This is a genomic window from Paraburkholderia sp. SEWSISQ10-3 4 (assembly GCF_030464785.1).
Classification (GTDB): Bacteria; Pseudomonadota; Gammaproteobacteria; order Burkholderiales; family Burkholderiaceae; genus Paraburkholderia; species Paraburkholderia aspalathi.
Genome location: NZ_JALPRI010000012.1, coordinates 1 through 198667 on the forward strand (window position 1 = coordinate 1; position 198667 = coordinate 198667).

General features: G+C 62.4%; 181 protein-coding genes, 5 tRNA genes, 1 other RNA gene and 2 pseudogenes. 103 read left to right on the plus strand and 86 right to left on the minus strand.

Annotation, left to right across the window (positions count from 1 at the left end; all coding sequences use genetic code 11):
• From M0D68_RS21490 to M0D68_RS21540, 11 genes and pseudogenes are all read right to left on the minus strand, one after another.
• Positions 1-649: pseudogene (locus M0D68_RS21490) on the minus strand (hypothetical protein); the annotation flags it as partial.
• 461 nt (positions 650-1110) lie between these two features.
• Positions 1111-3282, minus strand: a complete 2172-nt coding sequence (locus M0D68_RS21495; protein ID WP_200618002.1) for an ABC transporter ATP-binding protein — start codon at positions 3280-3282, stop codon at positions 1111-1113.
• Positions 3279-4157 carry an ABC transporter permease gene (locus tag M0D68_RS21500; RefSeq protein WP_093638859.1) on the minus strand — a complete coding sequence of 293 codons (879 nt, stop codon included), beginning with the start codon at positions 4155-4157 and terminating at the stop codon, positions 3279-3281. Before M0D68_RS21500 ends, M0D68_RS21495 begins: the two co-directional genes overlap by 4 nt.
• Positions 4154-5164 (minus strand): ABC transporter permease, encoded by a 1011-nt coding sequence (locus M0D68_RS21505; protein WP_200618003.1) that lies wholly within the window; start codon positions 5162-5164, stop codon positions 4154-4156. Before M0D68_RS21505 ends, M0D68_RS21500 begins: the two co-directional genes overlap by 4 nt.
• A gap of 90 nt (positions 5165-5254) precedes the next feature.
• Positions 5255-6919: an ABC transporter substrate-binding protein gene (locus tag M0D68_RS21510; RefSeq protein WP_200618004.1), complete on the minus strand. Its 1665-nt coding sequence runs from the start codon at positions 6917-6919 to the stop codon at positions 5255-5257.
• Positions 6920-7251: 332 nt separating this feature from the next.
• The gene (locus M0D68_RS21515; protein ID WP_200618005.1) at positions 7252-8271 is read right to left on the minus strand and encodes a HoxN/HupN/NixA family nickel/cobalt transporter; all 1020 of its coding nucleotides are present in this window, start codon (positions 8269-8271) and stop codon (positions 7252-7254) included.
• An 18-nt stretch (positions 8272-8289) separates the two neighbouring features.
• On the minus strand, positions 8290-8805 hold the full coding sequence (locus tag M0D68_RS21520) for a cupin domain-containing protein (RefSeq protein ID WP_200618008.1): 516 nt from the start codon (positions 8803-8805) through the stop codon (positions 8290-8292).
• A 214-nt stretch (positions 8806-9019) separates the two neighbouring features.
• A complete protein-coding gene (gene fusA / locus M0D68_RS21525; protein WP_200618010.1) occupies positions 9020-11125 on the minus strand; it encodes an elongation factor G in 2106 nt (701 codons plus the stop codon).
• 313 nt (positions 11126-11438) lie between these two features.
• Entirely contained in the window at positions 11439-11945 is a 507-nt protein-coding gene (locus M0D68_RS21530) for a DUF192 domain-containing protein (RefSeq protein ID WP_093638877.1), read from the minus strand.
• Positions 11946-12090: 145 nt separating this feature from the next.
• Complete coding sequence (locus tag M0D68_RS21535) at positions 12091-12285, minus strand: hypothetical protein (RefSeq protein ID WP_011489640.1); 195 nt, start codon at positions 12283-12285, stop codon at positions 12091-12093.
• A 455-nt stretch (positions 12286-12740) separates the two neighbouring features.
• The gene (locus tag M0D68_RS21540) at positions 12741-13310 is read right to left on the minus strand and encodes a pseudouridine synthase (RefSeq protein WP_054042670.1); all 570 of its coding nucleotides are present in this window, start codon (positions 13308-13310) and stop codon (positions 12741-12743) included.
• A gap of 329 nt (positions 13311-13639) precedes the next feature.
• Between M0D68_RS21540 and icd the strand changes: the two genes are divergently transcribed.
• Complete coding sequence (icd, locus tag M0D68_RS21545; RefSeq protein WP_200618012.1) at positions 13640-14896, plus strand: NADP-dependent isocitrate dehydrogenase; 1257 nt, start codon at positions 13640-13642, stop codon at positions 14894-14896.
• A gap of 251 nt (positions 14897-15147) precedes the next feature.
• On the opposite strand, the gene M0D68_RS21550 is transcribed toward icd, so the two are convergent.
• Positions 15148-15354 (minus strand): cold-shock protein, encoded by a 207-nt coding sequence (locus M0D68_RS21550; protein WP_007180614.1) that lies wholly within the window; start codon positions 15352-15354, stop codon positions 15148-15150.
• A gap of 553 nt (positions 15355-15907) precedes the next feature.
• On the opposite strand from M0D68_RS21550, the gene clpS reads away from it, so the two are divergent.
• Together clpS and clpA are read left to right on the plus strand one after the other, a co-directional pair.
• Positions 15908-16222, plus strand: a complete 315-nt coding sequence (gene clpS / locus M0D68_RS21555; protein ID WP_006050100.1) for an ATP-dependent Clp protease adapter ClpS — start codon at positions 15908-15910, stop codon at positions 16220-16222.
• The gene (gene clpA, locus M0D68_RS21560; RefSeq protein WP_074282414.1) at positions 16219-18516 is read left to right on the plus strand and encodes an ATP-dependent Clp protease ATP-binding subunit ClpA; all 2298 of its coding nucleotides are present in this window, start codon (positions 16219-16221) and stop codon (positions 18514-18516) included. Before clpS ends, clpA begins: the two co-directional genes overlap by 4 nt.
• 138 nt (positions 18517-18654) lie before the next feature.
• Here the strand turns inward: clpA and dut are convergent, their stop codons facing one another.
• The 6 genes from dut to M0D68_RS21590 all read right to left on the minus strand — a co-directional run bounded on the left by dut (position 18655) and on the right by M0D68_RS21590 (position 25972).
• The gene (dut, locus tag M0D68_RS21565; protein WP_266225356.1) at positions 18655-19101 is read right to left on the minus strand and encodes a dUTP diphosphatase; all 447 of its coding nucleotides are present in this window, start codon (positions 19099-19101) and stop codon (positions 18655-18657) included.
• Between the two features lie 14 nt (positions 19102-19115).
• Complete coding sequence (locus M0D68_RS21570; RefSeq protein ID WP_200618013.1) at positions 19116-20135, minus strand: LLM class flavin-dependent oxidoreductase; 1020 nt, start codon at positions 20133-20135, stop codon at positions 19116-19118.
• A 75-nt stretch (positions 20136-20210) separates the two neighbouring features.
• Entirely contained in the window at positions 20211-21425 is a 1215-nt protein-coding gene (gene coaBC, locus M0D68_RS21575) for a bifunctional phosphopantothenoylcysteine decarboxylase/phosphopantothenate--cysteine ligase CoaBC (protein WP_093638887.1), read from the minus strand.
• Between the two features lie 37 nt (positions 21426-21462).
• Positions 21463-21969 (minus strand): signal peptidase II, encoded by a 507-nt coding sequence (gene lspA, locus M0D68_RS21580; protein ID WP_093638890.1) that lies wholly within the window; start codon positions 21967-21969, stop codon positions 21463-21465.
• Positions 21969-24806 carry an isoleucine--tRNA ligase gene (gene ileS, locus M0D68_RS21585; protein WP_200618015.1) on the minus strand — a complete coding sequence of 946 codons (2838 nt, stop codon included), beginning with the start codon at positions 24804-24806 and terminating at the stop codon, positions 21969-21971. Before ileS ends, lspA begins: the two co-directional genes overlap by 1 nt.
• Positions 24807-24976: 170 nt before the next feature.
• The gene (locus M0D68_RS21590; RefSeq protein ID WP_054042648.1) at positions 24977-25972 is read right to left on the minus strand and encodes a bifunctional riboflavin kinase/FAD synthetase; all 996 of its coding nucleotides are present in this window, start codon (positions 25970-25972) and stop codon (positions 24977-24979) included.
• A gap of 118 nt (positions 25973-26090) precedes the next feature.
• Here M0D68_RS21590 and purN point away from each other — a divergent pair, with 118 nt between their 5' ends.
• The 6 genes from purN to nadC all read left to right on the plus strand — a co-directional run bounded on the left by purN (position 26091) and on the right by nadC (position 33027).
• Positions 26091-26744, plus strand: coding sequence for a phosphoribosylglycinamide formyltransferase (purN, locus tag M0D68_RS21595; RefSeq protein ID WP_093638893.1), 654 nt, complete (start codon positions 26091-26093; stop codon positions 26742-26744).
• Positions 26741-28000, plus strand: a complete 1260-nt coding sequence (locus M0D68_RS21600; RefSeq protein ID WP_200618017.1) for an RsmB/NOP family class I SAM-dependent RNA methyltransferase — start codon at positions 26741-26743, stop codon at positions 27998-28000. The genes purN and M0D68_RS21600 overlap by 4 nt, the downstream gene beginning before the upstream one ends.
• A 79-nt stretch (positions 28001-28079) precedes the next feature.
• Positions 28080-29435: a mechanosensitive ion channel family protein gene (locus tag M0D68_RS21605; RefSeq protein WP_200618019.1), complete on the plus strand. Its 1356-nt coding sequence runs from the start codon at positions 28080-28082 to the stop codon at positions 29433-29435.
• Positions 29436-29637: 202 nt separating this feature from the next.
• Entirely contained in the window at positions 29638-30834 is a 1197-nt protein-coding gene (locus M0D68_RS21610; RefSeq protein ID WP_054042639.1) for a fatty acid desaturase, read from the plus strand.
• Positions 30835-30976: 142 nt separating this feature from the next.
• Positions 30977-32116 (plus strand): quinolinate synthase NadA, encoded by a 1140-nt coding sequence (gene nadA, locus M0D68_RS21615; RefSeq protein WP_093638902.1) that lies wholly within the window; start codon positions 30977-30979, stop codon positions 32114-32116.
• Positions 32116-33027: a carboxylating nicotinate-nucleotide diphosphorylase gene (gene nadC / locus M0D68_RS21620; RefSeq protein ID WP_200618024.1), complete on the plus strand. Its 912-nt coding sequence runs from the start codon at positions 32116-32118 to the stop codon at positions 33025-33027. The genes nadA and nadC overlap by 1 nt, the downstream gene beginning before the upstream one ends.
• Positions 33028-33111: 84 nt before the next feature.
• On the opposite strand, the gene nadB is transcribed toward nadC, so the two are convergent.
• The 4 genes from nadB to radC all read right to left on the minus strand — a co-directional run bounded on the left by nadB (position 33112) and on the right by radC (position 36478).
• Complete coding sequence (gene nadB, locus M0D68_RS21625) at positions 33112-34710, minus strand: L-aspartate oxidase (protein ID WP_093639273.1); 1599 nt, start codon at positions 34708-34710, stop codon at positions 33112-33114.
• A 238-nt stretch (positions 34711-34948) separates the two neighbouring features.
• Entirely contained in the window at positions 34949-35116 is a 168-nt protein-coding gene (rpmG, locus tag M0D68_RS21630) for a 50S ribosomal protein L33 (RefSeq protein WP_006050116.1), read from the minus strand.
• 10 nt (positions 35117-35126) lie between these two features.
• The gene (gene rpmB, locus M0D68_RS21635; protein ID WP_007180631.1) at positions 35127-35360 is read right to left on the minus strand and encodes a 50S ribosomal protein L28; all 234 of its coding nucleotides are present in this window, start codon (positions 35358-35360) and stop codon (positions 35127-35129) included.
• 242 nt (positions 35361-35602) lie between these two features.
• Positions 35603-36478, minus strand: a complete 876-nt coding sequence (gene radC / locus M0D68_RS21640) for a DNA repair protein RadC (protein ID WP_307852662.1) — start codon at positions 36476-36478, stop codon at positions 35603-35605.
• Positions 36479-36688: 210 nt separating this feature from the next.
• On the opposite strand from radC, the gene M0D68_RS21645 reads away from it, so the two are divergent.
• From M0D68_RS21645 to M0D68_RS21675, 7 genes are all read left to right on the plus strand, one after another.
• Positions 36689-37144 (plus strand): peptidylprolyl isomerase, encoded by a 456-nt coding sequence (locus M0D68_RS21645; RefSeq protein ID WP_200618026.1) that lies wholly within the window; start codon positions 36689-36691, stop codon positions 37142-37144.
• A gap of 2 nt (positions 37145-37146) precedes the next feature.
• Complete coding sequence (gene ispH / locus M0D68_RS21650; protein WP_093638909.1) at positions 37147-38106, plus strand: 4-hydroxy-3-methylbut-2-enyl diphosphate reductase; 960 nt, start codon at positions 37147-37149, stop codon at positions 38104-38106.
• 542 nt (positions 38107-38648) lie between these two features.
• A complete protein-coding gene (locus M0D68_RS21655; RefSeq protein WP_200618028.1) occupies positions 38649-39848 on the plus strand; it encodes a branched-chain amino acid ABC transporter substrate-binding protein in 1200 nt (399 codons plus the stop codon).
• Between the two features lie 230 nt (positions 39849-40078).
• On the plus strand, positions 40079-41029 hold the full coding sequence (locus M0D68_RS21660) for a branched-chain amino acid ABC transporter permease (RefSeq protein ID WP_200618030.1): 951 nt from the start codon (positions 40079-40081) through the stop codon (positions 41027-41029).
• Between the two features lie 13 nt (positions 41030-41042).
• On the plus strand, positions 41043-42212 hold the full coding sequence (locus tag M0D68_RS21665; protein ID WP_093638915.1) for an ABC transporter ATP-binding protein: 1170 nt from the start codon (positions 41043-41045) through the stop codon (positions 42210-42212).
• Positions 42213-42227: 15 nt separating this feature from the next.
• On the plus strand, positions 42228-43001 hold the full coding sequence (locus tag M0D68_RS21670) for an ABC transporter ATP-binding protein (protein ID WP_054043663.1): 774 nt from the start codon (positions 42228-42230) through the stop codon (positions 42999-43001).
• A complete protein-coding gene (locus tag M0D68_RS21675) occupies positions 43001-43717 on the plus strand; it encodes an ABC transporter ATP-binding protein (protein WP_093638918.1) in 717 nt (238 codons plus the stop codon). The genes M0D68_RS21670 and M0D68_RS21675 overlap by 1 nt, the downstream gene beginning before the upstream one ends.
• 89 nt (positions 43718-43806) lie before the next feature.
• On the opposite strand, the gene M0D68_RS21680 is transcribed toward M0D68_RS21675, so the two are convergent.
• Together M0D68_RS21680 and M0D68_RS21685 are read right to left on the minus strand one after the other, a co-directional pair.
• Positions 43807-44274 carry a GNAT family acetyltransferase gene (locus M0D68_RS21680; protein ID WP_200618031.1) on the minus strand — a complete coding sequence of 156 codons (468 nt, stop codon included), beginning with the start codon at positions 44272-44274 and terminating at the stop codon, positions 43807-43809.
• Positions 44275-44292: 18 nt separating this feature from the next.
• A complete protein-coding gene (locus M0D68_RS21685; protein ID WP_200618033.1) occupies positions 44293-45477 on the minus strand; it encodes an acetylornithine transaminase in 1185 nt (394 codons plus the stop codon).
• Between the two features lie 558 nt (positions 45478-46035).
• Here M0D68_RS21685 and M0D68_RS21690 point away from each other — a divergent pair.
• Positions 46036-46428 carry a hypothetical protein gene (locus tag M0D68_RS21690; RefSeq protein WP_200618035.1) on the plus strand — a complete coding sequence of 131 codons (393 nt, stop codon included), beginning with the start codon at positions 46036-46038 and terminating at the stop codon, positions 46426-46428.
• Here the strand turns inward: M0D68_RS21690 and M0D68_RS21695 are convergent.
• Complete coding sequence (locus tag M0D68_RS21695; protein WP_200618037.1) at positions 46394-47425, minus strand: CDP-6-deoxy-delta-3,4-glucoseen reductase; 1032 nt, start codon at positions 47423-47425, stop codon at positions 46394-46396. The two genes, M0D68_RS21690 and M0D68_RS21695, sit on opposite strands and share 35 nt — an antisense overlap.
• A gap of 93 nt (positions 47426-47518) precedes the next feature.
• Between M0D68_RS21695 and M0D68_RS21700 the strand changes: the two genes are divergently transcribed.
• Complete coding sequence (locus M0D68_RS21700; protein ID WP_200618044.1) at positions 47519-48553, plus strand: NAD-dependent epimerase/dehydratase family protein; 1035 nt, start codon at positions 47519-47521, stop codon at positions 48551-48553.
• 102 nt (positions 48554-48655) lie between these two features.
• Here the strand turns inward: M0D68_RS21700 and M0D68_RS21705 are convergent, their stop codons facing one another.
• Both M0D68_RS21705 and M0D68_RS21710 read right to left on the minus strand, forming a co-directional pair.
• Complete coding sequence (locus M0D68_RS21705) at positions 48656-48844, minus strand: hypothetical protein (RefSeq protein WP_093638935.1); 189 nt, start codon at positions 48842-48844, stop codon at positions 48656-48658.
• Positions 48845-49012: 168 nt separating this feature from the next.
• Positions 49013-49723 (minus strand): pseudouridine synthase, encoded by a 711-nt coding sequence (locus M0D68_RS21710; RefSeq protein ID WP_200618046.1) that lies wholly within the window; start codon positions 49721-49723, stop codon positions 49013-49015.
• Positions 49724-49817: 94 nt separating this feature from the next.
• On the opposite strand from M0D68_RS21710, the gene M0D68_RS21715 reads away from it, so the two are divergent.
• The 9 genes from M0D68_RS21715 (at position 49818) to M0D68_RS21755 (ending at position 60847) form a co-directional block, all read left to right on the plus strand.
• On the plus strand, positions 49818-51080 hold the full coding sequence (locus tag M0D68_RS21715) for an MFS transporter (RefSeq protein ID WP_266225358.1): 1263 nt from the start codon (positions 49818-49820) through the stop codon (positions 51078-51080).
• A gap of 183 nt (positions 51081-51263) precedes the next feature.
• Complete coding sequence (locus tag M0D68_RS21720; RefSeq protein ID WP_093638944.1) at positions 51264-52229, plus strand: MurR/RpiR family transcriptional regulator; 966 nt, start codon at positions 51264-51266, stop codon at positions 52227-52229.
• Positions 52226-53218, plus strand: a complete 993-nt coding sequence (locus M0D68_RS21725; protein ID WP_266225359.1) for an isoaspartyl peptidase/L-asparaginase family protein — start codon at positions 52226-52228, stop codon at positions 53216-53218. The genes M0D68_RS21720 and M0D68_RS21725 overlap by 4 nt, the downstream gene beginning before the upstream one ends.
• Positions 53219-53317: 99 nt before the next feature.
• A complete protein-coding gene (locus M0D68_RS21730; protein ID WP_200618052.1) occupies positions 53318-55240 on the plus strand; it encodes a dipeptide ABC transporter ATP-binding protein in 1923 nt (640 codons plus the stop codon).
• Positions 55241-55358: 118 nt separating this feature from the next.
• Positions 55359-56921: a glutathione ABC transporter substrate-binding protein GsiB gene (gene gsiB, locus M0D68_RS21735; protein WP_093638953.1), complete on the plus strand. Its 1563-nt coding sequence runs from the start codon at positions 55359-55361 to the stop codon at positions 56919-56921.
• A gap of 108 nt (positions 56922-57029) precedes the next feature.
• A complete protein-coding gene (gene gsiC, locus M0D68_RS21740; RefSeq protein ID WP_054037376.1) occupies positions 57030-57950 on the plus strand; it encodes a glutathione ABC transporter permease GsiC in 921 nt (306 codons plus the stop codon).
• Between the two features lie 7 nt (positions 57951-57957).
• Positions 57958-58863, plus strand: coding sequence for a glutathione ABC transporter permease GsiD (gene gsiD, locus M0D68_RS21745; RefSeq protein ID WP_054037373.1), 906 nt, complete (start codon positions 57958-57960; stop codon positions 58861-58863).
• Positions 58860-60014, plus strand: a complete 1155-nt coding sequence (locus M0D68_RS21750; RefSeq protein WP_200618053.1) for a P1 family peptidase — start codon at positions 58860-58862, stop codon at positions 60012-60014. Before gsiD ends, M0D68_RS21750 begins: the two co-directional genes overlap by 4 nt.
• The gene (locus tag M0D68_RS21755) at positions 60014-60847 is read left to right on the plus strand and encodes a M55 family metallopeptidase (protein ID WP_200618055.1); all 834 of its coding nucleotides are present in this window, start codon (positions 60014-60016) and stop codon (positions 60845-60847) included. The genes M0D68_RS21750 and M0D68_RS21755 overlap by 1 nt, the downstream gene beginning before the upstream one ends.
• A gap of 32 nt (positions 60848-60879) precedes the next feature.
• On the opposite strand, the gene M0D68_RS21760 is transcribed toward M0D68_RS21755, so the two are convergent.
• Entirely contained in the window at positions 60880-61833 is a 954-nt protein-coding gene (locus tag M0D68_RS21760) for an alpha/beta fold hydrolase (protein ID WP_200618057.1), read from the minus strand.
• A 214-nt stretch (positions 61834-62047) separates the two neighbouring features.
• Between M0D68_RS21760 and M0D68_RS21765 the strand changes: the two genes are divergently transcribed.
• Positions 62048-63433 (plus strand): amino acid permease, encoded by a 1386-nt coding sequence (locus tag M0D68_RS21765; protein ID WP_266225360.1) that lies wholly within the window; start codon positions 62048-62050, stop codon positions 63431-63433.
• A 141-nt stretch (positions 63434-63574) separates the two neighbouring features.
• Positions 63575-63799, plus strand: coding sequence for a hypothetical protein (locus M0D68_RS21770; protein WP_093638969.1), 225 nt, complete (start codon positions 63575-63577; stop codon positions 63797-63799).
• A 95-nt stretch (positions 63800-63894) separates the two neighbouring features.
• Here M0D68_RS21770 and M0D68_RS21775 read toward each other — a convergent pair.
• Positions 63895-63979 (minus strand) — tRNA-Leu (locus M0D68_RS21775).
• A 107-nt stretch (positions 63980-64086) separates the two neighbouring features.
• Positions 64087-65472: an oxygen-independent coproporphyrinogen III oxidase gene (gene hemN, locus M0D68_RS21780; protein WP_200618059.1), complete on the minus strand. Its 1386-nt coding sequence runs from the start codon at positions 65470-65472 to the stop codon at positions 64087-64089.
• A gap of 232 nt (positions 65473-65704) precedes the next feature.
• Between hemN and M0D68_RS21785 the strand changes: the two genes are divergently transcribed.
• From M0D68_RS21785 to M0D68_RS21795, 3 genes are all read left to right on the plus strand, one after another.
• Positions 65705-66034, plus strand: a complete 330-nt coding sequence (locus tag M0D68_RS21785; RefSeq protein WP_200618061.1) for a YkgJ family cysteine cluster protein — start codon at positions 65705-65707, stop codon at positions 66032-66034.
• An 89-nt stretch (positions 66035-66123) separates the two neighbouring features.
• On the plus strand, positions 66124-66717 hold the full coding sequence (locus M0D68_RS21790; RefSeq protein WP_200618064.1) for a DUF1439 domain-containing protein: 594 nt from the start codon (positions 66124-66126) through the stop codon (positions 66715-66717).
• A gap of 79 nt (positions 66718-66796) precedes the next feature.
• Positions 66797-67633 carry an undecaprenyl-diphosphate phosphatase gene (locus tag M0D68_RS21795; RefSeq protein ID WP_093638975.1) on the plus strand — a complete coding sequence of 279 codons (837 nt, stop codon included), beginning with the start codon at positions 66797-66799 and terminating at the stop codon, positions 67631-67633.
• Positions 67634-67717: 84 nt separating this feature from the next.
• Here the strand turns inward: M0D68_RS21795 and trmB are convergent, their stop codons facing one another.
• Positions 67718-68518, minus strand: a complete 801-nt coding sequence (trmB, locus tag M0D68_RS21800; protein WP_200618066.1) for a tRNA (guanosine(46)-N7)-methyltransferase TrmB — start codon at positions 68516-68518, stop codon at positions 67718-67720.
• Positions 68519-68916: 398 nt separating this feature from the next.
• On the opposite strand from trmB, the gene M0D68_RS21805 reads away from it, so the two are divergent.
• Together M0D68_RS21805 and M0D68_RS21810 are read left to right on the plus strand one after the other, a co-directional pair.
• The gene (locus M0D68_RS21805) at positions 68917-69300 is read left to right on the plus strand and encodes a hypothetical protein (protein WP_200618067.1); all 384 of its coding nucleotides are present in this window, start codon (positions 68917-68919) and stop codon (positions 69298-69300) included.
• Positions 69301-69303: 3 nt separating this feature from the next.
• Positions 69304-69783: a hypothetical protein gene (locus M0D68_RS21810; protein WP_200618068.1), complete on the plus strand. Its 480-nt coding sequence runs from the start codon at positions 69304-69306 to the stop codon at positions 69781-69783.
• A gap of 172 nt (positions 69784-69955) precedes the next feature.
• Here the strand turns inward: M0D68_RS21810 and M0D68_RS21815 are convergent.
• From M0D68_RS21815 to M0D68_RS21830, 4 genes are all read right to left on the minus strand, one after another.
• Positions 69956-70029, minus strand: a tRNA-Gly gene (locus M0D68_RS21815).
• Positions 70030-70115: 86 nt separating this feature from the next.
• Complete coding sequence (locus M0D68_RS21820) at positions 70116-70679, minus strand: YggT family protein (RefSeq protein ID WP_093638987.1); 564 nt, start codon at positions 70677-70679, stop codon at positions 70116-70118.
• A 216-nt stretch (positions 70680-70895) separates the two neighbouring features.
• Positions 70896-71216, minus strand: coding sequence for an EthD family reductase (locus tag M0D68_RS21825; RefSeq protein WP_054037420.1), 321 nt, complete (start codon positions 71214-71216; stop codon positions 70896-70898).
• Positions 71217-71293: 77 nt separating this feature from the next.
• Positions 71294-72232 (minus strand): Rossmann-like and DUF2520 domain-containing protein, encoded by a 939-nt coding sequence (locus M0D68_RS21830; protein ID WP_200618069.1) that lies wholly within the window; start codon positions 72230-72232, stop codon positions 71294-71296.
• 768 nt (positions 72233-73000) lie between these two features.
• Here M0D68_RS21830 and M0D68_RS21835 point away from each other — a divergent pair.
• Both M0D68_RS21835 and M0D68_RS21840 read left to right on the plus strand, forming a co-directional pair.
• Entirely contained in the window at positions 73001-73303 is a 303-nt protein-coding gene (locus tag M0D68_RS21835; protein WP_093638996.1) for a hypothetical protein, read from the plus strand.
• A 157-nt stretch (positions 73304-73460) separates the two neighbouring features.
• Positions 73461-74426, plus strand: coding sequence for a threo-3-hydroxy-L-aspartate ammonia-lyase (locus M0D68_RS21840; protein ID WP_200618071.1), 966 nt, complete (start codon positions 73461-73463; stop codon positions 74424-74426).
• An 80-nt stretch (positions 74427-74506) separates the two neighbouring features.
• Here the strand turns inward: M0D68_RS21840 and M0D68_RS21845 are convergent, their stop codons facing one another.
• Together M0D68_RS21845 and M0D68_RS21850 are read right to left on the minus strand one after the other, a co-directional pair.
• The gene (locus tag M0D68_RS21845) at positions 74507-75184 is read right to left on the minus strand and encodes a LysE family translocator (protein ID WP_200618076.1); all 678 of its coding nucleotides are present in this window, start codon (positions 75182-75184) and stop codon (positions 74507-74509) included.
• Positions 75185-75317: 133 nt separating this feature from the next.
• Positions 75318-76886, minus strand: a complete 1569-nt coding sequence (locus M0D68_RS21850) for a UbiD family decarboxylase (RefSeq protein ID WP_200618083.1) — start codon at positions 76884-76886, stop codon at positions 75318-75320.
• Positions 76887-77492: 606 nt separating this feature from the next.
• On the opposite strand from M0D68_RS21850, the gene M0D68_RS21855 reads away from it, so the two are divergent.
• A complete protein-coding gene (locus tag M0D68_RS21855) occupies positions 77493-78686 on the plus strand; it encodes a lytic transglycosylase domain-containing protein (RefSeq protein ID WP_200618085.1) in 1194 nt (397 codons plus the stop codon).
• 112 nt (positions 78687-78798) lie between these two features.
• On the opposite strand, the gene M0D68_RS21860 is transcribed toward M0D68_RS21855, so the two are convergent.
• The 4 genes from M0D68_RS21860 to ribBA form a co-directional block, all read right to left on the minus strand.
• Positions 78799-79995, minus strand: a complete 1197-nt coding sequence (locus tag M0D68_RS21860; RefSeq protein ID WP_200618087.1) for a pyridoxal phosphate-dependent aminotransferase — start codon at positions 79993-79995, stop codon at positions 78799-78801.
• A gap of 64 nt (positions 79996-80059) precedes the next feature.
• On the minus strand, positions 80060-80494 hold the full coding sequence (gene nusB / locus M0D68_RS21865) for a transcription antitermination factor NusB (RefSeq protein WP_028197808.1): 435 nt from the start codon (positions 80492-80494) through the stop codon (positions 80060-80062).
• On the minus strand, positions 80491-80997 hold the full coding sequence (ribH, locus tag M0D68_RS21870; protein WP_054037335.1) for a 6,7-dimethyl-8-ribityllumazine synthase: 507 nt from the start codon (positions 80995-80997) through the stop codon (positions 80491-80493). Before ribH ends, nusB begins: the two co-directional genes overlap by 4 nt.
• A 50-nt stretch (positions 80998-81047) precedes the next feature.
• Positions 81048-82184: a bifunctional 3,4-dihydroxy-2-butanone-4-phosphate synthase/GTP cyclohydrolase II gene (ribBA, locus tag M0D68_RS21875; RefSeq protein WP_200618089.1), complete on the minus strand. Its 1137-nt coding sequence runs from the start codon at positions 82182-82184 to the stop codon at positions 81048-81050.
• 203 nt (positions 82185-82387) lie between these two features.
• Here ribBA and ilvD point away from each other — a divergent pair, with 203 nt between their 5' ends.
• Complete coding sequence (ilvD, locus tag M0D68_RS21880) at positions 82388-84250, plus strand: dihydroxy-acid dehydratase (RefSeq protein WP_093639014.1); 1863 nt, start codon at positions 82388-82390, stop codon at positions 84248-84250.
• An 89-nt stretch (positions 84251-84339) separates the two neighbouring features.
• Here ilvD and M0D68_RS21885 read toward each other — a convergent pair whose 3' ends face one another.
• The 4 genes from M0D68_RS21885 to M0D68_RS21900 form a co-directional block, all read right to left on the minus strand.
• Positions 84340-84975 carry a riboflavin synthase gene (locus tag M0D68_RS21885; protein ID WP_054037332.1) on the minus strand — a complete coding sequence of 212 codons (636 nt, stop codon included), beginning with the start codon at positions 84973-84975 and terminating at the stop codon, positions 84340-84342.
• A gap of 15 nt (positions 84976-84990) precedes the next feature.
• Positions 84991-86160 (minus strand): bifunctional diaminohydroxyphosphoribosylaminopyrimidine deaminase/5-amino-6-(5-phosphoribosylamino)uracil reductase RibD, encoded by a 1170-nt coding sequence (ribD, locus tag M0D68_RS21890; RefSeq protein ID WP_093639020.1) that lies wholly within the window; start codon positions 86158-86160, stop codon positions 84991-84993.
• Between the two features lie 70 nt (positions 86161-86230).
• Positions 86231-87514 carry a glutamate-1-semialdehyde 2,1-aminomutase gene (hemL, locus tag M0D68_RS21895; RefSeq protein ID WP_200618095.1) on the minus strand — a complete coding sequence of 428 codons (1284 nt, stop codon included), beginning with the start codon at positions 87512-87514 and terminating at the stop codon, positions 86231-86233.
• A gap of 91 nt (positions 87515-87605) precedes the next feature.
• Complete coding sequence (locus M0D68_RS21900) at positions 87606-88103, minus strand: hypothetical protein (RefSeq protein WP_200618096.1); 498 nt, start codon at positions 88101-88103, stop codon at positions 87606-87608.
• A gap of 249 nt (positions 88104-88352) precedes the next feature.
• On the opposite strand from M0D68_RS21900, the gene M0D68_RS21905 reads away from it, so the two are divergent.
• The 3 genes from M0D68_RS21905 to M0D68_RS21915 all read left to right on the plus strand — a co-directional run bounded on the left by M0D68_RS21905 (position 88353) and on the right by M0D68_RS21915 (position 90484).
• On the plus strand, positions 88353-89573 hold the full coding sequence (locus M0D68_RS21905) for a Bcr/CflA family multidrug efflux MFS transporter (RefSeq protein WP_154559923.1): 1221 nt from the start codon (positions 88353-88355) through the stop codon (positions 89571-89573).
• Positions 89574-89761: 188 nt separating this feature from the next.
• A complete protein-coding gene (locus M0D68_RS21910) occupies positions 89762-89992 on the plus strand; it encodes a hypothetical protein (RefSeq protein ID WP_054037416.1) in 231 nt (76 codons plus the stop codon).
• A gap of 87 nt (positions 89993-90079) precedes the next feature.
• Positions 90080-90484, plus strand: a complete 405-nt coding sequence (locus M0D68_RS21915) for a RidA family protein (protein WP_200618098.1) — start codon at positions 90080-90082, stop codon at positions 90482-90484.
• 43 nt (positions 90485-90527) lie between these two features.
• Here M0D68_RS21915 and M0D68_RS21920 read toward each other — a convergent pair whose 3' ends face one another.
• From M0D68_RS21920 to rph, 5 genes are all read right to left on the minus strand, one after another.
• Positions 90528-90986 (minus strand): hypothetical protein, encoded by a 459-nt coding sequence (locus M0D68_RS21920; protein ID WP_200618100.1) that lies wholly within the window; start codon positions 90984-90986, stop codon positions 90528-90530.
• Positions 90987-91508: 522 nt separating this feature from the next.
• A tRNA-Ser gene (locus M0D68_RS21925) sits at positions 91509-91598 on the minus strand.
• 55 nt (positions 91599-91653) lie between these two features.
• Positions 91654-92883, minus strand: a complete 1230-nt coding sequence (hemW, locus tag M0D68_RS21930; RefSeq protein WP_200618106.1) for a radical SAM family heme chaperone HemW — start codon at positions 92881-92883, stop codon at positions 91654-91656.
• Positions 92880-93527: an RdgB/HAM1 family non-canonical purine NTP pyrophosphatase gene (rdgB, locus tag M0D68_RS21935; RefSeq protein WP_200618112.1), complete on the minus strand. Its 648-nt coding sequence runs from the start codon at positions 93525-93527 to the stop codon at positions 92880-92882. The genes hemW and rdgB overlap by 4 nt, the downstream gene beginning before the upstream one ends.
• Positions 93520-94260 (minus strand): ribonuclease PH, encoded by a 741-nt coding sequence (gene rph, locus M0D68_RS21940; RefSeq protein WP_054037414.1) that lies wholly within the window; start codon positions 94258-94260, stop codon positions 93520-93522. Before rph ends, rdgB begins: the two co-directional genes overlap by 8 nt.
• A gap of 256 nt (positions 94261-94516) precedes the next feature.
• Here rph and M0D68_RS21945 point away from each other — a divergent pair, with 256 nt between their 5' ends.
• The 5 genes from M0D68_RS21945 (at position 94517) to M0D68_RS21965 (ending at position 99471) form a co-directional block, all read left to right on the plus strand.
• A complete protein-coding gene (locus M0D68_RS21945) occupies positions 94517-95440 on the plus strand; it encodes a YicC/YloC family endoribonuclease (protein WP_200618113.1) in 924 nt (307 codons plus the stop codon).
• 18 nt (positions 95441-95458) lie between these two features.
• Entirely contained in the window at positions 95459-96139 is a 681-nt protein-coding gene (gene gmk / locus M0D68_RS21950; RefSeq protein WP_093639047.1) for a guanylate kinase, read from the plus strand.
• A 60-nt stretch (positions 96140-96199) separates the two neighbouring features.
• Positions 96200-96403: a DNA-directed RNA polymerase subunit omega gene (gene rpoZ, locus M0D68_RS21955; protein WP_006025620.1), complete on the plus strand. Its 204-nt coding sequence runs from the start codon at positions 96200-96202 to the stop codon at positions 96401-96403.
• Positions 96404-96494: 91 nt separating this feature from the next.
• A complete protein-coding gene (locus M0D68_RS21960) occupies positions 96495-98849 on the plus strand; it encodes a bifunctional (p)ppGpp synthetase/guanosine-3',5'-bis(diphosphate) 3'-pyrophosphohydrolase (protein WP_054037314.1) in 2355 nt (784 codons plus the stop codon).
• A gap of 133 nt (positions 98850-98982) precedes the next feature.
• Positions 98983-99471, plus strand: coding sequence for a phage protein NinX family protein (locus M0D68_RS21965; RefSeq protein WP_200618115.1), 489 nt, complete (start codon positions 98983-98985; stop codon positions 99469-99471).
• A 106-nt stretch (positions 99472-99577) separates the two neighbouring features.
• Here the strand turns inward: M0D68_RS21965 and M0D68_RS21970 are convergent.
• A tRNA-Arg gene (locus M0D68_RS21970) sits at positions 99578-99654 on the minus strand.
• 120 nt (positions 99655-99774) lie between these two features.
• Here M0D68_RS21970 and greB point away from each other — a divergent pair.
• Positions 99775-100353, plus strand: a complete 579-nt coding sequence (gene greB / locus M0D68_RS21975) for a transcription elongation factor GreB (protein WP_093639053.1) — start codon at positions 99775-99777, stop codon at positions 100351-100353.
• A 51-nt stretch (positions 100354-100404) separates the two neighbouring features.
• Here the strand turns inward: greB and M0D68_RS21980 are convergent, their stop codons facing one another.
• The gene (locus M0D68_RS21980; protein WP_200618116.1) at positions 100405-101553 is read right to left on the minus strand and encodes a porin; all 1149 of its coding nucleotides are present in this window, start codon (positions 101551-101553) and stop codon (positions 100405-100407) included.
• 530 nt (positions 101554-102083) lie between these two features.
• Positions 102084-102332, minus strand: coding sequence for a hypothetical protein (locus tag M0D68_RS21985; RefSeq protein WP_093639059.1), 249 nt, complete (start codon positions 102330-102332; stop codon positions 102084-102086).
• A 445-nt stretch (positions 102333-102777) separates the two neighbouring features.
• Here M0D68_RS21985 and M0D68_RS21990 point away from each other — a divergent pair, with 445 nt between their 5' ends.
• Together M0D68_RS21990 and M0D68_RS21995 are read left to right on the plus strand one after the other, a co-directional pair.
• Positions 102778-102981, plus strand: a complete 204-nt coding sequence (locus tag M0D68_RS21990; RefSeq protein WP_054037310.1) for a cold-shock protein — start codon at positions 102778-102780, stop codon at positions 102979-102981.
• Between the two features lie 352 nt (positions 102982-103333).
• Complete coding sequence (locus M0D68_RS21995; protein WP_200618117.1) at positions 103334-104488, plus strand: exonuclease domain-containing protein; 1155 nt, start codon at positions 103334-103336, stop codon at positions 104486-104488.
• 103 nt (positions 104489-104591) lie between these two features.
• On the opposite strand, the gene M0D68_RS22000 is transcribed toward M0D68_RS21995, so the two are convergent.
• From M0D68_RS22000 to M0D68_RS22010, 3 genes are all read right to left on the minus strand, one after another.
• Positions 104592-105188, minus strand: a complete 597-nt coding sequence (locus M0D68_RS22000) for a chorismate mutase (protein ID WP_200618118.1) — start codon at positions 105186-105188, stop codon at positions 104592-104594.
• 297 nt (positions 105189-105485) lie between these two features.
• The gene (locus tag M0D68_RS22005) at positions 105486-105635 is read right to left on the minus strand and encodes a hypothetical protein (protein ID WP_028200145.1); all 150 of its coding nucleotides are present in this window, start codon (positions 105633-105635) and stop codon (positions 105486-105488) included.
• Between the two features lie 507 nt (positions 105636-106142).
• Positions 106143-107258: an aldo/keto reductase gene (locus M0D68_RS22010; RefSeq protein WP_200618119.1), complete on the minus strand. Its 1116-nt coding sequence runs from the start codon at positions 107256-107258 to the stop codon at positions 106143-106145.
• Between the two features lie 128 nt (positions 107259-107386).
• On the opposite strand from M0D68_RS22010, the gene M0D68_RS22015 reads away from it, so the two are divergent.
• The gene (locus M0D68_RS22015) at positions 107387-108298 is read left to right on the plus strand and encodes a LysR family transcriptional regulator (protein WP_307852661.1); all 912 of its coding nucleotides are present in this window, start codon (positions 107387-107389) and stop codon (positions 108296-108298) included.
• 224 nt (positions 108299-108522) lie between these two features.
• Positions 108523-108723, plus strand: coding sequence for a hypothetical protein (locus tag M0D68_RS22020; protein ID WP_093639072.1), 201 nt, complete (start codon positions 108523-108525; stop codon positions 108721-108723).
• A gap of 115 nt (positions 108724-108838) precedes the next feature.
• Here M0D68_RS22020 and M0D68_RS22025 read toward each other — a convergent pair.
• The 5 genes from M0D68_RS22025 to pepN form a co-directional block, all read right to left on the minus strand.
• Positions 108839-108914: transfer RNA gene (locus tag M0D68_RS22025), tRNA-Thr, on the minus strand.
• A 55-nt stretch (positions 108915-108969) separates the two neighbouring features.
• Complete coding sequence (locus M0D68_RS22030; RefSeq protein ID WP_093639075.1) at positions 108970-109986, minus strand: class 1 fructose-bisphosphatase; 1017 nt, start codon at positions 109984-109986, stop codon at positions 108970-108972.
• Positions 109987-110108: 122 nt separating this feature from the next.
• Entirely contained in the window at positions 110109-110564 is a 456-nt protein-coding gene (locus tag M0D68_RS22035; protein WP_200618120.1) for a HigA family addiction module antitoxin, read from the minus strand.
• Positions 110565-110580: 16 nt separating this feature from the next.
• Entirely contained in the window at positions 110581-110862 is a 282-nt protein-coding gene (locus M0D68_RS22040; RefSeq protein WP_200564691.1) for a type II toxin-antitoxin system RelE/ParE family toxin, read from the minus strand.
• Between the two features lie 196 nt (positions 110863-111058).
• The gene (gene pepN / locus M0D68_RS22045) at positions 111059-113755 is read right to left on the minus strand and encodes an aminopeptidase N (protein ID WP_200618121.1); all 2697 of its coding nucleotides are present in this window, start codon (positions 113753-113755) and stop codon (positions 111059-111061) included.
• 242 nt (positions 113756-113997) lie between these two features.
• Here pepN and M0D68_RS22050 point away from each other — a divergent pair, with 242 nt between their 5' ends.
• The 19 genes from M0D68_RS22050 to M0D68_RS22140 all read left to right on the plus strand — a co-directional run bounded on the left by M0D68_RS22050 (position 113998) and on the right by M0D68_RS22140 (position 132475).
• Entirely contained in the window at positions 113998-114696 is a 699-nt protein-coding gene (locus M0D68_RS22050; protein ID WP_200618122.1) for a DUF4136 domain-containing protein, read from the plus strand.
• Between the two features lie 714 nt (positions 114697-115410).
• Entirely contained in the window at positions 115411-116124 is a 714-nt protein-coding gene (locus tag M0D68_RS22055; RefSeq protein WP_093639090.1) for a beta-ketoacyl synthase chain length factor, read from the plus strand.
• Positions 116108-116902, plus strand: a complete 795-nt coding sequence (locus M0D68_RS22060) for a 1-acyl-sn-glycerol-3-phosphate acyltransferase (RefSeq protein ID WP_200618123.1) — start codon at positions 116108-116110, stop codon at positions 116900-116902. The genes M0D68_RS22055 and M0D68_RS22060 overlap by 17 nt, the downstream gene beginning before the upstream one ends.
• A complete protein-coding gene (locus tag M0D68_RS22065; RefSeq protein ID WP_200618124.1) occupies positions 116877-117176 on the plus strand; it encodes a phosphopantetheine-binding protein in 300 nt (99 codons plus the stop codon). The genes M0D68_RS22060 and M0D68_RS22065 overlap by 26 nt, the downstream gene beginning before the upstream one ends.
• A gap of 2 nt (positions 117177-117178) precedes the next feature.
• Complete coding sequence (locus M0D68_RS22070) at positions 117179-117430, plus strand: acyl carrier protein (RefSeq protein WP_093639096.1); 252 nt, start codon at positions 117179-117181, stop codon at positions 117428-117430.
• Positions 117430-118092, plus strand: coding sequence for a hypothetical protein (locus M0D68_RS22075; protein WP_200618125.1), 663 nt, complete (start codon positions 117430-117432; stop codon positions 118090-118092). Before M0D68_RS22070 ends, M0D68_RS22075 begins: the two co-directional genes overlap by 1 nt.
• Positions 118089-119783, plus strand: coding sequence for an AMP-binding protein (locus M0D68_RS22080; protein ID WP_200618126.1), 1695 nt, complete (start codon positions 118089-118091; stop codon positions 119781-119783). The genes M0D68_RS22075 and M0D68_RS22080 overlap by 4 nt, the downstream gene beginning before the upstream one ends.
• Positions 119783-121552 (plus strand): glycosyltransferase, encoded by a 1770-nt coding sequence (locus tag M0D68_RS22085; RefSeq protein ID WP_200618170.1) that lies wholly within the window; start codon positions 119783-119785, stop codon positions 121550-121552. The genes M0D68_RS22080 and M0D68_RS22085 overlap by 1 nt, the downstream gene beginning before the upstream one ends.
• A complete protein-coding gene (gene hutH / locus M0D68_RS22090; RefSeq protein WP_200618127.1) occupies positions 121539-123146 on the plus strand; it encodes a histidine ammonia-lyase in 1608 nt (535 codons plus the stop codon). The genes M0D68_RS22085 and hutH overlap by 14 nt, the downstream gene beginning before the upstream one ends.
• Positions 123143-123574 carry a thioesterase family protein gene (locus M0D68_RS22095; protein WP_200618128.1) on the plus strand — a complete coding sequence of 144 codons (432 nt, stop codon included), beginning with the start codon at positions 123143-123145 and terminating at the stop codon, positions 123572-123574. The genes hutH and M0D68_RS22095 overlap by 4 nt, the downstream gene beginning before the upstream one ends.
• A complete protein-coding gene (locus M0D68_RS22100) occupies positions 123562-124245 on the plus strand; it encodes an outer membrane lipoprotein carrier protein LolA (protein WP_200618129.1) in 684 nt (227 codons plus the stop codon). The genes M0D68_RS22095 and M0D68_RS22100 overlap by 13 nt, the downstream gene beginning before the upstream one ends.
• A complete protein-coding gene (locus M0D68_RS22105) occupies positions 124245-126656 on the plus strand; it encodes an MMPL family transporter (protein ID WP_200618130.1) in 2412 nt (803 codons plus the stop codon). Before M0D68_RS22100 ends, M0D68_RS22105 begins: the two co-directional genes overlap by 1 nt.
• Entirely contained in the window at positions 126653-127849 is a 1197-nt protein-coding gene (locus tag M0D68_RS22110) for a beta-ketoacyl-[acyl-carrier-protein] synthase family protein (protein WP_200618131.1), read from the plus strand. Before M0D68_RS22105 ends, M0D68_RS22110 begins: the two co-directional genes overlap by 4 nt.
• Positions 127850-127857: 8 nt before the next feature.
• Entirely contained in the window at positions 127858-128343 is a 486-nt protein-coding gene (locus M0D68_RS22115) for a hotdog family protein (RefSeq protein ID WP_200618132.1), read from the plus strand.
• Positions 128340-129065: a 3-ketoacyl-ACP reductase FabG2 gene (locus M0D68_RS22120; protein ID WP_200618133.1), complete on the plus strand. Its 726-nt coding sequence runs from the start codon at positions 128340-128342 to the stop codon at positions 129063-129065. The genes M0D68_RS22115 and M0D68_RS22120 overlap by 4 nt, the downstream gene beginning before the upstream one ends.
• The gene (locus tag M0D68_RS22125) at positions 129065-130291 is read left to right on the plus strand and encodes a beta-ketoacyl-ACP synthase (protein ID WP_200618134.1); all 1227 of its coding nucleotides are present in this window, start codon (positions 129065-129067) and stop codon (positions 130289-130291) included. Before M0D68_RS22120 ends, M0D68_RS22125 begins: the two co-directional genes overlap by 1 nt.
• A complete protein-coding gene (locus M0D68_RS22130; RefSeq protein WP_200618135.1) occupies positions 130288-131517 on the plus strand; it encodes a beta-ketoacyl synthase in 1230 nt (409 codons plus the stop codon). The genes M0D68_RS22125 and M0D68_RS22130 overlap by 4 nt, the downstream gene beginning before the upstream one ends.
• A 35-nt stretch (positions 131518-131552) precedes the next feature.
• Entirely contained in the window at positions 131553-131975 is a 423-nt protein-coding gene (locus tag M0D68_RS22135) for a signal peptidase (RefSeq protein ID WP_200618136.1), read from the plus strand.
• Between the two features lie 53 nt (positions 131976-132028).
• Positions 132029-132475 carry an excinuclease ABC subunit A gene (locus M0D68_RS22140; protein ID WP_200618137.1) on the plus strand — a complete coding sequence of 149 codons (447 nt, stop codon included), beginning with the start codon at positions 132029-132031 and terminating at the stop codon, positions 132473-132475.
• A 129-nt stretch (positions 132476-132604) separates the two neighbouring features.
• Here M0D68_RS22140 and M0D68_RS22145 read toward each other — a convergent pair whose 3' ends face one another.
• A complete protein-coding gene (locus M0D68_RS22145) occupies positions 132605-133333 on the minus strand; it encodes a class I SAM-dependent methyltransferase (protein WP_200618138.1) in 729 nt (242 codons plus the stop codon).
• Between the two features lie 103 nt (positions 133334-133436).
• On the opposite strand from M0D68_RS22145, the gene M0D68_RS22150 reads away from it, so the two are divergent.
• Positions 133437-134690, plus strand: coding sequence for an NAD(P)/FAD-dependent oxidoreductase (locus M0D68_RS22150; RefSeq protein ID WP_200618139.1), 1254 nt, complete (start codon positions 133437-133439; stop codon positions 134688-134690).
• Between the two features lie 124 nt (positions 134691-134814).
• Here M0D68_RS22150 and guaD read toward each other — a convergent pair whose 3' ends face one another.
• The 10 genes from guaD to M0D68_RS22200 all read right to left on the minus strand — a co-directional run bounded on the left by guaD (position 134815) and on the right by M0D68_RS22200 (position 147996).
• Positions 134815-136161 carry a guanine deaminase gene (gene guaD / locus M0D68_RS22155; protein ID WP_200564676.1) on the minus strand — a complete coding sequence of 449 codons (1347 nt, stop codon included), beginning with the start codon at positions 136159-136161 and terminating at the stop codon, positions 134815-134817.
• Positions 136162-136267: 106 nt separating this feature from the next.
• A complete protein-coding gene (locus M0D68_RS22160; RefSeq protein WP_200618140.1) occupies positions 136268-137320 on the minus strand; it encodes an adenosine deaminase in 1053 nt (350 codons plus the stop codon).
• A 97-nt stretch (positions 137321-137417) separates the two neighbouring features.
• Positions 137418-138431 carry a xanthine dehydrogenase accessory protein XdhC gene (gene xdhC / locus M0D68_RS22165; RefSeq protein ID WP_175050982.1) on the minus strand — a complete coding sequence of 338 codons (1014 nt, stop codon included), beginning with the start codon at positions 138429-138431 and terminating at the stop codon, positions 137418-137420.
• Positions 138432-138558: 127 nt separating this feature from the next.
• A complete protein-coding gene (gene xdhB / locus M0D68_RS22170; protein WP_200618141.1) occupies positions 138559-141024 on the minus strand; it encodes a xanthine dehydrogenase molybdopterin binding subunit in 2466 nt (821 codons plus the stop codon).
• Positions 141024-142571, minus strand: a complete 1548-nt coding sequence (gene xdhA / locus M0D68_RS22175) for a xanthine dehydrogenase small subunit (RefSeq protein WP_200618142.1) — start codon at positions 142569-142571, stop codon at positions 141024-141026. The genes xdhB and xdhA overlap by 1 nt, the downstream gene beginning before the upstream one ends.
• A 413-nt stretch (positions 142572-142984) precedes the next feature.
• Positions 142985-143494 (minus strand): disulfide bond formation protein B, encoded by a 510-nt coding sequence (locus M0D68_RS22180; RefSeq protein ID WP_097390115.1) that lies wholly within the window; start codon positions 143492-143494, stop codon positions 142985-142987.
• A gap of 135 nt (positions 143495-143629) precedes the next feature.
• On the minus strand, positions 143630-145009 hold the full coding sequence (locus M0D68_RS22185; protein WP_200618143.1) for an amidase: 1380 nt from the start codon (positions 145007-145009) through the stop codon (positions 143630-143632).
• A gap of 109 nt (positions 145010-145118) precedes the next feature.
• A complete protein-coding gene (locus tag M0D68_RS22190) occupies positions 145119-145799 on the minus strand; it encodes a GntR family transcriptional regulator (RefSeq protein WP_054037259.1) in 681 nt (226 codons plus the stop codon).
• Between the two features lie 147 nt (positions 145800-145946).
• Positions 145947-147299 (minus strand): MFS transporter, encoded by a 1353-nt coding sequence (locus M0D68_RS22195; protein WP_200618144.1) that lies wholly within the window; start codon positions 147297-147299, stop codon positions 145947-145949.
• A gap of 7 nt (positions 147300-147306) precedes the next feature.
• Positions 147307-147996 (minus strand): DUF2848 domain-containing protein, encoded by a 690-nt coding sequence (locus M0D68_RS22200; RefSeq protein ID WP_200618145.1) that lies wholly within the window; start codon positions 147994-147996, stop codon positions 147307-147309.
• A 206-nt stretch (positions 147997-148202) separates the two neighbouring features.
• Here M0D68_RS22200 and M0D68_RS22205 point away from each other — a divergent pair, with 206 nt between their 5' ends.
• The 3 genes from M0D68_RS22205 to M0D68_RS22215 all read left to right on the plus strand — a co-directional run bounded on the left by M0D68_RS22205 (position 148203) and on the right by M0D68_RS22215 (position 152693).
• The gene (locus M0D68_RS22205; RefSeq protein WP_200618146.1) at positions 148203-149960 is read left to right on the plus strand and encodes a cation:proton antiporter; all 1758 of its coding nucleotides are present in this window, start codon (positions 148203-148205) and stop codon (positions 149958-149960) included.
• A 127-nt stretch (positions 149961-150087) separates the two neighbouring features.
• A complete protein-coding gene (locus M0D68_RS22210; RefSeq protein ID WP_093639168.1) occupies positions 150088-151599 on the plus strand; it encodes a gamma-glutamyl-gamma-aminobutyrate hydrolase family protein in 1512 nt (503 codons plus the stop codon).
• A gap of 377 nt (positions 151600-151976) precedes the next feature.
• Entirely contained in the window at positions 151977-152693 is a 717-nt protein-coding gene (locus M0D68_RS22215; protein ID WP_200618147.1) for a DUF2968 domain-containing protein, read from the plus strand.
• 133 nt (positions 152694-152826) lie between these two features.
• On the opposite strand, the gene M0D68_RS22220 is transcribed toward M0D68_RS22215, so the two are convergent.
• Positions 152827-153351, minus strand: coding sequence for a GNAT family N-acetyltransferase (locus M0D68_RS22220; RefSeq protein WP_200618148.1), 525 nt, complete (start codon positions 153349-153351; stop codon positions 152827-152829).
• A gap of 310 nt (positions 153352-153661) precedes the next feature.
• On the opposite strand from M0D68_RS22220, the gene M0D68_RS22225 reads away from it, so the two are divergent.
• Positions 153662-154963 carry an MFS transporter gene (locus tag M0D68_RS22225; protein ID WP_200618149.1) on the plus strand — a complete coding sequence of 434 codons (1302 nt, stop codon included), beginning with the start codon at positions 153662-153664 and terminating at the stop codon, positions 154961-154963.
• A 102-nt stretch (positions 154964-155065) separates the two neighbouring features.
• On the opposite strand, the gene M0D68_RS22230 is transcribed toward M0D68_RS22225, so the two are convergent.
• Positions 155066-156913, minus strand: coding sequence for a tetratricopeptide repeat protein (locus M0D68_RS22230; RefSeq protein ID WP_200618150.1), 1848 nt, complete (start codon positions 156911-156913; stop codon positions 155066-155068).
• A gap of 138 nt (positions 156914-157051) precedes the next feature.
• On the opposite strand from M0D68_RS22230, the gene M0D68_RS22235 reads away from it, so the two are divergent.
• The 3 genes from M0D68_RS22235 to M0D68_RS22245 all read left to right on the plus strand — a co-directional run bounded on the left by M0D68_RS22235 (position 157052) and on the right by M0D68_RS22245 (position 160502).
• Complete coding sequence (locus M0D68_RS22235) at positions 157052-157399, plus strand: helix-turn-helix transcriptional regulator (RefSeq protein ID WP_093639183.1); 348 nt, start codon at positions 157052-157054, stop codon at positions 157397-157399.
• Positions 157396-158709 carry a cation diffusion facilitator family transporter gene (locus M0D68_RS22240; RefSeq protein WP_266225367.1) on the plus strand — a complete coding sequence of 438 codons (1314 nt, stop codon included), beginning with the start codon at positions 157396-157398 and terminating at the stop codon, positions 158707-158709. Before M0D68_RS22235 ends, M0D68_RS22240 begins: the two co-directional genes overlap by 4 nt.
• A 68-nt stretch (positions 158710-158777) precedes the next feature.
• Positions 158778-160502 carry an FAD-dependent monooxygenase gene (locus M0D68_RS22245; RefSeq protein WP_200618152.1) on the plus strand — a complete coding sequence of 575 codons (1725 nt, stop codon included), beginning with the start codon at positions 158778-158780 and terminating at the stop codon, positions 160500-160502.
• A 60-nt stretch (positions 160503-160562) separates the two neighbouring features.
• On the opposite strand, the gene M0D68_RS22250 is transcribed toward M0D68_RS22245, so the two are convergent.
• The 4 genes from M0D68_RS22250 to M0D68_RS22265 are packed head-to-tail and all read right to left on the minus strand — an operon-like array spanning position 160563 to position 165866.
• Entirely contained in the window at positions 160563-160814 is a 252-nt protein-coding gene (locus tag M0D68_RS22250) for a formate dehydrogenase subunit delta (RefSeq protein WP_200618153.1), read from the minus strand.
• Positions 160815-160822: 8 nt separating this feature from the next.
• The gene (gene fdhF, locus M0D68_RS22255; RefSeq protein WP_200618154.1) at positions 160823-163798 is read right to left on the minus strand and encodes a formate dehydrogenase subunit alpha; all 2976 of its coding nucleotides are present in this window, start codon (positions 163796-163798) and stop codon (positions 160823-160825) included.
• Positions 163799-163812: 14 nt separating this feature from the next.
• Positions 163813-165384 carry an NADH-quinone oxidoreductase subunit NuoF gene (locus tag M0D68_RS22260; protein WP_200618155.1) on the minus strand — a complete coding sequence of 524 codons (1572 nt, stop codon included), beginning with the start codon at positions 165382-165384 and terminating at the stop codon, positions 163813-163815.
• Complete coding sequence (locus tag M0D68_RS22265) at positions 165381-165866, minus strand: NAD(P)H-dependent oxidoreductase subunit E (RefSeq protein WP_093639199.1); 486 nt, start codon at positions 165864-165866, stop codon at positions 165381-165383. Before M0D68_RS22265 ends, M0D68_RS22260 begins: the two co-directional genes overlap by 4 nt.
• Positions 165867-166000: 134 nt before the next feature.
• Between M0D68_RS22265 and M0D68_RS22270 the strand changes: the two genes are divergently transcribed.
• Positions 166001-167080 carry a substrate-binding domain-containing protein gene (locus M0D68_RS22270; protein WP_093639202.1) on the plus strand — a complete coding sequence of 360 codons (1080 nt, stop codon included), beginning with the start codon at positions 166001-166003 and terminating at the stop codon, positions 167078-167080.
• A 109-nt stretch (positions 167081-167189) separates the two neighbouring features.
• On the plus strand, positions 167190-167456 hold the full coding sequence (locus tag M0D68_RS22275; RefSeq protein WP_200618156.1) for a hypothetical protein: 267 nt from the start codon (positions 167190-167192) through the stop codon (positions 167454-167456).
• Between the two features lie 123 nt (positions 167457-167579).
• On the opposite strand, the gene M0D68_RS22280 is transcribed toward M0D68_RS22275, so the two are convergent.
• From M0D68_RS22280 to ompA, 5 genes are all read right to left on the minus strand, one after another.
• Complete coding sequence (locus M0D68_RS22280; protein ID WP_093639206.1) at positions 167580-167948, minus strand: hypothetical protein; 369 nt, start codon at positions 167946-167948, stop codon at positions 167580-167582.
• Positions 167949-168200: 252 nt separating this feature from the next.
• Positions 168201-168570, minus strand: a transfer-messenger RNA (tmRNA) gene (gene ssrA, locus M0D68_RS22285).
• A 181-nt stretch (positions 168571-168751) separates the two neighbouring features.
• Positions 168752-169465: an HAD family hydrolase gene (locus M0D68_RS22290; protein ID WP_200618157.1), complete on the minus strand. Its 714-nt coding sequence runs from the start codon at positions 169463-169465 to the stop codon at positions 168752-168754.
• Positions 169466-169498: 33 nt separating this feature from the next.
• Positions 169499-170197 (minus strand): bifunctional 2-polyprenyl-6-hydroxyphenol methylase/3-demethylubiquinol 3-O-methyltransferase UbiG, encoded by a 699-nt coding sequence (ubiG, locus tag M0D68_RS22295; protein WP_093639212.1) that lies wholly within the window; start codon positions 170195-170197, stop codon positions 169499-169501.
• A 219-nt stretch (positions 170198-170416) separates the two neighbouring features.
• Positions 170417-171064, minus strand: coding sequence for an outer membrane protein OmpA (ompA, locus tag M0D68_RS22300; RefSeq protein ID WP_054037229.1), 648 nt, complete (start codon positions 171062-171064; stop codon positions 170417-170419).
• Positions 171065-171604: 540 nt separating this feature from the next.
• On the opposite strand from ompA, the gene gyrA reads away from it, so the two are divergent.
• Both gyrA and M0D68_RS22310 read left to right on the plus strand, forming a co-directional pair.
• Positions 171605-174193, plus strand: a complete 2589-nt coding sequence (gene gyrA / locus M0D68_RS22305) for a DNA gyrase subunit A (protein WP_234486501.1) — start codon at positions 171605-171607, stop codon at positions 174191-174193.
• A 123-nt stretch (positions 174194-174316) separates the two neighbouring features.
• Positions 174317-174919: a DUF2059 domain-containing protein gene (locus M0D68_RS22310; protein ID WP_054037403.1), complete on the plus strand. Its 603-nt coding sequence runs from the start codon at positions 174317-174319 to the stop codon at positions 174917-174919.
• 5 nt (positions 174920-174924) lie between these two features.
• Here M0D68_RS22310 and M0D68_RS22315 read toward each other — a convergent pair whose 3' ends face one another.
• Positions 174925-175167 (minus strand): hypothetical protein, encoded by a 243-nt coding sequence (locus tag M0D68_RS22315; protein ID WP_093639218.1) that lies wholly within the window; start codon positions 175165-175167, stop codon positions 174925-174927.
• Between the two features lie 79 nt (positions 175168-175246).
• Between M0D68_RS22315 and serC the strand changes: the two genes are divergently transcribed.
• From serC to cysM, 15 genes are all read left to right on the plus strand, one after another.
• Positions 175247-176329: a 3-phosphoserine/phosphohydroxythreonine transaminase gene (gene serC, locus M0D68_RS22320; protein ID WP_093639299.1), complete on the plus strand. Its 1083-nt coding sequence runs from the start codon at positions 175247-175249 to the stop codon at positions 176327-176329.
• A 78-nt stretch (positions 176330-176407) separates the two neighbouring features.
• Complete coding sequence (pheA, locus tag M0D68_RS22325; protein ID WP_200618158.1) at positions 176408-177490, plus strand: prephenate dehydratase; 1083 nt, start codon at positions 176408-176410, stop codon at positions 177488-177490.
• A gap of 81 nt (positions 177491-177571) precedes the next feature.
• Positions 177572-178684, plus strand: coding sequence for a histidinol-phosphate transaminase (gene hisC / locus M0D68_RS22330; RefSeq protein WP_200618159.1), 1113 nt, complete (start codon positions 177572-177574; stop codon positions 178682-178684).
• A 50-nt stretch (positions 178685-178734) separates the two neighbouring features.
• Positions 178735-179676, plus strand: coding sequence for a prephenate dehydrogenase/arogenate dehydrogenase family protein (locus M0D68_RS22335; protein ID WP_200618160.1), 942 nt, complete (start codon positions 178735-178737; stop codon positions 179674-179676).
• 18 nt (positions 179677-179694) lie between these two features.
• Entirely contained in the window at positions 179695-180999 is a 1305-nt protein-coding gene (gene aroA / locus M0D68_RS22340; RefSeq protein ID WP_093639230.1) for a 3-phosphoshikimate 1-carboxyvinyltransferase, read from the plus strand.
• A 35-nt stretch (positions 181000-181034) separates the two neighbouring features.
• A complete protein-coding gene (gene cmk / locus M0D68_RS22345; protein ID WP_093639232.1) occupies positions 181035-181721 on the plus strand; it encodes a (d)CMP kinase in 687 nt (228 codons plus the stop codon).
• A 171-nt stretch (positions 181722-181892) separates the two neighbouring features.
• On the plus strand, positions 181893-183626 hold the full coding sequence (gene rpsA / locus M0D68_RS22350) for a 30S ribosomal protein S1 (protein WP_028200080.1): 1734 nt from the start codon (positions 181893-181895) through the stop codon (positions 183624-183626).
• Positions 183627-183730: 104 nt separating this feature from the next.
• Positions 183731-184057, plus strand: coding sequence for an integration host factor subunit beta (locus M0D68_RS22355; protein ID WP_028200079.1), 327 nt, complete (start codon positions 183731-183733; stop codon positions 184055-184057).
• 371 nt (positions 184058-184428) lie between these two features.
• On the plus strand, positions 184429-184722 hold the full coding sequence (locus tag M0D68_RS22360; RefSeq protein WP_054037219.1) for a lipopolysaccharide assembly LapA domain-containing protein: 294 nt from the start codon (positions 184429-184431) through the stop codon (positions 184720-184722).
• A 69-nt stretch (positions 184723-184791) separates the two neighbouring features.
• On the plus strand, positions 184792-185967 hold the full coding sequence (gene lapB / locus M0D68_RS22365; protein WP_093639235.1) for a lipopolysaccharide assembly protein LapB: 1176 nt from the start codon (positions 184792-184794) through the stop codon (positions 185965-185967).
• A 126-nt stretch (positions 185968-186093) separates the two neighbouring features.
• Positions 186094-187509: a UDP-glucose/GDP-mannose dehydrogenase family protein gene (locus M0D68_RS22370; protein WP_200618161.1), complete on the plus strand. Its 1416-nt coding sequence runs from the start codon at positions 186094-186096 to the stop codon at positions 187507-187509.
• On the plus strand, positions 187463-188470 hold the full coding sequence (gene rfaE1, locus M0D68_RS22375) for a D-glycero-beta-D-manno-heptose-7-phosphate kinase (protein ID WP_093639303.1): 1008 nt from the start codon (positions 187463-187465) through the stop codon (positions 188468-188470). The genes M0D68_RS22370 and rfaE1 overlap by 47 nt, the downstream gene beginning before the upstream one ends.
• A gap of 102 nt (positions 188471-188572) precedes the next feature.
• Positions 188573-189565: an ADP-glyceromanno-heptose 6-epimerase gene (gene rfaD / locus M0D68_RS22380; RefSeq protein WP_200574987.1), complete on the plus strand. Its 993-nt coding sequence runs from the start codon at positions 188573-188575 to the stop codon at positions 189563-189565.
• 77 nt (positions 189566-189642) lie between these two features.
• The gene (locus M0D68_RS22385; RefSeq protein WP_154566312.1) at positions 189643-190041 is read left to right on the plus strand and encodes a helix-hairpin-helix domain-containing protein; all 399 of its coding nucleotides are present in this window, start codon (positions 189643-189645) and stop codon (positions 190039-190041) included.
• 276 nt (positions 190042-190317) lie between these two features.
• The gene (gene cysM, locus M0D68_RS22390; RefSeq protein WP_200618162.1) at positions 190318-191220 is read left to right on the plus strand and encodes a cysteine synthase CysM; all 903 of its coding nucleotides are present in this window, start codon (positions 190318-190320) and stop codon (positions 191218-191220) included.
• Positions 191221-191361: 141 nt separating this feature from the next.
• Here cysM and mltB read toward each other — a convergent pair whose 3' ends face one another.
• A complete protein-coding gene (gene mltB, locus M0D68_RS22395; protein ID WP_234486502.1) occupies positions 191362-192549 on the minus strand; it encodes a lytic murein transglycosylase B in 1188 nt (395 codons plus the stop codon).
• Between the two features lie 242 nt (positions 192550-192791).
• Between mltB and M0D68_RS22400 the strand changes: the two genes are divergently transcribed.
• Positions 192792-193715, plus strand: a complete 924-nt coding sequence (locus tag M0D68_RS22400) for a histone deacetylase family protein (protein WP_200618164.1) — start codon at positions 192792-192794, stop codon at positions 193713-193715.
• 63 nt (positions 193716-193778) lie between these two features.
• Complete coding sequence (locus M0D68_RS22405) at positions 193779-194579, plus strand: enoyl-CoA hydratase (protein WP_200618165.1); 801 nt, start codon at positions 193779-193781, stop codon at positions 194577-194579.
• Positions 194580-194667: 88 nt separating this feature from the next.
• Here the strand turns inward: M0D68_RS22405 and M0D68_RS22410 are convergent, their stop codons facing one another.
• Positions 194668-195570 carry an alpha/beta hydrolase gene (locus tag M0D68_RS22410; RefSeq protein ID WP_093639261.1) on the minus strand — a complete coding sequence of 301 codons (903 nt, stop codon included), beginning with the start codon at positions 195568-195570 and terminating at the stop codon, positions 194668-194670.
• A gap of 251 nt (positions 195571-195821) precedes the next feature.
• Between M0D68_RS22410 and M0D68_RS22415 the strand changes: the two genes are divergently transcribed.
• From M0D68_RS22415 to M0D68_RS22430, 4 genes and pseudogenes are all read left to right on the plus strand, one after another.
• The gene (locus tag M0D68_RS22415) at positions 195822-196856 is read left to right on the plus strand and encodes a methionine ABC transporter ATP-binding protein (RefSeq protein ID WP_054037202.1); all 1035 of its coding nucleotides are present in this window, start codon (positions 195822-195824) and stop codon (positions 196854-196856) included.
• Positions 196846-197499, plus strand: coding sequence for a methionine ABC transporter permease (locus M0D68_RS22420; RefSeq protein WP_054037200.1), 654 nt, complete (start codon positions 196846-196848; stop codon positions 197497-197499). The genes M0D68_RS22415 and M0D68_RS22420 overlap by 11 nt, the downstream gene beginning before the upstream one ends.
• Before the next feature lie 33 nt (positions 197500-197532).
• The gene (locus M0D68_RS22425) at positions 197533-198333 is read left to right on the plus strand and encodes a MetQ/NlpA family ABC transporter substrate-binding protein (protein WP_200618166.1); all 801 of its coding nucleotides are present in this window, start codon (positions 197533-197535) and stop codon (positions 198331-198333) included.
• 249 nt (positions 198334-198582) lie between these two features.
• Positions 198583-198667 (plus strand): annotated as a pseudogene (locus tag M0D68_RS22430) (electron transfer flavoprotein subunit beta/FixA family protein); the annotation flags it as partial.

Consider the following 198667-nt stretch of genomic DNA (forward strand, 5'->3'; position numbering starts at 1 on the left):
CGCTGCTGCCGCCGCCGCTGCTGCCACCGCCGCTGCTGCCACCGCCGCTGCTGCCACCGCCGCTGCTGCCACCGCCGCTGCTGCCACCGCCGCTGCTGCCGCCACCGCTGCTGCCGCCACCGCTGCTGCCGCCACCGCTGCTGCCGCCACCGCTGCTGCCGCCACCGCTGCTGCCGCCACCGCTGCTGCCACCGCCGCTACTTCCACCGCCGCTACCGCTGCCGTTACCCTTGCCGCCGCCACTGCCCGAGCCCGCTGCGCCGCCGGCGCCATTACCGCTCGCACCTGCGCCACCGCTGCCAGCGCTCGCCGCGCCGTTGCCGCCGCGATGCTGCGTGCACCCGCCGATACTGGTGGTTGTGCAATCGCGCGGACTGAACACAATGGCTGCGTCGTCGGCAGCGGTCGGTTCATCAGGCGCGGTGCCAGTCGCCGCTGCGCCCGCCGCCGAACTGTCGTCCTGCACGCTTTGCGTCGCTGCGTGCGCGCCGCTTGCAGGCAGCGGTGCATCGGCAACCGTCATCAACTTGGGGACCGCATCCGTCGACGCCGAATACGCGACCTGGGTGATCAGCAAAGCTACGCCCGCCGCGATTGCCGTACTCCGTAGTACCCCGAAGTAGTACTGATTGAATTTTGTGGTTTTCATCACGTCTCTCCCGAGGGGACGCCGACACCTCGCTGCCGCCATCTCCCACGCTGAATCGCCGACGCCGGGCCTGTCTGAACGCGAGCCTCGCCGTCCCCCGAGTCTGTTTTGCGGATGCAAGTCAAACACCATCACTGTCTTCCCGGCGCCGTAGCCGGTTTGCTGACAAACGCTTGCGTGCGCTTCAGCCGATACCGTTCAAACGCGCTTCGTCACGTATCGCTTCTTGTCACTGCGATTCGCGTAAGCGGCGCTCTCAGGCTCTCTTCCGATCTCTTCCGATCTCTTCCGATCTCTTCTGGATTCGAATGTCTGGACAGTACTTAGCGATATCCATGCCACGGTCCGCAAAGCCTTGCGGCGACGGGCGTCGGATAGGGGTGTGCGATGGCCGCGAGGAAAAAACGCAGGAAAATGTTTCGATGATGAAACGCGTGGCCGGAAAGTCGCCTTATTGCGCGTTATTCGTTGCGCGCGGCGTTTTCCGGTGTGTTTTCCGAGCCGCTGCCGGAGACCTTGCCGGCGTTGTCGCGCGCGGCGAATTGCAGTACACGCAGGTCGTCGACGGGGATATGACAGCGGATGCGATGCGCGGACGGCTGACCCGCGTCACCGCTGCCGGCTTCGAGGAAGGGCGGGTCTTCCTGCTCGCAGATCGCTCCGAGTTTGCGCGGGCAGCGCGTGTGGAACACGCAACCGGACGGCGGCGATGCGGCGCTCGGCAGATCGCCGGACAGCCGTATGCGGGCGGTGTTGTCGTGGGCGTCGAGGGTCGGCACCGAAGACAGAAGCGCTTCGGTGTAGGGATGATGCGGTCCGCCGAAAACCGCGGCTGCCGGTCCGATCTCCAGCAGCCGGCCGAGGTACAGCACTGCGATGCGATCCGACAGATAGCGCACCACATGCAGGTCATGCGAGATGAACACGTAGCTCACGCCGCGCTCGCGTTGCAGATCGGCGAGCAGGTTGAGGATCGCGGCCTGCACGGAGACGTCGAGCGCGGACGTGGGTTCGTCGCAAACCACCACGCGCGGCTCACCGGCAAACGCGCGCGCGATCGCCACGCGCTGCTTGAGTCCGCCGGACAACTGACGCGTGCGCGAACCGAGATAGCGTTCGGGCAAACGCACGGCCGCTGTCAACGTAGCGAGCCGTTCGTCGATTGCAGCGCCGCGCAGCGCGGTGAGGCGCGACAACGCACGACCGATCAGCCGCTTCACCGAATGCGCGCGATTGAGCGCCGAGTCCGGATTCTGGAACACGATCTGCAGCGACTTGACCTGCTCGTCGTTGCGTCGCGTGACGCGCGCGGCGAGCGGTGTGCCGTCGAGTTCGAGCACGCTGCCCGCGTCCGGTGTGAGCAGGCCGAGCATCAGTTTCGCGAGCGTTGTCTTGCCGCTGCCGGATTCACCGACAAGGCCGAGCGTTTCGCCACTGGCGAGATCGATCGAGACGTTGTCGACCGCGCGCAGCGGAGCGCCGGATACGTGGAATGTCTTCGAGAGTTTTTCCGCGCGCAGCACGAGAGCGGGGCGCTCGCTCTCGCGCAACGCATCGCCATGCAGAGGCAGTCCTTCCGCGGACGCACGCGGCAGTTCGATTGCGCGTTCGTGGTAATGGCAGCGCGACATCTGATCGCCGTGTGCGGCACTCACGCGATAGGGCGGCGGTGCTTCACGACGGCAGCGGTCGTCGGCGAGCCGGCAGCGGTCGGCGTAAATGCAGCCTTGCTTGACCGAGCCGGGCAAGGGCAAATTGCCCGCGATGGTGTCGAGCCGCTCGGTGTCCTTGCTGCGTCCCGTGGTCGGCAAACAGCGCAGCAGTCCGACCGTATAAGGATGACGTGGCCGTGCGAACACGTCCTGGGTGGCGCCTTCCTCGACCAGCTTGCCCGCGTACAGCACGCCGACGCGCTCGCACATCCGGCCAATCACCGCGAGATTGTGGCTGATGAACAGCACCGCGGTGCCGAGTTCTTCGCGCAGTTGCGCCACGAGATCGAGCACTTCGGCTTCGACGGTGGCGTCGAGGCCGGTGGTCGGTTCGTCGAGAATCAGCAAGGCCGGATTTGAGGCGAGCGCCATCGCGATCACCACGCGTTGCTGCATGCCGCCCGACAACTGATGCGGATAGCTGTCCATCACGCGTTCGGGTGCAGCAATGCGCACCCGCTGCAGTATCTCGACCGTGCGCCGCACGGCTTCGTCGCGCGAGACGCCGGCGGCTTCGAAGGCTTCCGTGACTTGCCGTGCGATCGTCAGTGACGGATTCAACGCGCGGCCTGGGTCCTGATAGACCATCGAAATCGCGTTCGCGCGCATCGTGCGTAACGCGTCCGCGTCGAGCTTCTGCACGTCCTGGCCGGCGATGATGATCTTGCCGGCCTTCACCTTGCCGTTACGCGGCAGATAGCGCAGCGCCGCCATTGCGACCGTCGACTTGCCGCAGCCCGATTCGCCGACGAGGCCATAGGCTTCGCCGCGCCGCACGCGAAACGAGACGTCCTGCAGCACTTCACGATCGCGTCCGCGCATCCGGTACGTGACCGTCAGGCCGACGACGGTCAGCGCATCCGTGCGATCGCTCTTCGAGACGTCGAAGGCGGGGAACGAGGAGGGCGGCGGGCCGTTCATCGGTCGAGCACTCCTTGCACGCTATCGGCGATCAGATTTACGCCGACCACGAGCGAAGCGATGGCGCCGGCGGCGAACACCACGGTCCACCATGCGCCACCGGCCATCAGCGTGTACGACTCGGACAGCGCGAGCCCCCAATCGGCCGAAGGGGGTTGAATGCCGAAACCAAGAAACGACAGCGTGGCGACCGCGAAAATGGCATACCCGAGCCGCACGGTCGCCTCGACGATGATCGGCGGCAGCACGTTCGGCAGAATCTCGGCGAACATGATGTACGGCGCGCGTTCGCCACGCAGTTGCGCGGCGGCGACGTAGTCCAGATGCCGTTCGGCGAACACGGCGGCGCGCACGGTGCGCGCGGTGATCGGCGTGAAGGTAATGCCGATCACGAGAATCACGGTGAAGTTCGATGCACCGACCGCGGCCAGCGCGAGCAACGCGACGATCACGAGCGGCAGCGCGAGCACGGCGTCGATTGCGCGGCCCACGACGTTATCGACCCAGCCCTCGAAGTAGCCGACGATCAATCCCAGCGCAGTGCCCGCGACCGTGCCGAGCAGGGTCGCCAAAGGCGCGATGGTCAGAATGTCGCGCGCGCCGACAATCACTCGAGAGAACACGTCACGGCCGAGCTGATCGGTGCCGAACCAATGCGTGCTATCGGGCGGCGTGAGCGAATTGAGCGGATCGGAGGCATACGGGTCGATTCGCACGATCCATTGCCCGGCGATCGCACAGACGACCCACCATCCAACGATCAACACGCCGACCACAAACGTGGGCGAGCGCAGCAGCACGCGCAACTGGTCGAAGCGCGGTTCGGTAGCCGGGCGTGGCGCGGGCGGCGCGGCCGGCGGAACGATGGTGCTCATTCGGCGCTCCTCACTCGCAGTCGCGGATTGAGCAGGATATGCAGTGCATCCGCGACGAGGTTGGCGACGGTGTAGACCACGCCGATCGTCAGCACGCCCGCTTCGAGCATCGGAAAATCCTTGGCCTTGGCGGCGTTGTAGATCAGCGAGCCGATACCTTGATAGTGGAACAGCGTCTCGACCACCACGAGGCCGCCGATCATGTAGCCGAGCTGCGTGGCGGCGACGGTGATGGTCGGCAGCAGCGCATTACGCAACACGTGTCGCCAGATCACGGTACGGCGCGGCAAGCCTTTGAGAATCGCGGTGCGGGTGTAGTCCGCATCGAGCGCTTCGACGGTGCCCGCGCGCGCCATTCTCGCGATGTAGCCGAAGAACACCAGCACCAGCGGCAGCACCGGCAGAATCAGATGCCGCAATTGTTCGAGAGCGCTTGCTTCGGGCGGATACGACGCTTCGATCGGCAACCAACGCAGCCACACGCCGAACACCAGAATCAGCACGATCGACGAGACGAACTCCGGCACCACGGTCGCCGACAAACCGGCGATGCTGATGGTGCGATCGAGCCAGCGTCCCGCGTGCATGGCCGACCAGACACCGCCCGCAATGCCGAGCGGCACGACGACGATAAACGCGAGCAGACCGAGCTTGGCCGAATGCGCCATGGCGTCGGCGATAAACGGCGCAACCGGTTCACGGTACGCATAGGAGAGTCCCATGTCGCCGCGCACGAAATGCGAGATCCACTCGACGTATTGCGTCATGAGCGGCCGGTCCGCGCCGAGCTGATGGTTGAGTGCGGCGACCGCGCGCGCATCGGCGAGCGGCCCGAGCACCGCGCGGCCGATATCGCCAGGCAGCAACTGGCCGCCCGCGAACACGATCACGGACAGCAGCCACAGCGTAATCAACGACAAACCGACCCGCGTCGCCAGAAATCGCGCGACACGGCCGGCGTTGCCGCTGGGGACCGGAGAGGCGGAAGGGGTCACCGTGGTCGACATCGTGATCTCCTGCCGAAGAAGTGCCGTGCGCTCATGCTTTCAATGGCTTTCGCGCCCACTGCTTTCGCGTTCACCGCTTTTGCATCCACATCACGCGCTCAACACCGCGCGGTCGAAATAGAGTTGCGCGAGCGCGGTAAAGCGCACGCCGTTCACGCCCTTGCGCATCGCGATCAACTGATCGTAAAAGAACGGAATGATCACGGGCGTTTCATCGAGCAGCAGCGTCTGGATCTGCCCAGAGATTTTCTTCTGCGTGCCGAGGTCGACTGCCGCGACGAACTGCGCGACCAGTTGATCGTACTGCGGGTTCTTGAAGTGCGCGGCGTTCCACGTGCCCGTGCTGGTGAGCGGCGCGTTCAGAAACACGTTCGGCACGCCGCGATGACCGTAGTCGGTGATGCCGAGCGGCGAGTCGAGCCAATCCGATTTGCCCGGTGTGCCCGCGCCGTAGTACAGCGACTGACTCTCCACCTTCAGATTGATGCGCACGCCGATCGCCTTCGCTGCGTTCTGCACAACCACCGCGAGATCGGGAATCTCCATGTACTTCTCGGTGGTCAGCGTGACGTCGAAGCCGTTCGGCACACCCGCTTGCGCAAGCAGTTGCTTCGCCTTCGCGATGTCGATCTTGCGTTGCGCGACGCCTGCATCGGAAGACGGAAATACCGGTGCGAACGGGCTGTCGTTGCCGATCTGCGCACGGCCCTTGAACAGCCCTCGCACCAGCACGTCGCGATCGAGCGATAACGCCAGCGCCTGGCGCACGCGCTTGTCCTTGAACAGCGGGTTGTCGTTGCGCATATGAATCTGGCGATGCGCGCTCGACTTCACGCCGATTGCCTTGTAGTCCGGATTGTTCAGAATACCGGCGCCGCCCTGCACAGTGAACGTGCCCATTACATCGGCCTGATGGCCTTGCAGCGCGAGCATTTGCGCCTGTTCGTCGGCGTAGAACGAGAACTGTACGCGTTGCGGTAACGCTTTGTCGCCCCAGTAGTCCGGATTGCGCACGAACGAGGCGCCGACCTTCGCCTGATACTTTTCGAGCTTGAACGGACCGGTGCCGATGAAGCTCTTTTCATAACCACCCGCATAGTTCGCGGGCAGGATCACGGCGTTGAAATTGTCCGAGGAAACGTAGTACGGGAAGTTGCCGTTCGGTGCATCGAGATGGAAGGCGACCGTGTGCTCGTCGACGACCTTTGCACCGCCTTTCGACAGCACGCCTTTCAACACCGAGAGCGCTGCCGAACCGCTTGCCGGATCGGCGAGGCGATCGAAGGTGGCGACGACGTCTTTGGCGGTGAACGCCTGGCCGTCGTGGAATTTGACGTTCGGGCGCAGCGCGAAGGTCCACACGTCGCCCTTGTCGTTCGCCTTCCACGACAAGGCGAGCGCCGGCTTCAGCATGAGTTTTTCGCCGTCGTCGTCGATCAGGAACTCGCCGGTCTGGTTCAGCAGCGCGAGGCTCGCGGCATCGTTCACGGTGAGCGGATCGACGGCGCCGGCCGGCGTCAGGTGGGCTACGCGGATTGTCTGGTTGGACGGACTCGCTGCGTTTTGCGCGCGGGCTCGCGGCGCATTCAGCACGCCGCCGCCAGCCAGCGACAAACCGATCACGCTCGCATAGCGCAGCAGATCGCGGCGCGTGATGCGGCCGGCGATGAATTCGTCGATGGCGTGATTGCCGTAGGCGTCGGCGGTGCGGCGGGCTAGGTCGAGTTCGAGAAATCGGTCCGCGGGAGTCTTCATCGATGGAGTGTCCAGTCCGTTCTGCTGTCGGTTCTGAAGGGCCGCGCCGGATACGCGCGACAAGGCGACTTATTGCAATGACGAAAAGCTGCAGCGCGCTGCAGTGCTGAAAAGCGGTTTCAGTGTAAGCGATTGCCCGCCGGTTCGGCGCGCTTGCAGCGCGGTCCGGTCTCCGTTTGGCGTATAAAAGGGCCGGCGTGTGTCGTCACGACAACGCTCGTGGGCTGTCTCGCACGGCCTGCGCGAAGCGCACGATGCCGCAGCGCGGAAATTGCCGTTACGCCGTCGCCGCCGTGGAAACCTTACCGATCCTCCGCGTAGGCAAACTGGATTTACCGCGCAACCGTGTCGGCGCGGCGCCAGCGATGGAACAGTACCGAGCCGATCCAGCACGCCATGAAGGTTGCGACGATGCCGTAGCCCAGCGCGCCGAAGTGCTCGTTGAGACTCCCCACTGCATCCCAAACACCGCCGTTCAAACCGAGTTTGTCCGACAGCAGTCCCAGCGCTTCGACGCCGCCAATGACGATCGCCACCACCGCCGAAACGAACGTGATGCTCGCGTTGTAGTAGAGCTTGCGCTTCGGATCGTCCATGGCCCAGCCGTAGGCGTGGACCATCAGCACGTTGTCGGTCGAATCGACCAGTGTCATGCCCGCGGTGAAGAGCGCCGGGAACACGAGGATCGAATACAGCGGCAGACCTTTGCCGGCTTCGGACGCGGCAATCGCCAGCAGGCCGATCTCGGTCGCGGTATCGAAGCCGAGGCCGAACAGCACGCCGACCGGGTACATGTGCCAGCTTTTCGTCACGAGCCGGAACATCGGCCGCAATGCGCGCGACAACAGACCGGCGGGCGCGATGTTTGCCGACGTTTCAGCAGCGAGTTCGCCGCCGCGTTGGACGTGGCGATAGCGGCGCCACACGTCGCGCAGAATCACGAGGTTCACGCACGCCAGCACCAGCAGAAACACCGCCGAGACGACGGTGCCTATCGGGCCGCCTACCACCTTGAAGGTCTCGAAGCGGCCGTGCAGCGAGTGCGCCGTCCACGCAATGCCGATCGTCGCCAGAATCACGATAGTCGAATGGCCCAGCGAAAATGCCAGGCCCACGCCGAGTGGCCGCTTGCCCGCCTGCATCAGCTTGCGCGTCACGGCGTCGATCGCGGCGATGTGGTCCGCATCCACCGCGTGGCGCAGACCGAAGCCATAGGCGAGCAGCGCGGTGCCGAGCAGCAGCGGATAGTGGCGAAACGCGATCAGCGCCCACGCCCATGCGCCGAGATTGGCGGCGATCAGGACGGCATACAGCGTGATGAGGCGAGGGCGCAGCGAGGCGGTCGGCGTCATGGGTTGCGTGAAAGAGGTTTAGTGATCGTGCGGATGCTTGTGAATCGGATCGACCCAGAAGACCGTTTCCGGGGCTTCCACCGCGTCGATATTCAGATTCACCACCACCGCTTCATTGTCGCTGCGCACCAGCACGCATTCGAGCGGATCGTCGGTGCTCGCGTTGATTTCCTGATGCGGCACAAAGGGCGGCACGAAGATGAAGTCGCCCGGACCGGCTTCGGCCGTGAACTCGAGATGCTCGCCCCAGCGCATGCGTGCCTGGCCTCGCACCACGTAGATCACGCTTTCGAGCGCGCCGTGATGATGCGCGCCGGTCTTCGCATTCGGATGGATCGTCACGGTGCCGGCCCAGATTTTCTGCGCGCCGACGCGCGCCGCGTTGATCGCCGCCGCGCGGTTCATGCCCGGCGTTTGCGCGGTATTGCTGTCGAGCTGGTCGCCCTTGATGACCTTGACGCCGTGCTCGCGCCAATCGATTGGCGCCGCCGGTTGCTCGTCCTTGTAGTGCGGGTGTTCGTGATCCTGGCTCATGGTGCGTCTCCTCGTGGGCGTTATTCCGGGCGGTCAGCACGGCGCCGCCTGGCATTTTTGCACGTTCAAAAACGTGTGTGTTGCCGGCTGCCGCAGGCGCCGCCGCGCACGAAAAAAAGGCCCATCCACAGGGGACGGGCCTTTTGCTATCTGCTTTCATTGCGTCGCATTCGATTTCGGGTTGCAGCACATAGCATGTTGCAACCCATAGCGCTTATTTATGCTTCGCGTTGATCACGGCTTCCGCGACGTTGTTCGGCGTTTCAGCGTAGTGCTTGAACTCCATCGTGTACGTCGCGCGCCCTTGCGTTGCCGAACGCAGCGACGTCGAATAGCCGAACATCTCCGCGAGCGGCACTTCGGCGCGCACCAGCTTGCCGCCACCGCCGGCGATGTCTTCCATGCCTTGCACCATGCCGCGGCGGCTCGACAGATCGCCCATCACGTTGCCCATGAAGTCTTCCGGTGTTTCCACTTCGACGGCCATCATCGGTTCGAGCAGTACCGGCTTGGCCTTGCGCATCGCGTCCTTGAACGCCATCGAACCGGCCATGCGGAACGCGTTTTCGTTCGAGTCGACGTCGTGGTACGAACCGAAGGTCAACGTCACTTTCACGTCGACCACCGGATAGCCCGCCAGCACGCCGGCCTTCAGCGTTTCCTGAATGCCCTTGTCGACCGCCGGAATGTATTCACGCGGAATCACACCGCCCTTGATCGCGTCGACGAATTCGTAGCCCTTGCCTTGCGCCGACGGTTCGAGCGTGATCACCGCGTGGCCGTACTGGCCGCGGCCGCCTGACTGCTTGACGAACTTGCCTTCGACGTCTTCGACCTTGTTGCGCACCGTTTCGCGGTAAGCCACCTGCGGCTTGCCGACGGTCGCCTCGACGCCGAACTCGCGCTTCATCCGGTCGACCAGAATTTCCAGGTGCAACTCGCCCATCCCGGAGATGATGGTCTGGCCGGATTCTTCATCCGTCTGCACGCGGAACGACGGGTCTTCCTGCGCCAGACGATTGAGCGCGATGCCCATCTTTTCCTGGTCGACCTTGGTCTTCGGCTCGACGGCCTGCGAAATCACCGGCTCCGGGAAGATCATCTTTTCAAGGATGATCACGTGCTGCGGATCGCACAGCGTGTCGCCCGTGGTCGCTTCTTTCAGGCCGACTGCCGCGGCAATGTCGCCGCAGTAGACTTCCTTGATTTCCTTGCGCTCGTTCGCATGCATCTGCAGGATCCGGCCAAGGCGTTCCTTCTTTTCCTTGGTCGCGTTGTAGACGGTATCGCCCGAATTCACCACGCCCGAATACACGCGGAAGAAAATCAGCTGGCCCACGAACGGGTCGGTCATGATCTTGAAGGCGAGCGCGGAGAACGGATCGTCGTCTTTCGGATGCCGTTCGATTTCGTTGTCGTGCTCGTCGTGACCGGTAATCGCGGGGATGTCGAGCGGCGAGGGCAGATAGTCGATCACCGCGTCGAGCATGGCCTGCACGCCCTTGTTCTTGAACGCGCTGCCGCACAGCATCGGCACGATCTCGTTGGCGATGGTACGCACACGAATACCGTGCTTGATTTCCTCTTCGGTCAGCGTGCCGCCATGCAGATATTTGTCGAGCAGTTCCTCGCTCGCTTCAGCGGCGGACTCGACCATTTTGTCGTGCCATTCCTTCGCGGTCGCCTCGAGCTCGGGCGGAATGTCGCGGTACTCGAATTTGATGCCCTGGTTCTCTTCGTCCCAGTAAATCGCCTTCATCTTGACGAGGTCGACCACGCCCTGGAAGTGATCTTCCGCACCGACCGGAATCTGGATCGGCACCGCGACGCCCTTCAGGCGATCGCCGATTTGCCGCTGCACACGGAAGAAGTCCGCGCCGACGCGGTCCATCTTGTTGACGAACGCAATGCGCGGCACCTTGTACTTGTTCGCCTGACGCCACACGGTTTCGGATTGTGGCTGTACGCCGCCAACCGAGTCGTACACCATGCAGGCGCCGTCGAGCACGCGCATCGAGCGCTCAACTTCAATCGTGAAGTCGACGTGACCCGGGGTGTCGATGATGTTGATCCGGTGTTCCGGATAGTTGCCGGCCATACCCTTCCAGAAAGCAGTCGTGGCAGCCGATGTGATCGTGATGCCGCGCTCCTGCTCCTGTTCCATCCAGTCCATCGTCGCAGCACCGTCGTGAACCTCGCCGATCTTGTGGGTCACGCCTGTGTAGAACAGGATGCGTTCAGTGGTGGTGGTTTTGCCGGCGTCGATGTGAGCGCTAATGCCGATATTCCGGTAGCGCTCGATGGGAGTCTTGCGGGGCACGTGAACCTCCTTGAAATGGCGCGCCTGAAACGCTTGCCGGGCGGCAGTCTGTGCTGCCCGGGGAGCCTTGGATGCTGCTTTGCCAAGAATACTAGGATAGCGCGTCGGCCTGTCTTTTGCAGGAATCTTGCCAGCTGCGTGTGAAGGCCTGCTGGTATGGGCTCGCGCGACGCCGCCGGCCTCTACCGCGTGCTGCCGAGCATCGCCTGCCCCGCGCCGAATGGAAAAAAGCCGGTGCCTTGCGAAAGGCACCGGCTTTTTTCAAAAGCGGCTGCTGAAGAATCGGCAGGGTGTTGTCGTGGTCGACGCGCCTTTATTGCGCGGCCGGCAAGCCCTGGATCTTCATGCCCGGTTTGATGCCTTTCGACGAGAACCAGCCCTTGCTCATTTCCAACGCATACACGCCGTTGTTCTTCGGGCAGTGATTGTTGGTGGTCTCGGCCTGCATCTCGTCGATGTCGGTGACCGTGCCGTCGGCGCGCATGAACGCGATCGACAGCGGGATCAACGTGTTCTTCATCCAGAAGCAATGCACGGCGGTTTCATTGAAGACGAACAGCATGCCTTCATTCGGCGCGAGGTTCGTGCGATACATCAGACCTTGTTCGCGATCGGCGTCGTTAGCGGCGACGGCTGCGTCGATCACGAACATGCCCGCGGTCAGCTTTGCGCGCGGAAAGTCGCCGGGCTGCTTCGCACCGGCCGGCATCTGTTGCGCATGAGCGGGGGCAGCAGTGGTCGCGGCGAACGACATCGCGGCGAGCGGCAGTGCAACGGCAACAGCGAAACGCGCAATCAACGAGCGCATGGGAAATCGCACGGCATGACTCCTTGCTGGAATTTAACTCGCGAATGTTACGCGAGCGCGTCAAAAACAAAAAGGCAGATCGCCTTGCGGTGATCTGCCTTTCAACGCCGTAAGAACGGCAATGAAGCTAGTTCTTGACTGCGTTTTTACAACAAACTTACTCCGAAGCGCCCGAAGCTGCAGCTGCTGCTGCTGCCTTCTTGTGCGACTTCTTGTGAGCGTGCTTCGTGGTCTTCTTTGCCGACGAAGCTGCTGCTGCCGGAGCTGCCGAAGCTGCTGCCGGTGCCGAAGCTTGTGCGAATGCTGCCGTTGCGAAGAGACCAGCGACCAGAGCGGCGATCAGTTTGTTCATTTTGTAAATCCTCAGCTTTAGTTGATTAACCAAATGACCCGGTTATATGTAGAGTCATGTCGGTAAACGTGCCATCCACCTTTCGGTTGACAGCCGCATCGAACATTTTTCTCGACGCGTCTGCTTAGCGCTCAGACTCCCCGTACTCACCGCCAGAGCGGCGTGTGCAAAGGCCCTTAAGGCTGAATGCCGGATAGCTTCGGGCGGCATCTGCGTCGAATAACGCGTGAGCTCGCGCACCGGTTGACGTGAATTTTGTGGAAAATTTATATGCCAACGTGCTGAAGCAAATGAATGGCTGCAGAGCGATCGTGAGCGCAATTGTTTCACGCGTTTTTCATATTGGTTTCACGCGCTATTTTGTTTGCGGATACAACGAGTTAGCTTTTTAGACGCGGGTCGAAATAGCGGTTCGATGCAGGTTCAGTGCAGACATGGCGCGCATGCAAATGTGTTCAGGCGATGCCTTCCCATGGGGCCTTCAGCGGCAACTCGACACTTTCTCCTGGCTGCAACCCGAGCGAAAAAATATCGAGTGCACCGATACCGGCGCGCACGAGGCGCAATGTGGGGAAACCCACCGCGGCGGTCATGCGTCGCACCTGGCGGTTCTTGCCTTCGGTGATCGACAATTCGATCCACGTGGTCGGAATCGCTGCGCGATAGCGGATCGGCGGCGTGCGGGTCCAGAGCGAGTCGGTCGGCTCGACGTATTCGGCGCGGCAGGGCCGCGTCACGTAGTCGCCGAGATCGACGCCGCGCGCGAGCTTCTTCAAGGTGGCATCGTCGACTGCGCCTTCCACCTGTGCCCAATAACGTTTGACAAGTTTGTGACGCGGCTCCGCGATGCGTGCCTGCAGCGCGCCGTCGTCGGTGAGGAGTAGCAGCCCTTCGCTATCGGAGTCGAGCCGGCCCGCCGGATAGATGCCGGGCACTTTCACCCAGTCGGCCAGCGACGCCCGCGTTTCGTGCGGCGAAAACTGACAGATGGTGCCGAACGGTTTGTTCAGGGCGAGAAGTCGCATAGAGGAATCAATGAAGGTCGAGCGGCGGCGGGAGCGTGCCGCGCAGGCCAGGAAGGGCGCTGCTCGGTAGTAAATGGCGGAATAATAATGCATAATGAGCCACGCCAAGTCTTATGTCTTATATAAGATAGATGAGTAAGCGGCGTTGCTAACTTTGATTTTCGACAATGTTGGAAAACCCCGAGCCGTATGCGGACTCGGGCCTGCGTCAGCGTGGGCTAGAATAGACGACCAGGCCGCTCGCAGGCGTCCGGCATTGCGTAGCGAGGAGCACCCAGTTTCCGCAGTCTCCCATCAGCTTTCAGCACAGCCTTCACTGGAGTCCGATCATGCCGTACCAGCACATCAAGGTTCCGACCGGCGGTGACAAGATCACCGTCAACGCAGATTTCTCGCTCAACATTTCCGACCAGCCGATCATTCCGTATATCGAAGGCGACGGAACGGGCCTCGACATCACGCCGGTGATGCTGAAAGTGGTGGATGCCGCGGTAGAAAAAGCCTACGCGGGCAAAAAGAAAATCCACTGGATGGAAATCTACGCCGGCGAAAAGTCGACCAAGGTGTACGGCCCGGACGTGTGGCTGCCGGAAGAAACGCTGCAGGTGCTGAAGGAATACGTCGTCTCGATCAAGGGTCCGCTCACCACGCCGGTCGGCGGCGGCATCCGCTCGCTGAATGTCGCGCTGCGTCAGGAACTCGATCTGTATGTCTGCCTGCGCCCGGTGCAGTACTTCAAGGGCGTGCCTTCACCGGTGCGTGAACCCGAAAAGATCGACATGGTGATCTTCCGCGAGAATTCGGAAGACATCTATGCTGGCATCGAATGGCCTGCCGGGTCGGAAGATGCGAAGAAGGTCATCAAGTTCCTGCGCGAAGAAATGGGTGTGAAGAAGATCCGCTTCCCGGAAACCTCGGGGATCGGTGTCAAGCCGGTGTCGCGCGAAGGCACGGAGCGCCTCGTGCGCAAGGCGATCCAGTATGCGATCGACAACAATCGCCGCTCGGTCACGCTGGTGCACAAGGGCAACATCATGAAGTTCACCGAAGGCGCGTTCCGCGACTACGGTTATGCGCTGGCGCAGAAGGAATTCGCCGCGGAACTGATCGACGGCGGTCCGTGGATGAAGATCAAGAACCCGAAAACGGGTGGCGACATCGTGGTGAAAGACGTGATTGCGGATGCGTTCCTGCAGCAGATCCTGCTGCGTCCGGCGGAATACGACGTGATCGCCACGCTGAACCTGAACGGCGACTACATTTCGGACGCGCTGGCCGCGCAAGTCGGTGGTATCGGGATTGCGCCGGGGGCGAACATGTCGGATTCGGTCGCGATGTTCGAAGCCACCCACGGCACGGCGCCGAAGTACGCCGGCAAAGACTACGTAAATCCGGGTTCGGAAATTCTCTCGGCTGAAATGATGCTGCGTCACATGGGCTGGACTGAAGCGGCCGACCTGATCATCAAGTCGATGGAAAAGTCGATTCTGCAAAAGCGGGTCACCTATGACTTCGCGCGCTTGATGGAAGGCGCGACGCAGGTGTCCTGCTCGGGCTTTGGCCAGGTGTTGATCGAAAATATGTAAGCGATTCGCGCTGGTTTTTCCAGCCTGAGTCAAAACCCCGGCGCCGTAAGGCGGCCGGGGTTTTTTTACGGCCGGCGGCAGCGGTTGAGCATCGAAAGCGTTCGGAAAGAGAGACGGGTGTCCGATATTTGGGTATTCGCGTTATCCCCGCCTCAAGCAATGGTCACGATTTGCCGTAAATCAGAATGTGCCGCCCAAAAAAAGAAACCCGGCATGAAGCCGGGTTTCAAAAGGACGGGTAACGAACAGGTTCAGGCAGGTGCCTGGATGTTCGATGCCTGTTTGCCTTTCGGGCCTTGCACGACCTCGAAGGTTACTTTTTGACCTTCCTTGAGGGTCTTGAACCCATTCATCTGGATGGCCGAGAAGTGTGCAAACAGATCCTCACCACCTTCGTCAGGCGTGATGAATCCGAAACCTTTTGCGTCATTGAACCATTTGACCGTACCAGTTGCCATTCCAACTTCCCCTGTAACTCATGTCACTACCACGAGCCCTCGAAAAGCTCGACGACCGCGCGATGCAGCCGCTCCCTCCTCACAAGCTCACCATCGGCATTTTTTCGATTTATGGCGCAGTGAAAAAAGTGCCAGCTTGATTGTTGAGGCTCTTTATTCGAGTGTCAAGAAAATTTTGAGACGTCGTTGTCGCGTTGCAAACAGGCGTTTTCCAGGGTTTTTCCCGCTTTTGTTTTCTTATGTGCGGTTGCCCAAGCGTGCTGTCTTGAAAAGTCGCATAATCGACTCACATGCTGTTCTGCGGGTCGCACACCGTCCGCTGGCCGGGGGCGCGCCGTCAGCCAGTATGGGCAGGTTGTGCGATACTCGATCCGACTGCGGCGCAGCACGGCCGCGACGCATCACAGGATAGGGGCCGGCTCCGCAATCGGCTCGTCGAATGACGCACCGCTTTGGGGTATTTACCCATCAGGCGGGAGCGAACGGGCTCACCGGCCGGTCGGCTGGGTTTTGACAGGATTGCGGGCCTGTCCTAGTTGTTTAGAATGGGTGTATGGCGATTATCCCGGACAAGCAGGACGGCACCGTACTGGAGCGGCAGGAAAAGAAGCTGAAGCCGCCTTCCATGTACAAGGTAGTGCTGCTGAATGACGACTTCACGCCAATGGAATTTGTCGTGATGATCGTGCAGGAATATTTCAATAAAGATCGTGAAACCGCAACGCAGGTGATGTTGAAGGTGCATCGCGAGGGCAGGGGAGTTTGTGGGGTCTATACGCGGGACATCGCGTCGACCAAAGTCGAGCAAGTCGTTACCCACGCACGGCAGGCCGGGCATCCGCTGCAGTGTGTGATGGAGGAAGCATGATTGCCCAGGAACTGGAAGTCAGCCTGCACATGGCGTTCATGGAAGCACGCCAGGCGCGGCACGAGTTCATAACGGTCGAACATCTTTTGCTGGCACTGTTGGACAATCCAACAGCGGCAGAGGTGTTGCGTGCATGCGCGGCCAATATCGAGGATCTGCGCCAGAACCTGCGCAACTTCATTCATGACAACACGCCGACCGTGCCAGGCACGGACGACGTCGACACGCAGCCCACGCTGGGATTCCAGCGTGTGATCCAGCGCGCGATCATGCATGTGCAATCCACCTCGAATGGCAAGAAGGAAGTGACCGGCGCGAATGTGCTGGTGGCGATCTTCGGCGAGAAGGATTCGCATGCGGTGTACTACCTGCAACAGCAGGGCGTGACGCGTCTGGATGTGGTGAATTTCATCTCGCATGGCATTGCCAAGACCAGCAGCACGGACGCCGCGAAAGCGAGCGACGCGAATGCCGAGTCCGACGAAGCCGCCGCGCAGAAGGAAACGCCGCTCGCCCAGTTCACGCAGAACCTGAACCAGATGGCGAAAGACGGCCGCATCGACCCGCTGATCGGGCGCGAGTCGGAAGTCGAGCGTGTGGTCCAGGTGCTATGCCGCCGCCGCAAGAACAATCCGCTGCTGGTCGGTGAGGCAGGTGTCGGCAAGACCGCGATTGCCGAAGGGCTCGCCTGGCGCATTACACGCGGCGAAGTGCCGGATATTCTGGCCGATGCGCAGGTGTATTCGCTCGACATGGGCGCGCTGCTCGCCGGCACCAAATATCGCGGCGACTTCGAACAACGCCTGAAGACGGTCCTCAAGGAATTGAAGGAACGTCCGCACGCAATTCTGTTCATCGACGAAATTCATACGCTGATCGGCGCGGGTGCTGCGTCGGGCGGTACGCTGGACGCATCGAATCTGCTGAAGCCGGCGTTGTCGTCGGGCACGCTGAAGTGCATCGGCGCGACCACGTTCACGGAATATCGCGGCATCTTCGAAAAAGACGCGGCATTGTCGCGCCGTTTCCAGAAGGTCGACGTGACCGAGCCGACCGTCGAGCAGACGGTGGCGATCCTGCGTGGCCTGAAGTCGCGCTTCGAAGAGCACCACGGCGTGAAGTATTCGTCGGGCGCGCTGTCGGCGGCGGCTGAATTGTCGGCACGCTTCATCACGGATCGTCATCTGCCGGACAAGGCGATCGACGTGATCGACGAAGCGGGTGCTGCGCAACGCATCCTGCCGAAGTCGAAGCAGAAGAAAACCATCGGCAAGAACGAGATCGAAGAAATCATCTCGAAGATTGCTCGCGTCCCGCCGCAAAGCGTGTCGCAAGACGATCGCAGCAAGCTGCAAACGCTGGATCGCGATCTGAAGAGCGTGGTGTTCGGGCAAGACCCGGCCATCGACGCGCTGTCGGCCGCGATCAAGATGGCGCGTGCGGGCCTCGGCAAGCTGGACAAGCCGATTGGCGCCTTCCTGTTCTCCGGCCCCACCGGCGTCGGCAAGACGGAAGTGGCGAAGCAACTGGCGTTCACGCTGGGGATCGAGCTGATCCGCTTCGACATGTCGGAATACATGGAGCGTCATGCGGTGAGCCGTTTGATCGGCGCGCCGCCGGGCTATGTCGGTTTCGACCAGGGCGGTCTGTTGACCGAAGCTGTCACGAAGAAGCCGCATTGCGTGTTGCTGCTCGACGAAATCGAGAAGGCGCATCCGGACATCTACAACGTGCTGCTGCAGGTGATGGACCACGGCACGCTGACGGACAACAACGGCCGCAAGGCGGATTTCCGCAACGTCATCATCATCATGACGACGAACGCGGGCGCCGAGGCAATGGGCAAGGCGGTGATCGGCTTCACGAATCGTCGGGAAACCGGTGACGAAATGGTCGACATCAAGCGCATGTTCACGCCGGAGTTCCGTAACCGTCTGGACGCAACGATCAGCTTCCGCTCGCTCGATGAAGAAATCATCATGCGCGTGGTCGACAAGTTCCTGATGCAACTGGAAGATCAGTTGCACGAGAAGAAGGTCGACGCGCTCTTCACCGACGCGCTGCGTGCTCACCTTGCGAAACACGGTTTCGATCCGTTGATGGGTGCGCGGCCGATGCAACGTCTGATCCAGGACACGATCCGTCGTGCGCTGGCCGACGAGTTGCTGTTCGGCAAGCTGATGAACGGCGGCCGCGTGACGGTCGACGTGGATGCGGAAGACAAGGTGCAGTTGACCTTCGACGAGCATCCGGCACCGCGTAATCCGAATCCGGAAGCGGTCGAGGTTGAATAAGTCGGTCGAGTAAGCGTTTCAGTCTCACCTGAAAGCAGAACGGCGCGGGTTGAACCCCGCGCCGTTCTGCTTTTTGCGTTGTGCGAAGCGCTTGTTGCTAGTTGGAAGCAAGCGAAGCTTCAACGCTTATCGATACGCTTAGTGCTTGCCGGTGCTGCCGAATCCGCCCGCGCCACGCTCGCTGGTTTCGAAATCGTCGACGATATTGAACTCGGCTTGCACGACGGGCACGATCACCAGTTGCGCGAGGCGCTCCATCGGATTCAGCACGAACGTGGTTGTGCCGCGATTCCACGTCGAAATCATCAGTTGCCCTTGATAATCTGAATCAATCAGCCCGACCAGGTTGCCGAGCACAATGCCGTGCTTATGACCCAGACCCGAACGCGGCAGAATCAACGCCGCATAACCCGGATCGCCGACGTGAATCGCCAGACCCGTCGGCACCAGTGCGGTTTCGCCGGGTTTGAGGGTCAACGGTTCGCCGAGGCAGGCGCGCAGGTCGAGGCCCGCGCTGCCGGTGGTTGCGTAGGCCGGGAGTTGTTCGCGCATGCGCGCATCGAGAATCTTCAGGTCGAGTTTCATGCAGGGTCGAAGGTTTAAGGAGTGGAGTCCGGGCGTCCGAGTTGGAACGCGTCGGCGAGAAGTTCATAGGAGCGCAGCCGGGCGCGATAGCTGCCCGCTACGGTGAGCACGATCAATTCGTCGGCCTGGAACTGCTCCTGCAAGGCATGCAGCCGTTCAGTGACGGTTTCTGGCGTGCCGATGATACTGCGCGGCCTCTCGCGGTCGATCACCAGTCGCTCGCGTTCGCCGTATTCTTGCGCGATGCCTTGTTCGATTGTCGGGATCGGCTCGTTCAGCCCATAGGCCATTTGCACGCGACGCAGGTCGACGGCCTTTTCCAGATCGGCGGCTTCCTGCTCCGTGTCCGCGCAAATCACGAAGACGGCGGCGGCGAGATAGGGTTGTTGCGTTTCCAGACTGGCTTTGAAGCGCTCGCGATAGGCAAGCGCCACCTGGTGCCCGAAATGCGCGTTGATGAAGTGCGCGAATGCAAAGCGGATGCCGAGTTGCGCCGCCAGCAGGCCGCCGAATTCGCTCGAGCCGAGCATCCACAGTTGCGGGCGCGTAGCGATCTGCGGCTGAAGCAGTACACCGTGCGCAATGTGATCGGTGGGCAATGTGCCGTGCATCAGGCCGACGAGATCGGCAACCTGCTGCGGGAAAATGTCGCCGCGGTTGTAGGCGCCGGCCGCGACCGCCTGCGCTGTTTGCATGTCGCCGCCTGGCGCGCGGCCTACGCCGAGGTCGATGCGATTCGGGAATAACGCCTCGAGCATCATGAACTGCTCGGCGACTTTGAACGGGCTGTAGTACGGCAGCATCACGCCGCCGGAGCCCAGCCGAATGCGTTGGGTGACGCTGCCGAGGCGCGCCAGCATGACCTCGGGGCATGGGTTCGACACGCCGCGCAAGCCGTGATGCTCGGCGCACCAGTAGCGCGTGTAGCCGAGATCGTCAGCCAGCTGCGCGAGTTCGACGGTGGCGGCAATTGCGTCCGCCACTGAGTGCCCGCCGATCACGGGCGTTTGATCGAGCACGGAAAGTAGCGTCATGTCAGTACTGCTCCAGATAATTCGGTGCGCTAAAGGCGCGCGCGGCGAAAGCAGTTTGCGCCGCCATGCGCAGCTTTAGCGGATCAGACTTGTGTCGGGCAGACGCCTGGCAATTTCCACGATCAAGGCGCGCGCGAGCGTCTGCTTGTCGGCGCGTGGCAGTTTGGTTGCACCGCCTGCTTCGAACAGAATGACCTCGTTGTCGTCGAGACCGAAAGTGAGCGGGCCGAGATTGCCGATCAGGAGCGGCACGTTCTTGCGCGCGCGCTTTTCTTCACCGTGCACTTCGAGGTCGCCGCTTTCCGCTGCAAAGCCGACTGCGAACGGAGGATGCGGCAGCTTGGCGACCGCTGCCAGGATGTCCGGATTCTCGACGAATGTGAAGGTGGGCAGTGCACGCTCGGCGGTCTTCTTGATCTTGTGTTCGCTGGCGTGATCGACGCGCCAGTCGGCCACCGCGGCCACGCCGATGAAGATGTCGGCGTCCGCGACCGAGCGCATCACCGCGTCGTGCATTTGCTGCGCGGTTTGCACGTCCTGGCGGAACACGCCCCACGGCGTTTCCAGCGCGACGGGGCCGGCGATCAGATGCACTTCGGCGCCGGCTTGTTGCGCGGCGCGCGCCAGCGCAAAGCCCATCTTGCCGCTCGAACGATTGGTGATGCCGCGCACCGGATCGAGCGGCTCGAAGGTCGGGCCGGCGGTCAGCAACACACGACGGCCGGACAGGATCTTAGGCGAGAAGAATGACGCGATCGCTTCGTAAGTCGCGGCCGCTTCGAGCATGCGACCGTCGCCGACTTCGCCGCAGGCTTGCGGACCCGAATCGGGGCCGAGCACTTCGATGCCGTCCGCGCGCAACTGCGTGACGTTGCGTTGGGTGGCCGGGTTTTGCCACATCTGCCGGTTCATCGCCGGCACAACGAGCAGCGGGCAATCGCGCGCGACACACAGCGTCGACAGCAGGTCGTCGGCCATGCCGTGCGCAAGTTTGGCGAGGAAGTCGGTGGAGGCGGGCGCAATGACGATCGCGTCGGCTTCACGCGAGAGATCGATATGCGCCATGTTGTTCGGCACACGAGCGTCCCACTGGCTCGTGTAGACCGGCCGGCCGGACAGCGCCTGCATCGTAACGGGGGTGATGAACTGCGTGGCCGCTTCGGTCATGACGACCTGCACGGTCGCGCCGGCCTTGGTCAACAGACGCGTGAGTTCGGCGATCTTGTAGCAGGCAATGCCGCCCGTCATGCCGAGGACGAGGTGTTTTCCTGCGAGTTCTGCGGTTGCCAACGAAAGCCTCCGACAAAGCGTGGTCTACCTATACGCGTTACCGCGAGCCGCGCACGCGCCGCAACTCGTCGAGCACGAGCAGGATCGCGCCGATCGTGATCGCGCTGTCGGCGAGATTGAACGCCGGCCAGTGCCACGTGCGTACATGGAAATCGAGAAAGTCGATCACATGGCCGTACGCCAGCCGGTCGATCACGTTGCCAAGCGCGCCGCCCAGAATCAGCGCGAGCGCCGTGCAGAACATCTTCTGCCCGCCGTGGCGCTTGAGCAGATAGCAGATCACCAGCGCCGCGACCACGCCGAGCGCGGTGAACGCCCAGCGCTGCCAGCCACCCGCCATCGCGAGGAAGCTGAAGGCGGCGCCGCGGTTGTACACGAGGATCAGGTTGAAAAACGGCGCGACCTCATGCGGAACACCGTAGGCGAACACCTTCTGGACCGCGATCTTGGTGAGCTGATCGAACAGGATCACGATCAGCGCGACACCGAGCCACGGCGCCAGCGAACCACCGGCAGCTGACGATTTCGACATGGTTTTCGCCATTATGCCGCGCTCCTCACTTCACCGTTGCCGAACAGATTGCTGAAGCAGCGGCCGCACAGGGTGGGGTGCTCGGCGTTGGCGCCGACGTCCGCGCGGTAGTGCCAGCAGCGTTCGCACTTCAGATACTTCGAGGCGATCACCTCAACGCTTTCTTCCGCTTCGCTATCGACCTTCACGACGGTCGCCGCCGACGTGATCAGCACGAACTTCAGGTCGTCGCCGAGGCTCGTGAGCGCGTCGTAACGCGCGCCGCTCGCGCGGATTTCGACTTCCGCCTGCAGCGACGAACCGATCAGGTTCGCGACGCGTGCTTCTTCGAGCGCCTTGGTCACGTCGCTACGCGCGGCGCGCAGCAGCGTCCATTTGTCGAGCAGCTCGCCAGCTTGCGGCACTGCCGGGAACGCGTGATACGTCTCGGTGAAGATCGTTTCGCTGTTCGGCTGGAACACCTTCCACGCTTCTTCCGCGGTGAACGACATGAACGGCGCCATCAGGCGCAGCAGGCCGTGTGCGATGTGATACAGCGCGGTCTGAGCCGAGCGGCGCGCGACGGAGTCAGCCGCCGTGGTGTACAGACGGTCTTTCAGCACATCCAGATAGAAGCCGCCCAGGTCTTCCGAGCAGAACGTCTGCAGCTTGGCGACCACCGGGTGGAACTCGTATTTGTCGTAGTGCGAGAGGATGTCGTTTTGCAGATTTGCCGACAGCGCCACCGCGTAACGATCGATCTCGAGCCAGTCTTCGACCGGACGCGCGTGTTGCGCGAAGTCGAAATCCGACAGGTTCGCGAGCAGGAAGCGCAGCGTGTTGCGGATACGGCGATAGCCTTCCGTCACGCGCTTCAGGATCTCTTCGGAGATCGCCAGCTCGCCCGAGTAATCGGTCGAGGCGATCCACAGACGGATGATTTCCGCGCCAAGGCGATTCGCCACTTCGTGCGGGTCGATACCGTTGCCGAGCGACTTGCTCATCTTGCGGCCTTCGCCGTCGACGGTGAAGCCGTGCGTGAGCAGCGCGTTGTACGGCGGGCGGCCATCGAGCATCGAAGCCGTCAGCAGCGACGAGTGGAACCAGCCGCGGTGCTGGTCCGAGCCTTCCAGATACAGGTCAGCCGGGAATTGCAGTTCGTCTTTGTGCGAGCCGCGCAGGACGTGCCAGTGCGTGGTGCCCGAATCGAACCAGACGTCGAGCGTGTCGCGGTTCTTTTCATACATGTTGGCGTCGTCGCCTAGCAGTTCGCGCGGGTCGAGCGTTTGCCACGCTTCGATGCCTGCCTTCTCGACGCGTTGCGCAACTTCCTCAAGCAATTCCAGCGTGCGCGGATGCAGCTCGCCGGTTTCCTTGTGCACGAAGAACGCCATCGGCACGCCCCATTGGCGCTGACGCGACAGCGTCCAGTCCGGGCGGTTGGCGATCATGCTGAACAGGCGCTGTTTGCCCCACGACGGATAGAAGGCGGTGTTCTCGATGCCTTCGAGCGCGGTTTCGCGCAGCGTCTTGTCGGTGTCGTTCGGCTTCACGTCCATGCCGGCGAACCATTGCGAGGTCGCACGGTAGATGATCGGCGTCTTATGGCGCCAGCAGTGCATGTAGCTGTGCGTGTACTTCTCGGTGCGCAGCAACGAGCCGGCCGCTTGCAGGGCTTCGACGATCTGCGGATTCGCCGCCCAGATCGACAGGCCGCCGAACAGCGCGAGCGATTCGATGTAACGGCCGTCGCCCATCACCGGATTGATGATGTCCGAATCGGCCATGCCGTGCGCCTTGCACGACACGAAGTCTTCCACGCCGTACGCCGGCGACGAGTGCACCACACCCGTACCGGATTCAGTCGTCACGTAGTCGCCGAGATAAACGGGCGCCGTGCGCTTGTAGGCCGGATGCGCGGAGGCGAGCGGGTGATTGAAGCGCAGGTTGACGAGCTTCGCGCCCGGCGTGGTCGCGATGACCGTGCCTTCCAGCCCATACAGTTTCAGGCACGCTTCAACGCGTTCTTCGGCGAGGATCAGCAAGCCGCGTGGTGTATCGACCAGCGCGTAGACGATTTCCGGATGCAGGTTCAGCGCCTGGTTGGCGGGGATGGTCCACGGCGTAGTGGTCCAGATCACGATGCCGCCTTCATTGCGCGGCAGTGCGTTCAGGCCGAACGCCTGTGCGGTCTTTTCCGGCTCGGCGAAGCTGAACAGCACGTCGATGGTCGGATCGGTCTTGTCCTTGTACTCAACTTCCGCTTCGGCCAACGCCGAGCCGCAGTCGAAACACCAGTTGACCGGCTTCAGGCCGCGGAAGACGTAACCCTTTTCCATGATCTTCGCGAGCGCGCGGATTTCACCGGCTTCGTTCGTGAAGTTCATCGTCTTGTACGGGTTATCCCAATCGCCGAGCACGCCCAGACGGCGGAAGCCGACCTTCTGCTTCTCGATCTGTTCGGTCGCGTAAGTGCGCGCCTTCTGCATCACTTCGGCCGCCGGCAGCGACTTGCCGAACTGCTTTTCGATCTGGATTTCGATCGGCATGCCGTGGCAATCCCAGCCCGGCACATAGACCGCGTCAAAGCCCGCCAGATTGCGCGCCTTGACGATCATGTCCTTAAGGATCTTGTTGACCGCGTGGCCCAAGTGGATGTCGCCGTTCGCATACGGCGGGCCGTCGTGCAGGATGAATTTCTTACGGCCCTTGGAGGCGGCGCGGATCTTCTCGTAGACCTTGCGTTCCTGCCATTCCTTGACCCATTGCGGCTCGCGCTTGGGCAGGTCGCCACGCATCGGGAACGGCGTGTCGAGCAGGTTGACCGGGTAGCGTGACTGCGGTTTCGAATCGGCTTTCTTGTTGCTCATGATGAGGTCGCGGTGAATTCTTTCTAAGCGCAGCGAGGCTGCGGTAAGCGCAAGATGCGCAGGGCGTTGGGCGCGCCCGGCAGGCATGTCGCGTAATCCACGGACGCCCTCCGATGCGCGCAGCAGTGGGTACATGCAGCGCTTCAGCGCGCTCACATGTACCGCGGCGGCTATCTAATTCGGTCAGTGGCCGAAGTGGCGAAACCGGTGGATCGGCTGCCCGGCGTGCCGGCGCCGACGGCCGCGAACCACGCGCGCGCATTGGCGACGTCGCGCGCGATGGCGGCGGTCAGCGTTTCGAGGTCGACGTATTTTTCCTCGTCGCGCAGCTTCTTCAGGAATTCGACGCGCACGAGTTTGCCATACGCGTCGCCGTGCCAGTCGAGCAGGTGTACTTCGAGCAGCACGCGGCCGGAATCGTCGACGGTGGGGCGCAGGCCGAGGCTGGCGACGCCAGGCAGCGGTTCGTCGGCCACGCCATGCACGCGCACCACGAAAATGCCGGCCAGTGCCGGGCGTTTGTGCGCGATCGCCAGATTGAGCGTGGGGAAGCCGAGGTCGCGGCCGAGCTTCATGCCATGTACGACGTGGCCGCTGATCAGGTAATCGCGGCCCAGCGCGGCACGCGCGGAGTCGAGATCGCCTGCTACCAGCGCCGCGCGCACGCCCGAGCTGGAAATGCGCGCGCCGGACGGATCGGCCACGGTTGCCATCTGCTCGACTTCGAACCCGTGCAGTTGGCCCGCGGCCTTGAGCGAGGCGAAATCGCCCGCGCGCTTGGCGCCGTAGCGGAAGTCGTCGCCGATCATCACCCAGCGAGCATGCAGCCCGTTGACGATGATCCGTTCGACAAACGCATCCGGCGACTGGCTCGCGAAGGTATGGTTGAAATGCTCGACCACGACCCGGTCGACACCGTTGGTGCGCAGCGCCTCGAGCTTGTCGCGCAGCATGGCGATTCGCGGCGGCGCGCCGGCGGGGTTGAAGAATTCGCGCGGGTGCGGCTCGAAGGTCATCACGCAGACGGGCAGGCCGCGAGCATCGGCGGCGGCCCGGACGTGGGCGAGCAAAGCCTGATGGCCGCGGTGGACACCGTCGAAGTTGCCGATGGTCAGTGCGCAGGGCGCACGGCTTTCGGCATTGGGAAGACCGCGGAAGACTCTCACGATAGCGGGTTTGAGGTAGGGCGGCCGATATGCCGCAAAACAAACGATTATAAACGCTCAGCGCACGAGACGGCGGCGCGTCGCCGTTTCAGTGTTCCCCGAATGATAAAATCCGCGGATGAAAAAACTCGTCATCCTGATTTCCGGACGGGGAAGCAACATGGAAGCTATCATTCGCGCCTGCGCGGACGAAGGCTGGGCGGCGCAAGTCGCCGCTGTGATTGCCAACCGTCCTGACGCCGCGGGCCTTGCGTTCGCAGCGTCGCACGGCATTGCCACGGCGGTGGTCGACCACCGCCAGTTTCCCGATCGCGACAGCTTCGACGCCGCGCTGGCGCAAGAAATCGACAGCTTCGCACCTGATCTCGTCGTGCTCGCCGGCTTCATGCGGGTGCTCACGGCCGGTTTCGTCGACCATTACGCCGGACGCATGCTGAACGTGCATCCGTCGCTGCTGCCGAGCTTTCCGGGCCTGAAAACCCATCAACAGGCACTTGACGCCGGCGTGCGGCTGCACGGCGCGTCGGTGCATTTTGTCACGTCGCAGCTGGATCACGGGCCGATCGTCGCGCAGGCGGCCGTCCCCGTTGAGGCTGGCGACACCCCCGCCACGCTCGCCGAACGCGTGCTGGCAACCGAACACATTATCTATCCACGCGCGGTGCGCTGGTTCGTCGAAGGGCGTCTTGCTCTCGACGGCTTGCGTGTCACGCTTACGCCGCCGGAGCCGCAATGGCTCTTTGCCGGTCACACCGCCGGAGAGGGCGCATGAGATTACATGGTTTTTTGATTGGACAAACCGAGACTTTGCTGGCTGAAGTCCTGAAGCTGAACGGCCCCGCCGACGCCACGACGAGCCGCTTTTTCCGCGCGCATCCTAAGCTCGGCCACGGCGAGCGCGGCGTGATCGCCGAGGCGGTCTTCGCCGTACTGCGCCGCCGGATGGAATTTGCCCATCTGGCCGAAGGCGGCGCGGGCAGCCCGGCGCGCCGCATGGCCTTGCTGGGACTGATGCAGACAGCCGGCCGCACGGCCCTCAAGCCGTTCCTGACCGATACCGAATCGCACTGGCTCGAACACGTCGCCAAGATCGACCCGGAGAGCCTGCCGCTGCGGATTCGCCTGAATCTGCCCGACTGGATCTATCAGGCGCTTTCCAAGCGCTTCGAACCCACGGAACTGGCGCAATTGGCCGCCGCGCTGAACTATCCGGCGCCGCTGGACCTGCGCGCGAACCCGATCAAGGCAAGCCGCGACGACGTGCTGAACGCGCTGTCGAAGGCCGGCATCGAAGGTGGCGCCACGCCTTTCGCACCGTTCGGCGTGCGGGTGGTCGGCAAGCCGCCGCTTACCAAGCTGGACGCGTTCCAGCACGGCTGGGTCGAAGTCCAGGACGAGGGCAGCCAGCTGCTGTGCTCGCTGGTCGCCCCCAAGCGCGGCGAAATGATCGTGGACTTCTGCGCTGGCGCCGGCGGCAAGACGCTGGCGCTGGGCGCGGCGATGCGTTCCACCGGGCGTCTGTACGCCTTCGACGTCTCCGAGCGGCGTTTGGCCAAGCTCAAGCCGCGCTTGGCGCGTAGCGGGCTGTCGAACGTGAATCCGGTGCTGATCGATAGTGAGCACGATGCCAAGATCAAGCGTCTCGCCGGCAAGATCGACCGGGTGCTGGTCGACGCGCCGTGCAGCGGGCTGGGTACGCTGCGTCGTAACCCGGATCTGAAGTGGCGCCAGTCGCCGGAATCGGTCGCCGAACTGGCGCCGAAGCAGGCGTCGATTCTGGCCAGCGCCTCGCGTCTGGTGAAGAAGGGCGGCCGTCTCGTCTACGCAACCTGTTCGATTCTGGAAGCGGAAAACGAAGCCGTCGTGCAGCAATTCCTCGCCGACCATCCGGACTTCGCATTGGTGCCGGCGCGCGACGTGCTCGCTGAGCAGCGCATCGAGCTGGAAATGGGCGATTACCTGTCGTTGTGGCCGCACCGCCACGCTACTGATGGCTTCTTCGCAGCCGTGCTGGAACGCCAGAGCTAAACGCAACCGGCTATCTGTCGGCGCAACCGGGTTCCTTTTCTGAATTGAACCCCGCTGCGCCGGCGATTTCGGCGACATCATGCAAAACCGCATTTTTCCTCATATGTTCGGCGACCTCGCGCGCGACTTCGGCCAGCCGGTGATGCTGTGGCAGGTCGGCGTCCTGCTCGTGACGCTCGCCATTGCCTGGCTGCTCGCGCGCCTGTTGCGCCGCACGCTCGATCTGCGGCGCCAGACGCGTTACCAGACCCTGCGTTTCGGCGCGGAGAGCCTGAACCGCGCATTCTTCCCGCTGATTGGCGCGGCGCTTGTGTGGGTTGCACAGGCGATCACCAGCCAGTTCATGCACACCGCGCTGCTCGATCTGGCGCTGGTGCCGCTGTTCGGTATCGGCCTGATTTACATCGTGTTTTTCTTCGCGCGACGGGTCTTCAGTCAGGACGGCGCGAACCATCCGTGGCTGTTCCTCGTCGAGAAGATCGTTTCGCTGGTCGTCTGGATCGGCATGGTGCTCACCGTGATGGGCATCCAGGACGACGTGATCACGTGGATGGGCAGCGTGCGCTTCCGGGTCGCGAATGCGCACATGACGCTGCTTTCGCTTACCACGGGGCTTCTGTGGGTGTGCGTGACGATGATCGTCGCGATGTGGCTCGGCGCCACGTTCGAAGATCGTCTGATGCGCTCCAAGACGCTCGATGCCAACCTCAAGGTGGTCGTGGCGCGAGTCGGGCGTGCTGCGTTCGTGCTGGCGGCCATCCTGGTCAGCCTGTCGCTGGTCGGCATCGACATCACGGTACTGGGCGTGTTCGGCGGCGCGCTGGGTGTCGGGCTCGGGTTCGGTTTGCAGAAGATCGCCAGCAATTACGTCTCGGGCTTCATCATCCTGATCGATCGCTCGCTGCGCATCGGCGACACGATCAACGTCAGCGGCTTGCAGGGCATGGTCACGCAGATCCGCACACGTTATACCGTGGTGCGCGGCCTGGACGGCATCGAAACACTGATTCCGAACGAAAAGCTGATTACGGACGTGGTGCAGAATCAGTCGTCCTATTTGACGCGCGGCTACGCCAAGGCGGCCGTGCAGGTCGCCTACTCCACCGACGTCGAGCAGGCCATGGCGTTGCTCGCCGAGGCCGCACAAGGCGTCGCGCGGGTGTTGCAGGAACCGGCGCCTACGCCCTATCTGGTTGGCTTCGGCCCCGACGGGATCAACCTCGAACTGGGTTTCTGGATCGAGGATGCGGCAACAGGCACGTCAGGCGTGCGTTCGGCCGTGAATCGCAACATCTGGCGTCTGTTCTCCGAACACGACATCGCAATTCCTTTCGCGCAACGCGAAGTGCGAATCGTCGGCAACATCAGCGACGCGATGCCGCAAGCGGTAACAATGACCGCTCCCGCGGCCAATCAGGCGGACAGCGCCCACTGACGGGCACTGCGAACGCGCCGGAGGTCCAAAAAAGACCTCCGGCGCGTTCCATCTGGTTGATAGCGCACAAAAAATCCCTATTTGTTACAAACACTTGGAACGCTTCAAGTAGAATATCGTCCAATCCCGCTGTATGCTTTCACTTTCTTGACACGCGCATTTCGCGTGTGTCTGGCGTCTCTTGTTCCACAGGTAAATTGCCTTGTTGAATTCCTTGCTCGATTTCCTTGCTCACGGTTTGCTGCACTTTTCGTGGTGGCAACTTGTGCTGTACACGCTGGTCGCGACGCACATCACGATCATTGGCGTAACGGTCTATCTGCATCGCTGCCAGGCGCACCGCGCGCTGGAGCTGCATCCGATCGTCAGTCATTTTTTCCGCTTCTGGTTGTGGATGACCACCGGCATGCTGACCGGCCAATGGGCCGCGATTCACCGTAAGCACCACGCCAAGTGCGAGACCGAAGAAGATCCGCACAGCCCGCAAACGCGCGGCATCTGGAAGGTGCTGCTCGAGGGTGCGGAACTGTACCGTTCCGAAGCCAAGAATGAAGAAACGATGCGCAAGTTCAGTCACGGCACGCCGAATGACTGGATGGAACGCAACGTCTACACCAAGTACCCGATCCTCGGCGTGAGCCTGATGATGGTGCTGAACGTCGCGCTGTTCGGCGTCGTCGGCCTGACGATCTGGGCCGTGCAGATGGTGTGGATCCCGTTCTGGGCGGCTGGCGTGGTGAACGGCCTCGCTCACTGGTGGGGCTACCGCAACTTCAACTCGTCGGATGCCAGCACCAACATCTTCCCGTGGGGCATCATCATTGGCGGCGAAGAACTGCACAACAACCACCACACGTATGCGACGTCGGCCAAGCTGTCGAACAAGTGGTACGAGTTCGATATCGGCTGGATGTACATCCGCATCATGTCGGCGTTCCGTCTGGCCAAGGTGAAGAAGATCGCGCCTACGCCGCGTCTGACCACCGGCAAACTGGTTCTCGATCAGGATACGTTGCAAGCCGTGCTCGCAAACCGCTATGAAGTGATGGCGCGTTACGGCAAGGCGCTCAAGCGTGCTTATCGCCAGGAACTGGCACATCTGAAGGAAGTAGGCGCACGCGAGAAGTATCAGGTGATGCGCGGTGCGCGTAGCTGGTTCCACAAGGAAGAAGCGGGTCTCGATGAGCCGCAGAAGCGCCAGTTGCCGCAGATCTTCGCGAATAGCCAGAAGCTCAAGACTTACATCGACATGCGCAATGAACTCGCGGCGATGTGGGAGCGCTCGAATGCGTCGCGCGACCAACTTCTGGTTCAGTTGCAAGACTGGTGTCATCGCGCGGAACAGAGCGGTATCAAAGCACTGCAGGACTTTGCAATGCGTTTGCGCCGTTATGCCTGATCGTATGCCTTAGCGCGAAATCTATTAAAATTTCGTTACGTCACAAAACCCCGCGTTGGCGGGGTTTTGCTTTTTGGGCCGCGGCAATTTCAACGACACACGATTGACAGTCCGCGGCGGCAGAGCGAAGGCAGAGGAGATCATGGATCAGCAGGCGATCAGGACCGTCGAATACGACCGGCCACAGGCGCAGGGCACGACCTGCGGGATCGGGCAGGCGTGGGCGAAGGTGCCCGACGTGCCGTCGGCGGAACAGAAGGTGGCGCTGAAAGAGCGCATCCGCGCATTGCTTAAGCGCGAGAAAGCCGTGCTCGTCGCGCACTACTACGTCGACGCAGAACTGCAGGAACTCGCCGACGAAACCGGCGGTTGCGTGGCCGACTCGCTGGAAATGGCGCGCTTCGGCCGCGATCACGAGGCGCAGACGTTGGTGGTGGCTGGCGTGCGCTTCATGGGTGAGACTGCGAAAATCCTGAGTCCGGACAAGCGCATTCTGATGCCGGATCTCGACGCGACCTGTTCGCTCGACCTCGGCTGTCCGGTCGATGAATTCTCGGCGTTCTGTGACGCGCATCCGGATCGCACGGTGGTCGTGTACGCGAACACCAGCGCGGCCGTCAAGGCGCGCGCGGATTGGATGGTGACGTCGTCGATCGGGCTGGAAATCGTTGCCGATCTGCACGCACGCGGCGAAAAGATCATCTGGGCGCCGGATCGACATCTCGGCAGCTATATCCAGAGCAAGACCGGTGCGGACATGCTGCTGTGGCAAGGCTCGTGTCTCGTGCACGATGAATTCAAGGGCATCGAACTCGATCTTCTGCGCGCCGAGTATCCGGGCGCGAAGGTGCTGGTGCATCCGGAATCGCCGGCTAATGTGGTCGCGCAAGCAGATGTGGTCGGCTCGACCACGCAGTTGATCGACGCCGCGCAAAAACTCGACGCGACGCATTTCATCGTGGCGACCGATCTCGGCATTCTGCACAAGATGCAGCTCGCCGCACCGGGCAAGACGTTGATCGCCGCGCCGACGGCCGGCAACAGCGCGACCTGCAAGAGTTGCGCACATTGTCCGTGGATGGCGATGAACGGCCTCGCCAATCTGGCCGAGGTGCTCGAACGCGGGCACAACGAAATCTTCGTCGATCGAGCGATCGGCGAGCGGGCGCGTCTGCCGATCGACCGGATGCTCGACTTCGCGGCGCGTCACAAGAAGCGCGTGCAAGCCAGCGGCGATCTCGCACGCGACGCGCAACTGTATTCGAACGTGGGAGCGGCGTAATGGGGGCGGTTGAAGGGGCAGTTGAGCGCAATCAGGTCGAGGCGGTATCGCCGCTGTTCGCGGAGATTCATGCGCAGTACGGCGCGGCATTCGATGCGGCGTTGGCGCGTAACGTCGCTGACGCGCTGGCAGAAGATGTTGGCGCAGGTGATCAAACCGGTCGCCTTGTTCCTGCGGACGACGTGCGCGATGCACGCATCATCGTGCGTGAAGATGCCGTGCTGTGCGGCGTGCTCTGGTTCAACGCGGTGATGCGCCAGGTCGATCCGCGCATCGAAGTGCAGTGGCGTTATCGCGAGGGCGATCGGATGACCGCGGATACGCCGGTCTGCGAACTGCGTGGCCCTGTCCGTGCGCTGTTGACTGCGGAACGCAATGCGTTGAATTTCTTGCAGCTGCTGTCGGGCGTGGCGAGCGCAACGCGCCGCTATGTCGACGCGATCGCCCACACTCAAACGCGCATCCTCGATACGCGTAAGACCTTGCCGGGCTTGCGGCTCGCGCAGAAATACGCCGTGCGCGTGGGCGGCGGAGCGAATCAGCGGCTTGCGTTGTACGACGGCATTCTGATCAAGGAAAACCACATCGCCGCGGCGGGCGGAGTCGGGGCCGCAATGGATGCGGCGCTCGCGCTGAATGCAGGCGTGTCGATTCAAATCGAAGTCGAAACGCTCGCACAATTGGAAACCGCGTTGGCGCATCGCGCGCAATCCATTCTGTTGGACAACTTTTCGTTCGACGCAATGCGTGATGCAGTGCGTATCACGGCAGGGCGGGCGGTGCTGGAAGTGTCTGGTGGGGTGAACTTCGGGACGGTGCGGACCATCGCGGAAACGGGTGTCGACCGCGTGTCGATCGGTGCGTTGACCAAAGATGTGCGTGCGACGGATTACTCGATGCGAATCGTCTGAACCGTGCGCGCTTAAGCGTTCGTCATCCATGAAAAAGCCATCGCAGGGAAACCGGCGATGGCTTTTTCACTTCAGCTTCAGAAATCACACGTTGCGGTTACGCACATGTTCCGGCGATAGCACCGTCGGCAGTGCCTTAGGCAGCGTGGCCGGCCAATCGCGGCTAAAGTGCAAGCCGCGGCTTTCGCGCCGTGAGCGAGCGCCTTCGACGATCAGCGACGCCACGTCGACCAGATTGCGCAGTTCAAGCAAATCGCGGCTCACCTTGAAGTTCGCGTAATACTCATGAATCTCGTCACGCAGCAAGGCGAGCCGATGCTTGGCTCGCGCCAGCCGTTTGTCGGTGCGCACGATGCCGACGTAGTTCCACATCAGGCGGCGCAGTTCATCCCAGTTGTGCGCGACCACCACTTCTTCGTCCGGATCGGACACACGGCTTTCGTCCCAGTCAGGCAGCGGAGCATGGACGGCGGCGCTGAAGCCTTCTTCCTCGATCGCCTGCGCGGCGGAGCGCCCGATCACGAGACACTCGAGCAAGGAATTGCTGGCAAGCCGGTTCGCACCGTGCAGGCCTGTGCATGACGTTTCACCGACCGCATAGAGACCGGCGAGGTCAGTCCTGCCCGCCAGGTCCGTCACGACGCCACCGCACGTGTAGTGCGCGGCGGGCACAACCGGAATCGGCTCTTTGGTGATGTCGATGCCGAATTCCAGGCAGCGGGCCAGAATCGTCGGGAAGTGCTCGCGCAGGAATTCGGGCGGCTGATGGCTGATGTCGAGATAGACGCAGTCGATGCCGCGCTTCTTGATCTCGAAGTCGATTGCGCGCGCGACGATGTCGCGCGGCGCGAGTTCGGCGCGCTCATCGTGGTTCGGCATGAAGCGCGTGCCGTCCGGCAGCTTCAGAATGCCGCCTTCGCCGCGTACCGCTTCCGAGATCAGGAACGATTTCGCATAAGGATGGAACAGGCAGGTGGGATGGAACTGGATGAATTCCATGTTCGACACGCGGCAGCCGGCGCGCCAGGCCATTGCGATGCCGTCGCCGGTCGCAGTGTCGGGGTTGGTGGTGTACAGATAGACCTTGCCGGCGCCGCCGGTGGCGAGCACGGTATGCGGCGCTTCGATTGTCACGGTGCGGCCGCTTTGCAGATCGAGTGCATACAGACCGTGGCAGCGACGCCCCGGCAAACCGAGACGGTCGGACGTGATCAGGTCGATCGCGTAGTGGTCCTCGAGCAGGGTGATGTTCGGGTGGCGGCGTACACGTTCGCTGAGCGTGGTGACCACGGCATGTCCCGTTGCATCCGCAGCGTGAATGATCCGACGATGGCTGTGGCCGCCTTCGCGTGTCAGATGAAAGCCGAGTTCGGCTGCGTCGTCTTTGGTGAACGGCACGCCTTGCGCGATTAGCCATTCGATCGCAGCGCGGCCATGCTCGACGATAAAGCGCGTCGCCGCCTCATCGCACAGGCCGCCACCGGCGATCAGTGTGTCGCGCACGTGGTTTTCGATGCTGTCTGCCGAATCAAGAACGGCGGCGATTCCGCCTTGCGCCCAATCGCTCGCGCCTTCGGTCATCGATCGCTTGGCGACCACCGCAACCCGCCGGGTCTCCGCGAGGTTGAGCGCGACGCTCAAGCCTGCCAGACCGCTACCGACAATCGCTACATCGAATTCCATCGCCTGCATCTCCGTCTTTCGTTTTGCCATGACGGCATGCTGTGTGCATGCCGCTAAAACGAGAAAGGATACGCGTCGCGACGAATGAGGGAAAGCTGGCCGAACGGGATAAGACTGTCCTAAGTGGGCAACGGACAGCTAATCAGCGCGATATTGGGAAGTTGAAAACAAAAAAGCCTCGCACGAATGCGAGGCTTTTTTGCGAATCTTTTTGCCTTCGTCAGGCAGGAGCCAAGATTTATTTAATCTTGGTTTCCTTGTAGTCAACGTGCTTACGGACGACCGGATCAAATTTCTTGATCAGCATCTTTTCCGGCATGTTGCGTTTGTTCTTCGTCGTCGTGTAGAAGTGACCCGTGCCTGCGGTCGATTCCAACTTGATCTTGTCGCGTGCGCCTTTCGCCATGATTTACTCCTTAGGCTTCACCGCGTGCGCGCAGATCTGCGAGCACAGCGTCGATACCGTTCTTGTCGATCAGGCGCAGGCCGGCGTTCGAAACGCGCAGACGCACCCAACGGTTTTCGCTTTCCACCCAAATACGGCGGTTTTGCAGGTTCGGCAGGAACCGGCGCTTGGTTTTGTTGTTCGCGTGGGAAACGTTGTTGCCGCTCATCGGCGCTTTCCCAGTTACTTGGCATACGCGTGCCATGAGAGCACTCCTAATACGCTAATTCTGAGTTCGAACGCCGTGAAAGTTTCCCGAAAAGAGCCGCACTTGAGAGTTTATTGAAACTCGAGGCACGTTTCCTTTCCGGAACGCCTTGGTGGCTTCGGAACAGGGGGTTGGAAATAGGCAAACCGGAATTCTAGCAGAAAAAAAGCCGCAAAATCAAACCTTATTTGCGATGCTGAACTCGGCACGACGTTGCCGCGACCTTGGTTGGCGCCGTGTCAGGGCCAGCCGGCGCGGGCAAACGAGTACGTGTGATCCGCGCCGATCACCAGATGGTCGATCAATTGTACGTCGATCAGCGCAAGGGCTTCGCGCAGCGTATGCGTCAGCCGGCAGTCGCTCGCGCTCGGCTGGACGGCGCCGGAAGGGTGATTATGCGCGACGATCAGGCTGGCCGCATTCAGGTTTAGTGCCCGCCGCACGATTTCGCGCGGATAGACGGCCATGCGCGTGAGCGTGCCTCGGGCGCTCTCCTCGCAGCGGATCAGGCGGTGGCGGGCGTCGAGAAAGAGCGACAGGAAGACTTCGTGGGGACTTCCGCCGATACGAAGGCGCAGATAGTCTTGCACGGCCTCAGGCGAGTTCATTAGCGAGCGGTCACGCATTTTATCGACCAGCGAACGCCGCGCCATTTCCATAATGGCCATCAGCTGGGTTTTTTTCGCCGGCCCGATACCGCGCAGGCCGTCGAAGTCCGAGTAAGTTGCGTCGAGCATGGCGCGTAGCGAGCCGAAGCGGTCGAGCAGGGTGCGTGCAACGTTGAACACGTCGTGGCCCGGCAGCCCCGCGCCGAGCACCAGCACGATCATTTCGGTGTCGGACAGGACGCTGGGCCCTTCCTCGATCAGCCGCTCGCGTGGCATGTCGTTCTTGTGCCATTTGCCGCGTACAAGCGGCCGGGTCAGAGGTGTGGCGCCGTCCGCGGCGGCTTCGGCAGAGCTGACACCGGCTTCCGCTGCGGTATGACCAGCCGCGGCGCCAGCGCGTGGCGGCGCCGGGGCGGGGGCCGCGAGTACGGCGGCGTCTGGCGCAGCGGGCTCCGGCAACGCCGCTTCCAGTGTCGCTTCGTCCATCGTGCAGGCATAGTCAGCCATATAGATATACATCCTCCAGTTCGGATTTGTGGCGGCGCGCGGTGCGCGGCCGTGCCGCAATGCGCGCGACGGCCAAGCCGCCGCCCGCTATGTGGCTTACAATAGACGCTTTGCGCACGGCACCCCGAGGGTTTGCCACGCGCGTCAACTGCGGCGTCAACTGCGCCCGCGGCGCACGCGTGCAGAGCGCTTCGACTGAGCGAGCATTGCATGAGCATCATCGACATTTCCGAAGTGAAACCCGGTTCACACGTCACGCTTCATTACCGGCTTTCCCTTGCCGATGGCGCCGAAGTCATCAATACGTTTACCGACAATCCGGCTACGCTGCTGCTCGGCGCGGGTCAACTGGCGCCGCCGCTGGAAGACATTTTGCTGGGTTTGAAGGTGGGCCACCATTCGACCTTTCAGCTAACGCCGGGTCGGGCGTTCGGTCCGCGCAATCCGGAGTTGATCCAGCGGGTCTCGCTGGCCACGCTGCGCGAAAACAGCATGATCGGCGAGGATTTTTCGCCGGGTGACCTGGTCGAATTCAACGCGCCGGGTGGCGGCCGCTACGCGGGCGTCCTCAAGGAAGTTGGCGAGACGTCGGCGTTGTTCGATTTCAACCATCCGCTTGCCGGCCAGGCGCTGGCGTTTGAAGTGAAAATCATCGGGATTCTGTAAACATGAGCATCACGGATACGACTCTTGCCGAAACCGAGATCCTGCTGGCGCAGCCGCGTGGGTTCTGTGCCGGCGTCGATCGGGCCATTGAAATCGTAGAGCGGGCCATCAAGCTGCACGGCTCGCCGATTTACGTGCGCCACGAAATCGTCCATAACGCCTATGTCGTCGAGGATTTGCGCAAGAAGGGCGCGATCTTCATTGAGCAACTGGAAGAAGTGCCGGCCGGCAATACGGTCATTTTTAGCGCGCATGGCGTGTCGAAAGCGGTGCGTTCGGAAGCCGAGTCGCGCGGCCTGCGGGTGTACGACGCCACGTGTCCGCTCGTGACCAAGGTGCATATCGAAGTCGCAAAAATGCGCCAGGACGGCTTCGACATCGTGATGATCGGCCACAAGGGCCACCCTGAAGTCGAGGGCACGATGGGGCAGGCGGGCGAAGGCATGCATCTGGTGGAAGACATCAAAGACGTGCTGGCCTTGCAGTTGGCCGATCCCGAGCGGATCGCGTTCGTGACGCAAACCACTCTGTCGGTCGACGACGCAGCCGAGATCATCGGCGCCCTGAAGGCGAAATATCCGGCGATCCGCGAGCCGAAGAAGCAGGACATCTGCTACGCCACGCAAAACCGCCAGGACGCGGTCAAGTTCATGGCGCCGCAATGCGACGTCGTGATCGTGGTTGGCAGCCCGAATAGTTCGAACTCGAACCGGTTGCGCGAGCTGGCCGAAAAGCTTGGCGTGCCTTCTTATATGGTTGACTCGCCAGACCAGATCGATCCGGTATGGGTCGAAGGCAAGCGCCGGATCGGTGTGACGGCGGGCGCCTCGGCGCCGGAAGCGCTGGCGCAAGCGGTGATTGGCCGGTTGCGTGAGCTTGGCGTGCGCAACGTGCGCGCGCTCGACGGCATTGAGGAAAACATCGCATTTCCGCTGCCGCGCGGGCTGGGTCTGCCTGCCTGACAATCAGCCGACGTTTCTGAAAGGAAAGCGCGCCCAAGGGCGCGCTTTTTTTACGTCCGCGGATTCGTGGGCCCGTCCAAAATAAAGTGCCAGATCAGCGTCCTGGGCCGTTTTAAGTGTTCTCCCACACAAATTCCTTTGAATTGTGATTTGGCTTTTAAACAATTTTTGGACGATGCGGCCCCGTTTAAATCGTTTCAAACGTGTTGCCTCGATTTTTGACGCACTAAAATAGTGCGCGCATCCTGATATCAATCGAAACGTAATACTTAACGCGAACCACGGTGCAATCAGGGATCGGGCCAGATCGCTGCAACACTTGATGCCATTGGGTGCGACGATGGTGCAACTGATGCACGAAAAATAGTCGCAACCCGGTTGCGCCTTTTGCGGAATTCCTCTCTCAAAATAAGGTTGCAATGCAGGAAAACCCCACCGTTTCAACAATATTGCCCGTCGCATAATTGGAGTTACAATGCGCGCGTTCTCAAGGCCTCCGGGTCCCGAACAATAGATTTTGCAAGGCGCAGGAGACCTACTTAATGCGAGTCAAGTTTGCTTACGCCGTGTCCATCGTGACCGCGGTTGCGATGTTGACCGCGTGCGGCAAAAAGCAGGAAGGCGAGGCGGGAGCAGGTGCATCAGCTGCCACGGCGGCAGCGGCACCGGCGAGTGAAGCAACTGTTGTGAAGATCGGTCATGCGGCCCCATTGACGGGCGGCATTGCGCATCTTGGCAAGGACAATGAAAACGGCGCGCGTCTGGCGGTCGAGGAAATCAATAAGCAAGGCTTGACCATCGACGGTCACAAGATCCAGTTGGAGCTCGACGCACAAGATGATGCAGCGGACCCGAAAACGGGTACGGAGGTCGCTGAAAAATTTGTCGACGATCACGTTGTCGCCGTGGTCGGCCACCTGAATTCAGGTGTCTCGATTCCGGCGTCAAAGATCTATAGCGATGCCGGGATCGTGCAGATCTCGCCGTCGTCGACAAATCCGGGGTACACGCAGCAAGGTTTCAAGACGACTTATCGGGTGGTCGCGACCGATGCCCAGCAGGGCCCGGCGCTGGCCAACTACGCGACGAAAGTGCTCGGCGCGAAACGCATCGCGATTGTCGACGACTCGACCGTATACGGTAAGGGACTGGCCGACGAGTTCGCGAAGACGGTACAGGCGAGCGGGGCGAAGATCGTCGCGCGTGAAGCCACGAATGACAGGGCTACGGAGTTTCAGGCCGTCCTTAGAAAGATCAAGAGTGTTCAGCCGGACGTGATCATGTTCGGCGGAATGGACGCGACGGGCGGGCCGTTTGCCAAACAGGCGGCGGCGCTCGGTATCAGGGCAAAAATCCTTGGCGGCGACGGTGTGTGTACCGACAAGGTGGGTGAGCTGGCGGGAACCGCCGTGCAAAACCTGGTCTGTTCGGAGGCGGGACTCGCGCTTTCGAAAATGGACAAGGGAGCGGACTTCGAACAGAAGTACGTAGACCGCTTCCACACACCGGTGCAGATTTACGCACCGTTCACGTATGACGCTGTGTACGTGATTGTCGATGCAATGAAGCGCGCTAATTCTATCGAGGCGCCCAAGGTGCTGGCTGCGATGCCGTCCACCGATTACAACGGGGTAATCGGCCACATCGCGTTCGACGACAAGGGTGATTTGAAAGAGGGCGCCATTACGCTTTACGACTTCAAGGACGGCAAGAAAGCGGTTCTCGACGTCGTGAAGATGTGATGACGGGACGTACAGCCTGACGGCACCGAAACCACCCAACGGTGCCGTTTTTGCATCCGCCATCGATTCGTCCCCGACTGCATCCCAGTCGTAAGACGAAACGGGCAGCGGATAACCCTTACCGGTCTTTTACATCAGTACCCGCAGTGCCGTTGAGATTGGCGTACCGCATCACCGCCCACCGGCTGATGAAGAACGCGAATCCAGTCGCACGGGCTAAGGAGCATTAAATGGATATCTTCATCCAGCAGGTCCTCAACGGGCTGGTGCTTGGCAGCGTTTACGCCATCATCGCACTGGGCTATACGATGGTTTACGGCATCCTGGGCATCATCAACTTCGCGCACGGCGATGTGTTGATGGTGGGCGCGATGGTTGCGCTCTCAGCCATAGGCGTGCTTCAGAACCACTTCCCCGGCCTCGGCAATGTGCCGACGCTCATCATCGCGTTGATCATCGCGGCAGTGGTTTGCTCGGTGGTCGGCTACACGATTGAGCGCGTGGCCTACCGGCCGTTGCGTAAAGCACCGCGTCTCGCCCCGCTGATCACCGCGATCGGTGTGTCGATCCTGCTGCAAACCCTCGCGATGATGATCTGGTCGCGCAACCCGCTGCCGTTCCCGCAGCTGTTGCCTACCGACCCGATCAACGTGATCAAGGCCACCGACACGACGCCTGGCGCCGTGATCTCGATGACCGAAATCGTGATCATCGTGGTGGCGTTCCTCGTGATGGGCGGTCTGCTGCTGCTGGTCCACAAGACCAAGCTTGGCCGCGCGATGCGTGCGATCGCTGAGAACCCGGGCGTTGCCAGCCTGATGGGCGTGAACCCGAACTTCGTGATTTCGGCGACCTTCATGATCGGCTCGGCGCTGGCCGCTCTCGCCGGCGTGATGATCGCGTCCGAATACGGTAACGCACACTTCTATATGGGCTTCATCCCAGGTTTGAAGGCCTTTACCGCGGCGGTGCTGGGCGGGATCGGCAACCTCGGCGGGGCAATGGTGGGCGGCGTGCTGCTCGGCCTGATCGAACAGTTGGGGGCGGGGTATATCGGCAACCTCACGGGCGGTGTATTCGGCAGTAACTACCAGGACGTGTTCGCATTCATCGTGCTGATTATCGTGCTGGTGTTCCGTCCGTCGGGCCTGTTGGGCGAACGTGTTGCTGATCGAGCATAAGGAGTAGACAGACATGACCTCAATTCAACCGATCGAGCCGTCCACGACGCTCATCCCTGAAAAGAACCTGACGAAGACGTTGACCGTCGGCATCATCACCGCGATCTTCGTGATCGCGGCACCGATGATCATCGGTGCGGCAGGCGGCAACTACTGGGTCCGCGTGCTCGACTTCGCGATGCTGTACGTGATGCTCGCGCTGGGTCTTAACGTGGTGGTTGGCTTCGCCGGACTGCTGGACTTGGGCTACATCGCGTTCTACGCAATCGGCGCCTACGTTGCTGCTCTCCTGAGCTCGCCGCACCTGACCTCGCAGTTTGAGTGGATCGCGCACCTGTTCCCGGGCGGCCTGCATACGCCGATCTGGATCATCGTGCCGATCGCGATGGCGCTGGCCGCGACCTTCGGCGTCCTGCTCGGCGCGCCGACGCTGCGTCTGCGTGGCGACTATCTCGCGATCGTGACCCTGGGCTTCGGGGAAATCGTGCGGATCTTCATGAACAACCTCGACCGTCCGGTGAACATCACCAATGGTCCGAAGGGGATCACGGGGATCGATCCGGTCAACGTCGGGGGTTTCAGCCTCGCGCAAACCCACTCGCTGTTCGGCTTGCAGTTCCCGTCGGTGTACTCGTACTACTACCTGTTCGTGTTGTGCGCGCTGTTCGTGATCTGGACCTGTACGCGTTTGCAGCACTCGAGGATCGGCCGTGCATGGGCCGCCATTCGTGAAGATGAAATCGCCGCCAAGGCCATGGGTATCAACACCCGTAACGTGAAGCTGCTGGCTTTCGCGATGGGCGCGTCGTTCGGCGGCCTGTCGGGCGCGATGTTCGGTTCGTTCCAGGGCTTCGTGTCGCCGGAATCGTTCACGTTCTGGGAATCGGTCGTGGTGCTGGCCTGCGTGGTGCTGGGCGGTATGGGCCACATCCCTGGCGTGATTCTCGGTGCGGTGCTGCTCGCCGTGTTCCCGGAATTCCTGCGCTCGACGATGGGTCCGCTGCAGAACGCGATCTTCGGTCATGAAATCGTCGATACCGAAGTGATCCGTCAGTTGCTGTACGGCCTCGCGATGGTCGTGATCATGCTGTACCGCTCGGAAGGCCTGTGGCCGTCGCCGAAGCACGAAGACAAGATTGCGAAACTGGCGAAGCGCAGCGGCAAGAAGCCGGTGCGTGCCTAACGGACGGAGAAAAATATGAGCGATAACATTCGACTGTCCGTCAAGGGCGTGAACAAGCGCTTCGGCGGCCTGCAGGCGCTGTCCGACGTCGGCCTGCAGATCAAGTCGGGCCAGATTTACGGCCTGATCGGCCCGAACGGCGCCGGCAAGACGACCTTCTTCAACGTGATCACGGGTCTGTACACGCCGGATTCGGGCGAGTTCAAGCTCGACGGCACGGAGTACACGCCGACCGCCGTCTATCAGGTGGCGAAGGCGGGGATTGCGCGTACGTTCCAGAACATCCGTCTGTTCGGTGGCATGACCGCACTGGAAAACGTGATGGTTGGCCGTCACGTGCGTACCAAGCACGGCCTGATCGGCGCGGTGTTCCAGACGCCGGCCGAGCGCAAGGAAGAGCGCGAGATCAAGGAACGCGCGATCGAACTGCTGGAGTACGTCGGCATTGCGCAGTACGCGGACTACACGTCGCGCAATCTGTCGTACGGTCACCAGCGCCGTCTGGAAATCGCCCGCGCGCTGGCAACGGATCCGAAGCTGCTCGCACTGGATGAACCGGCTGCCGGCATGAACGCAACGGAAAAGGTCGAGCTGACCAAGCTGCTCGACAAGATCCGCAGCGACGGCAAGACGATTCTGCTGATCGAGCACGACGTGAAACTGGTGATGGGTCTGTGCAACCAGATGACGGTGCTCGACTACGGCAAGGTGATTGCGCAAGGTCTGCCTTCAGACGTGCAGAAGGATCCGAAGGTGATCGAAGCTTATCTGGGTGCGGGGGTCCACTAATGGCAACGGCAATGTTGAAAATCAAGGGCCTGCAGGTCAATTACGGCGGCATCCAGGCAGTCAAGGGTATCGATCTCGAAGTTGCGCAGGGCGAACTGGTCACGCTGATCGGCGCGAACGGCGCAGGCAAGACCACGACGATGAAGGCGATCACGGGTCTGAAGCCGTATTCGGCAGGCGATATCGAGTACATGGGTGAGTCGATCAAGGGCATCCCGGCGCACGAGCTGCTCAAGCGCGGTCTCGCGATGGTGCCGGAAGGCCGCGGGATTTTCTCGCGCATGTCGATCGTCGAGAACATGCAGATGGGTGCGTATCTGCGCAACGACACCGACGCCATCAAGGCAGACGTCGATCGTATGTTCGGCTTTTTTCCGCGCCTGAAGGAACGTGCGACGCAATATGCGGGCACGTTGTCGGGCGGCGAACAGCAGATGCTGGCAATGGCGCGCGCGATCATCAGCAAGCCGAAGCTGTTGTTGCTGGATGAGCCGTCGATGGGTCTGTCGCCGATCATGGTCGAGAAGATCTTCGAAGTGGTGCGGGCGATCTCGGCTGAAGGCATGACGGTGCTGCTGGTCGAGCAGAACGCGCGTCTCGCGTTGCAGGCAGCGAACCGCGGCTACGTGATGGACTCGGGTCTGGTGACGATGTCCGGCGACGCGAAGCAGATGCTGGATGATCCGAAGGTACGGGCTGCTTATCTGGGTGAATAAGCTGGACTAAGTTTGCCTTAGCCGTAAAAAAGGCCGCATGCGCGATCGAAGCGCATGCGGCCTTTTTCTATTCAGGCGATTGCCTGCGCCTAAGCCGCTGGCGTTTCCGCCAGTTCACCCAATCGTTTGCCGAGACTGATCACCGCATCCGCACGATACCCGAGCGCTTCATAGAACGCGCGCACGTCGTCCTTCGCGGAGAGCACCTGCAAGTTCAGCTTCGGGCAGCCACGTTCGGTCAGCGCGTTTTCGACATGGGCGACGAGGCGCGTGCCGATGCCGTGACGTCGCAACGATTCATCCACCGCGAGCGAATACAGCCAGCCTCGGTGCCCGTCATAACCGCCCATCACCGTGCCGACGATGCGCTCGTCGAACACCGCGACAAAGAACAGTTCGGGTTGCGTCACCAGCTTGTTGGCGATCGACAGATGCGGATTGCGCTGTGGTCTCGTCACGTCCCGATACTCGGGGAATGCTTCCTGCCACAGCGCGACCACGGCGTCGGTGTCGCTCGCTTCGAAGCGGCGGATCGATAGCGTTGCGGTCGTCGTCATACGCGCTTTCCTGTGTGATTACAGCGTGTCGAGAATCGAACGCAGCATCGCCATCATCTGGTCGATTTCTTCATTCGTGACGTTCAATGCCGGCATGAAACGCAGCAGGTTCGGACGCGCCGCGTTCAGCAGCAGGCCGTCGGGCTGCATCAGGCGAGCCTTCTCGACGATCTGGTTGCCGATGTCCTTGCCGAGCAGCAGGGCGCGCAGCAGACCTTCACCGCGTTCGCCTTCGAAGCCGCGCTCTTCCGACAGTTCGAGCAGCTTGGCGCGCAGATATTCGCCGCGTGCACGCACGCCTTCGAGGAAGCCCGGCGCGGTCAGCTGCGAGATCACCGAGTAGCCGACCGCAGTCATCAGCGGATTGCCGTTGTAAGTACCGCCCTGGTCGCCTGCTTCGAACACGGCGATTTCAGCTTTGGCGAGCAGCGCCGCGAGCGGCACGCCGCCGCCGATGCCCTTGCCGAGCGTCATGATGTCCGGCTCGATGCCCGACAGTTCATACGCGAACAAGGTGCCGGCACGGCCGCAGCCGCTTTGCACTTCGTCGACGATCAGGAGCAGGTCGTGTTTCTTGGTCAGCGCCCGCAGTTGCTGCATGAACTCGCGCGTGGCGGGAATCACGCCGCCTTCGCCCTGAATCGGCTCCAGCATTACCGCGACGGTCTTCGCATTGATCAGCTTTTCGACCGATGCGATGTCGTTCAGATCCGCCTTCGGGAAACCCGGCACTTGCGGTGCGTAGATCGTGTCCCAACCAGGCTTGCCGCTTGCCGACATGGTGGCGAGCGTGCGGCCGTGGAAGCTGTGATCGAACGTGATGATTTCGAACGCGCCGTCCTTGAACTTCTTGCCCCATTTGCGCGCGAGCTTGATTGCGCCTTCGTTCGCTTCGGCGCCGCTGTTCGCGAAGAACACCTTGTCGAAGCAGCTGTGCTGGGTGAGCAGTCCGGCGAGCTTCGCCATCGGCTCGTTGTAGAAGGCCGGCGACGGATTCAGCAGCAGCTTCGATTGCGTGTTCAGCGCTTCGATCATGCCGTCGTTGCAATGGCCGAGGCTGTTGACCGCCCAGCCCTGGATGAAGTCCAGATATCGCTTGCCGTTATTGTCGTAGAGCCACGAGCCCTTGCCGTGCGTGAAAACGATTTCGGGCCGGTTCGTGATGTACATCAGCGACTCGATTGGGTACTCATTGAAATTCATGACGGCAAGCTCCAGACAGCGGGGTGAAGGGTGAGTGAGCGGTTGGCCTCAAATGAAGCAGCGGCCGGTGAAAACAAAAAAAGCAAACAAAAAAGCCACGGCATGCCGTGGCTTTCATGATTCGAACTGCTTGCGCCGTTGTGCGGCGCGAATCCGTGACGAAGCCAGCGGCGCCCCTAAGGGAGCGGCGAGCGGCGACGTCGGAGTTCGGACTGGATGCGGTTCATGCGCGAAAGAATACGACAAGGAAAGCGCTGGTGTAAACCATGAATTTGCATTGGACGGATATTTTTTGTCCGCAGCGGCAGATCAGGTTGTACGCCGATTATGAGATCGGCGGCTGACTAAAATGTGACATTGGCTGTTTGAGCGGCTGTCCGGCAGGGCGGAACAAGCCGGCATAAAGCGGTACAAACGGCCGCCAGAAATGCAAATGGGCGCTCAGGAGAGCGCCCATTTTTTAATCAGGAAGCCGGGGGTCCGCCCATCCGAAGATAGCTGCCGACGCTGATCCCGACTTATCACAAGCAATTCTAAAAGCACAGGAGCCAAAGATCAATGAAGCACCTGACAGATGAAGAAATTACTGCAGTCGCCGCACTGCTTTCGGGCGAACGTCTCGGTACGTTTCAGGCAATGGCAGGCAGCACTCGTGCAGCCGTCGCTCTTCATCAGGAGATGTTGCAGCTTGCCGGTGCACTGATGAGCGTTACTGCGGTGGTCGAAATCGCACTGCGCAAGCTGCTCAAGCCAGAGCATGCGGCGGTAGAAAATCAGGCGCACGCGTTGCAGATCAGACTCGACGCGTTCGTCCGTGCAAATCATCCATGCGCAAAGCACGGCCATATGCGTAGCCGCGCTTTCAGAACTCCGCTTCGCGAGCATCGACGCACCTGCGCCGATGCTACGCACTCCCTCAAACCGCGTTCGCCAGATCTGCCGCGCTCGTGAAGGAGTCCGCGTAGAACTCGTCTTCCGGCAGCCCATGATGCTGGGTGAAATCGCGCTGTGCCGACTCGACCATCACCGGTGCGCCGCACGCGTACACCTGATACGGCGACAGGTCCGGCAGATCCTCGATCACCGCGCGATGCACGAAATCGACGCGACCCGTCCACGCATCGCCCGCGTCCGGTTCCGACAGCACCGGCACGAACTTGAAGTTCGGAATCTCGCGAGCCCATTGCTCGGCGAGCTCGAGCAGGTACAGGTCCTTCTTGCGGCGCGCGCCCCAATAAAGCGTCATCGGCCGGTTCAGGTTCTTGAACACCGCGTGTTCGACGATCGCCTTCAGCGGTGCGAAGCCCGTGCCTGAGGCGAGCAGCACGATCGGCTTGTCCGAGTCTTCACGCAGGAAGAAGGTGCCGAGCGGGGCTTCGAAGCGCAGGATGTCACGCTCTTTTATCGTGTTGAACACGTGGTCCGTGAATGCGCCGCCGGGCATATGACGGATATGCAATTCGATCGGGCCTTCGGTGTGCGGCGCACTCGCCATCGAATAGCTGCGGCGCTTGCCGTCTTTCAGAATGAATTCGAGGTACTGGCCGGCCAGATATTGCAGACGCTCGTTAGCGGGCAATTGCAACTTCAGCACGACGACGTCGTCGGCCTTGCGCTCGATCGCGTTCACGCGGCATGGCAGTTTCTTGACCTGCACATCGCCTACGCCGGCTACTTCGCGGATATCCACTTCGAGATCGGAGCAGGCCGTCGCGCAGCAGAAGAGGGCCATGCCGCGCGTCTTTTCGTCGTTCGACAAAGCTGACGACGAATGCTGACGCTGTTCGATCTGACCGCTGACCACGGTGCCTTTGCATGAGCCGCAAGCGCCGTTCTTGCAGCCGTACGGCAGACCAATGCCCTGGCGCAAAGCCGCGATCAGGACCGGTTCGTCCTGTTCCACCTGAAACTGCCGGCCGCTTTGCCGGAGCGTGACGTTAAATGCCATAGAGTGTTCGAAATCGAAAGTCGGTAATCGTTATCGGACCCGCTGTGCAACTGTGCGGTACCTGCCGCGCTTGACGGCTACAATGCGTCCACCATGAATGCGACACGAAATTTACGCCGGCCGCGCGTGTTGATTGTTGGCTGCGGTGACGTCGGCATGCGTTGCGTGCCCCTGTTGCGGCCACACGCGCATGTCTTCGCGCTCACCAGCCACGCTGAGCGCAGCGCCGAATTGCGCGCCGCTGGCGCCACGCCGCTGGTCGGCGACCTCGACGCGCGCCGCAGCCTGAAACGGCTTGCCGGCCTCGCGCCGACGGTGCTGCATCTCGCGCCACCGCAAAAGACCGGCGACGATGACCGCCGCACCCGCGCTTTGCTCGCTACGTTGAGCACACGCCGTGATCGGGCTATGCGCGCCGCGCGCGGCGCGGTGACGCCGGTAGGGCGGCTGCGCCGCGGGTTGCGCAACATGAGTGCCTCATGGGCGGAATCTGAAGCAGCCAATATTGTACCCGACAGGGTGCGCTGGACCGCCGCTCCGCGCGTGCCTGTGAGGCTGGTGTACGCGAGCACGACAGGCGTGTACGGCGATTGTGGCGGCGCGTGGATCGACGAGACGCGCGCGCCGCAGCCGGCTAATGCACGCGCCAAACGGCGCGTCTCGGCCGAGCGGCAATTGCGGCGCGCCACCGCGCGAGGTGTGGTCGCTGCCAGCATCGCGCGGATTCCGGGCATCTATGCGAGCAACCGCCTGCCGCTCGCGCGGCTGGAAAAACGCACCCCAGCCTTGACCGACGCCGATGACGTCTACACCAATCACATCCACGCCGATGACCTGGCTGCGATCCTCGTGCGTCTCGCCACCCACGGGCGGCCGGGACGCGTGATTCACGCGTCCGACGATACGTCGCTGAAAATGGGGGAGTACTTCGATGCGGTGGCCGATGCGTTCGGCCTCGAGCGCGCGCCTCGCATCACGCGCGCGGAGGCGGAGCAGCAGATCGAGCCGACCTTGCTGTCCTTCATGCGTGAATCGAGGCGGCTCGTGAATCGGCGCCTCAAAGAGGAGTTGCGCGTGCGCTTGCAATATCCGAGTGTCGAGGATTTTTTCGCGAAGCGTGGAAATTGAAAACGCGCCGGCAGGCGGCGCGTTTTCAAGGTATTCGGCCGAGGGAAAATCAAATGCTCGCAGCGCCAGGCATGACCCGGTCAGATTCCCTGCCGCGCTGGCTTACGTCAGCGCCGGCAATGCCTCCAGCAACAGGAAACACAGCATGGCGCCGATCAGCGCGCCGATCAGGTTCGGATGATATTTGTGCCGCAGCCGCATCATGACCAGCAGTCCGCCGACCAGGACGATCCCGAGACACGTGAAAGCAATCATCACGGTCGAAATTTGAATAGTGTCGTGGATGACCATGGCGCCCCTCCCTGAGACCTTTGTAGTCTTCGTTTAAACGAGTATAGAGCGACTTGTAAGGAAGAGCATGCTGCGATGCAGCGTGCAATCAGGTGTCCGCGAGAGCCTATGTGTGGGGGCGCACACGATTCTCCTGACGCATCAAGGCTCTAAAGGGGTCCTACCTGTTTACCCGCTCCGTAAAGATCCGAGGTCGGTTTCGTCGAGCCATTGCCACGCACCTTCCGCGAGCGTCGCGGGCAACGTAAGTCCGCCAATCCGCTCTCGATGCAGCGCTTCGCACCGGTTGCCCGCTGCCGCGATCATCCGCTTGACCTGGTGATACTTGCCTTCCATCACGGTGAGGGCCAGCGCGTGCTCACCGCGCGCCTCGGCGTCGACGGCGACGATCGGCTTGGGCTCGCCGTGCAGCAAGACGCCGTCGCGCAAGGCATGCAACTGGGCGTCGTCGATGGGATGACGCGTGGTCGCGATATACAGCTTCGGCACTTTGCGTTTCGGCGACGTGAACATATGCACGAACTTGCCGTCGTCGGAGAGCAGCAGGAGGCCGGTCGTGTCCTGATCGAGGCGGCCCACGCACTGCACGCCACGTTCGGCGAACTGCGGCGGCAGCAGGCTGAACACGCTCAGATGATGCTGCGGATCGCGCGAACATTCGTAGCCGGCAGGTTTGTTCAGCAACAGATAGGCGTGCTCGCGATACGGCCAGACGGCCCCGTCCACGCTGAAGCAGAACGTGTTGTCGTCGGTTGGGAAGTCGGCGTCGGCATCGGCGCAGACGGAGCCGTCGATGCTCACGCGGCCGTCGCCGATCAGCGCCCGGCATTGGCGGCGCGAGCCGAAACCTTGTGTGAAGAGGATGCTTTCGAGATTCATGGCGAGCGAAGAATAACACCGCAAGAAGCGGAGCGCCGCGCCGCGCCTTAGCGACCACGATGGTCTTTCCCCATCCCGTCGCAGGAGTTCATCGATGCACGCCGCTTCCTCTTCGTCGTCTTCATCCGCGCTTCGTCTGCCGGCCGCATTCCAGCGGCTCGCATGGTCGAATCTGGTCGCGCAATCCGCTGAGCAGATCAGCCTTGCCGCCGCGCCGCTCGTCGCCGTGTTCGCGCTCGGCGCCGGCGCACGCGAGACCGGTCTGCTGCAAACCGCGCAGACCTTGCCGTTCCTGTTGTTGTCGATTCCGCTCGGCGTATGGGCCGACCGCCGCTCGCGCCGCACGTTGATGACGCTCGCCGAAAGCGTGCGCGTGATCGCAATGTTGTGCGTGCTGCTGCTCCTGATGACGCATGCGCTGAGCTTGCCGCTGCTCGCCGCGCTCGGCTTCATTGCTGCGACCGGCACGGTTGCCTACAACGTCGCTGCGCCTTCGCTGGTGCCGTCGATCGTGCCGCGCGAGGCATACGCCCAGGCCAACGGCCGGCTCGAACTGGCGCGCAGCGTCGCGTATTCGGCGGGACCGGCACTCGGCGGACTGTTGGTCGGTTGGATCGGCGCGGGATGGGCGTATGGCTGCGCGGCCGGCCTATCGGCGCTGGCCGTCGTCTTGCTCGCGGGGCTGCGCGAACCGCCGCGAGCGGCTGCTCCCCAGCGTCACTTCCTGCTGGAACTGCGCGACGGTACGCGCTTCGTGCTGCGCGACGCGCTGCTGCGTCCGATGCTCGCCACCGCGATCTTCTTCAACCTCGGTTTCTTCGTGCTGCAGGCGGTGTATGTGCCGTACGCCGTGCATCGTTTGGGCTTGAGCGCTTCGATGGTCGGCGTGACGCTCGGCGCGTATGGCGTCGGCATGGTGTGCGGCGCGCTCGCTGCACCGGCCATCGCGCGGCGTCTCGCGTTCGGTCGCGTGCTGATCATCGGACCGTCGTGCGGTTTGCTCGCTTCGCTCGTGATGGTGGCGACGATCGTCACGCCGTCGTTCTGGCTCGCGATGCTGAGCTTCTTCCTGCTCGGCGCCGGACCGATTCTGTGGGTGGTCGGCTCGACCACGCTGCGTCAGGCGATCACACCTGAACGGATGATGGGCCGCGTCTCGGCGCTCAACAGCACCGCGACCTACGGCGCGCGACCGCTGGGCGCGTTGCTCGGTGCGGCGATCAGCGCGCGCTGGGGGATGGAGGCGTGTCTGGTCGCGGCTGCGGCGGCTTTTCTTGTGCAGGCGTTGATCATCGTCATGTCGCCGGCGGCGCGGCTCGCGCATATTCCTGAAGGCGCAGCAGTCGTCGTGCAATGAAAACTGATTTTCATTGGATGGCACGCGTCGCGTGCCAAGGCGGCTGCGAGCGTCCGTGAAAACCCTCGAAAATGAAAATGAATTTTTTTCGGCGAGATTTCTATGTAAATATACTTTCATGCATTTTGCTTACACCCCGAAGGAAGTCCTCTTTGAGGACAGTTACCAGGCCGCCTTGCTCGCATGATCCATCACTCGTCCGTTGCTTCGAACCTCGCCGAGCAGGCCATCGCCACGCGCATCGCTGCTGCGATGCCGACCCTCACGCCGATTCATCGGCGCATGGGCGAATACGTGCTGGCGAATCTGTTCCGTGCGGCGACCATGCGAATCGACGAACTGGCGAGTGTGGTCGGTGCGTCGGTGGCGACGGCGAATCGCTTCGCCCGCGCGCTCGGCTTCGACGGTTATCCGCAGTTTCGGGAAGCGCTAGTACGTGGCTTCGAAGCGACGCTCGCGCCGGTAGAGCGGCTGCGTAGCGCGCAGGAATCGCTTGCTTCCGGCGACGATGTGATTGACGCGTCGCTCGAACAGGCCGCAACCAATCTGCAATCCACTCGCTCAGCGATCGACAGCGCCGCCGCCGAGGCCGCCGTAGAAGCGATCATCTCCGCGCGTCGCGTCTTTGTGCTCGGCGCGGGTTCGAGCGCGTTCCTCGCCGGCTTGATGGAGCACGGCCTGATGCCGTATCACGACAACGTGCAGTCGCTCGCGTTAGTCGGCGGACCCTCGCATGCCGCGCGGCGTCTGTTCGCTTCGAATGAAGGCGATCTGGTGATCGGGATCGTGTTTCCGCGTTACGTCGAAGACACAATCGAACTTGCGCGGCGTGCGGCAAGTCGCGGGGCGCGCGTGCTCGCTTTGACCGACGGCCCGCGCTCGCCGCTCGCGCAATTCGCCGATCTCTCGCTCTATATCCGCTCTGAACGGCGACTTGCGGCCAATGCTGATGCCGCCGTGCTGGCCGTTATCGAAGCGCTGTGCGACGCGGTCGCCTACCGGGCGAAACGCTCGGTGAAGGCCGCGGCCGAAGTCACCGAATTCGTGCTGCCGTGGCTTACCGATCCGCAAGCTGCTGTCGCCAGCACAAGCGAGCAGTCTGTGAACGCTTCCACTCGCATTTCCCGCACTACCAAAGCCAAAAAATGATCCCCAACGCAGTCATTGCCATTCACGGCGGGGCAGGCACGATCCTGCGCGCGTCGATGTCGGCCAGCGCCGAAGCCGACTATCACGCTGCCTTGCACGCTGTGCTGAGCGCTGGACAGCGCGTACTCGCCGACGGCGGCAGCGCGCTCGACGCCGTTAGCGAAGCCGTCCGTCTGCTCGAAGACTGTCCGCTCTTCAACGCAGGCCGCGGCGCGGTCTACACAGCGGCCGGCACGCATGAACTCGACGCGGCCATCATGGACGGCAGCACGCTCGACGCCGGCGCGATCTGCTGCGTGACGCGAGTACGCAATCCGATTCTGGCAGCGCGCCGCGTACTCGAACGCAGCGAACATGTGCTGTTCACGGGCGAAGGCGCCGAAGCCTTTGCGGCCGCGCAAGGACTCGAATTCGTCGAGCCCGAGTATTTCCATACCGAAGCGCGTCATCGCCAATGGCAACTCGCACGCGGTCAGCAGCGCGCGATGCTCGATCACGACGGCGCGACGCTGGCCTCGGCGCCATCGTCGAGCGACGACGATCCCACGCCGCACGAGCCGATCGATCCAAATCGCAAGTTCGGCACGGTCGGCGCGGTCGCGCTCGATCAGCATGGCCACATCGCGGCGGCGACATCGACAGGCGGCGTCACCAACAAGCAGGTGGGCCGGGTCGGCGATACGCCGCTGATCGGCGCGGGTTGTTACGCGGACGACGCAACCTGCGCGGTCTCAACCACTGGTTCTGGCGAGATGTTCATGCGCATGGTGGCGGCCTACGACGTGGCGGCGCAGATGGCGTACCGCAACGTCTCGCTCGAAGAAGCAGCGCAAGACGTGGTGATGAACCGCTTGCCGAAGATCGACGGACGCGGCGGTCTGATCGCCGTCGATGCACGCGGCAACGTCACGCTGCCGTTCAACACCGAGGGCATGTATCGCGGTTTCGCACGGATCGGCGAGTCGCCGGTGACGGCGATCTATCGCTGATGCGGTCTTGCTGCGTCGTCGCTCGAACTGCCGCTTGAGTTGCCGCTTAAGTTTTCGTTTGAATCACCGTTAGCCGCGTCCGAATCCAAAGGAACCATCGTGCCGACTTCATCGCACACCGCTCGTCCGCTTATCGAAACCTTGCCGCCGCAACGCGTGCTTGCGGTCGACAATCTGTCGGTCGCATTCCGCAGCGGCGACAAGACCGTCAACGCGGTGCGCAATCTCTCGCTGACGGTCGAGCGTGGCGAGACGCTGGCAATCGTCGGCGAATCGGGTTCAGGCAAATCGGTGACATCGCTCGCGTTGATGCGGCTGATCGAGCATGGCGGTGGGCGCCTTGCCGGCGGCAGCATCGCTTTCCGGCGCCGCGACGGCAGCGTGCTCGACCTCGCGAAAGCGTCGTCCGGCACGATGCGTTCGATTCGCGGCGCCGACATCGCGATGATCTTCCAGGAGCCGATGACCTCGCTGAATCCGGTGTTCACGGTAGGCGACCAGATCAGCGAAGCGATTGCATTGCATCAAGGCAAGAGCCGTTCCGCCGCGCACGCCGAAACGCTGCGTCTGCTCGAACTCGTGCGCATTCCGGAAGCGCGCCGGGTGGCCGCACGTTTTCCGCATCAGCTGTCCGGCGGTATGCGTCAACGCGTGATGATCGCGATGGCGCTGTCGTGCAAGCCCGCACTACTGATTGCCGACGAGCCGACGACCGCGCTTGACGTCACGATCCAGGCGCAGATCCTGCAATTGATTCGCGGCTTGCAGGACGAGATGAACATGGGCGTGATCTTCATCACGCACGACATGGGTGTGGTGGCCGAGGTGGCCGATCGCGTGCTGGTGATGTATCGCGGCGAGAAAGTGGAAGAGGGGGCGTCGGATACGCTGTTCGCCGCGCCGTCGCATCCTTATACGAAAGCATTGCTTGCGGCGGTCCCGCGCCTTGGCGCGATGCAGGGCACCGATCAGCCCGCCAAGTTTCCGATTCTGACCGTCGAGCAGGCGGCGCTGACCGGCACCGACGATGCCGTTCGTCCGGCAGCCGCCGTCGCACAAGAAACCCAACCGTTGATCCACGACAGCACGCCGCCGATTCTGCGCGTGCGCGATCTGGTCACGCGCTTTCCGGTCAAGAGCGGCGTGTTCGGGCGTTTGACCGGCCGCGTGCATGCGGTCGAAAAAGTCAGCTTCGATCTGCGCCCGGGTGAAACGCTCGCGCTGGTCGGCGAATCGGGTTGCGGTAAATCGACGACGGGCCGTTCATTGCTGCGCCTCGTCGAAAGCCAGAGCGGCTCGATCGAATTCGACGGCAAGGAAATCAGCTCGCTCACCGGCCCTGCGTTGCAAGCGTTGCGCCGCAATATCCAGTTTATTTTTCAGGACCCGTTCGCTTCGCTGAATCCGCGCTTGACGGTCGGCTTCTCGATCATGGAACCGCTGCTCGTGCACGGCGTCGCCCAAGGCGCGGAAGCTCAGGCACGCGTGGCGTGGCTGCTCGAAAAGGTCGGCCTGCCACGCGAGGCCGCAGGCCGCTATCCGCACGAATTTTCGGGCGGACAACGGCAACGCATCGCGATTGCGCGTGCGCTGGCATTGAATCCCAAAGTCGTCATCGCCGACGAATCCGTCTCCGCACTGGACGTCTCCGTGCAGGCGCAGATCGTCAACCTGATGCTCGATCTGCAACGCGAACTGGGCGTCGCCTATCTGTTCATTTCGCATGACATGGCGGTGGTGGAGCGTGTCAGCCATCGCGTGGCGGTGATGTATCTCGGCCAGATCGTTGAGATCGGTCCGCGCCGCGCGGTGTTCGAAGCGCCGCAGCACCCGTACACGAAGAAGCTGATGGGCGCGGTGCCGGTCGCCGATCCGGCGCGCCGTCACGCGAAACGCATGCTCGCCGCCGATGAGATTCCGAGCCCGATCCACGCGCTAAACGACGAACCGAGCGTGGCGCCGCTGATTGCGGTCGGACCGGATCATTTCGTGGCGCAGCATCGGGTCGGGGGCGCTTACTAGGCGCGATAGACGCCGCGTACCCGTGCGCAGAACTGAACCACGCACTAAGCCTGAAGCAAAAACCATTTTCTCTCGCAGCACATAACCCTGTTTCAATTCGCAGCCTGGAGCCAACCTCATGAACCTGCTGGTCCCGTCTTCTCCGTTTCGTTTGCGCGCGCTGGTCAGCGGTGGCGCGGTGGTGTTCGCGATGCTCGCGGGCAGTGTGGCGCACGCCGATACCACGGCCGTGATGGCTGTTGCGTCGACCTTCACGACGCTCGATCCATACGATGCGAACGACACGCTGTCGCAAGCCGTCGCCAAGTCGTTCTATCAAGGCCTGTTCGGTTTCGACAAGGACATGAAGCTGGTCAACGTGCTAGCCGATAGCTACGAAGCGAGTCCGGATGCCAAGGTCTACACGTTCAAGCTGCGTCACGGCGTGAAGTTCCAGGACGGTACCGACTTCAACGCAGCGGCCGTGAAAGCGAACTTCGACCGCGTGACCGATCCGGCGAACAAGCTCAAGCGCTACAACATGTTCAACCGCATCGAGAAGACCGAAGTGGTCGACCCGTACACGGTGAAGATCACCTTGAAGGCGCCGTTCTCGGCGTTCGTCAACGTACTGGCGCATCCGTCGGCGGTGATGATTTCGCCTGACGCGCTGAAGAAGTACGGCAAGGACATCGCGTTCCATCCGGTCGGCACAGGTCCGTTCGAACTGGTGAAGTGGGACCCGGCCGGCGACCTGACCGTGAAGAAGTTCGCGGGTTACTGGAAGAAGGGCTACCCGAAGGTCGATGTGATCGACTGGAAACCGGTGGTCGACAACAACACACGTGCTGCGTTGATGCGCACCGGTGAAGCGGACTTCGCGTTCCAGGTGCCGTTCGAACAGGCGGCGCAATTGCAGTCGAGCCCGAAGGTCGATCTGATTGCTTCGCCGTCGATCATCCAGCGCTATATCAGCATGAACGTCAACCAGAAGCCGTTCGACAATCCGAAAGTGCGTGAAGCGCTGAACTACGCGGTCAATAAGGATGCGCTGATCAAGGTCGCGTTTGCCGGGTACGCGACGCCGGCTGAGGGCGTGGTGCCGCAAGGCGTTGAGTACGCGACGAAGCTCGGCCCCTGGCCGTACGATCCGGCGAAGGCGCGTGAGTTGCTGAAGGAAGCGGGCTATCCGAACGGTTTCGAAACGACGCTGTGGTCCGCGTATAACTACTCGACCGCACAGAAGGTGATTCAGTTCGTGCAGCAGCAACTCGCGCAAGTCGGCATCAAGGCGCAGGTCGAAGCACTCGAAGCGGGTCAACGCGTCGCCAAGGTGGAAAGCGCGCAGGACCCGGCAACTGCTCCGGTGCGCATGTACTACGCGGGCTGGTCGTCGTCGACGGGTGAAGCGGACTGGGCGATTACGCCGCTGCTCGGATCGGTCTCATTCCCGCCGAAGATGGTCAACACCGCGTACTACAAGAACGACACGGTCGATACCGATCTGAAGCAGGCGCTCGAAACCACCGATCGCACGCAGAAGGCCGCGCTCTACACCGACGCGCAAAAACGCATCTGGGCCGACGCGCCGTGGATCTTCCTCGTTAAGGAAAAGGTCGTGTTCGCGCGCAGCAAGCGCTTGTCGGGCGCCTATGTCGCGCCGGACGGCTCGTTCAATTTCGACGAGATCGCGATCAAGTGATGAGCCGACCGTTCGGCGCCGTGTGTTCTTCACGAACGCACGGGCCGGACAGTCGCGTACTGCTCTGAAAGATCTTTCGTTGCCCGCATCATTGCCGGATTGGGTTTCATGCTGAACTTCCTCGTCAAACGTATCTTTGGCCTGCTGCCGACGCTCTTCATCGTCGCCGTGCTGGTGTTCCTGTTCGTGCATCTGTTGCCCGGTGATCCGGCGCGCCTCGCAGCCGGTCCCGAAGCAGATGAGGCGACCGTTGCACTGGTGCGTGCCGATCTCGGCCTCGATAAGCCGATGCCGCAGCAGTTCGCCAACTTCTTCGTGAAGATCGCGCACGGCGACTTCGGCACGTCCACGCGCAGCAAGCGGCCGGTCAGCCAGGAAATCGGCGAGCGCTTTATGCCGACGTTGTTGCTTACGCTCGCGAGCATGGTCTGGGCGGTGGTGCTCGGCATGGGCATCGGCATCGTCTCGGCCGTGTGGCGCAATCGCTGGCCGGACCGGCTTGGCATGACGCTCGCGGTGTCGGGTATTTCGTTTCCCGCATTCGCGCTCGGCATGCTGCTGATGGAAATTTTTTCGGTGAAGCTCGGCTGGCTGCCGATTGTCGGCGACGGGTCGTGGAAGAGCTACGTGCTGCCGTCGCTCACGCTTGGTGCAGCAGTGGCGGCGGTGATGGCGCGCTTCACGCGTGCCTCGTTCGTCGAAGTGATGAATGAAGATTTCGTGCGCACCGCACGCGCCAAGGGCGTGCCCGAACGGCTTGTCATCATCAAACACTGCCTGCGCAATGCGATGATCCCCGTCATCACGATGATGGGGCTGCAATTCGGCTTTCTGCTGGGCGGCTCGATCGTGGTCGAAGTGGTGTTCAACTGGCCGGGCCTCGGGCGCCTGCTGGTGGATGCCGTGGCGATGCGCGACTACCCGGTGATTCAGGCGGAAGTGCTGTTGTTCTCGCTTGAGTTCATCATCATCAACCTGGTTGTGGACGTGCTGTACGCCGTCATCAACCCGACCATCCGTTTCAAGTGAGGCCCGCATGAGCATCTCAGCCACCGAGGCGAATGCGGCCAAGGCCGCTCTCGTAGAAAACGCGATCCGCACACCGTGGAGTGAATTCTGGCGCAAATTCCGCAAGCAGCATGTGGCGCTGGGCGCCGGCATTTTCGTGCTGCTGCTGGTTGCGGTTGCGATTCTCGCGCCGCATATCGTGCCGTACGATCCGGAAAATTTCTTCGACTACGACGCGTTGAACGCGGGGCCATCGGCCGCGCACTGGTTCGGTGTCGATTCGCTGGGCCGCGATATTTTCAGTCGCATTCTGGCGGGTTCGCGTATTTCGCTCGAGGCCGGTTTCCTGTCGGTGGCGATCGGTGCGGTGATCGGTACGTTCTTCGGTTTGCTGGCCGGTTACTACGAAGGCTGGTGGGACCGCATCACGATGCGTGTTGCCGATGTGCTGTTTGCTTTCCCCGGCATTCTGCTGGCGATCGGTGTGGTCGCGATTCTCGGCAACGGCATGATCAATGTGATCTGCGCGGTGGCGATTTTCAGCATCCCGGCGTTTGCGCGGCTCGTGCGCGGCAATACGCTGATGCTCAAGCAACTTACCTATATCGAAGCGGCGCGCAGTATCGGCGCATCAGACTGGACCATCATCGTGCGGCATATTCTGCCGGGGACGATTTCGTCGATCGTGGTGTACTTCACGATGCGGATCGGTACGTCGATCATCACGGCGGCGAGCCTGTCGTTTCTCGGACTCGGCGCGCAACCCCCGATGCCTGAGTGGGGTGCGATGCTCAACGAAGCGCGCGCGGATATGGTCACGGCGCCGCATATCGCGCTGTTCCCGAGTCTGGCGATTTTCCTCACTGTGCTGGCATTCAATCTGCTCGGCGACGGTTTGCGCGATGCGCTCGACCCGAAGCTCGACCGGCCATGAGTTTTACCGAAACTGCCGATGAGAACGCGCCGCATATCGGTGTGTTGCCGAGCGGGCCACGTGGCACGATTGCCGACGTAGAAGGCGTGACGGTCGGACATTGCACGCTGGATGAAGACGCTGTGCAAACCGGCGTGACTGTGATTCGTCCGCATTGTGGCGATCCTTTTGCGAGCAAGGTACCTGCTGCGGCTTCTGTGATCAACGGGTTTGGAAAGAGCATTGGGCTCGTGCAGGTTGAGGAGCTCGGCATGCTGGAGACGCCCATTGCGCTGACCAATACCTTTGGCGTCGCTGCTGTCGCACAAGCGCAGATTCGTGCGGCTATTCAAGGCAATCCGAAAATCGGACGCGAATGGTCGACGGTCAATCCGCTGGCGTTCGAATGTAATGATGGATACCTGAACGATATTCAGGCTTTAGCGGTAAGCGAACGGCATTACAGCGACGCGTATGAGACGGCAAGCGTCGACGTTGCGAGCGGTTCGGTTGGCGCAGGCCGCGGTATGTCTTGTTTCGATCTGAAGGGTGGTATCGGCAATGCGTCGCGTGTTGTTGACGTAGCAGGACAGACTTATACGGTCGGCGCGCTGGTGCTGGCGAACTTTGGTCGCCTGCCGATGTTGACGATCGACGGCACGCCGCTCGGTCGCGTGCTCGCAGAACGCGCTGCCAAAGCTGTCGCCGCTGGCGCGGTGACCTTAGCAACTTCGGAGAGCGCAGAGACCTCGGTGAACTCAGCAACCTCGGCGACATCAGCAACCTCCTCAAAACCCGAACAAGGCTCGATCATCATGATCGTCGCCACCGACGCGCCGCTCGACGCTCGTCAACTCAAGCGTCTGTCATTGCGCGCCGCGGCCGGTCTTGCACGAACCGGGTCGGTGTACGGCCACGGCAGCGGCGACATCGCGTTGGCGTTTTCGACGGCCTACACCGTGCCGCACGAATCCGACTTCGTTGCCTTGCCACCCATGCTCGCCGACACACGCCTCGATGCGCTATTCCGTGCCTGCGCGGACAGCGTCGAGCAAGCGATCGTCGATGCGCTATGGAGCGCCACGTCGGTGACGGGCCGCGACGGCCATAGTCGCCTGTCGCTGCACGACGCCGCCCCCGACCTCGCTCAACTTCTCAAGCAATCTTCCTGATGAAAGTCCTGATTTCCGTCGACATCGAAGGCGTGGCTGGCGTGTTCCATCCTGAACAAACGCGCGCGGGCAACGGCGAATACGAAGCCGCGCGCCGCTGGATGACGCTCGAAGCCAACGCGGCGATCGAAGGCGCGTTCGCGGGTGGCGCGACGCACGTGTGGGTCAACGATTCGCATGGCGGCTTTCGCAACCTGCTGCCCGATCTGCTCGATGCGCGTGCCCAGATCGTGCTCGGCAAACCACGTACGCTTGGCATGATGGCCGGCCTTGAATACGGCGCGGCGCTGGTGTTCATGATCGGCTATCACGCAAGGTCGCAAACGCACGGCATTCTCGCGCACACGATCAACAGCTTCGCGTTCGCACGTGTCTCGCTGAACGGCGTCGAAGTCGGCGAGGCAGGGTTGTATGGAGCGCTGGCAGAAGAATATGGCGCACAGGTAGCGCTTTTATCCGGCGACGATGTATTCGCCGAGGAAACTGCGCCGCGTTTTCCGGGCGCACGTTTTGTTGTCACCAAGAGCGCGACGGGGCATGCGAGCGGCGTCACGCAAACACCGGCAAGCGCTCGCGACGCGATCGAAATTGCCGCACGCGAAGTGGTGCGGCACTACATCGACAAGGGTCATGCGCAGCAAGCCACGCGTGCTGCCGCGAAGCCCGTCGAATGCGAGCTGCGCGTGCAAACTACCGCGCTCGCCGATCTGTTCTGCCAATGGCCGACGCTCACGCGTGTCGACGCCGTCACGTTGCGTTTTAGTGCGGAGTCTGCCGAACATGCGGTGCGCATGCTGAACTGCCTGTCGGCGATGTCGTTCATGCTGCGCTGAACCGTGTGACGGAAGGCGTGACCGGCGACAGCCTACTGTTGCCGGCTCAGCTCCCGCGCAGCCCGATCGATCACATCGGCAACCGCCCCCGCATGCGACACCGGCACGAGATGGCTCGATGAGATCGGCACGATCTTCGCACCCATCCGGTTGGCCATGAACTGTTCGACTTCAGGCGATATCGCGCGGTCCCTCGTCGTCACGATGTACCACGAAGGCTTCTCTCTCCACGCCACCTGGCTGACCGTTTCGCTGAAGGCACGGGCGGAGATCGGCTGTTGCGCGGCGGAGAGCACGCGCGTCAGATTCTCGGGCACGTCGGCGGCGAAGTCGGCGTGGTATTTGCTGCGGTCAAGCCAAAGAAAGCCTGTGGAATCCGCGGTGATGGCTTGACCCGCTGGCGCCGGCGCCGCGCGTTTCATCAGGTCCATTGTCGATTCGTGCAGGTCCGGTGCAATCGCCGCCACATAGACGAGACCGGCGACATTCGGCGCGTTCGCACCCGCTTCGGTGATCACGACACCGCCCCATGAATGTCCTACGAGGATGGTCGGGCCATCCTGGCGCGCGAGAACACGGCGGGTGGCGGCGACATCGTCGGCGAGCGACGTGAGCGGGTTCTGCACCGAACTCACGTGATAACCCTTCTGCTGCAATTTCGCGACGACACCGTTCCAGCTCGAGCCGTCGACGAACGCGCCATGAACCAGCACGACGTTGCGCACGGGGCCGGTCATCGGTGCTGCGGGTGGTTTGGTGGCGGTCGCTTTTGGAGTGGCAGGCGTGGGGACGGCGGCGGGAGTCGCAGGCATTGCGGCCGGCGCCGCGGGCGGCTCCGGTGCTTCCGGTGCGCTCGACTCCATGCCCGGCATGTCGGCCGGTTCGGCGGCGGGTTCTGCCGTGGGCGCCGCGGTTTGCGCGAGGGCACCCGCCGCAGCGAAGCAGAGACACAAAGCAGCGGCGCAAAGCAAACGTTTGGGCGACATGTTGAATCTCCGAAGGCAAAAACCTCGACTAGGGCAACATACAGAAGCCCCACGCCAGTGACAATCACTATCCTCGCCGTTAAGTGCGGCGCAGAACCAAGCGCGGGTTGCTCCCAGTATTTAGGTAATATCGGCCGCGGTAAAATTTCAGGTTCTGCCGGGGCAGACCATAAGTCTGATCGGGCGATCGATATCCATACACTGGGGCGCAATTTTGAATAGTGCACAGCAGCAAGACGGCCTGAAGCGCGGGCTCAAAAATCGTCATATCCAGCTGATCGCGCTGGGCGGGGCGATCGGCACCGGCCTGTTTCTCGGCTCCGCCAGCGTGTTGAAGGCCGTCGGCCCGTCGATGATTCTCGGCTACGCGATCGGCGGCATCATCGCGTTCATGATCATGCGCCAACTCGGCGAAATGGTCGCGCAGGAACCGGTTGCCGGTTCGTTCAGCCACTTCGCGTACAAGTATTGGGGTGATTTCCCCGGCTTTCTGTCCGGCTGGAACTACTGGGTGCTGTACGTGCTCGTGAGCATGGCCGAGCTGACCGCTGTTGGCACCTACGTGCACTACTGGTGGCCGGGCGTGCCTACGTGGATATCGGCGCTGGTGTGCTTCGCCGTCATCAACGCAATCAATCTCGCCAACGTCAAAGCGTACGGCGAAACGGAATTCTGGTTTGCGATCATCAAGGTAGTGGCGGTGATCGGCATGATCCTGTTCGGCGGCTATCTGCTGATCAGCGGCCATGGTGGTCCGCAAGCGTCGATCACCAATCTCTGGGCCGACGGCGGCTTTTTCCCGCACGGTTTTCATGGCCTGTTCATGATGCTCGCGGTCATCATGTTTTCGTTCGGCGGCCTCGAGTTGATCGGCATTACGGCTGCTGAAGCGGCCGATCCGCAGAAGAGCATTCCGAAGGCCGTGAATCAGGTGATCTACCGGATTCTGATTTTCTACATCTGCTCACTGACAGTGCTGCTTTCGTTGTATCCGTGGAATCAGGTCGCGGCCGGTGGCAGTCCGTTCGTGATGATCTTCTCGCAGATCGGCTCGACGCTGACGGCGAACATCCTCAACGTGGTGGTGTTGACGGCGGCGCTGTCGGTCTACAACAGCGGCGTGTATGCAAATAGCCGCATGCTCTACGGTCTCGCGGAACAGGGCAACGCACCGCGCGCACTGATGAAGGTCGACCGGCGCGGCGTGCCCTATATGGCAATTGGTTTGTCGGCGCTCGCCACGTTCACCTGCGTGATCATCAACTATCTGATTCCGGCCGAAGCGCTTGGCCTGCTGATGGCGCTGGTGGTGGCCGCGCTGGTGCTGAACTGGGCGCTGATCAGCCTGACGCATCTGAAGTCGCGCAAGGCGATGGTGGCGGCGGGCGAGACGCTCGTGTTCAAGTCGTTCTGGTTCCCAGTCAGCAACTGGATCTGCCTCGCTTTCATGGCGCTGATCCTCGTGATTCTGGCAATGACGCCGGGCCTGTCGGTTTCGGTATGGCTCGTGCCCGCGTGGCTGGTCGTGATGTGGCTTGGCTACGTGTTCAAGCGCCGGCGTGCAGCGACGCATGGCGGCGCACAGGTGGCACGGCGGTAAGGCGGGGAGTGGGCACCGGCGCTGTTGGCGTCGGACCGCCCAATATCGAGAAGAGCTTCAATATGCGGCCGAACGTCACATATTGCTTAAGCAATTATTGCCTAAGCTGATAAGTGCAATGTCGCACGTCAGGAGCCGAATATGAACACCACCATCGAACACGACGCACGTCTGGAATTGTTGCTGTCGATCGCGCATGAAACGCTCGGCATCGCGACGTTCGAACTGAGCGGCAAGCCGAGCGCCGATTTACGCATCGTGCGTGTCGATAGTCTCGCGCGAGCGCTGGAAGCGGCCTACGACGCCGGCCTCATGGTCGGTCATCGAGTGAGCTCGAATAAATGTCCGGCTGACCATCTTCAGTAGTGCGCTTTAGCCGCTTCGCAGAAGACAACAAAAAACCCGCGCAGCATGACTGGGCGGGTTTTTTGATCTTTATACAGTACTGCTGGAATTTCTTTTGGTGCCCAGGGCCGGAATCGAACCGGCACGCCTTGCGGCGGGGGATTTTGAGTCCCCTGCGTCTACCAATTTCACCACCTGGGCAGGTCTTGCAGCGCACGCGCCAGAGTATGGCTTCGCGGCGAAGACGCAGATTATGGCGGAAAATTCGACGACGGGCAAGCCAGTCGCCTTCTTCGCATGCTCAGCCTTTAAACCGTGCGAGAAAAACCTTCGAGCGTTTGCTGACCGAGATAGCGGTCGAACATCATCGCGATGTTGCGCACGAGCATGCGTCCGGCCATCTGCACTTCGAGCTTGCTGTTGCTTACCGACACCAGCCCGTCCTGCTCGAAGCCTCGCAAGCGCTCCAGTTCCGGTTCGAACGTGTCGGCAAAGCGGATGCCGTACGCGGCTTCGAATTCGTCGAAGCGCAGTTCCAGATTGCACATCAATTGCGTGATCACATCGCGACGCAGACGGTCGTCCGCAGTGAGGCGCACGCCGCGTGTGATCGCGAGCTTGCCCGCATCGATTGCCGCGGCGTAGCCCGGCAGGTCCTTGATGTTCTGCGCGTACACGTCGCCGACTTTACCGATCGACGACGCGCCGAAGCCGATCAGATCGCATTCCGCTCGCGTGCTGTACCCCTGGAAATTCCGATGCAACGTGCGCTGCGCTTGTGCGCGCGCGAGTTCGTCGGTGGGCAGCGCGAAGTGATCCATGCCGATGTAGACATAGCCCGCGTCGGTCAGGCGCTCGACGACCAGCTGAAGGATCGCAAGGCGCACAGCAGGCGAGGGCAGCATGGCCTCATCCATCTGCCGTTGCATCTTGAAGAGCTGTGGCATGTGCGCATACGCGAACACCGAAAGACGATCGGGTGCGAGTTCGATCATCGTGTCGAGCGTGCGGCTGAAGCTATCGACCGTTTGATGCGGCAGCCCGTAAATCAGATCGACGCCGATCGAGTGGTAGCCCGTATCACGCGCGGCTTGCATCACCGACGCAGTCATCTCGAGCGGCTGAATGCGATTGATTGCCTGCTGCACCACCGGATCGAAATCCTGCACGCCGAGACTGAGCCGGTTGAAGCCGAGTGTGCGCAAATGCGCAATGGTCTCGGGCGACGCTTCGCGCGGATCGACTTCGATCGAATATTCGTCTTCAGTATCGGGCAGCAACGTGAAGTGCTCGCGCGCGGCGGCCATGAGTTCCGCCATTTCATCGTGCGACAGAAACGTGGGCGTGCCGCCGCCCCAATGCAATTGCGAAACGGGGCGTCGCGCGTCGAAACACGCGGCCTGCAAAGCCATTTCACGCTTCAGATGCTCGACATAGGGACGCGCGTGCGCGCGGTTCTTGGTGGCGACCTTGTTGCAACCGCAGTAGAAGCACACGGTGTCGCAAAAGGGGATGTGGAAGTACAGCGAGAGATCGGTGGCAGAGGAGCCTGGGTCCGCCGCGGCGCGCAGATAGTCGGCGGGATCGAAATCGTCGCGGAACTGCAAGGCCGTTGGATAGGACGTATACCGTGGACCGTTCGCGCTGTATTTGGTGAGCAGGTCGGGGCGGAATAGCGTGTTGGCGGTGGTCATGGGGCGCTCGGGTTTGACGGCCACCCTTGAAGAGGCACGAGCCGGAGGATTCTCGGGACCGGTTCGAACAGCGCAAACGCCTCTTGAGCGTGGCCTTTCGTATCCAGCAAGTTTACGTGAGCGACCCTTCGCGTAATTGTGTAAAAAGGTCGCACGAGATGCGATGGCACAATGCGGGTCTGGCGCTGCGTTGTATGTTGTATTGCCTGTTTTCGAGTTCAGGAAAAATGTCGTGAGTGATGTGCCGAACAGCGTTGTGAAGCGCGAGTCCCCGTTCCATGTGGCCGGTCATGCGTGCCGCCCCGATTGTGGCGCGTGCTGTATCGCGCCGTCGATTTCGAGCCCGATCCCCGGCATGCCGAATGGCAAACCGGCGGGCGTGCGCTGCGTGCAACTCGGCGATGATCTGCGCTGCGCGATCTTCGGTCAGCCGGAGCGGCCGGCGTGCTGTTCCGGTCTGCAACCGCAGACGGAGATGTGCGGCACGAGCCGCAGCGAGGCGCTCGCTTGGCTCACCCAGCTTGAAACGCAGACTCAACCGCAACTGGCGGTACGCCAATAGCGCGCGGGAACGATTCCGTCACGTCACCCATCCGAACAAACAACCCAACGCAACCGCATGCTCGAGAAGGCTTCCACAGGAGATTTCGCATGACTCGACCCGCTGCGCCGACCCGGCGCCGCTTCCTGCTTGCCGCGCTGACAGGCTGCACCGCGCTTGGCATCACCGTGTCTCTGGCGGCCTGCGCGACATCGATTTTCCCTTTTATCCCCTCGCATTACACGTTCTCGCAGCAGCAGGTGCAGGACGCGGTGCAGCGCAAGTTCCCGTATCAGCGGACGGTTTCGCAAGTGTTCGACGTCGCGCTGACCAACCCGGTGGTCGGCTTCCTACCGGACGCGAACCGTGTCTCGGTGAAGCTCGACGCCCGGCTCGCGAGCCCGTTCATGCCGCAACCGGTCGACGGCGTATTCACACTGTCGAGCGAACTGGCCTACGACGCCGCCAGCAAGTCGGTCGTGCTGAAGTCGCCGAGCGTCGACAACGTCAGCGTGAGTGGTCAGGCCCAGGCCTACACGCAGCAGATCAACGCCGCCGCGGCCGTGCTCGCTACGCAGTTGCTGACCAACTATCCGATCTACACCTTCAAGCCCGAACAGCTGCAATTTGCCGGGGTGAATTACGAACCCGGTACAATCACCATCCTTACAAACGGCATACGCGTGCAAATCGTCGAGAAATGACGGTGTGCGCGGCCGGCAGGGCCGCGCACACCGTGCGGCCCCTGTTCGTTTAGGCTATCTATAACAACGAGGGTCACGGATGGACTGGCTATTGGCTTGCAAGGCGCTGATTCTTGGCGTCGTCGAAGGGCTGACGGAATTTTTGCCGGTGTCGAGTACTGGCCATTTGATCGTCGCGGGCAGTCTGCTCAATTTCACGGATGAACACGCGAAAACCTTCGATGTCGTGATCCAGCTCGGCGCGATTCTGGCCGTGTGCTGGGAGTTCCGGCGCCGCATCGGCAGCGTGGTGGTCGGCTTGCCTAGCCGGCCCGATGCAAGGCGCTTTACGCTGAATGTGATCATCGCGACGATTCCGGCGGTTGTGCTCGGTCTGCTGTTCGAGAAGGCGATCAAGGCGGCGCTGTTTTCGCCCGTGCCGGTCGCGTTCGCGTTAGTGGCGGGCGGGGTGGTGATTCTGTGGGCGGAAGCGCGTCAGCGCACGCGAGGCGACGTGCCGGCACGTGTTCAGAACGTCGACGATCTGAGCCCGCTGGACGCGCTGAAAGTCGGCCTCGCTCAATGTTTTGCGTTGATCCCAGGCATGTCGCGCTCGGGTTCGACGATCATCGGCGGGATGCTGTTCGGTCTCGATCGGCGCGTTGCTACGGAGTTTTCTTTTTTCCTCGCGATTCCGATCATCTTCGGCGCGACGGCTTACGAGCTCTATAAAGACTGGCATCTGCTGTCCGTCGACGCGCTTGGCAGTTTCGTGCTCGGCTTCGTGGCGGCCTTCATCAGCGCGTTCGCCTGCGTGCGCTGGCTGCTGCGTTACATCGCCGCGCACGATTTCACCGTGTTCGCGTGGTACCGGATCGCCTTCGGACTGTTGATCCTGCTGGTGGGTTACAGCGGCGCGTTGAGCTGGGCGGACTGAGTCTCCGCATGTTTTCCGCGTCATGAGAAAAGGCCCGCGTTTGCGGGCCTTTTTGCTTATGGCGGGCACAACTGCAGTGCGGTTTTATACCGCGCCGCGCTTCCTGAACACCAGATCCCACACGCCATGTCCGAGCCGTAGCCCGCGGCGCTCGAACTTCGTCACCGGACGATACTCGGGACGCGGCGCGTAGCCGTCAGCGGTATTTTCCAGCGCAGGATCGGCGCCCAGCACCTCGAGCATCTGCTCGGCGTAGTTCTGCCAGTCGGTCGCGCAATGCAGATAGGCGCCCGGCTTCAGACGCGAAACCAGCAATGCGACGAACTTCGGCTGGATCAGCCGGCGCTTGTGGTGACGCGCCTTGTGCCAAGGATCGGGAAAGAAGATATGCACGCCGTCGAGGCTGTCCGGCGCGATCATCTGCTCAAGCACTTCGACCGCATCGTGCTGAATGATGCGGATGTTCGACAGCGCCTGCTCGCCCATCAGCTTCAGCAGCGCGCCCACGCCTGGCTCGTGTACTTCGACGCCGAGGAAGTCGTCGGCGGGACGGTGCGAGGCGATCTCCGCGGTGGTCGCGCCCATTCCGAAGCCGATTTCCAACACACGCGGCGCGGCGCGGCCGAACACGCTGTTCCAGTCGGATTGTTGCGGCGTGAAGGGCACGACGAAACGCGGACCGAGCTCGTCCATCGCGCGGCGCTGGCCGGTCGATACGCGACCAGCGCGCGTGACAAAGCTGCGGATGCGGCGTCGATGCAGGGCTTCTTCTTGCGGGGCGCCGGCAGTCGCGTCGGCGTCGGCCGGTTGGCCTTCGGCTTCTGCCTCAGTTGAAGGCGGCGGGAGTTCGTCGGGCAGGCCGGCGTCGTTTGGATCGTGGATCATTATCGATACTGCTACTAGGGTGAGGGCCTGGCGGCTTGCATGGCGTGTTGCGAGGCGCCTTTTGCGTTTGTGCTTACGCTTGCCGCGGCATGGGCCGCAGTTCGCAGGCGCGGTTCGCTCGAATCGCTATGCCGGGCCGCTGCCACTACAAAAAAGCCGCCTTCATGGGAGGCGGCTCGTGCTGGATTCCGCTGAAAGCTCAGCAGGAAGGTGGAGCGGGCGTTGCAAGTGCGCGTAAGGTAGCACACCCGAAAAGGGTGCGTCCAGACGGTGGCCGACCCGGAGGGAGCCTGAATTCGGCATCAAGATTACGTTTTCATAACCGTGACAGCCATTCGTATGATTTAATCCCGCTGTAAGCCATTCCGTTGCAACGATTATCAAAACGAAAATCCACCATGGGCAAACACGCACACAATCATCGTCAGGCAAAAGCCGCCAAAACGGATTGGGTCGCTATCGATCCAACTGCGGTTCCAACTACTTCCCAGAATGCACTTCGCAAGGCAATGGCCATTGAAGGCGTCGCCCTCACTCAATTCAACGATTTACTGTGGCTCATGGCGCAGGAGTCGAGCGGTGTGGTCGACGTGCGCAATGGGAAGTCGTCCGCACGCGGGCTTTATCAGTTGCTGCGGCCTCAATATGAATTGAATCCGAATGGCGAAAAATCTTTCGGCAATGCGGTCGAAGAATGTCAGGGCGGGATTCGCTATATTCTCGGGCGATATCACACTGCGGCATCAGCACGGCTGTTCTGGGAAAAACACCACTGGTATTGAGCAATGAAAAAGTTTCTATTGATGGGCTTTGTGTCCGCCATGTGCTGGATGGGCGTCGCGCAAGCCGATGATGCCGGCGTGCCGCGCTTTGAAGATTTCGCGGTCAGCGACACCTTCGCGGGCAAAGCGGCGAAAGTGCGGCTCGTATCCGCGGACGACAAGGAATACGCGACGCGTATCCGCGAAGCCAGCCGCCAGAAGCCGAACTTCGCTGGGCACTACGTGCTGGCAAGCTGGGGCTGCGGGGCGTCCTGCGTGTCCAGCGTGGCGATCGACGCGAAGACCGGCCGCGTCACGTGGCTGCCGTTTACGGTGTGCTGCTGGGACGTGGATGTGCAAGAGCCGATCGAATTCCAGCGCGACAGCCGCCTGCTGGTGGTTCACGGCAGCAGGAATGAAGCGGGTGGCGGGACGTACTACTACGCGTTGGACAAAGACGAATTCAAGCTGGTCAAGGCGGTCGAGAAAGCTGCGAAGAACTAGCAGCGGCTCCCGCAATGGCGCGTTGACACCACGCACGCTCATCTCGCGTTTTTGCGACTTCTCAAATGACAGACGGAGAGGGCGTAGCGGGTGGGAAATGCGGCAAGGTGCTGCAGATTCAGATCCTTTCGCGAAGCCGCCTGGTTAATCGCCAGGCTGGCTGAAAAGAGTCTGGAGCGGGCGATGGGAATCGAACCCACGGCTCTAGCTTGGGAAGCTAGGGTATTACCATTATACGACGCCCGCAGAGCGCACGATTCTACTCGGGAAGGGGCGGTTAGCGCAAATCGCACTGCCGCCACCCTTGTTCCACAAGGCGCACGAAGCGCTGATCAGATCACGAAGTAGGTCAATTGAACGGCCGCACGTGTGACCACCATCAGCAGCACCTGCACGATCACGAACAGCAGGATCGGCGAGAGGTCGATGCCGCCGAGTTGCGGCACCACGCGGCGCAGCGGATTCAGGAACGGCGCGGTCAGCTGGTACAGAATCGGCATGGCCGGCGAGCGCGGATTGAGCCACGACAGCAGCGCCATCAGGATCGTCATCCAGATGATCAGGTTCAGCGCCCACTTGATCACGGTCAGCACGGCAACGATCAACAGTGTCGGCACGAGCGTGAGCGGATCGGCGCCCGTGAGCACCACCATCAGCACCACATAAACGATCGCCGCAATCAGCGCTGCGACGAGACTCGCCCAGTCGATGTTGCGGGTGCTGTGCAGAATGTGCCGCAAAGGCAGCACGATCCAGTTGGTGGCTTGCAGCACGGCGTTCGTCACGGGGTTGTACGGCGGCATGCGCACGACCTGCAGCCATGCGCGCAGCAGCAGCGCGGCGCCGAACAGCGTAAAGACGGTATTGAGCAGAAAACGGGCGATATCGCCAAACATCTCGTGTCCTTATCCTTCGGAAGGCGGCCGTCGATCGGCCGCAGGGTGCCGGCGCTGACCGATCGGTGCGCCGGCGGGTTCATTTGGATTGCCTGCGCCGTTCCCGAGGAGGGCGCGTTACGCGTCACAAATGGGGACGCAGTGCTTCAATTTCCAGATGCTCGAGTAGGCCAATCGGCGAACTGCATACCGTCAGGCCGCACCCGCCACTCGATATCACACAGAAATCTTGATTTCGCTAATCAGAATCGTGCCGTTGCCGCCGTCGGTGTAATTCGGAATGTCGGCAACCAACTGCTCCGAGGCCGACTTGAAGACTTTATAGAAGTCGTCCGTGCTATCGAACAGGAAGTGGCCTGCGGCGACATACGGCGGCGGCGTTCCCGGCGGCCCGGCATTGATGCCGACGTCGACCGACCAGCCTCTCAGCGACGGCCCGAACAGCCTGGCCGCGAGCGGCATGTGCGTGACGCAGTAATAGTCCACGTCGAAGTGGCCGTTTTCCCGATACGGATAAAGGATGCTGACCTTGATCATTGTGCGTTCTCGTCTGTTGGTCCCGAAGCGCGGCGCTGGCGGATTGCGCGCGGCGCCGGACGTCACATTATCACGGCTTACTTGACGCTTGCACCTGCTGTGGCCTGATTCAGCGACCGGTTAAGCGATTCTTCCACCGCCTCGGCAATCGTCTCGATCGCGGCGGGCGGTTTGACGCGGCGTTCGGCCAGTCCGACCGCGCGCCGCGTCAGCAAACCGTACAGCGCGGCATGATCGCCGCCAAGGCCTTCCAGCAACGCCAACTGCTTTTCCACCACGCCCGTATCGCCGCGCGACACAGGGCCGGCGAGCGCGTTGGGCAGGCCCTTGTCGCGAGCGGTTTCGATCGTGCCGGAGAGCATGGGCAGCAGCGCGCGCAGCGCGTCGTCTTCGGCAAAACCCAGCGTGCGCCACAGCGCCACGCATTCCGCGAGGCTGCACAGCGCGAAGCTGGCGGCGTAATGCGCGGCGGCGTGGTACAGCATGCGGCCGCCTGCAGGAATCGACAGCGGATGGCAGCGCAGGGCGACGGCCAGCGCCGTCAGCGCCTCCATGAGCGCGCCGTCAGCCTCGATCGTCACCGAACAGCCGGCGATCCGCTCCAGGTCGGCGAGATCGCCGCTAAAGAGGTACAGTGGGTGAAACCCGCCGATCGAGGCACCCTGGTCGCGCGCCGGGGCCAGCGACTCCACCGGCGAGGCGCCGCTGCAATGCACGAGCGCTTTGTCGCATGGGCCGGTCGCCGCGTCTGCCGTGAATCGCAGTGTGTGCGCTGTCGTACCGATGCTGTCATCGGGAACGGCTAAAAAGACGATATCGGCTGCGTCGACAACCTGTTGTGGATCGTCGAATGCGGCGCAATGTTCGATTTGACTGGCGAGCCGGCCGGCCGAGGCCGCCGAGCGGCTCGCCACCGCCGTGACAGGATAGCCGGCGCGTGAAAAGCTCAGCGCGAGACAGCGCGCGAGCCGGCCCGCACCGATGAAGCCGAGGCGCGGCAGAGGGGGCTGGGACATGGTTGCGTGCTCCAGGCGGGATACTTGAACGGGAATGCAGCAGTATCGCCCATCCGTCCGGCAGTAGTGTGTCCCGGTGTGGGTATTCCTCTGATCAGTCCGCGCGCGATATGGCGCGTCTGGTCGGTCATCCGGCCACACACGCCCCGCGGGTCCGAAAACTGCTCACAATTTCCTTCATGAGCCGGTTTTGCAGTTGCTGTTCTGGGTTTTTCGTCTCGCAGTCAGATTCGGGAGGTAGCGATGAATATTTTTTCTTACCGAAAGCACTTGCGGTTCCTGACGCACTCACAGCGCCGTCGCTGGTGGGATCAGAAAAAGCGCCTGACGCCACGCGTGCGCATCAGTGGCGCGTATGTTCCGCCCAGCGTCTCCCGAGAATTCGCCTATGTGAAGGTAGGCTGACAATACCGTCTGCTGATGGGTAAGAAATGCCCGGTGCGATTGCACCGGGCATTTTTCATTTGGACCGTCAGGATTGAAGCTAATTTGTAATCAAAGATTACTGACAAGTGAGAACCGGGAGCCGCAAGACCCTCAGGGCAGGGGGTTCACGCGCATTTCACCGCTGGCAAACCCTTAGTTCTCAGTCTGTTGCGCGGCATGTCCTGGCGGCCTCGCGCCGACGCACTTTCCGACCTATTGCCGCCAATTGCAATTTGCAACAAATGCGAACATCTATGCACGGTCTTTTTCGATACATTGAATTCATAGCATGCAAGGCATGCGAAGTCGGCGACCTTAGTGGGCCGCGCCAGGAGAATAAAAGTGAAAAAGATCGTTCCGTTTGTCGTTGCCGCCGCACTCGGCGTGGGGTTCGCTACTGCTGCTGAGGCGCACGTTTCTGTCGGTATCGGTATTGGCATTCCGGTTGCGCCCGCGTATCCGGTTTATGCCGCGCCGCCGCCGGTCTATTACGCTCCGCCGCCTCCGCCTGTGGTCTATGCGCCGGGCTACTACGCGCCGCCGGCAGTCGTGGTGGGTGGGTATTACGGTGGCTACGGCCGTCCTTATTATCATCACGGTTACTACGGTCGCGGTTATTACGGCCACGGCTACTATCGCCGCTAATCGCGGGCAGAGCACAGCATGGGTTGACGGCGTAACGCCGGCTTGATCGCCGGGTTACGCCGTTTGTGTTTCTGCTGCGGCATACCGCGCGACATACCAAAGCATCGTCGAAGCTGGGAGAATGGCAGTTTCGCCACCGCTCTGGAGAGTTTCGTCAATGCAAGCGCTTCCCGCTCCCACTTTCGACGACGTACTCGACGCCGCTGCGCGTCTCGAAGGCGTCGCTCATCGCACCCCCGTTCTAACCTCGAGCACGTTCAACGAGCGCACGGGCGCGTCGGTGTTCTTCAAGTGCGAAAATTTTCAGCGCATGGGCGCTTTCAAGTTTCGCGGCGCCTACAACGCGATTTCGCACTTCGACGCGGAGCAACGTAAAGCGGGTGTGCTGACGTACTCGTCGGGCAATCACGCGCAAGCGATCGCACTGTCGGCGCGTCTTGCCGGGATTCACGCCACGATCATCATGCCGCACGACGCGCCCGCCGCCAAAGTCGCGGCGACTAAGGGCTATGGCGGCGAAGTGATCAGCTACGACCGCTACACCGAGAATCGCGAAGAGATCGGCCGGCGGCTCGCCGAAGAGCGTGGCATGACGCTGATTCCGCCGTACGACCATCCGCATGTGATCGCCGGGCAAGGCACGACAGTGAAGGAGTTGATCGACGAAACCGGCCCGCTCGACATGCTCTTCGTTTGTCTCGGCGGCGGTGGACTGATCGGCGGCAGCGCACTGTCGGCGGCGGCATTGAGTCCGGCGTGCACCGTCATCGGTATCGAACCCGAAGCGGGCAACGACGGTCAGCAATCGCTCGCACGCGGCGAGATCGTGCATATCGACACGCCGCGCACGATTGCCGACGGTGCTGCTTCCACGCATCTCGGCGACTACACGTTCGAGATCATCCGGAAGCTGGTCGCGCAGATCGAAACGGTCAGTGACGAGCAATTGATCGAGACCATGCGTTTCTTCGCGCAGCGCATGAAGATCGTGGTCGAGCCGACCGGTTGCCTCGCCGCGGCTGCCGTGCTCAATGGCATCGTGCCGGTGAAGGGCAAGCGCGTGGGTGTGGTGGTGAGCGGCGGCAACGTCGATCTGGCGAAGCTGGCGCAGTATCTCGCCTGATACGCTGCTTGATCGTTATTGCGCCGAGCTGCGCACGTTGAAATTGAGGGAAGACGGCTCGCCAAGGCGAGCCGTTTTTTCTAGCTTGCCACCTGTGCGGTCTGCACGATCAGATCGCGATATCCGTTCACGATCACGCTATACGAGAAGTAGGCGAACAGCAGCGCCGACAACACATGGCACGCACGCAGCAAACCGGTGCCGGCGCGTTTGCGTCCATGGCTACCGAGTCCGCAGATAAAGATCGTCCAGCACAAGCCACCCAGGAAGAAGCCGCCGAGAAATACCGGTGCAGTGGTCGTGCTGGTGGCGCCGGCTTTCGCGATCAACGCACCGCCGACTGCGGCGAACCACAGAATCGCTGACGGCGATGACATTGCCAGCAACGCGCCGCGCAAGAAACCGCGCCACGGGGAAAGATGCGGCGCGTTGGCATCCGCTTCGCCGGCAACTGCAGGCGCCGTCGCCGGGAACAGCGCTTCACGCGCCATCTTCCATGTGAGAAACAGCAGGACCGCCGCGCCGCCGATCCACACGACCCAGCGTACCGATTCGAACTGCAGCAGCGCAGCCATTCCCGCGAGCGCGAGCGCCGCGTAAACGAGATCGCCGAAACAGGAACCCAAGCCCAGCCAGAAGCCCGGTTTGAAGCCGTGCGACAGCGTCAGCGAAATCATCGCGACGTTGACGAGACCGATATCCAGACATAACGACAACGACAGAAAGAAACCATCCGACATCATTGAAAAGGCATGCATCCGCGCAACTGCTCCATCAGTTTTGTTATTCAGACTTGTTCAAGCGGGAGCGATCCGGCTGGTGAACGGATCGCTTCGATGCCGACAGAATCAGGAATTCAACGGTGTGACCTGTGTGATTCAAGGCCCGTTTTTACAGCCCCAACTCATTCCACAAGGTGTCGATGCGTTTTTTGACCACGCCGTCCATCTCGATCGGGCGGCCCCATTCGCGATCGGTTTCGCCGGGCCATTTGTTGGTGGCGTCGAGTCCCATCTTCGATCCGAGACCCGCGACCGGCGAAGCGAAATCGAGGTAGTCGATCGGCGTGCGATCGACCAGCACAGTGTCGCGCGCCGGATCGATGCGCGTGGTGATGGCCCAGATCACTTCCTTCCAGTCGCGGATATTCACGTCCTCGTCGACCACGACGATGAACTTCGTATACATGAATTGCCGCAGGAAACTCCACACGCCGAACATCACGCGCTTGGCGTGACCCGGGTAGCTCTTCTTCATCTGCACGATCGCCATCCGGTAGCTGCATCCTTCGGGCGGCAGATAGAAGTCGGTGATCTCGGTGAACTGCTTCTGCAACAGCGGTACGAACACTTCGTTGAGCGCGACGCCGAGTACGGCGGGCTCATCGGGCGGTTTGCCGGTGTAGGTGGAGTGATAGATCGCGTCGCGCCGCATGGTGATGCGCTCGACCGTGAAGACGGGAAACCACTCCTGCTCGTTGTAGTAGCCGGTGTGGTCGCCGTAGGGTCCTTCCAGCGCATGTTCGTAAGCGGCGGACGCGCCCTTGGCCGGACGCGGCGGCGCGCCTGCGGGAGCAGGTGAGGGCGTGCCTTCCTGCGGATAGATGAAGCCTTCCAGGACGATTTCCGCGCGCGCGGGCACCTGCAAACCGTCGACGCCCGGCGTGATGCACTTCGCGAGTTCGGTGCGGCCGCCGCGCAGCAGCCCGGCGAACTGGTATTCGGAGAGCGTGTCGGGCACCGGCGTCACCGCACCGAGGATGGTCGCCGGGTCGGCGCCCAGCACCACGGCTACGGGATACGGCTTGCCCGGATTCTGCAGCGCGAACTCGCGGAAATCGAGTGCGCCGCCGCGATGCGCGAGCCAGCGCATGATGAGTTTGTTACGCCCGATCAGTTGCTGGCGATATATGCCTAAATTTTGTCGGCTCTTATTCGGGCCTTTTGTGACGGTCAGGCCCCATGTGATCAGCGGCCCTGCGTCGCCCGGCCAGCAGGTTTGAATTGGCAGCTTTCCGAGGTCGACGTCGTTGCCTTCCCAGACGATTTCCTGGCAGGGCGGCGCGCTCACTGTTTTGGGCGCCATGTCCCACACCGCCTTCGCGAGCGAGAACAGTTTGCCAGCGTCCTTGAGGCCCTTCGGTGGCTCCGGTTCCTTCAATGCGGAGAGCAGACGGCCGACGTCGCGCAGCGACTCCAGCGCGGTGCCATCGCCTTCACCTGCTTGTGCGTCGATACCCATGCCGAGCGCGACGCGGCGCGGCGTGCCGAACAGGTTGCCGAGTACCGGAAACGCATGCTGCTGCTGGCTCTCAAACAATATCGCGGGACCGCCGGCGCGGAGGACGCGGTCGCACAGTTCGGTCATTTCCAGGACGGGCGAGACGTTTTGCGAGATGCGGCGCAGTTCACCGATCGTTTCGAGACGGCCGACGAAATCGCGCAGGTCTTTGTATTTCATCTGGTGCGGTAGAGAGCCGCGCAAGCGGCAAAAAGGTAGGGCACGGCAGGGCTTCGCGGTGCCAGAACGATTGTCGATTTTACCTGTGTTGGCAGTCGCACGTAGATTGGCCAAACGGCCTGCTTCGGGAGGACTAATTGAGATAGCTCAAGAAGCGCGCACCGCGCGGTTCTTAACGGACTGAACACTGTTCATTATTACAATTAGTTATACATTTGCCTATCTATAGTGTTGACGATCTATAAAACCCTGCATAAAATCCGTCCACATTGGTTGCAGGGCGTGAACGTTTTTACCGCCGCCCCGGTCCCTTCAGACGCAACGCGTCACCGCTTACCGACCCCCTGCACGGTATTTGACGGTCTTACTGAAGTCCTCGCCAGCGCCTGTTGACGCTGGTTTTTCGCGTGGGAGCCTCCGCCCGCATGTTTTTTGGCATGCCGCGGGCCTCTTTTCAAGATGGCTCCCCACAAACGGTATTTGCCGTTTTCCCGACGTCGCTGCTGCCCTAACCAGACAGAGCGCGCGATGTCTTGACTCTGCGAATGTGTGTTACCGCCTGTTCGACTGGCGGAGTTCGCGGATCATGCAACATGGGAGATCTGAATGAACGCCTGGTTATCGTGGCGTCCCGATGAACGTATTGCGCAAGTTGTGCGTGGTGCGTTGCGTCGCGGCACGCGAATGAGTCATCACCTGTTCAGCATTGTCGGCGGAATCGCCGTCGTGCTGGCCGTTACGCTGTGGCTGATGCCAGCTTTGCGCGGCACCCTTGCCGCCAAGCTGATGCCGGTCATTTCCGCCGCTGTGCAAGCCGGTCCCGCCCGTCTGCTGCAGGGCCACCCGCTGCCGGCTTTCGGGCCGCCTAGTGCGTCCTCTGACGAGGCGCTGTCCGCGAATTCGACAAGTAGCGACACCGCGAGCGGTGCGAACAACGGCAACAATGGCAACAACGGCGTCATCGCCAGCAATACCAGCTATGACGGCGCCTTCGACGGCACCGGCACGTCCGGTATGGGCGTGGCCGCACTGAACGGCCTCGACCCGCGCACCATGCAGAGCGTCTCCGCGCTGGCACGGCTGATCCCGGCGCAGCGCGTCTCGGCCGATGCACGCGACGATCGCGTGCTGGTTTCGACCCGCGAGCAGGATCTGGTTTCGTCTTACCTGGCGCGGCGCTATCGCGTTGCTCAGGAGCCCGTTAGCGAGCTCGTGAAGGCAGCGTTCGACACCGGCCGCGAAGTCGGTCTCGACCCGCTTCTCCTGCTGTCCGTGATGGCAATCGAATCGGGCTTCAACCCGTACGCCGAGAGCGGCGTGGGCGCGCAGGGCCTGATGCAGGTGATGTCCAAGGTTCACTCGGACAAGTTCCAGTATTTCGGCGGCCAGAGCGCGGCGCTTGAACCGGTCGCGAACATCAAGGTTGGCGCGCTGGTGCTGAAGGATTGCATCGCACGCGGCGGTTCGCTGCCGGGCGGCCTGCGTCTCTACGTCGGCTCGACCTCGCAGGACGACGGCGGCTACGGCGCCAAGGTGATGGCCGAGCGTGGCCGTCTGCGCGATGTGGCGCGTGGCCGCAAGGTGCCGATCAACGCACCGCAGGCTCCGGTTTTGACGGCGTCGAACACGACGACGACGGCTGCAGCGGCATCGACCAACGGCAAGCGCGTGCAGGTGACGCTCGACGCAGGTCATCCGCTGAGCGCGGCAGCGCCGGTGAAGACGCCGGTGTCCGAGCAGGACGATGCCAGTTCCAATGCGACCAAGCACGTGGCATCGGCTTCGGAGTTGGGCGCTTGAGGTTGATGTAACCTGTTTCGCCCGGCACGAGAGCGGCCGATACAGAAAAGGACACCCGAGGGTGTCCTTTTTCTTTTGTGGCTTGCGTTTGTACTCTGATGCCTCTATCCAGTCAGTGCCGTCCGAAAAGCTTCGCCAGCCGCTCGACCGCTTCTTCCAGCTTCGGCAGGGCAGTCGCATACGACAGCCGGATGTAGTCCTTCGGCGCGTGCGTGCCGAAGTCCATGCCGGGCACCAGCACCACTCCAGCGTCGTGCAGCATCGCCTTCGTGAGCGCCGCGCTATCTCCGGCCGCCGGATGCGCGACCGTGCGGCAATCGGCGTACACATAGAACGCGCCATCCGGCATCACCGGCACAGAGAAGCCCAGCGATTCGAGCGCCGGCGCAATGAAGTCGCGGCGGCGCTTGAATTCGAGGCGGCGCGCTTCGTAGATGGCGATCGTGTCCGGTTCGAAGCAGGCCAGCGCCGCATGCTGCGCGAGCGCCGACGCGCAGATGAACAGGTTCTGCGCGAGCTTTTCGAACGCGCCGACCATGCCGGGCGGCACCACCAGCCAGCCCAATCGCCAGCCAGTCATGTTGAAGTACTTCGAAAAGCTGTTGACGGTGATGACGTCTTCACCGAACGAGAGCGCCGAGACGGGCTTGGCGTCATAGCTCAGGCCCTGGTAGATCTCGTCAACGATCGTAAAGCCGCCACGCGCCCGCACGGCCTTAACGATGCGTTCGAGTTCAGCCGGTTCGATCGACGTGCCCGTCGGGTTAGACGGCGACGCCAGCAGCACGCCGCGGGTGTGTTCGTTCCACAGGCGTTCGACGTCGGCAGCGGTCAGCTGGAAGCGTTCGGCCGGCCCGCTCGGCACCATCACCGGCTTGCCTTCCGCAGCTATCACGAAGTGGCGGTTGCACGGGTAGCATGGGTCGGGCATCAGCACTTCATCGTCGCGATCGACCAGCGCCGCGCAAGCCAGCAGCAGCGCGGCAGACGCGCCGGCGGTGACAACGATCCGCGAAGGATCGACGCTCACGCCGTAGAACTCGGCATAATGCGCCGAGATCGCCTCGCGCAGCGCGTGCAGGCCAAGTGCGTTCGTGTATTGCGTAACGCCGCGGCGCAGGGCGCTCGCGGCCGCTTCGATGACCGGCTCGGGTGCGGTGAAATCGGGTTCGCCGATTCCCATGTGGATGATGTCGCGCCCTTCGCGCTCGAGCAGCGCGGCTTCCTTGGCCAGTTCCATCACATAGAAAGGCTGGATGGCGTCAACGCGGGCAGCAAGCCGCACCAAGGGTTCGGTCACGGAGTTCATACGATCAAATCCAGTTCAGAAGCAACAGCGGGACGGCGCATGGCGCGCTCGCCCCGCCTCAAGCTCAATGCTTGCGAGCCGCCTGCGTTTCGGCAGCGCGCAATTGCGCCGACAGCTTGTCCAGCACGCCGTTCACGTACTTATAGCCGTCCGCGCCGCCAAACGTCTTGGCGAGTTCGACTGCTTCATTGATGACCACGCGATAGGGGATATCGAGGTGATTCTTCAACTCGAAAGCGGCGACCAGCAGCACGGCGCGTTCGACCGGCGAAAGCTGATCGATCGGGCGGTCGAGGCACGGTGCGATATCGGCGGAGAGTGCTTCCGAATCGCGGATCACGCCGTGCAGGATGGCGTCCAGATGTTCGTGGTCGGCCTTGTCGAAGCCCTGCGCGCCGCGCAGTTGCGCGTCGATTTCACCGCCGGGCGAGCCCGACAGCAGCCACTGGTAAAGCCCCTGCGTGGCCAGTTCGCGGGAGCGTCGGCGTGCGCTCTTCATGCTTCTTCCTCTTCTTCGTCTTCTTCCTCGTCGTCACCGCCGAGCTGTTCGAGCGCGACCGAAAGGTTCGCCATTTCGACGGCCACGCGCGCTGCGTCACGACCCTTCTCGGTCATGCGCGCGACGGCTTGTTCGTCGTTTTCGGTGGTCAGCACGGCGTTCGCAACCGGAATGCCGAAGTCGAGGCCGATGCGGGTGATGCCCGCGCCGCTTTCGTTCGACACCAGTTCGAAATGGTACGTCTCGCCGCGAATCACCGCGCCCAGCGCGATCAGTGCGTCGAATTGCGCGCTTTCGGCGAGCTTTTGCAGCGCCAGCGGGATCTCCAGTGCGCCCGGCACGGTGACCAGCAGCACGTCTTCGCCGGTCACGCCGAGGCGTTCGAGTTCTTCGATGCACGAATCCGCGAGACCGTTGCAGACGGGTTCGTTAAAACGCGCCTGGACGATGCCGATACGCAGTCCGTCGCCGTCGAGATTCGGTTGGTATTGTCCGATTTCCATGTGAATTCCGTAGTGTTTTGAGTGGGCGCTTAAGCGCGTGAATGGTCGGATCAGCCTTGTTGCGGAGCCTGTGCGGTGCTGCCCGGCATCGGCACGAAGCCGGTGACTTCCAGACCGTAGCCCGACATGCTGCCCAGCTTGCGCGGGTTCGACAGCACCTGCATCTTGCCGACACCCAGCTCACGCAGGATCTGCGCGCCGATGCCGTACGTCTTGAAGTCGACCGGCCGGCGTTTGAGCGCCTCGGCTTTCTCTTTCGAATCGAACGCCTTGAACACGTCGACCAGATGCTCCTTCGAATCGCCGCAGTTCAGGAGCACGATCACACCGAGGTCGCGCTCGGCGATCTCTTTCATCGCCGCATCCAGCGTCCACGAGTGAGTCGACTTGCCGACTTCGAGCAGGTCCAGCATGGACAACGGCTCGTGCACGCGCACCAGCGTTTCCTGCTCCGGGTTCGGCGTGCCGCGCACCAGCGCGATGTGCGGCTGGCCGCTCGGCTGGTCGAGATACATCACCGCGCGAAACGCGCCGTGCGCGGTTTGCATGGTGCGTTCGCAAATGCGCTCGACGATCGATTCGGTGCGGCTGCGGTAGTGAATCAGATCCGCGATCGTGCCGATCTTCAGACCGTGCTCTTTGGCGAATTCCATCAGGTCCGGCAGGCGCGCCATCGTGCCGTCGTCTTTAATGACTTCGCAGATCACCGCGGCCGGCGTGAGGCCTGCCAGCGCGGTGAAGTCGCAGCCGGCCTCGGTATGGCCGGCGCGCACCAGCACGCCGCCGGGCTGCGCCATGATCGGGAACACGTGTCCCGGCTGCACGATGTGCTCGGCCTTGGTGTCCGGTGCGACCGCCACGGCGATCGTGCGGGCACGGTCGGCCGCCGAGATGCCCGTGGTCACGCCTTCGGCTGCTTCGATACTGACGGTGAACGCCGTGCCGTACTGCGTGCCGTTGCGATAGGTCATGAGCGGCAGGTTTAGCAGCTTGCAGCGTTCCTGCGTGAGCGTCAGACAAATCAGGCCGCGGCCGTAGCGGGCCATGAAGTTGATCGCTTCCGGCGTGACGAATTCGGCGGCGATCACGAGGTCGCCCTCGTTTTCGCGGTCTTCTTCGTCGACGAGGATCACCATCCGGCCTGCTTTCAGTTCGGCAATGATCTCTTGAGTGGAGGCGAGCGTCATGTTGGCGGAGTTTTTCGAAGAAAGCGCGTATTTTACGCCACGCGCGCCCCCACGTCGCCTGGGCCGGATGGCATAGGCCGTTTGGCGAGGCACTTACGGCTGTCTGGCGGCGGTTTGACAGGGCGGCGTTGCTATAATTCGCCGCGCCCGCGAAGGCCGCCTCCAGAAAACAACTTCCCCGCTAAACCCGTTCGAGAAAGATCATGCCGCACTATCGCTCACGCACATCGACTCATGGCCGCAACATGGCCGGCGCCCGCGCCCTGTGGCGCGCTACCGGAATGAAAGACGACGATTTCGGCAAGCCGATCATCGCGGTGGTGAACTCGTTCACCCAGTTCGTGCCGGGCCATGTGCATCTGCGCGACCTGGGCGCGCTGGTCGCGAAGGAAATCGAAGCGGCCGGTGGTGTGGCCAAGGAGTTCAACACCATCGCGGTGGACGACGGCATTGCCATGGGCCACGGCGGCATGCTGTATTCGCTGCCTTCGCGCGAGCTGATCGCCGACTCGGTGGAATACATGGTCAATGCGCACTGCGCCGACGCCATGGTCTGCATCTCCAATTGCGACAAGATCACCCCGGGCATGCTGATGGCCGCCATGCGCCTGAACATTCCGGTTGTGTTCGTGTCCGGCGGTCCGATGGAAGCGGGCAAGGTCAAATCGCCCACCGATGGCCAGGTGATCGCCAAGATCGACCTGATCGACGCGATGATCAAGGCGGCGGACCCCAAGATCAGCGACGCTGAAGTGGCCGAAGTCGAGCGCAGCGCCTGTCCGACGTGCGGTTCCTGCTCGGGCATGTTCACCGCGAACTCGATGAATTGCCTGACCGAGGCGATTGGTCTCGCGTTGCCGGGCAACGGCACGATCGTCGCCACGCATGCATGGCGTAAGGGCCTGTTCGAACAGGCCGGCCGCCTCGTGGTGGACCTGTGCCGCCGCTACTATCAGGAAGAAGACGCGTCGGTCCTGCCGCGCAGCATCGCCACCAAGCAGGCATTCGAGAACGCCATGGCGCTCGACGTGGCCATGGGCGGTTCGACCAATACCGTGCTGCACCTGCTGGCTGCCGCGCAGGAAGCCGGCGTCGATTTCACGATGTCCGACATCGACCGCATCTCGCGCAAAGTGCCGTGCCTGTGCAAAGCGGCGCCCGCCACCGACAAATACCATATCGAAGACGTGCACCGCGCCGGCGGCATCCTCGGCATTCTCGGCGAGCTGGCCCGCGCGGATCTGCTGGACCTGTCGTGCGGCAACGTGCATAGCGGCACGCTGGGCAATGCCATCGCCAAATGGGACGTCGCCGGTGGCGCGGGTGAAGAAGCGCAGAAGTTCTTCCGTGCGGCCCCGGGCGGCATTCCGACTACCGTCGCGTTCAGCCAGGAAGCCACGTTCGCGTCGCTGGATACCGACCGCAAGACCGGCTGTATCCGCAGCAAGCAGGACGCGTATTCGAAAGACGGCGGCCTCGCCGTGCTCTACGGCAACCTCGCGGAGAAGGGCTGCATCGTCAAGACCGCGGGTGTCGACGAATCGCAATGGATCTTCTCCGGGCGCGCGCGCGTCTTCGAGAGCCAGGACGACGCTGTCGACGCCATTCTGGGCGACAAGGTCGTAGCGGGTGACGTGGTCGTGATCCGTTACGAAGGTCCGAAGGGCGGTCCGGGCATGCAGGAAATGCTGTACCCCACGTCGTATCTGAAGTCCAAGGGCCTGGGCAAGACCTGTGCGCTGTTCACCGACGGCCGTTTCTCCGGCGGTTCGTCAGGGCTCGTGATCGGGCATGCGTCGCCGGAAGCGGCCGAAGGCGGCACGATCGGTCTGGTGGAAGATGGCGATGTGATCGAGATCGACATTCCCAAGCGCAAGATGCATCTGGTGGTGTCAGACGACGAATTGGCGCGCCGTCGCGAGGCCATGGAGGCTCGTGGTGATAAGGCGTGGATGCCGGTGGATCGTGAACGCGTGGTGTCGCAGGCGTTGCAGGCCTATGCGGCACTGGCGACTTCAGCGGATCGTGGCGCCGTGCGGGACCTCTCGCAATTGAAGCGCAAGTAAGGTGTAGTTGAAGCTTGGCTGACCGGCTCGCTGAGATAGGAGCCGTGAGGCTGGGCGGCGTCCGCAACGGACGCCGCCCGTCAAGCCGATTACTTCAAAGGCTGTTGTCCGTCCTGCGATGCCGAGAGCATCCGCTCCACATACCGCGCGATCAGATCGATCTCCAGATTCACCTGCGAACCCTCGCGCAGATTCTTCAGCGACGTCACCTGCACCGTGTGAGGAATCAGGTTGATCGAGAATTCGCAGCCGTCGTCGCGGTCCTGAACCGAGTTGACCGTCAGGCTCACGCCGTTGACTGTGATCGAGCCTTTGTAAGCCAGATAGCGGCCGATCTCGCGCGGAGCGAGCACGCGCAATTCATGCGATTCGCCGACCGGCGCGAAACGCGTGACCGTGCCGAGACCGTCCACATGGCCGGAGACGATATGGCCGCCGAGCCGGTCGTGTGCACGGAGCGCCTTCTCGAGATTGACTTCGCCCGGCTCGCCGAGACCGACGGTGCAATTCAGGCTTTCGCGCGACACGTCCACTTCGAATGAATGCGCGGCTTTTTCCACCACCGTCATGCAGGCGCCCTGGATCGTGATGCTGTCGCCGAGCTGCACGTCTTCGAGATCGAGGCCGCCGGCTTCGACGTTCAGGCGCACACCCGCGTCGCCATCCGTGCCGAGGGGTTTGACTGATTCGATGCGGCCCACCGCCGCGACGATTCCTGTAAACATCGTGCTAATCCTTGATCAATTCGAAGTTGGTTGGGGTGCGGGCTCGGTGCCGGTTTCGGGTGCCGGATCCGGCACGGCGCGGGGCACGAAGCGAGCAAGAATCCGCAGATCGTCGCCGATCCGGTCGACTGCGTGGAAGTTCAGTTGCGTGCGGCCGTCGAGCGTTTCGGGCGCGTTCAGATTGAACATGCTCATCGAGTCTACGCCAAGCAGGCTGGGCGCGAGATAGACCAGCAGTTCGTCGACGCAGCCTTCGCGCAGCAGTGAACCGTTGAGCTTGTAGCCCGCTTCGACGTGCAGTTCGTTGACGTTACGCTCGCCGAGTATTTTCAGCATGGCGGGCAAATCGACCTTGCCGGACGCGTTCGCCAGTTGCACGATCTCCGCGCCGCGATCGCGCAGTGCGGCGGCTCGCTCGGTGTGACGCTCGTCGAGATTGCCGCAGAAAATCAGCGTGGGTGCGCCGGCCAGAATCTGCGCGTCAGGCGGCACGTCGAGCTGGCTGTCGATCAGCACGCGTTGCGGCTGACGCGGCGTGTCGACGGCACGCACGGTCATGCGCGGATCGTCTTCCCTGACGGTGCCGATGCCCGTCAGAATCGCCGACGCACGGGCGCGCCACGCATGACCGTCGGCGCGTGCCGCTTCGCCGGTAATCCATTGACTGACGCCCGACGGCAAGCCGGTGCGGCCATCCAGCGAGGCGGCCACTTTCATGCGCACCCATGGGCGGCCGCGCGTCATGCGCGACACGAAGCCGATGTTCAGTTCGTGCGCTTCGTTGGCGAGCAGTCCGCAACGTACTTCGATGCCGGCGTCGCGCAGCATTTTGAGGCCACGCCCGGAGACTTGCGGATTCGGGTCTTCCATCGCCGCGACCACGCGCTCGACCTGCGCCTCGATCAGCGCGTTGGCGCACGGCGGTGTGCGGCCGAAATGGCTGCATGGTTCGAGCGTCACGTAGGCCGTGGCGCCGCGCAGATCATGGCCGCGCGAGCGCGCGTCCTTCAACGCGCGAACCTCGGCATGATCCTGACCGGCCGGTTGCGTGAAGCCTTCGCCGATCACCTCGCCGTTCTTGACGAGCACGCAACCGACGCGCGGATTCGGGTCGGTCGTGTACATGCCGCGCTTGGCTAGCGCGAGCGCGCGTTCCATATGGACGAAGTCGGTTTGCGAAAACATCGGTGTCCGGTCGGGTACGGTGGCTAGGCAGTATTGAACCTGGGGTCAGGGGTTGCGTGTCTTACCGGCTTCAGGCCGCGAGCGAGGCGAACGCGCCGCGCGCCGCGTCGATTGTCGCGTCGATAATCGCGTCGTCGTGCACGATCGACACGAAGCCCGCTTCATAGGCCGACGGCGCGAAGTACACGCCCGCGTCGAGCATCTTGTGGAAGAACGCATTGAAGCGCGGCACGTCGCTCTTTGTGACTTCGGCAAAGCTGGTCGGGACCGACTCGGTGAAGTAGAGGCCGAACATGCCGCCGAGCGAATCGGCCGCGAACGGCACCTTCGCTTCACGCGCGACATTGGCGAGACCTTGCGCAAGACGCGTGGTGCGGGCGGCGAGCGTGTCGTAGAAGCCCGGCGCCTGGATCAGTTGCAGCGTCTTCAGACCCGCGGCGACCGCGATCGGATTGCCCGACAACGTGCCCGCCTGGTAGACGCCGCCGAGCGGCGCGAGGTGAGCCATGATGTCGCGCCGGCCGCCGAAGGCCGCCGCCGGCATGCCGCCGCCGATCACCTTGCCCAGACACGTCAGGTCCGGCGTGATGCCGTAGACCTCTTGCGCGCCGCCCAGGGCGACGCGGAAACCGCACATCACTTCGTCGAAAATCAGCACCGAGCCGTACTCGGTGCACAGGCGTCGCAAGGCTTGCAGGAATTCAGGCGTGGCGCGCACGAGGTTCATGTTGCCCGCCACCGGCTCGACGATCACAGAGGCGATCTCGTTGCCGAACGCCTTGAACGCTTCTTCGAGTTCCGCGACGTTGTTGTACTCGAGCACTGTGGTGTGCTTGGCGATATCGGCTGGTACGCCCGCCGAAGTCGGATTGCCGAACGTGAGCAGGCCCGAGCCGGCTTTGACCAGCAGGCTATCCGCGTGACCGTGATAGCAGCCTTCGAACTTGACGATGCGGCTGCGATTCGTGAAGCCGCGCGCGAGACGCAGTGCGCTCATGGTCGCTTCGGTGCCGCTCGAGACCATGCGAACCTGTTCGATCGACGGGACCAGTTTGCAGATTTCTTCGGCGATTTCGATTTCGGATTCTGTCGGCGCGCCGAACGAGAAGCCGTTAGCCAGCACGCGCTGAACGGCTTCCAGCACTTCGGGATGGACGTGGCCGAGGATCATCGGGCCCCATGAGCCGATGTAATCGATATAGCGTTGGCCGTCCGCGTCCCAGAAGTACGCTCCTTCGGCGCGTTCGATGAAGCGTGGCGTGCCGCCTACCGAACGGAAGGCGCGGACCGGCGAGTTCACGCCGCCGGGGATGGTGCGCTGCGCGCGTTCGAAGAGGGTCTGATTATTGGACATGACGATGGCTGGAATTTGGGTTGCGCAGCGGCGCGGATAGCCCGGAAGCGGCTGGCGCGGCGCTGGGATGAGTACAGAAATTGTACCGGAGTCAGCGTGAAGAGGTTTTGGGTATGCCCATGCCGGCGGATGTGTCGAGCTTTGGCGGCTTGCGCTTGCCTGTGAGTTCGGCCCAGCGCTTCTCCAGCGCGCCTTCCGCCATTGGCTTGATCACGGTGCCTGAACTCTGCGCGTCCCATGTCTGCACCGAAAACGGATGCGTACGCAACATCTCGCGTGGAATCACGACACCCTCGTGTGCGTCGACCACCCAGTCGTAGACGAAGTCGATGCACAACCGGTAGCCGCGCTTCGTCGCCGGGTCGGGGACCTCGTACGGCGCGCGCGTTACGTAGCCCGAGCCGAAAATGCCCTTGGGTTCCTGCGCGACACGGTGCAGGAACACGCGGTCGCCCGGCAGGATGCTGCGGGCAAATCCGCAACCCCACACATCAGCCACCGCTACGCCTGCGGCGACCCGTTTCGCCACGTCGGGTAACTCGGGCCACGGCCATTTCTTGGGGCTCCAGATCAACAGGAAGGCAGTCATGACAAGGTCGGAACAGGGCAGTGTGGAAGGCGTAGCGGACAGGTTTGTGTCACGCCCCGAAGCGTTCTGGCGGCAGCTTAACCGATCGACGGCGCGCTTGTCGCGGAGCATGAACGGCCCGTGATCATTCGGACCTGGACGCATCGGACGGTTTGGCTGTCGCGTACAATCGAGGTCGTCAAGCTGCTGCTTTCCCTGTTTCACCGTGTGTCGCTGCCGATAAAGGCGCGGCGCTTCATCTGGATTCCCATGTCTCACGTCACCCGAAGCCGGCCCGATGGCCGGCTGATTCTGTTGCTCGGTGCGCTTGCCGCATGCGGGCCGATTTCGATCGATATGTATTTGCCGAGCCTGCCGACTATTTCGCAGGCATTCGCCATCAGCAACGGCGCCGCGCAAACCACGCTTACCAGCTTCATGTTCGGCTTTTCGATCGGCATGCTGCTCTATGGTCCGTTGTCGGATACCTATGGCCGCCGGCCCGTGCTGCTCGGCGGCATCATCATGTATGCGCTGGCAAGCGTGGCCTGTGCGCTGTCGTTTTCGATCGGATCGCTGGTGATATTCCGCTTCGTGCAGGCGCTCGGCGCGGGCGCGGCCTCGGTGCTGGCGCGCGCGATTGCCCGCGACGCGCACGGGCCGACCGATGCCGCGCGTGTGCTGTCGATGCTCGCCATCGTCACGTCGATCGGGCCGTTGCTCGCGCCGCTGATCGGCGGGCAGTTGCTGTTGCTTGGCGGCTGGCGTGTCGTCTTTATCGTGCTGACGCTGTTCGGTACGGTGTGCGCGGTGACCGCGTTCCTCAAGGTGCCGGAAACGTGGCCGCCCGAAAAGCGTGCGCATTCGGCGCTGCTGAAATCGTTCGGCGCCTATGGCAAATTGCTGCGCGATCCGGTCGCGTGGGGGCACATGCTGTGCGGCGGCATGGCGTTCGCGTCGATGTTCGCGTACATCACGGCGACGCCGTTCGTGTACATCGAATATTTCCATGTATCGGCGCAGCACTATGGCTTTCTGTTCGCGTTGAATATCGTCGGCATCATGTTCGGCAACTTGATGAATACGCGTCTCGTCGGCAGGCTCGGTTCGCTGCCGATCATTTCGTTCGCCGCGACCGTGAGTTGCATTGCGTCGCTGTTCGTCTGTCTCGTCTCGCTGACGGGGTGGGGCGGTTTGTGGTCGATCGTTTTCGGATTGTTCTTCGTGGTTGGCGTGGTGGGCTTGTTGTCCGCTAACTGCACGACCGATCTTATGCATCGGTATCCGTTGAATGCCGGCGCCGCCGCCGCTGTGTTCGGCGCGGTGCAGTTGGCGCTCGGCGCGTTGGCGAGCCTCGCCGTTGGACTCTGGCAGGATGGCTCGCCCAAGGGTATGGGCATCGTCGTGGGCGTCGCGGGCGTGCTGTGTTACGTCGGGCGGATTCTGGTAGTCAAATGGCACGGGATGAAGGTACCTGTCGCTGCTGTTTGACGGCATCGCGAGCAGGCATTCTTCGCTGAACGCGGATCATTGTTCCTTTGCCGAAACGCGCGGCATGCTTGCTTCTTCATCCTGTGCGAACAACGTGTCTACGGAAAACACCAGGTGTTGCGTGCGCGCGACCGTGCGTTTTGATTTGCGTTGCTATGATGGAGTCACTGTTCCTCGGAGCGGCAATCATGGCGATCAGAGATTTGATGAATGGCGAACGGCAACATGCTGCCTTCGCTGAAGCGCAGAAGCTGGCAGACAGCGGCGCCTATCACGATTACACAGACATCGAATACGTCTTGCGCTTTGATTACGGTTTGTCTGATGTATCGGCGCTGCTCGACAGTCAGCTGATGCATCGCGACCTGAATCGCCGTTGCGCCGATGCGCGTGAGAAGCTGGATGCGCTTAGCGTGTGACGCGTCTGACGTGGGCGGTGAGCGGCACGCAGCGTCCCGTGCATAGTCACGCGCCACCAAGGCGCCATCCACTTTGGAGTTGCATTCATGGCTGTTAGCCAGCACGCCCCGCATCTGCCGCACATGGACAATCCCGCTGGTTTGGCAAAGCCGGGTGGCCATTACAGTCACGTCGCGATCGCGAATGGTTTTGTATTCGTCTCGGGACAGTTGCCGATCAACGCACAGGGCGAGAAGCTTGCTGACGCCTCGTTCGAGGTCCAGGCCGAGCAGGTATTGGCGAATGTTCAGGCTGCGCTCGAAGGCGCCGGCAGCAGCATTGCGCAACTGGTGCAGGTGCGCGTCTATATCGCCGATGTCGAACACTGGGCGAGCTTCAATCAGATCTACGCGCGTTGGGCAGGTGAGGCACGGCCGGCGCGGGCCGTCGTGCCGGTTCCACACCTGCATTACGGGTTGAAGGTCGAGGTCGAGGCGACCGCGCTGGTTTAAGTCGTGGCCTGATTCGTTGCGATGCGATGCGATGCGTTGCGACTCAGTGAATGATGAGCCCGTTGAACTGGGCATTGCCCACGCCGGACGCGATATTCACGCCGACATTGCCGCTTACCGCCGCTAGTGAGCCAGCACCGAGTTTGGCGGAGGTGCTGCCCGTCACTTGCGCGACGGCATGCACATTCTGTTGCGAGGTGACCGAGGCTTGCGGTGTCGTGATGAGGATGATCTGGTTGGACTGAGCATTCAGCGCACCGGCTGAGATGTTCACGCCGATGTTGCCGCTTGCGCCTTTCAGCGTATTGGCGCCCAGGGTAGCGGCGGATGAGCCGACCTTCGCGCTGCCGCCGACGTCCTGCAGATTCGACAGCCTGGCCGAGCCGAATACCGCTGCGCTATCGTCGTCGGACAGCGCCGTTGGCGTGCCGGCGAGCGCGGACGATGCGCCCGCGCTCGCGGCAACCCAAATTAGTGCACAGGCTAAAGTACTGACTTTCATGAGCGACTCCCTGGCGTGCTGAGGCACAGATAGTCTTGATATCGACCATGGGAGCGAGATGTTGAGGGAGGGGTTCCCCTTAATGCGGGTGGTGCCGAGAGATTGACCGATACGAACTTGGCCGGGAATCAGCTCAGTCAGAAATTACCACCGCCCGCGGCCACCGTAATAACCGCCGACTCCAACACCCACGCTGACGCTCGGGGCGGCGTAGTAGCCGGGCGCATATCCGTATGCCGGGTAGCCGCCATAGGGCGGTGCAACGACACACCCGGTAAGGCCCACTGCGAAACCCATCGTTAACAGTAATTTGAGCATGGTTCCTCCCTTGTCATGAGTTGGAGGAGCCGGGCGCCGCGTTCGTTCGGGCTAGCTTGTGACGGCAAATTACGCAGCCTCGGTGCTAGCGGGTTTTATTTACAGTTGCTTACCCGTTCGACACATTGGACATTTGCCGATCGGCGGGTGCTTTGATGTGCAGAAGTGAAAAACGGGCCGATCGGCCCGTATTCATTGATTGTCTGGCGGAGGCGGTGAGATTCGAACTCACGGAAGGATCACTCCTTCGCCGGTTTTCAAGACCGGTGCCTTAAACCGCTCGGCCACACCTCCAAGCCCTAAATTGTAACCTGAAAAATCCTCGTTGCGGCACTCGGCGGAGCTGCAATCACTGCGGATCTTTCAGAAACAGCGCCTGCAGATCGTTCAGGAAGGCCTGGCCAAGCAGCGTTGGCGCGATCTTTTCGTGGTCGCGCGTAATCAGCTTGCGCCGTTCCGCCTCCTGCAAAGCCGGTTCGATGGAGGTCATCGAGAGCCCTGTGCGCTCGATAAAGCGATGCACCGGAAATCCTTCCACCAGCCGCAGCGCGTTCAGCATGAACTCGAACGGCAGATCGCGCGGCCCGACCTCGTTCTCTTCCTGCACTGCCGTGCCGGCCAATGCCCGCTCGATGAAGGTAGTGGGGTGCTTGTAGCGCACCTGACGCAGCACCCGGTTCGGAAACGACAGTTTGGTATGCGCACCCGCGCCGATGCCGAGATAGTCGCCGAAGCGCCAGTAATTCAGATTGTGCTTGCTCTGCCGATGCGGCTGCGCATACGCGGACACTTCGTAGCGTTCGTAGCCTGCGGCTGTCGTGCGTTCGTGAATCCAGTCTTGCATGTCGGCGGACGCATCGTCGTCGGGGAGCGCAGGCGGGAATTTCGCAAACAGCGTGTTCGGTTCCAGCGTCAGGTGATACAGCGACAAATGCGGCGGGACGAACGACAAGGCCGTCTCCACATCCGCCTGACACTCCGCGAGCGTCTGCTGCGGCAGCGCGAACATCAGATCGAGGTTGAAGTTGTCGAAGGTGTTTGCGGCCACTTCCACCGCGTGGCGCGCCTGCGTCGCGTCGTGAATCCGGCCGAGCGCCTTCAGATGCGCTTCATTGAAACTCTGGATACCCACCGACAGACGATTCACGCCGCTCGCCCGAAACTGCGCGAACTTGGCGGCTTCGAAAGTGCCAGGGTTGGCTTCGAGCGTGATTTCCGCGTCGGCGTCGAGCGGCAGCAATGCGCGGATGTCGGACAGCATGCGGTCGAGCCCCGCCGCCGACAGCAAGCTGGGCGTGCCGCCGCCGATGAACACGGTATGCACCTGGCGCCCCCACACGAGCGGCAACGCCATCTCGAGATCGGCGCGCAGCGCGTCGAGATACTCGGTCTCCGGAAACGTGTCGCCTTTCCATTCGTGCGAGTTGAAATCGCAGTACGGGCATTTGCGCACGCACCAGGGAAAGTGCACGTACAACGCCAAGGGCGGCAACGACGTCAGGCGAATGGCGCCCGGCGACGTGAAGGCCTTGATGACGCCGTTGCCGATATCGGCAGGCGCCGGTTTGATCGGAATCACGCTTCCTCCGTCAAACGCGCGAGCAGATGGCGCAAGGCAATCGCGCGATGGCTGCTGGCGTTCTTTACCGCCGGTTCGAGTTCCGCGGCGCTCGCATTCAGCGACGGCAGGAAGAAGTACGGGTCATAGCCGAAGCCATGCGCGCCGCGCGGCGCATCCAGCATTTCGCCATGCCAGCGGCCTTCGGCGATCAGCGGTTCGGGATCGTCCGCATGACGCACGAGCGCCAGCACGCAGTAGTAATACGCGCGCCGATCGGTTTCACCTTGCAAGGCTGAAACGAGCTGTGCGTTGTTAGCCGCATCGCTCTTTTCACCGCCGGCGAGTTGCGCGTAGCGCGCCGAATAAACGCCAGGCGCGCCGCGCAGTGCGCGCACGCACAAGCCGGAATCGTCGGCGAGGGCGGGCAGGCCGGTGAGCTTTGCCGCGTGACGCGCCTTGGTCAGCGCGTTTTCGACGAACGTCGGATACGGCTCTTCCGCTTCCGGCACGTTCAACTCGCCTTGCGGAATCAGCTCGATGCCGGCCGCGCCGAGCAGCGCCGCGAACTCGCGCAGCTTGCCCGCGTTGTTCGACGCCAGCACGACTTTCTTCAACGGCGAGTCAGGCGCAACTGCGACGTTGCCTTGACGAACTTCACTCACTCTTTTGCTCCAGCGCTGCTTTCTGCTTTGCGATCAGCGTGTTGATGCCATCGCTCGCCAGATCGAGCAGCGAATTCATTTCATCGCGCGAGAAAGGCACGCCTTCGGCCGTGCCCTGAATTTCGACGAAGCCACCCGCGCCCGTCATCACCACATTCATGTCGGTGTCGCATTGCGAATCTTCGTCGTAGTCGAGATCCAGCACCGGCAGACCGTCGTACACGCCGACCGAAATCGCCGCGACGTAATCGGTAATCGGCGAGCTTTCGATGCGGCCCGTAGCCAGCAATTTGGCCACGGCATCATGCGCCGCCACGAATGCGCCCGTGATGCTGGCCGTGCGCGTGCCGCCGTCGGCCTGGATCACGTCGCAATCGATATGCAGCGTGCGCGCGCCGAGCTTCTCGAGATCGAACACCGAGCGCAGGGCGCGGCCGATCAGGCGCTGGATTTCCTGGGTGCGGCCGGTTTGCTTGCCGCGCGCGGCTTCGCGGTCGCTGCGGGTATGCGTGGCGCGCGGCAGCATGCCGTATTCGGCGGTCAGCCAGCCCTGGCCGCGGTCGCGCAGGAACGACGGCACGCTCTCGGCAATGCTCGCCGTGCAGATCACCTTGGTGTCGCCGAACTCGACCAGCACCGAGCCCTCCGCATGCTTCGTGTAGTGACGCGTGATGCGCACGTCGCGCAGCTGATTGGCCTGGCGGCCGCTGGGGCGTTGGGTGTTGTCGGTCATGTTGGGATTGGTCTGGAAGAAGAGCAGGGGGAAACCGCGATTTTACCGCCGATCGCGTCGGGCGCGGCGCGGCCTGTCGATCGGACGGCCGCCCGCATGTGCCGGGGCTTTGCGCGGGGTAGTACTTCGCGCGTATGAAGCGGCCTTGTCGGTAAAAATGGGATAATACGGATTCTCCGCCCCGCGTCTCGTACACGCCGGGCGATTCGACTCTCCGGCCATCGTCAAACGCATGGCCACAATCGCGAGAAATACGATGATCTACAGCATGACTGGCTATGCGAGCGCCACGCGCGAACTCGTCCCGGCCTCAGGCACAGGCGGCGTGAGCGTATCGGTCGAATTGCGCACGGTGAACTCGCGCTTTCTCGATCTGAACTTCCGGATGCCGGAAGACGTGCGCGTCTGCGAACCGACGTTGCGCGAAATGCTGATGAACAAGCTTTCGCGCGGCAAGGTCGACATCCGTATCAACCTGCAACGCAGCGAACAGTCGGCTAACGCGGGCTCGGTGAATCGCGAGGCGCTGACGCAACTTGCGCTGCTCGAGCGCACGGTGCTGTCGACGTTCCCGGAAGCAGGGCGCCTGCGCACCGGAGAGATTCTGCGCTGGCCGGGCGTGCTGGCCGAAACCGGCGTAGCGCCGGACGTGCTGCGCGATGCGGTGCTCGCATGTGGCAAGCAGGCGATTACCGATCTGATCGACGTGCGTGCCCGCGAAGGCGCGCAACTGGCGGCGGTGCTGCTCGCCAACGTCACCGAGATGGAAACGATCGTCACGAAGATCACGCCGCTCGTGCCGGAACTGATCGCCAAGCATCAGCAGAAGATCGTTGAACGTCTGCAGGAAGCGCTGGGTATCGCCGCGCCCGACACGACGGCAACGAGCGTCTCGCGCGAAGAAATCAACGAACGGATTCGCCAGGAAGTCACGATGTACGGCATTCGCATCGACATCGCCGAAGAACTGTCGCGCCTCACGGCTCACCTGAACGAAACGCGTCACGTGATCGAGAAGGGCGGCAAGGTCGGCAAGCGGCTCGACTTCATGATGCAGGAACTGAATCGCGAAGCGAACACGCTCGGCTCGAAGGCGGCGGCGAAGGAACTGGCCGATTCGTCGATGACCCTGAAGCTGCTCATCGAACAGATGCGCGAGCAAGTACAGAATCTGGAGTAAGGCAGGAGCCCCGAGAACATGACCGACCACACACGCGAAACCAGCGCACCGCGCAACCCTTACGCCGGTGCTTATCCCGGCAACCTGTTCATGGTGGTCGCGCCTTCGGGCGCGGGCAAGTCGACGCTCGTGAACGCGCTGCTCGCCGGCGACGACGCGATCCGTCTGTCGATTTCGTACACGACGCGCCCGCCGCGCCCGAAGGAGCAGGACGGCGAGCACTATCACTTCACGACGGTCGACGATTTCCTGACCCGTCACGCGGCTGGCGAGTTTCTGGAAAGCGCGGAAGTGCACGGCAACTACTACGCCACTTCGCGCGTGTGGATCGAAGAACAGATGAAAAGCGGCCATGACGTGCTGCTCGAAATCGACTGGCAAGGCGCGCAGCAGGTGAAGAAACAGTTTCACAACGCTGTTGAAATCTTCATCTTGCCGCCGTCCCTGGACGCACTCGAAGAGCGTTTGAAAAAGCGCGGCCAGGACGAACCGAACGTGATCACGCGCCGTCTGCTCGCAGCCGGCAGCGAGATGGCGCACGCGGCCGAAGCGGAGTACGTCGTGATCAACGACAACTTCGAACGCGCGCTCGGCGAACTGCGCTGCCTCGTGGCGGCGACGCGTTCGCGCTTCGCCTCGCAATACGCCCGTCACACGCAGCTTTTCGTGCAGCTTGGCATTCACCTGCCACACGCGTGAACGCGGCGGCATGTCGAGCACATAAGGTAGAATAAGCAACATACTGAGAAGGAACCCAACATGGCCCGCATTACCGTCGAAGACTGCCTCAAACAGATTCCGAACCGTTTCGAACTCGCGCTTGCCGCGACCTATCGCGCGCGTCAGCTCGCACAAGGTCACACGCCGAAGATCGAAAGCCGCGACAAGCCCACGGTCGTCGCATTGCGCGAAATCGCAGCTGGCCAGGTTGGCGTCGAAATGTTGAAGAAGGTGCCTGTCTAAGGCGCACCCTTCCGTTTTCGATTGCCCCATTGCCATGTAATTGCATCAACGTACAGACCGGCGTCCAACCCTAACCGCTACGGAGGCGAAATTGAGTGCTACCCCGCCCACCGCCACGGAAGTGGAACACGACGCCGATTCGCCCTCGTCTGCACGGAAGTACATCGACGCGGTCCTCGAACAGTCGTTTCGCCATCTGTTCGGGCCGACCGCCACGCCGGAGCAACCGCGCCGGCATGACGTCGTTTCGATCGCCAAACTGACAGGCGTTCTGTCCGGTTATCTGCAGCCGGAAGAAATCAAGGATATCAAGGCGGCGTTCCATTTCAGCGACGAAGCCCACCTTGGCCAGTATCGCCAGAGCGGCGAGCCCTACATCACCCATCCTGTTGCCGTCGCAGAAATCTGCGCCGGCTGGAATCTCGACGCCCAGTCGATCATGGCGGCGCTGCTGCATGACGTGATGGAAGACCAGGGCGTGACCAAGGCCGAACTCGCCGAGCGGTTCGGCGCGAAGGTCGCGGAACTGGTCGACGGCTTGTCGAAGCTGGACAAGATGGAGTTTCGCAATCGCGAAGAGGCGCAGGCGGAAAACTTCCGCAAGATGCTGCTCGCGATGGCGCGCGACGTCCGCGTGATTCTGGTCAAGCTCGCCGACCGGCTGCACAACATGCGCACGCTGGGTGCGGTGCCGCATGAAAAGCGCCGCCGCGTGGCGCGCGAAACGCTGGACATCTACGCACCGATCGCCCACCGGCTTGGCCTGAACAATACCTATCGCGAGCTGCAGGACCTGAGCTTCGCGAACTTCAACCCGCATCGCTACGCCACGCTCGAAAAAGCCGTCAAGGCCGCGCGCGGCAACCGGCGTGAAGTGGTTGGCAAGATTCTGGAGTCGGTGCAGCGCGCGATTGCCGACGCGAAGCTCGACGCCGAAGTCACCGGCCGCGAGAAAACCATCTTCAGTATCTATAAGAAGATGCGCGACAAGCAGTTGTCGTTCTCGCAGGTGCTCGACGTGTATGGCTTCCGCGTGGTGGTCGAAAGTGCGCTGGAGTGCTACACCTGCATCGGCGCGCTGCATGCGCTCTACAAGCCGGTGCCGGGCAAGTTTAAGGATTACATCGCGATCCCGAAGGTGAACGGCTATCAGTCGCTGCACACCACGCTGGTTGGCCCGTTCGGCGCGCCGATCGAGTTCCAGGTGCGCACGCGCAAGATGCACGAGATCGCCGAAGCGGGCGTCGCCGCGCACTGGCTGTACAAGAATGGTGGCGCGGATCTGAACGATGTGCAGAAGCGCGCGCACCAGTGGCTGAAGTCGTTGCTCGACATTCAGAGCGAAGCGGGCGATTCGAGCGAATTCCTCGAGCACGTCAAGATCGATCTGTTCCCGGATGCGGTCTACGTGTTTACGCCGAAGTCCAAGATCATGGCGCTGCCGCGCGGCGCCACCGCACTCGACTTCGCGTATTCGATCCACAGCGATCTGGGCAACCAGTGCGTCGCAGTGAAGATCAACAATGAACTCCTGCCGCTGCGTACCGAGCTGAAGAGTGGCGATATCGTCGAAGTCATTACGGCGCCCTATTCGAAGCCGAATCCAGCGTGGCTTGGATTCGTGCGTACCGGCAAGGCGCGTTCGGCGATCCGCCACTACCTGAAGACCATGCGTCTGAACGAGTCCGTGCAGCTCGGCGAGCGCCTCGTCGACCAGGCGCTGAAGGGCTACGGGCTGGCGCTGTCGGACGTCACGCCGGAAGCGTGGGAAAAGCTGGTGCAGTGGACGGGCAATAAGAACCGTCAGGAAATCTTCGCGGATATCGGCCTCGGCCGCCGTGTCGCTGCGGTCATGGCCAAGCGCATCGAAGTGCTGATGAGCGGCCGCGATGCCGACGACGACGGTTCGCGCGACGGCACAGCGTCGCATGCGCCGCCGGTCGTTATCACTGGTACAGAAGGTATGTCGGTGCAACTGTCCGCGTGCTGCCGTCCGATTCCGGGCGACGACATCATGGGCTACATCGGCATCGGCCTCGGCATGGCGATCCACACCACGGACTGCCGCGTTGCGCAGCGTATCCACCGCCGCGATCCGGGCCGCTGGATCGACGTGGCATGGGCGCCGCAGCCGGGGCGTCTGTTCGACGTCGCGGTGAAGGTGCTGGTCAAGAACACCAAGGGCGTATTCGCCCGCGTGGCGGCCGACATCACATCGGCGGATGCGAACATCGTCCACATCGCGATGGACGAGGACCTGTCGCAGGAATCCACGGTGCTGCGCTTTGTGATCCAGGTCAGCGATCGCGTCCATCTCGCCAACGTCATGCGCCGCGTGCGTACGAATCCGGACGTGATGCGTATTGCGCGCGAGCGGCCGAGCGAGGAAGGGCATCACCGTCACGACGGCGGGATGCGAATCGACCGCGAGCGCGCGGATTACTGATCTGACGGCCGGCTGGGTCTGCTCGACTACACATTGACGTCTGCTTGCCTCGGGCGGCTTCAGGCGGCCTTTGTTCGAATCTGAACGCACCTGCCAGCCAGCGAGTCTCACCGGAACTTCAGGGAGAACGCTTATGAACGTAGCTGACCTCACCGGCGTGGCGCTCGATTATTGGGTGGCGCGCAGCCTGCATGACTTCGTGCGCGAAATCTACTTTACCGATAGCGGCGAAACCGTCTCGATCCGCGGCAATGACCGCGGCCGCCCGTGGGATGGCCGTTTTACGCCTTCCGCGTCGTGGGAAGCGGCCTCGGCGGTATTGGAGCGCGCGCAGCGGCTGGAGGTGCGTGAGCGGACCGATCATGGCGCGGCACATTGCATCGCGGAGTTCGAAGGCGGCCATCGAACCGTGGAAGGGCGGGGAGACTCGTTGCGGATCGCGCTGCTGCGGGCGTTTGTTGAAAGCCGTTTCGGCGCAAGTGTGGGCGAGGTGTTGTGGCAGGCGCAGGCTGTGGCTGGCGAGCGCGCGGCGCTGATCGGCGAGGAATCGGCGGAAAGGCCGTTCGCGGATGTGCCGAGTCCCGATGGGCAGATCGGTGATATTCAGTCGATACCGCGGTAGCCGCGGTGACGCCGCCAAGGCTTGAGGGGCTGGCCGGGTGGACCGGTTAAAGCAGAACCGGTCACGCAAAAACAAAGGGCCTTCCGATCGGAAGGCCCTTCATAGGTGGTGCGGCTGGCAGGATTCGAACCCACGACCCCTTGGTTCGTAGCCAAGTACTCTATCCAACTGAGCTACAGCCGCACGCAGAAACGAGATTATAGCAAAGGTTTTCAAAAAGGGAAGCATGTAACTGCGATTTGTCTCATTGCCCTGATCGTGTACCCTTGATAGGCAGTCGTTTGCTGCGGTTACCGGATCATCATGAACAAGGCCTTTGTCAAAGAGTCGAGCGAAGAGAATGACGACGATCTCGACGTCGCCCAGCCCGAAATCCCCCCGGGTACAAAAAACTACATCACGCCCGCCGGCTACCGGCGGATGCGCGATGAATTGCTGCATCTGATCGATGTCGAGCGGCCGGAGGTGGTCAGACTGGTGTCGTGGGCGGCCTCGAACGGTGACCGCTCGGAAAACGGCGACTACATCTATGGCAAACGCCGTTTGCGAGAAATCGATCGGCGGATTCGTTTTCTGACCAAGCGTCTCGACATCGCTGAAATCGTCGACAGCAGCAAACAGGAAAACGTCGATCAGGTTTTCTTCGGCGCGACCGTGGAATACGCGACGGAAGATGGCGAGGTGCATACGCTGACAATTGTCGGCGTCGATGAGGTCGACCTGGATGTCGGCCACGTCAGCTGGATCTCGCCGATCGCGCGGGCACTGCTCAAGGCCAAAATCGGCGATACGGTGACGTTGTACACGCCGGCCGGCCCGCAGCCGATCGACATCCTGGACGTCAAATATCCCCCGCCCGATACCGGCGGCGGTGCAGCATAAAAAAAGGCGCCGCGAACGGCGCCTTCGATACTGCAGGTGTTGCCAACTGCTTTAGAAGCGGTGACGCAGACCTGCGGTTACAGCGACTTGCTTGTTGTTGCCCGAAGCGCCCAGACCGTTGATGTCTGCATCGACGACGGCGTTTTCGTTGACTTGCTGGTATTCGCCTTGCAGGTACACGTCCGTACGCTTGGACAGCGCGTACGCGGTTTGCAGGTTGAACTGGTTCCAGTGCGGACGCGTGCCGGCCAGGCTTGCACGGGTGTACGTGTACGAACCGGCGATGCTCACTGCCGGCGTCAGCGCGTAGCGAGCGTTAGCTTCGAAGTTCTGGAAGTGAGCGCTGCTGCCGCCGAAGCCGCCGATACCGCCTGTTTGACCCGATGCGCCTGCACCGATGCCAGCCAGACCCGACAGATTCGTTTGCGAGTACACGAGGCCGACGGTAGCCGGGCCGAATGCATAGTTAGCACCTGCGCCCCACGTTTGCTGGCGAGCAGCAAAGAACGTGTTGTCGCTCGACACTGCGCCGCCCGAATTGAACGCTGCAGCTGCGCCAGTTGCGCCGTTGCTGTTCAGTTGCAGGTAAGCAGCAGCGAGGTTCAGGCCGCCCCAGTTATACGATGCGCCCGCGCTGTAAGCACGGTTGTTGGCGAAGCCGTCAGCCTGGTTCGAGAAACCGTACATGCCGCCGAACTTGAAGCCGCCGTAGTTCACGCTCTGGTACTTGACCGAGTTGTTGACGCGGAACGAGTTGTTCAGGTTGTCGTTATCGAACGGATGCGCGAACTGCGTGCCGCCGTATTGCGTGCCGGTCAGTGCCAGAGGGCCCACGTAGTCGACCATGCTGTCGTATTGACGGCCGAGGGTCACGGCGCCGAACTGGTCGCTCGTCAGACCGACGAACGCTTGACGACCAAATTCGCGGCCACCTTGTTTCAGCGTGCCGTCATTGATGCCGAAGCCGTTTTCCAACGTGAAGATGGCCTTGAGACCGCCACCGAGGTCTTCAGAACCACGCAAGCCCCAACGGCTGCCGTTCACCGAGCCGCTCGTTTCTTGCCAGTTGCTGTGGCCGTGCTGGTTATTGGTATAGGTGATGCCGGCGTCGATCAAGCCATACAGCGTGACGCTGCTCTGGGCATGCGCTGCCGTTGCAAAAACGCCCGTGAGGGCCGCGACCATGAGAGTCTTTTTCATCTTGTAACTCCGAGAGCTAGAGTGGGCGTTGAACCCAGGCTTAAGGAGACCATCACGCGGGCGCTGCGAGAGGCGAAATCCGCATGAGAAGCGCGCTGTACAGCACGCGCGCCGGTTTCCGGTTACGCAGAGTGTAGAGAGACGCTTGCAAAGCGGATGTTCCGATTTTCGCAATAAAGTATTACTGGATATGAAACGATATACGAATACCGTTTAAGCCTTGCTGATAAAGGCTTGCAGCGTTATTGAGTGGGGGGTGAGAGGGGAGTCAACTGAATCGCGTTGCACATTTGCTACAGCAATCGATGCAAAAAAACAACGCAATAAATCGTAAAAAAGGATTGTTGTCGCTATAGCAATAGATGGTTGTCGATTATGCGAATAATCGATTTCGACTAAGCCGTTATACTGAAATCTCTGCTTTCCGAAGCAGACTTTTTCGTTGACGAAAAAGATCTCCAAACCTTTGTCGGCGCGACTTCCCAGTCGCGCTTTTTTTTGCCTACCGATTGTGGATTCGACGGCGTTAGTCAGTGCGCCGGCGCGGCACCGTCCACATCACTCCAGTCGGTTGCCACCGAGACACTCCAGTCTTCCATCACGTAGCGACGCGCATCCATGGGGGACGAGAGCAGGTTTTGCCAGTGGTCCCCATGCCACATGGGATCGACTTCGAAGGCCGAGGGTGACGGGGCGGCCGGCTCGGATTGCGCGGGAACTGTCCTTCTGTGCGATTGGGTGAACCAGGCGATGAGGCGACGGAATTCATTGAACAGCATGGCAATCTCCTGACGCGCATTACTTCTCGGTACTGATTTCCATCATGCTGGCATGAGTGCGGCGCAACAACTCGGACAAACACTTACTGAAAACATCCTTTGTTACATATTCGCGTGGGCATGCCGAAATTTTTTCCGATATCGCTGATGGGTGATATCGAGCGAGTAATATTGACGTGAAAAGTTATCCGGTTTTTGCTGAATATGCTGTTGGAATTCCTCTGATTCATTTGGCATTGACTTATCGCGCGGCGTGCTAAGTGAATATGCAAAATTCGCTTGACGTTGATTCTTCGTTCCTCGTATAACAGCAAAGCTGAATTTCAATTGCCAGATATGGAAGTGCTGAGGGCTTCACAAATGCCCGATCGCGGATGAAATGGCCAGGAAATGCAGTTTGAGGGCAATGCCCCGATTTTGATAAATCCTCGAGGGAAGCTGGAATATGGAAACTGGTATTGTTAAATGGTTCAACGATGCTAAGGGCTTTGGCTTCATTACATCGGATTCGGGTGGCGAAGACCTGTTCGCGCACTTTTCGGAGATCCGCACTGAAGGCTTCAAGTCGTTGAAGGAAAGCCAGCGCGTCTCCTTTGAGGTCAAGGCAGGCCCGAAGGGCAAGCAAGCGGCGAACATTCAACCGCTGTAAGTCGCACCGCGCTGCTCTGAGTATGTCGCCGGGCAGCCTGATCGCCGGAAAGCCTCCGCAAGACGCGGAGGCTTTTTTTATGGGCATTGGTTATTATCATCGCGGCATACGCGATTAACTACCTGGTTCGAATTAATCTGGGGAAGATTAGGGGCGTAAAATTTCGCCCTGGAATCTAAAATCGCCAGCATAAAAATATAATAATTAACGGCTTTATGAGGGAATCGCAGGTCGTGCAGGAATGCAGTCTTTGCGCCGCACGACGACAAGGGCAAAGCAATACTGGCTGGGTGCGCAGCGGCTAACTGGTGCATACTTGCCGCAAAGCCACGCGTCCAAAGTATCCTTTTCCATGTCTGAACAGTTTCTGCCGCAACCGGCCCTAGATGTGCCGATCGTCTTCGTCGACCTTGAAACCACCGGCGGCTCGACCAGTGAGCATCGCATCACCGAAGTCGGCGTGGTTGAAATAGGACCGGCCGGTGTGTCGCGTTGGAGCAGCCTGGTCGACCCGCAGCAACCGATTCCTTCCTTCATTCAGCAGCTCACCGGCATCACGAATGCGATGGTGCGAGGCGCGCCTACTTTCGACGTTATCGCGCCGGCATTGTTCGAGCGCCTGAACGGCAAACTGTTCGTCGCGCACAACGCCAGTTTCGATCGCGGTTTTCTGCGTGGGGAGTTTCGCCGGGCCGGACTCGCGTTCGATCCGGATGTGTTGTGCACCGTGCGCCTGTCGCGCGCGTTGTTTCCGGCGGAAAAGCGCCATGGGCTCGATGCGTTGGTGGAGCGTCATGGTCTCGTCCCGTCCGATCGTCACCGTGCACTCGCCGACGCCGATCTGATCTGGCAGTTCTGGCAACGTCTGCATGGCGGTCTTGTACCTCCGGACGTCTTGCAGGCGCAGATCGAGCGCACTACGCGGCGCTACCGGCTTGCCGGCGATATCACCGAGGATCTGCTCGACACGGCGCCGGCCGGATGCGGTGTCTATGCGTTCTATGGAGAAGACGATCTGCCGCTCTATGTCGGGCGAAGCGTGCGTGTGCGTCAGCGGCTGCGCTCGCACTTAACGGGTGAACGGCGTTCGTCGAAGGATGTGAGGCTTGCGCAACAGGTTCGGCGTGTCGAGTGGCGCGCGACCGGTGGCGAACTGGGTGCCATGCTTGCAGAGGCGCAATGGATCGCAACGCTGCGTCCGGGCCATAACCGGGTGCCACGTGTCTTGAAGAGCGATCCGGTGGATGCACCCTGGCCGTTCGAAGGTCCGATCGTATTTGAGGAGCGTGAAGACGTGTCGCACGCGCGCGCTTTTCATGTTGTCGACCGGTGGCGTTACCTTGGGCATGCGCCTTCGCTCGCCCAAGCGGCGGAGCTGTATGCGTCGAGCGCGGGCGGAACGTTCGAACTGTCGACCTATCGTCTTTTGCAAAGCCATCTGGCGCGCGGCTTGCGCGTGATGCCCTTGAGCGTTTCCAGCGGCACGCCTGTGCCGAGTCTGGCCTAACTCGGGTTTTGAGCAACAACCCGCTCCTCAGGGCCGCTTCAATCCACACCTGAGAGCGGCGGACCGATCGGTGTTTCAGACACCGTTCGACCGCCCCAAGCGATCAGCCCGTCGCACCGACTCCACCCGCTTCGCACACGTGGCCGAGAGCGCGCGTCAACGCGCTCGAATGGGTCGAGTCATAGCGCGTCAGCGATTTCCAGTTAGCCAGCGATTGCGCCACGCGCGACGGACAATCCTGCGCCGTGCGCAGCGGTTGCACGCGCGCGAGTCCGGCCACGAGCGATTGCGTCAGTCGGTCCAACTGCGGCCGCGTGCTGCTAGCGAGGTCGGGCGCAGGGCCCTCGGGCGGCCGCGTGCTACGCCAGGTATCAAACAGCGCGTTTTGCACGTCCTTGCTGGCGTCGATCTGATCCTGGAAGAAGGCGCGCGCAAACGCTGGATCGACGTTCGCTGCAACGGCGCGCTTTTCGACGTCGGCGAGCAATGCATTCTCGCGCGGCGTGTCCGTAATCGCCTGGTGATTCGCCCACTTCCAGCGCGCAACGGGCTCCGCTAGCGCGAGACGTTGCGAAGCCAGTGCGATCAGATTGGTGAGAGCGGTGTCGTCGCCATCCGCGACGGCTGGGGCGGGCGCGAGCGCAAGCGCGGCGAACAACGCGAGCGCGCATGACGCTCCAAAGCGATACGAGCGATTCATGGAAGGCGGGAGTGGCCAGTGGCCGCGGAAGAAAAACCAGAAGAATAGACGATGCGCGGATCAAGCGGGCGTGCTGAACAACCGAATAGCAAACTGCGGGGATATTTAAAGGCGCCTGGCAGAGACGAGTGAGGGACGAGTGCTATCACTTGCGCCGGGCCAGATCAGCCAGGCGTCGCAATCAAGCAGGCGTAACCCGCACCCCGAAAGCGGCAAACGACAATCGTAGGGGCGCGTGCGAATCTTCGCCGCGCGCCGGACGCGCGGACGCTGATGCTGCATTGCGCCACTGCACAATCACTTCGAGTCGCACGACTTACGTTGTTCGTCGAAAAATGCGCGAACATGCTCGGGCAGTTCGGCACCCAGAAACTCGACGCCAGCGGGTTCCGGATCCGGACTAAAAACTTTATCCGGGGTCGGAATCTTCGGTGGTTTGGCATCCATGATCTCTCTCCTTTACAAACCGATTATCTGCCTCGGTCCCCGTTTTGCACCAGCGTCTGATGCGGCTCACATGATGTGTGTTGCTTTAACGGTACAGCCTTACATTGGAACGGAATGTTTGAATAGAATTTGCCGGTTGACTGCGCAGAACTGAATTTGCCGCGGCCAATCAAAAACAGTCCGATATCTCTTCCGTTCCCCTCTCAGCCTTGCCCCACGCGCCTTCCGCGCATTATCTCTGTTGCGTCACAGCATCGCGTGTTCAAATCCGTTGATATGAACAAACCACGGCGATTTTTGTGCGCTGCCGCATCGGAAGGATTTTCTCCGCGTTAGTCCGAACGTTCGTTTATTACCGATTGGTTCAGCGCGTTCATTCAGCCCCCTAATTGTTTGTAAACGAACGATTGCGCGACTTCGTTGACGAATGGGAATACTTTTCTGACTATTTTTTGCAAATAAAAAGCACCGCGTTCCAGACGAACGGCGCTCAAGGTGGACGACTTTTTACGCGGTCGGCGCCGGAATTGTCACGGGTGCGGAGTAGGCCGCAGGTTTGTCGGCGACTTCGACCTGGCCATGAATCCGCGCCTGATGACCATCAGCAAACATGTAGTACGGGAATGGACGGGCAGGTGCCGAGATGGCGTTGAGTCGTGCGACCAATTCCGGCGCGAGCGTGAAATCGAGCGAGCCGAGCGACTCCTGCAACTGCTCCGGTCGGGTCGCGCCAACAATGATGCTCGACACGCCGCGCTTCTGGTGCAGCCAGTTCAACGCAACTTGCGCCATCGGTCGCCCCGCCAGATTCGCAACGGCCTCCAGTTCCGCGACGATGCGAAAATTGCGCTCGGTCAGCTTGTCGAATCCCGGCGGTGGCGCGCTGGCCATGCTCGCGAGGCGCCCGTCGCCGGAAACAGCGCTCGCCACTCCGCCTTGCGAAGGACGGTACTTACCCGACAACACGCCCATACCCAGCGGACTCCACGGCACGAGGCCCATGCCCAGATTCGCGGCTAGATCGGCGAACTCGTTTTCGGCGTTGCGTTCGATCATCGAGTATTCAAGCTGCATTGCCGCGACTGGTTCGAAGCCGCGCCAGTCGGCCAGCGTCTGCGCCCGTCCGGCAAACCACGCGGGCGTATCCGACAGGCCGACGTAGCGGATCTTGCCCGCGCGCACGGCGTCGTCCATCGCGCGCATGACTTCGTCCACCGGGGTGACGCGGTCCCATGTGTGCAGGTAATACAGGTCGATGTAGTCGGTGCCGAGGCGTTTGAGCGAGCCGTCGAGCGCACGCAGCAGATTCTTGCGATGGTTGCCGCCCGCGTTCGGATTGCCGGTCTCGGCGTTGTAGCCGTACTTGGTGGCGATCACGAGCCGGTCGCGCAGACCGCGCGCCGCGACGAACTTGCCGAGCCATTTCTCACTGGTGCCTTCGGTGTACATGTCCGCGGTGTCGATGAAGTTGCCGCCGGCATCCACGTACAGATCGAACAGGCGTTGCGCTGCTTGTTCGTCGGCGCCCCAGCCCCATTCGGTGCCGAAGGTCATCGTGCCCAGTGCGATCGGGCTCACGCGAAGGCCCGAGCGGCCGAGCAGGGTGTAGCGATCCATCGTCATGTCAGTCTCCTTGAGCGGTCAGGCGGAACGTGTTGAATCGATGGCGCTATCGTGCGCCGATTCTTTACTTGGAAAAACGCCGTCTGTCTGCAAGGATTATGAAGTTCGACTTAATAATGGAGATGGCGATGGATCCAGCCCAGTTGCCGGCGTTGATGGCATTCGCGAGCGTGGCGCGCCACGGCAGCTTCACGCACGCGGCTGCGGAAACCGGCGTGACGGCCTCGGCGTTGTCGCAAAGCATTCGTTCGCTCGAGACGCAGTTGAATGTGCGCCTGTTCAACCGGACCACCCGGCGTGTCGCGCTGACGGAAGCTGGTTCGCATTTTCTCGCCCGCGTGCTGCCTGCGCTGGGTGAACTGGAAGCGGCCTTCGAGGCGCTCGATGAAACCCGCGACCAGCCCGCCGGCACGCTGCGCATCAATTTGCCGAGGGTCGCGAGCGAGTTGCTGGTGTTGCCGCATCTGGCCGAGTTCACGCGCCGCTATCCGCAGATCCGTCTCGATCTGACACTCGACGATGGTTTCGCTGACGTAGTCGGCGAAGGTTTCGACGCGGGTATCCGGCTCGGCGAACGGATCGCGAAGGACATGGTGGCGGTGCCCTTGAGTGGTGACATCCGTATTGTCGTAGCCGGGTCGCGGGCGTACTTCGAGCGCTATCCAGCGCCGGCGACGCCAACTGATCTCGCCGCTCACGATTGCTTGCGCTACCGCTTCTCGACTAGCGGCGGCATCTATCGATGGGAGTTCGCGCAGCCTGATGATCCGTCGCGCGTGTTCCAGGTCGAGACACGCGGGAGCCTCGTCACCAACGATCTGCGCACGATGGTGCGGGCGGCGGAGCAGGGCGTGGGGCTCCTTCACGTGATCGACGACTACGTGAAGGAGCAACTCGAAGACGGCCGCCTGGTCCGCGTGCTGGAGGCGTGGTGTCCGAGCTTTCCGGGGTTTTTTCTGTACACCGCGAGCCGTGCGCAGATGCCGTTCAAGCTGCGCGCGCTGATCGATTTCCTACGGGAGAAGCGCGAAGTCCGATAGACCTCGCGTGGTACTGCAGCTTCAGGCTGCGAATCGTTGCGTCGGATACGCTGCCGTGCGGCTCTCCCCGGGTGGTGTCTGCAACTGCCGTTGGTTTGTCGTTCGCCTTGATCGTGCCGCCGACTATTATTGAAGCGGCTATCTGCGGCACAGGGTGCGGTGGATAACGGAAGCGCCGACACCGGCGCGGAAGATGGCAGTCTTCGCCCTTCAGAGAGTTCGCCATGGAAAACGCTGTCTATTGGAAAGGACGTCAGGTCGGTATCGAGTGCGCCGGCCGGATCTCGTGGTTCTCGTCAGCGCCGCAGGAAGCGGTGTTGGCGTATGGCATGAAGCCGGCTGAGAACGTGATCGTTGAAGACGCCATGATCGTTCGCAATCTCGGCGTGACCGCGCGAAGCGATCGACTGGATTTTGGCGGCTGAAGGGGCGCTATCGTTGGTCGTTGTGGCGCCGGTTGCAGCGAAAACCGCGTTGAAAACCGGCAACAGAAAAGCAAAAAGCCCAGTCACGAGGACTGGGCTTTTTGCTTGAATCTTGTGGTGCCGGAAAGAGGAATCGAACCCCCGACCTTCGCATTACGAATGCGCTGCTCTACCGTCTGAGCTATTCCGGCATCAGGAGAAACGAGATTATAGGGACTTCTTCAGGAACTTGGCAAGCCCCCGCGGTCACTTTTTTGCTTCGAGATGGTAGCGCGTGACGCGGTCGACTTCGTTCTTCGAGCCGAGGAACACGGCGACACGCTCGTGCAGGCTTTTCGGCTGTATATCCAGAATCCGCTTCTCGCCATTGGTCGCGGCGCCCCCGGCCTGCTCGACGATGAACGCCATCGGGTTCGCTTCGTACATCAGGCGCAGCTTGCCCGGCTTGTCCGGTGTGCGCTTGTCGGCCGGGTACATGAAGATGCCGCCGCGGTTCAGGATACGGTGCACGTCGGCCACCATCGACGCGATCCAGCGCATGTTGAAGTCGCTCTGGCGCGAACCGTCCTTGCCGTCTTTCAACTCGCCGATGTATTTCTCAACCGGCGGATACCAATGACGCTCGTTCGACGCGTTGATCGCATATTCGCGCGTTTCGACCGGAATGCGCATATCGCTTTGCGTGAGCACCCACGAACCCAGTTCGCGGTCGAGCGTGAAGCAGTTCACACCGTTGCCGGTGGTCAGCACCAGCACGGTTTGCGGGCCGTACACCGCATAACCTGCCGCAACCTGCTGCGTGCCGGGTTGCAGGAACGACTGTTCGGTGGGCTGCTGGCCGTCCGGGCAGCGCAGCACCGAGAAGATCGTGCCGATCGACACATTGACGTCGATGTTCGACGAGCCGTCGAGCGGATCGAACACCAGCAGGTATTCGCCCTTCGGGTAGTTGGCGGGGATCGGGAAGAATTGCTCCATTTCCTCGGACGCCATGCCCGCGAGGTTACCGCCCCATTCATTCGCTTCGAGCAGGATTTCGTTCGACAGGATGTCGAGCTTCTTCTGCACTTCGCCCTGAACGTTCTCGCTGCCCGCCGTGCCGAGCGCATCGCCCAGCGCGCCCTTGCTGACGTGGTAGCTGATCGCCTTGCACGCGCGCGCGACGACTTCGATCAAAAGGCGCAGGTCGGCCGGCAGGTTGTTGGTTTCGCGCTGCTGCTCGATCAGGTACTTCGTGAGAGTGGTACGACGTTGCAAAGCCATTGCTGTACTCCGGGAAGGCTTAGGGAATGTCTCGATTTTAACCGCTCGCTGTGTCGATTCCGTGCTTTTGAGATACAAGGGCGTGCGCCCGTCTCGCCAGGGGCTGTAAAGGCGCGCGAAATTCAGGCTTTTCGGCGAGCCTTGATGGCCGTGACATGGCCGGCCACATGGGTGGCAAGCGCCGCGGCACGGGCGTGTTCGGCGGGGACCTTCGGCATTTTGGGCCGGTTCGCCTTGGGCATCGGCTCGATCTCGCGTTCGATCTGCTCGCCGGCCGCCGCGGTGGCGACCCGCAGGTCGTAGGCGATCTGCAGATTCAGCCAGAATTGCGCACTCGCGCCGAAGTAGCGCTCGAGCCGCAGCGCGGTGTCAGCCGAGATGGCGCGCTTGCCGCGCACGATGTCGTTGATGCGAGGCGCCGGTACGCGCAGCGCAAGGGCGAGCGCGTTGACGGACATGCTGAGTGGCTCGAGAAACTCGCACCGCAGAATCTCGCCGGGGTGGATTTCCGGGATACTTTCGCCGGTGCTGATGTCGGAGAAATCGATGCTGCCCAGATCGGAGCGTTTGATGACCATGCCGGTCTCCCAATAATCAGTGATAGTCGACAATTTCGACATTCAGCGCCTCCCCGTCGACAAAGTGAAAACAGATGCGCCACTGTGCGTTGATGCGAATACTCCACTGCCCGCTGCGCTGGCCTTGCAAGGATTCGAGCCGATTGCCCGGCGGCGCGTGCAGGTTGCGGATCGACCTGGCGGCGTCGATCATGAGCAGCTTGCGGCGTGCGAGCGCCTGCATATGAAGCGGCAGTGAATGCACGAACTTGCCCTGAAAGATTGCCGCCGTAGCCTTGTCGCCGAATGTCGTGATCATGGGATGATATAACGCATCGCGTTAAACGTAAACCGTTAAATGAATGCGTTTACTTTCACCCTGTCGAGCCGATACGAATAGTCGTCCAGACGGCTAACGTTGACGTCCGCACATCGCCTCATCGCGAAATTGAGGACGAAAAAAAGCCGGCAACACGTGCCGGCTTTTCGCTGCGTAAAGCGCTGTCAGACGATCGTCACGCCAACGCTTTTTCCACGATCTCGCGCACGTCGCGCGACTTCACCTGCGACGCCACTTTCTCCAGCGCCGCGCGCATGCCGTCGCGCAGTGTCGGCGTGAAGCGGCGCCACAATTCCAGCGAGCGGGCGAGGCGCGCGGCCACTTGCGGATTGATGGCGTCGAGCGCGATCACCTGCTCGGCCCAGAACGCGTAGCCCGAGCCGTCTTCGGCATGGAACTGCGCAGGGTTCGCGGCGCAGAAGCTGAAAATCAGCGAGCGCGCGCGGTTGGGGTTCTTCAGGTTGAACGCAGGATGCGCCATAAGCTTGCGCACGATCTCGATCACCGGACGCTGCGCGCTGCCACGTTGCGTGGCTTGCAAGGCGAACCACTTGTCGATGACGAGCGGTTCCTTTTCGAAGCGCCGGTAGAAGTCGTCCAGCGCCTGCTGCGCCTCCACGCTGCCGCCGTTCGCCGCCGACGCATTGAGCAACGCCGAGAGCGCCGCCGAGCGGTCGGTCATGTTGTTGGCGGCGTCGTATTGCGCGGATGCAAGCCGCACGGCTCCAGCCGGATCGTCCAGTTCCGCGAGATACGACAGCGCAAGATTCTTCAACGCACGATGACCGGAAGCCTCCGGCGTCGCTTCATACGCACCTGGCGTGCGGTGCTTTTCGTACACGGCAAGCCAGTCCGCTCTGAGCGCATTCGCGAGGCGCTTGCGCACAAACTGCCGCGCGGCATGTACGGCAGCCGGATTCGATTCGGCCATCTGTTCAGCCAGATACGCTTCCGACGGCAGCATCAACGCCAGTTCGCGGAAAGCGGGCGAGAGCGTCTCGTCGGTCAGCACGCGAGCGAACGCCGCGACCACCGAGTCGTCGAGTTGCAGCGGCACGCCCGTGGCGGCGCGCCCGGCGAGCGTCAGCAGCTCGCGCGTGGCGAGCCGTTGACCGGCTTCCCAGCGGTTGAACGGATCGCTGTCGTGCGCGAGCAGGAAAGCGAGCTGATCGGCCGAGTAGTCGTATTCGACGATCACCGGCGCCGAGAAATTACGCAGCAGCGAGGGCAGTGGTTCCTGCGCGACGTTGACGAACGTGAAGGTCTGTTCGGTCTGCGTGAATTCCAGCACGCGAGTGGTGGCTTCCGACGCCCTGGTTTCGCCTTCCAGTTGCAGCGGCAGATCGTGGCCGTCCTTGCCGATCAAACCAATCGCGAACGGAATCAGCAGCGGACCCTTTTGCGTTTCACGCGCGGCCGGGGCGGTATCGCCGTAGCCTTGCGTGAGCGTCACGCTGTAGCGCTGCTGCGCGGCGTCGTATTGCGTGCGCACGGACACGCGCGGCGTGCCGGCCTGGCTGTACCAGCGCTCGAATTGCGCGAGATCACGGCCGTTCGCATCGGCGAGCGCGTGACGGAAGTCGTCGCAGGTCACAGCCTGGCCGTCATGACGCTTGAAGTACAGGTCCATGCCTTTGCGGAAACCGTCGCGGCCGAACAGCGTTTGATACATCCGCACGACTTCCGAGCCTTTTTCGTAGACCGTCATCGTGTAGAAGTTGTTGATCTCGACGTAGCTTTCCGGGCGCACTGGGTGCGCCATCGGACCCGCGTCTTCGGCGAACTGCATCTGCCGCAGTACGCGCACGTCTTCGATGCGTTTGGTGGCGCGCGCGGCTTCATCGGTCGCGCCGCCCGCCATGTCGGCCGAGAACTCCTGATCGCGGAACACCGTCAGGCCTTCTTTCAGACTCAGCTGGAACCAGTCGCGGCACGTCACGCGGTTGCCGGTCCAGTTGTGGAAGTACTCGTGGCCGACCACCGCCTCGATATTCGCGAAGTCGGTGTCCGTTGCCGTTTCGGGGTTCGCCAGCACGTACTTCGTGTTGAAGATGTTGAGCCCCTTGTTCTCCATCGCGCCCATGTTGAAGTCGCTCACCGCGACGATCATGAAGCGGTCCAGATCCAGTTCCAGCCCGAAGCGCGACTCGTCCCAGCGGATCGAGTTGATCAGCGAATCCATGGCGTGACGGGTCTTGTCCAGGTCGTGCGGTTCGACCCACACCTGCAACAGCTTTTCCTTGCCCGAACCGCTCTTCACGCGTTCTTCGAGCGCGACCAGTTTGCCGGCGACCAGCGCGAACAGATAGCTCGGCTTCCTGAACGGATCTTCCCAGCGGGCGAAATGGCGGCCGTCCGGCAGATCGCCTTCTTCGAGCAGATTGCCGTTCGACAGCAGCACCGGATAGTCGGCCTTGCTGGCGCGCAGCGTGACCGTGAAGGTCGCCATCACGTCGGGGCGGTCGAGGAAATAGGTGATGCGGCGAAAGCCCTCGGCCTCGCACTGCGTGAAGAAGTTGCCGCCCGACACATACAGGCCCGACAGCGTGGTGTTTTCCGCCGGATTGCAGATGCTGGTGAGCGTGAGCTCGAAGCTATCCGGCACGTTGTCGAGCGTAAGGCCGTGTTCGTGCGCATGCGCTTGGGCGAACGGGGCGCCGTCGATCGTGGCGCTGACGAACTCGAGTTGTTCGCCCATCAGTTCGAAATTCGAGGCGTGGGACGCGTCCGGGTTGCGGCGCACCCGCATCGTGTTCCTGACGACGGTGCGTTCGGGGATCAGATCGAACTCCAGTGCGACGGTGTCGATCAGGAAGGCGGGCGGCGCGTAATCGGCGCGGCGGATCACATTGGGCGTTGCGGTATCGGCCATGGCGTTCTGTAGTGATGGGACTCGAGCCGTCAAGCGTGCTTATGGCGCGCGAGCCGGGCTTGTCGAGCCATTGTACAAAGGCTCGGCGGATTGTGCGGCTCGAACTTTTTGCCGATTCGCCTGGTCAGCGTATTATCGGCGCGCGCGTGGAATAAAAAAGGCCAGCGCGTCGTTGAAATCGAGTGGCGACAGGCGCAACGCTAACAATCCAGAAGCAAACTAAAGGCCTTAAGAGGTAGACCATGAACATTAATCGATGGACCCGCCGCGCCACACTGCTGCTGGCCACGCTGACGGTGCTGCTGTCGGGCTGCACGAGTTACGTGACCTCGCAGGTCACGGCGTTCTCCGACTGGAGCGGCAACGACGCCAGCCGTACCTATGCGTTCACACGGGCGGGCGATCAGCAGAACAATCTTGAACTCACCACCTACGAGCGCCTCGTCGGCAACGAACTCGCCACGCATGCGTTCCGTCAGGTCGACACGTCCCAGGCGCGTTATCTGGTCGGGCTCTCCTACGGGATTCGCTCGGACATGGTGACGGTTGCGCAGCCGGTGTATTACAACCCCTGGCCGGCGCCGTACTGGGGCCGGCCGTTCGATCCGTGGGGACCGTGGGGTGCGTTTCCGACCGCCTATGTGAACCAGAGTTACCCGATCTTCACGCACCTGCTCGGCGTGCGGATTACCGAGCGAGCCAGCGGCAAAGAGGTCTATAACGTGACGGCGCGCAACTCGGACGAAGAATCGTCGCTGGTGAGAGCCATGCCGTATCTGGCGCGCAGCGCGCTGGCGGACTTCCCGCTCGGCAACGGCGTCGTCCATACCGTGAAGCTTCCCGTCGACAAGAACGGCGGGGTCTCGAACGAAGTCGCGACGACGGGTGCCGCGCCCGCGGCTGCACCAGCCTCGGCGCCGGGTGCGAAAGTCGTGCAGTAAGCGCAAAAAGCACTGTAAGCACTGCACCGGCACGGCGAACAGTATGCGCTGCGGCGCAACAAAAACGGCCCGGCAGGTCATTCTGCCAGGCCGTTTTGCTTTGCTGCCGGCGCGAGCGTGTCTTTGACCGGAAGTGGGTAGCGCCACCGCGATATGGCAAAAACGACGTTACGGTAAGCCTCCGTAAGTCGCGCACGAGAATCGAAAAATGCACGGCATTTCACTCAGCAGGCCGGCCCCAAAGCGTTGAAATGTTCCGAAACGAAACACTTGTTTAGAAAGTTAAATGAAAGTATTCGCGTCTATTTGCTGACGTAGCAGCGCCCATCTGGCCCGCGGAGCTCGCCGCAAGGCGGCTTTGCAGACTGCTCACGATCGCGCAAGGGCCGCCAGGCCTATATTTTGACGTTGTCCAGGCATCCGTCGCACCTGCGATACGGATACAGATAGATACGTCTTTTGTGGCTGATTTAATCCACAATATTCAGTATGATTCCGGCGACCACAGGGAGCCTGAGTCAATCCATCAGACTAATTGGCGAAGGCGCCTAAATAATCGGGGCCACGTGCCGTTAAAACGCTGAACCCTATATAAGAAGATTGGATTGACCCCGGCTGGAGATTGTCGTTCCGCGCGGCGCGCATACGCTGTGACGGCTGCGTATTCCGTCAGGCGCCCTCAGCCTCTCCTCGCTTCTACGCGCGAACACCGATATGCCCGATCTGCACTGGACCATTCCGGTCGCTCGCTGGTCTAGCTGGCCTGCTGCCGCATCTGCCGCACCCGACATCGGCTTCATCGAGCCGATCGTGCGGCGTCGCCTGAGCACGCTGTCCAGAGTCGCCCTGAAGGTAGCGCACGACTGTGTGGCGCAAGATGAGGTCCGGGTCGTGTTCGCTTCACGTCACGGCGAATTGCGGCGCACCACGGACATCCTGCGTGCCATCAGCGCGGGAGATCCGGTCTCGCCGACCGCTTTCAGCCTCTCGGTGCTGAACGCCATGACCGGCGTGTTCGGCATCGCGCGCGGCGATCGTTCCGCTGCCAGCGCGATCTCGGCCGGCGCCGAGACGCTCGGCTACGCGCTGCTGGAAGCGTACGCGCAATATGCAACGCAGCCCGGGGCACCAGTATTGCTGGTGTACGCTGACGAACCGGCCGATCAGGCGTACGGCACGATCGAAGACGAAGTGCAGGGCGGCGCGATCGCGATCCTGCTGAACGGCGAAGCGGCGACGGGGCAACTGGTCTGCACGTTGTCCGGCGCGGGTGACGAGGCAGCCGTGGCCGCGCAGGAGGCAAGCACGGAAGAACGTTTCACGACCCAGAGTCAGGCGCTGCAGCACTGTCTGGAAACGGGTAGGCCCGCCGTCTGGCAAGGCGCCGGCGCGGCCTGGCATTGGAGGTGGCATGAACGCGCGGCTTGATTACGTTTGGCGGTTCTGCGCGACAGGCATGGCCTTCGTGGTGTTCGGCATCTGCGGCGTGCTGTTTTCGGTGCTGGTGTTTCCGCTCGCGTGGCTGTGGCCGCACCGGGCGTCGCGTCAGCGCGTGGTGACGACCGTGATTCACTGGTTTTTCCGCGCGCTGGTCGCGGTGTTGCAGTGCATCGGCGTGATGGAGCTCGAGGTATCGGGTGGGCAGGCATTGCGCGCCGGCGGTCCGGCGATCGTGGTCGCCAATCACCCGACCTACCTGGACGTGATGGTGTTGTTGTCGCTCACGCCGCGCGCCTGTTGCGTGGTGAAAAACGCGCACTGGGGCAACCCGTGTTTCTGGGGGATCGTGCGCTCGGCGGAATATGTGAGCAACGCGGATCCGTCGGAACTCGTCGAAGCCGGCGCGCGACAGCTGGCAGCGGGCTACACGATGATTATTTTTCCCGAGGGCACGCGCAGCCCCGCGCCGAACCGGCTGCACGCGTTTTCACGCGGGTTCGCGCACATGGCATTAAAGGTCGGCGCGCCGATCGTGCCGGTGCTGATGGACTGCGATCCGCCGGCGTTCACGAAGCAGATGCGCTGGTATGACGTGCCGGCGCGCGCTTTCAGGATCCGTGTGAACGTGCTCGAGCCGCTTGGCGTCGAGCAACTCGCCGACCACGACACTTCACCGTCTCTCGCGGCGCGCAGCGTGACCAGCGCCATCGAAGCTCACATTACTCAGCACCTGTTCGATTATGGATTCTTTAAAACTGGAAATTAAACAGCTTCTGATCGAAGCCCTCGATCTGGAAGACCTGAGTCCGGCCGATATCGACGACGACGCCCCGTTGTTCGATACCGACGGCATCGGTCTCGACTCGATCGACGCGCTCGAGATCGGCATCGTGCTGCGCAAACAATACCAGCTGACCATCGCCGCAAACGACGAACGCACCCGCGAGCACTTCCGCTCGATCAGCACGCTGGCCGCGCTGGTCGCGAGTCAACGCAAAACGGCGCATGCTGTGAACGAAACCACAAGAAAAGGGGATTAATCGTGAACGAGGCAGAGATTCTTGAGCGCATCCGCGCCATCTTCAAAGAGAACTTCGCGATCGAGCCGGAGCGCGTGACGCCAGACGCGCATCTCTTCGAGGACCTCGATCTCGACAGTATCGACGCCGTCGACCTCGCGATCAAACTGCAGGAAATGACCGGCCGCCGCATCAAGCCGGAAGAATTCAAGTCGGTGCGCACGGTCGGCGATGTGATCGGTGCGGTCGAATCGCTGCTGGCGGCACAAGGCTGATGCCATCCGTGCGCTCGCGAATGCAAGCGGCGGCGAGCCGGCCCGCCGAGGCTTCGCCCGGCACTGAGCGCCACTGGGCCAAAACGGTGGTGCAGGTTCTGTTGAAACTCGCGTATCCCGCGTTGATTCTGTGTGCCTGGCGCTGGGACACGCCGCGCTATGTCGGCTGCATGCTGTTTGCGATTCTGTGGCTGCAACGCTGGGCCGGCAGCGGTCCGGTCGCGACCTCGCTGCGCCGGCTCTCCACGATCGACTGGACCGTGGTCGGCTTGCTGAGCTGCGCCTCGGCGGCCATCGTGTTCACCAACAGCGAACTGCTGCTGCGCCTCTATCCTTCGCTCGTCAATCTGGGTCTGCTGATCGCGTTCGGTGCGACGCTCGTGCGCGGGCCGTCGATGATCGAAAAATTCGCGCGGCTAGGCAATCCGAACCTGCCGCCGGGCGCCGTACGCCATACGTGGCGCGTGACCCAGGTGTGGTGCGTTTTCTTCGCGCTGAACGGCGCGTTCTCCGCTTATACGGCGCTCTATTGGAGCCGCGCAAACTGGTCGCTCTATAACGGCGCGATCGCTTATGGGTTGATCGGCGTGCTGCTGGTAGCCGAGGTCATCTGGCGTTATCTGGTGGTGCTGCCGCGAGCCGCGCGTTCGGAGGCGGCATGATCGCGTTGCACGACCTGTTGTCGGCGGGCCATGGGGCCGCCGTCGTGAATGCGCCGGTATGCCGCGACGGCGCGACGGTGCTCGACCGCACAGCGTTTCGCGCTCGTGTGTCGACGCTGGTCACGCTGATGCAAACGCAAGACGCGCGCCGCTACGCATTGTGTATCGATGATCCGTTCGATTTCGCCTGCGCGCTGTTCGCGCTGTTCGCGTGTGGCAAGGAGCCGGTGATTCCGGCCAACGCGACGCCGGGCTATCTCGCCGATCTGGCCGATGCGTACGACGCCGTGCTGACCGACGCCGACCTGCCACTTGGCGTGCGAGACGCAGACGCTGATGCTGATGCTTCACACACGATCGATCCGCAAGCTCCGTTGACGCTCTACACCTCCGGCAGCAGCGGCGCCCCCAAACCGATCCGCAAGACCCTCGCGCAATTCAATGCCGAAGTGCACACGCTCGAAAAGCAGTGGGGCGCTTTAGTCGGCGATGCGACGATGCTCGCGAGCGTGCCGCATCATCACATCTACGGTTTGCTGTTTCGCGTGTTGTGGCCGCTTGCAGCGGGCCGCGCATTCGACCGTGCGATCAGCATCGAGCCTTTGCATCTGCAAACACAGATCGAGCAATGCGGCGCGACGGTGGTCGTTTCGACGCCCGCGCAATTGTCGCGTTGGCCCGCGTTGCCCGGCTTCGCTGCGTTGACGCCGGCGCCGCGCGCTTTCTTTTCTTCGGGCGGCCCGCTTGCCTTGGAAGCTGCCCAGGAATACGCCGCCGCTTACGGCGCTGCGCCGCTCGAAATCTACGGCAGTACGGAAACCGGTGGCATCGCGTGGCGTCGTCAGGATCAGACCGATGCCTGGCAGCCGGTCGTCGGCATTGAAGTGCGCCGCGACGAAGACGGCGCGCTGAATGTCCGCTCGCCGCATCTCGATCACACCGGCTGGCATCGCACGGACGACAAGATCGCGTTCGACGCCGATGGCCGCTTCCGCCTGCAAGGCCGCCTCGATCGCGTGCTCAAGCTGGATGGCAAGCGCGTGTCGTTGCCGGAACTTGAAACGCGTCTCGCGCTGCATCCGTATGTTGCGCAAGCGGCGATCGTGCCGCTGGAAGGCGCCTCGCGCGAGCGCGTCGGCGCCGTCGTGGCGCTGACGGAAGCCGGCTGCGAGGCATTGCGCGACGAAGGTCGCGTGCAACTCGCGCGCACCCTGCGCCGTCATCTTGCTGCTTATTTCGATGTGGTGGTGCTGCCGCGTCATTGGCGTTTCCGCCTCACGTTGCCGTTCGACACGCGCGGCAAGCTGCCGGTGGCCGCTGTCGCGGCGGCATTCGAACCGCGCGAGGACGGCGTGGAAGTGCTCGCCGAAGCTCGTAGTGCCGACACGTTGCACTACGAACTGCGCGTGCCGCCGACGCTCGTGCATTTCGCCGGCCACTTCCCCGGTCTGCCGATTCTGCCGGGCGTCGTTCAGGTGCACTGGGCCATGCATCTGGCCGCTGAACACGTGCCCGCCGTGCGAGCACTGGCATCGGTCGATCGCCTCAAGTTCATGGCGCCGGTGCCACCGGGCGCGGTGCTGAATCTCACGCTCGCACACGACGCCGCGCGTGGCCGCGTGCAGTTCGCGTACCGGCTGAGCGGCCGTGAATGCGCGTCCGGTGTGATCGTGTATCGGGAGCCCGCATGATGCGCTTCGCTCCTTGCATCGTTATTCCGATTTACAACCACAAGGACGCGATCGGCGCGACCGTTGCCCATCTCGCGGTGCACGGCTTGCCGATGTTTGTCGTCGACGACGGCAGCGATGAAGCGACCCAGTTGGTGCTCGCTTCGCTCGCGCAACAGTACGCGGAGCAGCTTACGCTCCTACGTTTGCCGGTCAACGGCGGCAAAGGCGCGGCGGTGATGGCGGGACTACGCGCTGCACGCACCGCGGAGTACACGCACGCTCTGCAGATCGATGCCGACGGCCAGCACGACGCGACGGACGTGCCACGTTTCATCGACGCGGCGCTTGCCGAACCGGGCGCGGTGATCCTCGGCCGCCCGGTCTACGACGAGAGCGTGCCGAAATCGCGCCTCTACGGCCGTTATCTGACACACGTGTGGGTGTGGATCGAAACGCTCTCGCTAACGATCCGCGATTCGATGTGCGGCTTCCGTCTGTATCCGCTTGCGCTTGCTTGCGAGCTGATCGACAGCGTGCAACTGCCGACGCGCATGGACTTCGACATCGAAATTCTCGTGCGTCTGCACTGGCGGCGCGCCGCGTTCCGTTCGATTCCGACGCGCGTCACCTATGCAAGCGACGGCGTCTCGCATTTCGACGTGCTGTGGGACAACGTGCGCATCAGCCGCAGCCACACGCGCCTCGTGTTCGGCATGCTGTGGCGTCTGCCGATGCTGCTCGCGCACAAAGTGATGCCACGCCGTTCGGCTATTGCAAGTGAGGCGGTCAAGCAGGGCGATCAGAACGAACCCGGCCAGCACGCTGAACAAAACGAACAAAGCCCCCAGGACTGGTGGCGAATCGCCGAACGCGGCAGCCATCTGGGCATGTCCTTGCTCGCCCTCAGTTGCAAGTTATTCGGCCGCCGTTTCACCGCGCTCTGGCTGCATCCGATCGTCGCGTATTTTCTGCTGACGGGCCGTGCCGCACGCGAGGCGTCGAGCAACTACTTCACGCGTCTCGGTGCGGCCGCACCGCACGGCGATACGCCGCGCCCGGGTTGGCTGTCCGCCTATCGCCACATGCTGGCGTTCGCGCAATCGGGTTTCGATAAGCTCGCGGCGTGGTCCGGCCGTGTCAACAACGCCGACGTCAAATTCGAAGACCCATCGGCATTCGAAGCCTTGGTGGCGAGTGGCAAAGGCGCGCTCGTGATCGGCGCGCATCTCGGCAATCTGGAAATGACCCGCGCGCTCGCCGCGCAAGGCGCCTACGCGAAAGTCACCGCCGTGGTCTACACCGAACACGCGCGGCGCTTCAATAGCGTGCTGGCGTCGGCGAATAGCCAGTTCGCGCGGCATCTGCTCGAGGTTAGCGATTTCGGTCCCGAGACCGCGATGATGATGCAGGAGCGCGTCGATGCGGGCGAGCTACTGGTGATCGTCGGCGACCGCGTGCCGGCCCACGAAGCGGGTCGCACGACCGAAGCGCAATTTCTCGGCTCGACTGCGCCGTTCGCGCAAGGCCCCTACGTGCTCGCACATGCGTTGGGCTGCCCTGTCTATCTGTTCTTCTGCCTGAAAGAGCGCGACGGTTATCGTTTGTATTTCGAACCGTTCGCCGAGCGCATCGAGTTGCCGCGCCGCGAACGCGCGCAGCATCTTGCCGCGTGGGCGCAGCGGTACGCGGCGCGCCTCGAACACTATTGCCGCAAGGCACCTTATCAATGGTTCAATTTCTTCGATTTCTGGGCCAGCCCCAAGCGAGGCACACATGGCCGAACATGATCTGATCGAGGCGCAGAACGTTAGCGCAAATGAGAGCGCGGGTGCAAACGCGGCGGCGGTGACGATCGGCGGCCGCAAGCTGACGATCGAAGAAGTCGTTGCGATCGCCCATCATCGCGCACCGGTTGCGTTGAGCGCCGATCCGGCGTGGCGTGCGCGGATCCAGCGCGGCGCGGATTTTTTGCGCCGGCATCTGGCGTCGGGCGCGACCGTGTACGGCGTCAACACCGGCTATGGCGACGCGTGCGTGGTCGACGTACCGATGGAACTCGTCGAAGCCTTGCCGTTGCAGTTGACGCGTTACCACGGCTGCGGAATGGGCCAGTATCTCGACGACGCGCAGACGCTCGCGGTGATCGCCGCGCGACTCAACTCGCTGGCCTATGGTTTCTCCGGCGTGCGCCCCGTGTTGCTCGAACGTCTTGCCGATCTGATCAATCACCGCGTGTTGCCGCGCATTCCGTCGGAAGGCTCGGTCGGCGCAAGCGGTGACCTGACGCCGCTCTCGTATGTAGCCGCCGCGCTCGCCGGCGAACGCGATGTGATGTTCGAAGACAGTCTGCGCAACGTGCGCGAAGTCTGGGCCGAACTGGGTCACGAGCCACTGACGCTCGCGCCGAAAGAAGGTCTTGCGCTGATGAACGGCACCGCGGTGATGACAGGCCTCGCCTGTCTCGCGTTTGCGCGTGCCGATCATCTGACGCGCCTGACCGCACGTCTCACCGCGCTCTCTACCGTGGCACTCGACGGCCGCGCCGCGCACTTCGACGCAATGCTGTTCGAAGTGAAGCCGCATGCAGGCCAGGCCGAAGCCGCGGCGTGGATTCGCGACGATCTGAGTGGGCGCGACGATACGCCGGGGCATCGTCTGCAGGACCGCTATTCGATTCGCTGTGCGCCTCACGTAATCGGTGTTGCGCGCGATGCCTTGTCGTGGGTGCGCCGCGATGTCGAGAACGAACTGAACAGTGCGAACGACAACCCGCTGATCGACCCCGACAACGGGCGCGTGCTGCACGGCGGCAACTTCTACGGCGGCCATATCGCGTTCGCGATGGACTCGCTGAAAGTCGCGGTCGCCAATCTCGCCGATCTGATGGACCGGCAGCTCGCGCTGCTGGTCGACGTGAATTTCAATAACGGCTTGCCGCGCAACCTGTCGGGTGCTGCGCCCGCGCGCGCAGCGATCAATCACGGTTTCAAGGCGGTGCAGATTTCGTCGTCCGCATGGACGGCCGAAGCGTTGAAGAACACGATGCCGGCGAGCGTGTTCTCGCGTTCGACCGAAGCGCACAATCAGGACAAGGTCAGCATGGGCACGATCGCTGCGCGCGACTGTTTGCGCGTGCTGGAGTTGACCGAGCAGGTTGCCGCCGCGCATACGCTGGCGACGGTGCAAGCCGCGCGTCTGCGCTTGAAGATCGACAGCACCACGCCTGTTCCCGCGCCGCTGCAAGCGTTCATCGATAGCGTGACGGCGCAGTCGCCGTTCGTCGACGAAGACCGCGCGCTGGAAAGCGACCTGCGCGCGCTGACTGCGCGCATCGCCGCCTGCGAGCTGTTGGACGACTATCGCGGAGGCCCGAACGCATGAGCGGCTCCCCTAAAGTGCTGACAGCCAGCGCGATGGTCGAAGTGCCGTTTCACGACGTCGACGCGATGAACGTGTGCTGGCATGGCCACTATCTGAAGTACTTCGAGATCGGCCGCGCGGCGCTCCTGCGCACGTTCGACTACGACTACCGCGAGATGCAGGCTTCGGGTTACCTGTGGCCGATCGTCGAGGCACATCTGAGGTATGTGCGCCCGGCTACTTACGGCCAGGCGCTCGAAGTGCGCACGCAACTGCTCGAACACGAAAACCGCCTGAAAATAGGCTATGAAATTGTCGACTGCGCATCCGGTACGCGATTGACGAAGGGCTACACGATCCAGGTCGCGGTTGATGCCGCGACGCAGGAATTGCAGTTCGTGTCGCCGCCCGTCGTATTCGAAAAGCTGGAGCGTGTATGGGGACGATAAGCTTGCGCGGTGTGGCAGCGGGAGCGTTGCTTGGGCTAGGCACCCTAAGCGTATCAAGTCTGGCAGCATGGCCGACTGCGGCGTCTGCGGCTGAAGCCGCACAGTCCGCCGGCAACCCGGCACTTGTCTCGCAGATCGCCTCCCGTCTCGCCCAGGCTAAGGGCGTCCGCGCGCAATTCACGCAAACGCAAACGCTCGCCGCGATGAAGCAGCCGCTCGTCAGCACGGGTTCGCTGCTGTTCGTCCGCGATCGTGGCGTGATCTGGCAGATCGACACGCCGTACAAAGCCACGTACGTGATCACCGACGCGGGCGTCGCCGAAGTCGACGCCAACGGCCAGCGCGTGACCGCTCACAGTGCCCAAGGCACACGCGGCGTCGCGCAGGTTTCGAAGATGATGCGCGCGATGCTGGGCGGCGATCTGTCGGCGCTCTATTCGCAATTCGACGTGCAGGCCGAAGGCAGTGCCGCGCAGTGGCGCATGCAACTCACGCCGAACCAGCCGCAGATCGCGCAGTCGATCAAAGGTCTGCAAATGAACGGCGGCGACTATCTGCAAAGCTTGCGCATCACGCTCGCGAACGGCGACATCACGAAACTCGACTTTGCAAAAAGCGCGGCGGTGAGCGAACCAACGCCGGCTGAGCGTAGCCTGCTCGGAGCGCCGTAATGCAGGTGCTGCAACAGCGGTCCGCGAAACAGGCGTGGGGCATGCGCGCCGCGTGGCTGCTGCTCGCGCTCGCCGCGGCGCTGTATTGCGGTTGGCGTTTTGCGGGACCCTCACCGCTGCAGACCAATCTGCTGGCGTTGCTGCCTGCCACGGAAGCGGATCCGGTCGCCGAGAAGGCGGTCGATACGCTCGCGAGTGCGCTGGGCGACCGCACGGTTTTCCTGGTCACCAGCAACGATGACGCGCACGCCAAAACGGCTGCGAAACAACTCGGCGCATCGTTGCAGAAGAGCGGGGCGTTCGGCTCGGTGACGGCGGAGCTGCCGCCGTTCGATCTGTCGCAGATCGCCGCGCTGTACATGCCGTATCGGTTCGGTTTGCTGGCGCCCGCTGACCGCACGGCACTCGCGCAGAGCAATGCTGCAAGCCCCACGCTGCACGACGCACTTGCACAGCGCATCTACAGCCCATTGCACGGCGGCCTGACCACGCCACTCGCCGACGATCCGTTCGGCTGGCTCGAACACTGGCTCGGCGGCTTGCCGCTCGCCACGTCGAATCTCGAACTCGAAGACAACATGCTGGTGTCGCATCGCGGCAGCGCGACCAGCGTGCTGATCGTCGCCACGTTGCCGGGCTCGGCCTACGAATCGAAAACGCAGCACGCCGTGCTCGCCGCGCTTGCGCAAGGTGAAAGCAGCCTGAAGCAGGCGTTCCCTGACGTGTCGGTGGCGAGAACCGGGGCAGTGTTCTACGCGGAGTCGGCCCGTAGCGCATCGGAACATGAGGTGCATCTGATCGGCGTCGCGTCGCTGTGCGGGATTGCGTTGCTGATGATGTGGGTGTTCCGCTCGCCACGTCTGTTGCTGCTCGGTTTCGTTTCGACCGCGCTCGGCATTGTCTGCGCGCTTGCGGTCACGATGCTGGTGTTCGGTCAACTGCATCTGTTGACGCTGGTGTTCGGCGCGAGCCTGATCGGCGAAGCGGTCGATTATTCGATTCAGTATTTCGTGGTCTATCTCGGCGCGCAGCGCGATTGGGATTCGCGCCGTGGCGCGCGTGCCGTGCGCCCGGCCTTGACGGTCGCGCTTGCCACCAGCCTGCTTGGCTACGCGATCCTCACGTGGGTGCCGTTCCCGGCGCTCAAGCAGATAGCATGCTTCGCGATTGCGGGCATTGTGACGGCGTATGCCTCCGTGCTGTGGCTGTTGCCCGCGTTGCTCACGCGCCCGCCGAAGCGCGGCCCGCGGCACCTGTTCGCTGGTGCGGCGCGTCTGCTGACGGTCTGGCATCGCACGATCGGCGGCAAGCGCGCATGGTTCGTCGCGGCGCTATTGCTGATCGTGGCGATTCCCGGCTGGTTGCGTCTGACGAGCGACGACGATATCCATCTGCTGATCCAGCGTGATCCTTCGCTGGTCGCGCAGGAAGACAAGGTGCGCGCGGCGGTGGGTGTCGATAACAGCGCGCAGTTTTTTGTCGTGCGCGGCGAGACGCCGGAAATCGTTTTGCAACGCGTCGAAGCGCTGGGTACGAAGCTCGACGGGTTGAACGGCCCCGCGAACAAGGTGGGCAGCTATCAGTCGGTGGCGCAATTCGTGCCGTCCGCGAAGCAGCAAAACGCAGACCGCGCATTGCTTGCGCAGCACGTATTCAACGATCCCGCAGCGTTGCGTGCCACGCTGCTGCAGGCGGGCTTTAAAGACGAAGTCGCCGATGCCTGGCTCGCCGCGTATGCAAAACCGCAGCCGCTGCTTACGGTCGAGACGTGGCTCGCCGCACCGTGGTCGCAGCCCTACAGGCATCTGTGGCTGGGTGAAGTCGATTCGGCGACCAAAGCGTATGCGTCAGTCGTGATTCCACAAGGCGTGACGCCGCAGAACGAACCTGCGCTAATCGCCACCGCGCAGGCGCTGCCCGGCGTCGTATTCGTCGACAAGGCGGCGAGCGTCTCGAAGCTGTTCGGCGCGTATCGCGTGGATAGCGGGTGGTGGCTCGGCGGTGCGCTCGCGCTCGTGCTCGTCCTGTTGATGCTGCGCTACCGCGCGCGCGGCGGCATTGCCGTGACGCTGCCGGTGCTTCTCGCAGTCGTCATCACGCTTGCGGTGTTCGGTTACGCTCACGTGCCGCTCAATCTGTTCAACTGGCTCGCGCTGATGCTGGTGCTCGGCGTTGGCGCAAACTATGCGGTGTTTCTGCGCGAAGGCTGCCTGCGCGCGGACGCCGATCTCGGCGCGGTGTGGACCGGTGTGCTGCTGTCGTCGGCCACCACGCTGTTGTCGTTCGGCATGCTCGGCATGAGCGCGATGCCTGCGCTGAAGAGTTTCGGCGCCACGCTCGCGCTCGGCATCCTCGTCTCGGTGCTGCTCGCGCCGATCGGCATGCCATCGGAATCAAGGAGGGCCGCATGAAGGCGCCATCAGTTTATTTGCACGCGCTCGGCATGATCAATGCGCTCGGCGGCGACCTCGATGCAATCGTCCCGGCGCTTATCGCCGGTCACGCACCCGGTATGGCTCACGCACACACGGGCATTGGCGAAGCGTTCGTCGGCAGCGTGCTCGCGCCGCTCGATCTGGCGCCGCCCGCCGGGCTCGCACGCTACGACTGCCGCAATAACCGCTTGCTGCTGGCCGCGCTGACGCAGATCGCGCCCGCGGTCGACGCGGCTCGCGAGCGTTACGGCGCGCAGCGGATCGGCGTGGTGCTCGGCACCAGCACGTCAGGTATCGAAGCGGCCGAGGCCGCATTCGTCTATCAGGCACAAGCGGGCAAGCTGCCCGCAAACTTCAATTACCGGCAGATGGAGATCGGCACAGCCGCGCCATTTGCCGCCGCCGTGCTCGGCGTGCAGGGCCCGGCCTTCACGATCTCGACCGCTTGTACATCGAGCGCGAAGGCCTTTGCGTCGGCGCGCCGTCTGCTGCAATTACGACTGTGCGACGCGGTGGTGGTGGGCGGTGTCGATTCGCTGTGCGAGTTGACGGTGCAGGGTTTCGCCTCGCTCGAATCGACCAGCGGCGTACGCACCAATCCGATGAGCCGCAATCGCAGCGGGATCAACGTCGGCGAAGGCGCAGCCGTGTTTCTGATGAGCCGCGAAGAAGCGGCGGTACGGCTCGCGGGTGTCGGCGAATCGAGCGATGCACATCATATTTCCTCGCCGGACCCCCAAGGTGTGGGCGGCGAACTCGCGCTGCAAGCGGCGTTGGCCGATGCGGGCGTCGCATCGTCGGCCATCGGCTATGTGAATCTGCATGCCACCGCCACACGCAAGAACGACGAGATGGAAGCGAAGCTGATGGCGCGTGTCTTCCCCAACGGCGTGGCAACAAGCGGCACGAAGCCGCTGACGGGTCACCAGCTCGGCGCGGCAGGCGTGACCGAACTCGCCTTCGCATGGCTGACGCTGGCGGCCGCGAATGGCTCGCAACCCGTGCCGCTGCCGCGCCATCTGTGGGACGGCGAGGCGGATCCGGCGTTGCCGACGTTGGACCTGGTCGAAAAGGAACGCTTTTTGCCGCAAGGCGCGGGACCGCAGTACGTGATGAGCAATTCGTTTGCGTTCGGCGGCAGCAATGTCAGCCTGATTCTTGGACGGTGACGCGCGCGATGACCCAGACGCCCTCCATTCAGGATCTCATCCGGCAACCGATCGAAACGATCATCCCGCATCGCGGCACCATGCTGCTGATCGATGCCGTGAGCACGTTCAGCGAAGAGGCACTGAGTGCGCGCGCGACCGTCCATGCCGACGCCTGGTATGCCGACGTAGACGGTGCGATGCCCGCGTGGATCGGTATCGAGCTGATGGCGCAGACCATCGCCGCGCACGTCGCGCTGCTGGCCATGCGCGGCGGCGGTCAGGCGCGCCCCGGTGTGCTGCTCGGCTCGCGCAGCTATCGCGCTTTGCAGCCGTCGTTCGCCGGCGGCGCCCAGTTACTGATCCACGCAACAGAATTACTGCGCAGCGAAGAAGGCCACGGCGCCTACGAATGCACGATCCACCATGGCGACGTGTGTTGCGCCGAGGCGGTCATCAAGGTCTTTCAGCCGCGCGATTTTCAGTCATTCATCGAAGGGAGTTTCAGTTCATGAGCCGGCGTGTTCTCGTTACCGGCGCAAGCCGCGGCATCGGCCGCGCGATTGCGTACAAGTTGGCCGCCGACGGTTTCGCGGTGTCGGTGCATTGCCGCACGGGCCGCACCGAAGCCGAAGCCGTGGCAACGGGCATCGCCGCACAAGGCGGGACGGCGCGCGTGCTGCAATTCGATGTGCGCGATCGCGCCGCGTGCCGCGAAGTGCTCGAAGTGGATGTCGTGGCGCACGGCGCGTACTACGGCATCGTATGCAGTGCGGGCGTGACGCGCGACGCCGCGTTCCCCGCGCTCACCGAAGAAGACTGGGACATCGTGATCGAAACCGGTCTCGACTCGTTCTACAACGTCGTCCATCCGCTGACCATGCCGATGGTGCGGGCGAAGAAGGGCGGGCGCATCGTCACGATCGCGTCCGTCTCCGGCGTGATGGGCAATCGCGGCCAGGTCAACTACAGCGCGGCGAAGGCTGGGCTGATCGGCGCGTCCAAGGCGCTCGCCGTCGAACTGGCGACGCGCAACATCACCGTCAATTGCGTCGCGCCGGGTTTGATCGATACCGGCATGCTCGACGATATGCCGATCGAGCAGGCATTGAAGACGGTGCCGATGAACCGCGTCGGCCAGCCTGCCGAAGTGGCGTCCGTGGTTAGCTTCCTGATGTCGGATGCGGCTTCGTATGTCACGCGTCAGGTGATCGGCGTCAATGGTGGGATGGTGTGATGAAGCGCGTCGTCATTACCGGCATGGGGGGCGTCACGGCGTTCGGTGACGACTGGAACGCAATCGAAGCGCGCCTGAAGAGTGGCGTGAACGCGGTGCGCCGCATGCCCGAGTGGGATTACTTCGAGTCGCTGCACACGCGGCTCGCGTGCCCGTTGCCGGGCTTCACGGTGCCCGCGCACTATCCGCGCAAGAAAACCCGCTCGATGGGGCCGGTGTCGATGTACTCGGTGCGCGCGAGCGAACTGGCGCTCGCCGATGCGGGCCTCGCCGACGACACCAGCATCAAGGACGGCCGCATGGGCGTTGCCTACGGTTCGTCGTCGGGCTCGGTGCAGCCGATTCGCGCATTCGGCACGATGCTCGAAACCGGCTCGATGAGCGACGTCACGTCGAACAGCTACGTGCAGATGATGCCGCACACCACGGCGGTGAACGTGAGCCTGTTCTGGGATCTGAAAGGGCGGATCATTCCGACCTCGTGCGCGTGCGCATCGGGCAGCCAGGCGATCGGCTACGCGTATGAAGCGATCCAGAGCGGCAAGCAGACGCTGATGCTGGCTGGCGGCGCGGAAGAAATGTCGGGCCCAGCGGTCGCGGTATTCGACACGCTGTACGCCACCAGCACGCGCAACGACGAGCCGCATCTCACACCGCGTCCGTTCGATGCCGCGCGTGACGGTCTCGTGGTGGGCGAAGGCGCGGCGACGCTGGTGCTCGAAGAATACGAACACGCGGTGGCGCGCGGCGCGCGGATTCATGCGGAGATCGTTGGCTTCGGCTGCAATTCGGACGGCGCGCATATGACCCAGCCGACCGCCGAAACCATGGCGCTGGCCATGCAGCTCGCTTTGAAAGATGCGCAACTGCCACCCGAGGCGATCGCCTATGTGAACGCGCACGGCACCTCCACGGACCGCGGTGACATTGCCGAAAGCCATGCAACCGCGCAGACCTTCGGCGCGCGCATGCCGATGAGCTCGCTCAAGAGCTATGTCGGCCATACGCTTGGTGCATGCGGTGCGCTGGAAGCGTGGTGGACCATCGAGATGATGAAGCGCAACTGGTATGCGCCAACCTTGAATCTGGAGAACGTCGATCCGGCCTGCGCGCCGCTCGATTACATCGTCGGCACGGGTCGTGAGATCGACGCCGAACATGTGATGAGCAACAACTTTGCATTCGGCGGCATCAACACGTCGCTGATTTTCAGGCGCGTTCGATGAGCGTGCCGCTGCAACGCGTGGTCGTCACCGGCATGGGGATCGTGTCGTGCCTCGGCAATACGCTCGACGACGTGTCCGCCGCGCTGCGCGCGGGCCGCTCACGCATCGAGCGAATCGACGCGTGGCGTGAGCGCGGCTTCGGCTCGCAGGTGGCGGGCGTCGCCTCGGTCGCGCAGGAGCCGCCGTTCGATCGCAAGCTCGAACGCTTCATGGGCGACACCGCGCGCTTTGCATGCCACGCGGCGAAGAAAGCGATCGACGATGCCGGGCTCGACCTCGCCGCCTTGCGCTTGCCGCACGCCGGCACGGTGATCGGCTCGGGCGTCGGCACGATGTCGAGTTACGACGTGTCCATGTCGATTGCGAATACCCGCGGCGTCGATAAAGTTCCGCCGTATACGGTTCCGCATGCGATGAGCAGCACCGCGTCGGCCAACGTCGCGCAGGTGTTCGGTCTCGAGGGCGTGAGCTATTCGCCATCGTCGGCGTGCACGACGTCGGCGCTCGCGATCGGCCAGGCGATGCAGTTGATCCAGACCGGTCGCCAGCAGATCGTGCTGGCCGGTGGCAGCGAGTCCTTGCACGACAACATGACGTTGATGTTCGACGCGATGGGCGCACTGTCGCGCAACTTCAATGACACGCCACAGCGCGCTTCGCGTCCCTACGACACGGCGCGCGATGGCTTCGTGATCGCCTCGGGCGGCGGCGTGCTGGTGCTCGAATCGCTCGATCACGCGTTGGCGCGTGGGGCCCGCATTTACGCCGAGCTGACCGGTTTCGGCGACTGCACGGACCGCGCGGGCATGGTCACGCCGCATGCGGCCGGCATCGCGCGGGCGATGCGTGGCGCGTTGGGCGAAGCGGGCAAGCGCCCGGATTACGTCAACACGCATGCACCGTCTACGCCGCTTGGCGACGTCGAGGAATTGCGCGCCTTGACTGCCGTATTTGGCGACGAAGTCCCGGCGTTCTCGTCGACCAAAGGCATGACCGGACATCCGCTCGGCGCTTGCGGCGCGCACGAGGCGATCTACACCTTGCTGATGATGCGCGACGGTTTCATCGCGGGGACGACGGACATCGAGACGCCGGAGCCGGGCGTCGACGGCATGCCGCTCGTGCGCACAACGCGCGACGCTCGCATCGGTTCGGCGATGTCGATTTCATTCGGGTTCGGCGGCAGTTGCGCAAGCCTGATATTTGAAGGGTGGCAGGGCGGTTGAACCGGCCGCGATTTTAAAAAACGAGGGCAATAAAAATGAAAAGAGTTTTTGTGCTGGGTGCGCTGGCGGTGGTGGTGCTGACGCAAGCGGGATGTGCCACAGACGTGAAATCGGTGCCGCTCGCGGCGGCCGGCGGTCAGTCGCGCGGGGGCGTGCCAGTGTATTTTGGCCAGCAGAGCCACCCGGCGGTGACGGCCAGGTTGGGCGACGTGTCCTTCTCGGTGCGGATCGCGCGCAAGGTGGCGAGTCCCGACGACGCATGTCATGAAGCGCTTGCCGAAGCCGTGCAGAAACTGCGCGCGGCAGCTCACGAGCGCAACGCCAACGCCGTGATCGACGTATCGACACGTTTTCATAGCACCCAGAGCAACTCGTCGACCGACTTCACCTGCGGCGTGAGCCCGAGCGCGGCGGCCATCGCCGTGAGCGGCCAGCTCGTCGTGCTGGAAGCGAACTAGGTCGAATCGAATTTAGAACTCACTAAAGCAACAAAAACCACTCAGGAGTCTCGATGAAACGCAATCTGCTGTTTGCCGCGCTGTTCGCTTCGCTCGCCACGCTGAGCGCTACTCAGGCCTTTGCCCGCGACACGGTTGATAACTATCCGGTTGCACCGGCGCTGCAAAGCGAACCGGGCAAGGTCAGTGACGACATCGCGCTGTACTTCGCGGGCCAGCAGCATCCGGCCGTGCTCAAAACGATCGGTGAATTCGCGACCAACAAGAAGACCAATGCCTTCGGCAAGAGCGACCTGGCAGCGTGCCAGCACGTGTTTCTTTCAGCGGTGATCGAGTTGCAGGAACGCGCGCGCAAGGAAGGCGGGAACGCCGTGATCAACATCAAGAGCAACTACAAGAATGAAGTGCGTGAGAGCGCGACGGAGTTCACGTGTGGCGCGGGCGCGGTAATTGCTGGTGTGGCGCTGAAGGGCGATGTGGTGACGCTGCGCGGCAAATGATCACCGAAGTGGTGTTGAGCCTGCAAACAAGCACGCAAACAGGCACACAAACAGGCACACAAACAGGCACACAAACAGGCACGTCGTGATGCTTACCAGTGCGGGGGTATACCACCGCACTGGCGAAATTCAGTCTGCCTTGACTGCTGCGACATTGACCAGCGTTTCACGACGCTTGCCAGGTTGCGGGTGGTACAGGCCGAGGCGCTCGAGGAGCCCGAAGTCTTTCGCGCGGCTCCACCAGAGATACGGCAGCGAGACGTTGCGCTGCTCGAAGCGGAAACCGCCGCGGCGGATCATGTCGAGGTAGCCGTTGGCGCTTTTCTGCACGTGCATGGGGTGACGGAACAGCAGCCGGATCACCCACGATTTGATGTACGCGTCGGTGGATTCAGCGAACAGCAGGATGCCGCCCGGTTTGAGCACGCGGCGGAATTCGGCGAGTGCGCGGTCCTGCTCGACGAGATGGTGGAAGGTTTGATGACAGAACACGATGTCGGCGCTGGCATCGGGCAGCGGCAATTGCGCGCAGTCGCCGTGCAGCACGTCGATATCGGCGAGCTTGTCGCGGCACGCGCGCGCTGCATTGGCGGCAAGCGCCAGCGACGGTTCGTGAAAATCGACGCCGACAAGGCGGCGCGGCTTGAACGCGTCGGCAAGCAGGTGAAATGAAATGCCTTGCCCGCAGCCGACGTCGACGATCACCGGCGCGGCGGGCAAGGGCGCGTCGATCAGGCGTTTGAGGTCGTTGATCGCGACCCGCAGGACGTGATGTTCCCACGTGTAGGTGCGCAGGAACCAGATTCCGAAGGCCGTTTCCGGTACGAAAGGCACGCTGGATGTTTCGGATGGCGACACGCTGGACTCCGACGAAATTTGTTCTTGCTGTGAAGCGTAATTGTAACGAAAAGTAAGGATGCAGCGTAATGCTGTTCAGTGCAAGCAAACGATTGAGGCAACCTTGAGTACACATTCGTCAAAGCGCATAACCGTCGACGTAGCGATCATTGGTGCGGGTCCGGCAGGCGCAGTCGCGGCGGCGCTCCTGCGCCGGTCGGGCCGGTCGGTGCTGGTGCTGGAGCGCCAGCATTTTCCGCGCTTCTCGATCGGCGAAAGTCTGCTGCCGCAAAGCATGGCCTACCTCGAAGAGGCGGGCATGCTGCAGGCGGTGGTCGAAGCCGGTTTCCAGTACAAGAACGGCGCGCATTTCATTCACCGCGGCCAGTCGTCGGCGTTCGACTTCCGCGATAAGCATTCGCCGGGGTGGGGCACCACGTACCAGGTCGAGCGCGCGGTGTTCGACGATATTCTGATTCGCTGCGCGGCCCAGCAGGGCGCCGACGTGCGCTTCGGTCACACGGTGCGCGCGATGCAAACCGGTGAAAATGGCAACAAGCCGGTACTCGACGTGATCGACGAAGCGGGAAACGCGTATGAAGTGGAGGCGCACTTCGTGTTCGACGCGAGTGGCTTCGGCCGCGTGCTGCCACGCTTGCTGAATCTCGAAGCGCCTACGCGCATGCCGACACGTGCCGCGATCTTTACGCACGTACGCGATGGCATTCCGGTCGGCGTGACCGATCGCAACAAGATCTGCGTGGCGACGCACCCGGAGCGCCGCGACGTGTGGTTCTGGATGATTCCGCTGGCGGGCGGCCGTTCGTCGGTGGGTTGCGTGGCGGAGGCCAGTTTCCTCGATGTGCCGGAAGCCGAGCGCGACACGAAACTGCGGGCATTGATCCAGCAGGAGCCGACACTCGGGCCGTTGATCGGCAATGCACCGTTTCTGATGCCGGTGCGTCATATCGGCGGATACGCGGCGAACGTCGAGCGCTTGCATGGACCCGGCTACGCGTTGCTCGGCAATGCGGGCGAATTTCTCGATCCGGTGTTCTCGTCCGGCGTGACGATTGCGTTGCGTTCCGCGCATCTCGCGGTGCAGACGTTGAACCGGCAACTGAATGGCGAGCAGGTGGACTGGTCGTCCGCTTACGACGTACCGTTGCGTAAGGGGATCGATACGTTCCGCGCGTTTGTCGAACGCTGGTACACGGGCGAGCTGCAGGACATCATTTTCTATCCGGACCAGACGCCGTCGATCCGCCGCATGATCAGCGCGGTGCTGGCGGGTTACGCATGGGATGAGTCGAATCCGTATGTCGCCGATCCGGTGCGGCGCTTGAATGCGTTGCACGACGTGTGCACTCACGCGTGACCATTGATCGTTGACCGTTGGTCGGGCTGCACCGCATGGGCAAAAGAAAACGGCGCTTCCTCAAGGAAGCGCCGTTTTTTATTCAAAGGCCTGATTCAATTCACACGTCGGCTTACGAATCCAATCAGGCCGCGATCTTCGCCGCGCGCGGCGCATGCTGACGCACGTCGTCGCGACGATGCACGCGCTTGCCCGCGGCATACGTTTCATAGATCGCGCGGTCGTCGCCGAGCAGCGCGAACGCGAACAGCAGTTCTTCGAGCGACTCGGTGCGTGCGGTACGGCGCGCGAGCAGCGGCGTGGCTTGCGGATCGAGCACGACGAAATCGGCTTCCGACTTCGGCTTCAGGGTGCCGACCTTGTCGGCCAGATCGAGCGCTTCAGCGGCACCTGCGGTGGCGAGATAGAACATCCGCGTGGCCGTCAGATGATGACCCGTCAGACGCGCGACCTTATGCGCTTCGTTCATCGTTTGCAGCATCGAGAATGAGGTGCCGCCGCCAACGTCGGTTGCCAGCGCGATCGGCATGCCGGCTTCGTCGGCCTTGTCGAAGTCGAACAGGCCGCTGCCGAGGAACAGGTTCGAGGTCGGGCAGTGCGAGGCCACTGTGCCGGTTTGCGCCATGCGCTTGCGGTCTTCCTCGTCGAGGTAGATGCAATGGCCGTACACCGCGCGGCGGCGCAGCAGGCCGTAGTGATCGTAGATGTCCAGATAGCTGCGGTGGCCCGGGAACAGATCGGCGACCCATTTCACTTCATCGGTATTCTCGGCGACGTGGCTCTGGATGAAGATGTCCGGATGCTTGCCCGCCAGCACGCCGCACGCTTCGAGTTGTGCTTCGGTCGAGGTCGGCGCGAAACGCGGCGTGAGCGCGTACATCTGGCGGCCACGGTTGTGCCAGCGGCCGATCAGCTCGGCGCTGTCGTCGTAACCCGATTGCGCGGTGTCGCGCAGAAACTCGGGGCAGTTGCGGTCCATCAGCACCTTGCCGGCCACCATGCGCAGATTGCGCGCTTCGCTTTCGGTGAAGAGGGCGTCGGCCGATTCCTTGTGGACCGTGCAATACACGAGCGCGGTGGTCGTGCCGCAAGCCAGCAGTTCTTCGACGAAGAAGCTCGCCGTATCGCGCGCATACGCCGGATCGGTGAAACGGCGCTCCGTCGGGAACGTGTACGTGTCGAGCCACGGCAGGAGACCCGGCGCCGGCGACGCGATCATGTCGGTCTGCGGGTAATGGATGTGCGTATCGATGAAACCCGGCACGATCAGCTTGTCGCGCATTTCCTGCACATGGGTGCCCGGCGCGAGTTGCGACGCGAGCGCTGCATACGCGCCCGCCGCGACAACATGGCCGTCTTCGACGATCAGCAAACCGTCCTCGTTGAAGACCGCCGCGTTGGGCGATTGCGCAGGGTCGCCGTTGAAGGTCAGCAGTTGTGCGCGGAACGCTGATTGTGTCGGTTGAGTCATGGAAAAACCGTCTCCGTATTTGTGAGGAGCTAAACAGCGCAGACGGCGGCTTGATTCTGGGTGTGAAACGAACCCGTGCCGCCGCCGGCTGCCATTCATTGGCCCGTCAGTGCGGGCCGCCTGGGTGCCAGTGCGCGTCGAGCTTCGCGATCAGTTCGCTGCGTTGCTCGGGCGTGACGAACGACGCTTCGAAGCTGTTGCGGATGATCGTGTAGACCTCGGCATCGTTGAGCTTCAACGCGTCGATCGTGGCGAAATAGTTGGCGTTCACGTAACCGCCGAAATAAGCGGGATCGTCGGAATTCACCGTGACGGCTACGCCGCGATCGAGCAGGTCCTTCAGCGTGTGCTTGGTCATGTCGTCGAACACGCAGAGCTTGAGGTTCGACAACGGACACACGGTCAGCGCGACGCGCGAATCGGCGAGGCGCGTGACCAGCGCCGGATCTTCGATACTGCGCACGCCGTGGTCGACGCGGTCCACTTTGAGCAGATCGAGCGCTTCGTAGATATACGACGGCGGACCTTCTTCGCCCGCATGCGCGACCAGTTTCAGACCGAGCGCGCGTGCCTTCGCGAAGACCCGTTCGAACTTCGAAGGCGGATGGCCGCGTTCGGACGAATCGAGACCCACGCCGATCAGGCGATGCTTGTACTGCTCGAACAGCGGCAGCGCTTCTTCGAACGTGGCGAGTGCGTCTTCTTCCGATAGGTGGCGCAGGAAACACAGAATCAGCTTGCTCGTCATGCCGCGCTTTTCCGCATCGGCCAACGCGCGATCAATGCCCGCGACGACGGTTGCGATCGGCACGCCACGTTCCGTATGCGTCTGCGGATCGAAGAAGATTTCGCTGTGAATCACGTTATCGGCGAGGCAGCGTTCGACATACGCCGTCGTCATGTCGTAGAAGTCCTGCTCGTGCAGCAGCACGCTCGCGCCGGCGTAGTAGATGTCGAGGAACGATTGGAGATCGGTGAACGCATACGCAGCGCGCAAGGCATCGATCGACTCGTACGCGAGCTTCACGCCGTTGCGTTCGGCGAGCGCGAAGATCAGCTCGGGTTCGAGCGAGCCTTCAATATGGATGTGCAACTCGGCCTTCGGGGCGCGAGCGGCTTTCTCAATGAGTGCCGTGGGGGTAGCGGTTGTTGTATTCATGGTCGGTCAGCATTTGGTTTAGAGTCGGTTCGCGCCGGATGCGGGATGCAGGACAGGATGCAATCTCGTTGGGGCGGCAGGTCGATTGTGCGACAAATCAGACCGTCTGCGCCGCGTGCGCGCCCGCATTCGCCTCCACTGCCTGCAACACTTGAGCCGCCGCGGAGATCGCAATGATCTCCGGCGACTTGTCGACGATACCGTCGACGCCGAGCGGGCACTTCATCCGTGCAATCTGCGAAGGATCGATGCCACGCGCGGCCAGCCGATGTTCGAACTGCTTGCGCTTGCTGTGCGAGCCGATCATGCCGAAGAACGCGAAATCGCCACGCCGCAGAATGCGCTCGGCCAACTCGAGATCGAGCGCATGGTTGTGCGTCATCACGATGAAGTACGTGTGCGGCGCAGCCTGATCGATGGCTTCGTCGGGTGCATCGTTCGGATCGATCTTCACGTTCGGCGCATGCAGCGTTTCCACAGGCGGAAACTGCGCGTCGCGCTCGTCGACCCAGCGCACGGTGCAAGGCAGCGTGGCCAGCACGCGAACCAGCGCCGCGCCCACGTGACCGGCGCCGAACAGCACGACCTGGAAGTCGCCTGGCGCGATGGTCTCGGTGAGCAGCGCGCCGCTGTCGTCGAAACCGGCGCCGTCCCACAGCAGGCAGTCGGAGGCATCGACACCCGGCTCGGGGTCGGACAGCATCACCGCATCCGGTGCGGGGCCGAATGATACGCTACGCACCGTCGAAAGGCCTGCCGCCACGCGTTTCGCGAGCGAGGTGATCCAGCCGAGGTCGCCGATGTCGAGGCGCTCGAAGGCGAGAATCACGGCGCCGCCGCAGCACTGACCGAGACTGGGGCCAAGCGCGAAACGTTCGAGGCGGCGCATATGCGGCGAGCGCATGCCGTCGCGCAGCACCTGACGCGCGGTCTCGATGGCTTTCCATTCGAGGTGTCCGCCGCCGATCGTGTGCTTGGCCGAATCGCGCGTGACGATCATCTTGGTGCCGGCTTCGCGGGGCGCCGAACCTTCGACGCGTGCGACCGTCACCAGCACGGCGGCGTCGCCGTGCGCGAGCAGTTGTTGCAGGTCAGGTAGCCAGGCTTGCATCCGGCGGTTCTCCATACGTGGCCGCGCGGGGTGTCCGTGCGGCCGGTTGAGTGTGGCGCAACGCGTTCGTGTCGCGTCGGGCCCAGGTTTTAAGTTGCTTAACGTCGTTCAACGCTTCATCAAATTGCTAAACCGGCGTGGTGGCGGTTGTGGTTGTGACTCCCACCGTCGCTTCCGTTGCTTGTTCCGTTGGCTGTCCTGTTGCGGGTTCCGTCGCCGTCGCGGGCGATTGCAAAGCATCCAGCGCGTCGAGAATCGCTTCGGGCGTCGCCGGTGCACGAAGCTGCGGCGCGTTTTCCGCACCCGGCACCGCGGCCGCAACCGCGTCGCGAATCGCGAGAAACACCGAGAACGGCAGCAGCAGTGGCGGCTCGCCTACTGCCTTCGAATGGAACACGGTCGGCTCGACGTTCTGATTCTGATAAAGCCGCACATTGAACGCCGTGGGCGTATCGCTGACGGCCGGAATCTTGTAGGTCGACGGCGCGTGCGTCATCAGGCGGCCATCGCGGTTCCACCACAATTCCTCGGTGGTGAGCCAGCCCATGCCCTGAATGAAGCCACCTTCCACCTGGCCGAGATCGATCGCCGGATTGATCGATTGGCCGGCGTCGTGCAACACGTCCGCGCGCACCAGTTTCCATTCGCCGGTCAGCGTGTCGATCACCACTTCCGACACGGCCGCTCCGTACGCAAAGTAATAAAACGGGTGACCGGTCAGCGTTTTTGCGTCCCAGTGCACTTTCGGCGTCGTGTAGAACCCGTCCGACCACAATTGCACGCGCGCCAGATACGCGGCGGCGACCAGTTGCTCGAATGGCATCGCACCGCCGTTCACCGACACTTCACCGCTGGCGAATTCCACTGCATCGGAGCTGCCGCCGAGTTGCTTCGCCGCGAGTGTGGCGAGCCTGTCACGAATGGTCCGCGCAGCGGCTTCGGCGGCTTTGCCGTTCAGGTCGCTGCCGGTGGAGGCGGCGGTCGCCGAGGTGTTGGCGATCTTCGACGTATCGGTCGCCGTCACGCGCACGCGCGAAAGCGGCAGGCCGAGCTGGTTCGCGACGACTTGCGCGACCTTCGTATTCAGCCCCTGGCCCATTTCGGTGCCGCCGTGATTGACGAGTACCGAACCGTCTTTGTACACATGCACCAGCGCGCCGGCCTGATTTAGAAACGGCACGTTGAACGAGATGCCGAACTTCACCGGCGAGAACGCGAGGCCGCGTTTGAGCACCGGACTTTTCGCATTGAACGCGGCGATCGCTTCACGGCGCGCGCGGTAGTCGCTGGTTTCGAGCAACTCATCCGTTAGCGGCGCGATGATGTTGTCGTCGACGCGCTGTCCGTACGGCGTCGTGTCGCGTTCGCCGATGCCGTAGTAGTTGGCGAGCCGCACGTCGAGCGGATCGCAGTGCAATTGACGTGCGATGCTGTCGAGCATCACTTCCATCACCAGCGCGCCTTGCGGGCCGCCGAAGCCGCGGAATGCGGTGTTCGATTGCGTGTTCGTCTTGCAGCACAGCGCGACAATGTCGACGTCGGACAGGTAGTACGCGTTGTCGAAGTGACAGACGGCACGCGTTGCGACCGCACCGGACAAGTCAGCGGAATAGCCGGCTCGCAAGGCAATTTCGACGCGCGCGCCGAGGATGCGGCCGCTATCGTCAAAGCCTGCTTCGTACTCGTAGACCGCGTCGTGGCGCTTGCCGGTGATCATGAAATCGTCGTCGCGGTCGGCGCGCAGTTTGACCGGCCGGCGCAGCAGTTTTGCCGCCAGCGATGCCACGCACGCGAACATCGCCGATTGCGATTCCTTGCCGCCGAATCCGCCGCCCATCCGCCGGCATTCGCACACGACGTTGTGCGCCGGCCAGCCGAGCATATGCGCGACGACCTGCTGCATTTCGCTCGGATGCTGCGTCGAACTGTAGACGAGCATGCCGTCCATTTCCTTCGGCACGGCGTAGGCGATCTGGCCTTCGAGATAAAACTGTTCCTGGCCGCCGACTTCGAATGTGCCGCGGATTTTATGCGGCGCGGCGGCGATTTTCGCATCGGGTTCGCCGCGCCTCAGATGCAGCGGCGGCAGGACGAATTGCTTATTGGCTTTCGCTTCGGCGGGAGTGAGGACGACCTCGAGCGGTTCATATCGCACGACGTCGTCGCTTTTGGCCAGCGCTGCGGCGCGCCGCGCGAGCTCATGACTCTCGGCGATCACCGCGAACACCGGTTGGCCGAGATACAGCACTTCGTCTACAGCGAGAATCGGATCGTCGTGCAGCACAGGTCCGCAATTGTTCTCGCCAGGGATGTCTTCGGCGGTCAGCACGGCGATCACGCCAGGCGCTTTTCTGACAGCGTCCAGATCGAGCGACACGATCCGCGCGTGCGCATGCCGCGACAGCCCAAGCGCTGCGTGCAGCGTGCCTTGCAATTCGGGGACGTCGTCGGTGTAGGTGGCTTCGCCGCTCACATGCAGCGCAGCCGATTCATGCGGCAAGGAGATGCCGATCGCCGTATCGCTCTCCTGAATGGCGGCGTGCTTGTCAGCCTGGTGCGCAGCATGTTCGACGAAAGCATCGGTCCGGTTCATCACGACGACTCCTTCGCAACGGCCGCGTCGGGCGCGCCGGTTTCGTACGCGAACGCATTCACGTCGAAGAGGGCGAGCGGCGCGTCATCGCGCGTTTCGAGGTGGAAGCGCCACAACACATTGCGCGCCACCTTCAGTCGATAGGCGCTCGAGGCGCGCATGTCAGTGAGCGGCTGGTAATCGGCGACGAGTGCGTTCATCGCTTGCCGCGCGGTGCTTTCGTTCCATGTTGCGCCAATCAGCGCGGCCTCGGTTTGCGCGGCGCGTTTGGGTGTCGCGGCCATGCCGCCGAACGCAATGCGGGCGTCCCTGATCGTGCCGTTTTCGCCGATGTGCAGCGCGAATGCGGCGCACACCGCGGAGATGTCCTGATCGTAACGCTTTGACACTTTGTACGTGCGGAAGCGTAAATCGCGCGCCGGACGCGGCACGCGCAGCGCGGCGACGAATTCGCCTGCCGCGAGCGCGGTTTTCTGATAGCCGAGGTAGAACGCATCGAGCTTCAGCGCGCGAGTTTTGGCGCCGTGGCGCAGCACGACTTCGGCGTCGAGCGCGAGCAGCGCAGGCATCGAATCACCGATTGGCGAGCCGTTCGCGACGTTGCCGCCGAGTGTGCCGGCATTGCGGATCGGCAGCGACGCAAAGCGCGTCCACAGTTCGGCCAGTTCGGGGTAATCGGCGGCGAGCGCAGCGTAGGCGTCTTCGAGCGTGACGGCGGCGCCGATCGTCAGCGTCTGCGCATCTCGTTCGATTGTCTTCAATTCGGCGACGTTGCCGATGTAGAGGATGTCGCCGAGATCGCGGAACTGTTTGGTGACCCACAGGCCGACGTCGGTGCTGCCGGCCAGGAGGCGCGCTTGCGGATGCTCGGCGCGCAATTTGGCAAACGCACCGAGCGAGACCGGTGCATGGAATGTGGGTGACCCGAACGCGGCGCCACGCGTATCGGGTGCGCTGTACTCGAAGGTGTCACGGCGTTGGATATCACGCAGCTTGTCTGCAACCGCCTTGCGGTCCAGCGTCACGCGTGGATATTGCGGATAGTCGAACATCTTCTGCGACGCATCGACGATCGGCCGGTAGCCGGTGCAGCGGCACAGATTGCCGGACAGCGCGGCGTTGATCTCATCGCGGGTGGGCAGGCCGGCGGCCGCCGGCTGGTTTTCATACAGCGCCCACATCGACATCACGAAGCCGGGAGTGCAGAAACCGCACTGCGAGCCGTGGCAATCGACCATGGCCTGTTGGACGGGGTGCAGGGCGCCGTCGGCGGCGCGCAGGTCTTCGACGGTGAAAAGGGCTTTGCCGTCCAGCGTCGGCAGGAACTGAATACAGGCGTTGACCGCTTTCAGCGCGAGCCCGCCTTGTGCATCCAGTTCGCCGATCACTATCGTGCAGGCGCCGCAGTCGCCTTCCGCGCAGCCTTCCTTGGTGCCCGTGCAATGCAAATCCTCGCGCAGGTGCTGCAGCACGGTGCGCGTCGCCGGGACGCCCGCGACCTCACGGACGGACCCCTGGTGATAAAAGCGGATGGTTTGCGTTGTCATGGCGAATCCGAAAGACAGTGCGGACCGGGCGCGCGTTACGCATGGGGTCGCGCCAAAGCCGGCCTCGCGCACGTAGATCGCCATCCAGTTCCGAAGATAGCATTACCTTGTCCCGAAAAGATTTCCCAACCCGCATGAAGCTTATTCGGAAGCAGTCATGTAATTAATACGATTCGCGCCGCGGCGGGAAGTTGCTTAAAGCGTGGAGGATCGGGAAAAACCAGGCAGGGTGGGGCAGCGCGGAGAATGATGGAGGCCGGGTGCTGACTCGCGGGAGGCAGGAGAGAGGGGCTGGCCGAATTTACGGGGCCGGAGCGGATGTGAAAACGCCGGCCTTTGAACCGCCCTGGCAGGCGGGGCAAAGGCCGGCGTGAGGCCGGCTATTCCGGATCGGAGCGGCCGGAACAGCCGGCTCAGGCGATCCGGCGGCGATTCTTGACCAGGCTCAGCGCCAGCGGCACGAAAGCGACGACGAAAGCCACCAGCGACCAGGTGGGCAGCGACAGGCCGAGAATAGGCGGATAGGCCGTTTCGCAGAGGCCTGCCACCTTGAAGACGCCGGGCAGCCACTGCGCGGGCGGCAAACTGTCGACCACCGGCTGCAGCGCGTCAAAGCCACAGCTGAAGCCCGGATTGGCCTGCACATACACGTGCCGCGCGGCAGTCACGATGCCGCCCAGAGCCGACAGGGCCGCCAGCACTTCCAGCAGCCGCACGCCGCGCCAGCTGTTAAAGCGTGCGCCGAGGAATGCAAAAATCGCGATCAGCAGGAAGAAATAGCGCTGGATGATGCACAGCGGACACGGGTCTTCGTGCAAGCCGTATTGCAGATACAACGCGCCGGCGACGAGGCCGACGCAGATCAGGCCAAGCAGAACCAGCAGGGAGCGCTCGCGGCGCAGCATCGCATTGTCATTATTCATGGGTCGTGTGGCTGTCTGGAAACGGAAAGGGCAGGTGCCCGCGATTCTAGCGCGAACCCCCGCCCTGGCGCTTATCACGCTTTTAAGGCGCAATCCTCGCTCGGCGTCTGCTCTGTGTCCCGTTTAGCGTCCCACTCAGCGAATCGCGTTGAGCACCGCCTCAGCGCCGCGGCCGATGGCCAGCAAGGCGTCGTCGGTGTGCGGTGCGCCTGCCAGCATCAGGCCGACGGGCGCGTCGCCGCGCAGATGGCAAGGCAGCGACAGCGCGCAGGTGTCGAGGAAGTTGAACACGCTCGGGTTGCGCAGGATCAGCGCGTTGGTGCGGCCAAATGCTTCATCGTCGTCGATCAGGTCGGCTACGCGCGGCGGGACCACCGGCACGGTCGGTGCGACGACCGCGTCGAAACGCTGCCACAGCGTGCGGGCGGCTTCGTCGAGCATGGCCTGGCGCTCGGCGAGCAGGTCCAGATAGTCGACGGCGCTGGCCGGCTGGCCTTTCAGGATGCGCACCAGCACGCGCGGATCATATAGGTCGCGGTGCTTTTCCAGCAGCGGACGGTGCCAAGCATACGCTTCGATCGGCGAAAAGCCGAAGCGGTTGATCTCGGGCAGACGGTCGAGCGGCGCGAAGCGCACTTCCGTGACGATCGCACCGGCCGCTTCCAGATGCTTGAGGGCAGTATCGATCGCGGCGGCGACCGCCGGCTCGACGCCGTCGGTCACGAAATTGGTCAATACGCCAAGGCGCACGCCTTCGAGTGGCCGGGCCGCCGGAATGCGCGGCTCGAGCCCGGCCAGCATGCGGTCGACCAGCGCGCAGCACGCCACCGAGACGCCGATCGGCCCGAACGAGTCGAGCGTGGACGAAAGCGGTACGCCGCCTTGCTTCGGAATACGATCAGCGGTCGGCTTGAAGCCCGTCAGGCCGCACAGCGCAGCCGGAATGCGGATCGAACCGCCGGTATCGGTGCCGAGTGCAACGGCCGCCATGCCGTCCGCGACCGACGCCGCCGCGCCCGAGGAGGAGCCGCCCGAAATCCGCTCGTCGCCCTTCACGCCGCGCTGATACGGCGACAGCGGATGTCCGTAGTGCGGGTTCAGGCCGAGCCCGGAAAACGCGAACTCGCTCATGTTGGTACGCCCGACGATTACCGCGCCCGCCCGTTTCAGGCGCGCAACCGCGACCGCGTCCGCCTTGGCGGCGGGCGCGTCGGCCAGCACCACGGAACCCGCTCGGGTCGGCTGGCCTTCGATATCGAACAGATCTTTGACCGACACAGGAATCCCGGCAAGCGGCGAGAGCACGGTGCCGGCGGCGCGCAAACGGTCGTGCGCATCGGCGGCGGCGCGGGCGCTGTCGGCGTCGACGTGCATGAAGGCAACCGCACCCTGGCCGGCCGGATCGGTGATCCGTTCGAGCGCGGTTTCAACGAGCGCGCGGCTGGTGGTGCGGCCCGCGGCGAGGTCGGCGGCAAGCTGGGCTAGCGGCGGGAAGGGCGTGAATTCGGTGGCCATGATGTCGGGAAGGACCAGGTTAGATGCGCGGGTAAATGCGCGGTTAGCTTGAGTTCACTTTGTAGCGGGTTCCCGCTGACTGCGCAGCCGGGCCCGCGTTCGGGGTCAGTCAAATCCGGTTGAATAATGTCGCGCGGAACGCTTCGATATGCTTTTGCACCGATTGGCGGGCGCCTTCGGCATCGCGTTCGCGCAGCAGGCGAAACAGCTCCAGATGTTCTTCGTGGACGTCTTCGAGATGATGGGGCTCGGACAGCGAAATGAACCAGAAGCGCAGCGAGCGTTCGTGCAGCCCACGCAGGATGTCGGCCAGCACAGGGTTGCGCGACGCCGCCGAAATCGCCAGATGAAACTCGCGGTCGATATCCATCATGCCCTCGATATCATGCGCGGCGACGCACACCGAAGAGCGGTCCAGCAAAGCCTGCATCGCGTCGAAATCGTGTTGCTGCGCGTGGCGTGCGGCCAGTTCGACGCAGTAGCTTTCGTTGACGAGCCGCACGTCGATGATCGCCAGCACATCGTCGAGCGAAACCGGACGGACCATGATGCCCTTTCTCGGCATGATGGTGAGCATGCCTTCGTGCACCAGCCGGTGCAGCGCCTGATGTACCGGTGTTCTGCCGATGCCCGTCAGCACCATCAATTCCGCTTCGTTGAGCACCTCGCTCGGCCGCAAACGCATCGTGATGATCTCGCGCTTGACGAAGGCATAGGCCTGCTCGGCGAGACTCGCCGAGGCGGTTTCGCGGGGGGCACTGGAACGGCGGGCAGTCTGCAAAAGCGTCATGTGAAGAAGGTGCGGGCGGTGTCGTCCGCATTGTAGAGCAAGGTTTTACGCGGACGGCGCCGGGTGGGCGGTTGCTCACCGGCGCCGCTTGCGCATGACGCGTAGTTAGTTCTCACACGTCACAGCAATCACGGAAATCCTGGCGTGTCAGGCGCTCCTCGGCGTCACCGCCGCGGCATGCTGCACCTTGACGCGCGGCATCATCAACGTGACCAGGCCGCCGGCGATCAATGCTCCCGCGATCAGCACCAGTCCGAAGGTCACGCTATGCGTCGCATCCTTGACGATGCCGAGCACGTACGGGCTTACATAGCCGGCCAGATTCGCAATCGAGTTGATCACGGCGATGCCAGCCACGGCTGCGGTGCCTTGCAGGAACGTGGTGGACATCGACCAGAAGATGCCGAAGCCCGCCAGAATGCCAATATAGGCGATCGACAAACCGGTGACGGCGAGCGGAATCGAATTGGTCACCGAGGCGCTGCCGAGCAGGCCCGCCGCGCCGATGAAGCAGCACACGGCGTAATGCCAGCGCCTCTCGCCAGTAATATCCGATGAGCGGCCGATCAGGATCATGCCGATGCCCGCCGCGAGATACGGAATCGCAGTGACGAAGCCGTTCGTGACGAGATTCGTGACGCCGAGGTCCTTGACGATCTGCGGCAGCCAGAACGAAAAACCCGCATTGCCGGTAACGAGACAAAAGTAGATCAGCGTCAGCAGCCAGAAGCGGCCCGAGCGCAATGCAACCGCCAGACTCTGCTCGGCGCCGGCCGCAGCCGCCGCCGTGTTTTCGCGCGAGAGACGGCCGAGGATCACGCGCTTTTCATCGTCGGTGAGCCAGGCGGCTTCGGCGGGCGTGTTGCGCAACACGGCGAGCGCCCAGAAGCCGGCGAGGATCGACGGAATGCCTTCGATCAGGAACATCCACTGCCAGCCGCGCAAGCCGTGCGCTTCATGCAGCGCCGACATCAGAAAGCCCGATAACGGCGCGCCGATGATTCCTGCCACCGGAATCGCCGCCATGAACACGGCGACCATCCGCGCGCGCCGGTCGGACGGAAACCAGAAGGTCAGATACAGCACCACGCCCGGCACCAGTCCGGCCTCGGCGACGCCGAGGAAAAAGCGCAGCACGTAGAACATCGTTTCCGAGCGTACGAACATCATCAGACATGACAGCAGTCCCCACAGCATCGTGATGCGGGCAATGGTGGCGCGCGCGCCGAACTTCTTCAGCAGCAGATTGCTCGGCACTTCGAACACGAAATAGCCGAAGAAAAAGATCCCCGCGCCGAGTCCGTATGCCGCGTTCGAAAGGCCGAGGTCGCCGGTGAACTGCAGCTTCGCGTAACCGATGTTGACGCGGTCCAGGTACGACAACACGTAGACGAGAAACAGGAACGGCATGATGCGCCAGGTGATCTTGCGCAGAGCGGCGGCTTCGAGCCACGCGTCGGAAGACGCATCGGCGTCGGCGGATAGCGAAGGGGGATTCATGGGTGCCTCATTCGACGATAGGTAACGCGTGCACGCGATAGGCGTGGCGCAGTGTGCGGTTCAGGACGGGGTCGTGCAGTTCGAGTTCGAGCGCGTCGCCGTCGGCCATCCCGACGATGCCGCCTTGTACCGCCAGCGTGCCGCAGAACATCGCGGCGCCTTCTGCCACGGGTGCGCGTTCCAGCAGATCGGCGGCCGGCAGCAGCGACGCGACGCTGCCTTGCTGATAGACGCGCCGCTCGCCGTTCTTTATCACCGCGAAGGCGCGCAGTTCGAGTTGATCCCAGTGACCGGCGACATCGTCGAAACGCCATGCGTCGCGTGCGACCGGTTTCGGGCAGACCTGTTTGGAGACGGTGACGCCGTAGGCCTCGACTTCGCGGTCGGTATGGTCGGAGCCGACGGTGACGAGTAGCCCCGCCTTCGAGCGCACCAGCACGCACTCGGCTTCACCGCTGGACTTCACGCCGACCACGTCGATCAGTTCGGCCTGCGTCAGCAGTTCGGCGCCGAGGCGATAGAAGTAGGGCGTGGTCGACGGCCGCTTCACGCCGAGTTCCGCCAGCTCGGCGATGTGATGCTCGATCGCCGCCTGATCGCGCCCGGCCCAGCCGGCGATCGTCAGACGATTCACTTCGACGATATCGGCGCGACTGTCGCCGGAACGATCTACAACATTGAAGGACACCTGCATCACTCGACTCCCAAGAAAATATGCAGCAAATATTATTGTGATATTTCACAGGTGTCCAGCGTGTCAAAAAAGTTTCGGGTCAACGGCCCCGCCGTAAGGTTAGCGATCCGGCCAACCCCACGTCCTTTCGGCTTTTGCGCGATTTGGTGCGCCGCACGAGTACGTTACACTGCGTTTTTGAGACATTACTTTTTGTAAGGGACATATCCATGCATCACGGCATCGGCTTCATTCAGGATCTGGCGGTCGTGATGGCGCTCGCCGGCGTCGTCACCGTGCTGTTCCATCGCCTGAAGCAGCCGGTGGTGCTGGGCTATATCGCCGCGGGCGTGATCATCGGGCCGTACACGCCGCCGTTCCAGCTGATCCACGACGAGCAGACCATCCAGACGCTCGGTGAACTCGGCGTGGTGTTCCTGATGTTTTCGCTCGGACTCGAATTCAGCCTGCGCAAGCTGTTCAAGGTCGGCGCGACGGCGATCGTCGCGGCGCTCTCCGAAATCGTGCTGATGCTATGGATCGGCTACGAGATTGGCAGCGCGTTCGGCTGGAGTTCGATGGACTCGCTGTTCCTCGGCGCGATTCTCGCGATCTCGTCGACGACCATCATCGTCAAGGCGCTCTCCGAACTGGGCCTGAAGCGCGAGAGCTTCGCGCAACTGGTGTTCGGGATTCTGATCGTCGAGGATATTCTCGCCATCGCGATGCTGGTGCTGCTCTCCGGCATCGCGCAGACAGGGCAGTTGAGCGCGGGCGTCGCCGTCGTGACACTTGGCAAGTTGTTGCTCTTCATGACGGTGTCGTTGGTGGTGGGCATTCTGCTCGTGCCGCGCGCGTTGAACTACGTGGCGCGCGCCAAGAGCGACGAGATGCTACTGGTCTCGGTGCTCGGCTTCTGCTTCGGCTTCTGTCTGCTGGTGGTGAAGCTCGATTACAGCATTGCGCTCGGCGCGTTCCTGATCGGCGCGATCATGGCCGAGTCGCGCCATCTGCATCGGATCGAGCACCTGATCGCGCCGCTGCGCGACGCCTTTTCCGCGATCTTCTTCGTGACGATCGGCCTGATGCTGAACCCGGCCGTGTTGGTCGACTATGCCTGGCCGATTGCGGTGATTACGGTAGCGGTGATCATCGGCAAGATCGTGTCGTGCGGACTCGGAACTTTTCTCGCGGGCAAGGATGGGCGCACGGCGATGCGGGTCGGCATGACCGTTTCGCAGATCGGCGAGTTCTCGTTCATCATCGCGTCGCTCGGTCTCACCTTGAAGGTGACGAGCGCGTTTCTGTATCCGATCGCGGTGGCCGTCTCCGCGTTGACCACGCTTTTCACGCCATATCTAATTCGTGCCGCCGATCCGCTGACGCAGCGTCTCGGGCAGGCGATGCCACGCACGCTCGTCAACGTGTTCGGCATGTACGGGCAGTGGCTACGTAGTTTGAGCACGGGAACCGGCGAGCCGACGCTGTTCAGCATGACGCGGCGGATCATTCTGCAGATCGCCGTCAATCTCGCGCTGGTTGCGGCGATCTTCCTGATCGTGTCGTATAGCGCGCCTCACACCAGCACCTTGCTCGCGCACTGGGTGAGCTCCGAGCCGATGCAGCGCGTCGTGCTGTGGAGCATCGCGCTGGTGCTGTCGATGCCGTTCCTGGTCGCGGTCTATCGCAAGACCAAGTCGCTTGCGTTGCTGCTCGCCGAAGTGAGCGTGCAGCCGGCGACGGCGGGACGTTTCACCAGTGCGATTCGTTACGCGATCTCCGATCTGGTGCCGGTGGTCTCGATGGTCGGCGTGTTTTTGCTGGTCGCGGCGCTCTCCAGCAGCATCTTGCCGCCGACGGGCCTCCTGACCGTGGTGCTGGTGTGCGCTGCGTTACTGTTGGCGCTGGTGTGGCGCTGGTGCGTGAAAATCCACGCGGCAATGCAGATCGCCCTGCGCGAAACGTTCGAAGAACAGCCGGATCCCTAAGTTAGACGATCTGTGTCTTGAATCGCAACAATGTGAGCAATTGTGTGCGGGTTTGCCGGGCTTGCCGCGCTAGCGGATAATCAGGGCATATTCATTCGTTCGCGTGGAAGGCGCCTGTCTGACTGTCATGAGCGAAAACAAACCTGAAAACGCCGGTAAGCCCGGCAGCCCATCGTCGCCTTCGGCGACGCCAACGCCCTCGACGTCGTCAACACCGTCCGGCGCAACTCCCGGCGCGTCGAAGTCCGACGTCTTGCCGCCTGAGCCGGCGGTCACGTTACCGCTTTCCCACGAAGATTCCATCCAGTCGCCGATCAAGGACGTAGTCACGCCGTCGGCTGCATCGCCTGCTGCCGAGGAGGCCGCGGCGAGATCGTCGACCGACGACCCTGACAGCGCATCCACCGTCACCCCCACCGATGCGCAAACGGCGCGGCAACGCGACGCGGCTGAAGCACGCAGTTCAGCGGCTGCATCGACTGCTCAGCAGGAGGCCGAGGTTCACGAGCGCGCGGCACGCAAGGCGGGACAGGTCTACAAGAGTCCCGTTACACGCCCCAGCACGCTCGGGAGCAGCGAACCGCTCGCCGGTGAATTGAGCGCTCCGGCCGACGAAGCTGCCCTCACCGCAAACGAGGAGAAAGCGGAAGAAGCGGCCGCTGGCGCCCGTCGAGCCGGCTCGCCGCCGCCGGGTTTCGGCGCCGCGCCTGACTTCACCGCAACGAACCCGCCGCCGCCGAATGCGTTGCCGCCTTCGCCGCCGCGCTATCTGAAGCAAAGCGATTCGGCGTGGACCGTGTTCGGCCGCATCATCGCGGCGCGCGCGCGTCAGCTGTTCGATCGCGCGGGCCAACGGATCACGCAGCGCACGCTGCGCATCGGCGTGTCGGCGCGTATCTTTCACCCGGAACCGGGCGCGAAGGGACTTCGAGGCAAGACGCTGCAATACCTCGAGGAATCGATTGCGCACTGGGTGATGTCGCGCGATGTACTGGTGTTCATGATTCCGACGGTCGGCCATCAGGGCATGCTGCACCCGAGCAATATCCGTTTGCGCGACTACGCGAAGCATCTCGACGGTCTGCTGCTGCAAGGCGGCGCGGACGTCTCGCCGCAATCGTACGCGGAACAGGCGACGAGTCCCGAGTGGCCGGGCGACCGCGTGCGCGACATGTACGAACTTGAGCTGCTGCATGAGTTCATCGAGTCGGGCAAGCCGGTGCTCGGCGTGTGCCGTGGTTGCCAGTTGATCAACGTGGCGTTCGGCGGCACCTTGTATCAGGACATCGCCACTGATGTGCCGACTGCCGGCGCGCACGTCAACGAGAACTACGATCAGCATCGGCACAGCATTCATTTCCCGGATGGCTCGACGCTGGCCAATATGTTCCCGGGCCGGCGCGAGGCGATCGTCAACTCGATTCACCATCAGGCGGTCAAGACCATTGGCCGCGATCTGAATATCGAGGCGGTGTCGGCGTCGGACGGCATCATCGAGGCTGTGCGCTATCGGCGTGCGCCGTTTGTGATGGGCGTGCAGTGGCACCCGGAGTTTCATCGCGCGGGTGGTCCGGAGCTGCTCGATTGCACGCCGTTGCTCGATACCTTCCTGCGGGTGGCGCGCGAAACGCGGTTTTAAGGGCGCGCCTTTAAGCCGCGCTTTCGAGTTTCGCGTCCGGTCTTTCAAGCACGATAGTCACGAGCCGCTGCCATGTTCGGCGGCGGCTCGTTGTCGCGCTACCTATCGCCATATTTCTGCTCTTCTTGATGTTGGATTCGCGCGAACGCCATGCAGATTGGGAAACGTCTGTACGACGTCATGCGCGAGTCAAATCGTTGCGTTTTTGTCTTATCTGAAATCTTTTATTTCGCGACGGATACGTCCATCCGGCCAAATCATTCGTTATCGATTTATCTCGATTTAAAGTCCGTCAGCGAGACACTTGAATGCTTCGCTTGACGGCTAATCCGCGCGATAATCCAAGGCTGTTTTGGATTTGCATGGAGCATGCACGTATGAAGTACCCCTTAATTGTACGGCGCGCCATGTTGCTCGCGGCCTCGTGTGCGCTGTTGCAGCATGGTGGTTTCGTACTGGCAGCGCAAAGCGACGAGACCGCGCCACTGGTCGGCACGCGGCCGGCCATCAACACGCTCACGCCGCAACCGGTCGCCGCTGCGCTGCGTAGCGCGGCATCCGCCACACCGGCTACCGTCAGCGATGCACAAGGCAATGTCGCCGAACTGATGCAGATGATTCACGAAGCGAAGCTGAGCGAATTGCGCACCACATATAACGGCAGCTACGGCGCGAGTCTGTTTTTCTATCCGCAGGAAATGACGTACTACGTCGCGCTTTTTCAGGACAAACATTTCTGGCGCGTAATCAAGTCGGAAGACGTAGGCCGTGCCGAAGCGGTCTATGCAGGTTTCGTCCAGCAGACGGCGCAACTCGCGGACGTCGAGATTCGCCGTACGCAGTTGCGGGCGCAGAAGGCGTATATCGAAGACATCATCGCGTTATCGGAAGAACGCGCGAAGCGCTTGCAGGCCGATCTCGATGTCGCGCGCACGCAGCAGGCCAAGGTCAACGACTACCAGCGGCAGGCGCAAGGCGAGGCGGCGGCGCTGCGCGCGGAAAAGGAAAAGGCACAGGCGCAGTTGCGTCAGGTACAGGGCGAAGTGATGCAGTTGCAGCGGCAGACCGAGTTCGGATTGCCGACACAGAAGTAGGCGTAAGAGCGTAAAAAAGCACGGCCATGAAGGGCCGGGCTCAGACTGTTGATCAACCCCACGTTTTTCGGAGCGTGGGGTTTTGTTTTTTTGCGCCCCGCGTTGGATGACGATCAAACCAGGCGCACGTACCTCATCGATCCAGCCGGTACACATAGCGCAACGCAGTAATATCCACGCCGCCCATATGATCCGGTTCGGCGCCGACGAACTGCCAGCCTTGCCGTTCATAAAAGCCGATCGCCGGTGTGTTGCCTTCGAGCACGTAGAGATACAACTGCGTCTCGCCTTGCGCGCGCGCCCACTCTTCGGCAGCACGCATCAGCAGCTTGCCAGCGCCGATGCCCTGGTGCCCAGGCAGCGCATGCAGGTTGTCGAGCAGGACGCCCCACGCTGATTCCGGCTGCCGTTCTACGCAGACAAAACCGATTGGCTCGTCCGCGAGTTCGGCGATCAGGACGATGCGGCGCTCGCCGCCCGGTGCGCGCAGGCGCGCTTCCCAATAAGCGGCGCGCTCCCGCGTCACCTCGCCGTCGAGGAACGCGTCCGGCAGCAGGCCGCGATAGGTCGCCTGCCAGCTGGCGCTATGAATCGAAGCGATCAGCGCCGCATCCGCGAGGGTCGCAGGGCGCAGTGAAAGTGCGTGGGAGGTTTGCATCGGGATGGTGGTCAACGGGAATGGCCTGTCTGCGAAAAGTCTACCGCAAGGGTGAGCAGATGTTGACTGTAATGAAACTGTATGGAATACGCGACAGCGCCAGGAACGGTAACATTACGTGTTGCGGGTTCCCGGTATTTCACAACGTTTACCCTGATACCATGCAAATGTGTTCAGCATGAAAATGCAGCGCCCCCGGCGCGTTCTAATAATTGAGTTGCCCGCGGCATCCGCTTGCCGAACGCAGTGGATCGTTTCAACTGCCTGAGCGCCGCCCGTCTGCGTGGCGACAGGCTTATCAGAGAATGTCATGTCTACTGCGTCACACGCCACTTCCTCATCCGAAGAATCCAAGTTCAAGACAGTTTTCCGCGTGGTCAGCGGCAACTTTCTTGAGATGTACGACTTCATGGTCTACGGCTATTACGCGTCCGCGATTGCCAAGACCTATTTCCCAAGTGGTAACGAATTCGCCTCGCTGATGCTGTCGCTGTCGGTATTCGGCGCGGGCTTCCTGATGCGGCCGCTTGGCGCAATCGTGCTGGGCGCTTACATCGACCATCACGGCCGGCGCAAAGGCCTGATCCTCACCCTCGGGCTGATGGCGCTCGGTACCCTCACGGTCGCGTCGATACCAGGCTACGCGACCATCGGCGTGCTAGCGCCCGTGCTAGTGCTGGGCGGCCGGCTATTGCAAGGCTTCTCCGCCGGGGTCGAACTGGGCGGCGTGTCGGTCTACCTCTCGGAGATCGCCTCCAAGGGCAACAAGGGCTTCTATTGCGCATGGCAGTCGGGCAGCCAGCAGGTTGCCGTGGTGTTCGCCGCGCTGATCGGCGTGGTGCTCAACAAAGTGCTGCCGGCTGACCAGATGACCGCCTGGGGCTGGCGCGTGCCGTTCCTGATCGGCTGCCTGATCGTGCCGTTCCTGTTCCTGATCCGCCGTTCGTTGCAGGAAACCGAGGAGTTCAAAGCGCGCAAGCATCGTCCGAGCATGGGCGAGATCATGAAGACGATGGCCGCGAACTGGGGCATCGTGCTGGGCGGTATGGGCATGGTCATCATGACCACCGTGTCGTTCTACATGATCACGGCCTACACACCGACCTTCGGCAAGGAAGTGCTGAAGCTGTCGTCGATCGATACGCTCGTCGTCACTGTCTGTATTGGTTTGTCGAACCTGATCTGGCTGCCGCTCGCGGGCGCGTTGTCGGATCGCGTCGGCCGCCGTCCGGTGCTGATCGCCTTCACGATCCTGACGATCATCACCGCATACCCGGCGCTGCAATGGCTGGTCGCCGACCCGTCGTTTGCTCGCCTTCTGGCAGTCGAGCTGTGGTTGTCGTTCCTGTACGGCAGCTACAACGGAGCGATGGTGGTGGCGCTGACCGAAGTGATGCCGGTCGAAGTGCGGACCGCCGGCTTCTCGCTGGCCTACAGCCTGGCTACGACGATCGGCGGCTTCACGCCGGCCATCTCCACCTTGCTGATTCACACCACCGGCAACAAGGCCGCGCCTGGCCTGTTCCTGGGCGTGGCGGCGATTTGCGGACTGATCGCGACGCTGGTGCTGTATCGCACGCCGGAGTCGCGCAATCAGTATCGCGCGGCTTAAGCGTCACCGTTCACCCGGACAAACAAAAACCCCGCGCTCGTGAGAGCGCGGGGTTTTTTCTTGAGCGTTGCGTCGGCACCGAATTCGCTGAATCCGGCCCAGTTAGCCGCGGCGCAATTCGTTAGCCACTGCCTCCACCACGTCGCCCCATTCGCCGGGTTGCGGCTGGCGCAACAGCGTTACGCCCGGATACCACGGACTGCGCGACTCGCCGACGAACCAGCGCCAATCCGCAGCGAACGGCAGCATCAGCCATAGCGGTTTTTTCAGGGCGCCGGCTAGGTGAGCGATCGACGTATCGATCGACACGACCGCGTCGAGCCGCTCGATGATCGCCGCGGTATCCGCAAAATCGCCGATCCGCTTATCGAAGCGATGAATCGACGCCGCATGCGGATGCGCGTCGAGCGCCGCGTGTTCCTCGGCGCTCAGTTCAGGTTGCAGCACGATCCAGTCGATCCCTTCGAGCGCGAACAGCGGAGCGAGCGCGGCGAGCGGCATCGAACGGGTTTCGTTCTGCTGGATGCGTCCTGACCACGCGATGCCGATCTTGCGCTTTGCGTGACCGCCGAGCGAGCCGCGCCATTTGCGGCCATAAGCCGGCGGCGCGCTGAGGTAGGGCGTGCGATCGGGAATCGTGTCGTAGGTTGTGCCGAGCGCGAGCGGCAAGCTCAGCAGCGGGCATTGCAGATCCGCCGCTGGACGCGGTGTGCCCTGGACGATCAGTGTCACGCGCCACGCTTGTGCTGCCGGTGCAAGCAGCGGCAGCAGTTGCGGTTGCACTTCGAGCACAACGCGCGCGGCACGCTGTGCGGCCAGTGGCACGAAGCGCACGAATTGCAAGGTATCGCCGAAACCCTGTTCGGCATGAACGAGGAGCGTGCGTTGTTCGATCGGCTCGCCGTGCCAGCGCGGCAACGTCTGAATGACCGGATGCGCGGTGGTTTGCAGCCGCCATTCGTATTCCGGCAGCCCACGCGCGAAATCGCGCAGCGCGAGCCAGGCCAGCGCGCGGTTCATGTGCGCGGAGGCGAGATCGGGGCGCAAGCGCAGCGCCTGATCGAAGGCCCGCACTGCAGCGGCATGCGCGCCCAGTGCCTGGTGTGCGGTGCCGAGACTCAGCCATGCGAGCGCGAACTGCGGATCGAGACCCACTGCGCGCTCGAGATACGGCAGCGCTTGCGCAGGGCGTCCCAGCGCCGCGAGCGCGTTGCCGAGCCCGAAGATGGTGGGCGGCAGGTTCGGCTGCAGGGCGAGCGCTGTCTGGAAAGAGGCAACCGCTTCTGCGTGGCGGCCGGTGGCGTCGAGCGTATTGGCGAGATTGAAGTGCGCGGCGACGAAGCGCGGTTCGGCTGCCAGTGCGGCCTGAAATCGCGGGATCGCCTCGTCCGCACGGTCGAGCGCGTTCAGCGACATGCCCATGTTGTTGAGCGCACCCGCATGCCCAGGGCGCAGTTCGAGCGCGCGCTGGAACGACGCGATCGCCTCCGTATGCCGGCCGAGCGCGTGCAATGCATTGCCGAGATTGTTATGCGAAGACGGGTCGTTCGGTTGCAGGCGCAGCGACTTCTCGAAGGCGTCAGCGGCGTCTTCGTGGCGGCCCACCGACGCGTACGCATTGCCCAGGTTGTAGTGCGCCATCGGGAATGACGGCGCCAGCGTGAGCGCATTGCGGAACTGTTCGATGGCGTCGTCGATCTGGCCGAGCGCCTTCAGCGCATTGCCGAGGTTCAGCTGCAGCGCGGCGTCTTCCGGGCGCAGGTTCACCGCGCGCCGCACGAGTTCGGCGGCTTCGGCGTGCTGACCCTGCTGGTGGCGCAGGACGCCCAGCAGGTGCAACGCATCGACGTGCACGGGGTTGCCGTCGAGCGTCGCGCGGTAGCCGCGTTCGGCGTCGTCGAGGCGGCCGTCACGATGCGCCGCGAAGGCGCGGTCAAATACTTGTTGCATGACGGAGGGGTGGCATTCGGGTGAGGCAGAGGCCGCATTTTCCCACACTCGCCGGGCCGCTCTCCAAATTGACCTGTTGTCTCGATATCTATAACATATGAATACCTGTTCATATGTATGTCAATGATGCCGCTTACCATGGCTTCCGCTATCTCACCCGTCAGCGTCGAAGACCGCCCGGTGGAGACGATCGTGCCGCTGGCCGACCTGTTCCGCCTGCTTGGCGATCCGACGCGTTTGCGCATCGTGCTCGCGTGCGTCGACGAGCGGCGCGCGGTCGGCGCGATCGCGGAGGGGCTGGGGTTGTCGCCGTCGCTGGTGAGCCACCATTTGCGGCTGCTGCGCGCGGCGCGGATCGTGCGCGCAGAGCGGCAGGGCAAGCAGGTGTTCTATCTTGCCGCCGATCGCCACATCAGCGCGATGCTGGCCGGCATGCTCGAGCATGTCGCTGAGCCGGCCGGCGAATTTTCTTTGGACCCGTCATGAAGAAAATCACCGCCCCGCACCGGGCCGCCGAAGAGCGCGAGGACGATCACGCGCCGGTGTGGCTCGAGGGGGAATTCGATGGCATCGATGGGGAAGATGCGCAAGGCGAGGGGAAGGGTGGCGATGCTCGCGATCAGGGCGAGCTTCGGCACGGCGCAGGGCGCCCGGATGCTGACGATGCACGTGCGAGCGGCTTGCAGGGGCACCGCACGCAGGGACACGAAGCGCATGAGCGCGAGGCAAGCACGCACGGTATTCGTGAGCAGGGCGCGCATGATCACGGCGCGGACCACAGCCACAGCGTCGACGGTCATAGCAGCCACGCCGCCCACAACCACGACAGCCACGCCGACCATAGTCACAGCGACCACGCCCACGGCAGCCACGCCGGCCACAGCCACAACCACAGCGGTCACAGCCACGCCCACGCACCCGCCCCAGGCCACGGCCGCGCGTTCGCACTCGCCGTCGGGCTGAACGTAGCAATCGTGGTGGTTCAAGCCGTCTACGGCGTGATCGCGCATTCCACCGCGCTGCTCGCCGACGCCGGCCACAATCTCTCCGACGTGCTCGGCCTGCTGCTCGCCTGGGGCGCAACCTGGCTGGTCGCGCGTCGTCCGTCAGCACGCTACACCTTCGGCTATGGCAGTTCGTCGATCCTGGCGTCACTCGCCAACGCGGGGCTGCTGTTGTTCGCGTGCGGCGTGATCGTCGCCGAGGCAATCGGGCGCCTGATGAATCCGGCACCCGTCGCAGGGCTGGTGGTGTTCGTCGTCGCGACGGTCGGCGTGGTCGTGAACGGCTTCTCGGCGTGGCTCTTCATGCGCGGCCAGAAGGAAGATCTGAACATTCGCGGCGCGTTCCTGCATATGGCCGCGGACGCCGCCATCTCGGCCGCGGTCGCGATCAGCGGCCTCGTGATTCTCTACACCAACTGGACGTGGCTCGACCCGGTGATGAGCCTCTTCGTGGTCGCGGTGGTGGTAGTCGGCACGTGGGGACTGCTGCGCGATTCGGTGCGCATGGCGCTCGACGCCGTGCCGCCAGGCGTCAGTCTGCAGGATATCCGCGACTATCTCGCCGGACAGCCTGGCGTCACCGACGTGCACGACCTGCACGTCTGGGCCTTGTCGACTACCGGCAACGCGCTCAGCGCGCATCTGGTGATGCCGGCAGGTCACCCCGGCGACGAGTCGATCGACGCCATCGTCGTCACTCTGCGCGAACGTTTTTCGATGCAGCACGCTACGCTGCAAGTCGATCTCGGCACCACCGAGCACCGATGCGCGATGGATCATTCCCACGATTGATGCAGCGCACCGTTGAGCGGCTTATCGGCGGCGTACACTAGAACGGTCTGTTGTCTCCGGAGTCCCGCATGGACGCTGCCGCACACGATGCGTCGCCGGTGCTGATCGTTGGGGCGGGTCCGACTGGACTCGCCGCGGCAATGAGTCTGGCGCGTGCCCACATCCCCGTGCGTCTGATCGACAAAGCGCTGCAACCGAACCCGTATTCACGGGCCATCGGCATTCAGGCGCGCACGCTCGAACTGTTTGAACAGCACCGCCTGATCGAGCCGTTTCTCGACCTCGGTCATCGCGCGCGCATCGCCAATCTTTTTTCCAATGGCATGCGTCTCGCGCGCCTCGATTTCGATCCGTTGCGCACGCGCTATCCCTATCTGCTGTTTCTCGATCAATCCGTAACCGAACGTTTGCTGACGGAGCATCTCGCGACGCTCGGCGTGACAGTCGAACGCGGCGTTGAGCTGATGATGTTCGTGCAGGGTTCCGCCAGCATTCAGGTGACGCTGCGCCGCGCGGACGGCCATACCGAGACTCTGCGCCCGTCGTACGTGATCGCGGCTGACGGCGCGCATAGCACGATCCGCCATCGGCTCGGTTTGAGCTTTGCGGGCAGCACCTTCGAGCAGACGTTCCTGCTGGCCGATGTGCATGCCGAAACCGATTGGCCCGAGGACGAATTCCATATCTTCGCGTCGGGCGAGGGTCTCGTCGCGCTGTTTCCGATGGGTCATGGCCGTCATCGTCTGATTGCGGACCATCCGGTCGAACCGACCCCGGTCCCGCCGCCGGCCACGCCCGCGGTGCTCGGCGAGCCGCCGCTCAACCACGTCTCGCCGCCGTCGCTCGAAGAATGCAAGGCGCTGATCACCCGGCGCGTGCGGGAACGCGTCGACGTGTCGGACCTGGCATGGTCGTCGTATTTTCATCTGAACAGCAGAATGGTGGATCGGCTGCGTGTAGGCCGCATCTTCCTCGCCGGGGACGCGGCTCACGTACACAGCCCGGCCGGCGCGCAAGGAATGAACACGGGCATTCAGGAAGCGTTCAATCTCGGCTGGAAGATCGCGCGCGTTCTGAAAGGCGCGGCGCCTGACCGTCTGCTCGACACGTACCACAATGAACGGCATCCGATCGAACGCGACGTGCTGCGGCAAACGGGCTTCATCACGCATATGGCCGAGGCCGATCATGGACCGCTGAAGCTGCTGCGCGAGCGCGTGATGCCGGTGCTGGCCGCGCTCGGCCCGCTGCGCGATGCGGCGCGTATGACGATCAGCGAGTTGTCGGTCCAGTATCGGCGCAGCCCGCTAACGCTTGAACGTCTGCTCGACGGCGGCCCGCGTGCCGGCGAGCGCGCGCCGGATGCGTTGGTGCACGTAGTGGATGGGCCACTTGGCCGTGCGCCGGGCGTCGGTTGCATTTTCGATCTGCACGATCCGGCGTTCTTCTCGTTGTTCCTGCTGGTCCCGCCGCTCGCAGTGGACGACACACCGCTTGATCCGGCCGCGAAGCACGCACCGCCGCCGGACCCGGAACTGGAGCGGCTGGCTGTGGAAATCGAGCGATTGTTGCCGGGCGCGGTGCGCATCTGGCGCGTGACCGATACGAGCGGCGAGGGCGGTCCGGCGCTGTCCGAATCGTATGGGCGCACACGGCCGTCGTTCTATCTGGTGCGGCCGGACGGCTACATCAGCGCGCGCGGCCGTACCGGGTCCGACCTGCACGGCTTGCTGCGGCACTGCGAAGCGTGGTTCGCAGTGGGCGGCGTGATACCGGAGCAGGCGGCGCTGTGAAGAGGCGCTGGCACGAACACGCCTCGCGCGCGTCGTATCCGCCTGCTGACCAGCCTTCGCTTAAACCGCAGCCGCCGCAGCCGGCGTCAAGCTGTCACGATGCTTGACGAGCGCTTCCCTGACGATGCCCGACATCTCGATACCGCTCGCATCCGGCTCATCGAGCGCCGCCAGCAAAGCGCGCCGCATGCGCGGCTCCCAGAAGCGGCGGATATGATCGGCGATGCCGGCGAGCGCTTCCTCACGGTCCGGCATCGAATCGAAAAAGTCGCCGATCCGGTTCGCCATGTCGATCAGATTCTGATTGTCCATGGCTTGCCTCACTTACCCGACGTTGCGTTGGCCAACTCGCGCTGCTTCAGCAGATCGAGCTGCTCCGTGTTGAAGCGCGAATAGTCCTGCTGCCATTGCGACGGCTGTTCGACCGGCATCACCTGCACCGCCGTCACCTTGTACTCGGGACAGTTGGTGGCCCAGTCCGAGCTATCGGTGGTGATCACGTTCGCGCCCGACTCGGGGAAGTGGAACGTCGTGTAGACGACACCCGGCTGCATCCGCTCGGTCACCTTCGCGCGCAACACGGTTTGTCCCGCGCGCGATTCGATGCCGACCCAATCGTCATTCCTGATACCGCGTTCTTCCGCGTCGTGTGGATGGATCTCGAGACGGTCTTCGTCATGCCAGCGCGAATTCTCGGTGCGGCGCGTCTGTGCGCCGACGTTGTACTGCGACAGGATGCGGCCCGTGGTGAGCAGCAGCGGGAACTTGCGCGTGACCTTTTCCGGCGTGGCAATGAACTTCGTGATCACGAACTTGCCCTTGCCGCGCACGAAGGTGTCGATGTGCATGGTCGGCGTACCGTCGGGCGCGTTCTCGTTGCATGGCCACTGGATGCTGCCGAGTTCGTCGAGCTTCTTGTACGACACACCATGGAAGGTCGGCGTGAGACGTGCGATCTCGTCCATGATCTGCGACGGATGCGCGTAGTCCATTTCATAACCGAGCGCGCGCGCGAGCATCACTGTGACTTCCCAGTCGGCGTAACCCGGCACCGGCGGCATCACCTTGCGCACGCGCGAGATGCGACGTTCCGCGTTGGTGAAGGTACCGTCCTTTTCGAGGAACGACGAGCCCGGCAGCAGCACGTGCGCGTACTTCGCGGTCTCGTTGAGGAAAATGTCCTGCACGACGATGCATTCCATCGAAGACAGCGCGGCCGACACGTGATGCGTGTTCGGATCGGATTGCACGATGTCTTCGCCCTGGCAGTACAGGCCCTTAAAGGTGCCGTGCACGGCGGCGTCGAACATATTCGGAATGCGCAGGCCCGGTTCGGGCTGTAGCGTGACGTTCCATGCTTCCTCGAACAACGCACGCGTGATCGAATCGCTGATGTGGCGATAGCCCGGCAGTTCGTGCGGGAACGAGCCCATGTCGCACGAACCCTGCACGTTGTTCTGGCCACGCAGCGGGTTCACGCCGACACCTTCGCGGCCGATGTTGCCGGTGGCCATCGCCAGATTCGCGATGCCCATCACCATCGTCGAGCCTTGCGCGTGTTCGGTCACGCCGAGGCCGTAATAGATCGCGGCGTTGCCGCCGGTGGCATAGATGCGCGCGGCTTCGCGGATGGACGCGGCGGGCACGCCGGTGAGTTCCTCCGTCGCTTCCGGCGCGTTCTCGGGCAGGGCGACGAACGCACGCCATTGCTCGAACGCGCGCGTTTCGCAGCGCTCGGCGATGAACGCTTCGTTCAGCAAGCCTTCGGTCACGATCACATGCGCAAGCGCATTGACCACTGCCACGTTGGTGCCAGGACGCAATTGCAGATGATGCGAGGCCTTGACGTGCGGCGTATCGACGATATCGATGCGGCGCGGATCGACGACGATCAGCTTCGCGCCTTCACGGATACGGCGCTTCATACGTGAGCCGAACACCGGGTGGCCGTCGGTCGGATTCGCGCCGATCACCATGATGACGTCCGCCTTGTCGACCGAGGCGAAGGTTTGCGTACCGGCCGATTCGCCGAGTGTGGTCTTCAGACCGTAGCCGGTCGGCGAATGGCACACACGTGCGCAGGTGTCGACGTTGTTGTTGCCGAACGCGGCGCGCACGAGCTTCTGTACGAGATACGTTTCTTCGTTCGTGCAGCGCGACGACGTAATACCGCCGATCGAATCGCGGCCGTGCTTCGCCTGAATGCGGCGGAATTCCGACGCCGCGTACGTGAGCGCTTCTTCCCAGCTGACTTCACGCCACGGATCCGTGATTTTCGCGCGGATCATCGGCTTGGTGATGCGGTCCTTGTGCGTCGCGTAGCCCCAGGCGAAGCGGCCCTTCACACACGCGTGGCCTTCGTTGGCCTGGCCGTTCTTGTGCGGCACCATCCGCACGACCTGGTTGCCCTTCATCTCCGCCTTGAACGAGCAGCCGACGCCGCAATAGGCGCACGTGGTGACCACCGAATGCTCGGACTGGCCGAGCATAATGACCGTCTTCTCCTGCAAGGTCGCGGTCGGGCACGCGGCGACGCACGCGCCGCACGATACGCACTCCGATTCCATGAACGGCTTGTTTTCGCTCGCGGCGACGCGTGATTCGAAACCGCGCCCGGCGATGGTCAGCGCGAACGTGCCTTGCGTTTCTTCACACGCGCGCACGCAGCGATTGCAGACGATGCACTTCGATGGATCGTACGTGAAGTACGGATTCGATTCGTCCTTCTTGTCCTTCAGATGGTTCGCGCCGTCAAAGCCGTAGCGTACTTCGCGCAAGCCGGTGACACCCGCCATGTCCTGCAATTCGCAGTCGCCGTTGGCGGGACAGGTCAGGCAGTCGAGCGGGTGATCGGAGATGTACAACTCCATCACGTTACGGCGGAGCGATTGCAGACGATCGGTTTGCGTGCGGACCTTCATGCCGGCTTCGACAGGCGTCGTGCACGAAGCAGGGTAGCCGCGCTTGCCTTCGATCTCGACCAGGCACAAACGGCACGAGCCGAACGGTTCGAGCGAATCGGTCGCGCAGAGCTTGGGCACGTTGACGCCGGCTTCGACGGCGGCGCGCATTACGGAGGTGCCGGCCGGAACCGTCACCGCCTGGCCATCGATTTCCAGCGTGACGTCGACGTCGGCATGACGCGCGGGCGTGCCGTAGTCGGTGTCGTCAAAGAACGAACGGGGCGCACGTTGCGCTTGTGCTTGCGATTTGCACGCGCAATTACCGGAGCCGCAGCCGCCACTCAAAGGGACTTCCTTCGGGGCGCCGGCAGGGGAGTTGAGCACATCTGACATGTGAGGCTCCTGGGTCAGGCCGCAGCCGCTTTGGGCGCGAGGTCGTGTACGTTATCGAGACCGAAGTCTTCGGGGAAATGGTCGAGCGCGGACAACACCGGGAACGGCGTCATGCCGCCCATCGCGCAGAGCGAACCGGATACCATCGTGTCGCACAGGTCGCGCAGCAACTGCACTTGCCGCGTGGACGTATCGCCGTTGCGGATCCGTCCGATCACTTCGACACCACGCGTCGAGCCGATCCGGCACGGTGTACATTTGCCGCACGATTCCAGCGCGCAGAAGTGCATCGCGTATTGCGCGAGTTCGGCGAGATTCGACGTGTCGTCATGCACGACGATGCCGCCGTGGCCGACCACCGCGCCGACGGCCGCGTACGCTTCGTAGTCCATGGGGATGTCCCACTGGCTTTCCGGCAAATACGTACCCAGCGGGCCGCCGACTTGCACGGCGCGCGCCGGGCGTCCGCTTGCCGTGCCACTGCCATAGTCATAGAGCAATTCGCGCAGCGTGACGCCGAACGCCAACTCGACCAGACCGCCTTGCTTCACATTGCCGGCGAGCTGGAACGGCAGCGTGCCACGCGAACGGCCCATGCCGAAATCTTTATAGAAAGCAGCGCCACGCGCGAAGATGATCGGCACCGTCGCGAGTGTGATGACGTTGTTGATCACGGTCGGCTGGCCGTAGAGGCCGACTAGCGCCGGCACCGGCGGCTTCGCGCGCACAATGCCGCGTTTGCCTTCGAGCGATTCGAGCAGCGCGGTTTCCTCGCCGCAGACATAGGCGCCTGCGCCCTTCGCGACGAACAGTTCGAAGCGATGCGCCGCCGAGCCGAGCACGCTATCGCCGAGCCAACCGGCGGCGCGTGCTTTCGCGATCGCGGCTTCGAGCGTCGCGATCGAGTGCGGATATTCGCTGCGCACGTAGATGTAGCCGACTGTCGCGCCGGTCACGACGCCCGCGATGATCATCCCTTCGATCAGCACGTACGGATCGCTTTCCATCACGAGGCGGTCGGAGAAGGTGCCGGAGTCGCCTTCGTCCGCATTGCAGACGATGTATTTCTGCGCCGCTTTGGCGCCGCGCACCGTGCGCCATTTGATGCCGGCAGGGAAGGCTGCACCGCCGCGGCCGCGCAGGCCGGATTCGATCAGCGCTTCGCAGGCGGCGTCGCCGTCGGTTTGCAGGGCTTGCTTGAGACCTTCGAGGCCACCGTGGGCGACGTAATCGTCGACGGACAGCGGATCCGTGATGCCGATCCGCGCGAAGGTCAGACGCTGCTGCTTCTTCAGATACGGGATGTCATCGACTACACCGACACGGCGGGCGTGCTCGCCACCTTCGATAAAGCCGGCGTCGAACAGCGCGGCAACGTCGCTCTCTTCGACGTTCGCATAGCCGACGCGGCCTTCAGCCGTCGCAACTTCGACGAGCGGTTCAAGCCACAGCAACCCGCGCGAACCGTTGCGAACCAGTTCGATTGCAATGCCGCGACGCGCGGCTTCGGATTCGATCGCTTGAGCTAGTGCATCGGCGCCGAGCGCAAGCGCCGACGAATCGCAGGGTACGTATATGCGCGTCATGCCGTGACCTCCACGCATTTGCTGGCGGCGGCGAAGAGCGCGTCGAATTTCTGCGGCGTCACTTTCGCGTGGAGCGTGCCGTTGACCATCATCGCCGGCGACAGCGCGCATTGTCCGAGGCAGTAGACCGATTCCAGTTCGACCGTCTCACCATGCCGATGCTCCGCGTCAAAACGGCAGCCGGTGTGCGCCTCGATATGCTGCGCGAGCGCCTCGGTGCCCATGCTGCGGCATGCTTCGGCGCGGCACAGTTGCACCGTGACGGGCGCCGCGGGCTGCGTGCGGAAGTGGTGGTAGTAAGTGATGACGCCATGCACTTCCGCGCGCGACAGATTCATGGCACGCGCGAGAGGCGCAACCGTGTCGGGCGGCACGTAGCCGAGTTCATCCTGAATGGCGTGCAGTACCGCTAGCAGCGACCTGCCCGGTTGCGCGTGACGCTGCACCAACTGCTCCGGCGCGACGGCGATGGAATCGTCCAAGTGGGGGCTCCTCCAAAGTCATATATGCACTTGTTATTCATAATGCGTGCACTTATGCTTCGTATATTCGATATGGGATAGCCGAACAATAGGCGGGTGATTCGCCTCATGCAATAGGAAAGAGTTGAACATATATGATCAGGATCGAGTGCCAGGCGCAGCTGGTTGTGAAGGGCCCGGATGGCCGTGAGGCAAGCCTGTCGGACGTCGTGCCGTTGCTCGCGCTGGTGGACGAGTCTGGCAGCATCGCGCAGGCGGCGACGCTTAAGGGTTTGTCCTACCGTCACGCGTGGGGTTTGTTGCGCAGCATCGAGGAGCGTTTGGGTGGTCCGCTGATCGCGAAGGAGCGTGGGCGCGGCTCGGTGCTGTCCGAACTCGGTCAGGCCGTGCTGCGCGCGCAGCGCCTGTGCGGCGAGCGGCTCGACGGCAACATGCAGGCGCTCGCGAGCGAAGTCGCCAGCGAATTGAACCGCTGGCTCGCGCCGGCCGCCGACGACGTCCGCATCTACGCGTCGCACGGTTACGCCGTGGCGGCGCTGGTGACGGCATTGGTCGCGAACGACCTCCCGGTCGATATCAAATACCGCGACAGCGCGGACGCGGTGAGCGCGCTCGCCCGGGGCGAATGTGATCTGGCCGGTTTTCACTTGCCGCTAGGCGAGTTTCGCGCGGCCTGCGCGGATACCTATCGACGTTGGCTCGATCCGCAGCGTCACGTGCTTGTGCATCTGACGAAGCGCAAGCAGGGCCTGTTTCTCGGCAAGGGGAATCCAAAGGGCATCGGCGGCCTGAGCGATCTCGCGCGCGACGACATTCGCTTCGTCAATCGTCAGCCTGGTTCCGGCACGCGCATGCTGCTCGATCTCGCGCTACGAAAAGTCGGAGTCGATCCGGATCGGGTCAACGGCTATGCATCGGCGGAACTCACGCACTCGGCGATCGCGGCGTTCGTGGCAAGCGGCATGGCGGATGTGGGTTTCGGCGTCGAGCCGGCGGCGCATCACTTCGGGCTCGACTTCATTCCGATCGTCGACGAAGACTATTACTTCGCCTGCGACCGCGCCCGGCTGGAGCGCGCGCCGCTCGCAACGGTGATCAACTTGCTGCGCGGCGCGGCATTTCGGCATAGCGTTGAACAGCTCGAAGGTTACGATCCACGCGACTGCGGCAAGCTGCTCGATCTCGATGCGGGGCTAGGCCCTGGTGCGGCGTAAGCGACTGTAAACAAATTGGTGCCGTCGCCGCTGCGAAGGGCGTTTGTTTGGGATAATCTCTACCCTTCCGCTTACGCCTTAACCGCGCGCCGTGGCGCGCTGAACCGATATGAAAGTTCTTCTTCACGCATGTGCTGCGGCAGCGACGGCCGGGGTGCTTCTCGCCACCGCTTCGGTTGCTTTCGCACAGAATTCGCCGGGTGTGCCGGGCGGTATCCTGCAAGATCAGTTCCGTCTTGCCGAGCATCCGCAGATGCCGTTTGCGGCGTCCACGCCCTCGGACAAATACCAGTCCAACAAAAAATCAGCCATGCGCAAGCGCGGCGACAATGGCGATCCGAACGGGTGTAATTTGCAGTGTCCTAAAGACGAATAAGCGAATCAGCGCTTTCATGTTCCGTTTTGTATTCGTTCGAGACGCCGGCTTGCAGCCGGCGTTTTTCGTTTAAGTTTTTTTATAAGGTCTCTCGGTTCTGGCCCATCGTTCAGCGGCTGTCGGTTATGGCTTCGCCGTGTGCCACATGTCCTTGAAGCCGTCTCCCTTCATGTCGCCCGCTTGCTTGTCGGCCGCGTAGCGATACAGCGGATGGCCTTTATAAGCCCATTGCTGTTTGCCGTCGGCCGAAGGAATCACGGTCCAGTCGCCTGAGGGCTTGTCCGACGTGCTCGCCATGGCCGCCGGCCAGTTAGTCATGCAGCCGCCGGTGCAGGCGCTCATGCCGGGCTTGGTGTCTTTGTCGAAGGTATAGAGCGTCATGCCGTCCGCGGTGACGAAGCGGCCGTCGACGATCTTCGGGGCCTCGGCAAAAGCAGTCTGTTGCAGTGCGAGGAGAGTCAGCGTGGTGAGGCATAAGAGAGTCTTGCGCATGATGTCGGCTCCTGGTTTTGATGTTGGTCTCGCGCGGAACGCAGTGTGCGGTCGTGCGTGCGGAATAAACGATTGGACGAATGCGTTTATTCCCTTGGCCTCACGCCGATTTCTTTGATACCTGCCAGCAAAAAGGCCCGCTCGATGCTCGATGAGCGGGCCTTCTGTTTTATGTATAGGCAACAAAAAACCCGCAAGCAGCAGGCCGCTTACGGGTTTTGAGTCTTGATGGTGTAGCTTGAAACAATGTTCTGGTGGAGGCGGCGGGAATCGAACCCGCGTCCAGAAGCACTCTACGACTAGTTCTACATACTTAGTTCTGTCATTTGATTTAACCACCACGACGCGGACGAACACGCTGCGTGACGGCGATTCACTAGATTTTCGACCTTGGCGTCGTGACGCCACCAAGACTTAACTGACGTATATGACCTCTGTCGGTATTGCTACCGGTCTTGCGACTCTAGCCCGTCAGTGAACTAGGCAGAGGACGGCGGCCCTTAGGCTGCCAGTGCGAACGTTTCGTCGTTTGCAGTTACGTTTTTCCCATTGATTAACGAGGTGACGGGTCCTCGGTATGCCCTAGCCGCTTCGCAACCCCTGTCGAAACCAGGTCGCCCCCGCGGTTCGTTGCCCAAAACATCTGGGCCAGACGGAGATTTTACAATAGTTTGACGGCCACGTCCTGGGTGATTGGCTTGATGGCTGGCCGTGTGCTGGTGCGCTGTCAATGCGAAGCCGCAAGCCGCTGCCATGCATTGCGTGTGGCGTGCCTGTGGTGTTCGCTATTTGCGTTCAGCGGTTCAGCCGATGTCGCGCAACAGCTTCTGCAACTCCGCGGGCGAGTGCACGACATGCTGCGCGTGCCATTGCGTCGGCGGAATGTCGTTGCCGCAGTAACCATAGGCGGCCGCGATGGTCTTCATGCCGGCCGCGAAACCCGCCTGCACGTCGCGCAGGTCGTCGCCGACGTAGACGATGCGCTCGGGCACGACATCCAGCTCACGCGCGGCGTGCAACAGCGGCGCGGGGTGCGGCTTCGAATGCGGGGTCGTGTCGCCGCTCACCACGCAGCCGGCGCGCTCTTCGAGGCCGAGTTGCGCGATCAGCGGCTCAGTGAGCCTTGCCACCTTGTTCGTCACGATGCCCCAGCGCACGCCCCGCGCATCGAGATCGTCGAGCAATTCGGGAATGCCGGGAAACAGCGTGGTCTCGATGCATAAGTCCGCTTCATAGTTGGCGAGAAACTCCTCACGCATCGACGCGAACTCGTGATCGTCAGGGCCGATGCCGAACGCCCCCCCGATCAGACCGCGCGCGCCCGCCGACGCGAGCGGCCGCAGGTCTTCGAGCGGCACCATCTCGAGGCTGCGATCGTGGCGCATCTTGTTGACTGCGGCCGCGAGATCGGGCGCGGTGTCGGCCAGCGTGCCGTCGAGGTCGAACAGGACAGCCTGGCAAAGACCGAGCGCGTTGTCGTTGTCTTCGCGTTGGGGCAGGGGCGTGGGATCGCTCATTGATTGGATTGAGTCCGGGCAGGTCGAGGCGGATCAGACGTCGCGGCGGCAGGCGAGCATGTAGTTCACGCTCGTGTCGGCGGACAGCGTGAAGTGCTTGCTGAGCGGGTTATAAACGATACCTTTGATGTCGACTGTACGCAGGTCGGCAGCGCGCACAAAGCCGGCCAATTCCGAGGGGCGGATGAAGCGCGCGTAGTCGTGCGTACCCTTGGGCAGCATCCGCGCGATATATTCGGCGCCGATCACCGCAAACAGATACGACTTCACATTGCGGTTCAGCGTGGAGAAAAACACCCAGCCGCCGGGTTTCACGAGCGTTTTGCATGCTTCGACAATGGCGGCCGGTTGGGGCACGTGTTCGAGCATTTCCATGCAGGTGACGACGTCGTAAGTGCCCGGTTCGCGGGCGGCGAGTGCTTCGGCGGCGATTTCTTCGTAACTGACGGTTACACCACTTTCAAGGCTGTGAAGATCCGCCACGCCGAGCGCTTGGGTCGACAGATCGATTCCCTTCACATGCGCCCCCAATCCCGCCATCGACTCCGACAGAATGCCGCCGCCGCAGCCGATATCCAACACGGTTTTGCCGGCGAGATGTGCGTGCGCGTCGATCCAGCTTAGACGAATCGGGTTGAGTTCATGCAGCGGTTTGAATTCGGCATTCGGGTCCCACCAACGATGCGCGAGGTCGCTAAATTTCTGCAGTTCGTGGGGATCGGCGTTGGTCATAGCGGAAGCTGCCTCGATGAGAGCGTTGAGCGGGCGCTCGAGGATAAACCCTGAGTATATAGGCCGGGCGACGGGGCGGCAAAATGCCGCGCGGTGGCTGGCGCGTCCTGTTCCGGCAGATCGGGCGCGTACTCGGAGGAGAAGGCGAGTAGCGCCCGCAGCTGCGGCATAAAAAAAGCCCCGCCGAAGCGGGGCTTTGATACTGCGGTAATTTGTAGCTTACTGCTTCGAAGTACCGACAACTTCGACTTCCACGCGACGATCCGGTGCGAGGCAAGCGACGAGTTGCTTGTGGTTCTTCTGGTTGCAACCGGTCGTGACCGGGTTGCGCTTGCCCTTGCCTTCCGTATAGATACGGTTGGATTCGATGCCCTTGCTCACGAGGTACGACTTCACAGCTTGAGCACGGCGCAGCGACAGGCGGTCGTTGTACTTGTCCGAACCGATACGGTCCGTGTAACCCGTTGCAACGATGACTTCCAGGTTCAGCGAGCCGACCTTCGATGCCAGATCGTCCAGCTTTTCCTTGCCAGCCGGCTTCAGGATGGCCTTGTCGAAGTCGAACAGAGCGTCAGCTTGATACGTAATCTTTTGGCTCGTAATAGCCGGTGCAGGTGCGACCGGAGCCGGCGGGGTCGGAGCCTGGGCAACCAGGGCGCCATCGCACTTAGCGTTGGCCGTTGCCGGCGTCCAGAATGCATCGCGCCAGCAAAGCTCGTTCGTGCCGTTCATCCACACGTATTCGCCGGTACCATTCACCCAGTTGTCGTTCGTAGCTTGTCGCGACGCCGGCACCGATTGCGCCATGGCGGATGCAGCCATAACTGCGGTAGCTGCAATGAACGCGAGCTTTGAAAGTTTATTCATATTTCTCCTCTCGAAATTGAGATTACCGCAGGTTTACTGCGAGCCTGTTGACGAAGACAAGTCATACATTGCTCGAAGTATAACATCGGTGTAGAACAAAAAACGTGCTGTGTAGACTTCGAGCAGTGTCTAACTCTTTGTGCGTTGGCATTTTGCCATATCGTTCCCTTCCAACGATAAAAAAATCTGCCCCCGATCAAATCACCCTCCAATTGTGGTGCATGCGCAACAGAAGCAATCCGCTGTAGGCACCGCCAGTCATGGCTGAGCGGCGAATTGCCCCACGCACAAATCGAGCCTGCCCCGACTTCATCTTGGGGCGTTCAGGCGCCGTTCCCGCTCGTCTGCTAATAGGTATACGTACCCCAGCCGGGGGCGGATGCGCGGCATGTTAGAATCGCGTGATGCGTTGCGCCTGCAATGCTTACGCGAAGGCGCGGCGAGGTGAGGTCAGCTTCACGCCGTCGCCTTGGCACGTAAAAGATACGGATAATGGATCAATTCGCCAAAGAGACTCTGCCAATCTCCCTAGAGGAGGAAATGCGCCGTTCGTATCTCGATTACGCGATGAGCGTGATCGTGGGGCGTGCGCTTCCCGATGTTCGCGATGGCCTGAAGCCGGTGCACCGGCGCGTGCTGTACGCGATGCACGAACTGAACAACGACTGGAACCGGGCGTACAAGAAGTCGGCGCGTATCGTCGGCGACGTCATCGGTAAATATCACCCGCACGGCGACACGGCTGTTTACGACACCATCGTCCGGATGGCGCAGAACTTCTCGCTGCGCTACATGCTGGTGGACGGTCAGGGCAACTTCGGTTCGGTCGACGGCGACAACGCCGCGGCAATGCGGTACACCGAAATCCGCATGGCAAAGATCGGCCACGAGCTGCTGGCCGATATCGACAAGGAAACCGTCGACTTCACGCCGAACTACGACGGCAGCGAAAACGAACCGGCCATCCTGCCGGCGCGTATTCCCAATCTGCTGATCAATGGCTCGTCCGGTATTGCGGTCGGCATGGCGACCAACATCCCGCCGCACAACCTCAACGAGGTTGTCGACGCATGTCAGCATCTGCTGAAAAACCCGGAAGCCACGATCGACGAACTGATCGAGATCATTCCGGCGCCTGACTTCCCGACCGCCGGCATCATCTACGGCGTGGCCGGCGTGCGCGATGGTTACCGCACCGGCCGCGGCCGTGTGGTCATGCGCGCGCTCACTCACTTCGAGGAAATCGACCGCGGTCAACGCATGTCGATCATCGTCGACGAGTTGCCGTACCAGGTGAACAAGCGCTCACTTCTGGAGCGCATCGCCGAACTGGTCAACGAGAAGAAGCTCGAAGGCATCTCCGACATCCGCGACGAATCCGACAAGAGCGGCATGCGCGTCGTGATCGAACTGAAGCGCGGCGAAGTGCCGGAAGTGGTTCTCAACAATCTGTACAAGGCGACCCAGCTTCAGGACACCTTCGGCATGAACATGGTCGCGCTGGTCGACGGCCAGCCGAAGCTGCTGAACCTGAAGGAAATGCTGGCGTGCTTCCTGTCGCATCGCCGGGAAGTGCTGACGCGGCGCACTGTATACGAACTGCGCAAGGCCCGCGAACGCGGTCACGTGCTCGAAGGTCTGGCAGTCGCGCTCGCCAACATCGACGAATTCATCGCGATCATCAAGGCCGCGCCGACACCGCCGATCGCCAAGCAGGAATTGATGGCGCGTCCGTGGGATTCGTCGCTGGTGCGCGAAATGTTGTCGCGCGCCGAGACGGAAAACGCGTCGGCCGGTGGTCGCGAGGCTTATCGCCCTGACGGTTTGAATCCGTCGTTCGGTATGCAGTCCGACGGCCTCTACCGCTTGTCCGACACCCAGGCTCAGGAAATCTTGCAGATGCGTCTGCAACGCCTGACGGGTCTGGAGCAGGACAAGATCATCGGCGAGTACCGCGAAGTGATGGCGCAAATCGCCGACCTGCTGGACATTCTGGCTCGCCCGGAACGCATTACGGCAATCATCGTCGAGGAACTGACGTCGATCAAAGCCGAATTCGGCGACGCGCGCCGCTCGAAGATCGAGCTGAACGCAACCGAACTGAACACCGAAGACCTGATCACGCCGCAAGAGATGGTCGTGACCATGTCGCACGCGGGCTATGTGAAATCGCAGCCGCTGTCCGAATACAGTGCGCAGAAGCGGGGCGGCCGCGGCAAACAGGCCACGGCGATGAAGGAAGACGACTGGATCGACACGCTGTTCATCGCGAACACGCACGATCACATTCTGTGCTTCTCGAATCGTGGTCGCGTCTACAGTGTGAAGGTCTACGAAGTGCCGCAAGGTTCGCGGAACTCGCGCGGCCGTCCGATCGTCAATATCTTCCCGCTGCAGGACGGCGAGAAGATTACGGTTGTCTTGCCGGTCAAGGAATTTTCGGCTGACAAATTCGTCTTTATGGGCACCGCGTTAGGAACCGTAAAAAAGACGCCGTTAGAAGCCTTTGGCCGCGTGCTGCGCAAGGGTATTATTGCGGTCGGTCTGGATGACGGCGACTACCTGATCGGCGCCGCGATCACAGACGGTCAGCATGACGTGATGTTGTTCTCGGATTCCGGCAAGGCAGTTCGCTTCGACGAGAACGACGTGCGCCCGATGGGCCGCGAGGCGCGTGGCGTACGCGGCATGCAACTCGAAGACGGCCAGAGCGTGATTGCGTTGCTGGTGGCCGGCGACGAGCAGCAGTCGGTGTTGACCGCAACCGAAAACGGCTACGGCAAGCGCACGCCGATCATCGAGTACACGCGTCACGGGCGCGGCACGAAGGGAATGATCGCGATCCAGACGTCGGAGCGTAACGGCAAGGTCGTCGCCGCGACGCTGGTGGATCAGGAAGCGCAGATCATGCTGATCACCAATACGGGCGTGCTGATTCGTACGCGCGTATCGGAAATCCGCGAAATGGGGCGCGCAACCCAAGGTGTTACACTCATCAGCCTTGACGAAGGGACCAAGCTTTCAGGTCTGCAACAGGTTGCTGAGGCGGAAGCAGATATCGATGTGGAAGGCGACACCGAAGGTCCTGCCGAAGGCGACAACGGCGGTGAAGACGGTGGTGCGGCCTGATTCGCGTCGGCAGCTTTCAGTCTCAGTTATTGGTTGAAAGCTGCGCAGGGAACAATGGCGTGTCGGGCCGATACGCATCCCGCGCAGCTTGCAGTTCAAGTTAATTTCTCTTAGGGAGTAATGATGCAAAAACGATTCAAACAACTGATGTTGCTGGCTGCTCTCGTGCCGACCTTCGCTATGGCTCAAGCGCTTCAGAGCCCGGCCCCGGCGGCTCCGGCTGCTGCCGCTGCACCGGTTGATCCGGCCAAGCAGGCTGCAATCAAGGACTTGCTGGACGCAATCGACGCACAGAAGCTCGTCGGCGCGATCGGCAACAGCGCCCAGATGCAAGCCAAGCAGCTGGTTCCGGCTATCCTGTCGGACGCCCTGAGCGAAAACAAGACGATGACGGACAAGCAGAAGCAGGCTTCCGTCCCGACGCTGCAAAAGAACGCAGTGCCGAAGCTGGTTGACGGCGCAGGTCAAGTGTTCGCAACGGACAGCTTCCGCCAGGACGCCATGCAAGCTCAGTACGACGCTTACGCGAAGTACTACAGCACGTCGGAAATCAAGGATCTGACCGCGTTCTACAAGAGCCCGACTGGCCGTAAGTTCATCCAGGTGCAAGACCAGGTTGGCCGCGACGTCGTGAATGGCTTGATGCAAAAGTACATGCCGCAATCGATCAAGGCAACGCGCGACCAGGCTGACAAGGAAGTCGCTTCGGTCAAGCCGGCTAAGTAAGTTGGTTAAATGAGTTGGCTAAAAAAGCCGGCGAGTTGAACCAAAGGGTCGAAAGGCTGCGCTGACATCGCGCTAGCCGCCGCTCCGCAAGCCATATGGCGTGTCGGGTTTGGCGGGTTGGCGGTGACAATGCGATAATGGCCGTTTGCGCACACGCGCAGACGGCCATTTTCTTTTTGGGTGCGGAAATATTGCCAAACGCGCGTCGTCAAACTCGCGTTGTCGAGTTCGCGTTGCAAGCTTTGCAATGGCTGCCTTCGCGGCTGCCAACTTCGCCGATTTTTGCGCGATCTGTTCGTTTTTCGCGCCAGCTTCCAGGATCTCACGATGCGCGTCTTTAATTTCTCCGCCGGCCCCGCGGCCATGCCCGAAGAAGTGCTGCGTCAGGCAGCCGACGAGATGCTCGATTGGCACGGCAGTGGCATGAGCGTGATGGAAATGAGCCATCGCGGCAAAGAATTCATGTCGATCCACGAGGAGGCGCTCGTCGATCTGCGCGACTTGCTCGCGGTGCCAGCCAGCCACCGCATCCTGTTCCTGCAAGGCGGCGGTCTGGGCGAAAACGCAATCGTGCCGATGAATCTGATGGGCGCGAAACCGCGCGCGGATTTCGTCGTGACGGGTTCCTGGTCGCAAAAGTCGCTGAAAGAAGCACAAAAGTACGGCACCGTGCATCTGGCGGCGAGCGGTCAAACGGCCGAGGGCTTCACGCGCGCACCGGCGCGCTCGGAATGGCAGTTGTCGGACGATCCGGCATACGTACATCTGTGCACCAACGAAACGATTCACGGCGTCGAGACGTTCGAGATTCCCGACCTCGGCGATATTCCGCTGGTGGCGGACGCCTCGTCGCACATCCTGTCGCGCCCGATGGACATCGCCAAATATGGCGTGCTGTTTGGCGGTGCGCAGAAGAACATCGGCATGGCGGGTGTGACCGTCGTGATCGTCCGCGAAGATATGCTAGACCGCGCGCAGGCGATCTGCCCGTCGGCGTTCGAATGGAAAACCGTCGCCGAGAACAACTCGATGTACAACACGCCGCCCACGTATGCGATCTACATCGCGGGGCTGGTGTTCAAGTGGTTGAAGAAGCAGGGCGGCCTTACCGCGATGGAAGCGCGTAACCTCGAGAAATCGAAGCTGTTGTACGACACGATCGATTCGAGCAGCTTCTATCTGAACAAGGTCGAGCGTGGCTCGCGCTCGCGGATGAACGTACCGTTTTTCCTCGCCGACGAGTCGCGCAACGAAGATTTCCTGGCCGGCGCGAAAGCGCGGGGAATGGTGCAGCTAAAGGGCCACAAGTCCGTCGGCGGCATGCGGGCGTCGATTTATAACGCCGTCCCGCTCGAAGGCGTCAAAGCGCTTGTCGAATACATGAAGGAATTCGAACAGCGCAGCGCCTGATCGTCTTCGATATTCAGGCACGCGCATCCTTTCCAGCACGCATTTGTGCAGCAGCTACCGGCAGGGCCGTTTTCACGCATGGACGACGAACTCAATACCCGACTCAAACCCCTTCGCGAACGCATCGACGCGCTCGACGCGCAGTTGATCGCGCTTCTCAATCAGCGTGCCGCGGTGGCGCTCGAAGTGGGCGAGGTGAAGAAGCATTTCAACGCACCGGTGTTCCGCCCCGAGCGCGAGCAGCAGGTGATCGCGCGCTTGCAGGATATGAGCGCGGGCCCGCTGGCCGGCGAGCATATCAGCGCGATCTGGCGCGAAATCATGGCCGCGAGCCGCGCGCTCGAAAAGAGTATCAAGGCCGCGTATCTTGGCCCGGTTGGCACGTACAGCGAACAGGCGATGCACGAGTACTTCGGTCAGTCGATCGAAGGTCTGCCGTGCCCGTCGATCGACGAAGTATTTCGCTCGGTCGAAGCAGGCGCCGCCGAATTCGGCGTCGTGCCGGTCGAGAATTCGACCGAAGGCGCGGTGTCGCGCACGCTGGATCTGCTGTTGCAAACCCAGCTCACGATCGGCGGCGAACTTGCCTTGCCGATTCACCACAATCTCCTGACGCTGAACGGCGGCCTCACTGGCGTGACGCGAGTGTGCGCGCACGCGCAGGCGCTTGCCCAGTGCCAGCGCTGGCTTGCGACCAACGCGCCGCATCTCGAGCGTCAGGCGGTGTCGAGCAATGCCGAAGCCGCGCGCATGGCGGCGGAAGATCCGACGGTTGCGGCCATCGCAGGCGACCGCGCGGCGACTCATTACGGTCTGCAAGTCGCGTACGCCCTGATCCAGGACGATCCGCACAACCGCACGCGTTTCGTGATGATCGGCAAGGAGCGCACCGGCGTCAGCGGGCACGATCAGACGTCGTTGATCGTCTCCGTGGCGAACGAGCCGGGCGCCGTGTTCAAGTTGCTGGAGCCCTTGGCGCGCCACAGCGTGTCCATGACCCGTTTCGAGTCGCGTCCGGCGCGCGTCGGCACGTGGGAGTACTACTTCTACATCGACGTCGAAGGCCATCGCGACGAGCCGGCGGTTGCCGCCGCACTCACCGAACTCGGTCAGAAGGCCGCGTTCCTGAAGATACTCGGCTCGTATCCGCGCGCCCGTTGATGTCGGCCCAGGCGCGCGCACGCGGTCTGGGCGCGCCTGTCGCAGGTCCACTTACTACTAATTAGTCGTTCGGAGATTTTCATGACAACGTCCTTCGGTCCTTCCTATGTGCGCGCGATCGCGCCTTACATCGCCGGCAAGCCGATTTCGGAAGTGGCCCGCGAGTTTGGCCTCGACGAAGCGACCATCGTGAAGCTCGCGTCGAACGAAAATCCGCTCGGCATGCCGGAGTCGGCGCAACGCGCCATGGCCCAAGCGGCCAGCGAACTCGGCCGCTATCCGGACGCGAATGCGTTCGAACTGAAGGCCGCGCTGAGCGAGCGCTACGGGGTGCCGGCCGAGTGGGTCACGCTCGGCAACGGCAGCAACGACATTCTCGAAATTGCCGCGCATGCGTTCGTCGAGAAGGGTCAGTCGATCGTCTACGCGCAGTACTCGTTCGCGGTCTACGCGCTCGCCACGCAAGGCGTGGGCGCAAATGCGATCGTCGTACCAGCCGTCAAGTATGGCCACGACCTCGACGCGATGCTCGCCGCGATTACCGACGACACCCGCCTGATCTTCGTCGCGAATCCGAACAACCCGACCGGCACGTTCATCGAAGGCGCGAAGCTCGAAGCGTTTCTCAACAAGGTGCCGCGCAACGTGGTCGTCGTGCTCGACGAGGCGTACACGGAATATCTGCCGGAAGAAAAGCGCTACGACTCGATCGCGTGGGTGCGCCGTTATCCGAATCTGCTGGTCTCGCGCACGTTCTCGAAGGCGTTTGGCCTGGCCGGCCTGCGTGTCGGCTTCGCCATCGCGCAGCCTGAATTGACCGATCTGCTGAACCGTCTGCGTCAGCCGTTCAACGTGAACACGCTGGCACAAGCTGCAGCGATCGCGGCGCTGAACGACAAAGCGTTTCTGGAAAAGAGCGCGGCCCTGAATGCGCAAGGCTATCGTCTTTTGACCGAAGCGTTCGACAAACTCGGCCTCGAGTATGTGCCGTCGGACGGCAACTTCGTGCTGGTGCGCGTCGGCAATGACGACGCAGCGGGCAACCGCGTCAACCTCGCGTTGCTCAAGCAGGGCGTGATCGTTCGTCCGGTCGGCAACTACGGTTTGCCGCAGTGGCTGCGCATCACGATCGGCCTGCCGGAAGAAAACGAAGCGTTCCTCGCGGCGCTCGAAAAGACCCTCGCCACCGCGTAAGCGATTGACCTTGACCCGCGCGCCTCACTTTATGAAGGCGCGCTTTTTCAGTGACCGACGTGGCCGCGTTTTCTTTTAATAAGCTGGTGATTTTCGGTGTCGGCCTGATCGGCGGATCGCTCGCGCGCGCGCTGCGTGAGCGGGGTGAGGCGGCAGGCGCGCGAACCGTGGTGGGTGTCGGGCGTTCGTCCGCGTCGACGGCACGCGCGCTCGAGTTGGGTGTGGTCGATGAAACCGCGGCGTTGGGTGACGGCGCGGCGTTGCGTGCGGCGTTGTCCGGCGCCGATTTCGTGCTGCTTGCGGCACCTGTCGCGCAGACACAGCCTCTGCTCGAACGTATTGCGCCGTTTCTCGACGCAGGCACGATCGTCACCGATGCCGGCAGCACCAAGTCGGACGTGGTGGCTTCCGCGCGCGCGGCGCTCGGTGCACGCATCGGCCAGTTCGTGCCGGGGCATCCGATTGCCGGCCGCGAGGCGAGCGGCCCGGATGCGGCGTTGCCCGATCTGTACGTGAATCGCAATGTCGTGTTGTGTCCGCTGCCGGAGAACACGCCGGAAGCGGTCGAGCGCGTTGCCGCGATGTGGCGTGCAACCGGCGCCTGTGTGCGGGAGATGACGCCCGAGCAGCACGATCGCGTGCTCGCATCGGTGAGCCATTTGCCGCACGTTTTGTCGTTCGCGCTGGTCGAGCAGATTCTCAATTCGCCCGACGCCGCGCTGAAATTTTCATTCGCTGCCGGCGGCTTCCGTGACTTCACGCGTATCGCCGCGTCGAGCCCGGAAATGTGGCGCGATGTGTGCGTGGCGAATCGCGCCGCGCTGCTCGACGAACTCGATGCCTATACGGCGGTGCTCGCGCGCTTGCGCGCGGCGATCGAATCCGGCGACGGCGCAGCGCTCGAAGCGGTGTTCGCGCGCTCGCGCGTCGCGCGCAGCGAATGGCAGGAACAGCGCAGCGCAGGGGCCGCCCTCGGCGACGCCTCGAAATAACCGGAACTGGACTCAATCATGGAATTCCTCGATCTCGGACCATTTTCTCGTGCGTCCGGCACGGTTCGTTTGCCCGGCTCGAAAAGCATTTCGAATCGCGTGCTGCTGCTTGCGGCGCTCGCCGAAGGCGAAACGACGATCACGAACTTGCTCGACTCCGACGACACCCGCGTGATGCTCGATGCGCTCGAAAAGCTCGGCGTGCGTCTGAAGCGCGAAGGCGACACCTGCGTCGTGACCGGCACGCGCGGCGCGTTCACGGCGCGCACGGCTGATCTGTTCCTCGGCAATGCCGGCACGGCGGTGCGCCCGCTGACTGCAGCGCTCGCCGTGAATGGCGGCGACTATCGTATCCACGGCGTGCCGCGTATGCACGAGCGGCCGATCGGCGACCTGGTCGACGGTTTGCGGCAGATCGGCGCGAAGATCGACTACGAAGAGAACGAAGGCTATCCGCCGCTGCGGATCCGTCCGGCGCAAATCACGGCTGACGCACCGATCCGCGTGCGCGGCGACGTGTCGAGCCAGTTCCTGACGTCGCTCTTGATGACGTTGCCGCTGTTGCGCACGGAAAGCGGCGTGACGACCGTGCAGGTGGACGGTGAGCTGATCTCGAAGCCGTATATCGAGATCACGATCAAGCTGATGGAGCGCTTCGGCATCAAGGTCGAGCGCCATGAATGGCACCGGTTCATCGTGCCGGCGGGGCAGCGCTATCAGTCGCCGGGCACGATCATGGTGGAAGGCGACGCGTCGTCGGCGTCATATTTCCTCGCGGCCGGCGCGCTTGGTGGCGGCCCGCTGCGGGTGGAAGGCGTGGGCCGTTCCAGCATCCAGGGCGACGTCGGTTTCGCCGATGCGCTCATCAAGATGGGCGCGAACTTGCAGATGGGCGACGACTGGATCGAAGTGCGCGGTGTCGGCAACGACAACGGCAAGCTCGATCCGATCGACATGGACTTCAACCTGATTCCGGACGCCGCGATGACGATCGCCGTCGCCGCGCTGTTCGCGGACGGCACGACCACGCTGCGCAACATCGCGAGCTGGCGCGTGAAGGAAACCGACCGGATCGCCGCGATGGCCACCGAGCTGCGCAAGGTCGGCGCGAAGGTGCAGGAGGGCGAGGATTTCCTCGTCGTCACGCCGCCGGAAAAGCTGATTCCGAACGCTTCGATCGACACCTACGACGATCACCGCATGGCGATGTGCTTCTCGCTCGTGAGCCTGGGCGGCGTGCCGGTCCGGATCAACGACCCGAAGTGCGTCGGCAAGACGTTCCCTGACTATTTCGAGCGCTTCACCGCGCTCGCTCAACCCTGATTCGCTCCTGAATCGACTGACGTGCGACTTTTTCGATGAAACCGATCCGTCCCTTTCACCAAACGCCCGTCATTACGATCGACGGCCCCAGCGCCTCGGGCAAAGGCACCGTGGCCGCGCTGGTTGCCGCGAATCTCGGCTTCCATTTGCTGGATAGCGGCGCGCTGTACCGGCTCGCCGCGCTGGCCAGCATGCGCTACAACATTGTGGCGGATGACGTCGAGGCGCTTGTAAAGCTGATCGACGACCTGCACATCACGTTTCGCGAGGGACTGGCGCAGCTCGACGGCGCCGACGTATCCGCCGACATTCGCGCCGAAGAAGTCGGCAGCCGGGCCTCGGCGATTGCCGTGCACGCGCCCGTGCGAACCGCGCTGGTGGCCCGTCAGCGGGCTTTCCGTAAGGAACCGGGGTTGGTCGCCGACGGCCGCGACATGGGCACGGTGATCTTCCAGGACGCCGTGCTGAAGGTCTTCATGACCGCCAGCGTCGAGGCCCGTGCGGCCCGCCGGCATAAGCAATTGATCCAAAAAGGATTTTCTGCTAATATAGATGACTTGCTCCGGGATTTGCGTGAGCGCGACGAGCGTGACAGTCAGCGCACGGCCGCGCCGCTCAAGCCCGCAGCGGATGCAAAGCTGCTTGATACCTCCGCATTGTCGGTCGACCAGGCGGTCGAACAGGTGGTGCAGTGGTATGAAGCATTGGTCCCGCATGCCTGATGTCCGAGTGGCATCTGAACAGCGGGCGCAGTAGAAAGTAGTGAGAAGTAACGTTGTCAGTAGGTGCTCCGCGAGTGTCGTGGAGCGTGTATTAACCCCTTAACCCCGCGTGGCATTCGCATTCTTGGCCGTTGTTGCTGACCGTCCGGCCAGCCGGGCACCGCGAGCACCATGCAAATTTTGATTTTTATGTCCGACCTGCAAACTTCCAACCCGAATACCGAATCTTTTGCGGCTCTGTTCGAAGAGTCGCTGACCAAGCAAGACATGCGCGCTGGCGAGGTGATCTCCGCCGAAGTCGTGCGTGTTGACCACAACTTCGTGGTCGTCAACGCTGGTCTCAAGTCCGAAGCCTACATCCCGCTCGAAGAGTTCTTGAACGACGCGGGCGAGGTAGAAGTGCAGGCGGGCGACTTCGTTTCCGTCGCGATCGACGCGCTGGAAAACGGCTATGGCGACACGATCCTGTCGCGCGACAAGGCGAAGCGCCTGGCTTCGTGGCTGTCGCTGGAAAAGGCTCTCGACAACAACGAACTCGTGACCGGCACGATCACGGGCAAGGTCAAGGGCGGCATGACCGTCATGGTCAACGGCATCCGCGCGTTCCTGCCGGGTTCGCTGGTTGACACGCGTCCGGTCAAGGACACGACCCCGTACGAAGGCAAGACGCTGGAATTCCGCGTCATCAAGCTCGACCGCAAGCGTAACAACGTCGTGCTGTCGCGCCGTGCTGTGATCGAAGCGACCCAAGGCGAAGAGCGCGCAAAGCTGCTCGAAACGCTGAAGGAAGGCGCGATCGTGGAAGGCGTGGTGAAGAACATCACCGATTACGGCGCGTTCGTGGACCTCGGTGGTATCGACGGCCTGCTGCACATCACCGACATCGCATGGCGTCGTGTGCGTCACCCGAGCGAAGTTCTGTCGGTTGGCCAGGAAGTCACCGCGAAGATCCTTAAGTTCGATCAAGAAAAGAACCGCGTTTCGCTGGGTATCAAGCAACTGGGCGACGATCCGTGGGAAGGCATTTCCCGCCGTTACCCGTCGGGCACGCGCCTGTTCGGTAAGGTCACCAACATCACCGACTACGGCGCATTCGTCGAAGTCGAATCGGGCATCGAAGGCCTGGTTCACGTGTCGGAAATGGACTGGACGAACAAGAACGTTGCACCGTCGAAGGTTGTTCAGCTGGGCGACGAAGTCGAAGTCATGGTTCTCGAAATCGACGAAGACCGCCGCCGTATCAGCCTCGGCATGAAGCAATGCAAGCCGAACCCGTGGGACGACTTCAGCCGCAACTTCAAGAAGGGCGACAAGCTGCAAGGCGCAATCAAGTCGATCACCGACTTCGGCGTCTTCATCGGTCTGCCGGGCGGCATCGACGGTCTGGTTCACCTGTCGGACCTGTCGTGGTCGGAAACGGGCGAAGAAGCAGTTCGCAAGTACAAGAAGGGCGACGAAGTGGAAGCGATCGTTCTCGGCATCGACGTCGAGAAGGAACGCATTTCGCTGGGCATCAAGCAGCTCGAAGGCGACCCGTTCAGCAACTTCGTTGCAATGAACGACAAGGGTTCGATCGTCGACGGCGTGGTCAAGACGGTAGATGCGAAGGGTGCAGTGGTTCAGCTGTCGGCGGAAGTCGAAGGCTACCTGCGTGCTTCGGAAATCGCACAAGACCGCGTGGAAGATGCTCGCAACGTGCTGAAGGAAGGCGACAAGGTCAACGCGATGATCATCAACATCGATCGCAAGTCGCGTGGTATCAACCTGTCGGTCAAGGCCAAGGATTCGGCTGAGCAACAGGAAGCGATCCGCGGCCTGGCTTCGTCGGATTCGAGCTCGGCTGCTACCGGCACGACGAACCTTGGCGCGCTGCTGAAGGCCAAGCTCGACGGTCAGAACCAGTAATTGAGGAACGCCCCCAAACCTGGCGCCTCGCGCCAGGTCCCCCGCGAGGGGGAGCATAAGAACATGGGGGCGGCCCGGCGTTTTCTTGCGAGGTCTGCTGCAGTATGACCAAATCGGAATTGGTCGCCCAGCTGGCTACGCGATTTCCGCAGCTTGTACTTAAAGATGCGGATTTCGCGGTGAAGACGATGCTTGATGCGATGTCGGAGGCGCTTGCCAACGGTCATCGCATTGAAATTCGTGGCTTCGGCAGCTTCGGCCTTAATCGTCGTCCCTCCCGTGTCGGGCGTAATCCGAAGTCGGGCGAGAAGGTGCTGGTACCTGAGAAGTACGTACCGCATTTCAAGCCGGGCAAGGAATTGCGCGAGCGGGTAGATCGACGTTCGGGCGAGCCGTTGAAGGCCGACGAGCCGGATGACGACGACCTGTAAATGCTTCGCTGTGCGGTTCGCAGCATGGCATTGGTAGCGTCAGCGGCCAAAGCCAGACGGCAAAAGACCAGAAAAAGCGCCTTCGGGCGCTTTTTTTTCGTCCGCATCTTTTCTCCGCCTTTTGCCCGTTTTTTGTTCGCTTTTTCGTCCGCTTTGTCGTCCCTTAAGCCCGGCACATTCCCCAATCGAACACACCTGCCCATGCATCCGCTTGCGGTAAGGTAAACCTCGCGTAAGTCCTCTATCAGCCAGTTCCTGCCCAGCCGCGAGGGCATCCATTACAATACGGGTCACTTCGGCGCGGGCAACACCGTGGCGCGACGCGTCATCAAGCCGGCGTCACCCCGCAACTGCCGTCAAGAGACCTATTCATGAAATTTATCGTCTGGCTGATCCGTGTGCTGGTGTTCGTGCTCCTGCTGGTGCTCGCACTCTCCAACACACAAACTGCTACGCTGAATTTCCTCGCGGGTTACGCGTGGTCGGCGCCTTTGATTCTGATCGGCCTCGCGTTCTTCGTGGTGGGGCTGCTGGCCGGGCTGGTGTCGTCCATGCCGGGCATGGTGCGCCTGCGCATGGAGAATGGCCGGCTCAAGCGTGAGTTGCGTGTGGCGCGCGAAGCTCCTGTGGTGGTCGAACAACCGCCCATGCCGCCGCTGATCTAAGTTGTCTTCTGCCGCGCTTCTGAAGCGCGGCTTCCCGCTTCCGCTTTCCCGCACATTTGCATTAATCGCATGGATCTAGACTTCTGGTGGCTGCTTGTCATACCCGTCGCTTTTGCGTTCGGCTGGATGGCCGCGCGCTACGACCTCAAGACGCTGCTGTCCGAAAGCGCCAACCTGCCGCGTTCGTACTTCCGCGGCCTGAATTTCCTGCTCAATGAGCAGCCTGACCAGGCGATCGACGCGTTTATCGAAGTCGTCAAACTCGACCCGGAAACGATCGAGTTGCACTTCGCGCTCGGGAATCTGTTCCGCCGCCGCGGCGAGACGGACCGCGCGATTCGCGTGCACCAGAACCTGCTGAGCCGCACCGATCTGCCCGTCACGGAGCGTGATCACGCGCTATACGAACTGGGTCAGGACTTCCTGAAGGCCGGTTTGCTCGATCGCGCAGAGGAAACCTTCCGCTCGCTCGAAACCGGCAATTACGCGTTGGGTGCGCAGCGTGCGCTGCTCACCATCTATCAGATCGAGAAAGACTGGGTTAAGTCGATCGATATCGCGCGCCATCTGGAAACAATGGGCGCCGAGTCGCTCGACAAGGACATCGCGCAGTTTCATTGCGAGCTCGCGCAGGAAGCGCTCCAGCAGAAGAACGCAGATGAGGCGCGCCGTCAGCTTGGCTTTGCATTGAAGGCGAACCCGACCAACGTACGCGCCACGATCCTGTTCGGCGACGTGGACGCGACGGCCGGCTCGCAAGAGGCCGCGATCATCCAATGGCGGCGCGTCGAGGAACAGAATCCTGCCTATCTGCCGCTCGTCGCTGAAAAGCTGATGAAGGCCTATGAGGCGCTCGGCCGTCCGCAGGATGGCGCCGATCTGCTCATCACGTGGGTGGACCGCTATCCGTCGAACGATCTGCTCGACGTGACCTATCAGCACATTGCGGCGGTGCGCGGGCCCGACGCCGCTCACGCGCTGGCACGCTCGCAGATGCAGAAGTCGCCGAATTTGGCGGGCATGACGCGTCTCCTGGAAGCGCAGGAAGCCGTCGCGGAAGAGCCGCGCAAGAGCGAGCTCGAACTGATGCGTACGCTGATTCGCCAGCGCACAAAAAATCTGCCACGGTATACGTGCCAGAATTGTGGTTTCAGGGCGCGGCTGTTCTACTGGCAGTGCCCGGGTTGCAGCGGTTGGGAAACCTATGCCCCGCGTCGCGTCGAACCGATCACGGCGTCGAACTGACAGCGAATGGAATTGCATAGCCGCGCCGCAACGACGGCGGCCCGTCGGGCGGAATAGGCCAGGCGGGATCATGACGGCCTTGTTCACTACGAGAAACCCTCACCGGAACCCTCTACCGGAAAGCGTATGAAAATCACCATTATCGGCACGGGCTATGTTGGCCTCGTCACCGGCGCGTGCCTCGCCGAAATCGGCCATGACGTCTTCTGTCTCGACGTCGATCCGCGCAAGATCGAAATCCTCAACAACGGTGGCGTGCCGATCCACGAGCCGGGTTTGCTGGAGATCATCGCCCGCACGCGTGCGGCGCGCCGCATCACGTTTTCGACGGATATCGAAGCGAGCGTGGCGCACGGCGAGGTGCAGTTCATCGCTGTCGGCACGCCGCCCGACGAAGACGGCTCGGCCGATCTGCAATACGTGCTCGAAGCGGCGCGCAATATCGGCCGTACGATGAACGGCTTCAAGGTGATCGTCGACAAGTCGACGGTGCCGGTCGGCACCGCGCAACGTGTGCGCGCGGTGGTCGAAGAGGAACTGGCCAAACGCGGGCTTGCCAATAGCGAGCAGCATCGCTTCTCGGTGGTGTCGAACCCGGAGTTTCTGAAGGAAGGTGCGGCGGTCGACGACTTCATGCGCCCCGATCGCATCGTGCTCGGCAGCGACGAAGACGAAGCCGGCCTGCGTGCTCGCGAGCTGATGAAGCGTCTGTACGCACCGTTTAACCGCAATCACGAGCGCACGCTGTACATGGATGTGCGCTCAGCTGAGTTCACGAAATACGCTGCCAATGCGATGCTCGCCACGCGCATCTCGTTCATGAACGAGATGTCGAATCTGGCGGACCGGGTTGGCGCGGATATCGAAGCGGTACGCCGCGGGATCGGCTCGGACCCACGCATTGGCTACCACTTCCTGTATGCCGGCGCCGGCTACGGCGGTTCGTGCTTCCCGAAAGACGTGCAGGCGCTGATCCGCACCGCCGCCGAAACCGGCCACAATCTGCGCATCCTCGAAGCCGTTGAGGAAGTGAACTACAAGCAGAAAGACGTGCTGGTGAACAAGATCACGGGCAAGCTCGGTGAGGATCTGAGCGGCCGCACATTCGCCGTGTGGGGCCTCGCGTTCAAGCCGAATACCGACGACATGCGCGAAGCGCCGAGCCGCCGCGTGATCGCTGAATTGCTGGCGCGTGGCGCGCAGGTTCGCGCGTACGATCCGGTCGCGGTGGCCGAAGCGCGCCGCGTGTTCGCCATCGATCTGCACGATGCACCGGACCAGCTCGCGCGTCTCACGTTCACGAGCACCCAGGACGAAACGCTCACCGGCGCCGACGCGCTGGTGGTCGTCACCGAATGGAAGGAATTCAAGAGCCCGGATTTCGTGCACCTGAAGTCGGTGCTGAAGTTACCGCTGATTTTCGACGGCCGGAATCTGTACGAGCCGGACGCGATGACCGAACTCGGCATCGACTATCACTCGATCGGACGACCCTATGCCCAGCCCTCTGAACTTCCGGCCGATGTCTCCAGCAATGCCTGAAGCCGCTCAATCCACACCCACGTCCGCACTGACCGTAGTGCCGCGCGAACGCCTCGGTGCGGCGCGCGTGCTGGTGGTTGGCGACGTGATGCTCGATCGCTACTGGTTCGGAGACGTGAACCGTATTTCGCCGGAAGCGCCGGTGCCGGTCGTGCATGTGCAGCGCCAGGAAGACCGCCTCGGCGGCGCGGCGAACGTCGCGCGCAATGCGGTGGCGCTCGGCGCGCAAGCGGGTTTGCTGTGCGTGGTCGGGCACGACGAGCCCGGTGAGCGCATCGTGCAACTCCTCGCCGAAAGCGGGGTGGCTCCGCATCTGGAGCGCGATCCGGATTTGCTCACTACCATCAAGCTGCGCGTGCTATCGCGTCAGCAGCAGTTGCTGCGCGTCGACTTCGAAAACTCGCCGGCGCACGAAGTGTTGCTCGCGGGTCTCGCGCGTTTCGACGATCTGCTGCCGTCACACGACGTGATCCTGATGTCCGATTACGCGAAGGGTGGTCTCACGCACGTCACGCAGATGATCGCCAAGGCACATGCTGCGGGCAAGCCGGTGCTGGTCGATCCGAAGGGCGACGACTGGGAGCGCTATCGCGGCGCCACGCTGATCACGCCGAATCGCGCGGAGTTGCGCGAGGTGGTCGGGCAGTGGAAATCCGAAGAAGATCTGATCGCGCGCGTGACCAAACTGCGTGCCGATCTCGAGTTCAAGGCGCTGCTGCTGACGCGTTCGGAAGAGGGCATGACGCTCTTCGCCGACGACGGCATCCTGCACACCTCGGCCGTTGCACGCGAAGTGTATGATGTATCGGGCGCGGGCGACACCGTGATCGCCACGCTCGCCGCCATGCTCGGCGCGGGTCTTACGCTGGTCGAGGCGGTCGGGCTCGCGAATCGCGCGGCCGGCATCGTGGTCGGCAAACTCGGTACTGCCACCGTCACCTACGACGAACTTTTTCATTGATGCAGCCCGCAGGGTTCCCTTCTTTTCGCTCCAGTTTCAGCGGCGCAAAAGAGGAACCCGCGCGGCGTCAACTGAGCTCATTACCGCAACCGCAGGATCATCATGACCCTCATCGTCACCGGCGCGGCCGGCTTTATCGGCAGCAATCTCGTGAAGGCGCTCAATGAGCGCGGTGAACAACGCATCATCGCGGTCGATAACCTCACGCGCGCGGACAAGTTCAAGAATCTCGTCGACTGCGAGATCGACGACTATCTCGACAAGACCGAATTCGTCGAGCGCTTCAAGCGGGGCGACTTCGGCAAAGTGCGCGCGATTTTCCACGAAGGCGCCTGCTCGGACACGATGGAAACCGACGGCCGCTACATGATGGACAACAACTTCCGCTATAGCCGTGAAGTGCTCGATGTCTGCCTCGCGCAGAATATCCAGTTTCTGTATGCGTCTTCGGCCGCGACGTATGGCGGCTCCAGCCGCTTCGTCGAAGAGCGCGAAGTCGAGCAGCCGCTGAACGTGTACGGCTATTCGAAGTTCCTGTTCGATCAGGTGATTCGCCGAGTGCTGCCCACCGCGAAGAGCCAGATTGCCGGCTTCCGCTATTTCAACGTCTACGGGCCGCGCGAGACGCACAAGGCGCGCATGGCGTCGGTGGCGTTTCACAACTTCAATCAGTTCCGCGCGGAAGGCAAGGTCAAGCTGTTCGGCGAATACAACGGTTACGCCGCAGGCGAGCAGACGCGCGACTTCGTCTCCGTCGAAGACGTGGTGAAGGTCAACCTGTTCTTCTTCGACAATCCGGACAAGTCGGGCATCTTCAATCTGGGTAGTGGCCGCGCGCAGCCGTTCAATGACATCGCGAGCACGGTGGTCAACACGCTGCGTGCTTTGGACAATGAGCCGCCCTTGTCGCTCGCGGAGCAGGTGCAGCGAGGGCTGATCGAATACATTCCGTTCCCCGATGCCTTGCGCGGCAAATACCAATGCTTCACGCAGGCCGACCAGACCAGGCTGCGTGCCGCCGGTTACGACGCGCCGTTTTTGAGTGTGCAGGAAGGTGTCGATCGCTACGTACGTTGGCTATTCGGCCAGGTGTAAATCTTTCGGATACCTCTTTAAACTGGAATCTCCCGGTTGGTGATGGTCGCCAACCGGTTGTACGAGGGAGATTCCATATGTTTCGAAAAATTCTGGTTACCGCGGCCATGCTGGCCGCTTTTGGCCACGCATACGCGGCGGTCGACGTCAACACGGCTAACGAGGATGCGCTGCGCGGCATCAAGGGCATCGGTCCTGCCAAAGCGAAAGCCATTCTCGACGAGCGTGCAGCGCATGGTCCGTTCAAGGACCCGGCCGATCTCGGCAAGCGCGTCAAAGGCATGGGCGGGCATACCGTCGAGCGCCTGCAGGCGGAGGGTCTCGCTGTCGGTCCGGCTGGCGCGGCTGCTAACCCGCAGGCTGCGGCGTCTGCACAGAGCAAAGGCGCGGCCGCTGCGGGTAATGGCGCCAACGCGGCCAACTCGACTAGCGCGGCCGCAACCCCAAAGAACGCCACTGTGGCGGTGAAGAAATAGCCTGACGCGGGCCGTGCGCGCGAGGCTGGTCACTTCCGCGCGCCCGGTTCGCTACCGTCGTTCCCCTTCATGGTCGGAGTGGGTAAGAACACTCCTTCAGCTGTCATGCAGATGACTGGCTCCCGCGGTTCTCGGCCGCGGGCTTTTTGCGTTGCGCGCGCCCGTCGGGTCAGCGCCTGCATCCATGCGGCCAGAAGGGCCGCACGGCAGCCGTGCGCACGGTGGTTTAGAATCAATAGATTGAAGACTCCGCGCATCGACAGCACCAGAACCCATATGGCTTACAAAACGATTGAAGACACGATCGGCAATACGCCGCTCGTGCAACTCGTCCGGCTCCCTGACGACGAGATCCGCAGCCGCAATAACGTGATCCTTGCGAAGCTCGAGGGCAACAATCCTGCGGGTTCGGTGAAGGACCGTCCGGCGCTCTCGATGATCAAGAAAGCGGAAGCACGCGGGCGCATCAAGCCGGGCGACACGCTGATCGAATCGACCAGTGGCAACACCGGCATCGCCTTGGCCATGGCTGCGGCGATTCGCGGCTACAAGATGGTGCTGATCATGCCGGAAGACCTGTCGGTGGAGCGCCGTCAGAGCATGGCGGCCTATGGCGCGCAGATCATACTGACGCCGGTCACGGGCGGCATGGAATACGCGCGCGATCTGGCTGAGCAGATGCAGCGCGAAGGCAAGGGCATCATCCTCGACCAGTTCGCGAACCCGGACAATCCGGCCTCGCACGTCGAAGGTACCGGTCCGGAAATCTGGCGCGACACCGAAGGGCGCATCACGCACTTCGTCTCGTCGATGGGCACGACCGGCACGATCATGGGCGTGTCCAGCTATCTGAAGGAACAGAATCAGGCGATCGAGATCATCGGCGCGCAGCCGGAAGAGGGTTCGCGCATTCCGGGCATTCGCAAGTGGCCGGAGGCCTATCTGCCGAAGATTTTCGATCGTAGCCGTGTGGACCGCGTCGAGAACGTGAGCCAGGCCGCCGCCGAAGCGATGGCGCGGCGCATGGCTTCGGTCGAAGGGATCTTCGCCGGCATCTCGTCGGGCGGGGCCTGTGAGGTGGCGTTGCGCGTCGCGCGCCAGGTCGAGAACGCGACGATCGTGTTTATCGTCTGCGATCGGGGTGACCGGTATCTGTCGACGGGTGTGTTCCCGGCTTGATTGCGCTGCGGCGCATTGAGTGGCCCCTCAAAGCGAGTCGGCCAATAAAAAAGCGCCGGTTTAACCGGCGTTTTTTTTATGTCGCTTGCTCCCGCTCGTGATGCAGTGAGGGTCTGACAACCGCCGCCGCTCTGCTCATGCTCATTGCGATGCGGCGACCGGCGGCGCAGCAGTGCTGCTGGCGCTCGCAGCATCGCTTGCTTCCATCTGAGCCTTGACCCGCTCACCCAATTGATAAACCGCAAGCGCATAAAAGAAACTGCGGTTATAGCGCGTCAGCACATAGAAGTTCTTCAAGCCCAGCATGAACTCGGTACCACGCCCCGGCGACGGCAGATCCACCACGGTCACCGGTGTGCCGGCTTCCGACGCGATATCGACATCTGGCTCGTTCAGCAACAGTCCGGCACGCAGCAATTGGTCCAGCGGCCAATGCGGCTCCGGCTTACCGTCGGCGGCGGCTTGCGCCACGCCCAGGCTGCCGGCGTCTGTACCGATCTTCCACACCACCGGCCGGCCGTTTTCCCAGCCGTTCTGGCGCAGATAATTCGCCACGCTGCCGATCGCATCCGCCTGGCTCGTGCGCAGATCGATCTGCTTGTTGCCGTCGTAGCTCACCGCGTATTGCACGATGCTGCTCGGCAGAAACTGCGGAATGCCAATCGCGCCGGTGTAGGAGCCGAGCACGGTGGTCGGATCGATTTGCGAATCGCGCGTCCAGACCAGGTAATCTTCAAGATTCTTGCGGAAGGTCGCCTGGCGATCTGCGCGATTGGCGGTGTTCGGGTAGTCGAAACTGAGCGTGGTCAGCGCGTCGAGCACGCGGAAGTTGCCCATGAAGCGCCCATAGATCGTCTCCACGCCAATGATGCCGACGACCACTTCCGGCGGCACGCCAAACTCTTCGTAGGCACGCTGCAGCGTGGCCTGGTTGGCGCGCCAGAAACGCACGCCGGCGTTGATGCGCACCTGGTCGAGAAAGCGCGACTGATACACGCGCCAGTTCTTGACCGACGGCGAGGGCGACGGCGTGACGAGCTTGACCGCGGTGGCCGAATAGCTCACGCGAGCGAATAACGCATGCAATGCGGCTTCGTCGAAGTCATAGCGCGCGGACATGTCGCTGATGAACGCATCGACATTCGGGTTATTCGCGTAGCGCTGCGGAATGATCTCTTCTTCGAAGGTTTGCCCTTGCGGCACTGCCGGCTGCGGTTGGCTTTGCGCGAGCAGCACCGGTGGCTTTTTCGCGGCGCTTTGCGCCATTGCCGGGCTGGTTGCCATGAACATGCACGATGCGACGGACAGTGCGGCGGTTGCGGTCTTCATGCGTAGCCGGTTTCGTGCAGACAGAGCAAGCTTGACGGTCATAGTGAGCTAGGGGCGCAGTGCGAAAGAGACAGGGGGAAACGGACAGGGCAGTATACCCGACGCTTTCTGCAAAACTGTGCCCGGCGCGTCACAGTCGCATGGTGTGGTAACTTGGCAAATGTTGGCGCGCCCAGTGTGTGCGCCCATGGACGGAGACACGCCGCGCGCGCCTTGAAAGCGCCGCGCCGCAGACGAGAATCATGGCAACAGGCTTCTATTCCCACGCCGATTGTTTGCTGCACGATATGGGGCAATGGCATCCCGAATGCCCGGCGCGCCTGCAGGCAATCGAAGACCAACTGATTGCGAGCCGCATCGACTCGCTGATCGAGCGCGAGTCGCCGCCGCTCGCCGATGACGCCGCGCTGTTGCGCGTGCATACGCAAGCCCACGTCGATTACGTCCGCAGCCGGTCGCCGGTTGAAGGTCTTGCCGAAATCGATCCCGACACGTCGATGAACCCGTACACCTTGCAGGCCGCGTTGCGCGCGGCCGGCGCCGCGGTGGCCGCGACCGACGCCGTGATCGAAGGCCGCTACGACAACGCGTTCTGCAGCGTGCGCCCGCCGGGCCACCACGCGGAACCGGCGCGTGCAATGGGCTTCTGCTTCTTCAACAACGTCGCGATCGCCGCACGTCACGCGCTTGAGGTGCACGGCTTGCAGCGCGTGGCGATCATCGATTTCGACGTCCATCACGGTAACGGCACCGAAGCAGCCTTTTCGGGCGATTCGCGCGTGCTGATGTGCAGCATCTTCCAGCATCCGTTCTATCCGTTCTCCGGCGCCGACAATCAGGCGCCCAACATGTGCAATGTGCCGATGCCGGCACGCTCGAAAGGCATGGCGGTGCGCGAGGCGGTCGACATGATGTGGCTGCCGCGTCTGCATGAATTCAAGCCGGAGATGATCTTCATCTCGGCCGGCTTCGATGCGCATCGCGAGGACGATCTCGGCAACATGGGTCTCGTCGAAGACGATTACGCTTGGATCACCGATCAGATGCGCGAGGTCGCGAAGCGCTATGCGCAGGGACGGATCGTCAGTTGTCTCGAGGGCGGGTACAACCTGTCGGCGTTGGGGCGCAGCGTGGTGGCGCACGTGCGCTCGCTGGCCGGAATCTGAGTTGTCACGCGACAAAAGCTGCATCAACGTCGCGAAATGCAGGAATTCAACGAGGAGCGAGCCATGAATGCCGAGGTGCGCAGTGCGTCGCTGGTCGACATCGAACACGACGCCTACGGCGTGCCGGGCGTCGTCCGTTTGACGATGAACCGGCCCGATGCCTTCAACGCGCTTTCCGAGGCTCTGCTCGACGCGTTGCAGTCGGCGCTGACGGCGCTGGCGGAGTCCGACGCGCGGGTGGTGGTGATCTCAGGCGCGGGCCGCGCGTTCTGCGCGGGACACGATCTGAAGGAAATGCGCGCGGAGCCGTCGCTCGCTTACTACCAGGCGTTGTTCGCGCGCTGCACGAAACTGATGCTGACGATCCAGCGCTTGCCGCAACCGGTGATCGCGCGCGTGCACGGCATCGCCACGGCGGCCGGCTGTCAGCTGGTCGCGATGTGCGATCTGGCAGTTGCTGCCGACACCGCGCGCTTTGCCGTCTCGGGCGTCAACCTGGGTCTTTTCTGCGCGACGCCTTCGGTGCCGCTGTCGCGCAATCTGTCGCGCAAGGCGGCGCTCGAAATGCTGCTCACCGGCGATTTCATCGACGCTCTCCAGGCGAAGCAGCAGGGACTCGTGAATCGCATTGCGCCGGCCGACGCGCTCGATGCAGAGGTCGCGCGGCTCGCGAAGAGCATCTGCGCGAAACCCGTCGAAGCGGTGAGCGCCGGCAAGGGCCTGTTTTATCGCCAGCTCGAAATGGGGATCGAAGCCGCGTACCAGTTAGCCGGCCAAACCATGGCCTGCAACATGATGGACGACTCCGCGCTCGAAGGCGTGCAGGCGTTCATCGACAAACGACCACCCGACTGGAAGCGCTAGCCGGGCCGTTTCTGGCGGCGGGCCGGGTTTAGTACTCGTGTGTGCGGAAGCCCTAACTTCTGCACGCCGTGCGGCGCTCAGGCCTTACTCAGACTTTAGGCAGCCGTTTCTCGATCCAGTCGATCAGCGCGCCGATCACCCGATCCCGGTCGAGATCGTTCATCGTCTCGTGATAGCTGTCTTCGTGCATCGTGAGCGTCTTGTCGGGCGATCCTGCATGCGCGCCGAAATCGCGGCTGCCCTCGGGCTCGGTGAGCTTGTCGGCGGTGCCGTGATACACCAGCAGCGGTACGCGCAAGCCCGCACGGCCACGCTCGATGCGCGCCATCGCCAGCAACAACTCCGCGCCTGTGCGCGCGGGAATCGCGCCGTGATGAACCAGCGGGTCATTGCGATTGGCGTTCACTACGGGCTGAAGACGCGACAGCAAAGCCGCGTCGATTTTCATCGCCGGGAAGGTCGGCCAGATGCGGCTGATCACCTGGCTTACCTTGAGCATCCAGCGCGGCACATCGCGGCCGGGCGCGAGCGCGGGGCTCGACAGGATCAGACCGCTCAACCGACGCCCGCTTGCCTCGAGCCGTTCGATTGCGTAAAGCGCCGCAACAGCGCCGCCCATGCTGTGGCCCATCAGGAACAGCGGAGCGCAACTGGTCGCCGCTTCATCGAGCAAGGCCTGAGTATCGAGCAGATAGTCGTCGAACCGGTCGACCCACACGCGTTTGCCCGGCGCATGCCCATGTCCGCGCAAATCGATAGCGACGAGTTCGATGCCGGCCGAGTTCAGCCGATCCGCCAATGCCGCATAACGCCCGGCGTGCTCCGCGAGCCCGTGTACCAGCGCGACCGTGCCGCGCAGCGGCGTCGTAGCGGGCCAGCGATACAACGGCAGTTCGACGCCGTCGCTCGTCGTGACCGTGGAGCGCAGCGCGGGGGCGCCTTTCGGGGCGTTCGCTGCGGGACGCACATTGCCGGATCGGGTTGTTTCCATGTCTGCCGTTTATCCTGGATGGGTCCTGATTTCGATTCGCCCGATCATAGTCGCAGCGGGCGCACACGCGCGAGCATCTCGCGCCGGGCATGCCTCTAATGCTCTGTGGTTATGAAAAGATCGAAATTGATTATTAAAGGGAATGACGACGCTGCGGTAGAATTGCGGCCTCAAATCCCAATAAAAGCAACGGCGGCCGCTTGTCGGGAGCGCACAACGCTCGTTGGCAAACTCCGCCGTTTCGTTTTTCCATGATCGAAATACGCAATATCTCTCAGCGGTTCGCCGGACCCCGGGGCTGGGTCGAAGCGCTGCACAACGTCAATCTGTCGATTCCGGCGGGTGAGGTGTTCGGCATCATCGGCCGCAGCGGCGCGGGCAAGAGTACGCTCGTGCGCACCATCAATCTGCTGACGCGTCCGAGTGAAGGCAATATCGTCGTCAACGGCCGTGATCTGACGACGCTGCCCGCCGCGCAATTGCGCGAGGCGCGTCGCGAAATCGGCATGATCTTCCAGCACTTCAACCTGCTGTCGTCGCGCACGGTGTACGAGAACGTGGCGTTGCCGCTCGAACTCGCCGGCATGAAGCGCGACGAGATCGAGGCGAACGTGTTGCCGCTGCTCGAACTGGTCGGCTTGTCGGCGCAGAAGGATCGTTATCCGGCGCAGATCAGCGGCGGGCAGAAGCAGCGTGTGGGCATCGCGCGTGCGTTGGCGAGCAAGCCGAAGGTACTGCTCTCCGACGAAGCAACGTCGGCGCTCGATCCCGAAACCACGCGCTCGATCCTCGATCTGCTCAAGCGTATCAATCGCGAACTCAACCTGACGATCGTGCTGATCACGCACCAGATGGACGTGATCAAGCAGGTCTGCGACCGCGTCGCGGTGCTCGACGCCGGCCGCGTGGTCGAAGAAGGCAAGGTCATCGACGTGTTCCTGCAACCGCATCATGAAGTGACGCGCGCGCTGATCGGCGATGTGATTGCGCAGGAACTGCCGCCCGCCATGAAGGCGCGCGTGGCCGAACGCCTGAAGACCGGCAGCGGTCATTTGCTGCGCCTCGCGTTCACCGGTTCGGGTGTCGATCAGCCGATCCTGTCGGAAACGATTCGCCGCTACGAACTCGACTTCAACATCCTGCACGGCCAGATCGACGAGATCCAGGGGCAGGCGTTCGGCTCGCTCGCGGTGCTCGCGGGTGGCGAACCGGGGAAGGTCGCACAGGCGCTGACCTATCTGCGCGAACAGGGTGTGGTGGTAGAGGAGCTGTCGTATGTTGAGTGAAATGTTCGATATGTTCGTCCAGTCGTTCTGGGAAACGCTTGTGATGGTGGGCATCTCCGGACTGGTCGGCGCGGCGGTCGGTTTGCCGCTCGGCGTGCTGCTGTATCTGACGGACCGTCAGGGCGTCTTGCAGAACATCGCCGTGAATCGCGTGATGGGCGTGATCGTCAATGCCGTGCGTTCCACGCCGTTCATCATCTTGCTGGTCGCCGTGATTCCGTTCACGCGTCTCGTGGTGGGTTCGTCGATCGGTACGGCTGCGGCCGTGGTGCCGCTGACGATCGCCGCGGCGCCGTTCATTGCGCGCCTGGTCGAAACCGCGCTGCGTGAGGTTGACCGCGGCCTGATCGAAGCGGCGCAGGCAATGGGTGCAACCACCAGTCAGATCGTCTTCAAGGTGCTGTTGCCGGAATCGCTGCCGGGCGTGGTCGCCGGTTTGACGATCACGTTTGTCTCGCTGGTCGGCTATTCGGCGATGGCCGGTGCGATCGGCGGCGGTGGGCTCGGCGATCTGGGCATTCGTTACGGGTATCAGCGTTTCTTGCCGGAAGTGATGGTGACGGTCGTGGTGATCCTGATCGTCTTCGTGCAACTGGTGCAGTCGTTCGGGGATTGGCTCGTGCGTCGTTTGAGCCATAAGTAAACAACAGAATCGATAGGTTCGGAAAGGTCCATCATGCAACGTCGTTTCATTCTCAAACTGGCCGCCACACTCGGCGCCGCGTCGCTGTTCGCTGCCGCCACCGTGGCTCACGCTGACGACACGATCAAGGTCGGTGTCACCGGCGGTCCGCACGCGCAGATCATGGAAGTCGTGAAGACGGTCGCAGCAAAGAACGGTCTGAACATCAAGATTGTCGAGTTCTCCGACTACGTGCAGCCGAATGCGGCGCTCGCCGGCGGCGACCTGGACGCGAACAGCTACCAGCATGACCCGTACTTGCAGGCCCAGGTGAAAGACCGCGGCTACAAGCTGATCCGCGTCGCCGATACCGTCACGTACCCGATGGGCATCTATTCGAAGAAGGTGAAGACGCTGGCTGAATTGCAGCCGGGCGCGAAGATCGCAGTGCCGAACGATCCGACCAATGGCGGCCGGGCACTCCTGTTGCTGCAGAAGCAGGGTCTGCTGAAGCTGCGCCCGGACGCGGGCCTCAAGGCGACGCCGCTCGATATCGTCGACAACCCGAAGAAGCTGAAGATCGTCGAACTCGACGCCGCGCAGATCCCGCGCTCGCTGAACGACGTGGACGCCGCCGCGATCAATACGAACTTTGCGATGGAAGCGGGTTTGAAGCCCAAGCAGGACGCGATCGCGATCGAAGACCCGAAGGGTCCGTACGTGAACATCATCGCAATCCGCGAAGCTGACAAGGACAAGCCGTGGGTTGCGAAGCTGGTCGCGGCGTATCATTCGCCGGAAGTGAAGCAGTTTGTCGAAAGCAAGTTTGGTGGGGCGGTGATCACCGCCTGGTGAGTTGGCGGCCGGTTTATCGGCCGTTTCGCCTGACAAGACACGACGGCAATGCAAAATTAGAGTCGTAGGTCTTAACCCGGGGTTGTCTCCCGGGTTTTTTCGAGATTAAAATAGAACGATCGTTCGTTATTGCCGTCACGCCGCTGAGGAGCGATATCCTTCTGCTAGAGCGCCCGCGACCAGGCTGCCATGAGGGCAGTCGCTATAATGTCCGTTGGGTTGACGTATTCGTAACTTTGGAGCGTGTGCATGAAAATCCTGGTGCCAGTCAAGAGAGTGGTCGACTACAACGTGAAAGTCCGGGTCAAATCGGACGGCACGGGCGTCGACATCG

Coding starts and splice junctions, on each gene's coding strand:
- M0D68_RS21495 (WP_200618002.1), bottom strand. CDS start 3,282: ATGAACGGCCCGCCGCCCTCCTCGTTCCCCGCCTTCGACGTCTCGAAG.
- M0D68_RS21500 (WP_093638859.1), bottom strand. CDS start 4,157: ATGAGCACCATCGTTCCGCCGGCCGCGCCGCCCGCGCCACGCCCGGCT.
- M0D68_RS21505 (WP_200618003.1), bottom strand. CDS start 5,164: ATGTCGACCACGGTGACCCCTTCCGCCTCTCCGGTCCCCAGCGGCAAC.
- M0D68_RS21510 (WP_200618004.1), bottom strand. CDS start 6,919: ATGAAGACTCCCGCGGACCGATTTCTCGAACTCGACCTAGCCCGCCGC.
- M0D68_RS21515 (WP_200618005.1), bottom strand. CDS start 8,271: ATGACGCCGACCGCCTCGCTGCGCCCTCGCCTCATCACGCTGTATGCC.
- M0D68_RS21520 (WP_200618008.1), bottom strand. CDS start 8,805: ATGAGCCAGGATCACGAACACCCGCACTACAAGGACGAGCAACCGGCG.
- M0D68_RS21535 (WP_011489640.1), bottom strand. CDS start 12,285: ATGAACAAACTGATCGCCGCTCTGGTCGCTGGTCTCTTCGCAACGGCA.
- M0D68_RS21540 (WP_054042670.1), bottom strand. CDS start 13,310: ATGCGACTTCTCGCCCTGAACAAACCGTTCGGCACCATCTGTCAGTTT.
- icd (WP_200618012.1), top strand. CDS start 13,640: ATGCCGTACCAGCACATCAAGGTTCCGACCGGCGGTGACAAGATCACC.
- M0D68_RS21550 (WP_007180614.1), bottom strand. CDS start 15,354: ATGGCAACTGGTACGGTCAAATGGTTCAATGACGCAAAAGGTTTCGGA.
- clpS (WP_006050100.1), top strand. CDS start 15,908: ATGGCGATTATCCCGGACAAGCAGGACGGCACCGTACTGGAGCGGCAG.
- clpA (WP_074282414.1), top strand. CDS start 16,219: ATGATTGCCCAGGAACTGGAAGTCAGCCTGCACATGGCGTTCATGGAA.
- dut (WP_266225356.1), bottom strand. CDS start 19,101: ATGAAACTCGACCTGAAGATTCTCGATGCGCGCATGCGCGAACAACTC.
- M0D68_RS21570 (WP_200618013.1), bottom strand. CDS start 20,135: ATGACGCTACTTTCCGTGCTCGATCAAACGCCCGTGATCGGCGGGCAC.
- lspA (WP_093638890.1), bottom strand. CDS start 21,969: ATGGCGAAAACCATGTCGAAATCGTCAGCTGCCGGTGGTTCGCTGGCG.
- ileS (WP_200618015.1), bottom strand. CDS start 24,806: ATGAGCAACAAGAAAGCCGATTCGAAACCGCAGTCACGCTACCCGGTC.
- purN (WP_093638893.1), top strand. CDS start 26,091: ATGAAAAAACTCGTCATCCTGATTTCCGGACGGGGAAGCAACATGGAA.
- M0D68_RS21600 (WP_200618017.1), top strand. CDS start 26,741: ATGAGATTACATGGTTTTTTGATTGGACAAACCGAGACTTTGCTGGCT.
- M0D68_RS21605 (WP_200618019.1), top strand. CDS start 28,080: ATGCAAAACCGCATTTTTCCTCATATGTTCGGCGACCTCGCGCGCGAC.
- nadA (WP_093638902.1), top strand. CDS start 30,977: ATGGATCAGCAGGCGATCAGGACCGTCGAATACGACCGGCCACAGGCG.
- nadC (WP_200618024.1), top strand. CDS start 32,116: ATGGGGGCGGTTGAAGGGGCAGTTGAGCGCAATCAGGTCGAGGCGGTA.
- nadB (WP_093639273.1), bottom strand. CDS start 34,710: ATGGAATTCGATGTAGCGATTGTCGGTAGCGGTCTGGCAGGCTTGAGC.
- rpmG (WP_006050116.1), bottom strand. CDS start 35,116: ATGGCGAAAGGCGCACGCGACAAGATCAAGTTGGAATCGACCGCAGGC.
- rpmB (WP_007180631.1), bottom strand. CDS start 35,360: ATGGCACGCGTATGCCAAGTAACTGGGAAAGCGCCGATGAGCGGCAAC.
- radC (WP_307852662.1), bottom strand. CDS start 36,478: ATGGCTGACTATGCCTGCACGATGGACGAAGCGACACTGGAAGCGGCG.
- M0D68_RS21645 (WP_200618026.1), top strand. CDS start 36,689: ATGAGCATCATCGACATTTCCGAAGTGAAACCCGGTTCACACGTCACG.
- ispH (WP_093638909.1), top strand. CDS start 37,147: ATGAGCATCACGGATACGACTCTTGCCGAAACCGAGATCCTGCTGGCG.
- M0D68_RS21655 (WP_200618028.1), top strand. CDS start 38,649: ATGCGAGTCAAGTTTGCTTACGCCGTGTCCATCGTGACCGCGGTTGCG.
- M0D68_RS21660 (WP_200618030.1), top strand. CDS start 40,079: ATGGATATCTTCATCCAGCAGGTCCTCAACGGGCTGGTGCTTGGCAGC.
- M0D68_RS21665 (WP_093638915.1), top strand. CDS start 41,043: ATGACCTCAATTCAACCGATCGAGCCGTCCACGACGCTCATCCCTGAA.
- M0D68_RS21670 (WP_054043663.1), top strand. CDS start 42,228: ATGAGCGATAACATTCGACTGTCCGTCAAGGGCGTGAACAAGCGCTTC.
- M0D68_RS21675 (WP_093638918.1), top strand. CDS start 43,001: ATGGCAACGGCAATGTTGAAAATCAAGGGCCTGCAGGTCAATTACGGC.
- M0D68_RS21680 (WP_200618031.1), bottom strand. CDS start 44,274: ATGACGACGACCGCAACGCTATCGATCCGCCGCTTCGAAGCGAGCGAC.
- M0D68_RS21685 (WP_200618033.1), bottom strand. CDS start 45,477: ATGAATTTCAATGAGTACCCAATCGAGTCGCTGATGTACATCACGAAC.
- M0D68_RS21690 (WP_200618035.1), top strand. CDS start 46,036: ATGAAGCACCTGACAGATGAAGAAATTACTGCAGTCGCCGCACTGCTT.
- M0D68_RS21695 (WP_200618037.1), bottom strand. CDS start 47,425: ATGGCATTTAACGTCACGCTCCGGCAAAGCGGCCGGCAGTTTCAGGTG.
- M0D68_RS21700 (WP_200618044.1), top strand. CDS start 47,519: ATGAATGCGACACGAAATTTACGCCGGCCGCGCGTGTTGATTGTTGGC.
- M0D68_RS21705 (WP_093638935.1), bottom strand. CDS start 48,844: ATGGTCATCCACGACACTATTCAAATTTCGACCGTGATGATTGCTTTC.
- M0D68_RS21710 (WP_200618046.1), bottom strand. CDS start 49,723: ATGAATCTCGAAAGCATCCTCTTCACACAAGGTTTCGGCTCGCGCCGC.
- M0D68_RS21715 (WP_266225358.1), top strand. CDS start 49,818: ATGCACGCCGCTTCCTCTTCGTCGTCTTCATCCGCGCTTCGTCTGCCG.
- M0D68_RS21720 (WP_093638944.1), top strand. CDS start 51,264: ATGATCCATCACTCGTCCGTTGCTTCGAACCTCGCCGAGCAGGCCATC.
- M0D68_RS21725 (WP_266225359.1), top strand. CDS start 52,226: ATGATCCCCAACGCAGTCATTGCCATTCACGGCGGGGCAGGCACGATC.
- gsiB (WP_093638953.1), top strand. CDS start 55,359: ATGAACCTGCTGGTCCCGTCTTCTCCGTTTCGTTTGCGCGCGCTGGTC.
- gsiC (WP_054037376.1), top strand. CDS start 57,030: ATGCTGAACTTCCTCGTCAAACGTATCTTTGGCCTGCTGCCGACGCTC.
- gsiD (WP_054037373.1), top strand. CDS start 57,958: ATGAGCATCTCAGCCACCGAGGCGAATGCGGCCAAGGCCGCTCTCGTA.
- M0D68_RS21750 (WP_200618053.1), top strand. CDS start 58,860: ATGAGTTTTACCGAAACTGCCGATGAGAACGCGCCGCATATCGGTGTG.
- M0D68_RS21755 (WP_200618055.1), top strand. CDS start 60,014: ATGAAAGTCCTGATTTCCGTCGACATCGAAGGCGTGGCTGGCGTGTTC.
- M0D68_RS21760 (WP_200618057.1), bottom strand. CDS start 61,833: ATGTCGCCCAAACGTTTGCTTTGCGCCGCTGCTTTGTGTCTCTGCTTC.
- M0D68_RS21770 (WP_093638969.1), top strand. CDS start 63,575: ATGAACACCACCATCGAACACGACGCACGTCTGGAATTGTTGCTGTCG.
- hemN (WP_200618059.1), bottom strand. CDS start 65,472: ATGACCACCGCCAACACGCTATTCCGCCCCGACCTGCTCACCAAATAC.
- M0D68_RS21790 (WP_200618064.1), top strand. CDS start 66,124: ATGACTCGACCCGCTGCGCCGACCCGGCGCCGCTTCCTGCTTGCCGCG.
- M0D68_RS21795 (WP_093638975.1), top strand. CDS start 66,797: ATGGACTGGCTATTGGCTTGCAAGGCGCTGATTCTTGGCGTCGTCGAA.
- trmB (WP_200618066.1), bottom strand. CDS start 68,518: ATGATCCACGATCCAAACGACGCCGGCCTGCCCGACGAACTCCCGCCG.
- M0D68_RS21805 (WP_200618067.1), top strand. CDS start 68,917: ATGGGCAAACACGCACACAATCATCGTCAGGCAAAAGCCGCCAAAACG.
- M0D68_RS21810 (WP_200618068.1), top strand. CDS start 69,304: ATGAAAAAGTTTCTATTGATGGGCTTTGTGTCCGCCATGTGCTGGATG.
- M0D68_RS21820 (WP_093638987.1), bottom strand. CDS start 70,679: ATGTTTGGCGATATCGCCCGTTTTCTGCTCAATACCGTCTTTACGCTG.
- M0D68_RS21825 (WP_054037420.1), bottom strand. CDS start 71,216: ATGATCAAGGTCAGCATCCTTTATCCGTATCGGGAAAACGGCCACTTC.
- M0D68_RS21830 (WP_200618069.1), bottom strand. CDS start 72,232: ATGTCCCAGCCCCCTCTGCCGCGCCTCGGCTTCATCGGTGCGGGCCGG.
- M0D68_RS21840 (WP_200618071.1), top strand. CDS start 73,461: ATGCAAGCGCTTCCCGCTCCCACTTTCGACGACGTACTCGACGCCGCT.
- M0D68_RS21845 (WP_200618076.1), bottom strand. CDS start 75,184: ATGCATGCCTTTTCAATGATGTCGGATGGTTTCTTTCTGTCGTTGTCG.
- M0D68_RS21850 (WP_200618083.1), bottom strand. CDS start 76,886: ATGAAATACAAAGACCTGCGCGATTTCGTCGGCCGTCTCGAAACGATC.
- M0D68_RS21855 (WP_200618085.1), top strand. CDS start 77,493: ATGAACGCCTGGTTATCGTGGCGTCCCGATGAACGTATTGCGCAAGTT.
- M0D68_RS21860 (WP_200618087.1), bottom strand. CDS start 79,995: ATGAACTCCGTGACCGAACCCTTGGTGCGGCTTGCTGCCCGCGTTGAC.
- nusB (WP_028197808.1), bottom strand. CDS start 80,494: ATGAAGAGCGCACGCCGACGCTCCCGCGAACTGGCCACGCAGGGGCTT.
- ribH (WP_054037335.1), bottom strand. CDS start 80,997: ATGGAAATCGGACAATACCAACCGAATCTCGACGGCGACGGACTGCGT.
- ribBA (WP_200618089.1), bottom strand. CDS start 82,184: ATGACGCTCGCCTCCACTCAAGAGATCATTGCCGAACTGAAAGCAGGC.
- ilvD (WP_093639014.1), top strand. CDS start 82,388: ATGCCGCACTATCGCTCACGCACATCGACTCATGGCCGCAACATGGCC.
- M0D68_RS21885 (WP_054037332.1), bottom strand. CDS start 84,975: ATGTTTACAGGAATCGTCGCGGCGGTGGGCCGCATCGAATCAGTCAAA.
- ribD (WP_093639020.1), bottom strand. CDS start 86,160: ATGTTTTCGCAAACCGACTTCGTCCATATGGAACGCGCGCTCGCGCTA.
- hemL (WP_200618095.1), bottom strand. CDS start 87,514: ATGTCCAATAATCAGACCCTCTTCGAACGCGCGCAGCGCACCATCCCC.
- M0D68_RS21900 (WP_200618096.1), bottom strand. CDS start 88,103: ATGACTGCCTTCCTGTTGATCTGGAGCCCCAAGAAATGGCCGTGGCCC.
- M0D68_RS21905 (WP_154559923.1), top strand. CDS start 88,353: ATGTCTCACGTCACCCGAAGCCGGCCCGATGGCCGGCTGATTCTGTTG.
- M0D68_RS21910 (WP_054037416.1), top strand. CDS start 89,762: ATGGCGATCAGAGATTTGATGAATGGCGAACGGCAACATGCTGCCTTC.
- M0D68_RS21915 (WP_200618098.1), top strand. CDS start 90,080: ATGGCTGTTAGCCAGCACGCCCCGCATCTGCCGCACATGGACAATCCC.
- M0D68_RS21920 (WP_200618100.1), bottom strand. CDS start 90,986: ATGAAAGTCAGTACTTTAGCCTGTGCACTAATTTGGGTTGCCGCGAGC.
- rph (WP_054037414.1), bottom strand. CDS start 94,260: ATGACCGACAACACCCAACGCCCCAGCGGCCGCCAGGCCAATCAGCTG.
- M0D68_RS21945 (WP_200618113.1), top strand. CDS start 94,517: ATGATCTACAGCATGACTGGCTATGCGAGCGCCACGCGCGAACTCGTC.
- gmk (WP_093639047.1), top strand. CDS start 95,459: ATGACCGACCACACACGCGAAACCAGCGCACCGCGCAACCCTTACGCC.
- rpoZ (WP_006025620.1), top strand. CDS start 96,200: ATGGCCCGCATTACCGTCGAAGACTGCCTCAAACAGATTCCGAACCGT.
- M0D68_RS21965 (WP_200618115.1), top strand. CDS start 98,983: ATGAACGTAGCTGACCTCACCGGCGTGGCGCTCGATTATTGGGTGGCG.
- greB (WP_093639053.1), top strand. CDS start 99,775: ATGAACAAGGCCTTTGTCAAAGAGTCGAGCGAAGAGAATGACGACGAT.
- M0D68_RS21980 (WP_200618116.1), bottom strand. CDS start 101,553: ATGAAAAAGACTCTCATGGTCGCGGCCCTCACGGGCGTTTTTGCAACG.
- M0D68_RS21985 (WP_093639059.1), bottom strand. CDS start 102,332: ATGCTGTTCAATGAATTCCGTCGCCTCATCGCCTGGTTCACCCAATCG.
- M0D68_RS21990 (WP_054037310.1), top strand. CDS start 102,778: ATGGAAACTGGTATTGTTAAATGGTTCAACGATGCTAAGGGCTTTGGC.
- M0D68_RS21995 (WP_200618117.1), top strand. CDS start 103,334: ATGTCTGAACAGTTTCTGCCGCAACCGGCCCTAGATGTGCCGATCGTC.
- M0D68_RS22000 (WP_200618118.1), bottom strand. CDS start 105,188: ATGAATCGCTCGTATCGCTTTGGAGCGTCATGCGCGCTCGCGTTGTTC.
- M0D68_RS22005 (WP_028200145.1), bottom strand. CDS start 105,635: ATGGATGCCAAACCACCGAAGATTCCGACCCCGGATAAAGTTTTTAGT.
- M0D68_RS22010 (WP_200618119.1), bottom strand. CDS start 107,258: ATGACGATGGATCGCTACACCCTGCTCGGCCGCTCGGGCCTTCGCGTG.
- M0D68_RS22015 (WP_307852661.1), top strand. CDS start 107,387: ATGGATCCAGCCCAGTTGCCGGCGTTGATGGCATTCGCGAGCGTGGCG.
- M0D68_RS22020 (WP_093639072.1), top strand. CDS start 108,523: ATGGAAAACGCTGTCTATTGGAAAGGACGTCAGGTCGGTATCGAGTGC.
- M0D68_RS22030 (WP_093639075.1), bottom strand. CDS start 109,986: ATGGCTTTGCAACGTCGTACCACTCTCACGAAGTACCTGATCGAGCAG.
- M0D68_RS22035 (WP_200618120.1), bottom strand. CDS start 110,564: ATGGTCATCAAACGCTCCGATCTGGGCAGCATCGATTTCTCCGACATC.
- M0D68_RS22040 (WP_200564691.1), bottom strand. CDS start 110,862: ATGATCACGACATTCGGCGACAAGGCTACGGCGGCAATCTTTCAGGGC.
- pepN (WP_200618121.1), bottom strand. CDS start 113,755: ATGGCCGATACCGCAACGCCCAATGTGATCCGCCGCGCCGATTACGCG.
- M0D68_RS22050 (WP_200618122.1), top strand. CDS start 113,998: ATGAACATTAATCGATGGACCCGCCGCGCCACACTGCTGCTGGCCACG.
- M0D68_RS22055 (WP_093639090.1), top strand. CDS start 115,411: ATGCCCGATCTGCACTGGACCATTCCGGTCGCTCGCTGGTCTAGCTGG.
- M0D68_RS22060 (WP_200618123.1), top strand. CDS start 116,108: ATGAACGCGCGGCTTGATTACGTTTGGCGGTTCTGCGCGACAGGCATG.
- M0D68_RS22065 (WP_200618124.1), top strand. CDS start 116,877: ATGGATTCTTTAAAACTGGAAATTAAACAGCTTCTGATCGAAGCCCTC.
- M0D68_RS22075 (WP_200618125.1), top strand. CDS start 117,430: ATGCCATCCGTGCGCTCGCGAATGCAAGCGGCGGCGAGCCGGCCCGCC.
- M0D68_RS22080 (WP_200618126.1), top strand. CDS start 118,089: ATGATCGCGTTGCACGACCTGTTGTCGGCGGGCCATGGGGCCGCCGTC.
- M0D68_RS22085 (WP_200618170.1), top strand. CDS start 119,783: ATGCGCTTCGCTCCTTGCATCGTTATTCCGATTTACAACCACAAGGAC.
- hutH (WP_200618127.1), top strand. CDS start 121,539: ATGGCCGAACATGATCTGATCGAGGCGCAGAACGTTAGCGCAAATGAG.
- M0D68_RS22095 (WP_200618128.1), top strand. CDS start 123,143: ATGAGCGGCTCCCCTAAAGTGCTGACAGCCAGCGCGATGGTCGAAGTG.
- M0D68_RS22100 (WP_200618129.1), top strand. CDS start 123,562: ATGGGGACGATAAGCTTGCGCGGTGTGGCAGCGGGAGCGTTGCTTGGG.
- M0D68_RS22105 (WP_200618130.1), top strand. CDS start 124,245: ATGCAGGTGCTGCAACAGCGGTCCGCGAAACAGGCGTGGGGCATGCGC.
- M0D68_RS22110 (WP_200618131.1), top strand. CDS start 126,653: ATGAAGGCGCCATCAGTTTATTTGCACGCGCTCGGCATGATCAATGCG.
- M0D68_RS22115 (WP_200618132.1), top strand. CDS start 127,858: ATGACCCAGACGCCCTCCATTCAGGATCTCATCCGGCAACCGATCGAA.
- M0D68_RS22120 (WP_200618133.1), top strand. CDS start 128,340: ATGAGCCGGCGTGTTCTCGTTACCGGCGCAAGCCGCGGCATCGGCCGC.
- M0D68_RS22125 (WP_200618134.1), top strand. CDS start 129,065: ATGAAGCGCGTCGTCATTACCGGCATGGGGGGCGTCACGGCGTTCGGT.
- M0D68_RS22130 (WP_200618135.1), top strand. CDS start 130,288: ATGAGCGTGCCGCTGCAACGCGTGGTCGTCACCGGCATGGGGATCGTG.
- M0D68_RS22135 (WP_200618136.1), top strand. CDS start 131,553: ATGAAAAGAGTTTTTGTGCTGGGTGCGCTGGCGGTGGTGGTGCTGACG.
- M0D68_RS22140 (WP_200618137.1), top strand. CDS start 132,029: ATGAAACGCAATCTGCTGTTTGCCGCGCTGTTCGCTTCGCTCGCCACG.
- guaD (WP_200564676.1), bottom strand. CDS start 136,161: ATGACTCAACCGACACAATCAGCGTTCCGCGCACAACTGCTGACCTTC.
- M0D68_RS22160 (WP_200618140.1), bottom strand. CDS start 137,320: ATGAATACAACAACCGCTACCCCCACGGCACTCATTGAGAAAGCCGCT.
- xdhC (WP_175050982.1), bottom strand. CDS start 138,431: ATGCAAGCCTGGCTACCTGACCTGCAACAACTGCTCGCGCACGGCGAC.
- xdhB (WP_200618141.1), bottom strand. CDS start 141,024: ATGAACCGGACCGATGCTTTCGTCGAACATGCTGCGCACCAGGCTGAC.
- xdhA (WP_200618142.1), bottom strand. CDS start 142,571: ATGACAACGCAAACCATCCGCTTTTATCACCAGGGGTCCGTCCGTGAG.
- M0D68_RS22180 (WP_097390115.1), bottom strand. CDS start 143,494: ATGAATAATGACAATGCGATGCTGCGCCGCGAGCGCTCCCTGCTGGTT.
- M0D68_RS22185 (WP_200618143.1), bottom strand. CDS start 145,009: ATGGCCACCGAATTCACGCCCTTCCCGCCGCTAGCCCAGCTTGCCGCC.
- M0D68_RS22190 (WP_054037259.1), bottom strand. CDS start 145,799: ATGACGCTTTTGCAGACTGCCCGCCGTTCCAGTGCCCCCCGCGAAACC.
- M0D68_RS22195 (WP_200618144.1), bottom strand. CDS start 147,299: ATGAATCCCCCTTCGCTATCCGCCGACGCCGATGCGTCTTCCGACGCG.
- M0D68_RS22205 (WP_200618146.1), top strand. CDS start 148,203: ATGCATCACGGCATCGGCTTCATTCAGGATCTGGCGGTCGTGATGGCG.
- M0D68_RS22210 (WP_093639168.1), top strand. CDS start 150,088: ATGAGCGAAAACAAACCTGAAAACGCCGGTAAGCCCGGCAGCCCATCG.
- M0D68_RS22215 (WP_200618147.1), top strand. CDS start 151,977: ATGAAGTACCCCTTAATTGTACGGCGCGCCATGTTGCTCGCGGCCTCG.
- M0D68_RS22220 (WP_200618148.1), bottom strand. CDS start 153,351: ATGCAAACCTCCCACGCACTTTCACTGCGCCCTGCGACCCTCGCGGAT.
- M0D68_RS22225 (WP_200618149.1), top strand. CDS start 153,662: ATGTCTACTGCGTCACACGCCACTTCCTCATCCGAAGAATCCAAGTTC.
- M0D68_RS22230 (WP_200618150.1), bottom strand. CDS start 156,913: ATGCAACAAGTATTTGACCGCGCCTTCGCGGCGCATCGTGACGGCCGC.
- M0D68_RS22235 (WP_093639183.1), top strand. CDS start 157,052: ATGGCTTCCGCTATCTCACCCGTCAGCGTCGAAGACCGCCCGGTGGAG.
- M0D68_RS22240 (WP_266225367.1), top strand. CDS start 157,396: ATGAAGAAAATCACCGCCCCGCACCGGGCCGCCGAAGAGCGCGAGGAC.
- M0D68_RS22245 (WP_200618152.1), top strand. CDS start 158,778: ATGGACGCTGCCGCACACGATGCGTCGCCGGTGCTGATCGTTGGGGCG.
- M0D68_RS22250 (WP_200618153.1), bottom strand. CDS start 160,814: ATGGACAATCAGAATCTGATCGACATGGCGAACCGGATCGGCGACTTT.
- fdhF (WP_200618154.1), bottom strand. CDS start 163,798: ATGTCAGATGTGCTCAACTCCCCTGCCGGCGCCCCGAAGGAAGTCCCT.
- M0D68_RS22260 (WP_200618155.1), bottom strand. CDS start 165,384: ATGACGCGCATATACGTACCCTGCGATTCGTCGGCGCTTGCGCTCGGC.
- M0D68_RS22270 (WP_093639202.1), top strand. CDS start 166,001: ATGATCAGGATCGAGTGCCAGGCGCAGCTGGTTGTGAAGGGCCCGGAT.
- M0D68_RS22275 (WP_200618156.1), top strand. CDS start 167,190: ATGAAAGTTCTTCTTCACGCATGTGCTGCGGCAGCGACGGCCGGGGTG.
- M0D68_RS22280 (WP_093639206.1), bottom strand. CDS start 167,948: ATGCGCAAGACTCTCTTATGCCTCACCACGCTGACTCTCCTCGCACTG.
- M0D68_RS22290 (WP_200618157.1), bottom strand. CDS start 169,465: ATGAGCGATCCCACGCCCCTGCCCCAACGCGAAGACAACGACAACGCG.
- ubiG (WP_093639212.1), bottom strand. CDS start 170,197: ATGACCAACGCCGATCCCCACGAACTGCAGAAATTTAGCGACCTCGCG.
- ompA (WP_054037229.1), bottom strand. CDS start 171,064: ATGAATAAACTTTCAAAGCTCGCGTTCATTGCAGCTACCGCAGTTATG.
- gyrA (WP_234486501.1), top strand. CDS start 171,605: ATGCGCCGTTCGTATCTCGATTACGCGATGAGCGTGATCGTGGGGCGT.
- M0D68_RS22310 (WP_054037403.1), top strand. CDS start 174,317: ATGCAAAAACGATTCAAACAACTGATGTTGCTGGCTGCTCTCGTGCCG.
- serC (WP_093639299.1), top strand. CDS start 175,247: ATGCGCGTCTTTAATTTCTCCGCCGGCCCCGCGGCCATGCCCGAAGAA.
- pheA (WP_200618158.1), top strand. CDS start 176,408: ATGGACGACGAACTCAATACCCGACTCAAACCCCTTCGCGAACGCATC.
- hisC (WP_200618159.1), top strand. CDS start 177,572: ATGACAACGTCCTTCGGTCCTTCCTATGTGCGCGCGATCGCGCCTTAC.
- aroA (WP_093639230.1), top strand. CDS start 179,695: ATGGAATTCCTCGATCTCGGACCATTTTCTCGTGCGTCCGGCACGGTT.
- cmk (WP_093639232.1), top strand. CDS start 181,035: ATGAAACCGATCCGTCCCTTTCACCAAACGCCCGTCATTACGATCGAC.
- rpsA (WP_028200080.1), top strand. CDS start 181,893: ATGCAAATTTTGATTTTTATGTCCGACCTGCAAACTTCCAACCCGAAT.
- M0D68_RS22355 (WP_028200079.1), top strand. CDS start 183,731: ATGACCAAATCGGAATTGGTCGCCCAGCTGGCTACGCGATTTCCGCAG.
- M0D68_RS22360 (WP_054037219.1), top strand. CDS start 184,429: ATGAAATTTATCGTCTGGCTGATCCGTGTGCTGGTGTTCGTGCTCCTG.
- lapB (WP_093639235.1), top strand. CDS start 184,792: ATGGATCTAGACTTCTGGTGGCTGCTTGTCATACCCGTCGCTTTTGCG.
- M0D68_RS22370 (WP_200618161.1), top strand. CDS start 186,094: ATGAAAATCACCATTATCGGCACGGGCTATGTTGGCCTCGTCACCGGC.
- rfaE1 (WP_093639303.1), top strand. CDS start 187,463: ATGCCCAGCCCTCTGAACTTCCGGCCGATGTCTCCAGCAATGCCTGAA.
- rfaD (WP_200574987.1), top strand. CDS start 188,573: ATGACCCTCATCGTCACCGGCGCGGCCGGCTTTATCGGCAGCAATCTC.
- M0D68_RS22385 (WP_154566312.1), top strand. CDS start 189,643: ATGTTTCGAAAAATTCTGGTTACCGCGGCCATGCTGGCCGCTTTTGGC.
- cysM (WP_200618162.1), top strand. CDS start 190,318: ATGGCTTACAAAACGATTGAAGACACGATCGGCAATACGCCGCTCGTG.
- mltB (WP_234486502.1), bottom strand. CDS start 192,549: ATGAAGACCGCAACCGCCGCACTGTCCGTCGCATCGTGCATGTTCATG.
- M0D68_RS22400 (WP_200618164.1), top strand. CDS start 192,792: ATGGCAACAGGCTTCTATTCCCACGCCGATTGTTTGCTGCACGATATG.
- M0D68_RS22405 (WP_200618165.1), top strand. CDS start 193,779: ATGAATGCCGAGGTGCGCAGTGCGTCGCTGGTCGACATCGAACACGAC.
- M0D68_RS22410 (WP_093639261.1), bottom strand. CDS start 195,570: ATGGAAACAACCCGATCCGGCAATGTGCGTCCCGCAGCGAACGCCCCG.
- M0D68_RS22415 (WP_054037202.1), top strand. CDS start 195,822: ATGATCGAAATACGCAATATCTCTCAGCGGTTCGCCGGACCCCGGGGC.
- M0D68_RS22420 (WP_054037200.1), top strand. CDS start 196,846: ATGTTGAGTGAAATGTTCGATATGTTCGTCCAGTCGTTCTGGGAAACG.
- M0D68_RS22425 (WP_200618166.1), top strand. CDS start 197,533: ATGCAACGTCGTTTCATTCTCAAACTGGCCGCCACACTCGGCGCCGCG.